Source organism: Stenotrophomonas sp. 86156_Sma (genome assembly GCF_056481625.1).
In genome coordinates this window covers 2,194,301-2,424,986 of sequence record NZ_CM151157.1, presented here as the reverse complement: position 1 = coordinate 2,424,986, position 230,686 = coordinate 2,194,301, and the positions used below count along the sequence as shown (strand labels likewise).

Sequence of the window (230,686 nt, the reverse complement as noted above, 5' to 3'; positions counted from 1 at the left end):
ACGATCTTCAGCCAGATGCAGGCGATGTCCCTGTTCAACAAGATCCGCTAGTCCCTTTCCCCGTTCCATCCGTCTTCCAGCACGGCGCGTCCCGCGCCTTCCACACCGAAACAACCGAGCAACCACGGAGAAGCACCATGGCACAGATCATCAACACCAACACCATGTCGCTGAACGCTCAGCGCAACCTGTCCACCAGCAGCAGCTCGCTGGCCACCTCGATCCAGCGCCTGTCCTCGGGCATGCGTATCAACAGTGCCAAGGACGACGCCGCCGGTCTGGCGATCTCCGAGCGGTTCACCACCCAGATCCGTGGCATCAACCAGGCCGCGCGCAACGCCAACGACGGCATCTCGCTGGCACAGACCGCTGAAGGCGCACTGGGCGAAGTCGGCAACAATCTGCAGCGCATCCGCGAACTGGCCGTTCAGGCCCGCAGCGCAACCAACTCCGCCTCGGACCGCCAGGCGCTGAACGCCGAAGTGCAGCTGCTGAAGCAGGAAATCCAGCGTGTTGCCGAGCAGACCAACTTCAACGGCACCAGCCTGCTGGACGGCAGCTTCACCAACCAGGCCTTCCAGATCGGCGCCGACCAGGGCCAGACCATCAACATCTCGCAGATCACCAATGCGAATGTGCACATGCTGGGCAGCTGGACCAGTGCGTCAACTGATGGCTCGCTGACCGGTGCCGTGCCGAATACCGGCAACGTCGCCTCTACGGGAGCATTTGGCGCATTTACCCCGACAACCAGCACTGCAGCCTTCACCATTGACGTGGGCGGCATCAATATCGTCAACGTCGCCGACGCGTCTGGTGTGACGGAAACGAATCTTCAGGCCGCGATCGATGGCAAAGCAGCGGCGCTCACGGCAGCTGGTATTTCCGTCTCAGGCGATGTCGCCACCGGCGACCTTACGTTCACCAAGTCCGATGGACAGACCCTCCAGGTGAACATGAGCACCGCTGCGGCGGCAACCTTCGGCAACAGCGACAAGGTCAAGGGTCCGCATACCGCTGGCGGGTACAGCCCGACCAGCTTCCAGCTTTCAGGCTCCAAGGGTTCGGTAACCATCGATCTGGATCCGGCAAAGAACGCAAGTGATCGTGCCACTCAGATGGTCAACGCGGTGAACGCAAAGACCCACGCCACCGGCGTGAGCGCGGCACTGGTGGATGGCAAGCTGCAACTGACCGACAAGGAAGGCAATGTCACTGTAGGCTTGGCCGGTACCACGGACGCGCCTGCACTTCTGAAGGAAACTGGCCTCGCCCCTGGCAGCTCCACGACCTACGCTGCCGGCAAGGCAACCGTTGGATTCGCTGATCTGGATATTTCGTCACAGGCCAACGCCGACAACGCCATCCTTGCGATGGATGCCGCGCTGCAGTCCGTCAATTCGGCGCGTGCCGACCTCGGTGCAATCCAGAACCGCTTCACCTCGACCATCGCCAATCTGAACACCAATTCGGAAAACCTGTCTGCTGCGCGCAGCCGCATCCGTGACGTTGACTACGCACAGGAAACCGCCGAACTGACCCGTGGGCAGATTCTGCAGCAGGCCGGCACGGCCATGCTGGCCCAGGCCAACCAGGTGCCGCAGAACGTACTGCGCCTGCTGCAGTCGTAATACCTGCACCACTCGAGCTGGAGCCGGGCCCCGCCATGCAGATGGCGGGGCCTTTTCGTTTGACCAGAGAAAAAAGGATCGAAACTCCGCTAAAGGCCGGAGGGGTAGTGCCGTTATTGATTTCAGCAGCGGTAGCACACCCCTTGGGGGGAAGCCAGCCACTGCCCCCCGAAACCGGTCAGGCTGCTCTGCCGGACACACTGCCTACAAGGAAACCGCACCATGGCACAAGTCATCAACACCAACACCATGTCGCTGAACGCCCAGCGCAACCTGGGCACCAGCGGCGCCAACATGGCCACCACCATTCAGCGCCTGTCCTCGGGCATGCGCATCAACAGCGCCAAGGACGATGCCGCCGGTCTGGCGATCTCCGAGCGCTTCACCACCCAGATCCGCGGCGCCAACCAGGCCGCCCGCAACGCCAACGACGGCATCTCGCTGGCCCAGACCGCCGAAGGTGCACTGGGTGAGATCGGCAACAACCTGCAGCGCGTCCGCGAGCTGGCTGTGCAGTCGCGCAGCGCCACCAACTCGGCCTCGGATCGCCAGGCCCTGAATGCTGAAGTACAGCTGCTGAAGCAGGAAATCCAGCGCGTCGCCGAACAGACCAACTTCAACGGCACCAACCTGCTGGACGGCACCTTCACCAACCAGGCCTTCCAGATCGGCGCCAACCAGGGCCAGACGATCAACATCTCCCAGGTTACCAATGCCAACATCAGCAAGCTGGGGAACTGGACGACCGCCTCGACGGATGGCTCCTTGACCGGCGGCGTCCCGAACACCGGCACCGCCACCACCTCCGGCAGCTTTGGCGCCTTCGCCGCTCCGACTGCTAACGGCGCCTTCACGATCGATGTCGGTGGCGTGAATGTGTACACCAATGCTGACGCCTCTACTGCCACCGCTGCCGCAATCGACACCGCCATTGCCGGTAAGACCGCTGAACTCGCCGCCAAGGGGATCGTTGCATCGGGTAAGGCTGCAGATGGCGATCTGACCTTCACCAAGGCCGACGGGCAGAAGATGGAGGTCAAGCTCAGCGCTGATGCTGCAGGGGCATTTGTCAACGGGAACACGGTACAGGGCACGCACACTTCCGGTGGTTTCGGCAAGGCGAGCTTCACGCTCTCCGGCAGCACCGGCAGCGCTCAGATTGACCTGACCGCCGTTGGCAACGCCGGTGATCGTGCGACCCAGATGGTCAACGCAGTCAATGCCCAGACCCACAATACCGGCGTTACTGCAGCACTGGTCGAGGGCAAGATGCAGCTGACCGACAAGGCCGGCAATGTGACCATCGCGGTGGCCGGCACTACCGACGCTGCAACGCTGACCAAGGAAACCGGCCTGTCCGAAGGCTCGTCGGCGAACTACGCAGCAGGCAAGGCCGCTACTGGGTTTGCTGACCTGGACATCTCCTCGGTCAAGGGTGCCGACAACGCCATCCTGGCGATGGAGGCAGCCCTGAACTCGATCAACTCCGCCCGCGCCGACCTGGGTGCGATCCAGAACCGCTTCACCTCGGTGGTTGCGAACCTGAACACCTCGTCGGAGAACATGTCGGCTGCCCGCAGCCGCATCCGCGACGTGGACTACGCTTCGGAAACCGCCGAGCTGACCCGCAACCAGATCCTGCAGCAGGCCGGTACCGCCATGCTGGCCCAGGCCAACCAGTCCAGCCAGAACGTGCTGAGCCTGCTGCGCTGATCCAGCGGTAGTACAAGGCAACAACGGGAAGGGGGCGCAAGCCCCCTTCTTCGTGCCCGGTGGCGGATTGGCATGGGCCTTGCAGAAGGCTGGAGAGCGTTTCCACGCTCAAGCTCGCCCCTCCCAGGCCGATAGCAGGTGCAGGACACCCGCCCGGCCCGTCCAAGAAAAAGGATTCCCCTCATGGCCATCGGCACGATTGGTTCCGGCCTCGACATTCCCAGCCTGGTTGCACAGCTGACCGCCAAGGAACGCGAGCCCCGGGAAAAGCAGATCAACTCGGCGGGTGTTGCCGCCAGCGCCAAGCTTTCGGCGCTTGGCACCATCAAAAGCGGAATGACAGGTCTGCAGAGCGCGCTGAAGACCCTGGTCAAGGGTGTGGCCACCCCCGGCCTGAAAGTCAGCACGCCGACCGAGTCGAACTTCACTGCAACCCTGGACACCAGCACGACCGCCGGCAAGGCCGCTGCGGGCAGCCACCAGGTGGAAGTCAAATCCCTGGCACAGAACCAGAAGCTCAGCTCCAAGGCGTATACAAAGGACGCCGTGGTTGGCGACGGAACGCTGACGATCGCATACGGCGACAAGTCCATCAGCGTGAACATCGAACCCGGCGCGACGATGGAGAAGATCGCAGCCGAGATCAATTCCGCCGCCGAGAGCAAGGGCGTCACCGCAGCCGTGGTGACCGCCGACGATGGCATGCACCTGGTATTGACCGCCGTTGATTCCGGCAGCAAGGGCGCGTTGAAGGTCAGCGCCAGTGGCGGCAATGGCGGACTCTCCGAGCTGGCCTATGACGGCACATCCGCATCGAAGATGACCGAGATGGTGCCCGCCAAGGATGCGGTGGTGGTGGTGGATGGTTTCACCCGCACCAGCAGCTCCAACACGATCACCGACCTGGTACCCGGCATCAGCCTCACCCTGACCAAGGCGAAGGAAGGCGAGACGCAGACGCTGACCGTCACTCCGGACAACAGCACGCTGAAGACCAATCTCACGGCCTTCATCACCGCCTACAACGGCATCCAGACCACGTTGAAGAATTCCAGCGCTTACAACGCTGAGACGCGCACGGCCTCGACCATGACCGGCGACGCCATGGTCCGTGGCCTGCAGCAGCAGCTGCGCGCCCAGCTGAGTGCGAACGTCAACGACCTCAAGGATCTGGGCATCACCATTGCCGCCGACGGCAGCATGAGCCTTGATGGCGCCAAACTCGACACCGCGCTGGCGAAGAACCCGGAGGCGGCCACCAAGCTGTTCGGTGCAGAGGGCGCGCTGGGCAAGCCGATGACCGAACTGCTCAAGAGCAGCCTGGACGCGACCACCGGCACGATCACCCAGCGTACGGCGACCTTGAACAAGCAGATCAAGGCACTGGAAAAGCAGCTGGACGAGCTGGACAAGAACATGGAAAAGGTGGCCGACCGCTACACCAAGCAGTTCACCGCGATGGAAAAGATGGTCACGCAGATGCAATCGGCCGGCGGCTCGCTCATCCAGCAGCTCGGCAACTGATTTCCAGGCATTTTTCCGGCGCAGTCGGTACTCAAGTAGAGCCCCGGCTGCGCCGATAACCCGTTAGACCCGTGCCGAACCCCTCAACCCACGCGGATGGGCAGGCATTCCAGGAGACTTCCCCTATGTACGGTTCCAATCGGCAGTTCGCCGAGCAGTACCGAAAAGTCGGCGTGACCACCTCGGTCGTCGATGCCGATCCACACAAGTTGGTAGCGCTGCTGCTGGCCGGTGCCTGCGAGCGCATCCGCACCGCTGAAGCCTCTTTGCAGCAGAATGACCAGGCGCGCAAGGGCAAGGCCATCGGCGAAGCCTGCGCCATCGTCGGCCACCTCAACGGCTCGCTCGATCACGAAGCCGGCGGCGAGATTGCCGGCAATCTGTCGGCACTGTACGACTTCGTCATCATGCGCCTGACCGAGGGCAACCTGCACAACGATCCAACCGCACTGAAGGAAGCCCTGGGCTTGATGGTGGAGATCGATTCGGCCTGGAACGCGATTCCGGCAGACCAGCGCCAGGTCACCAAAGCGGTGGCGCCATGAACCTTCAAACTATGCACGACGCCCTTGATACGCTGGAAACCAGCCTCCAGGGCGAGGACCACGACACCAGCGAACGCCTGATGGCCGAACACCTGGAAGCCGTGGCTGCCCTGTCGCTGGTTGTCGAACGCCCCAGTGATGCCGCCATCCTCGCGTTGCGCGACCACCAGCAACGCGTACTGGCGCGCATGATCTCCCTCCGCGATGAAGCCGCAGCTCACCTGAAGCACACCGGCCGCTCCCTTCGCGCGGCGCATGCCTACCTGCAGGCAGAATCACTCGCATGACCCAACTGCCGACCACGTCGCTGCACCACCCCGCCGAAAGCGAGCTGTTCGACGAAACGCTCAGTTGCGAGCTGGCCTTGCCGGCCGAGTTCCAGGCAGGCAGCGCCGCCGGTCGCACCAGCAGTGCCGAAGGCCTGCTGCGCAGCCTGGCCTTGGTCGAGGACAGCCGCGTTGACGAGCACGACGACCGCAATGAGTCCAGCCTGCAGCTGCAGCGGCTGGAAGCCAAGCTGGATCTGGCAATGGTGCTGCTCGGCCGCCTGGTACGCCAGCAGGGCCAGGAACTGACGCTGCGCCCCGTGCGCTGGTCACGCCGCGGCATCCGCCTGCAGCTGGGGCCGCGCAGCGGCGCCAGCCCTGGTCAGGCCGGCCTGGTGCGTCTGCAGCCCAGCGACTGGCTGCCTGACCATATCGACCTGCCCGTGGAAGTGGTCGCCGAAGCGGCGGACGGTAGCGGTGGTCATTACCTGTGGCTGCGTTTCCAGCGCCTTGGCGATGGCCTGGAGATGGCAATGGAGCGGCATCTGTTCCGCCTGCATCGCCGCCAGGTGGCCGAAGCACGCCGCGCCCGCTGAAACCTGCCACCATGACGCCGGATGGGCAACCCTTGGCGCGCCCGTTCAGCTAAGTTAAGGTGGACTCCCCTCACGGACCTCCAACGTGCCTGTGCGAGTTCTCATCGTCGACGATCACACCCTGGTCCGCGCCGGCCTGGCGCGGCTGCTGCAGGGGTTTGCCGACGTGCAGCTCGTCGCCGAGGCCAGCAATGCCGAGCAGGCACTGCAGCTGGCCCTGCAGCACGCCCCGGACGTGATCCTGATGGACCTGTCACTGCCCGGCCGCACCGGCCTGGAAGCCCTCAGCGACATCCGCCTGCGCGCCCCCGGCACGCGGGTGGTGATGATGACCATGCACGACGACGCCGCACACGTGCGCGATGCACTCGATCGCGGTGCGGTCGGGTTCCTGGTCAAGGATGCCGCACCGCAGGAGCTTGAACTGGCGCTGCGTGCCGCGCACGCCGGCCAGGTGTTCCTGAGCCCGCAGATCTCCGCCAAGATGCTGGCACCGATGCTCGGTCGCGAGAAACCCACCGGCATCGCCGCACTGTCGCCGCGCCAGCGCGAGATCCTGCGCCGCATCGGCAAGGGTGAGAGCAACAAGGAAATAGCCGCCGACCTCGGCATCAGCGTCAAGACAGTGGAAACCCACCGCGCACGCATGATGGAGTCGCTGGGCTGTCGCCGCGCCAACGATCTGCTGCTGCTGGCCGCGCGCCACCAGCACGAGCTGGAGTGATCCTCCGCGAAGGAGGTCAGATCCGCACTGACGACGAATTCCCGTCACCCCGACACTCCCTGACAGGAATCCGTACATGGCGCAGCCCGATCAATCCGGGACCCACACCGGAAATCAGCAACTTAGCGGCGATCATCGTCAACATTCCGCGACAATGTAGGGAATACCCCTACACCCTGTCAGGACATTCACGAAGCCCCTCAGGAACCCCCTGATTCCGCCCCCGCCGGATCAAAAGCAAGATGCGTTCCACAAGGCGCCGGGGAGCGGTGCCGGGGAACCACGATGAAGGCTGCACTCTCGACCCAGCTGGGCCAACAACTTCACCTCACCCCGCAGTTGCTGCAGTCGATCCGGCTGCTGCAGCTTGATGGCCTGCACCTGGAACAGGAAATCCAGCGCCTGCTGGACTCCAACCCGCTGCTGGAGATCGAAGAGGCTGAAGCACCCACCGCCGAAGCCACCGAGGCCGGCGCCACCACACTGGAAACCGCTGCGTTCGACGAGCTGCCCGAGTCGTCGATGTGGGACGTGGCCGGCGCCAGCTGGCAGGACGGCGACGACGACCGCATGGCGCGCATCGCCGCCGGCGAATCGAGCGACCCGCAGCTGCGCGTGCTGCAGCGCCTGTCGCTGGACATGGACGACCGCGAGCTGGCCGTGGCCGCCTTCTGGCTGGACCATTGCGATGAGGCAGGCTACCTGCAGGCACCACTGGACCAGCTGCAGCTGCTGGCCAGCGCCCAGTTCGACATCGCCGCCGACGGCGTCGAAGCCATCCGCCAGCAGCTGCTGCATGGCGAGCCCGCCGGCATGGCCGCGCAGGACCTGCGCGAAGGCCTGCAGGCACAGCTGCGCAGCCTGCACGGCGTGGTCCCCGCCCGCCACCTGGCGGCACGCATTCTCGATGGCGCGCTCGACGCGCTGGCCGCCCACGACTACCCCGCCCTCGCCCGCCAGCACGACGCCGAGATCGACGACGTGCGCGAAGCGGTGCGCCTGATCCTCTCGCTGCAGCCGCGCCCCGGCGACAGCCTGCTGCCGGAACGCAACGCCGTGGTGGTGCCGGACGTGGTCGCCTGGCATGCCGATGGGCAGTGGAAGGTCGCCCTGAACCCGGCCACCAGCCGCCGCGTGTCGATCAACAGCCAGTACGAACAGGCACTGGCCGAAACCAGCGAAGCCGCGCCGGCGCTGCGCGAGATGCTGCAGGAGGCGCGCTGGTTCAGCCGCGGCCTGTCGATGCGCTACGACACCCTGCTGCGCACCGCGCGGGTGATCGTCGAGCGCCAGGCCGCCTTCCTGGTCCGTGGCGAAGAGGCCATGGCCCCGCTGACCCTGAAGGAAGTGGCCGAGGAAATCGGCATGCACGAGTCCACCGTCTCGCGCATCACCACCGGCAAGTTCCTGCAGACCCCGCGCGGCACCTTCGAACTGAAGCACTTCTTCGCCGTGCGCCTGGAAGGCGCCAGCGTCTCCGGCCAGGCGGTGAAGGCCATGGTCCGCCGCCTGATCGACGCCGAACCGGCCGGCCGGCCGCTGGCCGACGAGGCCATCGCCGGCCTGCTGTCGCGCCAGGGGGTGAACATTGCCCGCCGAACCGTCGCAAAATACCGAGAACAACTGGACATCGCCCCGGCCCGTGAACGGCGCCGGCTTGGCGCCAGGCAACCGCAGCTGGCCCGGGTGGGCTGAAAAGGATGTTGGACATGAACAAGCTCACGGTCCTGCTGGTCGATGACCACGAGGGCTTCATCAACGCGGCGATGCGCCATTTCCGCAAGATCGACTGGCTGCAGATCGTCGGCAGCGCCGGCAACGGCCTGGAAGCGATCGAGCGCTCGGAAACGCTGCGCCCGCAGGTGGTGCTGATGGACCTGGCGATGCCAGAAATGGGCGGCCTGCAGGCCACCCGCCTGATCAAGTCGCAGGACGATGCACCGTACATCGTGATCGCCAGCCACTTCGACGACGCCGAGCACCGCGAACACGCGCTACGCGCTGGCGCCGACAATTTTGTCAGCAAGCTGTCCTACATCCAGGAAGTCATGCCGATCCTGGAAGGCCTCAGGGAGGATCGATCGTGAGCGAATCGCGCATCCTGGTGCTGGACAACGACGCCGTGCGCGCAGAGCGCACCGTTGCCCTGCTGGAATTCATGGATTTCAACCCGCGCTGGGTTTCCGACGCGGCCGACTTCGACCTGGGCCGCCAGCGCCAGAACGACTGGATGGCCGTGATCGTCGGCAGCCTGGACGACACCGCTGCCAGCACCGCGCTGTACAACTGGCTGGGCGGCAGCAGCCTGCCGCCGCCGGTGCTGCTGGCCGACGGTGATGCCGCAGCCTTTGCCCATCAGCACGGCCTGCACGAAGCCAACATCTGGCCGCTGGAAACGCCGCTGCGCCATGCGCAGATGGAAGCCCTGCTGCGCCGCGCTAGCCTCAAGCGCCTGGACGCCGAGCACCAGGCCGGCGCCGCGCAGGACCAGGGCCCGACCGGCAACGGTCCGGCGGTGACTGCGTTGCGCACGATGATCGAACAGGTGGCCGCATTCGACACCACCGTGCTCGTGCTGGGCGAATCCGGCACCGGCAAGGAAGTCGTGTCGCGCGCCATCCATCAGCGCTCGCCGCGCCGCGACGGCCCGTTCGTGGCGATCAACTGCGGCGCCATTCCGGCCGACCTGCTGGAAAGCGAACTGTTCGGCCACGAAAAGGGTGCCTTCACCGGCGCACTGACCGCGCGCAAGGGCCGTTTCGAAATGGCCGAAGGCGGTACCCTGCTGCTCGACGAAATCGGCGACATGAGCCTGCCGATGCAGGTGAAGCTGCTGCGCGTGCTGCAGGAGCGCAGCTTCGAACGCGTGGGTGGCAACCAGACCATCCGCTGCAACGTACGCGTTGTGGCCGCGACCCATCGCGACCTGGAAACCCGTATTGCCGAAGGCAAGTTCCGCGAGGATCTGTTCTATCGCCTCAACGTGTTCCCGATCGACGTGCCCGCCCTGCGCGAGCGTCGCGAAGACCTGCCGGCGCTGGTGGAAACCATCGCCGCACAGCTGGCGCGCACCGGCCGTGGCGAAGTGCGCTTCACCCCGGAAGCCCTGCAGGCCCTGGCCGGCTACGAGTGGCCGGGCAATGTGCGCGAACTGACCAACCTGGTCGAGCGCCTGGCGGTGCTGCATCCGGGCGGATCGGTGCGCGTGCAGGACCTGCCGGCCCGCTACCGTGGCGACGCCGCACTGGCAGCGGTGGCCGCACCGGCACCGGTACAGCCGACGGCCAGCGAAGAACGCCTGGACCTGCGCAGCTTCTCGTTCCACACCCCGGGCGGCGGCAACCAACCGGCGCTGGAGCACGGCATTGCCGTCAATCGCGCCGCAGCACCGGCGGCGCTGCCCGATGAAGGCATGGACCTGCGCAACCACATGGCCAACATCGAACTGGGCCTGATCAACGAAGCACTGGAACGCACCCAGGGCGTCGTCGCCCACGCCGCCCAGCTGCTCGGCCTGCGCCGCACCACCCTGGTGGAAAAGCTGCGCAAGTACGGCATCGAACGCGAGCAGGCCGAACTGGCCGGCTGAACCTCGCGACCAGCATGAAGGGGGCACGAACGCCTGGGCTAGCCCGGGCGTTGGTGTTTCCAGTACCTGGGGTCAGATCCCTTTCCTGCGGAAAGAGATCTGACCCCATTGCATTTGCACGTTTTCCTAAAGACATCACCGCCGCAGTGCGGAGCATGGCAAGGACATCCCAACGAGGTCCCACCATGCATCGCCTCACCCTGCTCACCGCCCTGCTCTGCCCGGCCCTGGCCAGCGCCGCCGACTGCACCCTGCCCACCACACTGGACCAGCGCCAGTTCACCAACCTCAGCGACCCGCTGTACGCACCGGACAACCCCAATGCCGGACGCATGGTGCAGGTCAGCTTCGCCGGCAACCAGTATGTACTGGACATCCTCGGCACCGACCTCCGCATCGGCGGCAGCTACCGCTATCAGCGCCTGGCCCCGCATATCGCGGAAATCCAGATGACCGAAGCCCACCCGGCCGGCCCTACCCACTACACCCTGCTGCTGACCTGCCAGACCGACCACCAGGGCCGCTTCATCTACACCCAGCACGACGGCCCCATCGCACCCCGCCAGCGCCAGAATTCCGGCCGCTGGACCCTGCAGCCATAGGCCAGAAAACCGACGCCGGTTAAATGGCGCCTTCAATGGGGTAAGAGCCCGTGCCGACCAACGGTCGGCACCCACCATCAGCAGCAGGTTCCAACAGATCGCGGAATTCTGTCGAAGGCGGGGTGGGTCCGGTTGCGGGGGCGTGAGCGCCATGGATGGCGCGACCGAGCTTACATGGATGTACTTGCAGCGTCCCCCGCAACCGGACCCACCCCGCCCCCCACGGATAGCCCGCCGTTGACGTTGATTCGGCGGGTGCAGGGCGCAGCCTTGCCAGCACACCCAACCTCCTCACTTCACTGAATCGAAAACCGGTTTCGGCACGGCACTTGCACCTGCTCCAGCAGACAACCCCATCCCCTGTTTCTGGAACCGTTGCAGATGTCCCACTCCGTCACGTCGATCCTTTCGCAGATCCGCTCCTATCAGACCCAGATGGGACAGCCGGCGCTCAACCCGCTGGGCGAAACGCCGCGCAGCAACGCCCTGCCGGGCACGGTGCTGGATGCACCGCAGGCCCAGCCGGCCAGCTTCACCGAAACCCTGCGTGGTGCGATTGCCGGCGTCAACGACGCGCAACAGAAATCCGGCGCCCTGGCAAAAGCCTTCGAAATGGGCGACCCCAGCGCCGACCTCGCCAAGGTCATGGTCGCCTCGCAGCAGTCCCAGATCGCCTTCCGCGCCACCGTGGAAGTCCGCAACCGTCTCGTCCAGGCCTACCAGGACGTGATGAACATGCCGCTGTAAGGATAGAACCGCATGGCCCTGTCGCTCTCCAAGGAATCCCTGAACGCCGAAAAGGCGGGCCAGTGGTTCGATCGGCTGCAAAGCCTGCAGATCACCCGTCGGCTCGGACTGATGGCGATGATCGCCGTGGCCGTAGCGGCCGGGCTGTCCGTGTTCTTCTGGTCGCAGAAGCCCGGCATGGTCCCGCTGTATACCGGCCTGGACCAGAAGGCCACCGCTGAAGCGACCGACCTGCTGCGCGCCGCGCAGATCCCGTTCGCGCTCGACCCGGCCACCGGTGGCATCACCGTGCCGGAAAAGAGCCTGCACGACGCCCGCCTGAAGCTGGCCGGCTCCGGCCTGACCGACAGCGGCAAGCTCGGCTTCGAGCTGATGGAACGCGACCCGGGATTCGGTGTCAGCCAGTTCGTGGAAAGCGCGCGCTACCAGCACGCGCTGGAAACCGAGCTGTCGCGCACCATCAACACGCTGCGCCCGGTGCGCGATTCGCGCGTGCACCTGGCCATTCCCAAACCCAGCGCCTTCACCCGGCAGCGCGACGTAGCCAGCGCCTCGGTCACCCTGGAACTGCGTGGCGGCCAGCAATTGGAACGCAGCCAGGTCGACGCCATCGTGCACATGGTCGCGGCCAGCATTCCGGACCTCGCTCCGGAACGGGTGACCGTGGTCGACCAGAGCGGACGCATGCTCAGCATCACCGACCCGAACAGCGAAGCGGCGGTCAATGCGGCCCAGTTCGAGCAGGTCCGCCGCCAGGAAACCTCGTTCAACCAGCGCATCCGCGAGCTGCTGGAGCCGATGACCGGTCCTGGCCGCGTCAATCCGGAAGTGAGCGTGGACATGGACTTCTCGGTAACCGAGGAAGCCCGTGAGCTCTACAACGGTGAACCGCAGAAGCTGCGCAGCGAGCAGATGAGCGAGAACACCACCAGCACCCCGGGCCCGCAGGGCGTGCCGGGCGCGACCAGCAACAGCCCGCCGGGCCAGCAGGCCGCACCGGCAACCGCACAGACTCCGACCGAAAGCAGCAAGAACGCGACCCGCAACTACGAGCTGGACCGCACCCTGCAGCACACCCGCCAGCCGGCTGGCCGCATCAAGCGCGTCTCGGTGGCGGTGCTGGTGGACAACGTCCCGCGCGCCGGTGCCAACGGCAAGATGAGCCCGCAGCCGCTGTCGGCCGCCGAGCTGACCCGCGTCGAGGCGCTGGTCAAGCAGGCCGTCGGCTTCAACGCCGAGCGTGGCGACACCGTGTCGGTGATGAATGCCCCGTTCGTGCGTGACACCACGCCGGTCGAAGGCCCGGCATGGTGGGAGCTGCCGTGGGTGCACGACGCCGGTCGCATGCTGCTGGGTGCCGTGGTGGTGCTGGCATTGCTGTTCGGTGTGCTGCGCCCTGCACTGCGCGCGATCACCGGCCAGAACAAGAAGAACGACGAACAGGCACTGGAGCCGCATACCGCGGACGTGCAGCTGGTCGATGACGATGGCATGCCGCTGCCGGCGCTTGGCGCCGACCGGGCCAGCCTGGGCGGGCCGGATGCATTGGCCCTGCCGGTGGATTCATATGAGGAACGACTGCGGATGGCGCGTGAAGCCGTGAAGACCGACTCCAAGCGCGTGGCCCAGGTGGTCAAGGGCTGGGTGGCCAATGACTGAGGCCTCACTGACTGGCGTGCAGCGCGCCGCCGTACTGCTGCTTTCGCTGGGTGAGCTGGATGCGGCCGAAGTGCTGCGTCACATGGAACCCAAGGAAGTGCAGAAAATCGGCATCGCCATGGCCACCATGACCGACATCACCCGCGAACAGGTGGAACGGGTGATGGACCAGTTCGGCCAGGAGCTGGGCTCGAAGACCTCGCTGGGCGTGGGCTCGGACGATTACATCCGCAACATGCTGGTGCAGGCACTCGGCAGCGAGAAGGCCGGGAACCTGATCGACCGCATCCTGCTCGGCCGCAACACCACCGGCCTGGACGCGCTGAAGTGGATGGACCCGCGCGCGGTGGCCGACCTGGTGCGCAACGAGCACCCGCAGATCATCGCCATCGTGATGGCGCATCTGGAAACCGACCAGGCCGCCGACGCGCTGAAGCTGCTGCCCGACCGTACCCGCGTGGACGTGCTGCTGCGCATCGCCACCCTCGACGGCATTCCGCCGAACGCGCTCAATGAACTCAACGAGATCATGGAGCGCCAGTTCGCCGGCAACCAGAACCTGAAGTCGTCCAACATCGGCGGCGTGCAGTGCGCGGCCAATATCCTGAACTTCATGGACAGCGGCCAGGACCAGGCGATCCTGGGCGAGATCGCCCGTATCGACGCGCCGTTGAGCAACCGCATCCAGGACCTGATGTTCGTGTTCGACGACCTGGTCGACCTGGACGACCGCGAGATGCAGCTGGTGCTGCGCGAAGTGAGCGGCGAGCGCCTGGGCCTGGCCCTGCGCGGTGCCGACATCAAGGTGCGCGACAAGATCACCCGCAACATGTCGCAGCGCGCGGCCGAAATCCTGCTGGAAGACATGGAAGCCCGCGGCCCGGTGCGCCTGTCCGACGTGGAAGGCGCGCAGCGCGAGATCCTGGCCATCGTCAAGCGCATGGCCGATGAAGGCACCGTCACCATCGGTGGCAGTGCGGAGGCCATGCTGTGAGCAACGTCGTGCGCTGGCTTGCCCCGGACCTGCTGGCCCAGCCCGAACCGGCGCTGGATCAGGAGGATGCGTTCGAACTCACCGAGCCGGACCCGGAACACGAACCGGAGCCGCCGCTGCAGCTGCCCACCCTGGAAGAAATCCAGGCCATCCAGGACAGCGCCGAGAAGGAAGGGTTCGCCCAGGGCCATACCGAAGGCTACGGCCAGGGCCAGGCGGAGGTGCGTCGCCTCGCCGCGCAGATCGAAGGCATCCTGGACAACTTCAGCCGACCGCTGGTGCGGCTGGAGAACGAAGTGGTCGGCGCACTGGGCGAGCTGGCGGTACGCATCGCCGGTGCGCTGGTCGGCCGCGCCTATGAAGCCGACCCGGCACTGCTGGCACAGCTGGTCGGTGAGGCCATCGACGCGGTCGGTGGCAGCACCCGCGAGGTCGAAGTGCGCCTGCACCCGGACGACATCGCCGCCCTCGCCCCGCTGTTGAGCCTGCCGCCACAACAGCGCCTGGTGCCAGACACCAGCCTCAGCCGCGGCGATCTTCGCGTGCACGCCGAAGCCGTGCGCATCGACGGCACCCTGGAAGCCCGCCTGCGCGGCGCGCTGGATGCGGTGATCCGCCAGACCGGAGCCAATGCATGAACCCCGATCAGCAGCCGACGCCGCCACCGGCGGACTGGGCCATTGCCCGCAACCTGCGCCTGGCCCGTCGCCTCGATGGCCTGCGTGTGGATACCGCCCATGGCCGCGGCCTGATCCGCGAAGGCGTCCTGCGTCGCGCGGTCGGCCTGACCCTGGAAGCGGTCGGCTGCGAGGCGCCGCTCGGCGCCAGCTGCAAGGTGGAAGTGGTTGATGGTGGCTGGGTCGATGCCGAAGTGGTGGGCTTCGCCGGCGAGCGCACCTACCTGATGCCCAGCGCAGAGCTGCATGGCCTGTTGCCCAATGCGCGGGTGGTACCGTCGGCGCGACGTGGTGGCGTGGAAGTGGGTGAAGGCCTGCTCGGCCGCGTCATCGACAGCGACGGCGTGCCGCTGGATGGCAAGGGCCCGATCCGCGCCGAAGGGCATGTCGGCATGGCCGGCGTGTCGATCAATCCGCTGGCGCGTGAACCGATCACCCAGCCGCTGGACGTGGGCGTGCGCGCGATCAACGCGCTGCTGCCGATCGGCCGCGGCCAGCGTGTCGGCCTGTTCGCCGGTTCCGGCGTCGGCAAGTCGACGCTGCTGGGCATGATGACCCGCTATACCGCCGCCGACGTGATCGTGGTCGGCCTGATCGGTGAACGTGGCCGCGAAGTACGCGACTTCGTCGAGACCACGCTGGGCGAGGAAGGCCTGCGCCGCGCCGTGGTGGTGGCCAGTCCCGCCGACCGGCCGCCGCTGGCGCGCCTGCATGGTGCCTATCGCGCTACCGCCATCGCCGAATGGTTCCGCGACCAGGGCCTGAACGTGCTGTTGCTGATGGACTCGCTGACCCGCTTCGCCCAGGCCCAGCGCGAGATCGGCCTGTCGGTGGGCGAACCGCCGACCACCCGCGGCTATCCGCCGTCGGTGTTCGCCAAGCTGCCGGCGCTGGTCGAGCGTGCCGGCAATGGTGCCAAGGGCCGTGGCTCGATCACCGCGTTCTACACGGTGCTGACCGAAGGCGACGATCCGCAGGATCCAATCGCCGATGCAGCGCGCGCGATCCTCGACGGCCACATCCTGCTGTCGCGGCGCGTGGCCGACAGTGGCCTGTACCCGGCCATCGACGTTGAATCGTCGGTCAGCCGCGTGGTCACGGAAATCGCCGACGAACCGTGGCGCCTGCGCATCCGCAAGCTGAAGCGGCTGGTCTCGGCCTACTCGGCCAACCGCGACCTGATCGCCATCGGCGCCTACCAGCGCGGCAACGACGCGGCCACCGACGAAGCCCTGGAACGCTGGCCGGAAATCATGGAGTTCCTCGGCCAGGACGTCGCCAAGGCCGCAGATCTCCCGCACAGCCAGGCGGCACTGCAGCGCCTGGTGGAACAAGAGAGTTAAGCCATGAACCAGTCCAAGCGCATCGATCCCCTGCTCAAGCGGGCCCAGGAACACGAGGACGCAGTCGCCCGCGATCTGGCCGAACGCCAGCGCGTGCTCGATACCCATCTATCGCGACTGGACGAACTGCGCCGCTATGCCGAGGAATACGCGAACGCGCAGATGGCGGCGACCAGCCCGGCGCAGCTGCTGAACCGGCGCGCCTTCCTCGACCGTCTCGACAGTGCAGTAGAGCAGCAGCAGGCCACGGTCAACGGCAACCGCGAAAAGGTGGAAGCCGAGCGCGCCCGCCTGATCCTGGCCAGCCGTGACAAAGCCGTGCTGGAACAGCTGGCCGCCAGCTACCGCGCACAGGAAAAAGTGGTGACCGACCGCCGCGACCAGCGCGAGATGGACGACATTGGCGCGCGTCGCGCCCGCCTGGTACAGGCCGAAGATCAGGACGGCGCCGAGCAGGGAGGCCGCTCGTGATGCCCGCACCATTGGCCAGCAGCGCCAACGCGCAGCCGCAGCATTCCGGCAGCAGCGCCCCCCGCGCGCCACGCGGTGATGGCAACAAGGGGTTCAGCCAACTGCTGCAGGGTGGCTCGCCGGGTGCCGATGCACCCTCGAAACCCTCGAACTCGCCCATGCCGTCCACGCAGGGACCGGCATCGGACAGTACTGGCCAGGCCGGCGCCGAGCGCAGGCCGGACAGCGCTGCCGCCCCCGAAGAGACCGCCGCCACGGTGCCCACATCACCGGCCAAGCCGGTTGCCGAAAAGGACACCCCGGCCGCGACCGAGGAAGCCCCGTGGCCGCCACTCGGCCTGGCTGGGCTGGTGCTGGCGGCACCGGCGCCTGCCGATCCTGTCGCCGCTCTGCCAACAGTGGCTGCAACGGCTACCGACGCAGACGGCAACGCACTACCCGCCCCCGCCGCACTGCCGGCCGCCGCAGCCCTGCCATCCACAGCGGCGGCGGCCACATCGTCCACCACCAGCAGCGGCACCGACCAGACAGCCACGTTGCCGTTGCCTGAACTGGTGCTGCCCGGCAAGCGCAACGAGCGTGGCGAAGGCAGCGACGCACCCCTCATCGGCGACCGTGCCGCAGCGCCGCTGCTGCATGCGCCGGGCAACGCGGCTGTGCAGGATCTGAAAGCCGCACTCGCTACCGGCAACGCCATTTTCAACGGCGAGCCGACACCGAAGCCGGTGCTCGGTGACGATGGTTTCGACCAGGCCGTCGGCGCGCGCCTGGGCTGGCTGGCCGACCAGAAGATCGGCCACGCCCACATCCGGTTGAGTCCGGACGACATGGGCCCGGTCGATGTGCGCCTGCAGTTGAACGGCGACAAGGTGCATGCCAGCTTCAGCAGCCCACACGTGGATGTGCGCCAGGCACTGGAAAGCAGCCTGCCGCGCCTACGCGAACTCCTCGGCGAACAAGGCTTCCAGCTGGCTCATGCTGATGTTGGTCATCAGGCGCCCGGTGGTGACGGCAATGCGTCAGGCCAGGCCAGTAGCGGCGGCATCGCGGGTGACGGAGAACCGTCGCCGGGCGAGGCCAGCGTGTCGTCCGCGCAGTTGATCCGCCAGCGCGGGTTGCTGGACGCATACGCCTGACAAGCGTGCCAACCAAGGTTGGCACCCACCAGAGCGGGACGGTTGGCACCCACCAGGGCACCGGGGCAATAGAGCAGCAGCTACCCGTATCGCGTTGGTGGGTGCGGAGCTTGCTCCGCACGGCCCTACCGGCACCCCGACGGAATTCCGTCGCACCCCTCTGCCCCGGCTCCGGCACACCCCTTGCATATCCCGGTGAAGCAACCCTCAGGAGCTTCACCCCGTGGCCGCAGCCGCTGACAAAACCAAGAAGACCGCCGAGAAGGACAAGGCCGCCAAGCCGCGCAGTCCGATCCTGATCACCGCACTGGTGGCCGTGCTCGCCGCCGCTGCCGCCGGTGGCGGCGTCTGGTTCTTCACCCAGTCCAAGCACGAAGAGAAGACCGCGCAGGCCCCGAAGAAGACCACGACCCCGGCACCGGCGCAGTACTTCGCCCTGGACCCGGCCTTCGTGGTCAATCTCAACGGCCCGGTCGACGGCCCGCGCTACCTGCAGCTGGAAGTGCAGCTGATGACCCGCGACCCAGCCGCACTGGAAGCGATCAAGACGCATGCGCCAGCCATTCGCGCACGCCTGCTGATGCTGTTCTCGCAGGTCAGCCCCGACCAGATCGCCGACATCGCCGGCAAGCAGAAGCTGCAGGTCGCTTCGCTGGCCGAAGTGCAGAAAGTGCTCAAGGCCGAGACCGGCAGCAACGGCGCCGACGATCTGCTGTTCACCAGCTTCGTGACCCAGTAAGGGCCCACCGATGAATGATCTGCTGTCCCAGGACGAGATCGATGCCCTGCTCCACGGCGTGGACAGTGGCGCGGTCGAGACCGATGCGGAACCGCCGTCAGGCGAAGCACGTTCGTACGACTTCGCCAGCCAGGACCGCATCATCCGCGGTCGCATGCCGACCCTGGAAATGGTCCACGAGCGCTTCGCGCGCCTGTGGCGGATCGGCCTGTTCAACCTGATCCGCCGTTCGGCCGAACTGTCGGTGCGCGGCATCGAGCTGATCAAGTTCAACGACTACATGCACTCGCTGTATGTGCCGACCAACCTGAACCTGATCCGCTTCAAGCCGCTGCGCGGTACCGGCCTGATCGTGTTCGAACCGACCCTGGTGTTCGCCATCGTCGACAACTTCTTTGGCGGCGACGGGCGCTACCCGACCCGCATTGAAGGCCGCGAGTTCACCGCCACCGAAATGCGGGTGATCCACCTGCTGCTGAAGCAGACCTTCGCCGACCTGCGCGAGGCCTGGGCACCGGTGATGGATGTCGACTTCGAATACATCAACTCGGAGATCAACCCGCACTTCGCCAACATCGTGACGCCGCGCGAGTACGTGGTGGTGTGCCGCCTGCACGTCGAGCTCGACGGCGGTGGCGGCGACATCCACGTCACCCTGCCGTATTCGATGCTGGAGCCGATCCGCGAGCTGCTCGACGCTGGCATCCAGAGCGACCGCAATGATCGCGACGAAAGCTGGGGCCAGACCCTGCGCGAACAGCTCAACATCGCCGAGGTGACCCTGTCCAGCGTACTGGCCAGCAAGCGCATGACCCTGCGTGACCTGACCCAGCTGAAGGTCGGCGACATCCTGCCGATCGAGCTCAGCCCGCAGGTGCCGCTGTGCGTGGAGAACATCCCGGTGTTCACCGGCGAGTTCGGCATCGCCAACGGCATGAACGCCGTGAAGATCACCGCTACCCATCCGCCGGGCACCCGCCCGCGCGCCCCCGTCATCCAGGAAGACCCGCAATGAACGATATCGACGCCCTCGAACCGACCCCGGCCCAGTTCGGCACCCTGCAGGCCGAAGAAGGGGCCGGCGCCGACCTCAACCTGGACGTGATCCTCGACGTGCCGGTGACCCTGTCGCTGGAAGTCGGTCGTGCCCGCCTGCCGATCCGCAATCTGCTGCAGCTCAACCAGGGCTCGGTGGTGGAACTGGAACGCGGTGCCGGCGAGTCGCTGGACGTGTTCGTCAACGGCACCCTGATCGCCCACGGCGAGGTGGTGGTGATCAACGACCGCTTCGGCGTGCGCCTGACCGACGTGGTCAGCCCGAGCGAGCGGATCCGGAGACTGCGTTGAGCCTGCTGGCCTCCACCCTGTTGGCGGTCGGCAAGACCGCCGCACCGATCGGTCCGCAGGTCGGCCAGCACGCGGCCGCCGCACCGAGCCTGTTCGGTGCGGTGCTGGCGCTGCTGGCCGTGCTGGCCCTGGTCATCGGCCTCGGCTGGCTGCTCAAGCGCCTGCCCGGCAGCGGCTTCCGCCCGGCCGACGGCATGAAGGTGGTGGCCAGCCTGAGTGTCGGTGCCAAGGAGCGCGTGGTGGTGGTCGAGGTCAACGGCCAGCAGCTGCTGCTGGGCGTCACCGCTGGCGGCATCAACACCCTGCACACCCTGCCCGAACCGCTGCCGGCGCCCGCGCCGGTGCGCGTGCCGGACTTCAAGAACCTGCCGAATTTCGCCCAGCTGCTGCAGCAGCGGCTGCGCAAGGATCCCTGACATGCGTGTCACCCGTACCCGTCTTGCCACCCTGATGCCGTGGCTGCTGTTGCTCGCCCTGTGCCTGTTGCCGGCGCTGGCCTTCGCCGCACCCGGCGCGCCGACCACCCCGCTGCCGGACATCAACGTCGGCAAGATCGGGGGTGTGCCGGTCAGCCTGCCGCTGCAGACCCTGCTGCTGATGACCGCGATCACCCTGATCCCGTCGATGCTGCTGGTGCTGACCTCGTTCACCCGCATCATCATCGTGCTGGGCCTGCTGCGCCAGGCACTGGGTACCGGGCAGACGCCGTCCAACCAGGTGCTGCTGGGCCTGGCCCTGTTCCTCACCGCGATGATCATGCTGCCGACCTGGGACAAGGCCTGGAGCACCGGCATGGCGCCGTACCTCAACGGCGAGATCGACTTCCAGACCGCCTGGACGCTGACCACCACGCCGCTGCGCGCCTTCATGCTGGCGCAGATCCGCGAGACCGACCTGATGACCTTTGCCGGCATCGCCGGGCATGGCACCTACGCCAGCCCCGACGCGATCCCGTTCCCGGTGCTGGTCGCCTCGTTCGTCACCAGTGAACTGAAGACCGCCTTCGAGATCGGCTTCCTGATCTTCATTCCGTTCGTGATCATCGACCTGGTCGTGGCCAGCGTGCTGATGTCGATGGGCATGATGATGCTGTCGCCGATGCTGGTGTCGGCACCGTTCAAGATCCTGCTGTTCGTGCTGGTGGATGGCTGGGTGCTGACTGTCGGTACCTTGGCGGCGAGCTTCAATCCGGCGTGATCGAGAGGCAGTCGAGCATGGCTCGACTCTACAGAAGCACAGTCGAGCGCAGCTCGACTCTACATGAGCAGATGGAACCCGAATGACTCCCGAACTTGCCCTGACCGAACTGCGTGGCGGCCTGATCACCGTGTTGTGGGTGGCCGGCCCGCTGCTGCTCACCGTGCTGGTGGTCGGTGTGGTGGTGGGCGTGGTGCAGGCCGCGACCCAGCTCAATGAGCCGACCATCGCCTTCGTCGCCAAGGCGGCGGCGCTGACCGCGGTGCTGTTCGCGCTGGGCAGCCTGCTGATCGGCCACCTGGTGGAGTTCACCACGCTGCTGTTCCAGCGCATTCCACACCTGATCGGCTAGGACACGCGCTTCGATGGACGCCGCCACCCAGATGGCTGCCGACGGCCTGCAGGCCTTCGGCATGATCGGCACCGTGCTGTGGACCATGCTGCGCATCGGCGCAGTGGCCATGGCCATGCCGATGGTCGGTACCCGTGCCGTTCCCGCACGGGTGCGCGTGGTGCTGGCTGGCACCCTGGCCATCGCGCTGGCGCCGCTGCTGCCGCCGGTACCGGACTGGACCGGTTTCGATGCCGCCACGGTGCTGACCATCGCCCGTGAACTGGCCATCGGCGTATCCATCGGCTTCCTGCTGCGGCTGGTGTTCGAGGCCGGTGCGATGGCCGGCGAACTGATCGCCCAGGGCACCGGCCTGGCCTTCGCGCAGATGAGTGACCCACTGCGTGGCGGCACCTCCGGCGTGATCGGGCAGTGGTTCTATCTGCTGTTCGGCCTGCTGTTCTTCACCGCCAACGGGCACCTTGCGCTGATCTCGCTGGTGGTGGACAGCTACCGGGCGCTGCCGATCGGCGCCCCGCTGCCGGACCCGCACGCCTTCTTCAGCATCGCCCCAACCTTCCTGCTGACCGTACTGCGCGGCGCATTGACCCTGGCGATCCCGCTGACTGTGGCAATGCTGGCGGTGAACCTGGCGTTCGGCGTACTGGCCCGTGCGGCCCCAGCGCTGAACCCGATCCAGCTCGGCCTGCCAGTGTCGTTGCTGCTGGGCCTGTTCCTGCTGGCGCTGCTGGCCGGGGAAATGGGTCCGCCGGTACAGCGCCTGTTCGATGCCGCCTTCCAGGCTGCGGACACGGTCACACACTGACCGGATCATCACGTTTTACTGCTTGCCCTTCCCCCGGGTCTGCGCGTTAGAGTGAATACGCGGCAACCGGGGGGATGCCGCACGTGGCCGGCGCCGTGCGTCGGCCTGCCTCATGCATGCCCCACCGTGGTTTCCGTCGACAGGCAGGTCCGGGAGACTGACGAATGCTGGTAGGCACGTACAACCCGTGGCTGGTGGCGATCTCGCTGCTGGTGGCCGTGATGGCTTCGTACACCGCGCTGGCGATGGCCGGGCGCACGGTCACTGCACCCGGCAAGGGCGCGGCGTGGTGGTGGCGCCTCGGTGGTGGCTTCGCCATGGGCCTGGGCATCTGGTCGATGCACTTCATCGGCATGCTCGCCTTCGACCTGCCCATTCCGCTCGGCTACGACCTGCCGATCACCCTGCTTTCCCTCGCATTGGCGATCGCCTCATCGGTGTTCGCGCTATGGCTGGTTTCGCTGCGTACCCTGCCCCACCCGCGGTTGGCCGGTGGCGCGCTGCTGATGGGCACCGGCATTGCCGGCATGCATTACGTTGGCATGGCCGCAATGCGCATGCAGCCGGGCATCGACTACGACCCGGGCTGGCTGCTTTTTTCGCTGATGGTGGCGGTGGCCGCCTCGTGGACGGCGCTGTACGTGGCGTTCCGCCTGCGCGCGCAGCGCACCCGTGTCGGCGACCGGCTCGCGGCTGCCGGCCTGCTCGGGCTGGCCATCGTCGGCATGCACTACACCGGCATGGCCGCCGCACGCTTTCCGGAAGGCAGCATCTGCGGCGCAGCCGTCGGCGATGGGCTGCAGAGCGAATGGCTTGCCATGCTGGTGGTGGTGCTGACCGTCGCCATCCTGGCCGTGGTGCTGGTGGTCTCCTGGCTGGACCAGCGGGTGGAGGCGCAACTGCTGCGCCTGCGCAATTCCCTGTTGAGTACCTCACTGACCGACGCACAGCAGGAACTGACCCAGGCCGCACTGCACGACCCGCTTACCCGCCTGCCCAACCGCCTGCTGCTGCAGCGTCGCATCGTGCAGGCGCTGGCCGAAGCCGAACAGGGCGGCAGCCGCTTCGCGGTGATGTTCATGGACCTGGATGGCTTCAAGCAGGTCAACGATGCCTACGGCCACCAGGCCGGCGATGCACTGTTGGTTGCGGTGGCCGAACGCACGCGCCAGCTGCTTCGGCCCAACGACATGCTGGCCCGTCTGGGCGGTGACGAATTCGTGCTGGTGGTGCGCATCGAGCACGACGAGGACCTGCCGACGCTGGCCCGGCGCATCCTGCAGGCGGTCGGCAGCGGGCCGTTGCTGGCCGACAACGAACTGCAGGTGACCGCCAGCATCGGCGTGGCGATCTGTCCGGATCACGCTGCCAGCGAGCGGCAGCTGATGGCCTTTGCCGATGCAGCGATGTACCAGGCCAAGGAATCCGGACGCAACGCCTTCGTACTGTTCGCCGACTGGATGAATGACAGCGCCGAACAACAGTTCCGGCTGCTGGCCGACCTGCGCCGGGCCATCGGCAGCGAGCAGCTGTTCCTGCACTACCAGCCGAAGATCCAGGTAGCCACGCAGAAGGTGGCCGGTGCCGAAGCGCTGATCCGCTGGCGCCATCCGGAGCATGGCCTGATCCCGCCGGACCGCTTCATCCGGCTGGCCGAACGCAGCGGTGCGATCAATGAGATCGGGCGCTGGGCGCTGGACCAGGCCTGCCAGCAGCTGCGCCGCTGGCACGATGCCGGCCACGAGGGCTGGTCGATGTCGGTGAACCTGTCGCCGGTGCAGTTCAGCTCGCCGCACCTGCTGCAGGATGTGCGTGAAGTGATCGAACGCTACGACATTGCCCCACGCCACCTGGTGCTGGAGATCACCGAAAGCACGGTGATGCGCGATACCGATACCAGCCTGCGCCTGCTGCAGGCGTTGTCGGCACTGGGCGTGGGCATCTCCATCGATGACTTCGGCACCGGCTATTCCAGCCTGCTGTACCTGAAGCGGTTGCCGGCCACCGAAATCAAGATCGACCACGCCTTCGTACGCGACCTGGAGCACAGCGCCGAGGACGTGGTGATCGTCTCGGCGATCGTGGCGCTGGGCCACGCGCTGGACATGGACATCGTGGCCGAAGGCGTGGAAACCGCCGCGCAGCGCGCCTACCTGGAGCGGCTGGGCTGCGATTACCTGCAGGGCTACCTGCTCGGCCGCCCGGTGGATGCGGCGCGCTTCATGCAGCTGCATGACCTGCCCCGGCCTCGGGTGGAACTGGCGCAGAGCCCGCCGACGCAGCACCCGCCGGGGTAAATCCAGGCTGCGCTCCCACCTGCACTTGCTCTGGTAGATGCCAACCTTGGTTGGCACATGAACCCATCACGGAACACTTCTTGCACGCACCCCGGCATCCCCTGCCGCAGTGCCCGTGATGTCCGAGAACGAATCCGCCGGCGAAAAGACCGAACAACCTACCGAAAAACGCCTGCGCGACGCCCGTGAACAGGGCAACCTGCCGCGCTCGCGCGAGCTCGGCACGGCCGCCGTGTTCGGCGCCGGCGTACTGGCGGTGATGGCCATGAGCGGCTCGATCGGCCGCGGTGCAAGCGCCTGGATGAAGCATGCACTCAGCCCAGAGCAGAGCCTGCGGCAGAACCCGAAGGCACTGTTCGGCCACTTCGGCGACCTGCTGCTGCAGTTCATGCTGGTGATCGCGCCGCTGGTGCTGGTCTGCCTGCTGGCCAGCTTCGTCGCCCCGCTGGTGATGGGCGGCCTGCGCTGGTCGCAGAAGGCGATGATGCCCGACTTCAACCGCATGAACCCGATGAGTGGGCTCAAGCGCCTGTATGGCCCAGAAGCCATCGCCGAGTTCACCAAGTCGTTGTTGCGCGTGGCTTTTGTCGGCGTTGCCGCCGGGCTGGTGGTGTGGACCGGCTTCGACACCCTGCGCGGGCTGATCCACCACCCGCTGGAGACCGCCATCACCGACGGGCTCGGCTTCACCCTGCGCCTGCTGCTGGCCACCGCCGGCGCGATGCTGGTGCTGGCTGCCATCGATGCGCCCTACCAGCGCTGGAACTGGATGCGCAAGCTGAAGATGACGCGTGAAGAGCTGCGCCGGGAAATGAAGGAAAGCGAGGGCAGCCCCGAGGTCAAGGGCCGCATCCGCCAGCTGCAGCAGCAGATGGCCAACCGCCGGATGATGGAGGCGGTGCCCACTGCCGACGTGGTGGTGGTCAACCCCACCCACTACGCGGTGGCCCTGAAGTACGAAGGCGGCGCCATGAACGCCCCCAAAGTGGTCGCCCTGGGTGTGGACGAGACCGCGCTGCGCATCCGTGAAGTGGCCGACGGCAACAAGGTCGCTATTGTCTCCGCCCCGCCTTTGGCACGCGCCTTGTATCGGGAAGGCCAACTCGGAAAGGAAATCCCCGTGAGACTGTATTCGGCCGTCGCCCAGGTCCTGTCCTACGTCTACCAGCTGCGCGCCTGGCGCACTGGCCCGATGCCGGACGCCCCGCACATCCAGGTGGATGAATTCGGCAAGGGAGGCCGCCTGTGAGCGCCCAGCCCTCCACCGGTTTCAACACCCGCCGCGCGCTGGAAATGATCCGCCAGGGCCTTGGCGCACCGCTGATCGTGCTGGCCCTGCTGGCCATGGTCGTGGTGCCGCTGGCCGCACCGGTGCTCGACGCCCTGTTCACCTTCAACATCGCCATCTCGCTGATGGTGCTGCTGGCGGTGGTCTACGTGAAGCGCCCACTGGACTTCACGATCTTCCCGATCGTGCTGCTGATCACCACCATGCTGCGGCTGGCGCTGAACGTGGCCTCCACCCGCGTGATCCTGCTGAACGGCCAGAACGGCCATGACGCCGCGGGCAAGGTCATTGCCGCCTTCGGCGAGTTCGTGATCGGCGGCAACTACGCGGTCGGCATCGTGGTGTTCGCGATCCTGACCATCATCAACTTCGTGGTCATCACCAAGGGCGCCGGCCGCGTCTCGGAAGTGACCGCGCGCTTCATCCTCGACGCGATGCCCGGCAAGCAGATGGCGATCGACGCCGACCTCAACGCCGGTTTGCTGACGCGTGAAGAAGCCAAGCTGCGCCGCGAGGAAGTCCGCGAGGAAGCCGATTTCTACGGCGCGATGGACGGTGCCAGCAAGTTCATCCGTGGTGATGCCATTGCCGGCATCCTGATCCTGTTCATCAACATGCTCGGCGGCCTGGCCGTAGGCGTGCTGCAGCATGGCATGCCGTTCGGCGATGCCGCTGCCACCTACACCCTGCTGTCGATTGGTGATGGCCTGGTGGCGCAGCTGCCGGCGCTGCTGGTCTCCAGCGCCGTGGCCATGCTGGTCACCCGCGCCTCGCGTTCGCAGGACATGGCCCAGGCCATGACCGGCCAGGTGTTCGGGCAGTACCGTGCGCTGGCGATCACCGCCGGCATCATCGGCGTGGTCGGCCTGGTGCCGGGCATGCCCAACGTCGCTTTCCTGACACTGTCCGCGATCCTCGGCTTCATCGCCTGGAAGGTCTACCGCAAGGGCAAGGCCGCGGCCACCGATCCGGCAGCCGCAGGCAATGACGCTGCCGCGCTCAACGCACTCGGCCGCCCGGCCGCGCCGGCTCCGACTGCCGAACTGAGCTGGGACGAACTGCGCCCGGTCGATCCGCTGGGCCTGGAGGTCGGCTACCGGCTGATTCCGCTGGTGGACAGCAGCCAGGGCGGCGAACTGATGGCACGCATCAAGGGCGTGCGGCGCAAGCTGACCCAGGACGTCGGCTTCCTGATCCCGTCGGTGCACATCCGCGACAACCTGGAACTGCCGGCCAACGGCTACCGCGTGCTGGTGCACGGCGTACCGGTGGCCACCGCCGAGATCCACCCCGACCGCGAACTGGCCCTGGACCCGGGCAGCGCGCTCGGCGCGCTGGAAGGCATCGCCGGCAAGGACCCCGCATTCGGCCTGGATGCCACCTGGATCCAACCGCACCAGCGTGCCCAGGCTGAAACGCTGGGCTATACCGTGGTCGATCCAGCCACCGTGGTGGCCACCCACCTCTCGCACCTCATCCGCGAACACGCGCCGGAACTGCTCGGCCACGAAGAAGTGCAGCACCTGCTGGCCAACCTGGCCAAGAGCGCACCCAAGCTCGTCGAAGATCTGACGCCGAAGGCACTGCCGTTGTCGGCGGTGGTACGCGTGCTGCAGAACCTGCTGATCGAGCGCATTCCGATCCGCCAGTTGCGCAAGATCGCTGAATCACTGGTCGAACACGCGCCCAACAGCCAGGACCCGGCCGTGCTGACTGCCGCCGTGCGCACCGCACTGGGTCGTTTCATCGTGCAGGAGATCGCCGGAATGTCGGCGGAGCTGCCGGTGTTCACGCTCAACCCACAATTGGAACGTGTCTTGCAGGAGTCCACGCAGGGCAACGGCGCCGCGCTGGAACCCGGACTCGCTGAGCGACTGCACCAGAGCCTGGCCGAATGTGTCAGCAAGCAGGAAGCCCGCAACGAGCCCGCGGTCGTGCTGGTACCTGGCCCGGTGCGTGCCGCGCTGGCCCGCCTGGTCCGCCACAGCGTTCCGTCGCTGTCGGTCCTGGCCTACAGCGAGGTGCCGGAGGACAAGCGCCTGAAGCTGGTCGGAACGATCAGCTGACGCCGCCCTCCGATGCGCCAGAAAACAGACACCACTTTCGAACCAACGCAACAGACAGATACCAAGGGGAACCCGCACCGTGCAGACCACCGACCACCCGAGTTCTCCGACCGCCACCCCGCCGTCTTCGTCCCGTGACCACAGCATGAAAATCAAACGATTCGTCGCCGCCGACATGCGCTCGGCCATGAACCTGGTGCGCAAGGAACATGGTCCTGACGCCGTGATCCTGTCCAACCGCCGGATCGAGGAAGGCATCGAGATCGTCGCCGCCGCCAACTACGACGAGAGCGCCGTGCAGCGTGCACTGGAAGCCTCGCGTCGTGACATCGCTCCGCCGCCGGCGCCGAAGCCGCGCACCGCCGCCGACGCGGTGATCGCCGCGGTCACCCGCCGCCGCAGCAATACCCCGGCACCGGAACCGGTCGCCGCAACCACCTCGGCCGTGGCTGCCCTCGCCCGCGCTGCGGTCGGCGCCACCGGCCGCACCCTGGACAGCGCCGACGAGATCGTGCCGACCCGCGGCAGCACCGGCTTCGCCGCCACCCTGGCACGCGCCGCCGTCAACGAACCGGCGCTGCCGGATCAGATCTTCGCTCCGTTCGCCGAAGCCATCGTCGCACCGGCGCCCAGCACCGCCGCACCGGCCAACCGCGCCCGCTTCCAGATCGACCCGCCGCACGAGACGCATCACGAAAGCGCGGCGTCGGCCGTGCAGCCGCCGCCGCTGCCGACCGCTGCCGTGACCGAAGCGCAGCCCGGGATCGTCGCCAGCGAACCGGCACCGGTCGAAGCCAGCGACGAAACCGGCGCTGCCCCCGTGCTGGCCCCAGCCCCGGCACTGACCCTGGTGGCCCAGGACGACGCCGAGATCCGCCAGCTGCGCCAGGAAGTGGCCGGCATGCGCCATGTGATCGAGCGCGAGATGAACCGCTTCACCGACGAGCGCCTGCGCGGCTGCCCGGTGCGCGCCACCGCGCTGGACCTGATGGACGAGTATGGCTTCGATGCCGGCCTGGCCCGCGACGTGGCCATGCAGATCCCGCTGGAGACCGAAGCCCACCGTGGCCGTGGCCTGATGCTGGGGCTGATCTCGCGCAAGCTGCCGATCGCCCCGGTCGACCCGCTGGAAGAAGGCGGCGTGATCGCCCTGGTCGGCCCGACCGGCGCTGGCAAGACCACCACCATCGCCAAGCTGGCCTCGCGCTTCGCCGAGAAGCACGCGCCGCGTGACGTGGCCCTGGTCACCACCGACACCACCCGCATCGGTGCCCGCGAGCAGCTGTACGGCTACGGCCGCCAGCTCGGCATCGCCGTGCACGAGGCCAACAGCGGCACCGACCTGGACCAGCTGCTGGAACGCCTGAAGGACTACAAGCTGGTGCTGATCGACACCGCCGGCCTGGGCCCGCGCGACCGCGCCCTGGCCGCCCAGCTGCAGTGGCTGCGTGCCGCCCGCCAGGTCCGCACCCTGCTGGTGCTGCCGGCCAACACCAGCTTCGGCGACATGGACGAGGTGGTCCGCCGCTTCGGCGCGGCCAACCTGCAGGGCCTGGTACTGAGCAAGCTGGACGAGACCGGCCGCTTCGGCAACGCCCTGTCGGTGGCCGTGGATCATGCCTTGCCGATCACCTGGGTGACCGATGGCCAGGACGTCCCGGAGGACCTGCACCGGGCCAGTGCAGCCAATCTTGTACTTCGCCTTGAAGATTTGCGCCGCGCGGCCGATATGCCCTGCAACCCGGAGTTGAACCATGCCGTCGCGTGAGTACGCCAAGCTGACCAAGACCTTCCCGCTGTCGGCCACCCGCAGCGAGCCGCTCGGCCCTGTGCGCACCATTGCGGTCACTGGCGGCAAGGGCGGCGTGGGCAAGACGAATGTGTCGGCCAACCTGGCCGTGGCACTGGCTGGCATGGGCAAGCGCACGCTGCTGCTGGACGCCGACCTCGGCCTGGCCAACATCGACGTGATCCTGGGGCTGAACCCCACCTTTACGCTGGCCGACTTGGTCGCCGGCCGCTGCACGCTGGATGACGTCATCGTCGAAGGCCCGAACGGCGTGCTGGTGGTCCCGGCCGCATCCGGCCGCCGCCACATGGCCGAGCTGGCCCCGGCCGAGCACGTTGGCCTGGTCAACGTGTTCTCCGAACTGGAGCGCGAGCTGGACATCATGGTGGTGGACACTGCCGCGGGCATCACCGATGGCGTGCTGACCTTCTGCCAGGCCGCACAGGACACCGTGGTGGTGGTCTGTGACGAGCCGGCCTCGATCACCGACGCCTACGCACTGATCAAGGTGCTGTCGCGCGAGCGCGGCGTGGACCGCATCCAGGTGGTGGCCAACATGGTGCGCGACCCGAACGAGGGCCGCGTGCTGTACGAAAAGCTGACCCGCGTCTGCGAGAAGTTCCTTGCCGATGTCTCGCTGAACTACCTCGGCTGCGTGCCGCAGGATGACTGGCTGCGCCTGTCGGTGCAGCGCCAGCAGCCGGTGGTGAAGGCCTATCCGTCCAGCCCGGCGGCGCTGGCGATCACCGAGATCGCGCGCCGTACCGCGCGCTGGCAGGCGCCGACCGAACCGCGTGGCGGCGTCGAGTTCTTCCTCGAACGCATCCTCAAGCAGCGTGGGGTGACGGCATGAAAGGCGCAGCCCAGTACAGGGAAGTGCAGCGCTCGGCGGCGAACGAAGTCATCGCCCAGCATTCGGACCTGGTGCGGCGCATCGCCCACCACCTGGCCGCGCGCCTGCCGGCCAGCGTCGAGGTCGACGACCTGATCCAGGCCGGCATGATGGGACTGATCGAAGCCTCGCGCAGCTATGACGCCGACCAGGGTGCTTCTTTCGAGACCTACGCCTCGATCCGCATCCGTGGTTCGATGATCGACGAGATCCGCCGTGGTGACTGGGTCCCGCGTTCGGTGCACCGCCGTGCACGTGATGCCGCCGCCACCATCCGCCGCCTGGAACAGAGCAGTGGCCGTGCCGCCAGCGCCACTGAAGTGGCCGCCGCGATGGAGATGCCGCTGCCCGAGTACCTGCGGCTGATGGAAGACGCTGCACGTGGCCAGGTGCTGAGCCTGGAATCGCGCATCGAGGACCAGGGCGAGCTGGACACCGTCGCCCAGGGCGGGCCGACACCGCAGCAGGTACTGGAGCGCGGCGAGTTCGGTCGCGAGCTGGGCAAGGCCATCGGCCACCTGCCCGAGCGCGAACAACTGGTGCTCTCGCTGTACTACGAGCAGGAACTGAACCTGAAGGAGATCGGCGCGGTGCTCGGCGTGAGCGAGTCGCGGGTCTGCCAGATCCACGGCCAGGCGGTACTGCGCCTGCGTGGCCGGCTGAAGCTGTTCGAGGCTGCCGACGCAGGCCTCGAAGAATGAACATCCCCGAGGCGGCTGCCCCCGGCCATCCGGAATGAACAACAAAGGAATTCTGCTTTGAACAAGAACATGCGCATCCTGATCGTCGACGACTTCTCGACCATGCGTCGAATCGTCAAGAACCTGCTGGGCGATCTGGGCTTCACCAATACCGCCGAAGCCGAGGACGGGCATGCCGCGCTGTCGCTGCTGCAGAGCCAGCCGTTCGATTTCGTGGTCACCGACTGGAACATGCCGGTGATGACCGGCATCGAGCTGCTCAAGGCCATCCGTGCCGATGCCAAGCTGAAGACCCTGCCGGTGCTGATGGTCACGGCAGAAGCCAAGCGCGAGCAGATCATCGAAGCTGCCCAGAGCGGCGTGAACGGCTACATCATCAAGCCGTTCACCGCGCAGACGCTGGAAGAGAAGCTCGGCAAGATCTTCGAACGCCTGGCGGCCAGCGCCTGATGGATACCACGGTCGACAAGAACGCCCTCGCCCTGCGCCTGCAGGAGGCCCTGGACGCGCTCGAATCCGGTGACGAGGCCGCCTGGCGGCAGCGCATCGACGGGCTGGTCGCGCTGCGCACGCAGCCGATGATGAGCGGCCTCTCGCGGCTGGCCCGCGAGCTGGGACAGGCGCTGGGCGAACTGCCGACCGTGCCGAGCGAAGCCGGCGAACTGGACGACGCCTGCGCGCGACTGGACCACGTGGTGGCGATGACCGAACAGGCGACGCACCGCACCCTGGACCTGGCCGAGGAATGCCGCAGCCTGACCGAACAGCTGCGCGCCGAAGGCCTGCAGCCGGGCCAGGACGCGCAGCTCGAGCGCATCCGCCACAACCTGACCGAGATCGCCCTGACCCAGAGCTACCAGGACCTGACCGGGCAGATCATCCGTCGCGTGGTCGGCATCGTCCGCCGCGTGCACGAAGGCTTCGGCGCGCTCGGCCTGCCGCCGGAACAGCATCGCACCGACCCGGAACTGGCCGGGCCGGCACTGAAGGGACTGGACCGCCACGCGGTCTCGCAGAACGACGCCGACGACCTGTTGTCGGATCTGGGGCTGTAAGCATGAGCGCGGTATCCGACGACATCACTGCCGATTTCATCATCGAGGCGCAGGAGATCCTGGATCGCCTCGGCGAACAGCTGGTGTCGCTGGAGCAGGCACCGCAGGACAGCGACCAGCTCAACGCGGTGTTCCGCGGCTACCACACGCTCAAGGGCGGCGCCGGCTTCCTCGGCGTCACCGCCATGGTCGAGCTGTGCCATGCCGCTGAAGAGGCGCTGGGCGCCGCACGTGCCGGCCAGGCCGTGCTGCAGGCCCACCACTTCGACGCGGCCCAGCAATCGCTGGACTACCTGCAGTCGATGCTGGACGCGGTTTCCTCCGGCACCGAGCCGGGCTATGCGCCGCCGGACCTGATCGCACAGTTCGACGTGCACGGCGGTGCCGTGGTTGCACCCGCCGCCGCCGCAGCACCCACCGCGGGTGGCAGCGACCTGATCACCGACGACGAATTCGAGGCTCTGCTCGACCAGCTGCATGGTGGCAACGCGCCGACCGCGGTCGCGCCAGCGAAGAAGGCCGACGACGGACTGATCAGCGAAGACGAGTTCGAAGCCCTGCTCGACCAGCTGCACGGTGGCGCGGCACCGGGCACCAAGCCTGCGGCCGTGGTGGCACCGGCACCGATCGCAGCGCCGCGCCCGGTCGCCGCACCGGCACCGGCGGCGAAGCCGGCCGCCAAGCCGCTGGCCGAGGCCGAACATACCGTGCGCGTGGACACCAAGCGCCTGGACGCGATCGTCAACCTGATCGGCGAACTGGTGCTGTCACGCAATCGGCTCAAGACCCTGCGTGCACGCCTGCGCGATGAAGAGCTGGACCGCGCCGTGTCCACTCTGGATATCGCCACCGCCCGCCTGCAGTCGGCAGTGATGCGCACCCGCATGCAGCCGGTGGGCAAGGTGTTCTCGCGCTTCCCCAAGGTTGCCCGCGACGTCGCCCGCTCGCTGAAGAAGGAAGTGGACCTGGAACTGATCGGCGCCGAGACCGAGCTCGACCGCAACCTGGTCGAAGCGCTGGCCGACCCGCTGGTGCACCTGGTCCGCAACGCCATCGACCATGGCGTGGAAATGCCCGACCTGCGCGAGGCACAGGGCAAGCCACGGATGGGCCATGTGCGCCTGTCCGCACAGCAGGAAGGCGACTACGTCAGCATCGAGGTGCAGGACGATGGCGCCGGCATCGACCCGGAAAAGCTGCGTGCCAAGGCGCGCGAGAAGGGCCTGATCGATCCGGAAGCCGCCGCGCGCCTGAGCAGCGAGGAGTGCCTGCACCTGGTGTTCCTGCCCGGCTTCTCGACCAAGCAGCAGGTCACCGACATCTCCGGTCGTGGCGTCGGCATGGACGTGGTGCAGTCACGCATCCGCGAACTGAGCGGCCAGATCCAGATCCAGTCGGAGCTGGGCCGTGGCAGCCGCTTCCTGATCCGCGTGCCGCTGACCCTGGCGATCCTGCCGACCCTGCTGGTGCAGGCCGGCGAGGACGTCTATGCGCTGCCGCTGGCCCGCGTGATGGAAGTGCTGCACGCGCCGCGCACCTCGCTGGGCTGGTTCGATGGCCGTGCCGTGCTCGACCGCCGCTCGCACACGCTGCCGCTGGTCGATCTGCGCCAGTGGCTGGATGTGACGCCGGCCGCCTCGCCGCTGCTGACCATCGTGGTGCTGCAGGCTGGCGAAGCGCGCTTCGGGCTGGTCGTGGACCAGGTACGCGGGCGTGAGGAAGTGGTCATCAAGCCGCTGCCGAAGGCGCTGCGCGGCCTGCGCGGTTATGCCGGTGCAACCTTGATCGGCGATGGTCGCATGGCGCTGATCCTGGACGTGGACGGGCTGCGATGACCCCCGCCGGGCCATGCCCGGCGCCCCGAAAACTGTGACTACCGTCTGTACGCGATCTACCGGTGTCTCAAGTCCCATTCATACACGCCGATACCGGAACCATGGATAGACTCAGCCTCATTGGACTCTTTCTCGCCCTGGCCTCGCTGGTCGGCGGCAGCATCCTCAAGGGCGCCGGCCTGGCGTCGTTGTGGTCGCCTGCGGCGTTCGTGATCGTCATCGTCGGCACCGTCGCCGCGATCCTGCTGCATACCTCGCCGGCGGTGTTCAAGCATGCCTTCAAGATCGTGCGCTGGGTCGTGCGCCCGCCGCACAGCGATCGCCGCGAACTGATCCAGCAGATCGTCGAGTGGAGCAACATCGCCCGCCGCCAGGGCCTGCTGGGCCTGGAATCGCAGGTGGAAGCACAGCAGGACCCGTTCCTGCGCAAGGGCCTGCAGCTGCTGGTGGACGGCGTCGAACCCGAATCGATGCGGCACATGCTGGAAATCGAACTGGGCAGCCAGGAACACCAGGACCAGGCCGGTGCCAAGGTCTTCGAAGCGATGGGCATCTATGCACCAACGCTGGGCATCATCGGTGCCGTGCTTGGCCTGATCGCGGTGATGAAGAACCTGGCCGACCCGAGCAAGCTCGGCCACGGCATCGCCGCAGCGTTCACCGCCACCATCTACGGCATCGCCTCGGCCAACCTGCTGTTCCTGCCGGTGGCCGCCAAGCTCAAGAGTGTGATCTCGCACAACACCCGCGACCGCGAAATGGTCATCGAAGGCCTGATCTCGATCGCCCAGGGCGAAAACCCGCGCAACATCGAAACCAACCTCTCCGGCTTCCTGCACTGACATGGCCCGCCGCAAGCACCACGAAGAGCACGCCAACCACGAAGCATGGGCGATCCCCTATGCCGACCTGATGACGCTGCTGCTCGCCTTCTTCGTGGTCATGTACGCGATTTCCTCGGTGAACGAAGGCAAGTACCGGATCATGGCCGACGCACTGACCGATGCCTTCGGGGGCGCGCCGCGCACGATCAATCCGGTACAGGTGGGTAACAAGCAGGTGCAGGGTGGCGGCTGGGACAGCCCTTCGGTGATCAAGTCCGGCACCAAGATCGGGCCCTCGGCGCCTGCGCCGTCGCACGACCCGACCCTGCTGCCGTCGATGGCCTCGCAGATGCGCATGCCTGTTTCGGTGCACAACCAGGAGCAGATCGCGCGCGCCGAGCGCCAGCTCAACAGCATCGCCGACCGCCTGACCGCCGCGCTCGCGCCGCTGATCGACCGCGGCATGATCAGCGTGCGCCGCACCGAGCTGTGGATCGAAGTCGAGATCAACAGCGACATCCTGTTCCCCACCGGCTCGGCGGCGCTGGACGTGCATGCGCGGCAGACCCTGGCCAGCCTGGCCGAGGTCCTGCGCGACGTACCCAACAGCGTGCGCGTGGAAGGCCACACCGACAACGTACCGATCGCCACCGCCACCTTCCCGTCGAACTGGGAACTGTCGGCCGGGCGCGCGGCCAGCGTGGTGCACCTGTTCGCCGACCAGGGCGTGCAGCCGTCGCGGCTGGCGATGGTCGGCTACGGCCAGTTCCGCCCGCGCGAAGAGAACGACAGCGCGCAGGGCCGCAACCGCAACCGCCGGGTGATGGTCATCATCCTGGCAGACACCTCGCACTCGGTGGACCCGCTCGGCCAGCGCCTGAACGCAGCCACCGGCGCCACCCGGAACACCGATACCGAACAAGCCGCGGCAACTCCGGCTACCGCCCCCACCTCCCCCATCGCACCGGTGAAGTTGCCGCCGGTGCCGGCTGGCAGCCGCGTCGGCGCCGCCGTTCCCCCGGCAATGAAGGAGTAATCCGATGCGCATCTGGGCAGTCGCCAACCAGAAGGGCGGAGTCGGCAAGACCACCACCACCCTCGCCCTCGGCCGCGGACTGGCCGCACTTGGCCATCGCGTGCTGCTGATCGACCTCGATCCGCACGCCTCGCTCAGCCGCGCGTTCGGCGTACCGGTGGACCCGCCGCCGGCTGGCGTGCTGGAGCTGTTCGGCGCCCCGCCCGCCGATCTTTCCAGCCTGTGCCATGCCAGCAGCATCCATGGCCTGGACTATGTCTGCGCACAGTCCGCGCTGGCCACGCTGGAACGCCGCAGCGCCAACCAGCCTGGCCTTGGCCTGGCACTGCAGAATGCGCTTGCGCGCCACCAGGGCCAGCACGACTACATCCTGCTGGACTGCGCCCCCACCCTCGGCCTGTTGATGATCAATGCGCTGGCCGCAGCCGATCGCCTGATCATCCCCACCCAGGCCGAGCCGCTGGCCCTGCATGGCCTGGATGGCATGGTCCGCACCGGCGAGATGGTCGAACGCTCGCGCCGCCGCCCGCTGCCGATCTCGATCCTGCCGACCCTGTTCGACCGCCGCACCCGCGCCGGCAACGAGTCGCTGCGCACGATGCAGGATCGTCACGGCAGCCGTGTGTGGGAAGACGCGATTCCGATCGACACCCGCATCAGCAACGCCGCCGGCCTGACCCTGCCGAGCGTTGGTGAGGATTACCCGGGCCGCGGCCTGGCCGCCTATCGCCGCGCGCTGAACTGGATCCTCGGCGAGGATGCCCGCGCCCTGGAGCAGGCCGCATGAACAGCACCGGTGTACTGGACGACTACCTGGACGAACTGCTGGGCGAAGCGATCACCGCGGCACCACCGGCTGCACCGCCGCCGGCGAGCGACGAAGCGTGCCCAGCAATTGCAGCCGACGCCGAACGCGAGCCGACCTGGGATGACCTGCCGGCCGAGGTGATCTACGAAACCGAGACCGTCGCCGCTGCGCCTGCCGTCGACAACGCCGCACTCGAAGCCGCCTTCGACGCGGCCGCAACGGCTGAGCGCGAACCCACCTGGGACGATCTGCCCGCCGAAGTGATCTACGAAACGGAGACTGTTGCTGCTGCCGCGGCAGAGGACGACGCAGCACTGGAGGCCGCCTTCGAGGCCGCCGCAATGCCTGTCGCCGTCCCCGAGCGCGAACCGACCTGGGATGACCTGCCTGACGAGGTGATCCACGAGACGGCCCCTGCTCCCGCCACCGCCAAGTCCGGCCCGGAACCTACATGGGACGACCTGCCGGACGAAGTGATCTACGAGACCGATCCGGCCGACAGCCATCGACTCGCCCACACTGACAGCCCCGGCCTGGAAGCCGCGTTCGAGGCCGCTGCCGGCGGCGAGGACGTTCCTGCGCCACCAGCGGCCGTGGTCGCAGCACCCGCTCCAGTTGCACGCACCGATGCCGCGCCGCCACCGCGCGTGGCTGTGGACGCGCCAGCAGGCAACCGCCCGAGCAGCTGGCAGGAGCTGCAGGCACAGGCACATCGGCCCGCCAGCAGCCCGCATCCGCAGAACCGACGCGCCGGCGAGCGCACCTCGCGCTGGCTGCGCCTGCGCTGCGGCACCCAGGCCTATGCACTGGAACTGCTGAAAGTGCAGGAAGTGGTGCTGCCGGTGCCGCTGCTGCCGTTGCGCGGCACTGCGCCGGCCATGCTGGGCATCATGAACCTGCGTGGCCAGGTGGTACCGGTTATGGACCTCGGCCTGCACCTGGGCGCCGCGGCCGCCGAAGACGACTCACAGACCCGCATCGTGGTGCTGGAGGAAGACGGCGAGACCATCGGCCTGCGCGTGTCGGCAGTGGAAGATGTCGCCAACCTCACCGATTCGCAGATCGAACCGCCCGATACCGCGCGCATCTGCCAGATCTCCAACGACCTGTTCCGTGGCGTCGCCCGGGTCAGCCAGCGCCCGATGATCCTGCTGGATGCCACCCGCTTGTTGAGTTGAGCGGAAAAAGGGGACGGAGGGGATTAAGTCGCAATCGACCAGGCTCTCCCGCAGCCACCCTCGGCAACGGCGACCACGCAGTGGGGGACGTAAGGTATTGATCCAACGGATCAACGCCTTGCGTCCCCGACAGGCACCGCATCGGCGCAAAGCGCCGAGCCAGTTGCGACTTAATCCCCTCCGTCCCCTTTTCAACAGCGACCGCATCGACGCACCGCATCGATTCCCCTAAAGAACCCCGCCGGGGTGCCGTTATGGATCACGGAACCGTTTGTCCGGAGCAACGATGAGCACTGTCGAACTGGGTGGGGATCTCGGCATCGAGAGCACCACCGAGCTCAAGAACCGCCTCGCCCCGCTGGTGGCGCAGGCAGGCGAGCTGACCCTGGATGCCAGCCAGGTCGCCCGCATCCACACGGCCGCCGTGCAGGTGCTGTGTGCGTTCGTGCAGGCCCGCCGCGAGGCAGGCCTCGGCACCGGCTTCCTCGGTTGCACTGCAACCTTCCGTGACGCCGCGCGCCTGCTGGGCGTCACCCAGGCCCTGGGCCTGGACGTAACCCATGACAACCTGAAATCTGTGGAGAACGCTGCATGAGCGCACGTATCTTGGTGGTGGACGATTCGGCGTCAATGCGCCAGATGGTGTCCTTCGCCCTCACCTCGGCCGGTTTTGCCGTCGAAGAAGCTGAAGACGGCGCGGTCGCGCTCGGTCGCGCCAAGGGCCAGCGCTTCAATGCGGTGGTCACCGACGTCAACATGCCGAACATGGACGGCATCGCGCTGATCCGCGAACTGCGCCAGCTGCCGGACTACAAGTTCACGCCGCTGCTGATGCTGACCACCGAATCGGCCGCCGACAAGAAGTCCGAAGGCAAGGCCGCCGGTGCCACCGGCTGGCTGGTCAAGCCGTTCAATCCGGAACAGCTGGTCGCCACCGTGCAGAAAGTGCTGGGCTGATCGCCCGCCACCGCTCCCCCTCTTCGCTTCCGGACCACCACTGCCATGAGCATGGACCTGCAACGCTTCCACGCCACCTTCTTCGAGGAGAGCCGCGAAGGCCTCGACGCGATGGAGGCTGGCCTGCTGGCCCTGGAATCGGGGCAGCAGGACGCGGAGATCATCAATTCGGTGTTCCGCGCCGCCCACTCGATCAAGGGCGGCGCCGGCACCTTCGGCTTCGACGCGATCGCCGGCCTGACCCATGTGCTGGAAACGCTGCTCGATGAGCTGCGTGCCGGCAAGCGGGCGCTGGAAGGCCACGCCGTCGACGCCATGCTGTCCTCGGTGGACGTGCTGCGCGCCCTGCTGCGCGAAGCCGAACTCGGCCAGGCCGCCGATCCCGCCGCAGTTGCTGCGGTGAAGGCGCGCCTGGAGGCGGTTCTTTCCGGGGAGGCCGCAGCGAGCGCCCCCGCGGCCGCCGCAGCCAAGGTGGACGATACGCCGGAAGCCTGGCAGATCGGCTTCACCCCGGCGCCATCGCTGTTCATGAGCGGCAACGACCCGCTGCGCATCATCCGCGAACTTGAGCACCTGGGTTCGCTGCAGGTGGCTGCGCGCATGGAACGCCTGCCCGGCTTCGCCCAGCTCGACCCGCTCGAGGCCCACCTGGCGTGGGACCTGGGTCTGGTCGGCAAGGTGCCGCGCAGCAAGATCGAAGACACCTTCGCCTGGGTGCTGGACGACTGCGAACTGGACATCCGTCCGGCTGCGCCGCCGAGCCTGGCCACCGAGGCACCTGCCACACCCGCCCCTTCCACACCGGCTGCCGTTGTACCGGCGGCACCCGCCGCCGCTGCCAGCAGCGCTGGCGGCCAGGAAGCCGAAACCTCGATCCGGGTCAGCGTCGACAAGGTCGATGCGCTGATCAACCTGGTCGGCGAACTGGTCATCACCCAGGCCATGCTCAAGCAGGTCTCGCACGCGCTGGACCCGGTCCACGCCGAGAGCCTGTTCGCCGGCCTGGACCAGCTTGAACGCAACACCCGCGACCTGCAGGAAGCGGTGATCGGCGTGCGCATGCTGCCGGTCGATGCGGTGTTCCGCCGCTTCCCGCGCCTGGTCCGCGACCTGTCCAGCCGCCTCGGCAAGCAGGTACGCCTGCGCACCGTCGGCGAAGGCACCGAACTGGACAAGGGCCTGATCGAAAAGATCGCCGATCCGCTGGTGCACCTGGTGCGCAACTCGATTGACCACGGTCTGGAAATGCCGGACGTGCGTCGCGGTGCGGGCAAGGACGAGACCGGCACGATCACCCTGGCAGCCTCGCATCAGGGCGGCCATATCGTCATCGAAGTCAGCGACGACGGCCGCGGCCTGGACCGTGCCAAGATCCTGGCCAAGGCCACCGAACGCGGTCTGGCGGTGCCGGACAACCCGACCGATTCGCAGGTCTGGGACCTGATTTTCCAGCCGGGTTTCTCCACCGCCGATGCAGTCACCGACCTGTCCGGCCGTGGCGTCGGCATGGACGTGGTCCGCCGCAACATCCAGGCGCTGGGGGGCGAGGTCCAGATCGAAAGCAGCCTCGGCGCTGGCACCCGCACGCTGATCCGCCTGCCGCTGACCCTGGCCATTCTCGACGGCATGACCGTGGCGGTGGCCGGTGAAACCCTGATCCTGCCGCTGGCTTATGTGCTTGAGGCCCTGCAGCCGCAGGCCGAGGACATCCGCAGCATGGCCGGCGAAGGCCGCGTGCTGCGCGTGCGTGGCGAGTATCTGCCGATCCTGTCGCTGAGCGAGTACTACGGCTACGGCAACCGCGCACCGGGCAGCGAATCGCTGGTGGTGGTGGTTGAAGGTGATGGCCAGAAGATCGCACTGGAAGTCGACGAGCTGGTCGGCCAGCAGCAGGTGGTGGTGAAGAACATCGAGAACAACTACCGCCGCATCGGCGGGGTGTCCGGTGCCACCATCCTCGGCGATGGCCGCGTGGCCCTGATCGTCGACATCGGTGGCCTGGTGCGCTCGCTGCGGATGCCGCAGGCCGCCTGATCCACACAGCAAGCGTGCACTGAACCGCCGCCCTCCGGGGCGGCGGTTTTCGTTTGCGCGCACGGCCACGATCTGACCGCGCTCGCTTCGCCAGGCATACCGTGAACTCCGTCTGCACGAAGGTTTCGGGCGCAACCTTGCCGCTCAAGCGAAAGCCCTGTCATGGCACCACTTTCGCGCCGCCGTCCCTACGCAACCGAATGTGATCTGCGTCCATAAAGTCCATCCGAACTGCGCCGCTATTTCGCTTTGACGGCCGTCACCGAACCCCCACCGGGCACCACCGTTCGCTCTGCAACCACCCCCAGCCGACGCAACGACGCCGGCGCCCTGCCCACCTGGAGCACCCTGCATGAAGTGGTTCCACGATCTGCCCATCGCCCGCAAGCTGGCCGTGGGGTTCACCCTCACCACCCTGATGACCGTCGTACTGGGCGCTTTCGCTCTGGTCCGCCTGTCCGAGGCCAACGCGCAGTTGAGCGCGATGGCCTCCAACCATATTCCGTCCGTGCAGTACCTCGGCGAAGTGCGCTCGCAGCTGGGTGAGTTCCGCACCTATGAGCTGGCCCAGCTGAGCATGCTGGACCAGCCCGAGAAGGTGGCCGACTACAACAAGCGCATGGACGACACCGCCGCCGTCGTGCGCGAACAGCTGGCCGCGTACGCCAAGCTGCCGGCCGGCGCCAAGGAACGCGAGCTCTACCGCGCCGTGCAGGCCGACGTCGATGGCTACTTCGCAGCCAATGCCAAGCTGCGCGAAGCGGCCACCGCCGGTGATGGCGTCGTCGCACGCCAGATCTCCGACGACCAGTCGCGTCCGCTGCGCCGCAAAGCCTTTGAAGACCTCAAGGCACTGGGCGCGTACAGCAGCTCGCTGATGCAGGACAAGATCAACAACGCCAACGCCACCCACCGCAACAGCATGCTGGCGATCATTGCCGTCGTAGTATTGCTGGTTGTGGTCGCCGCAACCCTGGCGGTGGTCATCTCGCGCGCCGTCACCGGCCCGCTCGGCAAGGCCCTGCACGCGATCCAGGCCGTTGCCCGTGGCGATCTCAGCGTCAGCACCCAAGCCACCAGCAAGGACGAAGCCGGCAAGATGCTGGCCGCCACCACCGAAATGACCGCGATGCTGCGCCGCTTCTCCGAGCAGACCCAGTTGATGGCGCAGATGCACGCCGGTCCGGACATCAGCCATCGCATTCCGGAAGACTTCCCGGGCGTCTACGGGCAGCTGGCCAGCGGCATCAACACGGTCATCTTCGAACATCTCGACGCGATCCGCGATGCCATCGACGTGCTCAACCAGTACGCCACCGGCAACCTCACCCCGGACGCACGCCGCCTGCCGGGCAGCCGCGCGATCCTGCACGAGTCGATGGATGCGGCCAAGGCCAGCCTGCTGGCCATCAACACGCAGATCCAGCAGCTGGCCTCGGCGGCTGCCGCCGGCGACTTCAGCCAGCGCGGTGATGCGCAGCGTTTCGATCACGATTTCCGCGTGATGATCGAGCAGCTCAACAGCATGATGCAGGTGGCCGACGGCAACCTCGGCCAGCTCTCGCAGCTGCTGCAGTCGATCGCCGCCGGCGACCTGACCGCGCGCATGGACGGCCAGTTCAACGGCGTGTTCGCACGCATGCGGGACGACGCCAACACCACCGTCACCCAGCTGACCCAGATCGTCGGCCAGATCCAGGCCAGCGCGTCCAGCATCACCCTCGCCGCTGGCGAGATCGCGTCGGGCAACAGCGATCTGTCGCGCCGCACCGAGCAGCAGGCCGCCAATCTGGAAGAAACCGCCGCGTCGATGGAGGAACTGACCTCCACCGTGCGCCAGAACGCCGAGCACGCCCGCCAGGCCAATCAGCTCGCCATCGGCGCACATGGCGTCGCCTCGCAGGGCGGTGAAGTGGTCGGCCAGGTGGTCACGACCATGTCGGCCATCGAAGCCTCGTCGAAGAAGATCGCTGAGATCATCTCGGTCATCGACGGAATCGCCTTCCAGACCAACATCCTGGCGTTGAATGCTGCAGTGGAAGCTGCCCGCGCAGGTGAACAGGGCCGCGGCTTCGCCGTGGTCGCCAGCGAAGTGCGCACGCTCGCCCAGCGCTCGGCCGCCGCCGCCAAGGAGATCAAGGGCCTGATCGACGACTCGGTCGGCAAGGTCGCCGAAGGTTCCAGCCTGGTCCACCAGGCCGGGAGCACCATGGGCGAGATCGTCGCCTCGGTGCAGCGCGTGACCGACATCATGGCCGAGATCTCCGCAGCGTCGCAGGAACAGAGTGCCGGCATCGAGCAGGTCAACCAGACCGTGGTGCAGATGGACGAGACCACCCAGCAGAACGCCGCGCTGGTGGAAGAAGCCACCGCCGCCGCACGCGCAATGGAAGACCAGGCCGTGCAGCTGGGTGAAGCCGTGGCCCGCTTCCGGCTGGCATCACAGGGCACGACGGCCATCCCGGCACGCCCACTGGCGGCACCGGTACCGCGCCAGGTCGCAGCCGCCGCACCGGCCGCAAAGCCGGTCCCGGCGCGTACGCTGCGCACCGCGACGGCCCAGCCGGCGCTGGCCGCAGACGGCGACTGGCAGGAGTTCTGATGTACCCGGGGTCGGATCCCTTTCCTTCGGGAAAGGGATCCGACCCCTGACGCATGGAAAGTGATGCAATTCTCACTTCATAATCGGGCACAGTGGCCGATATCCCCTTCGAGCCTCGCGCCAACGCGTGCTGGCGCCCGCCCCTGACCGTAGATTCCATGTCCGACGGCAACGACACTGCAGTGCATGATGTCCACGCGGCTGATGCCGCTGACGAACGTTTCCTGGTCCGTAATCCGCGCCAGCTGCGGCAGCTGTTGCGATCGCTGATCGACCAGCGATCACTGATCAATGCGCATATCGACGGCCGCGACCGCTCGTTCCCAACCGCGCTGCTCGAACTCGACGAGGACGACGACACCCTGCTGCTCGATGGCAGCCCGCAGGAGGCGTCCAACCGCGCCGCCGAACAGGCCGACCATCTGCTGTGCTTTGCCCAGCTCGAACGTGTGCTGGTGCGGTTCCGCCTGCAGGCACTGCAGCGTGTGGACAACGACGGCCACGTCGCCTTCCGTGCCCCTCTGCCGATTGAACTGGTCCATCTGCAGCGACGTGAGATGTACCGGCTGGAGACGCCAGTGACCGATTCACCCCAGCTGCTGATCCCCGCCGGCGAGAGCCGTGCCGAAGCGCTGTCGATGCGGGTGGTGGACATCAGCGGCGGCGGCCTGGCGGTGGCCGTACCTACCGACTGCGCGGTGTTCAGCCTGCAGAAGCGCTACCCGGCGATGCTGTCGCTGCCCGACGGCCCCGACCTGGAGATCGAGCTGGTCGTCTGCAACCTGCTGCCGCAGCGCCAACCCAATGGCATCGAGATCAAGCGCGTGGGCATGCGCTTCGACATCCTGCCGCGTGGCGCCGACAGTGCCATCCAGCGCTACATCTTCCGCATCGACCGCCAGCGCAAGGCGCGCCGCAACGGCGAGCTGTAAGGCCTCCCGACCGGTAGTGCCGGCCGCTGGCCGGCAATGACCGTATCCACATTGTTGCCAGGTTGCCGGCCAGCGCCCGGCACTAGCGCTTCCCGTGTAGATCCACGCCATGCGTGGATGCCTTCCCCCGGCACCTAAAGTCCCCCGACGAGGGGCCGATATCGAGCCTGACACCGGGACTTCCGGCAGAACCAGGACCCCTCGATGAACGACAAGACCAGCTCCGCCGCCAGCGCCGGTGGCGAATTCCTCAGCTTCACCCTCGGTGCCGAGCACTACGGCGTGGACATCCTCAAGGTCCAGGAAATCCGCGGCTATGACGCGGTGACCCGGGTCCCGGATGCACCGGACTACATCAAGGGCGTGATCAACCTGCGCGGCACCATCGTCCCGGTGATCGACCTGCGCCTGAAGCTGCGCCTGGACGATGCCCGCTACGACGCCTTCACCGTGATGATCGTGCTGAACGTCGACGACCGCGTGGTCGGCATCGTCGTCGACAGCGTCTCGGATGTGATCCCGCTGTCGGCCGAGCAGATCCGCCCGACCCCGGAATTCGGCGCCGCCGTCGATACCCGCTTCATCTCCGGCATCGGCACGCAGGACGACCGCATGCTGATCCTGCTCGACATCGAGACCCTGCTGGACAGCGCCGACATGGGCCAGGCCAGCGTCGTTGAAGACGCCGCTGCCTGATCGAACGGACCTGCTTCACGTTCTGGTCACAAAGCCCTTCAGTTCCCTCCGGCAGTGCCGATAGGGGGACAGAAGCCGGTCGCGCAGGAGCGCGCAGAACCGGAACGACCATCACCATCCCCGGAGATACACCTCGATGAAGTCCCTGCTTGCGTTCGTTTCGGCCGCTGTCCTGGCCACCACTGCTTCCGCCGCGTTCGCCCAGTCGGCCGACATGATCCCGCCGGAACTGGCACCGCGCTCGGTCGGCAAGGACGGCATGGTCTGCGGCAAGGTCGAGAAGGCCCGCTACGCAGAAGGTTCCGAAGGCCAGCCGACCTTCCTGTACATGGGCGGCGCCTTCCCGCGCCACACCTTCTCGGCCCGCATCGCTGGCGAGAACCGCGGCAAGTTCTCCTTCCCGCTGGAAACCCTGGAAGGCAAGACCGTCTGCGTGATCGGCAAGATCCAGCGCGACGCCTCGCGCGCCGAAATCGAAGTCAGCTCGCCGGCCGGCCTGAAGCTGGCAAACATCAAGTAATCCGCTGTCCGTCGAACCACGCCGGACCTGGTGCCGGCGTGGTTTCTGCTGCAACCGGGCCCGATGCCCGGGCGCGTCTGCCTTAGGAGCTCGCAACGCCCATGCCGTGGATCAACAACCTGAAACTGATGCCGAAGCTGCTGCTGACCTTCGGTGTCCTCCTGCTGGTGATGCTGCTGCAGGGTATCGTCGCCTATCGCGGCCTGCACTCGCTGAACAACGTCACCACCGAGCTGGCGGGTTCTCGCATGGAGAGCATCCGCATGGCCGGCGAGATGCGCGGCATGCTGGGTGAATACCGCAACGCCGCCTACCAGCAGCTGATCCGCGCCAGTGACGACGTCAAGGCTGATGCACGCAAGCAGACCGTCGAGCTGCGTACCAGCATGGACAAGTCGATCAAGGACTATCCGAAGCTGGTCGACAACGCACAGCAGAAGAAGCTGTTCGACACCTTCGCCAAGGAGTGGAAGGACGCCCTGGCCTCCTATGACAGCGTCACCGAGATGCTGGAACTGGACCTGCCGGACGACGCCATCGATACCTTCGTCGGCGAGACCCGCACCAAGCACCGCAAGGCCGCTTCGGCGCTGGAGGCGCTGATCGCCGAAGACAACCGCCTCGCCCGCGCCTCGCGCGAAGAGGCCGAATCCACCTACTCCGCCTCGGCCGTGCTGACCGTGATCGCCCTGCTGGGCGGCGCCGCACTCGGCCTGGTGCTGGTCTGGCTGTTTGCCCGTGCCCTGGTCGGCAGCGTGCGCGGCGCCGTCTCGGTTGCCAACGATGTGGCCGGCGGCAAGCTCGATGGCCACATCGACGTCAGCCGCCAGGACGAAGTGGGCGAACTGATGCAGGCGATGCAGCGCATGCAGCGCGACCTGCGCGAGCGCACCGAAACCGACCAGGCCATCGCCCGCGAGAACCTGCGCATCCGCACCGCGCTGGACTACAGCTCCACCGGCGTGTACCTGACCGACACCAGCAATACCATCGTCTACACCAATCGCGCCCTGCAACAGACCCTGAGCCAGTACCAGGACGACGTGCGCCGTGACCTGCCGGACTTCGACGCGCAGGCCTCGCTGATCGGCAAGCCGGTCACCGTGCTGGAGCATCGCGGCGAGATGGACCAGACCCTGCTGGGCAACCTGAAGGCACACGGCGTCGCCCGTCGCCCGATGCAGTACGGCGATGCCCAGTTCGCCCAGGTGGTTTCCACCATCCGCAATGAAGGCGGCGACACCGTCGGCTACGTGGTGGAATGGCGCGACCGCACCCAGGAAGCGCAGGTGGAAGCCGAAGTGGCCCGCGTGATCGCCCAGGCTGCTGCCGGCGACCTGTCCGGCCGCATCGATTCCAGCGACAAGGAAGGCTTCTTCCTGCAGCTGGCCCAGCAGATCAACGGCCTGCTCGACGCCAACGCCGGCAGCATCGAACAGATCTCCGGCCTGCTCGCCGCACTGTCGCAGGGTGACCTGACCGTGCGCATGCACGGCGACTACCAGGGCGTGTTCGCCCGCATGCGCGACGACGCCAACGCGACCGCCGCGCAGCTGAGCGAGATCGTCACCCGCATCAAGCAGTCCAGCCGCGCGATCAGCTCGGCCGCCGGCGAGATCGCCTCGGGCAACAGTGACCTGTCGCGCCGCACCGAGCAGCAGGCCGCCAACCTGGAAGAAACCGCCGCCTCGATGGAGGAGCTGACCTCCACCGTGCGCCAGAACGCCGAGCATGCCCGCCAGGCCAACCAGCTCGCCATCGGCGCGCACGGCGTGGCCTCGCAGGGCGGTGAAGTGGTCGGCCAGGTGGTCACCACCATGTCGGCCATCGAAGCCTCGTCGAAGAAGATCGCCGAGATCATCTCGGTCATCGACGGCATCGCCTTCCAGACCAACATCCTGGCGTTGAACGCCGCAGTGGAAGCCGCACGCGCCGGTGAACAGGGCCGTGGCTTCGCCGTGGTCGCCAGCGAAGTGCGTACTCTCGCCCAGCGCTCGGCCGCTGCCGCGAAGGAGATCAAGGGCCTGATCGACGACTCCGTCGGCAAGGTCAACGACGGCTCGGCGCTGGTGCACAAGGCCGGCGCGACCATGGGCGAGATCGTCGCCTCGGTGCAGCGCGTGACCGACATCATGGCCGAGATCTCCGCGGCTTCGCAGGAACAGAGTGCTGGCATCGAGCAGGTCAACCAGACCGTGGTGCAGATGGACGAAACCACCCAGCAGAACGCCGCGCTGGTGGAAGAAGCCACCGCCGCCGCACGCGCAATGGAAGAACAGGCCGGTCACCTCAGCGAGGCCGTGTCGATCTTCGTGGTGGATGAAGCCGAGACCGTGGTTGCCCCGCGCATCGCCGCTGCCCCGGTCCCGCGTGCTGCCGCACCGGCCGCACCGGCCCCGGTCGCCTCGCCGGCCCGCCGCACCGCCGGTGGTCGTCCGATGGCCACCGAACTGGCCGATGGAGACTGGCAGGAGTTCTGATGCCTGCCTGACCTGACGTACGAGAACGCCCTGGCCCTGCGCTGGGGCGTTTTTGTTTACGGGGTATCTGGATATCCAGCCAACGGCGAAGCCCCTCGGGGTGGTCGCGGTAGGCGCGTGGCTACTGAGGGTTGGCCGGGAAGGTGGGCTGCGCAGGGGCCGCTGCAAGTACGTCCATATAAGCTCGGTCGCTGCATCCATGCGGCTCACGCCCCTGCGCAGCCCACCCTCCCGGCCACGGACAGTTTCCGTGCGCGTCCACCCCGGATTGAAGAAAGAAGAGCAAGAGCAACAGCACCGCTTCCGGGTTCAGATTCGCTTTCCGCAGGAAAACGGATCTGCCCTCTCTTCCCACTTGGAAACCCAACGCTCTTGCCGTCCGTCACAGGAATGCCGAGAGGGCTGGATCGGGGTGGGCTGGCGGGACCGTTGGCGCCATGGATGGCGCCATCGAGCCCCCAAGGGTGAGGGCGCTTTGCTTGCGAAGCACTGCTTCGCAAGCGCCCGAACGCCCAGCCGCCAGCGGCTGGGCCGGACCGCGGAGCGGGGTTTACGGCGTGTCCCGCCAGCCCACCCCGATCCAGCCTCCCACTGAGAATTCAGAGCCGACCAACCGCTGTTGCTGTTGCTGTTGCTGTTGCTGTTGCTGTTGCTGTTGCTTCAAAAGCCTGCCGCAGGCAGCGCCGCAGCCGCCGCTGCAAGGAAACCTGAATACGTTCGGACACCGCACCTCAATCCCCCGCCCGCGCGGCCGATAACGGGGTTGTCACCGCTTGTCCCGCTGTGACCGGCACGGCGCCGCCCGCCCGCTTCGACCTGGTCCTGCTCGATGAATCTCATGCATCGCTGGCAACACTACTTCAGCAACCTCTCCGTCCGGCGCAAGCTCAACCTGCTGACGCTGCTCATCGCGCTTGGCGTGATCGCGCTCTCGGTGATCGCCGCCCGCATGCAGTACCTGGACCTGACCGAGACCCGCAAGACCGCGCTGAAGACCCAGGTCGAACTGAGCTACGGCATCCTGCAGCACTACCACCGCCTGGCCGGTACCGGCGAACTCAGCGAAGAGGCCGCCAAGAGCGCTGCGCTGCAGGCACTGGAAGTCATGCGCGCCGAGAACGACACGTATTACTTCAACATCTACGACACCGGCTACCGCCTGCTGATGCACCCGTTCCGCAAGGACCTGGTCGGCAAGGACATGAAGGACTTCCGCACCGACGACGGCGTGCGGATCTACTACGACCAGGTCGAAGCGGCCAAGGCCGGCGGTGGCTTCGTCAACTATCGCTGGGCCAAGCCGGGCAGCAAGGGCGACGTCGAGAAGGTCGCCTACGCCGGCCTGTTCGCGCCCTGGAACTGGGTGGTCAGCAGCGGCGTCTACATGGACGACGTGCAGAAGCAGGCGTTGGTGTTCACCGCCATCATGGCCGTCTCTGGTGGCGTGCTGGTGCTGATCGTGCTGGCCCTGAGCTGGGTCATCGGCAACCGCATCGCCGTGCCGCTGAAGCAGGCCACGGCCGTGGCCGAGGGTATCGCCGCTGGCAGGCTGGACAGTCACATCGGCCCGCAGCCGCATGACGAAACCGGCCGACTGCTGGAGGCGATGTCCGGCATGCAGCAGCAGCTGCACGCGGTGATCAGCGGCCAGCGCGAGATGGCGCGTCGCCACGACGGCGGCGAACTGAGCTACCGCATCGATGCCAGCGCCTTCCCCGGCGAGTACGGGCTGATGGTGCAGGAAACCAATGCCCTGGTCGGCGGCCACGTGCAGACCCTGCACGATGTGCTGGACGTGGTGCAGCAGTACGCGGTGGGCGATCTGAGTCGCGACGTCGCGCGCTACCCCGGCGAGAAGGCCGCGATGACCACCACCGTCGACACGGTCAAGGCCAACCTCGGCCGCATCAACGCCGAGATCAAGCAGCTGGCCAGTGCCGCCGCCGCAGGCGACTTCAGCCGCCGTGGCGACGCGCAGCGCTTCGATCACGATTTCCGCCTGATGCTGGAAAACCTCAACGCGATGATGGCGGTCAGCGATGACAACCTCGGCAAGCTCTCGCAGCTGCTGTCGGCCATCGCCGAAGGCGATCTGACCGCGCGCATGCACGGCGACTACCAGGGCGTGTTCGCACGCATGCGGGACGACGCCAACACCACCGTCACCCAGCTGACCCAGATCGTCGGCCAGATCCAGGCCAGCGCCGGCAGCATCACCCTGGCCGCCGGTGAGATCGCTTCGGGCAACAGTGACCTGTCGCGCCGTACCGAGCAGCAGGCAGCGAACCTGGAAGAGACCGCCGCGTCCATGGAGGAACTGACCTCCACCGTGCGCCAGAACGCCGAGCACGCCCGCCAGGCCAACCAGCTCGCCATTGGCGCGCAGGGTGTGGCCTCGCAGGGTGGCAGCGTGGTCGGCCAGGTGGTCAACACGATGTCGGCCATTGAAGCCTCCTCGAAGAAGATCGCCGAGATCATCAGCGTCATCGACGGCATCGCCTTCCAGACCAACATCCTGGCCTTGAACGCCGCGGTGGAGGCTGCGCGTGCCGGTGAACAGGGTCGCGGCTTCGCCGTGGTCGCCAGCGAAGTGCGCACCCTCGCCCAGCGCTCGGCTGCGGCCGCCAAGGAGATCAAGGGCCTGATCGACGACTCCGTCGGCAAGGTCGCCGAAGGCTCCAGCCTGGTGCACCAGGCCGGCAGCACCATGGGCGAGATCGTCGCCTCGGTGCAGCGCGTGACCGACATCATGGCCGAGATCTCCGCAGCGTCGCAGGAACAGAGTGCCGGCATCGAGCAGGTCAACCAGACCGTGGTGCAGATGGACGAGACCACCCAGCAGAATGCTGCGCTGGTGGAAGAAGCCACCGCTGCCGCGCGCGCGATGGAAGAACAGGCTGGCCAGCTGGCCGACGCCGTCGCGATCTTCCGCCTGGACAACCAGGTCTCGGCCGCGATGAAGGCGGTGGCCGCGCGTGTCGAGCCGGTGCATGTTGCCGCCGCCGTGGCGCGTCCGCGGCCGGCTCCGACGCCAGCACCGGTACGCCGCACCGGCAGCAACGCCAGCACCTTCGTCGCCAGCGACAGCGACTGGCAGGAATTCTGAGACCCACCCGCGGCGGCTTCGGCCGCCGCCTCTGCCGATGGACACGTCCCCCGTGCAAAGTCCTACTCCCATCGTCACCGGCCCACGCGAATTCGAGTTCGCCGACCGTGATTTCCGCCGCGTCTGCGACCTGATCTACCAGCGCGTGGGCATTGCCCTCGCCCCGGCAAAGCGCGACATGGTCTATGGCCGCCTGTCGCGCCGCCTGCGCACGCTGGGCATGCGCAGCTTCCAGCAGTATCTGGACCATTTGGAGCAGGAAGACGGTGACGAGTGGCAGGCGTTCACCAACGCACTGACCACCAACCTGACCTCGTTCTTCCGTGAGCCGCACCACTTCGACAAGCTGCGCGAGGAGCTGCAGCAGCGCGCCAGCCGCACGCCGCTGCTGCTGTGGTCGTGCGCCGCCTCCACCGGCGAAGAGCCGTACTCGATGGCGATCACTGCCTGCGAGGCCTTCGGCACGCTGAAGCCTCCGGTGCGCATCATCGCCACCGACGTGGATACCCAGGTGCTGGCCACCGCCGGCCGCGGCGTCTACAACATCGACCGCGTCACCAGCCTCGATCCGGATCTGCGCCGCCGCTACTTCCAGCGCGGCAGCGGCCCCAACGAGGGCCAGTGCCGCGTGCTGCCGGCGCTGCGCGAGCTGATCGAGTTCCGCCCATTGAACCTGCTTGCCCCGCGCTACGACGTCGGCGGCCCGTTCGACGCACTGTTCTGCCGCAACGTGATGATCTACTTCGACAAGCCGACCCAGCGCGCGATCCTCGGCCGGCTGGTACAGCACCTGTCCGACGATGGCCTGCTCTACACCGGCCACTCGGAGAACTACCTGCATGCCGCCGACCTGATCCAGCCCTGCGGACGCACCCTGTACCGCCGTGCGGCAAAGGCAGGCGCATGAACGCATCGCTGCGCACCGATGATGTGATGCGTTACCAGGACGCGCGCTTCAAGACCATTGCGGCCAAGCTGCTGCCGACCCAGTACCTGGTGGTCGATGACACCACTGCGCTGACCACCACGCTGGGTTCCTGCGTGGCGGCCTGCCTGCGCGACCCGGTGCTGAAGATCGGCGGCATGAACCATTTCCTGTTGCCCGAGGGCAATGCCGGCGACGGCGCACCTGCGCGCTATGGCAGCTACGCGATGGAACTGCTGATCAACGACATGCTCAAGCGTGGCGCCCACCGCAAGCGCATCGAGGCCAAGGTGTTCGGCGGTGCCAACGTGCTGAAGGGTTTCACCAGCAACCCGGTCGGTACCCGCAACGCCGAGTTCGTGCGCCAGTACCTGCAGGCCGAGCATATTCCGATCATCGCCGAGGACCTGTGCGGCATCCATCCGCGCAAGATCTGGTTCTTCGCCGATACCGGCCGCGTGGTGGTGCAGCGCCTGCCGCATGCCCATGAGGCCGAAGTGGCCGCGACCGAATCGGCGGTGCGTGCACGCCTGTCCAAGGCCCCGGTCACCGGCGGCGTGGAGCTGTTCGAATGACCCTGACCGGCAACGCCCCCTGCCGGGTCCTGATCGTCGACGACTCCGCCGTTGTGCGCCAGATGCTCACGGAAATCCTGTCCAGCGATCCCGCCATCGACGTGGTCGGCACCGCCGCCGACCCGCTGCTGGCGCGCGAGAAGATCAAGCGCCTGGCCCCGGACGTGATCACCCTGGACGTGGAAATGCCGCGCATGGATGGGCTGGCGTTCCTGGAAAACCTGATGCGCCTGCACCCGCTGCCGGTGGTGATGATCTCCTCGCTGACCGAACGCGGCGCCGACACCACGCTGCAGGCGCTGGCCTTGGGCGCGGTGGACTTCGTCTCCAAGCCCAAGCTGGACGTCGCGCGCGGCCTGCAGGGCTACGCCGATGAGATCATCGCCAAGGTCAAGATGGCGGCGCGCTCACGGGTGCGCCCGCTGGTGCGTGCGGCCGCTCCGAAACTCCTGCTGGACGCAGCTCCTGCAATGCGGCCAGCTGCACCGCAGTTCCGCACCACCGATCGGCTGATCGCGATCGGCTCATCGGCCGGTGGCACCGAAGCGCTGCGTGTGGTGCTGGAAGGCATGCCCGCCGACGGCCCGGCCGTGGTGATGACCCAGCACCTGCCGGCCAGCTTCAGCAACGCCTTCGCCGAACGCCTGGACCGGCACTCGGCGATGGCCGTACGCGAGGCCAGCGACGGCGAAGCCGTGCTGCCCGGCCACGCCTACCTGCCACCGGGTGGCAAGCACCTGCGCATCATCCGCGACGGTGCGCGCTGGCGCTGCCGGGTCGACGACGGCCCGGCCGTGAACCGGCACAAGCCCGCGGTGGATGTGCTGTTCCGCTCAGTCGCGCAGAACGCTGGCGGCAACGCCATCGGTGCCATTCTCACCGGCATGGGCGATGACGGTGCACGCGGCCTGCTGGAGATGCGTCAGGCCGGCGCACCGACGCTGGTGCAGGACGAGGCCACCAGTGTGGTCTGGGGCATGCCCGGTGCCGCGTTCAAGCTCGGCGCCGCCGAGGAGCAGGTGCCGCTGGAACGGATTGCCGAGCGGTTGCTGGCGCTGGCGCGCGGCTGATTGCGCGCCCCGGCTCAAGGACTCCGCTTGCAGTAGATCCACGCCATGCGTGGATGCCGTTGTAGAGTCGAGCCACGCTCGACTCATCGCGCATGGCGCGAACAGCAGCCGAGCATGGACTCGGTGCTACAGGCCATCAGGCAAAAAAGGCACCGGCTTTCACCGGGGTTCTTCGTTTCAACGGGTTGCCGGCCAGCGGCCGGCACTACCATGCGTCGTCCGCTCACAAAAAACCCCCGGCGCGAGCCGGGGGCTTTTCGTTACCGCATCAGGCAGCGACCGTCTTGGCCACGTCCTGGTATTCCTCGATCTGGTCGAAGTTCATGTAGCGGTAGATCTCCGCACCATTGGCGTTGATCACGCCGATGTCCGCCATGTACTCCTCCTTGGTCGGGATGCGGCCCAGGCGCGAGCAGATCGCCGCCAGTTCCGCCGAACCCAGGTACACGTTGGTGTTGCGGCCCAGGCGGTTCGGGAAGTTGCGGGTCGAGGTCGACATCGCGGTGGAGCCTTCGCGGATCTGCGCCTGGTTGCCCATGCACAGCGAGCAGCCCGGCATTTCCATGCGTGCACCGGTGGCGCCGAAGGTGCCGTACACGCCTTCCTTGGTCAGCTCCGAGGCATCCATCTTGGTCGGCGGGGCCACCCATAGGCGGGTCGGCAGGTCACGCTTGCCTTCCAGCAGCTTGGCAGCCGCACGGAAGTGGCCGATGTTGGTCATGCACGAACCGATGAACACTTCGTCGATCTTGGCGCCGGCCACTTCGGACAGGGTCTTCACGTCGTCCGGGTCGTTCGGGCAGGCCACGATCGGCTCGTGGATGTCGGCCAGGTCGATCTCGATGACGGCAGCGTATTCGGCATCGGCATCCGGCTCCAGCAGCTCCGGGTTGGCCAGCCACGCTTCCATCTTCTCGATACGGCGCTGCAGCGAACGCGGATCCTGGTAACCCTCGGCAATCATCCACTTCAGCAGGGTGATGTTGCTGTTGAGGTACTCGATGATCGGCTCCTTGTTCAGGCGCACCGAGCAACCGGCCGCCGAACGCTCGGCCGAGGCGTCGGACAGTTCGAACGCCTGTTCGACCTTCAGTTCCGGCAGGCCTTCGATTTCCAGGATGCGGCCGGAGAAGATGTTCTTCTTGCCAGCCTTGGCCACGGTCAGCAGGCCCGACTTGATCGCGTACAGCGGAATCGCGTTGACCAGGTCACGCAGGGTCACGCCCGGCTGCATCTTGCCCTTGAAGCGCACCAGCACCGACTCCGGCATGTCCAGCGGCATCACGCCGGTGGCAGCGGCGAAGGCAACCAGGCCCGAACCGGCCGGGAACGAAATGCCCACCGGGAAACGGGTGTGCGAGTCACCACCGGTACCGACGGTGTCCGGCAGCAGCATGCGGTTGAGCCAGCTGTGGATCACGCCGTCGCCGGGGCGCAGCGAGACGCCGCCACGGGTGGAGATGAACTCCGGCAGGGTGTGGTGGGTCTTCACGTCCACCGGCTTCGGGTAAGCGGCGGTGTGGCAGAACGACTGCATCACCAGGTCGGCCGAGAAGCCCAGGCAGGCCAGGTCCTTCAGCTCGTCACGGGTCATCGGGCCGGTGGTGTCCTGCGAGCCGACCGAGGTCATCTTCGGTTCGCAGTAGGTGCCCGGGCGCATGCCCTGGCCTTCCGGCAGGCCACAGGCGCGGCCGACCATCTTCTGCGCCAGCGAGAAGCCCTTGCCGGTATCGACCGGCTGCACCGGCAGGCGGAACAGATCGGTCGGGGCCAGGCCCAGCGCTTCGCGCGCCTTGCCGGTCAGGCCACGGCCGATGATCAGCGGAATGCGGCCACCGGCGCGCACTTCGTCGAACAGCACTTCGGACTTGACCTGGAACTCGGCGATCACTTCACCGTTCTTCAGCGCCTTGCCTTCGTACGGACGCAGCTCGACCACATCGCCGTGCTCCATCTTCGACACGTCCAGCTCGATCGGCAGTGCGCCGGCATCTTCCATGGTGTTGTAGAAGATCGGGGCGATCTTCGAACCCAGGCAGACGCCACCGGCGCGCTTGTTCGGGATGAACGGAATGTCATCGCCGGTCCACCACAGCACGCTGTTGGTGGCCGACTTGCGCGAGGAACCGGTGCCGACCACGTCGCCGACGTAGGCGACCAGGTGGCCCTTGTCCTTCAGGTCGAGGATCTGCTGGATCGGGCCGCGCTTGCCGTCTTCTTCAGGGGTGAACGGCGCGTCGTCGCGCTTGTTCTTCAGCATCGCCAGGGCGTGCATCGGGATGTCCGGGCGGGTGGTCGCGTCCGGTGCCGGCGACAGGTCGTCGGTGTTGGTTTCGCCCGGCACCTTGAACACGGTGACGGTCAGGCTCTGCGGCACTTCCGGATTGCTGGTGAACCACTCGGCGTCGGCCCAGCTCTGCAGCACGGCCTGGGCGTTGGCGTTGCCGGCCTTGGCCTTTTCCTGCACATCGTGGAAGGCATCAAACACCAGCAGGGTCTTCTTCAGACCGTTGGCGGCGATGGTGCCGACGCTGGCATCGTCCAGCAGCTGCACCAGCGGGGCGACGTTGTAACCGCCGAGCATGGTGCCCAGCAGTTCGGTGGCGCGCTCACGGCTGATCAGCGGGTTCTGCTCGCTGCCCAGGGCGATCGCCGCCAGGTACGAGGCCTTGACCTTGGCCGCGTCATCGACGCCGGCCGGCACGCGGTGGGTCAGCAGGTCGAGCAGGAACTCGGCCTCGCCCTGCGGCGGGTTCTTCAGCAGTTCGATGACATCGGCCGTCTGCTGCGCGCTCAGCGGCAGCGGCGGGATGCCAAGCGCAGCGCGCTCGGCGACGTGGTGGCGGTAGGCTTCCAACATGACAACTCCCGGGTAATGCGTAGGTTGAAAAAAAGTGGGCTCAGGCTTGCGGCACGATCAGCTTCAGGCCCTTGAAGTAGTCGCGGTAAAACGTGTCGTTCCAGGTGATCAGGCCATCGCACTGCAGCAGTGCGTGGGCGCCGACCATGAATTCGTCCAGGCTGCGGCGGCTGCCGCTGCGCTGGCGGTGGCGGCGGTGCATCTCGCCGGCGCGCAGCGCCGACTTGGCTTCCATCGGGTTGAAGTGCACGCCCATTTCTTCCAGCGCTTCGAGCACCTCGGCACCGCCACGCAGCGATGCGCAGACCTCGGCCAGGGTCGCGCCGCAGACCACCACGCGGCCACCGACCAGGCTCTGCCTGAGGATGGCTTCCACGGCATCGGCCTGCGGGCCATTGCTGAGCAGCTCGACCAGCACCGGAGAGTCGACGGCGATCATCACGGCTTATTCCTCGTCACGCACCGCACGTACCGCTGCGTCGGACGATTCGAAACCGTCCAGCGCGAACTTGCCGCGCGCCCGTGAAATGGCATCGTCAACACTCTTGCGCAGGATGATGCGGCTGCCGTCCAGCTCGACCTTCAGCAGCGTGCCCTTGGTCAGGCCGAGGGCATCACGCACCGCCTTGGGCAGGGTGATCTGTCCGCGTTCTGCAACAGTGGCTTCCATCGGTAGGCCCTCCAGAGTATGCACAAATTATACATACTTCCCCGGGCATACTTCCACCCTGAACAGGACCGGCAACCCGCCAGCCCTTGCCTCGCAAAGGATCGGCCACAAACGTGACATACGCCATACACCTTCCCCTGTAGTCTGGAACCGATGCCGCAGGCCGGAACCCGGCCCGGATGAATCCATTCAGTCTGGGGTTCATACTGGGACCACCGGGGCCGTCAGGCCCGCGGCGACCGCAAGCAGGTCCGCCCATGCGCGGGCCACTGCAAGCCATCCGCAAGAAGGAGTTACCCCGCATGAGCGATTCGTTCTCCACCCGCAGCCAGCTGAACGTCGGCGGCAAGACCTACGACTACTTCAGCCTGCCCACGCTGGGCCAGCGCTTCGATATCTCCCACCTGCCCTACTCGATGAAGATCCTGCTGGAGAACCTGCTCCGGCACGAGGACGGCGGCATCACCGTCGGCAAGGACCACATCGAAGCCGTGGCCCGCTGGAACCCGGCGGCCGAGCCGGACACCGAAATCGCCTTCATGCCGGCGCGCGTGGTCCTGCAGGACTTCACCGGCGTGCCCTGCGTGGTCGACCTCGCCGCGATGCGCGACGCGGTGGTCAAGCTCGGCGGCTCGCCTGAGCAGATCAACCCGCAGATTCCCTCCGAACTGGTCATCGACCACTCGGTGCAGGTCGACGTGTTCGGCAAACCGGACGCGCTGGACCTCAACGGCAAGATCGAATTCCAGCGCAATCAGGAACGCTACGGCTTCCTGCGCTGGGGCCAGAAGGCCTTCGACAACTTCAAGGTAGTGCCGCCGAACACCGGCATCGTCCACCAGGTGAACCTGGAGAACCTGGCCCGCGTGGTGATGACGGCGGACAAGGACGGCAAGGCGGTTGCCTACCCCGATACCGTGTTCGGTACCGACAGCCACACCACCATGATCAACGGCATCGGCGTGCTGGGCTGGGGCGTGGGCGGCATCGAAGCGGAGGCGGCCATGCTCGGCCAGCCGTCGTCGATGCTGATCCCGCAGGTGGTCGGCTTCAAGCTGACCGGCAAGCTGCCCGAGGGCGCCACCGCCACCGACCTGGTGCTGACCGTCACCCAGATGCTGCGCAAACTGGGCGTCGTCGGCAAGTTCGTCGAGTTCTACGGTGACGGCCTGCAGCACCTGCCGCTGGCCGACCGCGCCACCATTGGCAACATGGCCCCGGAATACGGCGCCACCTGCGGCATCTTCCCGATCGACGCCGAGTCGCTGAACTACCTGCGCCTGTCCGGCCGCAGCGAAGAGCAGATCGATCTGGTTGAAGCCTATGCCAAGGCGCAGGGCCTGTGGCACGAACCGGGCAGCCCGCACGCGCAGTACAGCACCACGCTGGAACTGGACATGGGCACGGTGAAGCCGTCGCTGGCCGGCCCGAAGCGTCCGCAGGACCGCGTGCTGCTGGAAGACGTGCAGAAGAACTACCGCGAAGCCCTGGTTGGCCTGACCACCAACCGTGACAAGCGCAGCGACGATGTCTCCTCGTTCGTCAACGAAGGCGGCGGTGCGGCGGTCGGCAACGAGCAGCTGGCCAAGGGCTACGCGGACATCGAAACCGAAGGCCGCAAGGTCCGCCTGAAGGATGGTGCGGTGGTCATCGCTGCCATCACCTCGTGCACCAACACCTCCAACCCGGCGGTGATGATCGGTGCTGGCCTGCTGGCCCGCAACGCGGCCGCCAAGGGCCTGAACCGCCAGCCGTGGGTGAAGACCTCGCTCGGCCCAGGTTCGCGCGTGGTCACCGATTACCTGGAAAAGGCCGGCGTACTGAAGGAGCTGGAGAAGATCGGCTTCTACGTGGTCGGCTACGGTTGCACCACCTGCATCGGAAACTCCGGCCCGCTGCCGACCGAAGTCAGCGCCGGCATCGCCACCGGCGATCTGGTGGTCACCTCGGTGCTGTCCGGCAACCGCAACTTCGAGGGCCGCGTGCACCCCGAAGTGAAGATGAACTACCTGGCCAGCCCGCCACTGGTGGTGGCCTACGCCATCGCCGGCACCACCGACATCGACCTGACCACCCAACCGCTGGGTACCGGCAGCGATGGCCAGCCGGTGTTCCTGCGCGACATCTGGCCGAGCAACAAGGAAATCGGCGACGTCATCGCTGCCACCATCGGCCCGGAGATGTTCAAGCAGAACTACGCCGATGTGTTCAAGGGTGATACCCGCTGGAACACCATCGCTTCGCCGGACGGCAACCTGTACGAGTGGAGCGATGCCTCCACCTACATCAAGAACCCGCCGTACTTCGATGGCATGACCATGCAGACCGGCAGCATCGACGACGTGCACGGTGCTCGCGTGATGGGCCTGTTCGGCGACTCGATCACCACCGACCACATCTCGCCCGCCGGCAACATCAAGAAGGACTCGCCGGCAGGCCGCTTCCTGCAGGAGCGCGGCGTGCAGCCGGCCGACTTCAACAGCTACGGCAGCCGCCGCGGCAACGATGACGTGATGGTCCGCGGCACCTTCGCCAACATCCGCATCAAGAACCTGATGTTCGGTGGCGAGGAAGGCGGCAACACCCTGTACTACCCGGCCGGCGGCGGCCAGCCGGAGAAGCTGGCGATCTACGATGCAGCCATGAAGTACAAGGCTGACAAGGTGCCGCTGGTGGTGTTGGCCGGCAAGGAATACGGCACCGGCTCGTCGCGTGACTGGGCGGCCAAGGGCACCCTGCTGCTGGGGGTGAAGGCGGTCGTGGCCGAGAGCTTCGAGCGCATCCACCGCTCCAACCTGGTCGGCATGGGCGTGCTGCCGCTGCAGTTCCGCAACGGTGAAAACGCACAGAGCCTGGGCCTGGACGGTTCGGAAGTGATCGACATCACCGGCCTGCAGGACGGTGCCAGCAAGCGTGCCACCGTCACCGCGACCAAGGCCGACGGCACCAGGAAGACCTTCGAAGTCTCGGTGATGCTGCTGACCCCGAAGGAAGTCGAGTACTTCCGCCATGGCGGCCTGCTGCAGTACGTGCTGCGCCAGCTGGCAGCCAAGTAACTGGTAGCGCCGGGCCATGCCCGGCGGATCCCGGAAGCAAACGCAAAGGGCCGGATCCTCACAGATCCGGCCCTTTGCTTTCGCGTTTGCCGGGCAGGGCCCGGCGCTATCTACCGCCGCGGTGCGTCCGGGTCGGTGCGCAGGGCCTTCAGCAGGCCCCACATGTAGAACGCCAGGGTGAAGGAGAACGGCAGGCCGCACAGCACCACTGCCGTCTGCATCGCGCTGAAGTTGCCGGCCAGCAGCAGGCCGACGCTGGCCACGGTGATGCCGGCCGCCCAGAACACGCGCAGCCAGATCGGCGCGTCGTGGCCATCCTCCACGCCGTCGTCAACGCGACGGGTGCACAGGTTGGCGATCATCAGCGTGCCCGAATCGACCGGGGTCAGGAACAGCACGAAGCCGATCACCACCGCGGCACCGGCCACGTACGGCGCGGCGGGCAGGTACTCCAGCAGCTTGAACAGCGTCATCGCCGCATCATGCTTGGCCACGTCACCCAGGATCGCCTGGCCGTGGTTGAGCACCAGATCGATAGCCGTGTTGCCGAAGATCGACAGCCACGCCAGGGTGAAGCCGAGCGGGATCAGCAGCACGCCCATGATCACTTCGCGGATGGTGCGGCCACGCGAGATGCGCGCTACGAAAAGACCGACGAACGGCGCCCAGGCGATCCACCACGCCCAGTAGAACAGCGTCCACGAGCCCATCCACTCACGGCCCTTCGGGTCGTTGAGGTACATGTCGAAGCTCTTGCGCACGAATGCGCCGAGATAATCGCCGGTGTTCTGGATCAGACCATCGAACAGGTGCAGGGTCGGGCCGGTGACCAGCACGAACAGCAGCAGGCCGCACAGCAGGCGCACGTTGAGGTTGGAGAGCCAGGCAATGCCCTTCTCCACACCGGCCACCACGCCGATGGTGGCCACCACCATCATCACCAGCACGATCGCCACCAGCACCTGCGGCGTATCCGGGATGTGGAACAGGTAGACCAGGCCGGACTGCACCACCAGCGCGCCGATGCCGAGGTTGGTCACCATCGAGATCAGCGTGGCGAGGATGCCGAAGCCATCGACCATGTCGCCGATGCGGCCATGGATGCGCTCACCGAAGATCGGGTACAGCGCCGAGCGCAGCGCCAGCGGCAGGTCGCGGCGGTAGGCGAAATAGCCCAGCGCCACGCCGACCAGCGCATACAGCGCCCAGCCGTGCAGGCCCCAGTGCAGGAAGGTCAGCACCATCGCCTCGCGGCCGGCGGCCACGGTCCCGCCGGGCTGCCCGGGCGGATTGAGGAAGTGGTCCAGCGGCTCGTAGGCGCCGTAGTACAGCAGCGCGATGCCGATGCCGGCCGAGAACAGCATCGACACCCAGGCCACGTAACCGAAGGCCGGTGATTCCTCGTTGTGGCCCAGGCGGATGCGGCCATACGGTGAGAACGCCAGCCACAGCACGAAGCCCAGGCACAGCACGATCAGCAGCATGTACCACCAGCCGAACGCCGCCGAGACTTCGGCCTGCGCCCACTGCAGCCAGTGCTCACTGCTTTCGGGATAGAGAACGGTAAGCAGCCCGAGGATGCCGATCGACACCGAGGAGCTGAAGAAGACAAAACGGTTCAAGCGCAGGGGCGAACGCTTGGGATGAGCCAGGGAAGACATGGGGTCGTCTCATCAAGTCCGAGGGGGCACATGGGCGGGGCCGGACCGGTAAACCGGGCCCATGGCGTGGGGCGCGAGCGCATCCTAGGGTTTATTGATTGAACGTTCAATCAATAAAAAGCATAATGGCGGGCAGCCCGATCCTTCGGGTCGCAATCCGTGGAGAGACAATGCCGAAGAAAGGCGTGGAACCGGTACGGCGCGAACAGCTGATCCGGGCCACTTTCCAGACCATCGACGAGATCGGCATGGCCGATGCGACCGTCGCCACCATCGCGAAGAAAGCAGGGCTGTCCAGCGGCATCGTCGCCCACTACTTCGGCGACAAGGACGGCCTGCTCAATGCTGCAATGCGGCAGATCCTGCGTGAACTGAAGGACGCGGTCGCCCGCTACCGTGCCGACGCTGGTGACGACCCGCGCGAGCAGCTGCGCGCCATCGTCGATGGCAACTTCGACGACAGCCAGATCAACGGCACCGCGATGCGCGTCTGGCTGACCTTCTGGGCCGCCAGCATGCACCAGCCGGAACTGGCCCGGCTGCAGCGCGCCAACGACCAGCGCCTGTTCTCCAACCTGTGCCACCAGTTCAACCGCCTACTGCCCCACCCGCAGGCCCGCCTGGCCGCCCGTGGCCTGGCAGCGATGATCGACGGCCTCTGGCTGCGCGGCAGCCTGGTCGGCGGCCAGTTCAACGCCGAGAAGTCCCGGCGCATTGCTTACGGCTACATCGACTTCCAGTTGCAGGCTGTCGCGCTATAAGCGCTTCAGCACCCGCCCCCTTCCAAGGAGTACGCCCCATGACCACCCTGCCCGTCCAACAGCTCTACATCCACGGCCAGCGCGTCGATGCCAGCAGCGGCAAGACCTTCAGGACCGTGAACCCGGCCACCGGTGACGTGATCGCTGAAGTGCAGGTCGCCAGCCAGGCCGACGTCGAACGCGCCGTGCAGAGCGCGGCCGAAGGCCAGAAGGTGTGGGCGGCGATGACTGCCATGGAGCGTTCGCGCATCCTGCGCCGCGCCGTCGAGATCCTGCGCGAGCGCAACGACGAACTGGCGCACCTGGAAACCCTGGACACCGGCAAGGCGCTGGCCGAAACCACCACCGTGGACATCGTCACCGGCGCCGACGTGGTCGAGTACTACGCCGGCCTGGCCACCGCCATCGAAGGCATCCAGCTGCCGCTGCGCGAATCGAGCTTCTTCTACACCCGCCGCGAGCCGCTGGGCGTGGTCGCCGGCATCGGCGCCTGGAACTACCCGATCCAGATCGCCATGTGGAAGTCGGCCCCGGCCCTGGCCGCCGGCAACGCGATGGTGTTCAAGCCGTCCGAAGTGACCCCGCTGACCGCGATCCGCCTGGCCGAGATCTACACCGAAGCCGGTGTGCCGGCCGGCGTGTTCAACGTCGTGCAGGGCCCGGGCCGCGAGATCGGCCAGTGGCTGACCGAGCACCCGGTGATCGAGAAGATCTCCTTCACCGGCGGCGTCGCCACCGGCAAGAAGGTCATGGCCAGCGCCGCATCCTCGTCGCTGAAGGAAGTGACCATGGAGCTGGGCGGCAAGTCGCCGCTGGTGATCTGCGATGACGCCGACCTCGACCGCGCCGCCGACATCGCGGTGATGGCCAACTTCTTCAGCTCCGGCCAGGTCTGCACCAACGGCACCCGCGTGTTCGTGCCGCGCACCATGCTGGCCGCGTTCGAAGCCGCCGTGGTCGAGCGCGTCAAGCGCATCCGCATCGGCGACCCGATGGCCGCCGAGACCAACTTCGGCCCGCTCACCAGCTTCCCGCACATGGAAAACGTGCTGCGCTACATCGAAAGCGGCAAGGCCGAAGGCGCTCGCCTGCTGACCGGCGGCGGCCGTGCCACCGAAGGCGCGCTGGCCAATGGCGCCTACGTGCTGCCGACCGTGTTCTCCGACTGCCGCGATGACATGACCATCGTCAAGGAAGAGATCTTCGGGCCGGTGATGAGCATCCTCGCCTACGACGACGAAGACGAAGTGGTGCGTCGTGCCAACGACACCACCTTCGGCCTCGCCGCTGGCGTGGTCAGCAAGGACGTCAGCCGCGCCCACCGCATCATCCACCGCCTGGAAGCCGGCATCTGCTGGATCAACACCTGGGGCGAATCACCGGCCGAAATGCCGGTCGGCGGCTACAAGGAATCCGGCGTCGGCCGTGAGAACGGCCTCTCCACCCTCGGCCACTACACCCGCATCAAGTCGGTGCAGGTGGAACTGGGCGACTACGCCAGCGTGTTCTGATCGGCGCGCCCCGAGCGCGCACCTTCGTCCGGCCACTGCGCCGATCCGACATTCCGCCGGGACGCCTGCATGCAGCGCGCCCCGGCCTGCAGGAGACACCCATGAGCACCCATAACGAGTACGACTACATCATCATCGGCGCCGGTTCGGCCGGCAACGTGCTGGCCACCCGCCTCACCGAAGATGCCGATGTCAGCGTGCTGCTGCTGGAAGCCGGTGGCCCGGACTACCGGCTCGACTTCCGTACCCAGATGCCGGCGGCGCTGGCCTTCCCGCTGCAGGGCAAGCGCTACAACTGGGCGTACAAGACCGATCCCGAGCCCTTCATGAACAACCGCCGCATGGACTGCGGCCGTGGCAAGGGGCTGGGTGGCTCGTCGCTGATCAACGGCATGTGCTACATCCGCGGCAACGCGATGGACTACGACAACTGGGCCAGCATGCCCGGCCTGGAAGACTGGACCTACCTGGACTGCCTGCCGTACTTCCGCAAGGCCGAAACCCGTGACATCGGCCCCAACGACTACCACGGTGGCGAAGGTCCGCTGCGCGTGACCACGCCGAAGGCCGGCAACAACGAACTGTTCGCTGCGATGGTCGAGGCCGGCGTGCAGGCCGGCTACCCGCGCACCGACGACCTCAACGGCTACCAGCAGGAAGGCTTCGGCCCGATGGACCGCACGGTGACCCCGAAGGGCCGTCGTTCCAGCACCGCCCGCGGCTATCTGGACCTGGCCAAGCCGCGCCCGAACCTGACCATCGTCACCCACGCGCTGACCGACCGCATCCTGTTCTCGGGCAAGCGTGCGGTGGGCGTGCAGTGGCTGCACAACGACCAGCCGCAGCGTGCCACCGCCCGCCGCGAAGTGCTGCTGTGTGGCGGCGCCATCGCCTCGCCGCAGATCCTGCAGCGCTCGGGCGTCGGCCCGGCCGACCTGCTGCGCAGCCTGGACATCGACCTGGTGCACCACCTGCCGGGCGTCGGCGCCAACCTGCAGGATCACCTGGAGATGTACCTGCAGTACGAGTGCAAGAAGCCGGTGTCGCTGGCCCCGGCACTGAAGCTGTACAACCAGCCGGCGATCGGTGCCGAGTGGCTGTTCCTGGGCACCGGCATCGGCGCCAGCAACCAGTTCGAGGCCGGTGGCTTCATCCGCAGCGACGCCGAGTTCGACTGGCCGAACCTGCAGTATCACTTCCTGCCGGTGGCGATCAATTACAACGGCTCCAACCCGATCAAGGCGCACAGCTTCCAGATGCACGTCGGTTCGATGCGCTCGCCCAGCCGCGGCCGCATCCACGTGCGTTCGAAGGATCCGCGCGAACATCCGAGCATCCTGTTCAACTACATGTCGCACGACCAGGACTGGCGCGAGTTCCGCGCGGCGATCCGCATCACCCGCGAGATCTTCGCGCAGCCGGCACTGGCGCCGTACAGCGGCCGCGAGATCTCGCCGGGCAGCGCACTGCAGACCGATGCGCAGATCGATGCGTTCGTCCGCGAGCATGCCGAGACCGCCTACCACCCGTCGTGCTCGAACAAGATGGGCCATGCCGATGACCCGATGGCGGTGGTCGACGGCCAGGGCCGCGTGCACGGGCTGGAAGGCCTGCGCATCGTCGATGCCTCGATCATGCCGCAGGTGGTGACCGGCAACCTCAACGCACCGACCATCATGATGGCCGAGAAGCTGGCCGACGTGATCCGTGGCCGCACCCCGCTGGCCCGCAGCACCGCGCCGTACTACAAGGCCAACGGCGCACCGGTACGCAAGCAGGGCTGACGCAAGCGCCCCGCTTGGGGCCACGGTAGTGCCGGCCGCTGGCCGGCATCCACCGGAATCCCGATCGAGCGCAGATGCCGGCCAGCGGCCGGCATTACCAAGCAAAGAGGCCCCTCGGGGCCTCTTCGCGTTTTCCCTACGGCGGGGTATGCTGCAATGAACGGCCATTGTCGATACGCTCAGGGCCGTAACCTAAAACATCACGATTCCTGGAGGGGGAATATGAGTCTGGATCGTCCCTGGCTGCAGAGCTATCCGAAAGGCGTTCCCGCCGAAATCGACGTCAACGAATTCCATTCGGTCGCCTCGGTCTTCGACGCTTCCGTCGCGAAATTCCGCGACCGTCCCGCCTACTCCAGCTTCGGCAAGGTCCTCACCTATGGTGAGACGGACGCGCTGGTCACCCAGTTCGCCGCCTACCTGCTGGGTGAGCTCAAGCTCAAGAAGGGTGACCGCGTCGCCCTGATGATGCCCAACTGCCTGCAGTACCCGGTGGCCACCTTCGGCGTGCTGCGCGCCGGCCTGACCGTGGTCAACGTCAACCCGCTGTACACCGCGCGCGAACTCAAGCACCAGCTGGTTGATGCCGGCGTCAGTGCCCTGGTGGTGGTCGACAACTTCGGCGACACCGTCGAACAGGTCATCGCCGATACACCGGTCAAGCACGTGGTCACCACCGGCCTGGGCGACCTGCTCGGCGCCAAGGGCGCGATCGTCAACTTCGTGCTGAAGTACATCAAGAAGATGGTGCCCAACTACCACATCAAGGGCGCCGTCCGCTTCAAGCAGGCGCTCAAGCTGGGCAGCCGCCACGCGCTTCCGGCGGTCGAGATCGACCACGACGACATTGCCTTCCTGCAGTACACCGGCGGGACCACCGGCGTGGCCAAGGGCGCGATGCTGACCAACCGCAACCTGATCGCCAACATGCAGCAGGCGTCGGCGTGGCTGTCCACCTCGGGCATCGAGCCGGGCAAGGAAGTGATCATCACCGCCCTGCCGCTGTACCACATCTTCGCGTTGACCGCGAACGGGCTGGTCTTCATGAAGTTCGGTGGCTGCAACCACCTGATCACCAACCCACGCGACATGAAGGGCTTCGTCAAGGAGCTCAAGGGCACCCGCTTCACCGCCATCACCGGCGTCAACACGCTGTTCAACGGCCTGCTCAACACCCCGGGCTTCGACGAGATCGACTTCTCTTCGGTCAAATTCACCCTGGGCGGCGGCATGGCGGTGCAACGTGCCGTGGCCGAACGCTGGAAGAAGGTCACCGGCGTGACCCTGGTCGAAGCCTATGGCCTGACCGAGACCTCCCCCGCGGCCTGCATCAATCCGCTCACCCTGCCCGAGTACAACGGTGCCATCGGCCTGCCGATCCCGTCCACCGATGCCTGCATCAAGGACGACAACGGCAACATCCTGGCGCTGGGCGAAGTGGGCGAGCTGTGCATCAAGGGCCCACAGGTGATGAAGGGCTACTGGCAGCGTCCGGAAGAAACCGCCACCGCCATCGATGCGGACGGCTGGCTGCACACCGGCGACATGGCGAAGATGGACGAACAGGGCTTCTTCTACATCGTCGACCGCAAGAAGGACATGATCCTGGTGTCCGGCTTCAACGTGTACCCGAATGAGGTCGAAGACGTCATCGCGATGATGCCGGGCGTGCTGGAAGTCGCCGCCGTCGGTGTCCCGGACGAAAAGTCCGGCGAAGTGGTCAAGGTCGTGATCGTGAAGAAGGACCCGAACCTGACCGCGGAAATGGTCAAGGAACATGCGCGGGCAAACCTGACCGGTTACAAGCACCCCAGAATCGTAGAATTCCGAAAGGAGCTGCCGAAGACCAACGTCGGCAAGATTCTCCGTCGCGAGCTGCGTGATACGCCCGCCCAGTAAGGGTTTCCGGGCAACGGGAGAGTACAGGGACCCCGCCGGAGACGGCGGGGTCTTTTTATTACCGGAACATGGCCGGTACAGCGCTTGCGGGCGGTTCACGACGGGTGCATAGAATCAGTCGCCGCCGCACGTTCAGCCCGCCCCCTCACTCCTCTCCGTCCGCTCTGCGGTTGGCCGGACGGTCACACGGAGAACTCCCATGTCCGCAGTACGCCCCATCATCACCCGTCCCTCGCAGCACCCTACCCTGCGTATCACCGAAGAACCCGAGCGGGATGTCTACTGGATCCACATGCACGCCAACCTGGTCAACCAGCCGGGCCGGCCGTGCTTCGCCTCGCGTCTGGTCGATGACATCGTCGACTACCAGCGCGAACTGGGCGATCGCCTCAGCGCCTCGCACGCTCTGTCACCCCATGTCGTTCTTGCCTCGGACAGCGACGTGTTCAACCTGGGTGGCGATCTCGAACTGTTCTGCCGCCTGATCCGCGAGGGCGACCGTGCCCGCCTGCTCGACTATGCCCAACGCTGCGTGCGCGGCGTGCATGCCTTCCATGCCGGCCTGGGCACCCGTGCCCACAGCATCGCCCTGGTCCAGGGCAATGCACTGGGTGGCGGCTTCGAGGCCGCACTGAGCTGCCACACAATCGTCGCCGAGGAAGGCGTGCTGATGGGCCTGCCCGAGGTGCTGTTCGACCTGTTCCCGGGCATGGGCGCCTACTCCTTCCTGTGCCAGCGGATCAGCCCGCGCCTGGCCGAGAAGATCATGCTGGAAGGCAACCTCTACACCGCCAGCCAGCTGAAGGAAATGGGCCTGGTCGACATCGTGGTGCCGGTGGGCGAAGGTGTTGCCGCGGTCGAACAGGTGATCAAGGAAAGCCGGCGCATTCCGCACGCGTGGGCGGCGATGCGTGAGGTCAACGAGATCGCCACCATGGTGCCGCTGCATGAAATGATGCGGATCACCGAGATCTGGGTGGACACCGCCATGCAGCTCGGCGAGAAGTCCCTGCGCACCATGGATCGGCTGGTACGGGCGCAGGCCCGGCGCAATGGCGACCCGGCCTGACCGTCTGGCGGGTCAGGACGGGCTGCGCTCGCTGTCGTCGCGGTGCGATGCTCCCGCACTACGGGCAGCCAACGCATTCCTGCCGTTGCGCAGGGCGGTCGCCAGGCTGCCGAGGCGGGCGTTCCATTCCCCCTTCAGCTGCCAGTCCGCCATGCGCATGATTTCGCCACTGGAGGCGGCAACCTGGACAAGCCCCAGGTTGCTCGCCACACCGCGCAGCGCGTGTGCGTGCTCGCGGAAATCCTCCCAGGCCTGGCGCTCGCCGCAGCCCTGCAGCTGGCCCATGCTCGCGTCGACGTCCGCCAGGCACTGGTCGATGAACTTGCGTTCGAAGCCATCGCCCATGCCCAGCGACGCCAGCTCGTCCAGCACCGCGGTATCGAGCACGCCATCGCCAACCGGCAATGCCGGCACCGACTGGATGCCGGACTCGGCGCGGGTATTGGCGGCGACATCGGCCAACACTTCCAGCAGACGGGTGGCCACCACGGGCTTGGCAAGGAAGGCGCGGGCACCGGCCTGCTCGCAACGCAGGATGGACTCGGGGGTGACGTCTGCGCTCAACACCATGACCGGAACGTAAGGCATCCCACTGGCCTGCATCACCCGCAACTGCTTGAGCAGGTCCAGTCCGCTCATGCCGGGCATGTGCAGATCGACGATCGCTGCGTCGTAACTGGCCTGCTCCAACGCATCGAGCACTTCGGCGCCGCCATTGACGCAGGTGACCTTGTGGCCGGCCTTCTCCAGCAACCGCTGCAGCACCATGCGGTTGGCTTCGTGGTCGTCGGCCACCAGCACCCGCAGGCTGCGCACCCGCGCACGATGGCGCAGGAAGGGATTGGAGAACGCGATGACATTGCCGGCTTCAGCCACCTCGGACGGAACCGCCGGGGCTGATGAAGTGTCTGCGACGTCCAGCGTGATCTCGACCCAGAACACGCTGCCGCGCGGGCTGTTCGGCGCATAACCGACCTGCCCGCCCATCGACTCGACCAGGCCCTTGGCAATGGCGGTGCCCAGACCGGTGCCTTCATGGCGGCGGGCCAGGCCGACATCGCCCTGCTCGAAGGCATTGAACAGCCGGCCGCGCAGCGCCACCGGCACGCCGATGCCGCTGTCGACGATCTCGAATCGCAGGCGCATCCGCTCGCTGCCCAGCACATCGGGGCTGGACACGCGCAGATGCACGTAGCCGCTGTCGGTGAACTTGACCGCGTTACCCATCAGATTGAGCAGGATCTGCTGCAGATGACCGGCATCACCCAGCAGGCGCGGCGGCACGTTGTCATCCACCTGCACGCGATAGTCCAGCGATTTGGAGCGGGTCTGCGGGGTCAGGATCAGGTTGATCGCCTGCAGCACGTCGGCCAGCGCGAACTCGTGCCACTCCACGCGCACCTTGCCGGCTTCGATCGCGGAGATGTCCAGCACCTCTTCCACCAGCGCCAACAGGCTGCGGGTCGAGGCCTGGATGGTGTTCAGGCACTCGCGCTGTTCGTCGTCCAGGCGGGTGGTGGCCAGCACTTCGGTCATGCCGGCCAGCCCGTTCAATGGCGTGCGGAACTCATGGCTCATGTTGGCCAGGAAACGGCTCTTGGCTTCGTTGGCCTGGCGCGCCTCTGCCACCGCCCGGGTCAAGGCATGCAGCAGCGAATCGAAGTACAGCGGAATCGCGCCCAGGCCCAGCAGCAGCCCCCAGCCCAGATAGTCGTGGCCGCGCCAGTACGGCGACAGCATCACCGTGCACAGGAAGGCCAGGCAGCCCATGGCCGTGGCCACGCGCAGGTAGGTGCTGCCGTAGCGCATGCCGTTGCCGATCGTGACCCACAGCATCACCGCATACAGCGGTGCCGCCGGCTCACCCTGGATGGTCATGATCCAGGCCATGCAGGTGTAGTCGGTCAGCATGCCGATCACCCGGCGCACATGCGACACACCCGGATTGACCAGGATCGCGGTCAGCAGGCCGGCGGAAATGGTCAGCTCGAAGGCGAGGATCAGCCACGTCGCAGTCAATGCCTCACCGCCGCCGCTCAGCGAGCGCCAGCCGAGATAGCTGATGAACAGCGCCGTGATGATGATGCGGATCAGGTTCTGCGCGTGCTCGCTGTCCTCGCGCCCGGACAGGCGTTGCTTGAAGCGTGCCAGCAGCGAGCGCTTGTCGGAGCCAGCGGCGGGAGTCGTATCCATGGTCGGATGTCGCATCCTTCGGCGCAGCAGGGAGGAGCAGCACAACGGTACTGCCAGCAACCCCAACCACAGGGAAATGGCCAGCCCCAGGTTGGCCTGCCAGTAAGGGGTCAACAGCACGGTGGTGCCGAAACTGACCATCGCCAGCACGATGGCAGCGGCCAGGTAACGCGGCCCGAAGCGCAGGCCGTTGCCCACCGTGACCCACATCACCACCGCATACACCCACGCCAGCGGCTCACCCATCTGGATCATGCCGACCGCGATCAGGCCGTAGTCGGCCAGCATCCCGGCCACCCGCCGCGGATCGGAGCGCTCCGGCTTCCACAGCAACCAGCCAATCAGCAGCAGTGACAGGCCCAGCCCGGTCAGCACCGTTGCCAGCACGCCCTGGTATTGATCCAGCCGATGCAGACGGGCACCGGACAACAGCACATAGACCAGGATCAGCGAGATCAGCACCACCCGCACGATCGCCTGGCCATGTTCCGAATCCGGACGCTGCGCCAACCGGCGCTTCACGCGTGCGAACAGGTCCTGCATGTCACCCACCCGGTCGCGTCGATGCCGTCGAGTGCTGGGCGCAGATATCCATCAACTGCTGGTGGCCGCGCATCAGCGCATCCACGCAGCGTGGATCGAACAGGCGGCCACGCTGGGCATACAGATAGGCCAGTGTGGCTTCCATGGTCCATGCTTCCTTGTACGGACGGGGTGAGATGAGTGCGTCGAAGACGTCGGCCACGGCGACGATGCGCGCTTCCAGCGGAATCGCCTCACCGACCAGCCCATCCGGGTAGCCGCTGCCGTCGTAACGTTCGTGGTGGCGCAGCGCGATCAATGCGCCGACCTGGATGAAGCGGTTCTGGCTGCCACTGAGCAGCTCATGGCCGATGCGCGGGTGCCGCCGCATGATCGCCAGTTCTTCGTCGTTGAGCTTGCCCTGCTTGAGCAGCACTGCATCGGGAATGGCGATCTTGCCCATGTCATGCAGCGGCGCGGCCATCTCGATCAGGCGCACGTCGTCTTCGGGCAGGCCCAGCTGCTCGGCGATCAGCCCCGCCACGCGCGCCATGCGTTCGAGGTAGGCACTGGTGCCGGCATCACGGAACTCGATCGCCCGTGCCAACCGCGACAGGGTCTCGCGCTCGCGTTCCTCGACCTCGTGCATGCTGGCCAGCAAGCGCTGCTCCAGCGACAACGCGCGTTGCTTCACGTTCTCGGTCTGCTGGCGCAGCTGCAACAGGTTGTAGCAGCGCGCGCGCAGTTCGCGCGGACGGATGGGCTTGACCAGGAAGTCGATGACCCCCGCTTCCAGCGCCGCCTGACGGATCGGCTCGTCGCCGACCACGGTGATCAGGATCACCGGAATGTCGCGATGCTTGGGCAGGCGACGGAAACGGCGGGCGAACTCCAGCCCGTCCATTTCCGGCATGCGGTAATCGAGCAGCAGCAGGTCGACCGGATGCGCCTCGCACCAGGCCAATGCGGTCAGCGGATCACCGAAGTCATACACGCTCAGTTCCGGCGCGATATCTTCGATGACGTGACGCAGCATCGTCCGGGCGGACGTCTGGTCGTCAACAATGACGATGTTCAACGCGTACTCTGCCTGGTTTCTCGACCATGCTGGATCATCAGCAGGCGAGGATACCCTGCCGCTGCGAACGCTCGCACCCTGCATCGGCCTGACTCCCGTGTCATGCGTCCCGGTTCATGATCGTCATCACATTGTGAAGCGGACTCTCCACAGTGCGCACTCCCCCTGGCGCCGATCAAGCCACAACAGACGTCAAGGTAGTGCATTAACGATACGCCGAGTGCGGGAGGCGTCAATCGCGCCGTCTCATTTCGCGACGGCGCGCACAAACAGGAGTCAAAAAGACGACTTACTGCTCCGGACGCATGTACGGGAACAGCAGCACGTCACGGATCGAGCTGCTGCCAGTCAGCAGCATCACCAGGCGATCGACGCCGATGCCGAGGCCGCCGGTCGGTGCCATGCCGTACTCCAGCGCACGGATGTAGTCGGCGTCGTAGTGCATGGCCTCGTCATCGCCGCCTTCCTTCGCCGCCACCTGGGCCTGGAAACGCTGGGCCTGGTCTTCCGGGTCGTTCAGCTCGGAGAAGCCATTGGCCAGCTCCTTGCCGTTGACGAACAGCTCGAAGCGGTCGGTGTAGCCCGGATCGTTATCGTTGGCACGGGCCAGCGGCGAGACCTCCACCGGATGGTCGGTGATGAAGGTCGGCTGGATCAGGGTGTGCTCGACGGTGGCTTCGAAGATCTCCAGCAGCAGCTTGCCCCAGCCGTAGGACGGCTTGACGCGGATCTTCAAGCGCTCGCAATGGCGCAGCAGTGCATCGCGGTCGGTGCAGTCGGCAGCAGAGATTTCCGGGTTGTGGTGGCGCACAGCCTCGTCCATGCGCCAGCGGCGGAACGCCGGGCCCAGGTCGATCTTCGCGCCGTCCCACTCCACTTCGGTGCCGCCATTGACCGTCCTGGCCACGTCACGGATCACGCCTTCGGTCAGGTCCATGATCTCGTTGTACGTGGCATAGGCCTCGTACAGCTCCATCATGGTGAATTCCGGGTTGTGGCGGGTGCTGACGCCTTCATTGCGGAAGTTGCGGTTGATCTCGTAGACGCGCTCCAGGCCACCCACGGTCAGGCGCTTGAGGTACAGCTCCGGCGCCACGCGCAGGTACAGGTCCAGGTCCAGCGCATTGTGGTGGGTGGTGAACGGCTTGGCCGCCGCGCCGCCGGGGATGTAATGCATCATCGGCGTTTCGACTTCCAGGAAGTCGCGGTTGTCCAGCCACGCGCGCATGGCGCGGATGATCTTCGAGCGCTTGATGAACACCGCGCGCGACTCCGGGGTCACGATCAGGTCGACATAGCGCTGGCGGTAGCGCTGCTCGACGTCGGCCAGGCCATGCCACTTGTCCGGCAGCGGGCGCAGCGACTTGGTCAGCAGGCGGATCGATTCGGCCTTGACCGACAGCTCACCGGTCTTGGTACGGGTCAGGCCGCCTTCGACGGCGATGATGTCGCCCACGTCCCAGCCCTTGAAGGCGGTGTAGGCATCGCCCAGTACCGTGCCCTGCAGGAACAGCTGGATGCGGCCGGACTCGTCCTGGATCTGCGCGAAACTGGCCTTGCCCATGATGCGCTTGGCCATCAGGCGACCGGCCATCTTCACCTGGCGGCCGTTGCCTTCCAGGGCCTCGGCGGTCCACTGTTCAGCGTCGGCGAATTCTTCCTGCAGGCGGCCGGCGAAGTCCTCGCGACGGAAATCGTTCGGGTACGCGATGCCCTGCCCACGCAGCGTTTTGAGTTTCTCGCGGCGCTCGGCGATCAACTTGTTTTCGTCAACGGGGGGGGGTATCGGTAGCTTCGCTCATGGATCTGCGGGAATCGTGTAGTGAGGGGGGATGTTGCGCCCGGCACAGCCGGTTGCCCAGCATACCAAAACCGCCCCGCCCCAGCCCTGGGCCGGGCCCCGGCCTGGTCGTCGCCAACCTTGGTTGGCGGTCCGTGTGTCGACCAAGGTCGACACCTACCAGGTCCGCTGCCCGCCGCTCTGGTAGCCGCCAACCTTGGTTGGCGCTCCATCGTGTCGACCAAGGTCGACACCTACCAGGCCCGCTGCCCGCCGCTCTGGTAGGCGTCAACCGTTCCCGGGGAACGCCTGCCGCAGCTCGTCCACCAGCACCCGCTGGTTCTCCGAGTAGTCGATCGGCACCGATACCAAGTGCACCCCACCCTCGTTGAACGCCGCCTCCAGCGTCGGGATGAACTGCTCGATGGCCGTCACCTCATGCCCCTTGCAGCCATAGGCTTCCGCATACTTCACGAAATCCGGGTTACTGAACGTCATGCCATAGTCGGTGAAGCCATCCACCGCCTGCTTCCAGCGGATCATCCCGTATGCGCCGTCGTTGAGAATCAGCACCACCAGGTTCAGGCCCAGCCGCCGCGCGGTCTCCAGCTCCTGGCTGTTCATCATGAAACCGCCATCGCCGCACACCGCCAGCACCCGCCGCTGCGGGTACAGGATCGAGGCCATGATCGCCGACGGCAGGCCCGCGCCCATCGTCGCCAGCGCGTTGTCCAGCAGCAGCGTATTGGCCACCTGGGTGCGGTAATTGCGCGCAAACCAGATCTTGTACATGCCGTTGTCCAGCGCCACGATGCCGTCCGGCGGCATCACCTGGCGCACGTCGTGCACCAGCCGCTGCGGGGTGAATCCAGCTTCCTCGGCACGGTCAGCCAAGTGTTCCAGAATGGTCGCGCGCAGCGGCAGCAGCGCGTCGGCATTCGGCACCGCGCCTTCGATGCGGTCGGCCAGCTGGGTCAGCGAACGGCCGATATCGCCGATCACCTCCACCTGCGGGAAATAGACCTGCTCCACCGCCGCCTGCGAATAGCCGATGTGGATGACCGTCGGCCCACCCGGGCGCATCACGAACGGCGGTTTCTCGGTGACCTCATGGCCGATGGTCACGATCACGTCGGCCTGGTCGATGGCCATGTGCACGTAGTCGCGCTCGGTCAGCGCGGCGGTGCCCATGTACAGGCCCGAGCCACCGGCCACCGCACCCTTGCCCATCTGCGTGGTGAAGAACGGAATGCCGGCACGCAACACGAACGCCGACAACGCTTCGCTGGACTGCGGCCGCGACGCCGCCGAGGCGATCATCAGCAGCGGGCGCTTGGCGTTGCGGATGATGTCCGCCGCGCGGTCCAGTGCTTCCGGACTGGCAATGGGACGATCCACCGCGTGCGGCGGAATCAGCGCTACGTCCCCGACCTCATCGGCCGCGATGTCTTCGGGCAGCTCCAGCAGCACCGGGCCCGGGCGCTCTTCCAGCGCGGTACGGAATGCCTCGCGGACGATGGTCGGAATGGTGCGCGCCGAGACGATCTGCCGCGCCTGCTTGGTCAGCGGCTTCATCGTGCTGACGATGTCGACGATCTGGAAGCGTGCCTGCTTGCTGGCGACGATGCCCTTCTGGCCAGTGATCATGATCACCGGCCACGCGCCGAGCAGCGCATAGGCGGCACCGGTGGTGAAGTTGAGCGCGCCCGGGCCAAGCGTGGCCAGGCACACGCCCGGCTTGCCGGTCAGGCGGCCAAAGGTGGCTGCCATGAACACCGCTGCCTGCTCGTGGCGGGTGATGACCAGCTCGATGCTGGAATGGCGGAGTGATTCGACCACGTCGAGGTTCTCCTCGCCGGGGATGCCGAAAATACGCTCGACGCCTTCGTTCTCAAGCGCGGCGACGAGCAGATCTGAACCCTTGGACATTGGAATGCCGTCCTTTTCGCTGGACTGATGATGGATCGTTGCAGGAAGGATGGAAGCTGCGCGTCAACGCTTGTCGAACCACACCGTCTGCGCGTTGACGAATTCGCGGATGCCGAAGTGCGAGAGCTCACGGCCGAAGCCGCTCTTCTTCACGCCACCGATCGGCACGCGCGGGTCAGAGGCGGAAAAACCGTTGACGAACACGCCGCCGGTCTGCAGCCGGCGCGCCAGCTGCATGGCCCGTGCGCGGTCGCCGCTCCACAGGTTGCCGCTGAGGCCGAACTCGCTCTGGTTGGCCAGTTCCACCGCATGGTCGGCATCGCGGGCACGGCTGATCGAGGCAACCGGACCAAAGGTTTCGGTATCGAAAGCCTGCATGCCCGGCTCCACGTCCGCCAGCACGGTGGGGGCATAGAACGCGCCCGGGCGATCCAGCTGATGGCCGCCGACCAGCAGCTTCGCGCCCGCGTCCACCGAGGCCTGTACCTGCGCGTCCAGCTGTTCCAGCAGGTCCTGGCGTGCCATCGGGCCGATACGGTTGCCGGCTTCACGGCCGTCGCCGATGGTCAGCGCCTGCACCTTCTGGCAGAACTGCGCCACGAAGCGGTCGTACACCGCGTCTTCAACGATGATGCGCTTGCCGGCGATGCAGACCTGCCCGGCGTTCTGGAAGCGCGAGGCCACGGCGGCATCGACCGCAGCGTCCAGATCGGCATCTGCCAGCACGATGAACGGATCCGAGCCGCCCAGTTCCAGCACCACCTTCTTCAGCGCCTGCCCGGCCTGGGCGGCGATGCTGCGGCCGGCGGCCACGCTGCCAGTCAGGGTGACCGCAGCAATACGATCATCTGCGATCGCGCGGCTGGTGCCGTCGCGGCTGATGTTGGCGGCGATGAAGGTGCCTTCCGGCAGGCCTGCGTCGCGCCAGGCGGCGTCAAGCAGCTGCGCGGTACCGACGATGTTCTCGGCCGGCTTCAGCAGGAAGCCGTTGCCGCCCATCAGGATCGGTACCGCCGCGCGCATCACCTGCCAGTACGGGAAGTTCCACGGCATGATGCCCAGCACCACGCCCAGTGGCAGGTAGGACACGTATGCCTTGTCGTCGGGCACCTGGGTCGGTTCGTCGCGCAGGAACTGCGCACCGTGGTCGGCGTACCAGTCGCACAGCACGGCACACTTCTCGATCTCGGCCAGCGATTCGGCCTGGACCTTGCCCATTTCGGCGGTGGCCAGCGCGGCCAGCTTTTCACGGTCACGGCGCAGTACCACCGCCATCGCACGCAGTACGTCTGCACGCTGTTCGAGGCTCCTGGCGCTCCAGGCCGCGAAGCCAACCTGGCCGCGATCCAGGATTGTTTCCAGTTCGGCGTCGGTGGCAAAGGGATGGCTGGCGATCTGCTGGCCGGTGGCCGGATCGCGGGAAATGGCGGTGCTGGGGGCAGCGGACATGCAGGGCTCCTGGTGTCTCGACAACGGGCGGCGGCCCGTCTCCTGCACAGGAATGTGGACCCGATCGACGGGCACAACAAGGCGTCTGCTTATCCTGTGACCTGCACTTACCTGCCTGAATGGGTGGGTTGTCCTGGCAGGGCTGCGCCCTGCACCCGCAGAGGCCAGGGCAACGTCAAGGTCAAAGGCCTGCATTCCGTGGGATGGCGGGGTGGGTCCGGTTGCGGGGGTCGCTGCAAGTACGTCCATGTAAGCTCGGTCGCCGCATCCATGCGGCTCACGCCCCCGCAACCGGACCCACCCCGCCTTCGACAGGTTCCTGCGATCTGTCGGACATCCACGCCATGCGTGGATGAATCTCCATCGGAATCGACTGTTTCGAAATTGGAACGAAAAGCAGCCGAGCATCGGCTCGGCTCTACAACAGGCCGCGCGGGAAATTGTCAGAGGTGGGGCGGTGTGGGTTGGCAGGACCGTTGGCGCCATGGATGGCGCCATCGAGCCCCCAGGGACGGGTTTACGGCGTGTCCTGCCAACCCACACCGCCCCGCCATCCCACGGAATGCCCGCTGTTGCTGTTGCTGTCGCTTCGGCCTCTGTGGGTGCAGGGCGCAGCCCTGCTGACCAACCTACCTACGCGGCAGGTAGGTCACCAAGGAAAGATCGTGCCGGCTCTCCGGCACCAGCGCCACGTACTGCAGGTCCAGCAACCCGCGCGTGGGGTGGTTCAGCTTCTTCGCGCCTTCGTCGAACCGGCGCACGTCGTGCTCGGGCCACCACTGGCGGAACTCCTCGCTATGCGCGGCGATGTCCTCGGCCAGCGCCAGGAACGGGGCCTTGTCCGGCGCCTGCGCCATCGCCGCGCGGAAGCCGGCCAACAGGCCGCGGGTCATTTCTTCCCAGTTGAGGATCAGCGTGCGGTACGGCGGATACAGGAACATCAGCCGCAGCGTGTTGCGCTCATGCGGCGCCAGCTGGCTGTAATCCACGAACAGCTCGGCGATGGCCGGGTTCCACGCCAGGATGTCGTAGCGGGTATTACGCACGTAGGCCGGGATCGGCTGCATGGCCTCGACCAGCTGGCGCAGGCCGTCGGTCACGCTCTCGTCCGGCGATTCCAGTGGCACGCCGTAGCCGGACAGCGCAAACGCGTAGGCACGTTCGTCGTCGCTCATGCGCAGCACCTGCGCCAGCCGCTCCAGTACCTCGGGCGAGGCGCGTACTTCACGGCCCTGCTCGATCCAGGTGTACCAGCTGACACTGACCCCGATCGCCAGCGCCAACTCCTCGCGCTTCAGGCCCGGGGTACGCCGGCGCCCGGCCGGGAGGCCGAGCGTGGCGGGGTCGACACGGGCGCGGCAGGCCTTGAGGAAGCCGCCGAGTTCCTTGCGTTCACTTTCGCTGCGCATCATCGGCCCGTCCTACACTTTGTAGCGTCGAGCCATGCTCGACGCATCCACCAGCTCGCGAAAAGCAGCCGAGCATGGCTATGCCCGGTCGCCCTGACCGGCACCCTGCGGGCCGTCGCGAGCGACGTTGGCAGCGGCTCCTGCCGCTGCCTTCGGCTCTACACAAAAACGGTTCAACCACCCTCGGCGTTGCGCACGAGGGTGACGATCTCCGCGCAGGCGGGTCGATCAGGCATCGACGCGCTTGGAGCCCACGGCCAGGCCGGCCTTCAGGCTGGCTTCGACGAACTCGTCCAGGTCGCCGTCGAGCACCTTCTGCGTATCCGAACGCTCGATGCCGGTGCGCAGGTCCTTGATACGGCTCTGGTCGAGCACGTAATTGCGGATCTGGCTGCCCCAGCCGATGTCGGACTTGGTGGCTTCCACCGCGTCCTTTTCGGCGTTGCGCTTCTGGATCTCCAGCTCGTACAGCTTGGCGGCCAGCATCTTCATCGCGTTGTCGCGGTTCTGGTGCTGACTACGGCCGGTCTGGCAGGCCACGACGATATTGGTCGGGATGTGGGTGATTCGCACCGCCGACTCGGTCTTGTTCACGTGCTGGCCACCGGCACCGGACGAGCGGTACACGTCGGTACGCAGGTCGGCCGGGTTGATGGTGATGTCGATGTTGTCATCGATTTCCGGCGACACAAACACCGAGGTGAAGCTGGTGTGGCGGCGGTTGTCCGAGTCGAACGGCGACTTGCGCACCAGGCGGTGCACGCCGGTCTCAGTCTTCAGCCAGCCGTAGGCATAGTCGCCTTCCACGCGCAGCGTGGCCGACTTGATGCCGGCGACGTCGCCACCGGAGACTTCCATCAGCTCGGTCTTCCAGCCGCGCGATTCACACCAGCGCAGGTACATGCGCAGCAGGATCTCGGCCCAGTCCTGGGCTTCGGTGCCACCGGCACCGGCCTGGATGTCGACGAACGCGGCCGCATTGTCCATCTCGCCGGAGAACATGCGCTGGAACTCCAGCTTCTCGACGTGCGACTGGTGCTTGTCCAGGTCGGCGACCACGGCCAGCGCGGTGTCCTCGTCCTGCTCAGACTCGGCCAGCTCAAGCAGTTCGGTGGCATCAGCCAGGCCGTCCAACACCGAGGCGATGCCGCCCACGGTCTTTTCCAGGCTGGAACGCTCGCGGCCCAGGTTCTGGGCGTATTCGGCATTGTTCCAGACGTCGGGGCTTTCCAGCTCCCGCGTTACTTCTTCAAGACGCTCTTTCTTGGCGTCGTAGTCAAAGATACCCCCGAAGCGACAGCACGCGATCGGTCAGATCGGTGATGCGCTGGCGGACAGGATTCAGTTCGATCATGTCGGCGGTTATGCATTCAAAAGATGACTGGTAATGATACCGCAGGCCGGGGATGCCCGGAATGAGGGCCTCACCCTGCCCCCAGCGCCTGCCGCAGCAGCGGTAACTGGCGCCGGCTGCAGGGCACCTTCGCCCCGTCGGCCATGTGCAGCAGGGCCTCGCCGCCGTCCAGCGGCTCGATCGAGCGCAGCTGGCCCCGATGGATCAGCCAGCTGCGGTGCGGACGCAGGAACTCACCCGGGTCCAGCCGCTGTTCCAGTACCGCCATGGTGATCCGCAGCGGGTAGTCGTGGCCGCGTACCCGCAGGTTCACGTAGTTCCCCGCCGCCTGGGCGTACTCCACGTCGGCGGTGGCGACCAGGAACTCCTTGCCCAGCTTGCGCACCAGGAAGTGCTGGGGGCGCTCGACCGGCTCCACCGGCGGGCCGACATCGGGCTCGGCCAGCAGGCTCGCCTCACCCTGCCGGCGCCGGCCAAACCAGCTCGCAAAGTGCTCCAGTGCCACGAACATCGCAAACGTGCGTACATCCTTCAGGTATTCGTACGCAAAACGCTCCAGCCAGCCGGCATCGTCCTGGTACCGATAGCCCAGCGCTCCATAGGCCAGGTGCCGCAGCAGCATCATCCCCACCACGTGCAGCAGCGACCAGCCGACGCTGGCCAGCAGATACAGCGGCAATCGCTGCTTCCAGGTATCGGCATGCAGCGGCCAACGCTCGCAGCCCCACCACAGCAGTGGCAGGGTCAACAGGATCAGGCCGAGGCTGCTGAACTCCCAGATCATCGGTTCCCACAGGCCGAGATCGGCGCCGCGGCGTCCGGCATCCATCACTTCCACCAGCGCATTGGTCACTGCTGAAGCGGACAGGATGGCCGCCCATACCAGCAGGCGGGTTGACGTGCGCCAGCGCGGTGGTCGGCCCTGGGTCATTGCTGCATCCATGTCGTTGCGGTGCTCCAGCCTGCCTCAAGGGACCGAGGGTAGCGGCTCCATTGGTCCCACCACCCCCGCCATTGGTCACTGCGCGGCTTCCGGCGGCCCCTTGGAAGTCGCTGCTCGGACCGGGCGGCGTCACCTTGGCTCGACTCTCCGGCACACCACCCCCATGACCCGACGCCACGACATCGACGCCCTGCGCGTGTTCGCCTTCGCCCTGCTGATCCTCTATCACACCGCCATGGCCTATGTGGACGACTGGGGCTTCCACCTCAAGAGCGTGCACACGGCCGAATGGCTGCAGTGGCCGATGGTGTTCGTCAATCGCTGGCGGATGTCATTGCTGTTCCTGATCTCGGGCATCGCCATCGCACTGATGCGACCCGAAGGCAGGTTGCTGCGCTTCGCCTGCCTGCGCACCTGGAAGCTGCTGTTGCCCCTGCTGTTCGGCATGTTCGTGATCGTACCGATCCAGCCGTACTGCGAAGGCGTGGCCAACGGCCATGTAGCGCCGGGCTTCGGCCACTTCCTGCTGCGCTACTGGCAGGTGCGGCCCTGGCCGGAAGGCAGCTTCGCCGGCTGGCAGTACGGCATCACCTGGAACCACCTGTGGTACCTGGCCTACCTGTGGAACTACACCCTGGCGCTGGCCCTGTTGATGCCATTGCTGGGAACGACAGTAGTGCGCGGGGCGATGGCACGCGTTGCAGCCTCGCCCGCGCTGCTGATTGGCATTCCGTTCGCCCTGTTGCTGGCCTGGGTGATCTGGCTGGAGCCGATCTATCCGTCCACCAATGCGCTGCTCGGCGACTGGTACCAGCACGCGAAGTACGCCACGGTATTCCTGGCCGGCTACCTGCTGGGTCGCGAGCCACTGTTCTGGGAACGGGTGGTGGCCCTGCGCCGCACCACGCTGTGGCTGGCACTGGCGGCGGTCGGCTGGTACATGGGCCTGCGCATCCTTGGCCAGGTGCTGGCGGCCGATTCCCCCCTGCGGCAATGGCCCGAACCGTTCTGGGACCTGCAGGTCCGGACCAGCCAGTCGCTGTACGTATGGACCGCGCTGCTGGCCATCCTGGGCTGGGGAAAGGTGTTCCTTGATCGCCCGTTCCGCTGGCTGCGGTACTGCACCGAGGCCATCTATCCCTGGTACATGCTGCACCAGAGCCTGATCATCGTGCTGTTGTTCTGGCTCAAGCCACTGCAACTGGGCCCGTGGATGGAACCGGCCCTGCTGCTGGCCGGTACCATCGGCGGCTGCCTGCTGATCCACGAGCTGCTGATCCGCCGCTCGCGCTGGCTGCGGCCGCTGTTCGGCCTACGTGCCGATCCGCCAGCGTCGCCGATTGCACGCGCCGCAACGGCGCGCTGAGTTCGGTGCCGTTGTAGAGCCGAGCCCGCGCTCGGCTGCTTCTGCCTTGAGCCGAGCATAGGCTCGGCTCTACCCGTCCACCAACCGATAATCCGCCAATGTCAGCGCCTACGCGTATGGCAACAGCGCAATGAGGACAACGGATGTTCCAGACCCATTGGCACCTGTGGCTGCAGCAGACCTTCGACGCCGGCGGGATGCTGTCGCTGATGCACTTCATCAGCCTGCTCGGCTACGAAATGGCCTACACGGCGCTGATCCTGCTGTGCGCGTTCGGCGCACGGCTGCGCGCCGGATTGTGCGTAATGCTGGCGGTACTGCTGATGGCCTGCGCCACCCACGCGATCAAGCAGGGTGCCGCCCTGCCCCGCCCGTCGGATGTGGATGCGCGCGTGCTGGATGAAGGGGTGCCGTCGCACCCCTTCGTGGTCAAAGGCGGCGGACAATCGTTCTGGTCGCTGCCGGATGCGCAGGCCACCGCCATGCTGCGCGCGCAGCCCGACGCCGACTATGGCTTCAACAGTGGCCATGTGGGCGTGGCCACCGCTGCCTGCGTCGGCCTGCTGCTGGCCTTCGGCATTCGCCGACGCTGGCTGCGCTGGGCGTTGGCGCTGGGCTGGCCGCTGCTGATGGCGCTGTCACGGAAGTACCTGGGCCGGCATTTCCTGGCCGACGTGCTGGCCGGATGGCTGATCGGCATCGGCGTGGCTCTGTTGGCATGGCAGCTGATGCCAGGGATGCGCTCAAGCAGACAGTGGCAGCTGCCGGTCCTGTTGGGGCTTGGCGTGCTGCTGGCGTGGGCGGCAGCGACCACCCGCTTCGTTCCAGTTGGTGAAGCCGGACGACTGCTCGCGCTGGGCCTCCTGGTGGCGTGGCTGCAATGGCGCGGCTGGCCGGTGGATCCGCAGAGCGTCACACAACGGGTGCTGCGCGTGCTGGGTGTGGTGGTGATCTACACGCTGGCTCGGCCATTGATCGATCTTCTTGCCGCGGCCGTTCCACTGCCTGATGCACCGGCGACCGAGCTGGTGTGGCAGGCCATTGGCAGGCTGTTGATCCTAGGCGGCGGTGTGGCGCTGGCGAGGTGGATTCCACGTGGGACCTGATACGGGCAACGGATACGCGCCCCTTCGCGGCATTTGCAACTATTCGCATTGGATGTTCCGCAGCGCCCTGCCAGCCTAGGAAGTCGCCTTCCCGACGGAAGGCCCCTTCGCCTGGAGACCTGCAATGGATCAATCCGACATCAATCTGCTGGTAGCCTTTGTTGACTCAGAAGACGCTGCGCTTGCCGAGGAGCGTCAAGGCGATATTTACCCGGCTTATCACTACCAACTCGGCGTACTGGCACCGAAAGCAGGTCGTCACCTGTCTGGGGAAATGTTGCAGCGCTTCTACTTCCACTGGCTGCGTGTTGGAGACTGGAAGGTCGCCGGACTCCCTGAGAGAGACTTTCCCACCCTTGTTACAGCCTATCTGGAACTCACAAAGCTCCCGGTGGGCTACGACACGCGCCAACCCAGCCGCAGCCTCGAGCACCTGTTCTGCTTTGGCTTCAATGAACATGGCGAGCTGCCGAGTGGCACGGTTGCAAATGCAGCCGATCTGAAATGGCGCACCCGCCTGGTGGAGCATTGCAGGAAATACCAGTCGTACTACGCCCAACGTGAAAAAGTGGAAAAATTTCTGCCCTATCGCAGCTTGGCACCACAGGTCCACGAAGCCATTCAGCGCGTTCAACACGATGCCGAACAGCTCGACAGCATCCTGTACTGGGGCATGATTCTGGTCACGCTGCTGGATACTCGAACCCGCCTCGGCGCGCTGAAAATTCAGCTTGATCGCGATCACGCAGAGAGCGCAGCCCGTGAACGATCTCTCTCGCTTCTCCACTACACAGCGATGGCAGCCCAGCCGCATGGTCCCGAAGACCCGGCGTTCAACACCCTCTGCGAACAGCTGTCGACAATGCACAACGAGCGCGTCATGGCAGGCGCCGCCATCCAGCTGGTCAAGCGCCAGGGATGGACGGTGGAGAACATCCGTGACTGGAACGCGCGCATCACGCTGTATCAGGATGGCGAGTACAGCACCCAGAACGGCCATCCACGTGTCAGCCTGACTCTCAGCAGCTGGCCTGATACCCCTTGGTCAATCAATCTGAGCGTCGGCAATGACTCCTACGTCGCCTACCGGGACGAACCCACCAGCAATGATTTCCAATTGCCGCCAATCATCGGCGCCACGCTTGATCATTTCCCTGAATGGGTCAAGCAGATAAACGCACGACTAGGAATCAATCTGGTTCCAGGCACGGGCTCAGCTGCATCTGCCTACAAGAATCGTACGTTGGCTAGACAACTCGACGCATGGATGCGCGGGAAACAGCAGCAGGATTCCGTCGTATAGAGCCGAGCATGGGCTCGGCTCTACATCGAGGCAGTCTAGCAAGCTCGACTCTACATATGCCTGGGGTCGGTCATTTCACCTCGAACTCGCCCACCAGCACGGTCTCGGCGCGATCCTTCAGCCGCATCGTCACCATCTGGTCCTTCTGCTTCGGCGTGCCCCAGTAAGTGGTCAGGCGCAGCATCAGCGTCGTCGCACCGGTCACCAGCTGCTGGCGGCTGCCGAAGTAGTTCGCCTCCACCTTGTACTTGCCCGGCTTGGCGTTGCGCAGCGAGAACTGCTCGGGACCATAGCCACCAGTGAAGTCCTGCGACATCTGCCCGCCCTGGTAGGTAAGGCGGTTGCCGTAGTAGGCGCGCTCGCCGTTCGGGTCGGTCACCCACAGGTCCATGTCACTGTTGTCGGCATCCCACGACAGCACCACGCGCAGGTCCAGCGGCATCGCCTGCAGCAGGCGTGGGTCGATGCTGCGGGTATCCAGCCGTGGCGTGCTGCGTGCCACCAGGTTGGTCAGCTCGTCCAATGCGATCAGGGCGATGCCGTCGAAGCGGTTGTCCCACGGCCGCACCACCACCTGGTACAGCGGCGCCAACGCCTGCTGCGGCTTGCCCGCAGCCGCCAGTGCCAGGCCCAGATCGCGGAAGCTCTGCGGTTCCTCCTGGCCCATCGCGAGCACCTGCTCGAACACCGGCACCGCCAGTGCCGGGGCATCGGCCTGCATCAGCCGGTAGCCGAGCACACGCAACAGGTGGCGGTTGTCCAGGTCCATCTCGGCCAGGTTCGACAGCACGCGCAATGCCAGTTCGCGCTGGCCCTGCTCCAGCAGCAGGTCGGCCACGTCGAGGAAGAACGCACTGCTGTCGGCGTGTGCATCGCGCTCGGCCAGGTAGCGGTCATACAGTTGCGACGCCGGGCCCTGGCGCAGGCGCCGGGCGATGGCCGAGTCCGGCTGCCAGGCCGCCAGCTGGATGCCGAGCTCGCCCTCGTTGGCGGCAGAGGGCGCAGCGACACGACCACCAGTGACCGTGATTGAATCCAGGGCCTTGTTCGATGCGGACGCTGAGCGACGTGCACGCGCGCTGCTGGCTTCCATGCGTTGCTCGGCGGCAGCCATCGGTGCCGGCGCGGGCGGTGCCGCGGGGGCCGGCGCAGCGAGCATCGCCACCGGCGCCGAGTCCATCGCGTAATCCGCGGATGCAACTTCCAGCGCCCCGCCCTTCAACTGCGGAGGCGCTCCCTTCGGCCAGCTTCGGTTCCACCACTGCTGGCGCTCCTTCCAACGTGCCGCCACTTCATCCAGACGCCGGCGATCAGCAGCGGCGCGATCACTTACCTGCACTGCAAACCTGGCGTCGTACTCGGCGCGCAGCTTGCCCGAAGGGCGGATCGCATAGCGCAGGTAGTCCTCCAGGGTCTCCAGCACGATCAGCGAGGTGTCCGGTCCGACCAGGCCGAACTGCTGCGACAGCAGTTGCATTGCCTCGCGGTTGCCTCGGCCGTCGGCGCCGAGTTGCTGCAGACGGGCCTGCGCCCACAAGCCGGCCAGCAATTCACCGTCGTCACTCTTCTGCGTTGCCGGCAGTGCCTGCCATTCACCGCCGCCCACGCGCACCCGCATCGGCACGCCGTCCGCCGCAAGGCGGGCATGCAGCCATAGCCAGCCTTCGGCCTCGCTGCGACGATCGATCACAACATCCTGTACGCCACGGCCCGCATCGACCTGCACGTCCAACGGCGACGACAGCAGTTCGCGAGCGGCCGCATCAACATCCTTGCCCAGCGCGACAAAGCGACCGCCATGCGCTTCGCTCCAGCCGCGCAGGCGCACTGCATCGGTTCGCGCACCAGCACTGCTGACCGCGAACAGGCGCTGCTGCGGTGCGAGTGCTGGCAGTGCTTCCGGTCCATAGGTCAGCAGGCCATCGCTGACCAGCAGGTACTCCTTCACGCTCGGTTGCGGCTGCCACTGCGCCAGCGCGCTGGCACCGTCGGGACGTACGGCCTGCAGTGCTGCACGCAGCTCGCTCCAGTTGCCTGCACGGACACGGAAGCGACGCATCGGTTCGGCACGGTCACGCAGCACGGTCAACGCCACGGTGCCGTCACCCATCGCTGCGAAGTAGCGATCCAGCAGCGCGAACTCACGTGTGCGGTCGCGCTGACCCGAGGATCCGGAGCCGTCCCACAGCAGGCCGATCTCGCTGGGAAGTGTGCGCGGCGTGCGACTGACTGCCACCGGCAGCTGCGCCAACAGGTAGTGCCCGTCCTGCCAGGGCGCCACTTGGACCTGCGCCTGACGTGCCGCCGGCAGGCTCCACTGCAGCTGCGTCGGCAACTGCGCGCCCTTGCCCTGCCAGTGCAGCTGGCCCGCATTGATGCGGAATGGGGCCGAACCTGCGGTGGCCGCTTCCGGCGCCTGCAGCTTCAGCTCAACCGATGCAGCGCCAGCGGCGAACTGCAGCGGCAGCGTCCACTGCCAGCCCTGGCCGGCGAAGGCCAGCGGTTCGCGAATCACCAGCTGCACGCGCCGGCTGCCACCGGCCGGCAGCGGATAGATACGCAGGCGGAACTGGTTGCCGGCAGTCTGTTCCAGCAGGCCCGGGTCCACACCACGGCGGGCGATTTCCTCGAACACCTGGCGGCCACGGTCCTTGGGCACCGGCACGGCGTCACGCAGTTCACCGTTGATGTCCAGCGCGAAGCCCGTGATCTGCTGGCCATCGGCCAGCGGGAACTGCAGCTCGCCCTCCAGCACGCGTCGGTTCGGGTTGTGGAATTCGAGGGTGATCCTGGTCTGGGCGATGCCGGCCTGGACCTCGCCTTCGATGCGGGCACGCTGCAGCTGCACCGGCTGTTCGGCGGCGGGCGCGATCAACAGCGGGGTGGTGGCTTGCGGCCTGGCAATACGTGGCGACTGAGCGCCGACAGGCCCAGCCGCGAGGGCCAGCAACAACACAGCGCAGCAACGGACGAAGACCATGACAGGGCTCCAGTGGGATCGTGGACATTTGAACGCACGGACAGCTGGAATGGGGTTGGACCGTGCGCGACTTTTCTTTGCCCCCACCCACAGGCACCATGCCCCACGCTCCCACACGCGCAAGGATGCCGATGCGATTGCCCCTGCTGGCCACTCTGTTGGCCCTTGCCTGCCCCCTGACCGCCCTTGCTGCGGCTCCGACCAAGAGCCTGTATTTCCAGCACCACGACTGGGTCGTGGCCTGCGACAACACCTTGACCTGCCGCGCGGCCGGTTACGCCACCGACGATGACAGCACCCTGAGCGTGCTGCTTACCCGCAAGGGCGGCCCGGATCAGGCCATCCAGGGCCGCCTGAAGCTGCAGCCGGAAGAAGGCCAGACCCAGCCCAAGGGCGCGCTGCATCTGCGCATCCAGCAACAGGACCTGGGCGTGCTGACCCCGGCAAAGAGCGAAGGCACGCACAGCTTGACTGCTGCGCAGACCAGCGCGCTGCTGTCCGCATTGGTGCGCGGCGGTGGAATCGGCGTGACCGATGGCGCTGGCCATCGCTGGCCGCTGTCGGACAAGGGTGCCGCAGCGGTACTGCTGAAGATCGATGAGTACCAGGGCCGCCTCGGCACGCCCGGCGCCGTGATGCGCAAGGGCAGCACGCCTGAATCCAGCGTCCCCGCCGCACTGCCGGTGCCGGTTGTGCGCAAGGCCGCCACCCTGGACTCGACTCCGGATGATCCCGCGTTTGCTCGGCTGGCCGCCTCACCCGCCCTGCGCGCAGCACTGCGTGCCACGCTGGAGGACGACAGCTGCGAAGGCCTGCAGGAAACTGATGCCGACGTTCCGCTCAGCAACTCCCCGCTGCAGGTCCGGCGCCTGGACGCGCAGCATGTGCTGGTCACGGTCCCGTGTTGGCGCGGGGCCTACAACATTGGCGATGGCTATTGGGTCGCCAGCCCGCAGGCGCCGTTCCAGGCGCAATGGGTGACCAGCGATGCGATCGACTACACCGACGGCCAGATCATTGCCGCGCAGAAGGGCCGCGGCCTCGCTGACTGCATTTCGCACGCAGCCTGGACGTGGGACGGGACGAACTTCATCGCGACGTCCGAGGTGGCACCGGGTCTATGCCGGGGCGTGCCCGGTGGCACCTGGGAACTGCCGATGCTGGTCAGCGAGGTCCGCTGACGCCACAGAAAAAGGGGACGGAGGGGATTAAGTCGCAAGTGGCAAACAAGGCACAAGCGACTTAATCCCCTCCGTCCCCTTTTCCTCATGCAGGCAGGCAGTGCTCGACGATCAGCTGGATGGCGCTGCCGCCACGATAGTCATCGCAGGCCAGTCGATAGGCCAGATGCACATGACGGCCGGGTGCATTGCCGTGCCAGCCGCCGAAATGGATCGCATTGATCGTGCCAGGCACGCCCGGCAGGCGCAGTTCCAGCTTCAGGTGGCGCTCCTTCAGTACGCGCCAGTTGGCCACTTCGAAGTGGCCATCGAACAGCGGTTCGGGGAAGCCCTGACCCCACGGTCCGGCCAACCGCAGGGCATCGGCGTGGCGATGATCCAGCTCATCTGCGGCCAGTTCGCCATCGCTCAGCACCTGCTGCTGCAGTGCCGCCGGGTCGAGCATTTCCAGCACCACGGCGACGAAGGCGGCCTTGAAGTCATCGACGTGATCCAGCCGCATGCTCAATCCAGCCGCCATGGCATGCCCACCGAAGCGTTCGATCAGTCCCGGATGCCGCGCATCGACCAGCGCCAGTGCGTCACGGATGTGCAGGCCGGCAATCGAGCGCGCCGAACCACGCAGGGTGTCGGCACCGGGTTCGGCCGGGGCGAACGCGATCACCGGGCGATGCAGGCGATCCTTCATTTTCGACGCGACCAGGCCGACCACGCCCGGATGCCAATCGGCATCGAACAGGCAGGCCGCCACCGGGCGCTGCCCGGCCATGTCCAGCACCACGCGGGTCAACGCCTGCTCGGCGTCGTCGGTCATCGACTGCTGCACCGCGCGCCGTTCCGAATTGATCTGCTCCAGCGTCTGCGCGATGTCGCGCGCCTGGCCCGGGTCTTCGGTCAGCAACAGCGCGATACCCAGCGCCATGTCTTCCAGCCGGCCCGCCGCGTTCAGGCGTGGGCCGAGTGCGAAACCAATATCGGTGGCCGTCAGTCGCGTGGCGTCACGGCCGCTGGCTTCGATCAGCGCACGCAGGCCGACACATCCCTGCCCTGCGCGCAGACGGCGCAGTCCCGCACTGACCAGTGCACGGTTGTTCGGATCCAGCGCCACCAGGTCGGCGACGGTGCCGACCGCCACCAGGTCCAGCAGCGTGGTCAGGTCAGGCCCCTTGCCATCGGCAAAGACGCCGGCCTCGCGCATCTGCCGGCGCAGCGCCATCAGCACGTAGAAGATCACGCCGACGCCAGCAAGCGACTTACTGGGGAAGGCATCGCCATCCAGATTCGGATCAACGATCACGTCAGCCGGCGGCAGCTGCGGGCCCGGCAGATGGTGATCGGTGACGAGCACCTGCCAGCCACGTGCCTTGGCCGCGGTCACGCCCGCGTGGCACGCAATGCCGTGGTCGACCGTGACCAGCAGATCCGGCTGCAGCTCGGCCAACTCCTCCACCAGTGAAGGTGACAGGCCATAGCCGTGCACCATGCGGTTCGGCACCGCGTGGAAGACATGCTGCGCGCCGAGCATGCGCAGGCCACGCACACCGACCGCACAGGCGGTAGCACCATCGCAGTCGAAATCGCCGACCACCAGGATGCGCTTGTCGTTGGCGATGGCCTCGACCAGAAGGCCCACTGCATCGTCGATGCCGGTCAGCAGCTCGGGCGCATGCAGGCTGCCCAGCTTCGGCAGCGCCAGCTCCGGGGTACCGGCACCGCGACTGGCGTAGAGCCGCGCCAGCAACGGCAGCGTGCCCTCCGGCCAGTTGGCGGGCGCAACCGCATCGCGGCGGCGGATCGTCGGCGTATCAGAGGAGGGCTGCACGGCATCGGCGGCAAGGGACATCGGCATCGCCGGTTACGAAAGACAGAGGGATGATACCGCGCGTGGGAGAGGCTGGCGGGATTGCGCCCGGCTCCTGCGGTAGTGCCGGCCGCTGGCCGGCAACCCCGGCAAACGTCCAGGGTCAGAGCCGTTTTCCGATGGAAAACGGATCCGATCCCGCTCAATCGTGAAGCTGCCGCGGCTTTTTCCAGAACTGCCAGCGCTGGCCACGATCCAGCTGGAACTGCAGGCCATCCTCGAAATCCAGCACCAGTCGCTGCAGCTCGCCGCGTTTCAGCGCGGCCAGCAGTGGCCGGATCGCATCATTGCCGAGCTGCTGCAGGGAGCGCAGCTGGCGCAGGTCGACCAGTGCATCCACCGCCTGCTCGCCATCCACGGCCAGGCCCGCCGCCAGAGCCAGGCCCTGCAGCAGGGCATCACGACTGCGCACCTGCGCATGCGTCGTGCTGACCGACACTGGCATCACGCCACCGCCCCAGAACCACAGCGAATTGATCGGCTGTTGTCCCTGCGCGGCGCGCTGCTGGTTCCAGGAATGGTTGTGCAGCAGCACCTGCGCTTCGGTCATGAGCGCCCGCCAGCGGCGACCGCCCTCGCCTTCCGGCAGGTGCGAGAACAGGTCATCGCCCAGCACCTCGTCCGGACTGTCGAAGTCCGGCAGGGCCAGGTCGATCGGAAGCCGCAGGTACCAGCGCGAGGGATCGGGCGCGTCGAGCACGAACCCGGCATCGGCGAACAACGGCTGCAGCACCGGCAGCAGGGCCAGGCTGTCGGCCAGCGTCGGCCGCAGTGTTTCGCCATAGGCCATCATCCGCGCACCGTGCATGTCCGGCACCATGCAGGCCGGATCGGCACGCAGCCAGCACGCGCCGGCAGCATCGCCGACGTCACGCTGGCGGCTCAGTGCGGCCACCGGCCAGTGCGGCGCGGCGACCGTGAAATGGCGCTGCAGCTGTGCCCGCTCGCCGGCTTCGAACTGCGAGGCGTTGGCGCGGCCCAGGGCACGCGCCACGTCATCAGGCAGCGCAGCCGCTGCAAAGCGGCTGCGCGCGGGCAACAGCAGGGTCGCCGTTGCCACCGGGTCAGTCCACGTAGCTGACGCTGACGATTTCGTACTCGCGCTGGCCGGCCGGGGCGTCGATCACGATCGAATCGCCTTCCAGCTTGCCGATCATCGCGCGCGCCACCGGCGAGGAGATGGCGATCAGGCCCAGCTTGATGTCCGCTTCCAGGTCACCGACGATCTGGTACTTCTTCTCTTCGTCGGTTTCCACGTCGGCCAGAGTCACGCTGGCGCCGAACACCACCTTGGAGCCGGCATTGAGCTTGCTCACGTCGATGATCTCGGCGTGCGACAGCTCGCCTTCCAGCTGCTTGATGCGGCCTTCGATGAAGCCCTGCTCCTCGCGCGCGGCGTGGTACTCGGCGTTCTCCTTCAGGTCGCCATGCTCACGCGCTTCGGCGATCGCAGCGATCACCTTCGGGCGCTTGACCGACTTCAGGTGATCCAGTTCGTCGCGCAGCTTCTGCGCGCCCTTCATCGTGATGGGGGCTCTCATGCATTCAACTCCTTGTGCAGCTCCTGCAGCGACCAGACGGGGCCGGTGCCGCGGAATTCCAGTGAATCCACCAGCGCCTTGGCGCCGGCAATGGTGGTCGAGTAGGTGACGCGATGCTGCAGCGCCTCGCGACGGATCGAGAACGAGTCGTTGATCGCCGAACGACCTTCGGTCGTGTTGACGATGTAGACGATCTCGCCGTTCTTGATCGAGTCGACGATGTGCGGACGGCCTTCGACCACCTTGTTGATGATCTCGCAGTCCATGCCGTGCTGCTGCAGCCATGCGGCGGTGCCACGGGTGGCGACCAGGCTGTAGCCACGCGCCAGCAGTGCCTTGGCCACCGGCAGCACGCGCTTCTTGTCCGGATCGCGGACCGAGACGAAGGCCTTGCCGACCGGCGGCGCCTTGATGCCACCGGCTTCCTGGGCACGCGCGAAGGCGGCGTTGAAGGTGCGGCCGACGCCCATCACCTCACCGGTGGAGCGCATCTCCGGCCCGAGGATCGGGTCGACGCCCTGGAACTTGGCGAACGGGAAGATCGCTTCCTTCACCGAGTAGTAGTCCGGCACGATTTCCTTGGTCGCGCCCTGCTCGGCCAGCGTTTTGCCGGCCATGCAGCGGGCGGCGATCTTGGCCAGCGGCATGCCGGTGGCCTTGGACACGAACGGCACGGTGCGCGAGGCACGCGGGTTCACTTCCAGCAGGTAGATGGTGTCGGCACCTTCATCGCTGGTCTGGATCGCGAACTGGGTGTTCATCAGGCCAACCACGTTCAGGGCCTTGGCCAGTTCCACCACCTGGCGGCGCAGCTCGGCCTGGGTTTCAGCCGACAGCGAGTACGGCGGCAGCGAGCACGAGGAATCGCCCGAGTGCACGCCGGCTTCTTCGATGTGCTCCATCACGCCGCCGATCAGGACGTTGCCCTGGGCATCGGCAATGATGTCGACGTCGCACTCCACGGCGTTGTCGAGGAAGCGGTCCAGCAGCACCGGCGAATCGTTGGACACCTTGACCGCGTCGCGCACGTAGCGGGCCAGGTCGGCTTCGCCGTAGACGATTTCCATCGCACGGCCGCCCAGTACGTAGCTCGGGCGCACCACCAGCGGGTAGCCGATCTCGCGGGCCAGCAGCAGGGCTTCCTGATCGTTGCGGGCGATGCGGTTCGGCGGCTGCTTCAGGCCCAGCTTGTCGACCAGCTGCTGGAAGCGCTCACGGTCTTCGGCCAGGTCGATGGAGTCCGGGCTGGTGCCGATCACCGGCACGCCGTTGGCTTCCAGCGCGCGCGCCAGCTTCAGCGGGGTCTGGCCGCCGTACTGCACGATCACGCCCTTCGGCTGTTCCAGTTCGACGATTTCCAGCACGTCTTCCAGGGTCAGCGGCTCGAAGTACAGGCGGTCGGAGGTGTCGTAGTCGGTCGACACGGTTTCCGGGTTGCAGTTGACCATGATGGTTTCATAGCCGTCCTCGCGCAGTGCCAGTGCTGCGTGCACGCAGCAGTAGTCGAACTCGATGCCCTGGCCGATGCGGTTCGGGCCACCGCCCAGGATCATGATCTTGTCGCGGTTGCTCGGCGCGGCCTCGCACTCGTCCTCGTAGGTCGAGTACAGGTAGGCGGTACCGGTGGAGAATTCACCGGCACAGGAGTCCACGCGCTTGTAGACCGGGCGCACCTTGTGCGCACGACGCAGCGCGCGGATGGCGGCTTCGTTGGTGCCGGTCAGCTGCGCCAGGCGCGCGTCGGAGAAGCCAGCGCGCTTCAGCTTGCGCAGGCGGGCGGCGTCCAGCGCGTCGATGCCACCGGCAGCGACGTCAGCTTCGGCAGCGATGATTTCCTCGATCTGGTCCAGGAACCAGTGATCGATGAACGACAGTGCGTAGATCTCTTCCACGCTCATGCCGGCACGGAACGCATCGGCGACGAAGAACAGGCGCTCCGGGCCCGGGGCCTTCAGCTCGCGGCGCAGGGTCTGCAGGTCTTCTTCATTGCTCAGGTCCAGGCCGGTCGGGTCGAAGCCGACCTTGCCGGTTTCCAGGCCACGCAGCGCCTTCTGCACCGACTCCTGGAAGGTACGGCCCATCGCCATCACCTCGCCCACCGACTTCATCTGGGTGGTCAGGCGGGCATCGGCGGCCGGGAACTTCTCGAAGGCGAAACGCGGGATCTTGGTGACGACGTAGTCGATCGACGGCTCGAACGAGGCCGGGGTCAGGCCACCGGTGATTTCGTTCTTCAGTTCGTCCAGGGTGTAACCCACGGCCAGCTTGGCGGCGACCTTGGCGATCGGGAAGCCGGTGGCCTTGGAGGCCAGCGCCGAGGAACGCGACACGCGCGGGTTCATCTCGATGACGACCACGCGGCCGGTCTTCGGGTTGATGCCGAACTGCACGTTCGAGCCACCGGTATCGACGCCGATCTTGCGCAGCACGGCGATGGAGGCGTCGCGCAGGCGCTGGTATTCCTTGTCGGTCAGGGTCTGCGCCGGGGCCACGGTGATCGAGTCACCGGTGTGCACGCCCATCGGGTCCAGGTTTTCGATCGAGCAGACGATGATGCAGTTGTCCGCGGTATCGCGGACCACTTCCATCTCGAACTCCTTCCAGCCCAGCACCGACTCTTCCACCAGCACTTCGGTGGTCGGCGACAGTTCCAGGCCGCGGCTGACGATCTCGACCAGCTCTTCGCGGTTGTAGGCGATGCCGCCACCGCTGCCGCCCAGGGTGAAGCTGGGGCGGATGATGGTCGGGTAACCGACGCGGGTCTGGATCTCCAGCGCTTCGTCCAGGGTGTGGGCGACGGCGGCGGTCGGGCATTCCAGGCCGATCTCACCCATGGCCACGCGGAACAGCTCGCGGTCTTCGGCCATGCGGATCGCTTCGCGTTTGGCGCCGATCAGCTCGACGTTGTACTTCTCCAGCACGCCGTGGTCGGCCAGGTCCAGCGCGCAGTTCAACGCGGTCTGGCCACCCATGGTCGGCAGCAGCGCATCGGGCTTTTCCTTGGCGATGATCTTCTCGACCGTCTGCCAGTTGATCGGCTCGATGTAGACGGCGTCGGCCATCTCCGGGTCGGTCATGATCGTGGCCGGGTTGCTGTTGACCAGCACCACGCGGTAACCCTCGTCACGCAGGGCCTTGCAGGCCTGGGCGCCGGAGTAGTCGAACTCGCAGGCCTGGCCGATGACGATCGGGCCAGCACCGATGATGAGGATGGTCTTGAGGTCAGTGCGCTTGGGCATTTTCTTCTCTAAGTCAGTACAGCGTGACAAGGGGGGTGATCGCACGCTGTCGATCAGGAATCTTGATCCGCAGCGCCGCGCCAGCGGCAGCAGCGTTGCGGGGTTTACGGTCCATCGCGACGCCACCGGGGGGGCCGGCGGCGTACTGATCACGCCTTGGCCTGCTCCATCAGCACCACGAAGCGGTCGAACAGCGGGCCGACATCGGTCGGGCCGGGCGACGCTTCCGGGTGGCCCTGGAACGAGAACGCCGGCACGTCGGTGCGGGCCACGCCCTGGTTGGTGCCGTCGAACAGCGAGCGGTGGGTCACGCGCAGGGTGGCCGGCAGGGTCGCTTCATCGATCGCGAAGCCGTGGTTCTGCGAGGTGATCATCACCCGGCCGCTGTCCAGGTCCTGCACCGGGTGGTTGGCACCGTGGTGGCCGTGGCCCATCTTCATGGTCTGTGCGCCCGAGGCCAGGCCCAGCAGCTGGTGGCCCAGGCAGATGCCGAAGGTCGGGATCTTCACGTCGATGAAGGTCTTGATCGCTTCGATGGCGTAGTCGCACGGTTCCGGGTCACCCGGGCCATTGGACAGGAACACGCCATCCGGCTTCAGCGCCAGCACTTCGGCGGCAGGGGTCTGTGCCGGCACCACGGTCACTTCGCAGCCACGCTCGGCCAGCATGCGCAGGATGTTGGTCTTCACGCCGAAATCGTAGGCCACGACCTTGTACTTGGCCGGCACGCTGACGAAGGCGTTGGCATCCAGGTCCAGCTGGCCCTCGGTCCAGACGTAGGTCTTCTCGGTAGTGACGACCTTGGCCAGATCCATGCCCTTCAGCCCCGGGAACTTGCGGGCGGCTTCCAGTGCCTTTTCCACGTCGATGTCACCGGCCATCAGCGCACCGTTCTGCGCGCCCTTCTCGCGCAGGATGCGGGTCAGCATGCGGGTGTCGATGCCGGCGATGGCGACCACGCCGCGCTGGATCAGCCAGTCCTGCAGCGACATCTGGCTGCGCCAGTTGCTGGGACGGCGGGGAACATCGCGCACGATCAGGCCGGCCGACCACACCTTGGACGCTTCATTGTCCTGGTCGGTCATGCCGGTGTTACCGATATGCGGATAGGTCAGCGTGACCATCTGCCGGGCGTAGGACGGGTCGGTCAGCACTTCCTGGTAGCCGGTCATGGCGGTGTTGAACACCACCTCACCGACGGACAGGCCGGGCGCGCCTACGGATTCGCCCTCGAATACGGTGCCGTCTTCGAGGACGAGGATTGCGGCTTGGATCACGGGAATCTCACTTTGGCTACCGAGGGGGCTGCCGAAGTCACGCCTGCGCTTCACGGAAATCCGGTTGCAAAAAAGCGCGGACGTGCGGTCTGGGACCGGTCCGGCTTTCGTGATTCGGCGAGTGCGAATTGTAGCGCTGCCGGGGCGCTCGCGCCAGCGGTTATCGCACTTCATGAACAGGCGATTGCGCATTCATTTCAATCCGGCGGCGTATGCAGGGTCCGCCGCCAGATCGTGCCGGCCGCTGGCCGGCAATCTCCACACCATCGGGCGCCCGCAAGCTGCCGGCCAGCGGCCGGCACTACCGCCTTACTGCAGCAGGTCCCGAACCCGGTAGCTGCCCGGGGCGCGGCCCTGCAGCTGGCGGGCGGCAAACAGGGCGCCGCGGGCGAAGATGTCGCGGTTGGTGGCCCGGTGCACCAGCTCGATGCGCTCACCCAGGCCGGTGAACTGCACCAGATGCTCGCCGACGATGTCACCGGCACGCAGGCTGGCGTAATGCGGCTCCGCCCCACCCCGCTGCGCGGCCGCGCCCAGGGTCAGCGCGGTACCCGACGGCGCGTCCTTCTTCTGCGTGTGGTGCGATTCGACGATGTCGCAGTCCCAGCCGGCCAGCGCCTGCGCCGCGCGCTCGACCAGCTCGTCCAGTACCGCCACGCCCAGGCTGAAATTCGACGCCCAGACCAGCGGGATGGACGCCGCCGCGGCCTCCAGCGCCTGCCGCTGTGTGCTGGAGATGCCAGTAGTGCCCGAGACCAGGCCCGCACCCCGCTCCACGCACAGCGCCAGCATCGGGTCGAAGCCCTCCGGCAGACTGAAGTCGATCGCCACATCGAACACCGGCGCGCCAGGCAGTTCGCTGGCGCCGAAGAACGGCACGCCGTCGACCACGCGCTGGGTCGGCGCACGGCCGGTTACCGCAGCCACGATCTGCAGGGTTTCGGGATGTTCGGCGGCCAGCCGCAGCAGGGCCTGGCCCATGCGCCCGGAGGCACCGTGAATGAGCAATCGCAGGGGAGTCTGGTTCATGCCTGCAGGCTAGCGGCAGCACGCCCGCTCCGGCAAGCGCCATCGCTGCTACGCTGCATGCCCTTTCATGCAATGGATGGCAGCTCCTTCATGCAGATCAGCGAACAGCTGGTGCTGGTCACTGGCGCCGGCCGCGGCCTTGGCAAGCACATCGCCCGCGCCTTCGCCGCCCAGAGCGCCCGCGTCATCATCAACTACCACCGCAGCGAAGCCGCCGCACGTACGCTGGCCACTGAGCTGGGCGGACAGGCGATCGCGCTGCCGGCCGACGTCACCGACCGCGCCCAGGTCGATGCGATGCTGCAGCACGCGCTGGCCCACTTCGGCCAAGGTGTCACCACCGTGGTCAACAACGCGCTGGCCGCTTTCTCGTTCAATGGCGATGCCCGCGACGCCGCCGCGGAAATCGGCTGGCCGGCCTTCCAGGCGCAGTTCGAGGGCAGCGTGCGTGGCGCACTGAACACCGTGCAGGCCGCCCTGCCCGGGATGCAGGCCCGTCGCTTCGGCCGGGTGATCAACATCGGCACCAACCTGTTCCAGAATCCGGTGGTGCCCTACCACGACTACACCGCCGCCAAGGCCGCACTGCTGTCGCTGACCCGCACACTGGCCGGCGACCTCGGCCCGCACGGCATCACCGTCAACATGCTGTCCGGCGGCCTGCTGCGCACCACCGATGCCAGTTCCGCCACGCCCGAAGCGGTGTTCGACTACATCGCCGCCAACACCCCGCTGCGCAGCGTCACCACCCCGGCCGAATTCGCCGATGCCGCGCTGTTCTTCGCCAGCCCGTGGTCACGCGCGGTGACCGGCCAGAACCTGGTGGTGGATGGCGGATTGGTGCGGGACTGAGCCGATGCGCATCTCCGAGGTCAGCCGCCTGACCGGTGCCAGCGCCAAGGCCATCCGACTGTACGAGGCGCGCGGCCTGCTGCCGCCGGTGCCACGACTGAACCGCTACCGCGACTACAGCGAACAGGACGTGGCCTGGGTGCAGCTGATCCGCCAGGCGCTGGGGCTGGGTATCACGCTGGCGGCAATCTCGCGCCTGCAGGGCCGCGACGGGCGGCTCGACTGGCAGGCAGTGTTGACCCTGCTTGAGCAGCAGCGCAGCCGCATTGCCAGCGAGCGGGCACGGCTGGCGCAGGTCGAGCTCGACCTGCAGCAGGTCAGCGACGAACTGCAGCAGTGGCTGCTCTCCGGCAGCAATGACTGCGTGCTGGAACCCCGCGGCTGCACGACCCAGGCTTGACTCTGCCCTTGGGGCAGACCGCAGCCTCGCGCACTTTCCGTTGCCCGAGGTTGCCGTGTCCCGTTCCATCCTGATCCTGCTCGGCCATCCCGACCGCGACAGCCTGTGCGGCGCCCTCGCCCAGCGCTACGCCACCGCCGCCGAGAACGCCGGTCATCGGGTGCGACTGATCGCATTGGGTGAACTCGAGTTCGATCCGGTGCTGCGGCATGGCTACCGCCAGATCCAGCCGCTGGAAGCCGACCTGCAGGACGCGGCGGAAGCGATCGATGCCTGCGATCACCTGGTGCTGGTCTATCCCACCTGGTGGGGTGCGATGCCGGCGCTGCTGAAGGGCTTCTTCGATCGCGTGCTGCTGCCGGGGTACGCCTTCCGCTACCGGCACGATTCGGTGTGGTGGGACCGGCTGCTGGCCGGGCGCAGCGCGCGGGTGATCACCACGCTGGACACGCCGCCCTGGTACTACCGCTGGATCTACCGCGACCCGGGCATCTCCCAGATCCGCGCCACCATTCTGGAATTCTGCGGCATCCGCCCGGTGCGGGTCAGCCGTCTCGGTGCGGTGCGCAGCAGTACCCCAGCACAACGCAGCAAGTGGCTGGCGCTGGCAGCAGAGCTGGGTTCACGCGCCAGGTAGATCCACGCCATGCGTGGATGAAATGCCGGCCACGTTCCATGTGTCGCGTTTGCCAATTGACCGCCAGGCACTGCGCCTCAAGGCTGTGAACCCCGCTTCCGGCCCAGGCAAAGCCCATGAAATCCTCGACTGTCTTCAGCAAGTGCGCCAGGAAGACCGGCTTTTCCGGCACGTCGACGACCCGCTACCGCTTGCTGGATGCCGCCCTGCTTGTCGTCAATCACCAGCGCGCCAGCGAAAACCGGGGCTTCTATGTGAATGCCGGGCTCTACTTTCCGGAGCTGCTCGAGTATCCCCTCGCGCCTGACGATCTTGAAACAGCTTTCCGGTACCGCTCCAGCATTCCCACGCCCCATGTCGACTGGCGGATCGAAGAGACGCCCGGCCTGCGCCGGGCTTTCATCCAGCAGGATCTGGATGATCTGCTGGAGGCCGGCAATCGCGATGGGATGAAATGCCTCCTGCTCGATGCCCTTGCCGACGTGGCGGGCTTCGCGGCAACCCATGGAAACCGCGAGTCGGTGCGGCGGTTGAATCAGGACGGGAAATTCCGGGCGATCATCCGCAGAGAGGTCTAGCAGATCCACGCCATGCGTGGATGGACTCCAGGAGTGTGCGAACCAAGGTTCGCACCTACCAGGACACATTCAGTGCTGTTTGGGCGGCGTCGGCCCGCAGCCGTCGCAACCGCCACAGGCACCACCGCCTCCGCTAGCCGGCGGTGCGATCTTCCGCCCCAGCGCCTGCAGCCAGGCGGCGCGGCCCGGCTTCAGCAGGGCCAGCGCAAGCGCGCCACGCAGCTTGCGCACGGTGCCGGGAAACTGCTTCTTCAGCACCACCCAGGCACTGACCAGCACGGCCACCGCGATGATCAGGTACTGCAGCAGCAGTCCACGGTCCATCAGCCGCCTCCCAGCGCCTTGGTCACCTGGTAGGTGATCAGCGCCGCCACGTAGGCCGCAGCAAACAGGTAGAACGCCGAGAAGGCCATCGTCTTCCACGAATTGGTCTCGCGCTTGATGGTGGCCAGCGTCGAGATGCACATCGGGGCGTAGATGTACCAGACCAGCAGCGACAGCGCGGTGGCCAGCGACCAGCCGTCGCTGATCAGCGGGGTCAGCGCCTGGCTGGCGGCATCGTCATCGGCTGCGGACAGCGCGTACACGGTCGCCAGCGAGGACACCGCCACTTCGCGCGCGGCCAGGCCCGGAATCAGCGCAATGCAGATCTGCCAGTTGAAGCCCAGCGGCGCGAAGAACACCGCCATCGCATGGCCGATCTGGCCCGCATAGCTGTAATCGATGGCCGGCATGGTGGCGCCGGCCGGAGCCGCCGGGAACGACAGCAGCACCCACAGCAGGATGGTCAGCGCCAGGATGATGCCGCCGACGCGCTTGAGGAAGATCATGCCGCGCTCGTACAGGCCCACCGCCAGGTCGCGCACGTGCGGCAGGCGGTATGACGGCAGCTCCAGCATCAGCGGGTGCTCGCTCTTGTCGCGGCGCCACTTCTTCATGATCCACGACATCGCCAGTGCACTGAGAATGCCGGCCGCATACAGGCCGAACAGCACCAGGCCCTGCTGGTTGAACACGCCCCACACCGTCTTCTGCGGGATGAACGCGCCAATCAGCAGCGCATACACCGGCAGGCGTGCCGAGCAGGTCATCAGCGGCGCGACCAGGATCGTGGCCAGGCGGTCACGCGGGTCCTGGATGCTGCGCGTGGACATGATGCCCGGCACCGCGCAGGCGAAGCTGGACAGCAGCGGGATGAACGAGCGGCCGGACAGGCCGGCGGCGGCCATCATGCGGTCGAGCAGGAACGCCGCACGCGGCAGGTAGCCGGATTCCTCCAGCACCAGGATGAAGAAGAACAGGATCAGGATCTGCGGCAGGAACACCACCACACCACCCACACCGGCGATGATGCCGTCAGTCAGCAGGCTGGCCAGCGGGCCTTCCGGCAGCACGCTGCCAACAAACGCACCAAGCCAGGCGAAACCGGCCTCGATGCCGTCCATCAACGGTGTCGCCCAGGCATACACCGCCTGGAAGATCAGGAACATCACCACCGCCAGGCTGATCAGGCCGAACACCGGGTGCAGCAGCCAGCGGTCCAGCGCGTCGTCGACTTTGGCGGTCCGTGCCGGCATGCGCACGGCCACCGACAGGATCTCGCGCACCTTGGCGTGGTAGTCGATGCCACCTTCCGGGCCCGGCACCGGCGCATCCAGGTGCGGCACCATCGCATCGAGGCGCTCGACCAGGGCCTTGGCGCCCTGCTTGCGCACCGCCACGGTTTCCACCACCGGCACGCCCAGCTCGCGCTCCAGCGCGGCCACGTCCACCTGGATGCCACGGCGCTGGGCCGCATCGACCATGTTCAGCGCAACCACCATCGGCTTGCCCAGCTCGCGCAGTTCCAGCGCGAAGCGCAGGTGCAGACGCAGGTTGGTGGCGTCGATCACACACAGCAGCACGTCCGGTGCAGCCTCGCCCGGGTAGAAGCCCCGGCACAGGTCACGGGTGATTGCCTCGTCCAGGCTGGCAGGGTGCAGGCTGTAGGCGCCCGGCAGATCGAGTACGGCGAACTCGCGGCCGGACGGCGCGCGCAGGCGGCCTTCCTTGCGCTCGACGGTGACGCCGGTGTAGTTGGCAACCTTCTGCCGGCTGCCGGTCAGCTGGTTGAACAGCGCGGTCTTGCCACTGTTGGGGTTACCGACCAGCGCAATGCGCAGGGGCGCGGTAGAAGTTGCAGCGGTCATGCGCGACGCTCCTGGCGGTTGGCGTCGACCACGACGCGCTTGGCTTCACTGATACGCAGCGCAAACCGGGTAAACCCGACCTGCACCAGCAGCGGCTCGCCACCGACCGGGCCCTTGGCCACCAGGCGCACTTCCTCGCCCTTCACGAAACCCAGCTCGCGCAGGCGACGGGCGATGGCATCGTTGGCATGGAGGTCCTGCACGGACTCGACCACGGCCGAGGCGTGCAGCGGCAGTTCGGACAGCGTCATCTAGCGCATTCTCTGCTGGATGTAAATGGTTCTCGATTCTAACATTCCCGCGTCGCGTCATGGCCCATGACCAATGGCCCGCTATGATCCATACAGGTATGGAGTGACCCTGGAATCCCATGAACGATGCTTTGCAGATCGAGCGCAGCGGCGCCGTCCTCACCCTCTGGCTGAACCGGCCCGAGCTGCACAATGCCTTTGACGCCGGCTTGATAGCGCGGCTGACCGCCGCCCTCGAAGCCGCCGGACGCGACGACGCGGTGCGCGCGGTAGTGGTGGCCGGCCACGGCGCCTCCTTCTCGGCCGGCGCCGACATGCAGTGGATGCGTGGCATGGCCGCCGCCAGCGAGGCCGACAACCGCGAGGACTCGCTGGCCCTGGCGCGGCTGATGCGCACCCTGGACGAGCTGCCCAAGCCAACCCTGGCCCGGGTCCACGGCGCGGCCTTCGGTGGCGGCGTCGGCCTGGTCGCCTGCTGCGACATCGCCATCGCCAGCACCGCGGCCCGCTTCGGCCTGACCGAAAGCCGCCTCGGCCTGCTGCCGGCGGTGATCTCGCCCTACGTGATCGAGGCCATCGGCCCGCGCCAGGCCCGTCGCTGGTTCGCCACCGGCGAGCATTTCGACGCCGAGACTGCGCTGCGCATCGGCCTGGTCCACCAGCTGGTCGAGCCGGAACGCCTGGACGAGGCCGTGCAGCGCCAGCTGGCCCTGCTCGACAAGGCCGGCCCGATCGCTTCTTCCAGCGCCAAGCAGCTGGTGCGGCAGGTGCGTGACAGCCATGACCGCGATGCCCTGGATCGCGATAATGCCGCCCTGATCGCGCGCCTGCGGGTGTCCGCCGAGGGCCAGGAAGGCCTGGGCGCCTTCCTCGACAAGCGCGCGCCCCACTGGGTCACGGAAGCCTGAACATGCTCGATCATCTTGGTTTGACCAGCGCCGACCTGGCGCGCAGCAAGACCTTCTTCCTGCAGGCGCTGGCGCCGCTGCAGATCGGCGTGGTGATGGAAGTCACCGCCGAACAGACCGGCGCGCACGACCACATCGGCTTCGGCAGCGAGGGCAAGCCGTTCTTCTGGCTCGGCAATGGCGGCACCGCCAGCCACGGTGTGCACGTGGCCTTCGCCTGCGCCAGCCGCGCCCAGGTGGACGCCTTCCATGCCGCTGCCCTCGCCGCCGGCGGTCGCGACAACGGCGCGCCGGGCCTGCGCCCGTGGTACCACCCCGACTACTACGGCGCCTTCGTGCTCGACCCGGATGGCAACAACATCGAGGCGGTCTGCCACCGCCCCGCCGCCGGGGAGGCCGCATGAGCGACTACGTCCGCATCGTCGAGGTCGGCCCGCGTGACGGCCTGCAGAACGAAAAGCAGTCGGTGTCCACCGCCGACAAGATCGAACTGATCAACCGCCTGTCGGCCACCGGCCTGCGCAGCATCGAGGCGACCAGCTTCGTCAGCCCGAAGTGGATCCCGCAGCTGGCCGATGCCGCCGAGGTCTACGCCGGCATCCAGCGCCGGGCCGGCACCCACTACCCGGTGCTGGTACCGAACGAACAGGGCTACGACCGCGCCCGTGCGGTGGGCGTGGAGGAAGTGGCGGTGTTCACCGCCGCTTCGGAGGCGTTCAACCGCACCAACACCAATGCCAGCATCGACGAATCGCTGGCCCGGTTCGAGCCGATCCTGCGCCGCGCCGCCGCCGATGGCGTGCGCGTGCGCGGTTACGTGTCCACCGTACTCGGCTGCCCTTACCAGGGCGAGGTGCCACTGGCCGACGTGGTGCGGGTGGCGCGTGCCCTGCACCAGATGGGCTGTTACGAAATCTCGCTGGGCGACACCATCGGCGTCGGCACCCCGCGCAAGGCCCGGGCGATGCTGCAGGCGGTTGCCGCCGAGATTCCGATGGCCGCACTGGCCGTGCACTTCCACGACACCTATGGCCAGGCCATCGCCAACATCGCCACCTGCCTGGAAGAAGGCGTGCGCGTGGTCGACAGCGCGGTGTCCGGCGCCGGTGGCTGCCCGTATGCCAAGGGCGCCAGCGGCAACGTCGCCAGCGAGGATGTGGTCTACCTGCTGCAGGGCCTGGGCCTGGACAGCGGCGTGGACCTGCCGGCACTGGCCGAGACCGGCCGCTGGCTGGCCGGCCTGCTCGGCCGCGCCACTGCCAGCCGCACCGGCCAGGCACTGGCCGCCGCCGGCTGACCGCTGCACTGCGCCGCCCTGCACCGGCGGCGCAGTGCACAACAGCGGCGGTCACGGCTTCCGTTAGAATCGGCGGTTCTCGAACCTGCAGGACCGTTCAATGCAGCTGTCTTCCGTACGTGCCGTGATCACTGGCGGCGTCTCCGGCCTCGGCCTGGCCGTGGCCCAGCACCTCGTCGCCCAGGGCGGCAAGGTGGCCCTGTTCGACCTCAACGACGACAAGGGCGCAGCCGCCGTTGCCGGGCTGGGTGCCGACAAGGCCCGCTATTTCAACGTCAACGTCAGCGATGAAGCGGCCGTTTCGGCAGCCATCGACCAGGCCCACGATTTCCTCGGCGGCCTGAACGTGGCGATGAACTGCGCCGGCATCCTCGGCGCTGGCCGCGTGCTGGGCAAGGAAGGTCCGATGCCGCTGGCCGGCTTCCAGGGCACGGTGATGGTCAACCTGGTCGGCAGCTTCAACGTGGCCAAGGCCGCGGCCAACCGCATGCAGCACAACGAGGCCGGTACCGATGGCGAGCGCGGCGTGATCATCAACACCGCCAGCATCGCCGCCTACGAAGGCCAGATCGGCCAGGCCGCGTATGCCGCCAGCAAGGGTGGCGTGGTGTCGATGACGCTGCCGATGGCGCGCGAACTGTCGCGCTTCGGCATCCGCGTCAATACGATTGCTCCAGGCGTGTTCTGGACGCCGATGGTGGACGGCATGCCCGAGGCCGTGCAGCAGTCGCTGGCCGCCTCGATTCCGTTCCCGTCGCGCCTGGGCAAGCCGGAAGACTTCGCCAGCCTGGTCGGCTTCATCCTCGGCAACACCTACCTCAATGGCGAGACCATCCGCCTGGACGGCGCTACCCGCCTCGCTCCGAAGTGATTCCCCCGGGCGCCGGGACGGCGCCCTCCCCCAACGACCTAGATCACCATGAAAGCCAACGACATCAAGAAGGGCAACGTCGTCGAGTACAACAACGGCGTGTACCAGATCCGCGACATCGAGCGCAGCTCGCCGCAGGGTCGCGGCGGCAACGTCCGCTTCCGCTTCATCATGTACAGCGTGCCGGGCGGCAACAAGCTCGACGCCAGCTTCGATGCCGACGACAACCTGGTCGAGGTCGAACTGCTGCGCCGCCAGTCCACCTATTCGTACAAGGACGGCGATGCGTTCGTGTTCCTCGATGACGAGGACTACACCCCGTACACACTGGATGCGGACGTGATCGGCGACGACGCCGGCTACATCACCGACGGCCTGACCGGCATCTACGTGCAGGTGATCGACGAGCAGCCGGTGGCGATCCAGCTGCCGGCCTCGGTGGTGCTGGAAGTGATCGAGACGCCGCCGGAACTGAAGGGCGGCACCGCCACCAAGCGCCCGAAGCCGGCCAAGCTCAACACCGGCATCGAAATCATGGTGCCGGAGTACATCGTCAACGGCGAGCGCGTGCTGGTGAACACCGCCACCGGCGAATTCGCTGGCCGTGCCGACTAAGCGCCTTGCGCTGATCGGTTGCCTGTCCCTGCTTGCGGCATGTTCGCCGCAGGCAGCGGACAATGCTGCCGACGCCACGCCAGCCGAACCGGCCGTGACCGCCGCACCTGCGGTGGAGGCACCGGCCGCCGTGGAGGCCATCGCCGAAGCGGAGCCCGCTACCGAGCAGCCCTCGGGCGATGAGGACCTGGACAAGGTACGTGCAGCCGCTGGCTGTCCGGTCCCAGGCGATGTGTACGACGTCGACGACGTGCGCATCTACTGCGCCATGCCGGCCGACGTGCAGGCCTTCCTCGCGCGCGAGAACACCTGCCAGCATTTCGCCGGCGAAGAGCCGTACGACGACGAGCGTCGCCGCGAACTGGAAGAGGCCAGCGCGAAGTACTGCGAGGGCCGCGAGAAGAACTTCACCGATCTGGTCGCGCGCTATCGCGGTGACTGTGCGATCCGCGAAGCGCTGATCGGGATCAACGGCCGCTATGACCTGGACTTCGATCTCGACCTGAAGCCCTGCGGGGGCTGACCCCTCGATGATGTAGAGCCGAGCGTGGGCTCGGCTCTACAGAGAGCTTACGGCTACTTCGCGCCGAAATTGCCGCAGCCGTGGTACTGGCGGGTGCCGATGGTTAGGTTCACCTTGGCCTCGAACGCCTCACCACTCATGTCGTCCTGGCAGGTGGTGCGCTGGAAGCTGAGCTTGACGTCGGTACCGTCGGACGCCTTGCCACTCCATCCGTCGGCCCCCTCGGTGGGCTTGGCCACATCGAAGCGGCGCTCGCCGTAATCGACTTCCACCTGCAGGCCTGGCGTGTCGCCATCTACGACCGCGAGCCACCCCGGTTCGTTGCCGGTGGCACGGAAAGCGGCATTGCCGGCGCTGCCATCGCCTTCGGTGGCTTCGACCGCATGGCACTCGCGATCGGCTTCGCCCTTCAGGCTCAACAGGCCGTCATCGCTGCCCTTGGTCCAGAAGCTGTTGCCCTGGCCATCGCCATACTTCGCGCCCGACGCCGCACGCTCGGAGGTCATGGCGAAGGTACGTTCGCCGATCACTACCGTCGCCGCATCCTCGCCATTGAAGGTCGCGCGCACGTTCAGATCACCACACCGGTACATGGTCTCGCTGCCGGTACCGGCGCCGGTGCTGGCAGCCGGTTCGGGCGCGGCCGGCGGCGCGGCATCAGTGCCGCCCGCAGCGGGTGGCTGTGCCGGCTGGCACGCGGCCAGGACCAACCCGAGGGAGGCTGCCAACAGACTGGGGACTACACGCATGGCTCGACTCCTTGTCGACACTACAGAGATCTTCGACCCTACCACCTGCCGGTGAGCGGGGCCTGAAAGCAGCCTGACCGCACTCACGCGGCCAGCACCGCCATCGACAGCAGCTGTGCGCCACTGTCGCCGGAACTGCAGGTCCAGACCCGCAGCAGGCGCAGTTTCAGCTCGCGCTCCTGGCCCTGCCCGCGCACCGACAAGCGCACGTCACTGGACAACAATGCCAGGCGTCCGCACAGCAGCGTTTCCACCGCGTACGATTGCAGGCTGCTCACCCGCAGGTTCCCGGCCAGCCAGTCGCCCAGCCAGGGCAGATCGAGCATGCGCCCGCCCTGCCCATCCATCATGAACAAGGCCGGCGATACCAGCGCGGTCAGCGCATCGTGGTCGTCATCCAGCAATGCCTGCCGCAGGCGCTGTTCCAGCGCTGCCAGCTGCCGCTCATGCAGGTCTTCAACGATGTCCCGTTCCATCCACGGATCCTTCCGGCATCGGCCGGCGCCTGCGCAGACGTTGCGCGATCCACTGCCGCGCGCCCTGCACTACTACATAGAAGACCGGTACGAAGAACACCGCCAGCACGGTCGCACTGACCATGCCGCCGAACACACCGGTTCCAATCGCCTGCTGGGTTTCCTTCGATGCGCCCTGCGCCAGCATCAGCGGCACCACGCCCAGCGCGAACGCCAGCGAGGTCATCACGATCGGCCGCAGGCGCAGCCGTGCCGCCTCCAAGGCCGCTTCGACCAGGCCACGGCCCTGCTGCTGCAGCTGGCGTGCGAACTCGACGATGAGGATCGCGTTCTTCGCCGACAGCCCGATCACCGTGATCATGCCGACCTTGAAGAACACGTCGTTGGGCATGCCGCGCAACAACACGGCGGCGACCGCGCCGAGCAGGCCCAGCGGCACCACCAGCATCACCGCCAGCGGAATCGACCAGCTCTCGTACAGCGCCGCCAGCACCAGGAACACCACCAGCATCGACAGCAGCAAAAGCCACGGCGCCTGCGCACCGGATTCGCGCTCCTGCAGCGACTGGCTGGTCCATTGCAGGGCGAAGCCGGACGGCAACTTCTCCGCCAACCGCTCCATCTCCGCCATCGCCTGGCCGGTCGACACGCCGGAGGCCGGGGCGCCGGACAGATTCAGCGCCGGGAAGCCGAGATAGCGCTGCAGCTGCAGCGGCGCCTCGGTCCAGTGCGGGGTCACCAGTTCGGACAGCGCCACCATGCCGCCCTCGCTGTTGCGCACGTACAGCTTCAGCACGTCCTCCAGTTCCATCCGGTGCGGCGCGTCGGCCTGCAGGATCACCTGCTGCAACCGGCCCTTGTTGGGGAAGTCATTGACGTACTGCGAGCCCATTGCCGCCGACAGCGTGCTGCTGATGTGTTCGAAGCCCACGCCCATCGCCTCGGCCTTGGCCCGGTCGATGTCCAGCCGCACGCTGGTGCCTGCCGGCAGGCCATCGGCATGCACCTCGGACAGCAGCGGGCTGGCCTCGGCCAGCTTCAGCAGCTGCTGCAGAGCCGCGCGCAGTTCGGCCTGGCTCTGCCCGGTACGCGCCTGCAGGGCGAGCGAGAACCCAGACGAACGGCCCAGGCTGTCGATCGCCGGCGGCATCACGCTCATCACCTCGCCCTCGGCAATCGTGGCCATCGCCTTCTGCGCGGCCTCCACCTCGCCGGCCGCGGTGGCGCCTGCGCGCTCGCCCCAGTCCTTGAGCATGGTGTAGGTCAGCGCCGCGCTCGGACCGGAGCCAGAGAAGCTGTAGCCAAGGATCGACTGGTTGGAGCCGATGCCCGGGCGTGACGCCACATGCCGTTCGTAGGCTTCGACCACGGCCAGCGTGCGCTCGGCCGTGGCTTCGGCCGGCAACTGGATCGAAGTCATGAAATAGCCCTGGTCTTCTTCCGGCAGGAATGCGCCCGGCAACCAGTGCAGGCCCAGCAGCAGCGCCACCACCAGTGCGGCGAACACGCCCATCACCCGCCCACTGCGCTGCAGCACCGAGGCCACGCCACGCTGGTAGCGCCCGGTCATCGCCTCGAAGCCACGATTGAAGGCGCCGAACAGCCCGCCCCGACCATGATGACCATGGGTGTTCGGGCGCAGCAGGGTCGCGCACAGTGCCGGCGTCAGGCTCAATGCCAGCAGCGCCGAGAACAGGATCGACACCGCCATCGCCACGGTGAACTGGCGGTAGATCGCGCCCACCGAGCCGCTGGCCAACGCCATCGGAATGAACACGGCGGTCAGCACCAGGGTGATGCCGATCACCGCACCGGTCAGCTCGCGCATCGCCTTGATGGTGGCCTCGCGCGGCGGCAGTCCTTCCTCGGCCATGATCCGTTCCACGCCCTCGACCACCACGATGGCGTCGTCGACGATGATGCCGATCGCCAGCACCATGCCGAACATGGTCAGCACGTTGATCGAGAAGCCCAGTGCCAGCATCACCGCGAAGGTGCCGAGCAGCGCGATCGGTGCGACCAGCGCCGGAATCAGCGTGTAGCGCCAGTTCTGCAGGAACAGGTACATCACCGCGAACACCAGCAGCATGGCCTCCAGCAGCGTCTGCACCACCTTCTGGATCGAGATCTTCACGAACGGTGCGGTGTCGAACGGAATGCTCGACTCCACGCCGCGCGGCAGCAGCGGCGCCAGTTCGGCCATGCGCTCACGTACCGCCGACGCGGTGCGCACTGCGTTCGCGCCAGGACGCAACTGCACGCCGGCGGCGGTGGCCGGGTGGCCATCCTCGCGGGTGCCCCACGCATAGCTCTGCGCGCCCAGTTCGACGCGGGCGACATCGCCCAGCACCACCCGTGAACCGTCTGCCCCGGCGCGCAGCACGATGGCTGCGAACTGCTCCGGCGTGGACAGCTGGCCATCGGCGCTGAGCGGCACGGTGATGCGCTGGCCTGGAACACCCGGCGAATCACCGATGCGTCCGGGCGAGATCTCCAGGTTCTGCTGCTCGATGGCGGTGGCCACATCACCCATGGTCAGGCCGTAGCCGGTCAACCGGGTCGGGTCCAGCCACACCCGCATCGCCTGCTCGGCACCGAACAGCTGCACGCGGCCGACGCCATCGATGCGGCGCAGCTCTTCGATGATGTTGCGCGCCATGAAATCGCCCAGCGCGGCTTCGCTGACGCTGGCATCCGGCGAACGCAGGCCGACCAGCATCAGGAAGCCGGAATCGGCGGCCTCCACGAACAGGCCGTTCTGGCGCACGCTGCGCGGCAGGCGCGGCTCGATCGCCTTGATCCGGTTCTGCACGTCCACCTGCGCCAGCTCCGGGTTGGTACCGGGCTTGAAGGTCGCAGTAATCGAGGCTTCGCCGGAGGTGTCCACCGACGATTCGAAGTACAGCAGGTGCTTGACGCTGGACAGCTCGCGCTCGATCAGCCCGACCACCGCATCATTCAGCGTCTGCGGGCTGGCACCCGGGTAGCTGGCATAGATGCTGACGCTGGGCGGTGCGACCGCCGGATAGCGCTCCACGGCCAAGCGCGGAATCGCCAGTACGCCGGCCAGGATGATGAAGATCGCCAGCACCCAGGCGAACACCGGGCGATCGATGAAAAAACGTGCCATGTTGGATTTTCCTGGATGGGCTGGCCCGGGAAAGGCTCAGCCCTTGCTGCCGGCCTGCACCGCGCCGGCGCTGGCGACCGGCACCTGCCAGTCGCGCGCATCGACCACCACGCCTTCCTGCAGGCGTTCCTGGCCCTCGACCACCACCTTTTCGCCCGCCTTCAGACCGGTGCGCACCAGCCACTGGCGATCAACGCTGCCGTCGACCTCCAGCGTGCGGATCACCGCCTTGCCATCGCCACCGATCACCCAGGCATAGGCCTGACCACCGGCGCTGCGCAGCACGGCCTGCTGCGGCACGGTCAGTGCACTGGCCGGCGCACCCCGCGGCACTTTCGCGCGCACATACATGCCGGGTAGCAGCTGGCGCTGCGGGTTGTCGACCAGGATGCGGAGGATCACATCACCGGTACGCGCATCGACGTTGATGCCGGAGAACAGCATCTGGCCACGCTCGGACAGCGGCTTGCCGGCGGCACCGATGATCGTCACCGGCAGCTCGCCACCACCGGCAGCACTGCGCTGCAGCGATTCCAGCTGGGCCGCCGGCTGGCGCACATCGACGTAGACCTGGTCGATCTGCTGTACCACCGCCATCGGCTCGGCATCGGCCACGCCGACCAGTGCGCCTTCGGTCACCAGCGCCTGATCGATGCGGCCGGCAATCGGCGCGCTGACCGTGGCATAGCGCAGGTCGAGCTGGCGACGGGCCAGGATCGCGCGCGCTTCATTCACCGCGGCACGGGCCTGTTCGTACTCGGCACTGGCATCGTCGCGATGCTGCTGGCTGACGGCCTGTACCGCGGCCAGTGCATGCAGGCGCTGCGACTGCACGCGACTGCGGCCAAGGGCGGCCTCACTGCGCTGCAGCGCGGCCAGTGCCGAATCGACATCGGCACGGAAGGCCGCCGGATCGATCTGGAACAGGGCCTGGCCGGCATCTACTTCCGCGCCCTGGTCAAACAGCCGGCGCTGCACGATGCCACCCACCTGCGCTCGGATCTGCGCGGTGCGCACGGCGGCCACGCGGCCAGGCAGTTCGTCATCACGCTGCACCACCTGCGGGCCAACGGTAACCACGCTCACGCGGGGTGCGGCTTCGGGCGTGGCTTCGGGGGTGGAGCAGGCCGTCATGGCCAGGGCGAGGGCCGCGATCAACGCGACCGGAGTCCTGAAGGTTCTCATTGCTGTGCACAATGCCGCGCAGGCGGCTGAAAGGTTCTGAAGAACCCAGTGTGCGTGGCGATGATGGGGTTTCGATGGAGGAACTGTGGAGATACGATGGAGGCAAGCACCTTAAGGCCCCGCCCCTGCATGCATGCCTCCCCTGCCCTCGCCGCCCTCGTCCTGATCGTCGAGGATGAGGCCGAGATCGCCGATATTCTCACCGCCTATCTGGAACGCGAAGGACTGCGTACGCTGCGCGCCGCCGACGGCCACAGCGCACTGGACCTGCATCGCAGCGCCCGCCCCGACCTGGTCCTGCTCGACGTGCAGCTGCCGCGGCTGGATGGCTGGAGCGTGCTGACCCAGCTGCGCCAGCGCGGCGAGACGCCGGTGATCATGCTGACCGCACTGGACCAGGACCTGGACAAGCTGACCGCACTGCGCATGGGCGCTGATGACTACGTGGTCAAACCATTCAATCCGGCCGAAGTGGCGGCGCGCGTGCGCGCCGTGCTGCGGCGTACGTTGCGCGCCTCGCGCGTGGATGCCCCGACCGCGCTGCGGGCGGGCCCGCTGCTGATCGACTCGGCCACCCACGCCGTACACGTGGAAGGCGAAGGCTACAGCCACGAAGTGCTGCTCACGCTCACCGAGTTCAAGCTGCTGCACTGCATGGCGCTGGCGCCGACCCGCATCTTCAGCCGCAGCGAACTGATGCACGAATGCCTGCCGGAAAGCGAGGCGCTGGAGCGCACGGTCGACAGCCATGTCAGCAAGCTGCGCCGCAAGCTGGATGAAGTGGGCATGGTCAATGTGCCGGCCAGCGTGCGTGGCGTCGGCTACCGGTTGATGGCCGACCGCTGATGGCCCGCCTGCGCCGCTCAGGGCTCAGCCGCCACATCATCGTCTCGATGTCGCTGATGGTGATCGGCGTCATCGTGATGATGATCCTGTCATCGTGGCTGCTGTATGCGGTGCTGGTCGAATTCTTCCCCGGCACTACCGAGGAACCGGAAAGCTGGCTGCCGACCGGCCCTGAACTGGCATGGATGGTCGGCGTGATCCTGACCGGCCTGGCGCTGGCCATCGCCGCCTCGTTCCGTCTTGCCCATCGCATCCTGTCGCCGTTGAATTCGCTGGTGGACAGCGTGCGCGCGCTCGCGGGCGGCGACCTCGGTGCCCGTGCCAGCGTCGAGGAAAACTCGCCGGGCGAAGTGGCCACCTTGGTCGAGGACTTCAATGCCATGGCGCGGCGGCTGCAGCACGTGGAGAGCGAGCGTGCGATGTGGCATGCAGCCATCGCCCATGAACTGCGGACTCCGGTGACGATCCTGCGCGGCCGCCTGCAGGGCCTGGCCGAGGGCGTCTTCCAGCCGGACGAATCACAGTTCCGCAGCCTGCTCGCCCAGGTCGAGGGCCTGTCACGACTGATCGAGGATCTGCGCGTGCTGAGCCTGTCCGACAATGCGCGGCTGGACGTGCGCCGCGCACGTACCGACGTGGTGGCCGAAGTGCATTCGGTGATGACCCTGGTCGATCCCCAGTTCCGCGCCGCCGGCTTCGTGCTGGAGCTGGAAACCAGCCGCGAAGAACACAACGCGCACTGCGACCCGACCCGCCTGCGCCAGGCGCTGCTGGCGCTGCTGGAGAACGCGCGCCGCTATGCCAGCCCGGGCAAGGTGCGGATTGCCGTGCATGACACACCGGGCCATGTGCAGGTAGCGATCGAGGATGAGGGCCCGGGCATCGACCCTGAGCTGCACGCCGACATCTTCTCTCCGTTCATGCGTGCCGACGGTTCGCGTTCGCGCCAGGGTGGCGGTAGCGGGCTCGGTCTGGCGGTGGTCAAGGCCATCGCCGACGCGCACGGCGGCCGCGTCTACTGCACGGCGGGCAACGCTGGTGGCAGCCGTTTCGTTATCGAGCTGCCGCGCCAATAGCCGGCGTGGCTGCCTGTTCCCGCAGGCGGGCACCGAGCGCAGCGAGGTTGGCGTCGATCGCATCCATTTCCTCGCGCTGGCGGATCGGCAGCTGCTGGCGCAGCTGCACGCGCAATGCCTGCCACGCCGGGACCGCCTGCGCACTGGCAGTGGCCACGGCCTCGGACAGCAGCGCCTGCTCGTCGCCCAGCGGCAATCCATAGCCGCCGTCCTGCAGCAGCGTCCCCGGTCGCAGCCACTGCCCGCTCTGCTCCAGCAACCCCCGCAGGCTGCGCGTTTCAGTGCTGTCCGGTGCGGCCAACAGCTGCCGCTTGAGCACATCGCGTGCGCGCAGCTCGGCACGCCGCTGCGCGGCCTGCTCCAGCAGCAACAGGCCGGCGCTGGCACGCAGGTCACCCTGCAGCAGCCACGGTGCCCGTTGCTGTGCAGGCAGCTTCAACCAGCCGCGCACATCACGTGCGGGCAAGGCCAGCTGGGCCGCGGCCACTGCGAACAACTGCTGGTAGTGGTCGCGCGCCGAGGCGAAGTAGTAGCCTTGCGCCTGCGCTGCATTGCGGTCCGTCAGTACCCTCTCGTCGAGAACGCCCAGCCGCATCAGTCTGCGCTTCAGGCCACGCGGGCTCAGCTGGGCCAGCCCGGCCTCGCCCAGCCGCGGCACACCGGCCTGCAGCAGCTTGGCGGTTTCCACCGCGCAGTTGTTGCTGACGAAGTAATAGCGCCCGTCATAGCTCCAGTGCACCTGCGCGGTGCGCTCGAGCAGGCTGGCGATTTCGCTGCGGTCCAGCTGCAGCGGCAGCGACTGCAGCCCGCGCAGCTCGACCTTGGTGTACTCGTCCACCACCTGCTGCAGGGGCAGCACGAACAGCCGCGACGGATAGCCACCGGTCAGCCCGCGCCAGTTGGAAATCTGCACGTCACCCACGAAGGCGCGGAACGACAGCACGCGGTGGTACTCCAGGTCCAGGCGGCAGTCCGGCCCAGGTGCGCGGCCCGGTTTGCAGATCACCAGCCGCAGCATGCTGTGGCCCCAGCGGCTCATCGGCTGCGCACTGCCTTCGGCGAACAGGTAGTCAACCGCGTAGACGTGCGCCGGGTCGAGCTGCAGCAGCGATGCAGCGCCCTCCTCCGATTCGGCCTGCAGCAAGGGCAGCGTCGTAGTGCACTGCGGCTGTGGCAGCGACGGCGGTGTTCCGAAATGCGCCCGGTACCACTGCGCCAACGCGGGGCGCCGACAGGCGAACTCGCCGTCGAGCACGAAATGTTCGGCGTTCACGGCCAGGTACTCGGCCGGGTTCGTCAGCTCATAGACATCCGGGCTGCGGTCATGGAAATCGTTGCCGCCACGGCCGAGGTGCCAGGGCTTGCGCTGCCAGCCCGCGAGATCACGCCAACGCGTGCTCTGCGACCAGTTCGCACCGCCACGGTCTGCAACGTGGGTCAGCTCGTGCACCAGCGCGCTGCGGCGCGCACGGCGGCTGCCGGGCATGCCGTCATCCAGCAGGTTGCGGCGCAACGTGATGCGGCCGCCGAAAGCGCGGCCGTGCACCTCGTCGGGAAGGTCATCACGCCAGCGCACCTGCACCTGAGCCGGCAAAGCGCGCAGCAGGCCCTCCGGCAGCAGTGACTGCACGTCGGCCAAGGTCTGGCTGGCGAGCTGCTGCTGTGCAGGGCTCAGCCCTGCCGGGTCGAGCTGCAGGCGATCAGCTGCGTGCGCGACGTGGGCGATCAGCAGTAGAGCCACGCCATGCGTGGCTGCGTTCCATGCAGATGTCATGGCGTTGCCGGCCAGCGGCCGGCACTACCCGAAGGCGGGATCAACGCGCCAGCAGCGCGCGGGCCAGTACCAGGTCGCTCTGCTGCTGTGCGGCGGTGCTCTGCTCGCGAAGGTGGACCAGCGCCGCCTGCAGGCGGGCGCCACGGATCTGGCCGTCGCTGGCGACGAACGCAGCGGCATCGTCGCGCGCAGCCAGCACCACCTTGTCATCGCCCGAGCTGCTGCCCGACGAACCGGAGGACGCACCGGTGGCCGAGCCGGCCGAAGTGCCAGCGAAGCTGGAAGCGAAGCCGGCCAGCGGCAGGGACAGCAGGGCAAGCAGCAGAAGCGGACGGGTCATCGGTTCGAAGCCGGTTGTGAGAATGCGTGGAGCGTAACGGGTACGTGAAGGATTTGCCCGGCTCAGGCGTCGAACAGCTTGCCGGGATTCAGCCGCGCTTGGGGATCGAACGCGCGTTTGACCGCCTTCATCAGCGCGATCTCGGCCGCGCCTCGGGTGCTGCCCAGGTAGCCCTTCTTGACCAGTCCGATGCCGTGCTCGGCCGAGATGCTGCCATCGAAGCGGGCCAGCACCTGCGCCAGCAGCTTGGTCACGTGCTCGCACTGCGCCACGAAATCGGCGTCGCTGGTGCCGTCCGGCTTGAGCACGTTGATGTGCAGGTTGCCATCGCCGATATGGCCGAACCAGACCACGTCGAAGTGCGGGTAGGCCTGCCCGATCAGCGCCTGGGTCTCGGCCAGGAACGCCGGCATTGCCGAGATCCGCACCGAGACGTCATTCTTGTAGGGCGTGTAGCGCGCCAGCGATTCGGTGATGCCTTCGCGCAGGCGCCACAGCTGGGCGGCCTGGGCATCGCTGCCACTGATCACGCCGTCGCTGACCCAGCCGTTGCCCATGCAGTCCTCGAAGGCCGCCATCGCCGCGGCTTCCTGTGCCTCGTCGTTGGCCGCGAACTCGGTGACCACGTAGTACGGATGCACCTCGTCGAACGGCGCCTGCGCACCATGCGCCAGCACGTGCTCCAGTGCCCGGTCGGTGAAGAATTCGAAGGCCTGCAGCTGCAGGCGCGCGCGGAACGCGGCGAACACCTGCATCAGCACCTCGAAGCTGGGCACGGCCAGCAGCATCACATTGCTGGCCGGCGGCGGATCGGTCAGCTTCACCGTCGCCTCGACGATCACGCCCAGCGTGCCTTCCGAGCCGATCAGCAGCTGGCGGAAGTCATAGCCGCTGGAGTTCTTGATCAGGCCCTTGTTGAGTTCCAGCAGCTGGCCATCGGCCGTGACCACCTTCAGCCCGGCGATCCACTCGCGGGTGTTGCCGTAGCGGATCACGCGGATGCCGCCGGCATTGGTCGCGATGTTGCCGCCGATGGTGCAGGACCCGCGCGCGGCGAAATCCACCGGGTAGATCAGGCCGTGGTCCAGCGCGGCGTTGTGCACGGCTTCCAGGGGCATGCCGGCCTGCACCACCAGGGTGCGATCGACCGCGTCGTAGGCCAGTGCCTTGTTCATCCGTTCCAGGCTGAGCACCAGCTCGCCGTTGGCGGCCACCGCGCCACCCGAGAGGCCGGTGCGGCCGCCGGACGGCACCACGGCCACGCCCTCGCCGGCGCTCCAGCGCATCACCGCCTGTACTTCCTCGACCGTGGCCGGCAGTGCGATCGCCAGCGGCGCCGGCGTCCAGCGCCGGGTCCAGTCGCGCCCGTAATGCTCCAGGTCGGCCGGGTCGGTCTTCAGCTTCAGGCCGGGACAGGCCTGCTGCAGCGAGGCAATGCGGGAATCGGTCATGACGGTCCAGCGCGGTGCGTGAAGAACGGGCAAGCGTGCCAGCGGCACGCGCCAGCGTCCAGCCCCGCAGGCGCGCAGATAGCTACGGATGCAACCAATTGCGCACTGCACCATGGGCGGCACGATCTGGCATAGTGGTCAGCCCCTGTCCCACTGGCCGTGTTGCCCCATGTCGCCGAAGAAGACCTCGTTCCCGAAGCAGGATATCCGCGTGCTGTTGCTGGAGGGGGTCAGCCAGACCGCCGTGGAGGTGTTCAGCGCCGCCGGCTACAGCCAGATCGAGGCGCACACCAAGGCGCTGCCCGAGGACGAACTGAAGGCGCGCATCGCCGAAGCGCACATCGTCGGCATCCGTTCGCGCACCCAGCTCAGCGCCGAGGTGCTGGCCGAGGCCAAGCGCCTGATCGCGGTGGGCTGCTTCTGCATCGGCACCAACCAGGTCGACCTGGACGCGGCCGAGCTGGCCGGCATCCCGGTGTTCAACGCGCCGTACTCCAATACCCGCAGCGTGGCCGAACTGGTGATCGCCGAGGCGATCATGCTGACCCGCGGCATTCCGCAGAAGAACGCCGAATGCCATCGCGGCGGCTGGTCGAAGTCGGCCAGCGGCAGCCATGAGGTGCGCGGCAAGACGCTGGGCATCATCGGTTACGGCCACATCGGCACCCAGGTCGGCGTGCTGGCCGAATCGCTGGGCATGCAGGTGATCTTCCACGACGTGGAAACCAAGCTGGCACTGGGCAATGCCCGTGCAGCGGCCAGCCTGGACGACCTGCTGGCGCGCGCCGACATCGTCACCCTGCACGTGCCGGAGACCCCGTCCACGCAGTGGATGATCGGCAGCACCGAGCTGGCGAAGATGCGCAAGGGCGCGCACCTGATCAACGCCGCGCGCGGCACCGTGGTCGACATCGCCGCGCTGGATGCCGCGCTGGCCAGCGAGCACCTGGGTGGCGCCGCGCTGGACGTGTTCCCGGTCGAGCCGAAGGGCAACGGCGATATCTTCGAATCGCCACTGACCCGCCACGACAACGTGATCCTGACCCCGCACGTGGGCGGCAGCACGCTGGAAGCGCAGGACAACATCGGCGTGGAAGTGGCGGCCAAGCTGGTGCGCTACAGCGACAACGGCAGCACCCTGTCGGCGGTCAATTTCCCGGAAGTGACCCTGCCCGAGCATGCCGACAGCCTGCGCCTGCTGCACATCCACCAGAACGTGCCGGGCGTGCTGTCCAAGGTCAACGAGATCTTCTCGCGGCACAACGTCAACATCGACGGCCAGTTTCTGCGCACCGACCCGAAGGTGGGCTACGTGGTGATCGACATCACCGCCAGCGAGGAACAGGCTGCCGCGGTGCGCGACGAGCTGGCCGCGATCCCGGGCACGCTGCGCACGCGCATCCTGTACTGAAAAAAGGGGACGGAGGGGATTAAGTCGTTTATGGCACACGTGCCGCAAACGACTTAATCCCCTCCGTCCCCTTTTACCTCAACGTGCCAGCCAGCGGCGCGCCATGCGCTGCATGGATTCGTCAGATTCCGGGTCGGCCGCGACCTCGGCCACCGGCCGCCAGGCCAGTTCCAGCGACTCCTCGCTGAGCACGAAGGCCTCGCCACCCAGCGCGCGGATCACGAAACGTACGTCGTAGTGCCAGTGCCCCGGCACGTCCTTGCGCTCCGGAATCCAATGCTTGTCCAGATCGAAGATGGCCGGGTCTTCCAACACCAGGCCGCTCAGGCCCGACTCCTCCTCGGCTTCCTTCAGCGCCACCTGGGCCAGGTCGCGGTCGCCGTCGGCGTGGCCGCCCAGCTGCAGCCAGCGCTGCAGCTTGCGGTGATGGGTCAGCAGCAGGCGCTGGCCGTCGGCACTGACCAGCCAGCAGCTGGCGGTGAAGTGGCCGGCCAGCCGCTCGCGCCGGAACGGATCTTCCGGATCGTCCAACAATGTGCCGAATTCGGCAGCCAGTGCGTCGTGGGCGGGCTCGCGGCGGGCATAGTCCCGCAGCAGGCCACGCAGGCGATCGTCAAGCACGGCAAGGGTTTCGGCGGTCTGGCTCATGAATGGGCGGCGTTTGGAAAAATACTGCTCATTATCGCCGTTCATTGTTGCGATTGCGCTTGTGCGTTGGCTTCAGCTTTGGCTAAGGTACAGCGGGCCGTTCGCGCGGCCTTCACCATTCCAGGGTCGCCGGCAACGTATCGGCGGCCCACCCAATCCGATCACTAGGAAGTACTGCATGCTGAAAGCTCTGTTGAGGGTCAAGCCGGTTGAACCGGCCGGGCACGTCGATGCTGGCGAACCCATCGAAGGCAGCCTGGACGGCGAAGCCACGTTGAAACGGACCCTCACGGCTAAACACCTCATCCTGCTTGGCGTGGGGGCGGTGATCGGCGCTGGTATCTTCGTGCTGACCGGCCAGGCCGCGGCCAACCATGCCGGCCCGGCGGTGATGCTTTCGTTCGTGCTGGCCGGTTTCGCCTGTGCCCTGGCGGGCCTGTGCTACGCCGAGTTCGCGGCGATGATGCCGGTCTCCGGCAGTGCCTACTCCTACTCCTACGCCACCCTGGGCGAGGGCATGGCCTGGTTCATCGGCTGGTGCCTGGTACTGGAATACCTGTTCGCCTCGGCCTCGGTCGCAGTCGGCTGGTCGGCGTACCTGATCAGCTTCATCACCACCACGCTGCACATGCCGTTCCCGGATGCCCTCAGCGCGGCCCCGATTGCCTGGACCGGCAGCGAGTTCATCGCTTCGGGCAAGCTGTTCAACCTGCCGGCAGTACTGATCGTGGCGGCGGTGTCCGGCCTGCTGTACGTGGGCGTGACCCAGTCGGCCTTCGTCAACGCGATCATCGTGGCGATCAAGGTCACCGTCATCTGCCTGTTCATCGGTATCGGCGCGGCCCACATCGACCCCGCCAACTGGCAGCCGTTCATCCCGGAAAACACCGGCGTGCCGGGTGAGTTCGGCTGGAGCGGCGTGTTCCGCGCGGCCACCATCGTGTTCTTCGCCTACATCGGCTTCGATGCGGTCTCCACCGCCGCCGGCGAAACCAAGGACCCGCAGCGCAACATGCCGATCGGCCTGCTCGGCTCGCTGGCCGTGTGCACCATTGTCTACATCATCGTCTGTGCCGTGCTGACCGGCATGATGCCGTACCACCTGCTGGGCACCGACAAGCCGGTGGCGACCGCGCTGGAACCGTACCCGACCCTGTCGTGGCTGAAGACCCTGGTCGAGATCGGCGCCATCGCCGGCCTGTCCTCGGTGGTGCTGGTGATGATGATGGGCCAGACCCGCATCGCCTACACCATCTCCCGCGACGGCCTGCTGCCGAAATTCTTCGGCAAGGTCCACGCCCGCTTCCGCACCCCGTACGTCGCCACCATCGTGGTCGGCGTGATCGCCGCCGCGCTGGCCGGCCTGGTGCCGCTGAACGTGCTGGGTGAACTGGTCTCGATGGGCACCCTGCTGGCCTTCGCCACGGTCTGCATCGGCGTGCTGGTGCTGCGCTATACCAAGCCGGAGATCCACCGCCCATTCCGCGTGCCGGCGGTGTGGATCATCTGCCCGCTCGGCGCGGCGACCTGCCTGTTCCTGTTCTGGCAGGCGTTCGTGGTGCACTGGCACCTGTTCGTCGGCTGGACGCTGCTTGGCCTGCTGATCTACCTGGGCTACGGCATCCGCAACAGCAAGCTGGCCAAGTCGCCCTGATCCGCCTACGGGCCGGCCTCGCGCCGGCCCGTCCGTTTTTCCCGCGCGCCGGTCATGGCGCGCTTCGACAAGACCACCACACATGTTCAAGCAACTGTGGGCCACCAAGCACCCGCATGCCGCCCATGAAGACGCCAACGGCCTGAGCCTGCGCCGCCACCTCGGCCCCTGGGGGCTGACCGCCCTCGGCATCGGCGCGGTGATCGGCGGCGGCATCTTCGTCATCACCGGCCAGGCCGCCGCCAACCACGCCGGCCCGGCGATCATGCTGTCGTTCATACTGGCGGCGGTCTGCTGCGCCTTCTGCGCGCTGGCCTACGCCGAGTTCGCCTCGATGGTGCCGGTCTCCGGCAGCGCCTACACCTATACCTATGCCACCTTCGGCGAGCTCTCGGCCTGGTTCATCGGCTGGATGCTGGTGCTGGAATACGGCGTCTCCGCATCAGCCGTGGCAGTCAGCTGGACCGGCTATTTCCTCAGCCTGCTCAGCCAGTTCGACATCCATCTACCAGCGGCGCTGGTCAGCGCGCCACTCGACGCGCAGCTGCGCCCCACCGGCGCGATCGCCAACCTGCCGGCCGCCGCCCTCGTGCTGCTGCTGACCTGGCTGTGCTACGTCGGCATCAGCAAGTCCTCGGCGATGAACATGGCGATGGTCGTGCTCAAGACCGGCCTGATCCTGCTGGTCATCGTGGTCGGCTGGAAGTACGTGGATACCAGTAACTGGACCCCGTTCATTCCCGCCAACGAAGGCCCCGGCAAGTACGGCATGGAAGGCGTGCTGCGTGGCGCGGCGATGGTGTTCTTCGCCTACATCGGCTTCGAGGCGGTGTCGGTGGCCGCGCAGGAGTCGAAGAACCCGCAGCGCGACATGCCGTTCGGCATGATGCTGTCGCTGGTGATCTGCACCGTGCTGTACATCGCGATGGCCGCTGTGATGACCGGCCTGGTGCCGTTCCAGCTGCTGGGCACCGATGAGCCGGTGGTGACTGCCGTGGCCGCGCATCCGCAGTTGGGCTGGCTGCGCTGGGTGGTCGAGGTGGGCGCGCTGGTCGGCCTGTCTTCGGTGGTGCTGGTGATGATCATCGGCCAGCCGCGCATCTTCATGATCATGGGGCGCGACGGACTGCTGCCGCCGGTGTTCACCAAGATCCACCCGAAGTACCGTACCCCGCACATCAACACCGTGATCACCGGCATCGGCATCGCGCTGCTGGCGGCGCTGTTCCCGCTGGACATCCTCGGCGAGCTGACCTCGATGGGCACGCTGATCGCGTTTGCGGCGGTGTGCGCGGGCGTGTTGATCCTGCGCCGCACCCAGCCCGACCTGCCGCGCCCGTTCCGCATGCCGATGGCATGGCTGATCTGCAGCCTGGGCGTGCTGAGCTGCCTGGCGCTGCTGTCGGCGATGACGATGCACAACTGGATGCTGATGGGCGTGTGGACGTTCGTCGGCTTCGTGATCTATTTCTGCTACGGCTTCAAGCACAGCCGCCTGCGCGCGAAGTAAAACAAGCGTGGCAGGGCCCTGGTGGCCCTGCCACGCTGCCCGCTGGCGCAGGGGGGGGGGGGGCACCTCGCCTAGCGGCGATTGAACCAGATGAGTTCCTGTTGCCAGCCGGCACCGGCCATGCAGGCCCTGAACTCGCTGCTGCGGTCGGACGCATTCACGTCCACGATGTAACTCTCCTCTTTCGGCATCGGCACGAGGTTGTACTTGCCGTCGATCGTGCAGACTTCATCGAGCCTGCAGGGCACCTTGCGGTCCTCGTAGACAGTGCGCGTGGCCACCTCGTTCCGCACCGGCCAGTGATCGCCGGCCCGCGCCGTGCAACTGGAGTGGGCGGGACCGAATGGCCGCGCACTGGCATCCATCTTCACCCATTCCATCGCACAGCCGCTGCTGGCCAGCATGGCACCGATCACCCCCATCATCCCCATCGCGCGCGCGATCATCGAAGTACTCCTTTCCTTGGCGCTCGCCGGAACTCCTGCGGCAACCCGATGGTGTTTCGCCGCACATGAGCTGTCCACGACAGGAATCGGTTCCAGCGCGAGCGCGGACGCCCCCATTCAGCCTGCGCTGTGCCTGCCACGATCCAAACGCTGTCCAGCGGCTGCCGATACACCGCATCGCGCTTCCAGCGCAGCAGTCCGGCACCACGCCGCAAGCCCGGCCATGGGCCGGATCACGTAAAATGGCGACCATGAACGCCCCCACCTTCCCATACGACACCGCGCGCCTGAGCGAACTGGCCCAGCTGCTGATCGACAACGTCCGCGAGCTGGCCCACGCCGGCTGGACGCCGGCCACCAGCAGCAACTTCTCCCACCGCCTGGACGACCGCCACGCCGCGATCACCGTCTCCGGCAAGGACAAGGGCCGCCTGATCGAGGACGACATCATGGTGGTGGACTTCGACGGCCTGGCCGTCGGCCGCCCGCTGCGCCCGTCCGCCGAGACCCTGCTGCACACCCAGCTGTATCGCCGCTTCCCGGAAATCGGCTGCGTGCTGCACACCCACTCGCCGGTGCAGACCGTCGCCTCGCGCCTGTACGCGCCGCAGGGCCACATCCGCCTGGAAGGCTACGAGCTGCTGAAGGCCTTCGCCGGCAACAGCACCCACGAGATGGCCATCGACGTGCCGGTGTTCGCCAACACCCAGGACATGAACGTGCTTTCGAAGCAGGTCGATGACCTGCTCGACCGTCAGTACCTGTGGGGCTACCTGATCGACGGCCACGGCCTGTATGCCTGGGGCCGCGACATGGCCGAGGCACGCCGCCACCTGGAAGCGTTCGAGTTCCTGTTCCACTGCGAGCTGGAACTGCGCAAGCTGCGCGGCTGAACCCGCACGCAGGTGCAGATGCCGATCCGGAATCTGCGCCCTGCCCCCACCCTGCTACCCTGTCTTCCCCCCGAGACGTTCAAGCTGCCGCCATGAGCCGACTGCGCATCTACGACGACACCCGCCCCGAATCGCCGCTGCTGGATACCCAGGACGGCGCGGTCATCGCTGCCGAACTGCAGAAGATCGGCGTCACCTTCGAACGCTGGCAGGCTGCTGCGCCGGTCGCTCCAGGCGCCAGCCAGGATGAGGTGTTCGCCGCCTACCGTGCCGACATCGACCGCCTGGTTGCCGAGCGCGGCTTCAAGAGCGTGGACGTGGCCTCGATCGCCCCGGACAACCCGAACCGCGCCGAGCTGCGCAGGAAGTTCCTCGACGAACACTTCCACAAGGAAGACGAGGTGCGCTTCTTCGTGGCAGGCTCCGGCCTGTTCACCCTGCACGTGGGTGACAAGGTCTATGAGATCGAGTGCGTGAAGGACGACCTGATCGCCGTGCCCGATGGCACCACCCACTGGTTCGACATGGGCGACGAGCCCAGCTTCGTGGCGATCCGCTTCTTCACCGAGCCGGATGGCTGGGTCGGTCACTTCACCGGCACCGACATCGCGCAGAAATTCCCCCGTTACGTACCCACCCAGGCGTCCTGATCCATGCAGCCCCGCGTCATCCTGACCGACATCGAAGGCACTACCAGCAGCATCTCGTTCGTCAAGAACGTGCTGTTCCCCTATGCCCGCAAGGCGCTGCCCGCGTTCGTCGCCGAGCACGGCCAGCAGCCGGAAGTCCGCCGCTGGCTGGATGCGGTGGCCACCGAGATCGGCGGCGCCTGCCAGGACAGCCTGGTGGCCGAGACGCTGCAGGGCTGGATCGACCAGGACCGCAAGCACACTGCACTGAAGGCGCTGCAGGGCCTGATCTGGGACGAAGGCTACCGCCGCGGCGACTACACCGCGCACTTCTACCCGGAAGTGGCGCCGGTGCTGAAGGGCTGGCACGCCTCCGGCCTGCCGCTGTACGTGTACTCCTCCGGCTCGGTGCCGGCGCAGAAGCTGTTCTTCGGCTTCAGCGACGCCGGTGACCTCAGCCCGCTGGTGTCGGGCTGGTTCGACACCGAGATCGGCGGCAAGCGCGAGGCCGACAGCTACCGCCGCATCGTGCAGGCCATTGGCGTGCCGGCCGGCGAGATCCTGTTCCTGTCGGATGTGGTGGAAGAACTGGATGCCGCCCGCGAAGCCGGCCTGCAGACCCGCCTGATTGATCGCCTGGATGACTACCCGCTGCCGCGCACCGGCCAGGCCGCCAACGGCCACGAGCGGGTCGAGAATTTCCAGCAGATCCAGCTGTAAGCAAGAAAAAGGGGACGGAGGGGATTAAGTCGTTTGTGGCACACATGGGCCACAAACGACTTAATCCCCTCCGTCCCCTTTTTTGCTCAACGGTCGTTGAGGGTTTTTACCTTCAGCGCTTCGCGAAGCGTCGTCAGATCCACCGGGCCACGCACTGCGATGTCGCGGGTTTCGCCCGGCAGCAGATCCAGCAGGTTGTCTTCGACCTGCACATCCAGCGCGCCGAAATCGATCCACGTCGCGCGCACATACGCCGCGCTTTCCAGCCGCAGGCGATAGTGGTCGCCCTCGATGCTCAAGGCAGCCTTCAGCTTCTGTCGGGGCAATACCTGGTCCTTCGCCTCGACGAAACCAACCACCTGGCGGGCACTCACCGCCCCGTTCTGCAGCAGTTCGAACACGGCCACGGTGCGCTTCGGGTCGGCACCGGCCAGCAATTCGGCGTCGCGGAAATCACCGATCGAGGTGACACCGGCGGCAGCCAGCGACACCGCTTCCTCGCGGCGGCGAAGCACCTTGCCGTCTACATCCATCACCCGCAACCGCCAGCGTGCATCCAGCGCGGCACCGTCGTTGATCAGGCGCACCCGCGTACTGCCCTCGTCGCGCAACGCGGCCACTGTCACTGGCGCGAAAAAACGCCGCGCGGCGAAGTGCAGCGCCTTCCAGCGACCGAAGTAGTCCACGCTGGACCATGAAGCACCCGGCCAGACGTCGTTGAGCTGCCAATACAACGAGCCCATCGTGTACGGCCGCGAGGCGCGATGATGCAGCGCCGCCAGCGCGATGCCATCGGCCTGCATCACCTGGCTGAGGTAGACGAAGTCCTCGAAGTCCTTCGGTGTGCCGTAGCCCAGTTCGATGTAGTGCAGCAGGCGGCTGTTGCCCTCGCCCGCCATGAACTTCTGGTGCGCGCGGATCACCGGGCTGTCGATGCGCTGCTCGGCGCGGGTGGCGATCTGGTCCACCGTCGCCACCGACGGCCACGCCTGCAGCCCGTACTCGGACATGAAGCGCGGGGTCTCGCGCAGGTAGGCCTGCACCGGCAACGCCGGATTGCCCCAGACCTGCCAGTAGTGCTTGTCGCCACGCGTTGAATCGTTGGCCTTCTCGTCAAGGTCGTTGCTGGGCGAGCTGGACCAGTACGGCACGCCCAGCCCTTCCACGCCCACCACCTGGCGCAGGTCGTTGCCGAACAGGTCGACGTAGCCCTGCCAGACCTTCGCCGCAAATGCCGGGTCGGCCGCCTTCAGGTCGCGGCCGTGGCCCCAGTCCTTCCAGGCGGTTTCTTCCTCGTTGTTGCCACACCACAGCACGATGCTGGGGTGATGGCGCAGCCGGCGCACGTTGTCGCGTGCTTCGGCCACCACGCTGGCCCGGAAGGCCGGATCGTAGCCTGGCTGCATGCCGCCGCCGAACATGAAGTCCTGCCAGACCAGCAGGCCCAGCTCATCAGCGATGTCAAAGAACGCATCGTCCTCGTAGTAGCCGCCGCCCCAGTTGCGCAGCATGTTCATGTTGGCGTCGCGCGCGGCGGTCAGCACCTGGCGCAGGCGTGCGGCATCGACGCGTGCGGGGAAGGCGTCGAACGGAATGACGTTGGCGCCCTTGGCAAAGATCTCCACGCCATTGATGACGAAGGCGAAGCCCTGCCCTCCCTTGCCGTCTTCCTCGCGGCGCAGTTCGACCGTGCGCAGGCCGATGCGCTGCTCGCGCGCCAGCGTTGCATCGCCGCCACCATCCAGGCGAGCCTGCACGGTATAGCGATCCTGAGCACCATGGCCCACCGGCCACCAGCGCCGCGGCGTGGCCAGCTCAACCGGCAGCTCAACCGTATTCTGGCCTGGCTTCAGCAACACCGTGCGTTGCACCTGCGCCACGTTGCGGCCTTCCGGATCACGCACATCCACATTCACCAAGGCCGAACCCGCTGCAGCATCCTGCTCCACCTGCAGCAACACCGCCAGCTTCGCCTGCTCCGCGCTCAATGCATCGGTACGCACGGCAAGATCGGTCAGGCGGTGCGCGTCCCAGGCCTGCAGGTCGACCCCGCGCCAGACCCCGGCGGTGACATAACGCGGGCCCCAGTCCCAGCCGAAGTGGTAGGCCGGCTTGCGCGCGAAGTTGCCGACCATCGCCTCCTTCGGCTCATCGCCATAGGGCGACGGGTAATTGCCAGCGATCTTGTGCGGCATTGCCTGCACGCCCGGCAGCAGCGTGCGGATCGGTGAGCGGAACACGATCTGCAGTTCGTTGCCGTTCGCGCGCAGGCGCCCGTCCACACGTGCATGCCACGTGCGGTGCGCGTTGTCCGCGCGCAGCAGCGGCTTGCCGTTGAGGCTGACCTCGGCGTAGGTATCCAGCCCGTCGAAACGCAGCTCGGCATTCGGCTTGGCCAGCGTCGCCGCATCCACGTCAAAGCGGGCGCGGTACTCCCAGGCAGCCAGGCCGATCCATTGCAGCTCGGCCTCGGGTGCACCGACGTACGGATCGCGGATCAGCCCATGCGCCAGCAGGTCGGTGTGCACGCTGCCCGGCACCTTCGCCGCACGCCATTGCTGCAGGCCTGGACGCGCGGCGCCCTGCGCGTCGCCGGGCAGCATGCGGAATTCCCACTGCGCTTGCAGCGGGGCTGCGGCCACCGGGAAGGAGATGGCTGCAGTCAGCAGCAGGAGCAGACGGACAACGAGGGAAATGCGATGCACGTGGCGCTCCTGTTTTTCCGCCGGGCGTGGCCCAGCGCTACCGATTTCGGATTGCCAGGCATGGCCTGGCACTACTGCATTCGAACGATCTTCAACGCACGACGTTCAACACTTCGTAGCACGCGCCCATGGTGTGGTAATCCACCTTGCCGGCAGGGCTTTTCTCGTCGCTGTACTTGCGGTTGTCGGCATCGAGGATGCGGAACCATGCACCGTACTGGTGGTCGACGAAGTGCTCCCACGAATACGCCCAGATGCGTTCGTACCACTGCCAGTAGCGGTCATCGCCGGTACGCTTGGCCATCAGCGCGGCGGTCGCCAGCGTTTCGGCCTGCACCCAGAAATACTTGTCGTCGTCGCAGACGAAGCTGTCGCCGCCGATCGGGGCGCCGTCCATACCGGGCTGCCGGCGCGATTCCGGTGCGAAGCCGTAGTACAGGCCACCACGGGTGTCGTCCCAACTGCGTGCGACGGCGACGTCGAACAGATGCTGCGCGGTCGGCACCAGCCAGTCGGCCTGTACATGGCGATCGAGGATCAGCAGCAGTTTGGCCCACTCGGTCTGATGCCCCGGCTGGAAGCCCCACGGGCGGAACAGGTGCTTGGGATCGTCCAGGTTGTAGTCCCAGTCGATTTCCCAGTTCACATCGTAATGTTCCCAGACCAGGCCACCGGCCTTGGCGGCCTGGCGGCGGGTCATGTTGTCGGCCAGCTGCAGCGCGCGCTCGACATAGCGCTGCTCGCCACTGGCCTCGAACGCGGCCAGCATCGCCTCGCACATGTGCATGTTGGCATTCTGGCCGCGGTAGCCGGTAAAGCTCCACTGGCCGTCAGCCTCGTCCTTGTACAGGCCATGCTGCGGCTCCCAGAAGCGCGCTTCCAGCAACTGCCAGGTCTCGTCCATCCAGTCGCGGGCCTGCTCGATGCCGGCCTTCAGTGCGCAGCTGTAGGCCAGCAGCACGAAGGCCACGCCGTAGCAGTGGTTCATGTCGTCCTCGACCTTGCCGTCGCGCAGGGTCCAGGCATAGCCGCCGGTGGCCGGCTTGCGGTGCACCTCGCGCAGATAGCGCACGCCATGCTCGACAGCCTCCCGGTATTCGGCATTGCCGAACTCGCGGTAGGCCATCGCATAGTTGAAGACGAAGCGGGTGCTGCTCACCAGGTGGCGGTGGCTGGCATCGTAGATGCTGCCGTCATCACGGAAGTAGTGGAAGAAACCTCCGTCCAGATCGATGCAGCGCGGGTGGTAGAACGCCATCGTGTCGGCGATATGCGCGCGCAGGAACGCGGGCGAACGGAAATCGGGCGAGGTGCTCATGCGGTAATGTCCTGGGCCTGCAGCAGCTGCTGCACTTCATCGAGCGAGGGCATCGCGGCGAACGCGCCCTTGCGGGTAACAGCCAGCGCACCCACGGCGGCACCGAAGCGCAGCGTGGCGGTGATCGCCTCCGGGTCCTGGCAGAACGCGGCAAAGCCTGCGCCCGCCCCACCACGCTCCAGCAGGCCGACCAGCACGCCACCGACGAAGGCATCGCCGGCGGCCGTGGTGTCGACGGTGGCCACGCGGAAGCTGGTGACCGTGCCGTGGTTGTCGCGCGTGTACCAGTGCAGCGTGGCCGCACCATCGGTAACGATCACCCAGCGCGCCTGCGCGGCCAGAAGGCGCTTGAGCACCACTGACTCGCCATCGGCACCCAGCGGTGCCGCCAGGTAATCCAGCTCCTCGCGCGACAGCTTGACCAGGTCGGCGCGCTCCAGCTCCTGCCACAGGCGCGGCGTCGGATCTTCGTTGGCTGGCCACAGAGCCGGGCGCAGGTTGAGGTCCAGGCTGACCACCGCACCGGCGGCACGGGCGCGCTCCATGCCGGCGAAGGTCGCCTCGGCGATGGCCGGCTCGGTCAGGCTGTTGGAACAGACGTGGAAGCACTGCGCGCTGTCGAGGCACTCCGCCTGGAAGTCACTGTCACGGAACAGCAGGTCAGCCGCCGGCGGGCGGTAGAAACTGAAGCTGCGCTCGCCACTGGCATCCAGCGCGACGAAGGCCAGCGCAGTCTTGGCGGCGTCGGTGCGCACGATGTAATCCGTGCCCACGCCGTGCTCGACCAGACTGTCGGCCAGGAAGTCACCGAACATGTCGCGGCCAAGCATGCCGACGAACTGGGTCTTCGCCCCCAGCCGCGCAGCCGCCACCGCGACGTTGGCCGGCGCACCGCCGGCGTACTGCAGGAACGCGCGCGGGGTATCGGCCGAGGCCGGCGGCTGCGCTAGTAGATCGATCAAAATTTCGCCGAAGCAGACAATGGCACCCATTTCCGACTCAGCCTCCCTGCGTTGCGGAAGCCGGCGGGCGCGAACCCACCAGGCCGTAGAAGATGATGTAGACGTAGCAGACCACCGGCAGCACGAAGCTGAGGTGCAGACCGATGCGGTCGGCCAGCACGCCCTGCAGCAGCGGGATGATCGCGCCGCCGACAATGGCCATGATCAACAGGCTGGACGCCTTGTTGGTCAGCGGGCCCAGACGTTCGATGGCCAGCGAGAAGATGGTCGGGAACATGATGGAATTGAACAGACCGGTCGCCACGATGCCGTACAGCGCGACCTTGCCACCCGACGCCAGCGTGACGCCCAGCAGCACCACATTGGCCACTGCGAATCCGGCCAGCAGGCCGCGCGGCGAGTACTTGGCCAGCAGCCACGCACCTGCAAAGCGACCAACCATGGCGCACCCCCAGTAGGCCGACACATAGTGCGTGGCCTGCTGTTCAGTCATGCCGCCGATCTCCGGCAGTGCCAGGTAGTTCACCATCAGGCTGCCGATGGACACCTCAGCACCGACGTAGAAGAAAATAGCCAGCACGCCGAAAAGTACGTGCGGATGCTTGAGTGCATCCAGCAGCGTGTGGTGGCCGCTGTCGGCCTGCTCGGTGGTCTCGGTCAGGCTGGGCAGGCGGAACAGGTAGACGAACACTGCCAGCAGCACCAGTGCGATGGCCAGGCCCACGTACGGGCCCTGCACCGACTGCGCTTCGGCGGTACGGTAGGCAATCTGTTCGGCCACGGGCAGCGCGTTGATCTCGTCGCCGCTCTTCACTGCGGTGCTCAGAATCAGGAAACCACCAAACAGCGGCGCCAGCGTGGTACCCAACGAGTTGAGTGCCTGCGCCAGGGTCAGACGGCTCGATGCGGTCTGTTCCGGGCCCAGCAGCGCAACGTAGGGATTGGCTGCCACCTGCAGCACGGTAATGCCGGTGGCAAGTACGAACAGCGAACCAAGGAACGCTTCATAGGTGCGCAATGCGGCCGACGGCCAGAAGCCCAGCGCGCCCACGCCGGCGATCAGCAGGCCGGCGATGATGCCCTTCTTGTAGCCCAGGTGGGCCACCAGCCGACCGGCCGGCACCGACATCAGGAAGTACGCGCCGAAGAAGGTGAACTGCACCAGCATCGCGCGGGTGTAATTCAGTTCGAACACCGCCTTCAGGTGCGGAATCAGCACGTCGTTGAGGCTGGTCAGGAAGCCCCACATGAAGAATATGGTGGTGGCAACCGCCAGAGCAGCACGGACATTCATGACCGGCGCCTGGCTGCTGGAGGTACCCGATGGACGGGGCGTTGCGGAGATCGGCATGCGGTACGCGCCTCGATGCGCGGAAGGTCGTTGTTGCGTGGAAGGGGTGTATGGAAGGAATCAGTTCGGTCGTGCGGCGCTGCTTTCGCGGATGCGCAACTGCACCGGCGCGACCGTGCGCCGTGGCGGCGCATCCGGCTCGTCCAGTCGTTGCAGCAACAGCGCGGCAGCTTGCCGACCACGCTCGCGCGGATCGGCAGTGAGCGTGGTCAACGGCGGCACCGCGACCGACGCCTCGGAAATATCATCGAAACCGGTAACGGCAAAGTCGCCACCCGGGCGGATGCCACGCGAGTTCAAGCCCAGCATCAGGCCCAGCGCGACGGTGTCGTTGTAGCAGACCGCTGCACTCGGGCGATGTCCGTCGGCAAACAGCTCATCGGTGCGCGCCGCAGCTTCCAGGCGGTTCGGCGCCGACTCGATCATCCAGCCCGGCGGCAGCGACAGACCGGCCTCGGCCAGCGCCTGCTGGAAACCGGCACGGCGCTGGTGGCACGAGCTCGATGCAGCGTGGCCGCCGAAGAAGGCGATCTGGCGATGGCCGCGCTCGATCAGGTGGCGCGTGGCCAGATAGGCGCCGTGCTGGTTGTCCAGGGTCAGGAAATCCCAGTCGGCCCCGTCCAGCTCGCGGTTGAACAGCAGCACGTTGGCATTGGCACCTAGTGCCTGCCGCAGCAGCGCGGTATCGCTGCCCTCGGCCGGCGACAGGATCAGGCCGGCCGGCGTGTGCTCCATCAACGTGGACAGCACTGCCTGCTGACGCTCCGGCGATTCGCCGGTGCTGCCGAGCAGGGTCACGTAACCGCGTCCGCCCAGCGCCTCGTCCACGCCGGACGCGAATTCGGCGAAGAAAGGGTTGGACAGATCGTTGATCACCAGCGCGATGCTCGACGAGGTCCGCCGGCGCAGGTTGGCCGCCGCGCGGTTGTAGACATAGCGCTGGCGGCGCAGTTCGGCCTCGACCTTGGCGCGGGTATCGACGTTGACCAGCGGGCTGCCGCGCAGCACCAGCGACACGGTTGCCCGTGACACGCCGATGGCACGCGCGATGTCGGTCACCGTCACCGCCTTGCCGGCGCGCTTGCTGGGACTGCTGCCGTTGTCGTTCATCGTCTTCCCGGACTCCGCTGGAGGCTCAAGCCTAATGGATCAGGGCCCTGTCGTGCCGTGCCGTTCGCTGGGTCACCGCGAACGGCACAGTCCGTCTCAGCGCAGCTGGCTCCCCGGTGCCGCGCACCAGGATACCGGCAGGTCCTTCACCGCCGTGCCCCAGCCCTGCTCGGGCGCCTTCGCATCGAGCGCGAACTGCAGGCGCGGGCCCTGCTGCAGGCGGTTCCAGTCCAGCCACACCGGCGCATGCGCCTGGCCATCGACCTTCACGCCCTGCACGTACTGCAGGCGACGGCCATCGGCACCCGGCGCGTCGATGCGCAGGGTGCGGCCATTGCCCATGTCCACTTCCACCTTGCTGAAACGCGGGGTATGCAGCAGGAACTGGCCGCTGCCCGGCACCGCCGGATACACACCGATGGCACTGAACAGGTACCAGGCCGACATCGTGCCGAGGTCATCATTGCCGGTCACGCCATTCGGGGCATTGGTGAACAACTGCTGCGCGGCGCGCACTACCGCAGCGGTCTTCCACGGCTGGCCGATCAGCGTGTACAGCCACGGCGAGTGCAGGTCCGGCTCGTTGTTCGGGTTGTAGCGGAACTGGTTGTAGTAGCTGTACGGCCCGACCACCCACTCCTTGCGGGCTGCATTGAGCGGGTCGGCCTGCAGCGCGTCCATCGCGAAGAACGCATCCAGGCGGCGGCCAGCCTGTTCGCGGCCATCCATCGCTTCGACCAGGCCCGGCACGTCCTGCTGCGCCAGCCACTGATACTGCCACGCCGTCCCCTCATGGAAACCATGGTGCGAGCGCGGGCTGTAGTGACCATCGGCCGGCGTGTACCACTGGCCGTCCTCGGTACGCGGGCGCGGGAAACCGGTGAAGCCGGTCTCGGCGTCACGCACCTGCGGGTCCCACACCTTGCGCCAGTTGCGGCCGCGCTCACGCAGCGTCGCCGCGTCCTGCGCGTGGCCGAGGCCATCGGCCATCTGCGAAAGCGCGCAGTCGGCCAGCGCGTATTCCAAGGTGGCCGAACCACCATGGTGCGGATCGACGTCCATGCCCTTGGACGGGAACGCACGGTCGTAGACCACGTAGCCCTTGTCCAGGTAGGTCGGGTTACCGGAACGGCCGGCCATGCGCGAGTTCAGCGGCGGCGTGCCGAACGCATTGCGACGCAGCGCATCCCACGCCTGTGATTCGCGGCCCTTGAGCGCACCGAAGCGCCACAGGTCGACCATGAACGGCGTGACTGGATCGCCGGTCATGATGTTGGTCTCGAAGTTGGCATAGCCCCAGCGCGGCAGCCAGCCACCCTGCTCGTCGATCGCCAGCAGGGTACGGCCGATGTCACGCGCCACGTCCGGGCGGGTCAGTGCCAGCCACTGGTTCTGCGCGCGGTAGGTATCCCACAGCGAGAAGTACTCGTAATAGGTCCAGCCATCGGCGCGGTGGATACCATCGTCATAGCCGCGGTAGCGGCCGTCGGCATCGTTGCCGGTCATCGGCTGCAGCAGCGCGTGGTAGGCCGCGCTGTAGAACACGGTGCGGTCATCGGCCGTACCGCCCTGCACACGCACCCGACCCAGCTGCTCGCGCCACGACTGCTGGGACAGCGCACGCATGCGGTCGAAACCGAGCAGCGCCCCACCCTGCATGCCGTCTGCGCGCAGATTGATGCGCGCGCCTTCGGCGTCCACATGCGAGATCGCGCTGACCGCCGTCACCGACTGGCCCTTGGCCAGGTCGAAGCTGAGCCAGGCGCCGTTCGGCTTCTGCTCGCCTTCCATGCTGTGGCGCGCACCCGGCAGGCCACCGCCTTCGCCCCAGGTACCGTGTGCCTTGAACGGGCGGTCGAACTCGATGCGGAACCAGGTGGTGTACTGATGGCCACCACAGAAACTCTTGGTGACCAGCTTGCCTTCCACCACGCGGTCGCCGACCACATCAACCACGCTGCCGATCACCGAGTGGCGCTCGTTCGCCTGGCCGACATTGACCAGCACGTGGCCGTCGCCACTGCGCTGGCTGAAGGTGTAGCGCTCGGCCGCGGCACGCGTACGCGCGGTGGTCTCGGCATCGATGCCGCCGTAGCTGGTCAGCCGCACCTTGTAATAGCCCGCCTGGCCGATCTCGCCGTCATGCGTGTACGACGCGGCATAGGCCTTGTGGTCAAACTTCTTCGCGTTGCCGGTATCGAAATCGCCGCCGGGACCGATCGAACCGGTCACCGGCAGCACCGACACCTGGCCACCCTGCTCCCAGCAACCTGCGCCGGAGATGAAGGAGTGGCCGAAACCGCGGATCTTCTCGTCGTCGTAGCGCCAGCCCGAATAGTGGCTGCCGATCGGGCTGACCTGGATCAGGCCGAACGGTGCCGACGCGCCCGGGAACGTGTTGCCGTCGTCCTTGCTGCCGATGAAGGTGTTGACCTCGCGCTCCAGCGCAGCCGGCGCGGCCTGCAGCAGCACCGGCACTGACGACAGTGCGAGCAGGCAGGCCAGGCGCAGCAGCGGGCGCGAGGACACTGGGACGGCGGGAGCGGACGGCACTGGACGCATGTCGGGTTCCTGTAGTCGATGAGGCGGAGGCAGACGGCCGGGGCCGTCCGGCATCGTTCCGCTGAGCCCCTGCCTCGACTGGCAGAGAGCTCCCCCTGGAATGACGCCAGACCCACCAGACCGTGGATTTAGATCGATTCAAGTAGAGCATGCAGGTTCAGCCGAATGCATTCTGCGGCGCAGCATGAGAGGGGGCTGCTCGGCAGGGCTGCGCCCTGCACCCGCTCCGAGCTGGAGCAACAGCAACAGCAAGAGCAGAAGCTGATTTCCTGTGGGGAGGCGGGGTGGGTCCGGTTGCGGGGGCCGCTGCAAGTCCCCCTCCGGGGCCCGGCCCAGCCGCTGGCGGCTGTGCGTTCGGGCGCTTGCGAAGCAGTGCTTCGCATGCAAAGCGCCCTCACCCATGTAAGCTCGGTCGCCGCTTGCTCGTGTGCGCAGTCCTGCACACACGGCAAGACCGGGGTTGGGCGTCCTGCCCAACCCGCCCAAGGCATGCCTCGGGCCCATGCGGCTCACGCCCCCGCAACCGGACCCACCCCGCCTTCGACAGTTTCTCGCGATCTGCAGTAGATCCACGCCATGCGTGGATCAATCTCTGTCGGATAACGAAATCAATCGGGATCAGATCCGTTTTCCAACGGAAAACGGATCTGATCCCATGACCCCGCGTGATTCCAGGACCTATCCAACCGTCACCGGGAAACTGTCAAAGGCGGGGCGGTGTGGGCTGGCAGGACCGTTGGCGCCATGGGCCCGAGGCATGCCTCGGGCGGGTTGGGCAGGACGCCCAACCCCGGTCTTGCCGTGTGCGCAGGACGGCGCACACGCGCAAGGCGCCATCGAGCCCCCAGGGGTGAGGGCGCTTTGCTTGCGAAGCACTGCTTCGCAAGCGCCCGAACGCCCAGCCGCCAGCGGCTGGGCCGGACCCCGGAGGGGGGTTTACGGCGTGTCCTGCCAGCCCACACCGCCCCGCCAAACCAGCAGAAACCCAGAGCCGCTTTGGCTTTGGCTTTGGCTTTGGCTTTGGCTTTGGCTGTTGCCGGCCAGCGGCCGGCACTACAACAGGTGCAGGGCGCAGCCCTGCCGCCCCACCCTCCCCTGCGCACGAAAACGATTTCACTGATTTCAGCAAACCGTCATGCCTTCGCCACGCCAGTACCATATTGCGGAGCAGCATGCGCCCGCGGGCGACCCATGCTAAAAAACGCCCGCCCATCGCTTAGATCGATCCAAGAACGACACTGCGATGGCCGGGAGTTGGGGGAGCAGCAACAGGACGTACCAGGCCACGCGCACGGTGCTACTGCCACTGCATGGCAATAGCGACAATGTCACTTCAAATTAGATCGATTCAAGTTGTCCGTGCCACGTCACCGGATCAATCCAGGAGAGAGGGAGAGATGGGAATGAAGCATTCAACACGTACGCATGGCCAGGACGCACTGGCGCTGGCCATCGCGCTGGCCTTGGCCGCCGCCGTCATTCCGGCTGGCGCCGCCGCGCAGCAGGCCGCTTCCACCGGCTCGCAGGAAGCCACCAACCTGGACAGCGTCCAGGTCACCGGCTACCGCTACGCCATTGAAAAGAGTCTTGAGCAGAAGCGCGACGCCAACGCCGTGGTCGAAGTGATCACCGCCGAAGACGTCGGCAAGTTCCCCGACAAGAACGTGGCCGACGCACTGCAGCGCGTGCCCGGCGTGGTCATCACCCGCAGTGGCGGCGAAGGCAAGAGCGTCAGCGTGCGTGGCCTGGCACCCGACCTGACCCTGACCCAGTTGAACGGCAACTACGTGGCCACGTCGGAAACCAACGACGAAGCCACCCGTTCGTTCAACTACACCCTGCTGCCGTCGAACATGCTGTCCAGTGCCGAGCTGTTCAAATCACCGGAAGCCCGCATCGATGAAGGCGGCATCGGCGGCACGGTCATCCTGCACACCCGCCGTCCGCTGGACATGGAGTCCAACTCGGGCTTCGTCACGCTCGAGGGCACCTCCTCCGATACCCACCACGATATCGACCCGCAGGCGTCGGCCCTGTATTCGTGGCACAGCAAGGACGAGCGTTTCGGCGTGCTGATCGGCGTGACGCAGCAGAAGCGCACCACCCGCACCATGGAAGCCAGCACCGAGGACTACCAGTGGTACGGCGCCGGCAAGGCGCGCGATGCCTATGGCAACGTGCAGGCGCAGGATGGCATCCACTACTGGTGGGGCAGGTCCGGCTTCAACAACCAGACCGGCGGCAACTACAGCGACTTCTTCATGCCGACGTCGGTCAACTTCGCGGTGAAGGAAGAGAAGCGCGAACGCAAGGGCGGCCAGCTGACCTTCCAGTTCAAGCCGGTCGACAACGTTACGATGACGGCCAACTACTTCCGCTTCGAGCTGCAGGGTGACTACACCCAGAACATGCTGAAGATTCCGGAATGGAGCATGGCCCGCTTCAACGGCGATGGAAACTGGGCCGGCGGCCGCCTGCTCAACGGCCTGGATTTCGATCCCAGCGGCAACACCGTTACCGGCGCCCAGTTCGAAAAGCTGGCTGGAAAGACCTACTATTGCAGCGAAGACCAGGCCAAGGCCGCTGGCCTCAAGCCCGGCGGCTGGGGCCCGGACGACTGCACGGTTCCGACGCCGCAGCTGACCGGTGGCTACAGCAAGGAAAAGGCGCTCTCGCAGACCGCTGACCTGACCATCGACTGGGACATCAGCCCGCTGTGGAAGGCCTCGTTCACCGGCGGCCGTACCTGGTCCGAAGGTGGTCCGTCGATGAACTTCCGGATGTCGGCCAAGCCGCGCCGCAAGGTCGGCAACGATTACCTGTCGGGCAACCTGTACAGCGCCTGGGACCTGACCGGTACGCCGTCGGCCACCTTCTCGCCCGACCTGCAGCAGCAGCTGATGAACGGCATCGCCGAAGTCGACACCGGCTCGACCGATTCGTCGTGGAAGCGCACCGAGGTCAAGCAGAACTACTTCCAGGCCGACGTCACCAAGCTGTTCGAGTCCGGCTGGCTGGACTCGATCCAGTTCGGCGCCAAGTACCGTGACGGCAAGGTCCATCGCAATACCGGCAACACCTACTGGGTGTGCCCGGGCCGCGACCCGGCCGACTATGACAACAGCCGCTACCAGAGTGGCTGCGATCCGACTGCGGGCGACGCGCAGCCGGGCTTCTTCCTGTCCAATCCGATCAGCAACATCGCGGGCGGCTTCAATGCCAACGTGTTCCCGGGCATCAACTACCCGGCCTACATCGATTACCTGAACAAGACCTACGGTGGTTCTCACAACCGCACCGAGGAAGACTTCGTCTACAACGTCAACGAGAAGATCTACTCGGGCTACTTCCAGGCCAACTTCCGCACCGAACGCGTGCGCGGCAATGTCGGCGTGCGCGTGGTGCGCACCAAGCAGTTCGCGCAGTCCTCCGACTCGATCGAGAAGTTCAACGACTACTTCCTGGACAACGCGTCCGGCGCACCGATGGCGTGCACCGATCCGGCCGCTGCGGCCTACCCGACCTACAGCTGCGAGAGCGGCTTCGTGCGCCTGCCGCATGATCTGGCGCAGAGCAAGACCTACAGCCTGATCGGCGTGGATCGCACCTACACCGACGTACTGCCGAGTTTCAATATCGCCTGGGACATCACCGACACGCTGGTGCTGCGTGGTGCCGCATCGAAGGTGATCGCCCGCCCCGGCTACACCGACATCGCAGCACCGGGTGCACTGAGCTACTACAGCGAGGAGTACGTCAATGATCGCCGCGTTGCCGGTGGCGCATCGACCGCAGGCTGGGTCGGCCAAGGCAGCAACAAGCAGCTGGAACCGTTCAAGGCCACCCAGTTCGACCTGGGCCTGGAGTGGTACTTCCAGCCGGGCGCGGTCGCCGGCGTCGGCCTGTTCCGCAAGAACGTGGACAACTTCACCCTGCCGGTGGTGCGCGACACGCCGATGGTCATCAACGGTGAAGCGGTGAACGTGCAGCGCTACGAGACCCAGGCCAATGGCCGCGATGGTGTCTCGCAAGGCGTCGAGCTGTATGGCCAGTACACGTTCGATTTCGGCTTCGGCGTGCAGGCCAACTACACCTACAACGACACCAACCTGGCTTCCATTGTTCTGGACGGTCAAGAAATCGGCTCCTCGCCACTGGTCGGCAGCGCCAAGAACCAGGCCAATGTCACGGTGTTCTACGAGAACGAGAAGTTCCTCGCGCGCGCCTCGTTCAACCGTCGCGGCCAGGTGGTCGGTGGGCTCAACAATGGCCTCACCGTCTACACCGAGCCGTATGACCAGCTGGATCTGAACGTGGCCTACAACCTGACCCCGGACTGGACCCTGACCGCCTCGGTGATCAATGCCACCAAGTCCGAGCAGCGCGTGCACCTGGGCAGCGACACCAAGGCACGCCTGATCTCCAATACCTACGCAGGCCGCCAGCTGTACTTCGGCGCTACCTGGAAGTTCTAAGGCAACACCGGGTTGCCCGGGCCTGCCCCGGTGCAACCCACGCCCCGCCCTGGCGGGGACGTTCCTCCACGGCAGCCACGCTGGTACAGGTGGCTGCCGTTTTCATTGGTGCTTTGTCTTCGGTTCAGCCCTGCGCTTGACCCTGCCAATGTTGGAAGGTGCACACTGGCGCCACCCCAAGAGCACCGAAGGAGCTACAGATGGAATTCCACGTGGAAGGCATGACATGCGGCGGCTGCGCACGCAGCGTGACCAAGGCGATCGAGCTGGTCGATCCGCAGGCCAGCGTGCAGGCAGATCCCGCCAGCCGTCGCGTGCAGGTACAGACCTCGGTCAGCGAAGCGCAGATCGTGGCGGCGCTGACCGATGCAGGCTTCCCGCCGCGCACGGCCTGATCCCCTAGCCTGCGCCTGCAACGAAAAACCCGCCCGGTGCAGCTGCACCGGGCGGGTTTTTCATGTATGCAACGCCAGGTCAGTGCTTGTGCGTGCGGCGCCGTACTGCACCGGTCTTCGCGGTCTCCGGCGGTGCCAGGGTCTCTTCGTCCTCGCCCAGCCGCTGCAGAATCGGGCATTCCGGGCGCTCATCGCCCGCACAGCAGCCGATCAACGACTTCAGCGTGTCGGCCATCTGCCGCATGCTTTCGATACGCTGCTCCAGGTCGGCGATGTGCTGTTCGGCAAGATGCTTGACGTCGGCACTGTGCCGCGAGGTGTCGTTCCACAGGCCGAGCAGATCGGTGATCTCGGCCACCTGGAAGCCAAGATCGCGCGCCCGCCGAATGAAGCGCAGGCGGTGGATGTCCGCCTGCGAATATGCCCGGTAGCCGGACTCGGTGCGATCGGCCGCAGGAATCAGGCCGATCTGTTCGTAGTAGCGGATCATCTTCGCCGAAACGCTGGACGCCTTGGCGGCTTCACCGATGTTCATGCGGTTCTCCTTCAGTGGCTCGCAGCGGGGGCATCCGCCATCGGCGGCTGGAAGCGGCGCAGGCGCAGTGCGTTGCCCAGCACGAACACGCTGGACAGCGCCATCGCACCGGCGGCGAACACCGGCGACAGCAGCACGCCCCATACCGGGTACAGCACGCCGGCCGCTACCGGAATCAACGCGGTGTTGTAGGCGAAGGCCCAGAACAGGTTCTGCCGGATGTTGCCCAGCGTCGCCTTCGACAGCGCGATGGCATTCGGCACACCCTGCAGGTTGCCCGACATCAGCACCACATCGGCCGACTCCACCGCGATATCGGTGCCGGTGCCGATGGCCAGGCCGACATCGGCCTCGGCCAGCGCCGGCGCATCGTTGATGCCGTCTCCAACGAAGGCAACATGGCCGTGCGTGGCCTTCAAGCGACGCACCGCTTCGACCTTGCCTTCCGGCAGCACCTCGGCAACGACTTCATCGATACCCAGCTGGCGTGCGATCGCCTGCGCGGTGCCGGCATTGTCGCCGGTGATCATCGCCACCTTCAGGCCAAGCTGGTGCAGCGCCGCGATCGCGACCGGCGTGCTCGGCTTGATCGGATCGGATACTGCGATGATCGCTGCCAGGCGTCCATCGATGGCCGCGTACAACGGCGACTTCCCCTGCGCGCCGAGTTCGGCCGCCAGCGCTGCAAACGCGGTGATGTCCACGCGCAGGTCGCGCATGAAGCGATCAGCACCGACCTCCACCCGTGCGCCGTCTACGCTGGAGCGCACGCCCATGCCGGTGACCGACTCGAAGTCGACCATGGCCGGCAATGCGATGCCCTGCTCGGTGGCTGCATCGACAATGGCGCGGGCGATCGGATGCTCCGAACGTGATTCCACGGTGGCGACGGCGGCCAGCACTGTGGCGCGATCAAAGCCGTCGGCGATCTCCAGGTCGGTCAGGCGCGGGCGGCCTTCGGTCAGCGTGCCGGTCTTGTCCACCGCCACCACCTGCGCGTCCTTCAGCAACTGCAGTGCTTCACCCTTGCGGAACAGCACGCCCATCTCGGCGCCACGACCGGTTCCGACCATGATCGACGTCGGCGTAGCCAGGCCCATCGCGCAGGGGCAGGCAATGATCAGCACCGCCACCGCATTGACCAGCGCGAAGCTCAGCGCCGGCGATGGGCCGAAGATCAACCAGACCGCGAAGGTCGCCAGTGCGGCCAGCATCACCGCCGGCACGAACCACAGGGTGACCTTGTCGACCACCGCCTGGATCGGCAGCTTCGAGCCCTGTGCCTGTTCGACCATGCGGATGATCTGCGCCAGCATGGTCTGCGCGCCCACCGCCGTGGCACGCACGGTCAATGCACCTTTCTGGTTGACCGTGCCGCCGACCACGCTGCTGCCCGGCTGCTTCTCGACCGGAATCGGTTCGCCACTGATCATCGACTCGTCGATGTAGCTGCGCCCCTCGATCACCTCGCCATCGACCGGCACGCGCTCGCCCGGGCGCACTTCCACCACATCGCCGCTCAGCACCTCGTTGACCGGGATCTCGATCGTGCGGCCTTCACGGATCACATGCGCGACCTTGGCCTGCAGGTTGACCAGGCGCTTGATCGCCTCCGAGGTACGGCCCTTCGCGCGCGCCTCAAGGAAGCGGCCGAGCAGGATCAGCGCGACGATCACCGCCGCTGCTTCGTAGTAGACGTTCACCGTGCCCGGCGGCAGCAACCGCGGTGCAAAGGTCGCCACCACCGAGTAACCGAACGCTGCGGCGGTACCCACCGCCACCAGCGAGTTCATGTCCGGCGCCAGCCGCAGCAGTGCCGGGAAACCCTTCTGGTAGAAACGGCGGCCGGGAATGGCCAGCACCAGCAGGGTCAGTACGAACTGCAGGTACCAGCTGGTCTGCATGCCGAGGGTGGCCATCACCCATTCGTGCATGCCGGGAATCAGGTGCGACCCCATTTCCAGCACGAACACCGGCAGAGCAAGTGCGGTGGCCACGATCAGGTCGCGTTTCAGTTCGGCGCGCTCGGCATCCTTCTTTTCCGCCGCTTCGTCATCGGACTGAACGCCCGCTTCGATGGCATGGGCGGCATAACCGACCTTGTCGATGGCCGCTACCAGCGCATCCACAGCGGCCACGCCGCGCACCGTGGCGCGTTCGGTGGCCAGGTTGACGCTGGCCTGGCTGACGCCCGGTACCGCCAGCAGCGCGCGCTCGACGCGACCGACGCAGGAGGCACAGGTCATGCCTTCCACTGCCAGCTCGATGGTGCCGGCCGGCACGTCATAGCCCACCCGCTCCACCGCCTGGATCAGCGCGGCGCGATCGACCGGACCGGACGGGCGGATATCCGCGCGCTCGGTGGCCAGATTGACCGAAACACTGCCGACGCCCTCGACCTTGGACAGCGCCGCTTCGACACGGCCGACGCAGCTGGCGCAGGTCATGCCCTCGATGGGCAGGCTGATGGTGGACGGGCTTGCGGGGACTGCAGTGGCGCGGGGCGTGCTCATGATCGGATTCCCGGGGTTCCTTCTGGATGCGGACAGGCTAAACCTTGCCATCGTGGGAAGGTCAAATCCAGCCACCCCGTCCAGCCGGTAGCGCCGGGCCATGCCCGGCGTACCGCCCGCAATCCACCTCAGAAGGTGAACACGTACTCCAGCGCGAACTCGCGGCCAACCGCGCCGAGCAGGCGGGTCGGGGCGAAATCGTAGTCCAGCTTATACGGGTCCTTGTGGTTCCAGCTGGCGGAGTTGAACGCGTTGTTGACGTAGACGTTGACCTTGGCGTGCTCGGTCACCTGGTAGCCCACGTTGAAGTTCCAGGTGATGAACGGCCCGACCCGCCCGTAGTAGCGCGCCGTCTGCTGGCCGGCATTGGGATTCGGATTCGGCGAGCCGTCCGGACGCGTGGCCGGCTCCAGGCAGTTGAGCGACGGGCTGTCGCTGGGCACGTAACCATCGGCGAACGGCAGGCAGCCGCCAGGATTGTCCAGGCGGTCGGTACCCCAGTGGTAGCGCACGCCCGGCACCGAACCGATGCGATCGGCATAGACGTTGGCATTCCAGTTGCCACGCTGCCAGGCCAGGCTCGCACGCAGCTTGCTGCGCAGGTCGCGATCGCGGCGTTCCGGGTTCGGATCGTTGGCGTAGCGCTGTTCCTTGGTCGAGATCTGGTTGGTGTAGTTCACCCCCAGCTGGAAGCTGCCCCACTGCGCGGTTTCCAGGCGATAGCGCGCGGTCAGGTCGATGCCGCGCACTTCGCGGCTGGCCAGGTTGAACGGGCCGCGCTCGATCGATACCAGGCGGCCGTTGCTGTCACGGTTCACGCGGGCCAGAATGCCAGCGCAATACTCGCCACCGGCCGGATTGGCCCACGGCGTACCGTCCATGTTCTTGCCGGTCAGGCAGCCCGCTTCGCTGGCCAGCACCTCGTCGGCGCCAACGTCGACGATCATGTCTTCCAGCTTGATTGCCCAGTAGTCGGCACTGACCGACAGATTGGGCATCACGTCCCAGACGAAACCGACCGTCCACGAATCACCGGTCTCCGAGCGCAGCAGCGGCGTGCCACGCCGGTTCACATCGAACGTGTACCAGACATCGGTATTGCCCACGCCACAGTTGTTGACCAGGTACGCGCCGCTCTGGATGCAGCGCAGGCGGTCATAGGTCTGCACTTCGGAGCTGCTGGGCTGGCCCAGCAGGTAGTGCATGTCCGGCGCATGGAAGCTGGTGGCATAGGAGCCACGCACCAGCAGCGACTCCACCGGGCGCCATTCCAGGCCGACATTCCAGGTGGTCTCCTTCTGGCTGCCGATGTCCAGCGCTTCGCCGCTGTTGTCAGCCTTGTAGCTGCCATAGCGGTCATAGCGCGCGGCCGCAGTGGCGGTCACGCTTTCCAGCAGCGGGATCTTGAACTCGACGCCGGCCGAATAGCGGGTACGCTCGCCGCCACCGCGATCGACGTTCTGCAGGTCGAAATCGATGCCGGCGCGCGGATCCGGACTGAGGTGATAGCCCTGCTGCGCTACTTCGGCCACCGCCGCGAACGAGATCGGGCCGGCCCAGCCCTGGAACAGCTCGCCGGTGATGTCCGCCGAAGCCTGATTGACCCATGAGGACGCACGGTTCTTCGCCACGGTGCCCATCTGCCAGTACTGGTCCGGCGTCAGCGGGTTCCACCAGCGCGATTCGTTCAACGCATAGATCGCCTCGCCGTCGGCGGTAGTGCCCAGCTTCGGGCCGAGGAAGTAGTCGTACGACTTCTGCTTGTCGACCACGTTCTGCCGTTCTTCCACGCGGTAATAGGAACGCCCCACCGTGGCGCTCCAGTCGAAGCGATCGGCCAGGCGTCCACGCAGGCCCGCACTCCAGTCCCAGGACAGTTCGCGGTTGGTGTTGCGCAGCGTATCCAGGCCGCCCACCTCGTTCGGGGTGAACTGGCGCACGCCGAGGATCGGGCGGTTGCGGTTGGCGTCCCAGTAGTAGCCGTTGTCATCGTCGATCAGCGACACGCCGGGCGGATTGGTGCCCCAGATCGCTTCGGAGCGGTACACCGCCAGGTTGGTCCAGGCCTGCAGGTCATTGCTGAAATCGAAGGTGGCATACAGGTTGCCGGACACGTTCTCGGCACCGCCGGTGAGCAGCCAGTTGGCGTAGTCGGCGCTCATGCCGCACAGGCGGCCGGTGTTGGTGATGGTGTTGGCGGCGTAGTTGTAGACCAGGCGATCGGCGGTGTAGTACTCGCCATCGAACTTCTCGCAGGTGCCGGTGGGCGGCGCCAGGCGCTGGCCGGTGGTGGGATCGATCAGCGCCAGGCCGGCGGTGGGACGGAAGCCGACCTTGCGTTGTTCCATGTTCCAGGACGGGTACGGCGCATCGTCGGCATCGTCCATCTGCGGACGGTCACGTCCGAACAGCGGATCGCGCTTGGTGTACTGCAGCGCGTAGGTCACGCTCCAGTTGTCGCCGGTCTTGCCGCCGGCCCAGGACAGATCCCAGGTATCGCGGCCGCCTTCGGTGGAGGTGCCGCCGCGCACGCGCACTTCGTCGCCGTCGTAGTTCGTCTTCAGGATGACGTTGACCACGCCGGCGATCGCATCCGAGCCATAGATGGCCGAGGCGCCACCGGTCAGCACTTCGATGCGCTCCACCGCGGCAGCGGGAATGTTGCCGTAGTTGGAGAAGTTGGTTTCGCCACCGTAGGGCAGCGGGTAGTCCGCTACGCGACGCCCGTTGACCAGCAGCAGCGAACGGTTCGGGCCCATCCCGCGCAGGTTCAGGCCGCTGGCATTGGGCGTGTGCGAACCCCACTGCGAGGCCGCCTCGACGGTACCGGTGGCTTCAGTGAGCGTCTTCAGTGCGTCGTAAACGCTGACGAAACCTTCCTTCTGGATCTGTGCGGCGGTGATCACGTTGACCGGCGCTGGGCCTTCAACGCTGGCGCGCTTGATGCGCGAACCGGTGACGGTGACCGCGTCGAGATCCTTGGTGGACGAACTGGCGGCCTCCTGCGCGCTGGCCGCCAGGGGCAACAGGGCCAGGACCAGGGCCTGGGACAGCAGGTGACGACGCTTGCGGACGATCTGAGCCATGGGTGGTTGCTCTTCGAAAGTGTGGACGCACGGACGGGTGGTGGCGCGGCACTACGGCTGATCCGGGCACCTGGATCGGTTCAAGACCGATACGGCGCCCTCCCCTGTGGATCGATCCAAACTAAAGCACAGCTGAACCGCGCCGGGCATGCGGCGGCGCAGCAACACGTGGCGTAATGCCGTTATCGGCTGCAGGTATCCAGAACAATCAACGGGTTGCGAAACATCGCTGAGAGGACGGAGCACACGTCAATGACACGATCGCGACAATCGTGCGCGGAACTGTTTTGTCCGCCCTCAGCGGCTTCTCTCGTCCGATTGAAGCGGGAAAAAACGGCCATTGCGGAGTGCATAGTGGCTTGAGGCCCTCCCGTCAGGCCCGGCACCCCACCACGTGATGGTGAACCCGTCGTGCTGCCAGACCACCGAGGAAAAGTCGGACTCACTTTCGGGACTTCCCGAGTTCTCGCTGGCCAGGGACACGGTCTCAAGGCAACTACTGATCAGTATCCTGCCCCGCTCGACAGGTTTGGGCGGGATCAATTCGTAGACGAAGAGTTCGATCTCGCGCCCCGCGCCACAATGGCCCATCGGGCTATCGGCGTTTGAATCGAATACCTGATACAGCGCGCGAAAGCGCTTTCCCCCAACTTCATGCATGCGCCTGTCGACGAATGCGCCCCGAGCGGCTGGCGCCAGTTTCACGCCGGGCATAGGCAGGATCTCTCGACCTTCCTCGCCATTGGCTTCGTGCCACTGCCACACGGATGCCGAAACCTCTTCGGCGCCACTCGCACTGAGCGCAAGCAAACAGGAGAGCAGCGGAAGCAGTTGAAACATCTGGGCGCTCGCGGTCGAAGGATGGTCGGCCACACTGTCCGGACTGATACCGTGCTCCGCCATATGCAGACGCAGATGACGTTTACTTTCCGTGACTTGCCGCTTCGACCCCGGCAATCACATGTGCCTGAAGCGTCATCTGATCCAGCGCCCAATCCATCGCGAACAGTGGGGTCGGAGCCCTTCTGCGAAGGGATCCGACCCCGGCGGCGTTCAACCGTCCAGCGCCTGCCGCAGCGAAGCTACGGTGGCGGTGGCGGTCTGGCTCCAGTCCGGGTCCAGCCCTCGCAAAGCCTGGTTCTGGAACTGCATGGCCGAGCGCCGCAGGCCCTTGGCCGAGGCGTGCAGTTCGGTGCAGCCGGTCTGCCTTGCCACGGTAGCGATGTTGCCCGGTGCCAATCCGGCACCAGCCATCACCGTAATGCGGCCTGCTGCCTGGGTAACGAGGCCTGCCAGCACATCGGCACCCGCCTCGGCACTGACCTGACCGCCCGAGGTCAGCACGCGCTGGCAGCCCAGCCCGATCACCTGCTCCAGCGCGGCGGGCAGATCGCGGGCGGCATCGAAGGCGCGATGGAAGGTCACCTGCAACGGCCCGGCAGCCTGCACCAGCTCGCGGCACAGCGCCACGTCGATCCCGCCCTGTACATCCAGCGCGCCGATCACCACGCCATCGCAGCCCAGTGCGCGGCACTGCGCGATGTCACGCAGCATCAGTTCGGCTTCCAGCCCGTCGTAGTGGAAGTCGCCCGGGCGCGGCCGCACCAGCACGAACAGCGGAATCGACAGCCGTTCGCGGGCAATCGCAATGCTGGCGAACGACGGTGTGGTGCCGCCGTCGGCCAGGTTGTCGAACAGCTCGATGCGGTCGGCACCGCCGGCCTGCGCGGCCAGCGCCGATGCCAGCGAATTGCTGGCGATCTCCAGGGTGAGCCGCGTGCTCACGTCTGGGTGCTCGTGTAGATCGATGGCGAGTCGCGCAGGTCATCCTGGCGCTGTGCATCGCACACCGCATAGACAAAACCACGATGCAGCGCGTAAGCGCCGACCTCACCCTGCTTGTTCATGGCCAGGAAGCAGACCTGCAGTGTCTTGCTCGCTTCAGGGCGCTTGCGCACCACGCGGTCGATCGCTTCGCGGCAGGCCTGCGCCGGCGAGCGCCCCTGGCGCATCAGCTCGACCACCAGGAACGAGGCGGCGTTGCGGATCATCTCTTCACCCACGCCCGAAGCAGTGGCCGCGCCCACGTCGTTGTCGACGTACAGGCCGGCACCGATGATCGGACTGTCGCCAACGCGACCATGCAGTTTCCAGGCCATGCCGCTGGTGGTGCAGGCACCGGCCAGATGGCCCTTGGCATCCAGCGCCAGCATGCCGATGGTGTCGTGGTTGTCGCTGTTGCCGGGAATACCACGGCGCTCGGCATTGATCTGCGGCTGGTACTTCTCGGTCTTCAACCACTCGCGCCAGGCCGCTTCGGCCTGCGGCGTCAGCAGGTGCTTGCGCTCGAAACCCTGCTGCACCGCGAACTGCTGCGCGCCCTCACCCACCAGCAGCACGTGCGGGCTGTTCTCCATCACTTTGCGCGCCACCGACACCGGATGCAGGATGTCGACCAGCGCCGCCACCGCACCACAACGGCCATCGCCATCCATGATGCTCGCATCCAGGCTCAGCACGCCGTCGCGATCCGGGTTGCCGCAATGGCCGACGGTGGGGTTGCACAGCTCGCTCTCGGCCCAGCGTGCGCCGGCTTCCACCGCATCCAGCGCGCTGCCGCCCTGCGCCAGCACCTTCCACGCGGCCTGGTTGGCCGGCACGCCGAAGTCCCAGGTCGAAACCACCCTGGCACCACCCTGCGTGCGCGCCTGCACGCCCGGCAATGCCGCCATGCCTGCAGCCAGTGCACCGGCCTGCAGGAACTGCCTGCGATCCACCATCTTCCCCTCCCAGTCTGCAATGCATGGCCGGCCCGATGCCGGCCCTGCCGATCAGTCGTGCGTGGGTTGCCGCGCTGCGTGCCAGACCGCTGCACCGAGCACACCCAGCTGGCCGTGCTCCACCCTCCACACCGGTACCTGGCGCAGCACTTCGGTCAGCACACCCTTGTTGAGGAATCGCTCACGGAAGCGGCCATCGGCCAGGAAATCCTGCACATGCGCGGAAATGCCCCCGGCCAGGTATACCGAGCGCGCGCCGACGGCGATCGCCGCGTCGCCGGCCAGGCTGCCCAGCCAGGCACAGAACACCTGCAACGTTTCCACAGCAAGCGCGTCCTCGCCACTGCGCGCGGCGCCGATCAGTGCCTCGGTGCTGGTCCACACCGGGGTGACGCCGCGCAGTTCGCACAGGCACGGATACAGGTTCATCAGGCCGCTGCCGGAAAGCACCCGTTCGTTGTCCACGTGCGGCCAGCGCTGCAGCAGTTTGCCCAGCACCTGCAGTTCCAGCGCGTTGCCGGCGCCGAGCGCGGCATGGCCGATCTCGCTGGCCAGCACCGGGCGCTCGCCATCGGCGAAACGCAGCGCGGCACCCAGGCCGGTACCGGCACCCAGCACCAGCGCCGGGAAGGCCTGCGCCGGATCGGCGTCGCCATTCAGTGGGACCAGGGTTTCCGGCTGCAGGTACGGGATGGCCAGCGCCACCGCTTCGAAATCATTGATCAGCTGCAGTTCGCGCAGGCCGGACTGTTCGCGCGTGGTCGACAGCGAGACTGTCCACGGCAGGTTCGAGTTGATCAGCACATCGCCATCGAGCAGGCCGGCGATGGCGACCACCGCGGTCTGCACCGGCTGGCCAAGGCATGCGGTGAAATCGGCCAGGATCGCGGCCAGGCTGGGATGCTCGGCGCAGGCATAGGTGCGATGGCTGCCCAGCAGCGGCGCGTGGCCGGGTTGGGTCTCAGCCAAGGCCAGGCGGGCGAAGGTGCCGCCGACATCGGCAACGACCAGATGGCGCGGAAGACCGCCGCGGGCGGAGTCGGAGGAAACCGGGGACGCTGCTGCGATGGTCACGCTGGCCTGCTTGGATCGATTGAATCGCCCCGATTCTCAGGCATCGGGGCGGCTTTGCCTAGCGCGCCGATGGTTCAGGTTGGTCTACATGCCTTCCTGTTCGGCCACCTGCACGCCATCCACCAGCACACGCAGGCGCTGCGGGCGGAAGCCGGCGAACAACAGCGGCCGGGTGCGCTCGACCAGCACTTCGTGGCCGGCGATGTGACGCAGCCACGACTGTACCAGCGAGAACGAGAAGTGGGTGCCCGGATGCAGCGGGTGCTGCACCCAGACCTTCTCGGTGGCGCTCTGCAGCAGCATCGCGCCGGTGAACCAGTGGCGGCTGAGCGTCACCGGCGTGGTGCCGGCCATGAAGCGGATATCCATGCGGGGTCCTTTCGCGTTGGGCAGCGGCGCCCTGGATCAGGGCTGGGCAGTCTGCAGGCTGTAGCTGGTGGTGGCGGTGAACACTGCACCATCAGGCTGGGTGGAGCGTACCTCGACCTTGTGGCTGCCCACGGCCAGATCGGTCGGCAACGCGCCGCGCCACAGGTGCGGCGATGCAGTGGCCTCCGGCGAGCGGTCGTAGCCGCGCAGGCTGCTGGCCAGATCATCGGCCACGTTCTCCACCATCAGGCGCGGATCGGGCTGGCTGACCTGCTTCATCGGCTGCCACGCGCCGCCATCGACGCGGTACTCGACCACGCTGGCGTCCTCACCCATGTAGACGTTGGCATAGATGCCCCAGGCCGGGTAAGCGCCCTGGCGCAGTACCTTGGGTGCATGCAGGCCGATCTGCTCGCTGGCCGGCTGGCCAGCCACGCGGTACTGCAGCTTGTAGCTGCCGTTGCCGGCCACGTCGAGCAATGCATAGCCCTTCGGCGTGCCGTCGCTCATGGTGCTGTCCGGCACGCCAGCGGCATTCTTCACCCCCGACCAGAACGCACCGCAGTTGGCACCGACGTTGTATTCGTGCAGCGGCTTGTCACCGTTCCAGCCCTCGGCCTTGCCGTGGTAGACGTGCTGCTGGGTGTGGCTGTGGCCGCTGAGCACCAGCACGTTGCGGAAGTCCTTCAGCAGGTCGAACAGGCGCTGGCGGTCGGCGTGACGGAAGGTCTCGCGCCCCGGCGCCGCGTCGAACAGCGGGATGTGCATGCCCAGCACCAGCAGGCGGTCCTTGTGCAGGCCCTTCAGGTAGCTGGCGAGGAAAGCGAACTGGTCTTCGCGCAGGCCACCGACATACTTCGGCTTGGCCTTGGGGTCATACACCACGTCGTCCAGGAACACGAAGCTGGCGCCACCCTCTTCCACCGCGTAGGTGTCCGGGCCGTAGATGTTGCGCCAGCTGTCCAGCGAGTGTTCGTCGCTGGCCGCATCGAAGTCGAGATCGTGGTTGCCCGGCACGTGGAACCACGGCACACCGAGCTCGGTGGTGACCTTGTTGATCGCCGGGTACAGGGTCAGGTCGTCGTTGACGATGTCACCCAGGGTGGTGCCCATGCGCGCCCTGGTCTGGCCAACCAGCGGCGCCACGATCGACTGCTGGTAGTAGCCGATGTCCTTCAGGCTGGCGGTCTGCGAATCGGTGAACACCAGCATCTGGAAACCACGGCGGCTGTCATGGCGATCCGACTGCAGGGCGAAATCCCAGTTGCGGGTGACGTCGCTGGTGGCGGCGATGCCGCCGTACTTCAGCGCCGGTGAACCGTTCGGGCGGTAGTGGCGCCAGAACGAAGGCAGGCCATCGGCCGCCTTCGGGAACGAATACGCATCGGGCTTGATCACGAACACGGTCTGGCCGTCGCGCACTGGCAGGCTGTAGCTGCCGTCGGCGGCGGTCTTGACGATGGTCTCGCCGTTGGAAACCTGCACCCCGGCCAGACCCGGATCGGTCGCACCGCGCCCGGGTTTGCCGTCGCGCTCCAGGTAGACCTTGCCGCTGACCACGGTATCCGCGGCCCAGGCCGGCGAGGTCAGCAACAGGCAGCACAGCCAGGCGGCAGGCAGTTTCATGGGCGGTCCGGGAAAGAAGAAGACCCCCTATTGTAGAGCCGAGCCATGCTCGGCTGCATTGCAGAGGTGGGTGCGGACCGTTGGTCCGCACGCCTTCCTCAACGATGGCGCTTTTCCAGCACCGCCCGCGCATCATCCAGCGACAACCCGCGCGCGCGCAGCAGCACCAGCAGGTGATACAGCAGGTCCGAGGCCTCGCCCAGCAACGCCTCGTCATCCTGCGCCACGGCGGCCAATGCGGTCTCCACGCCCTCCTCGCCCACCTTCTGCGCGATGCGGCGGATGCCGCCCTCGAACAGGCTGGTGGTGTAGCTGCCCGGCGGGCGCTGTACCTCACGCATCGCCACCAGCTGGCCCAGCCCGCCCAGGAAATCCTTCGGTGCCCCGTCGAAACAGCTCTCGGCGCCGGTGTGGCAGGTCGGCCCGGCCGGGCGCGCCATCACCAGCAGCGTGTCGGCATCGCAGTCGACACTGATCGACTGCACCACCAGCACGTTGCCGGACTGCTCACCCTTGGTCCACAGCCGCTGCTTGCTGCGGCTGAAGAAGGTCATGTGGCCGATGGCCAGCGTGGCGGCCAGCGATTCGGCGCTGACATAGCCCAGCATCAGCACCTGCAGGGTGTCGGCATCCTGCACCACCGCCGGCAACAGGCCTTCGCCCTTGCCCCAGTCCAGCGCCTGCAGCGCATGCAGCGACGGCCTCACTTCAATAGACATCCCGCACCTCGATCTGCTTTCCGCGCAGGTAGCGCTTCAATTCCGGAATGGCGATGGCGCCGCTGTGGAACACGCTGGCCGCCAGCGCGCCGTCAACGTCGGCCTGGTCGAAAGCCTCGGCAAAGTGCTCCATCGCACCGGCACCGCCGGAGGCGATCAGCGGCACCTGGCACAGGGCCCTCGCCTGCTGCAGCTGCACAACATCGTAGCCACGGCGTACGCCATCGCTGTCCATGCAGTTCAGCACGATCTCGCCAGCGCCACGTCGTTGTGCTTCGACGATCCAGTCCAGCGTGCGCAGCGGCACCGCCTGGGTCTTGTCCGGGTCGCCACTGAAGCGGCGCACCCGCCACTGGCCATCCGCCTCGCGAACCGAATCGACACCGACCACCACGCATTGCACGCCAAACTCGTCTGCCAACTCGGTGATCAGCTCCGGGCGGCCCAGCGCAGGCGAGTTGATCGACACCTTGTCGGCACCGGCGAACAGCACGCGGCGCGCGGTTTCCACGCTGTCGATGCCACCGGCCACGCAGAACGGAATATCGATCAGGCGAGCGATGCGCTCGATCCACGCGACGTCGACCGACCGTGCCTCGGGACTGGCGCCGATGTCATAGAACACCAGCTCGTCGGCACCCTGGTCGCGGTAGCGCTTCGCCAGCTCGGCGATGTCGCCCATGTCGACGTGATCGCGGAAGCGCACGCCCTTGACCACGCGGCCACCGCGCACGTCCAGGCACGGAATGATGCGGCGGCTCAACATGCCAGCGCCTCGCTCAGGTCCATGCGCTGCTCCAGCAGGGCCTTGCCGAGGATGGCACCGCCGCAGCCGGCGGCACGCGCCTCGGCCACATCGGCCACGTCACGGATGCCACCGGAGGCCTGCACCGCCACGCCCGGCAGCAGCGCCGACAGGTGCTGGTAGAGGCTGATGTTGGGCCCGGCCAGCATGCCGTCGCGGGCGATGTCAGTGCACAACAGGTGGCGCATGCCGGCACGCGCATACCGCTGGGCCAGGTCATCCAGGGTCACGCCAGCATTCTCGGTCCAGCCGTGCACCGGCAGCTGCCATTGACCCTGGGCATCCTGGCGGGCATCCAGCGCGATGGTGATGCGCTCGGCGCCGAACTCCTCCAGCCAGCCGACCACTTCGTCGGGGCGGCGTACTGCCAGCGAACCCACCACCACGCGGCCGGCGCCGGCATCGAGGATGCGTGCCACGTCGTCGCGGCCGCGCACGCCACCGCCGGTCTGCACCTGCAGCGGCGTCTGCGCACGGATCGACGCCAGCAGCGCCGCAAGGGTGTAGCCACCGGCACGCGCAGCGTCCAGGTCGACCAGATGCATCCACTGCGCGCCCTGCGCAGCGAAGGCCTGTGCACGCGGCAGCGGATCGTCGCCATACGAGGTTTCCTGCGCGTAGTCACCCTGGCGCAACCGCACCACGCGGCCGTCGCGGATATCCAGCGCGGGGTAGACGATGAAACTCATGCAGCAGTGCCCTCGAGGAAGTTGCGCAGCATCAGCGAACCGGTCTCGCCGGAGCGCTCGGGGTGGAACTGTGCGCCGTAGTAGCGCCCCTGCTCCACCACGGCAGTGAACAGGCCACCGTGGTCGCAGGCAGCAACAGTGTGGGTATTGAGTGGCGCCGCATAGCTGTGCACGAAGTAGGCGCTGGCGCGCTCCGGCACGCCTTGCAGCAGCAGCGATTCGCGCAGCGGGAGCAGGCGGTTCCAGCCCATGTGCGGCACACGGATGCCACAGGCCGGTACCAGCTTGCGCACCACGCCCGGAATCAAGCCCAGTGTCTCGACGCCGGCCTCCTCGGAGCGCTCGAACAGCAATTGCATGCCCAGGCAGATGCCCATCAGCGGCACCTCCAGTCGCTGCAGCGGTTCCACCAGGCCCTGCGCATGCAGGCGCTGCATTCCGGGACCAGCGGCGCCGACGCCGGGCAGGATCACCCGCTGCGCACCGACCAGACCGTCCGCATCGCGCACCAGCCGCACCGTCGCGCCCAGGCGCTCCAATGCGTAGCGCACCGAGCCCAGGTTGGCACCGCCGGCATCGATCAGCGCAACGTCGCTCACAGCGCCCCCTTGGTGCTCGGCAGTGCCGTGCCCTGGCGGGCCAATGCCGGGCGCAGCGCGCGCGCCAGTGCCTTGAAGCAGGCCTCGACCTTGTGGTGGTCGTTGTCACCGCGCACCTGCAGGTTGAGGTTCAGGCCGCTGGCGTCGCACAGCGAACGGAAGAAGTGCGGCACCAGCTCGGTCGGCATGTCGCCCACGCGCTCACGCTTGAACTCGCCCTCGAACACGAAATAGGGGCGACCGCTGAAATCCAGCGCAGCGCTGGCCAGGGTCTCGTCCATCGGCAGGGTGAAGCCGTAGCGGCCGATGCCGCGCTTGTCGCCCAGCGCCTCGCGCAGGGCCTGACCCAGCGCCAGCCCGGTGTCCTCGATGGTGTGGTGCTCGTCGATGTGCAGGTCGCCCTCGGCCTGGATGTCCAGCGTGAACCCGCCGTGCTTGCCGATCTGTTCCAGCATGTGGTCGAAGAACGGCAGTCCGGTGGCGATGCGCGCATCACCGGCACGGTCCAGATCCAGTTCAACGCGGATCTTCGTCTCCTTGGTGTTGCGCTGGACCACCGCGGTGCGTGGCGCGTCGGCCAGTGCGTGGGCGATGCCCGGCCAGTCCCACTCGCCACCGAACTGTTCGGTGCGCAGCTGGAAGCCACGGATGTTGAGGTTGTCGGCGAACTGCAGGTCGGTGATGCGGTCACCAACCATGCCCGAACGCGCCCAGTCGATGCTGCGGTCCTGCAGGTAGCCTGTCATCAAGCCGATGCCCGGCTTGCGGGTCGGCGCCTTGTCCTGCGGCCAGCTGCAGTCGATCAGCACGTCACGGAAGGTGATGCCCTGGCTTTCGAAGATCTGCAGCATCAGGTCATTGGGGCCATCGAAGCTGGCGCGCGGGTAGCTGTCGCTGCCGAGGCCATCCTGATTGGTGACGATCACGAACTGGTAGCCGGCATCCCGCAGCTTCAGCAGCGCCGGGATCACCTGCGGCACGAAGCGCAGCTTCTCGTAGGCGTCGATCTGGAAATCGGACGGCTCCTCGATGAGGGTGCCGTCGCGGTCGATGAACAGGATCGGTGTCATGCTGCGGCCCTCCGCGCCGACAGGGCCGCAAGCACGCGGTCATTCTCTTCGGGGCTGCCGATGCTGATGCGCAGCGCATCACCCAGCTGCGGCGCGGCGCGCTGGTCGCGCACCACCACACCGGCATCCAGCAACGTGTCGAACGCTGCCTGCGCATCGGCGAAGCGGACCAGCAGGTAGTTGCCGGCCGAGCGGTACACGCGGCGAACGCCAGGCAGGCCCGGCAGCACCGCGAACAGGCGCTCGCGCTCGGCGATGACCGTGGCCACGCGCTCGGCGGTGCGTGCCAGCGCGGAGGGCTGCAGTGCCTGCACTGCCAGCTCCGCGCACGGGGTCGGCACCGGGTACGGCGCCTGGCAGCGCCGCAGTACGGCAATCAGTTCCGGCGCGGCGATCAGGGTGCCGATGCGCGCGGCCGCAAGTGCGTGCGCCTTCGACAACGTGCGCAGCACTGCCAGATTGGCGTGCGTGGCCAGCAACGTGGTCGCCGACGGGCGCTGCGCGTACTCGACATAAGCCTCGTCCACCACCACCAGCGCTTGCCCGCGCAATGCAACCGCCACGCGTTCGACCTCGTCCAGGGCGATGTCACTGCCGGCCGGGTTAGACGGTGCGCACAGGAACACCAGCTTGGCGTTGCGCGACTTGGCCGTATCGATCACAGCATCCAGATCAGCGCGCAGGCGGTCTTCGGTATCCACCAGGGGCACTTCAATCAGTGCGGCGCCCTGCAAGCGCGCGCAGACCGCGTACATGCCAAACACCGGCGGCGTGACCAGCACGCCATCGCGGCCCGGCACGCACAGGGCACGCACCAGCAGATCAATGGCTTCGTCGCTGCCACGGCCTATCAGCAGCTGCGGCGGCGTCACGCCGTACAGCGCCGCCAGGCCCTCGCGCAACGCCAGCGGCTGCGGTTCCGGATAGCGCCGGCTGTTGCCCGCCGCATCAGCCGGATTGGCCCAGGCCGACTCGTTGGCGTTCAACCAGACCTCGCCCTGCACCGCCGCGCTGCGCGCCGAGCTGTAGCCGTCGAAAGCCTGCAGATCCGGGCGCACCAGCGCCAGCACTTCATCAATGGCGGCGCTCATGCGGCGGCCTCCATGCGCAGGGCCACTGCACGCTCATGCGCATCCAGGCCTTCGGCGCTGGCGATGATGCGCGCACAGCCGCCGATTGCCGCCAGTCCAGCAGCGCTGGCGCTCTGCACGCTGATCAGGTTCTGGAAGCTGGCCACGCTGACACCGCTGTAGGCACGTGCGGCACCGGCGGTGGGCAGTACGTGGTTGGTGCCGCTGCAATAGTCACCCAGTGCCTCGGGCGTGTAGTCGCCGAGGAACACCGAGCCGGCTGCCTGCACCTTGTCCAGCCACGCGCGCGGATCGCGCAACGCCAGGATCAAGTGTTCGGGCGCATAGCGGTTGCTGATCGCGAAGGCCTCGTCCAGCGAATCGACCTGGATCAGCCGCGACGCCGACAACGCCTGTCGCGCGATCTGCTGGCGCGGCAGCAGGGCCACCTGGCGCTCCACCTCTGCCTCAACCGCCGCCAGCATCGCGGCGTCGTCGGTCAGCAGCAGCACCTGTGAATCCGGGCCATGCTCGGCCTGCGACAGCAGGTCGGCGGCAACGAACGCCGGATTGGCGCCGGCATCGGCAATCACCAGCACTTCGGAGGGACCAGCCGGCATGTCGATGGCGGCGGCGCCATCCTGCGCGACCTGCTGCTTGGCTTCGGTGACGAAGCTGTTGCCGGGCCCAAACAGCTTGTCACAAGCCGGAATGCTGGCCGTGCCATAGGCCATCGCGGCGATCGCCTGCGCACCACCCAGCTTGAACACGCGCTGCACGCCGGTCAGGCGCGCGGCTACCAGCACCGCCGGATCGGCGCTGCCATCGGCGCGCGGCGGCGTGCACAGCACCACCTGCGGGCAGCCGGCCAGCTGCGCCGGAACACCCAGCATCAACGCGGTGGACGGCAACGGCGCGCTGCCCGCCGGCACATACAGGCCCACCCGGCCGATCGGACGCAACATGCGTTCGCAGACCACGCCCGGCGCGGTTTCAACTGCATAGCCTTTGCCCATGCCAGCGGCGTGGAAGCGCGCGATGCGTTCGGCGGCTTCGACCATCGCCTGTCGCAGTTCGGCGGGCACGGCGGCTTCGGCAGCGGCGAATTCGGCTTCGGAAACTTCAAACGAGGCCAGCTCGACACGGTCGAAACGTGCAGTAATCGCACGCAATGCGTCGTCGCCCTGCGCGCGCACCTGTGCAATCAGGGCCGCCACCGCGTCACGGGTCTGCTGCGCCACGGTCTGCACCGGGCGGGTCAATGCCGCGCTGCGCGCGGCCTCATCAAGTCGGGACCAGATCAGACGGTTCATGCCAGCGACCGCTCCACGCTCAGTACCATCAGGCCCTGCGCACCCGCACGCTCGAGTTCCTCCATGCGCTGCCAGCTCAACGGGCCGGGGCACATGGTCTGCAGGCGCAGCGCGCCGCCATCGGCCGGCAACCGCACCAGCGGCTCGGCATCGGCCAGCAGCTGCGCCAGCGCGTCGACGCGATCCTCGCTGGCACGGAACATCAGCAGCTTGCGGTCCTGGCGCTGAACCACGCCGTCGAGGCGGCGCAGCAGCATCGCGCGCAGCGATGCACGTGCATCATCCGGCGCGCGCACCGCGCCGGCCAGCACCGCCTCGCTGTCGAGCAGGTTGTGCACCGGGGTCAGCTGATTGGCGCGCAGGGTGGCGCCGCTGGAGACCAGATCGCAGATCAGGTCGGCGGTGCCCAGGCGCGGGGCGATTTCCACCGAACCGGACAGCTCGACCACCTGTGCGTCCACGCCCTGCTCGGCCAGCCACTGCTTGAGGATGGCCGGGTAGCTGGTGGCGATGCGGGTGCCGGCCAGCTGCGCCGGACCCTGCCACTGCCATTCCTCGGGCACCGCCAGCATCAGCCGGCACTGGCCGAAGCCCAGCCCGCGCAACGCCTGGTAGGCATCCGGCAGACCGATCTGGCGCCGCGCGGCGGCCTGTTCGTCCAGCTCGTTGCGGCCGACGATGCCGAGATCGCAGACGCCGTCGGCGATCAGGCCGGGGATGTCGTCGTCGCGCACCAGCAGCAGGTCCACCGGCAGCGATTCGCCGTAGCAGAACAGCTTGTCGCGGCTCTCGCGCCAGCTCAGGCCGCAGGCGCTGAGCAGGTTGCGCGCGGGTTCGGCCAGCCGGCCACTCTTCTGGATGGCGATACGCAACCGGTCTCGTGCCGGCGCTGCCTGGGTTGCACTCATGGGGGAGGTCTCGAAGTTCGGAACGGGGCGCGGATCAGCGCGAAGCAAGGCGGTCGATGGCGGCGGCATAGCCTCGATGGCCATGCTCGAGCGTGCGTGCCACCCGTCCGGTGGTGGTCACGCTGACGCCGGTGCGCTCGTGGATCTCGCGGTACGGCACGCCCTGCTGCAGCAGCGGCACCACTTTCCAGCGGTCGGCCATGGCTTCCAGCTCGGCCGGGGTGCACAGATCACGCAGGAAGGCTTCGACCTGTTCCGGTTCGCGCAGGGCGGCAAAGGCTTGGGCCAGGGCTTTCAGGTCGGCCTTCGGGTCTTTGGCGGCAATCTCGGGGCGGGCTTTCACGGGGTTGTTTCCATGCATCAATGTAATAGCGCGTTAGTACATTAGCGCATTCTTGCGCAGTGCGTCAAATCGAGGATTGAGGGGGCGGCAGGGCTGCTGCCCTGCACCCGCCAAGAGCCAGAGCAAAAGCAAATGCTGATTTGCTGAGCGTTGGCGGGGAGGGTCCGGTGGCAGGGGACGCCGTTAACCCATCCATGGGGGCTTGGTCGCGGCATCCATGCCGCTCACACCCCTGCCACCGGACCCTCCCCGCCTTCGACAGTTGGCCGCGATCTGCTGGATCTCGCTGGGAAAGTGATCGAGAACGGCTTTTGTAGAGTCGAGCCATGCTCGACTGCGCTTCGTCCAGAAACGCAGAACGCCCACCAAAGGGTGGGCGTTCTGCTTTCAAATCAACAACCTGGCCCGACTCAGGGCAGACAGTGCACCTCGGCCTGCAGCGCCCCGCGCCGCAGGCATTCGCCGAACAGGCTGCCCTGCCGGCTCGGCAGGGGCTGGATGTTCTCCAACGCCCCCCTCCCGCCCGGCACGTCCGCGAGGCCAGGGCCTGCAGATCGTCCTCCAGCTGTGCGCGGTCGATCGCATGGCAGCGATCAACCACCAGCCGGTACTGCGCCGGCCCGATCCGCGTGCTGTGCAGCGCCGGATCGCTCTGGCAGCCCGCCAGCAGGAGCACGCTCAGCACTCCTGCGGCGGCACGCATCACACCATCGCCCTGGACTGCTCCAGCTCCACCAGAAGGGTGCTGGCCAGTTCGTCGCGCGACACTTCGAACTGCTGCTCGCGCAGCAGGTCCTTCACCGCCACCACGCCGCGCGCCAGTTCATCCTCACCCGCCAACACCACGAAGCGGATGCCAGCCTTGGCCGCGTACTGGAACTGCTTGCCGATCTTCTTCGGCTCCATCTGCACTTCGGTGTTGATGCCACCGGCACGCAGGCGGCGGGCAATGTCCAGCGACTGCGGCATGCCCTGCTCGTCCATCAGCGCCACCAGCGCCTGTACGCTGCTGGCTTCGATGCCGTCGATCAGGCCGGCCTCACGCAGCTGCCAGAACAGGCGCGACAGGCCGATGGAGATACCGACGCCCGGCAGCTTCGACTTGCTGTAGTGGCTGGCCAGGTCTTCGTAGCGGCCGCCCGAGCAGATCGAGCCGATCTGCGGGTGGTCGGTCAGCGTGGTCTCGTACACGGTACCGGTGTAGTAATCCAGGCCGCGCGCGATGGAGAAATTCAGGCAGTACGCGGTTTCCGGCACGCCCAGCGCCTGCACCAGCTGCAGCACTTCGCGCAGTTCGGCCACGCCGGCACGCAGGGTTTCCGACGATTGCGCCGCCGCTTCCAGCGCGGCCAGCTGCGCCAGCGCATCGTCGTGGCCCTTCGAACGCACGGCGACGAAGGCAAGGATCTTCTCGACCTGTTCGGCCGGAATCCCGAAGCCCTCGCCCACCAGCGTCTCGCGCACGTAGTCGGCGCCGCGCTTGTCCAGCTTGTCCACTTCGCGCAGCACCGCCAGCTGGCGTTCGCCTTCGGCCACGCCCAGGCTCTCGAAGTAACCACGCAGCAGATTGCGGTTGTTCAGCTGGATGCTGAAATCACCGATGCGCAGCTCCGAGAACACCGCATGGATGACCGCCAGCACTTCGGCGTCGTAACGCACGCTCAGGCTGTCCTTGCCGATCACATCGATGTCGCACTGGTAGAACTCGCGGAAACGACCGCGCTGCGCACGCTCGCCGCGGTACACGCGCTGCATCTGGTAGCGACGGAACGGGAAGGTCAATTCGTGTTCGTGCTCGGCCACATAACGTGCCAGCGGCACGGTCAGGTCGAAGCGCAGCGCCATTTCCGGCAGTGAACGATCACCCGATTCGGCGGCATTGGCCAGCGCGCCGGTGGACTGCACGAAATACACCTGGCGCTCGGTCTCGCCACCGGACTTGGTCAGCAGCACATCGGACAGCTCGAACACCGGCGTCTCCACCGGCAGGAACCCGAAGCGCTCGTAATTGCGGCGGATCACGTCCAGCATGCGCTGGAACGCAATCTGCTCGCGCGGCAGCAGTTCAAGGGTGCCGGGCGGGGTACGGGGCTTGATCACGGGCGGAACTCCTGCTGGAACGGGACGTGGGAGGGGGCGACATTCTAGCGCCCCCGCCACGGGCAGGGTCGAACGGCCGCTTGAAGTATCATAAGGCCCTCCCCGCCCGCGATACGCCCCCCGCAACATGTCACGGCCTTCCGGCGCTCCGCCCGCCACCAACGATCCCGCCTCGCCGTCCTGCGCCACGCTGGACTGCCTGCACTGCTCGGTTCGCCACCTTGCGGTGTGCTCGGCGCTGTCGCCCGATGAAGTGCAGGCGCTGGAGCAGGTCACCGTCTCGCAGCAGGTCAGCATGGGCAGCACGCTGGCCCGCACCGGTGAAGAGCGCGACCATGTCTATACATTGACCGGCGGCGCACTGCGGCTGGTGCGCACCCTGGCCGACGGCCGCCGCCAGATCAACGGCTTCGTGCTGCCCGGCGACTACCTGGGCCTGAGCGGCAGCGACCACCATCGCTACGACATCGAGGCCATCGCCGACAGCCGCGTCTGCCGCGTCGCGCTGCCACAGATGAAGGCCCTGCGCAGCCGTTTCCCGCACCTGGAGCGCAAGCTGCTGCAACGTGCCTGCCAGGAGCTGGATGCCGCACAGGATGCCGCGCTGGCACTGGCGCGCCTGCAGCCGGCCGAGAAGCTGGCCGATTTCCTGCTGCGCCTGGCCGCGCGCGAGGCCAAGCTGGGCGGCGACGGCCTGCGCGTATCGCTGCCGATGGGCCGCGGCGATATCGCCGACCATCTGGGCCTGACCATGGAAACGGTCAGCCGTACCTTCACCAAGCTGCGCCAGCAGGGGTTGATCGCCCTGCCCCACCTGAACGTGGTGGAGATCCTCGACGAGGACGGGCTGCGCACGTTGGCCGGTGAAGGATTGATCTGACCGCATCGCGGTCCGTGGGGTTGCCGGCCAGCGGCCGGCACTACCCGAATGCATTTCCCTGGTAGTGCCGGCCGCTGGCCGGCAACCGCGCCCGATCCGTGCTGTATCTCTCCGGTAGTGCCGGCCGCTGGCCGGCAACCACGTCCATCTCCAGTCAGCGCAGCAACACCTCACGCAACGCCGCGTAATCGGCCGCCAATGGCTCGGCGTGCGCCGGCCGCTGCAGCAACGCATCCAGTGCAGGCGGCACCGCCACCGCTTCGCCGATCAACGGCTCGACCACGGCCTCGAACTTGGCCGGATGCGCCGTGGCCACCACCGCCCAGTCGCCCTTGGCACCGCGTGCACGCAGGTCCTGCAGCACCTTCACCGCCGTCGCCGTGTGCGGACAGAACAGCTCGCTGCGGCTGGCATGCGCTGCCGCAATCGTCGCGCGGATGGTCACGTCATCCACCGCGAACGCACGGAACGCAGCACGCAGTTCCGCGTCGTCGCCGTGGTAGAGCCAGCGCAGTCGCTCGAAGTTGCTCGGTGCACCCACGTCCATTGCATTGGCCACCGTCGCCACACTGGCCTGCGGCTGGTAGTCGCCGCCATTGAAGTACGCCGGCAGCACCGCATTGGCATTGGTGGCCAGCACGATCTGACCGATCGGCACGCCCAGCGCGCGCGCCAGCACGGCCGCCATCGCATTGCCCAGGTTGCCGGTCGGCACCACCAGATTGAGCCGGCGACGATGCGCCGCGTAGTGGCTCAACGCCGCATGCGCGTAATAGCTCATCTGCGGTAGCAGTCGGCCCAGGCTGATGCTGTTGGCCGAGCTCAACGGCACCTGCGCCTGCAGTTCGCGGTCAGCCAGTGCCTGCTTGACCATCGCCTGGCAATCGTCGAACGCACCCGCCACACGCAGGGCCTGGATGTTGTCGCCGAAACAACCGAGCTGATGCGCCTGGCGCGGAGATACGCGGCCATCCGGATACAGCACCACCACGCGCACGCCGGGCTGGCGATGGAACGCCGCCGCAACGGCGGCACCGGTATCGCCGGACGTGGCCACGACAATGGTCAGGTCACGGTCCTTGCCGGCCTGCAGTCGCGACAGCGTACCGGCCAGGAAGCGCGCGCCGATATCCTTGAACGCCGCCGTTGGCCCATGGAACAGCTCCAGCACGTGGTCACCGTCGCCGAGCGCACGCAGCGGCACCGGGAAGTCGAACGCCTCACGACAGATCGCCGGAAGCGCAGTCTCGAGTGCATCGCCAGCAAAGAACGGCATCAGCAGATCGGCGGCGGTATCGGCCAGGGTCGCCCCGGCCTGCAGCTCGCGTGGCGCCGGCAGCATCTGCGGAACGTACAGCCCACCATCAGGCGCCAATCCGGCGGCGATCGCCGCGCTGAGGCCAACGGCCGGAGACTGGCCGCGGGTCGAAACAAATTGCATGGGTTCGGTATCCAGTAAAGGGGAAGGATTCAGCACAAGCGAGCTCCCGGTGCATCCAGCGGCGACACCCAGGCGTCACTGTCGAAACCTGCGGCTGCAAATGCGGCCTGCACCGGTGTGGCGGCGGTACGCGCCTGGTCGACATCCTCGAACCAGGCGAACACGCTGGGACCGGCACCGGAAATGCCCGCGCCCATTGCATTGGCCGACAGCGCCGCATCACGTGCGGCTTCGAAGCCGGCAATCAATCCGGCCCGGCGCGGCTCCACCAGCACGTCGCGCAGTCCCGCGCGCACCAGTGCGGCATCGCTGCGATGGCAACCACTGAGCACCAGTGCGAGGTTCGCGCTCTGCGCCACAAACTCGCCCAGCGCATAGCTGCCCTGCAGGGCCTGGCGTGCGCGGCGTGTTTCCAGCACCGCATGCGGATGCACCAGCAGGCTGTGCCAGGTAGCCGGCACCGGAATCGGCAGCAGCCGGTCGGCCGTGCACAGCGCAAGACCACCCAGCAGCAGCGGCCCCACGTTGTCACCGTGGCGGCCACCACTGGCCACCGCCTCGCCATCCAGCGCAAACGGATACAACGCCTCGCGCGACAGCGGCACATCCAGCAGCGCGTTGGCGGCAACCAGCGCCGCAACACTCGACGCTGCCGAACCGCCCATGCCGGAACCGAACGGAATGCCCTTGTCGATCTCCACCGCGAAACCGAAGTCCAGGCCCAGCCCTGCGCGCAGCGACATCAACGCAGCACCCGCAGTGTTCCCGGCGGCATCCAGCGGCAACTCAATGGCACTGCCGCGGATCGCCTCGATGCGCACCAGCGGCTCATCGATGCGGCGCACGCTCACGGTATCGCCAATGCCGGCAATGGCATGGCCGAGAATATCGAAGCCCACCGCCACGTTGGCCACCGAGGCAGGCGCGAACGCACGTGCGATCACAGGCGCGCTCCTTCACCGGCCGCGACCCGCAGCAGGTCGGCAAACACACCGGCCGCGGTGACTTCCGGGCCGGCGCCCGGCCCCTGCACCACCAGCGGGTTGTCACAGTAACGGCGGGTGCGGAACTGGACCACGTTGTCGGTCAGCCGCAGGTTGGCGAAGGCATGATCGGCCGGCAGTTCCTGCAGGCCGACCGAGGCGCCGTCGGCACCCAGCCGTGCCACATAGCGCAGCACCGCCCCCCGCGCCCGCGCATCCTGCAGGCGCTGCAGCAGGCTGGCGTCGGACTCGCCCAGCCGCGCCATGAAGTCATCCACGCTGCCCTCGCGCAGCAGCGCCGGCACCAGGCTTTCCACCTGTACCTGTTCCAGGCTGAGCGCGTGGCCGGCTTCACGGGCGAGGATCACCAGCTTGCGCGCCACATCCACACCCGAAAGATCATCGCGCGGGTCCGGCTCGGTGTAGCCCATCGACCGCGCCTGCGCGACCAGCTGCGAGAACGGCTGGCTGCCATCGAAGCGGTTGAACAGCCAGGCCAGCGTGCCGGAGAAGATGCCTTCAATCGCCAGCACCTCGTCACCGGTATCGACCAGATCGCGCAGCGTGGTGATCACCGGCAGGCCCGCGCCGACCGTGGCCTCGTAGCGGAAGCGCGCGCCACTGGCCGCCGCTGCAGCACGGATGCGCTGGTAACGCGGCAGCGGCCCGGCACCGGCCTGTTTGTTGGGGGTGACCACATGGATGCCGGCCGCCAGCCAGCCCTCATAACGCTCGGCCACCTCAGCACTGCCACTGCAGTCGATCACCACCGCATGCGGCAGGTGGGCGGCCAGCAGGTGTTCGGTGAAACGATCCAGATCGCTGGACTCGCCCGCTTCGCGCAAGGCCTCCCGCCAGTCGGCGTGCAGACCGTCCACTTCCAGGCGCATGCGCGAACGCGAGGCCAGCGCGCGCAGGCGCAGATCCACATTGGCCTTGGCCAGCAGCTGCGGGCGTGCGGCAAGCAACTGGTCCAGCAGTGCGGCACCGACGTTGCCCGGCCCGATCACACCGACCGCAAAGGTCTGCGGCGACAGCCAGAAGCCGGCATGTGCAGCGCGCAAGGCGCGGGTGGCATCGGCACTGTCCACCGCCACCGAAATGTTGCGCTCGGACGAGCCCTGCGCGATCGCCAGGATGTTCACCTGCGCACGGCCCAGCGCCTCGAAAAGACGTGCGGCCACACCGGGCTGGCCGGCCATGCCGTCACCGACCGCGGCCAGCACGCTGACGCCCTCACTGACCTGCACGCGTTGCACCTGGCCCACCGACAGCTCATGCGCGAACGCGTGCAGCAGTGCCTCGCGGCCACGGCCGGCTTCAGCAGCACGCACCACGCAGCAGATCGAATGTTCCGACGACCCCTGCGAGATCATCACCACCGACACCTGCGCCTGACGCAGGGCGGCAAACACACGCTCGGCGGTACCAGGGACACCGATCAGCCCGGTGCCTTCCAGGTTCAGCAGGGCCAAGCCGGGGCTCAGGGTCAGGCCCTTCACCGGCCCGCGCGGCGAGCGCTCGGCGCTGATGCGCGTCCCCGGATGCGCCGGCTGGAAGGTATTGCGGATGAAGATCGGCAGGCCGAGGCGGATCGCCGGCGACATCGTCTGCGGGTGCACCACCTTGGCGCCGAAATAAGCCAGCTCGCAGGCCTCGTCGTAGCTCAGCGACTCCAACTGCACCGCCTCGGGCACCAGCCGCGGGTCGGCCGACAGCACGCCGTCGACATCGGTCCAGATGTGCAGTTCATCGGCGTTGAACAGCGCGGCGAAGATCGCGCCGGAGTAATCGCTGCCGTTGCGGCCGAGCGTGGTGATGCGGTCATGACGGTCACGGGCGACGAAGCCGGTGGCGACCAGGCGTGGCTGCGGATGCTGCAGGCGCCACTTGGCCAGGCGGTCGGCGCTGGCTTCCCAGTCGACATCGACGCCCAGTTCGCCATGCCCCACCACCAGCACGTCGCGCGCATCCAGCACTGCACAGTCTGCGCCCAGCGCCTGCAGGTGCGTGCCGAGCAGCTGCGCGGAAAACACTTCGCCCAGGCCCTGCACCCGGTCGAGTACTTCGCGTGGCAGCTCGCCGATCACTGCCAACGCTGCCAGCACTTCGGCCAGTTGATCGAAGCGGGCGTCGATCCATTCGACGGTCTCGCCCACCTGCTCGCCCAGCAGCGCCACAGCGGCGCCACGATGGCGCGCGCGCAGCGCATGCCAGGCCTCGCGCCAGCCTTCGTCCCCCTTGGCTGCCAGCTGGGCCAGATCGATCAGTGCGTCGGTGACGCCCTTCATCGCCGAGACGACAGTGACCTGCAGCGATTCGGGGCGGGCCAGCAGCAGGCCGGCAACATGGCGGTAGCGTTCGGCATCGGCCACCGAGGTGCCGCCGAACTTGTGCACGACGATGGACGGTGCAGCCAGATCGGCCGGGGCAACGGGATGAACGGGGGCGTGGGAAGACATGCAGACCTCGGTAGGAGGCCCCGTCGCATGCAGGTGTCGAGTTTCCCCGCCACCTGTATGGTGCGGGGCCGTGGTTTTCGGGAGTTACACGAAGACGACGGGCCGCACCAGGGCAGTGGTGACGGTGGTGGTGGTAATGGTGGTGGTGGCGACCGGCGCAGTCGAACGGCCCGCAGTAGCGGGGGCGATCAGGCTGGCGTGGGCGGCATCAAGAACCATGACGCACAGAAAACACCGTGCGCCGGGCCGCTGTCAAGTGCTGCGGTGCAAAAAGTCGTTGCCGCGATCATCGGCCAACATGCCGGCATTTGCTTGCATCTGAGACAAAGCGGCCATCAGCATGCTTGACGGCCGCATTCAGCCGGCATGTTCGGCGATCGCGCGGGGCGTGCGATGCGCATGCGCGCACAGCATCACGCCGGCCACCAGGAACACGATCGCCAGCGCTTCGAGCAGCGAGGGCCAGCGCTGCTGCCAGGCGAATGCGTAGAGCAACGCGAACAGGGTCTCGAACACGATCATCTGGCCGGTCAGGGTCAGCGGCAGCAGGCGGCTGGCACGGTTCCAGAACGCATTGCCAAGGATCGAGGCGACCACCGCCACACCTGCGCTGATCGCCCAGAAACCACCCCACTGCGCCGCCGTGTGCCCGCCGCTGTGGCCGATGAAGGCCATCGGCACCAGCAGTAGAGCCAGGCCGCCGGTGGTGACACCGGTCAGCAGCGACCAGTCGTGGCTGGACAGATCCGGTCGGCGCGCCAGCCAGCGGCTGTTGCCGATCGAGTACAACGCCCACGAGAACAGCGCGCCGAACGCGCACAGCAGGCCGATCAGGCGCTGCCGCCACGGTGTCGCGAGGTGCTCAGACATCAGTGCCTCCCAGCCAACCAGTGCCACGCCCAGCACGCACAGGCCCAGTGCCGGCAGCAGCTGCTTCAGCGGCACCGCGCCCTGCTCGCGCACACCGACCAGGGTCACTACCACCGGAATCAGGCCGACGATCAAGGACGCCGCCGCACCGCCGGCCCACTGCACCGCCGTCGCCAGCAGCAGGAAGTACACCAGGTTCCCGGCCAAGCTCAGCCACAACAGGCCGATCCACTCGGCGCGGCCCAGCCGTGGTGCCAGCCGCTTCCAGCGCGGCAGCAGCAGGGCTACGGCGATCAGACCGTAGACCAGATAGCGGCCGGCCGACAGTTGCAGGGCATTGAACGACTGCAGCACGGCGGGCGCGAGGAAGACCACGCCCCACAGCGCGCCAGCGGCAACGCCATTGGCGATGCCCAGGGCCATCGGGTTGTTGCGCATTCGGGTTCTTCGGGGGGAGAGAACAGGCCGCGCAGTGTAAGCGCTGGCCGCTGGGCGCTCTTGACCGAGGCTACTGCCCTCCCGCCTTTGTAGCGTCGAGCCATGCTCGACTGCCGTTCGCGAGGTGGTCGGTGCAGAAGCCGTCGAGCATGGCTCGACGCTACAGTCCGGCGTTCCTGCGCCACGCGGCCGGGGTCTGCCCACACTCACGGCGCAGCGCGCGGGTCAGTGCACTCTGCTCGGAATAGCCTGCGGCCAGCGCGATATCACTGATCGGCGCCGTGCTGGAGCGCAGCTGGTGCTTGGCCCAACGCAACCGGCATGCACTGAGCCATGCCTGCGGGCTGAGCCCGAACTCACGCTGGAACAGCGCGTGCAAGCGGCTCTCGCTGACCCCGACAGACGCGGCCATGCGCGCCACCGGCCACGCCTGGCCCGGATCGGCCTGCACTGCCGCACACAGTCCCTGCATGCGCGCGCCACTGCCGGCCGGTGCAAATACCTGCAGCAGCTGCGGCAGCAGGGCCGGCATCGGCTGCCCGTCCTGCACGCCCGCCAGGCGTTGTCGCAGCGCATGCGGCAGGTGCAGCCAGCGCTGCCGGCACAGATGCTCCTGCGTGCCGTCATCAAGCACGCCGGGAGGACAATCGACGATCACGAAACCGTTCGGGCCATCGGCCATCTGGTCATGCGCTTCGCCGGCCGCAACGAAAACCCCCTGCAGCAGGTCCAGGCGGCCACCGCGGCCTTCCATCTCGAAGTGCAGTTCGCCCTGCAGCGGCAGCACCCACTGCGCGTAGTCATGGCGGTCCAGGCCGGTGGCCTGGCCGTAGTGCCGCAGATGGAAGATGGCGCCCATCCGCGCAGTGTGCGCGTGTAGCAACGGCCGTGCAAACCGCTGCTATAGTCGATCCGTCATCCAACGCAGGGAGTGCAGGACATGACCCATCGGCAGGTGTCACTGATGCTCGCCAGCAGCCTCGGCCTGGCGCTCGCAGCTTCGGCGTCCGCACAGGAGCGTACGCCCCCGGCCCCGCACTGCATGGACGCGGTCGGCGTGCAGGAAGTGGAGCAGGCATCACCGCGCTCGATCGCACTGCGCGCCGCCTCCGGTCAGGCCTATCGCATCGACTTCAACGAAGATTGTCCCGGCGTCCGCGGTGCCACCTCGCTGAAGCTGGAAGCACCTGCCGGCTGGGCCTGTGGTCGTCCCAGCGAACGCGTCGTGGTCGACGGCCGCCGCTGCGCCGTCAGTGCGGTCACCCCGCTGCAGGATCGCGACTACGCCAGCGTCGCCCGCGACAGCGACCGCCTGCGCACGGCTACCCTGCCCGCCGTGACCATCCGCGAGCGCAGGGAAATCCGCCGCAGCTTCGGCGGCTCACCGTCGTACTGCTTTGCCACCCGCAACGTCCGCGCGTGGTCGTCCGACCCGCAGGGCATGCTGGTGGAGACCAATCCGCGCCGCAATGGCGGCCACCGCTACTACCGGGTCGAACTCGGCAGCCACTGCCGCCAGCTCGACCGTGCGCCGCAGCTGAGCTTCCACTCGGGCCTGCAGAACGGCCTGATCTGTGGCAATCCCGGCGATCGGATCATGACTGCCGAGTTCGAGACAGACGATCTGCGCGGTGAAAGCATCGCCCCACTGCCGCAGTACACCCGCGGCAGCTGCGCGATCCAGGCGGTCTACCCGGCCTCCAGCCAGGCATCGAACTAACCGTCGACGCCCAGGAAGGTGAACGGTGCGCTGGGCACGAACTGGCCCAGTGCATCGCCGGCAAAGGTGTTGCGCTGGTCCTTGCCAAGATCGAGCTTGAGCACCTGGCCGCCGAAATCGACCTTGTTCAGATCGACCCAGAAGGTGTTCGGGGTCAACGCCGACTCGAAGAAGTACAGCCGCCGCTTGTGATCAGCCACCGTGCGCCAGCGCGTGGATGAGATGTTCGGCTCACCCGGCGTGGTGATGCCATACGGCACCGACGCATTGCGGATCACGCTGAACACACTGGCCAGCGCCTCCACCGGATCTTCGGCCTTGGGAATGGCGTTGATGTAGAACGAGGCGCGCGCGAAACGATCGGCGGAGCGGTTGGTGCCCGGCAGCATCACCGTGCCACCGATCTGCTGCCAGTAACTGTTGAGGGCCAGCTGCTGCTCGAAGATCGGCGAGTTGGTCATCACCTGATAGCGGCGGTCATGGTGAATCACCTGGCGACCGCCGATGTACTCGACGATGGCGCTGTCGCCGGTGGCATCGGACAGCGACAGGTGCAGCGTCGCCTGGCGGTCTTCGCCCGGCACCTTGTCGGTGACGATCGAGTACGGCTCACGCTTGAGCGCCGCCACCGCCTCGTCCACGGTGGCGAAATTGTCCAGCACATACTGCGCCCACAGCGAGATCGCCAGTCCCGGCTTGTTGCCACGCTGCTGCGGATACTCCGATTCCACCAGCCACAGCAGGTTGGCCACCAGCCCCTTCTCGTTCATGCCATCGGTGGTCGACACGTCGTAGCCGGTGGCCACCACGCTGCCGTAGCGCGCAGTCCAGGCCAGCGATTTTGGACCGGCCAGGCCGGTGCGTGCGATGCCACGCGGCAACACGTAGAGGTTGGTCGCCACATCGACCTTCCAGTCCATCGAGCGCGCAGTGATCACATCGCCGTTGTCGCCCCGATACACCGCACGCGTGCAGGCCAGTGCCGGCGTGATCGCAGATGCCAGCGCCATGGCCAGCATTGCCTTTCCCTTCCACTTCATCCGTGCCATGTCGTTACGCTCCTTTCCCCGTGGTCCGTCGATCTGACCCGATCCATGGTGACACAGGGGTGAAGCCTCAGCGCACGAAGCGATCGTGCAGCCAGAAGCCCACCACCATGGCAGGCACGAACCACAGCGCTTCACGCGATGCGACAGCCAGCACGGCGATGGCCGGTCCGGGGCAGTAACCAGCCCATCCCCAGCCGATACCGAACAGTGCAGCACCCAGCAGCAGGCGAGCATCGACATCACGTGCACTGGGTAGCTGGAAGCGCAGTGCGAACCACGGCTGCGCGCGTCGCAGCACCCAACGCTGCCCGACGGCACTGACCAGCAGTGCCGAGCCCAGCACCCACATCAACGTCGGATCAAAATCACCGGCCACATCGAGGAAGCCGAGTACCCGACGCGCGTCGGTCATCCCCGAGAGCGCAAGCCCCGCGCCAAACAGCGCACCTGCCACCGCGGCGGCCACGACCGCGCGGCTCATGCCAGGCCTCCGCCGTGACGGACCAGGAACGTGGTCAGCATCGCGCAGGCCATGAACACCAGCACTGCCAGCAGCGAGCGCTTCGAGCCGCGGGCCATGCCACAGACGCCATGACCACTGGTACAACCACTGCCCAGGCGCGTGCCGAAGCCCACCAGCAGGCCAGCGCTGATCAACTGCCAGGCAGGCAAGGCATCGCGCAGCAGCACACGTGGCGAGGCCTCGGGCAGCGACTGCCACCACAGCACCAGCCCCGCTGCTGCGAGCAGCCCCAGCAGGAATGCCCAGCGCCAGCCACGCTCGCCTTCCGCTGCGCGCAGGCTGCCCGCAGCGATCCCGCTGATACCCGCCACGCGCCCGACAGTGGCGAGCAGCAACACCGCGGCGGCGCCGATCAGCGCACCGCCAGCCACCGCAGTCCATGGCAGGTTCATGCCCTGCCCTCTTTCACGCCGCTCATGGGATTGCCCTTTGATTTAGATTTATCTAAATTAGACACTTCTAAACAAAAAGGTCAACCATGGCCCGCACCCCGCTCGACAGCGCCGCCATGGCCGAACACGCCGCAGAGGCTGCAACGCTGCTTAAGAGCCTGGCCCATCCTGCGCGGCTGCGCGTGCTGTGCCGCCTGGTCGAAGGTGAGGCACCAGTACCGGAACTGCAGGCATTGACCGGCCTCAGCGCATCGGCGCTGTCACAGCATCTGGCGGTGCTGCGCGAACTGGATATCGTCGCGACGCGTCGCGAAGCGCAGGCCATCCACTACCGCGTGATTGAAGGGCCCGCACTGGGCGTGCTGCAGGCGCTGCATGCCGCCTACTGCGGCGGCACTTCGCGTTGACGCTCAGCCGGCGTGGAGGGCGGGCTGCACGACGTTGTCGAGCAGATCCACCGGGGTCGGCGCCGAACGATCACCTTCCAGCGCCCGGCTGAAACCCGACCAGTCGCTGGCCGACAGCTGGCGCAGCAGTGCTGCATCCACCGGCAACGCGCGCATCGACCAGTACGGAAACTGACGCTGGCCCAGGCGGCCGCGCGCCAGCTCGATGATGTCGACATGGCTGCCGGCCTGCAGGATGCGCTCGTACACCGAATCGATACCGTCCGGCGGCCCCTCGATGTACTGCAGGAATCGCCCGCCGTCATGCAGCAGCACACCGGTCACGCCCGCCATCTTGTTGAAGCGGGCGGCATCGTCGACCAGCGCCTGCAACCGTTCAGCGGAAAGATCCGGCAACGCCTGGCTGACGTAGGCGATGGCACGCAGTGGCATGGTGCTTCCTTGACAAGATGTACACCCACGGTAGCAGTTGCGGACGAGTCCGTCTCAGTGCCCGTGGATGTTTCCTGAAGAATTCAGTTTGCCGCTGCAGGCAGCCCTTCTGCGCGTCTCGGCAGCAGGGCTTCGAACACCACCTGCCCGGCCTCGTTGCGCGCTGCGATGCGCCCTCCGTGCGCGCGCACGAACTGATCGACGATATACAGGCCCAGCCCCAGGCCCTTGCTCTGGTGGAAGCTGGCCTTGAACGGTTCGAACAGCCGCGGCAGCAGCGCGTCGTCGATCCGGCCGGCATTGCTGACCCGCAGCAGCACGCTGCGCGGGTCGCGCCCGTCCACCTCCACCCTCGCCTCGCTGCCATGGGTGAGCGCGTTGCCGACCAGATTGGCGGCAACCTGGCCGAGACGGTCCAGATCGCCCTGCAGCCGCGTATCGCCGTGCATGTCCAGATGGATCCGGTCCGCGCCATGCGCGCTGCCGGCTTCGGCCACCACCGCGCGGGTCACGTCGGCCAGATCGCAGGCACTGGCCTGCAGGCGCAGGCCACCGCTGCGGATCCGCGAGAAGTCCAGCAGCTGTTCGACCATGCGTGCCATGCGCAGGGTGCTGGCCTCCAGGTACTGCAGGGTCTGCTGCGCACCCGCATTGTCCTGCGGGATCTCCATCGCCAGCTTGTCACTGCACAGCAGGATCGCCGACAGCGGCGTGCGCAGGTCGTGGGTCAGCACCGCCGCCATTGTTTCGTTGAGCTTGAGCGCGCGTTCCAGCGCCTCGTTGCGCGCCTTCAGCAGCTGCCGCTGCTGGTACAGCTCGATGAAGACGTTGACCTTGCTCAGGATCACCTGCGGCGCTACCGGCTTGTGCAGGAAATCGACCGCACCGCTCTCGTAGCCCTTGAACACGCGCAGGGGATCATCCGGGGAGGCGGTCAGGAAGATGATCGGCACGTCGCGGCTGCGATGCGAACCGCGCATCAGTTCGGCCAGGGTGAAGCCATCGATCTCCGGCATGTGCACGTCCAGCAGGGCCAGTGCCACCTCGTGCTCGAGCAGCAGCTCCAGCGCCTGCGCGCCGGAACCGGCCAGCAGCAGATTCACGCCTTCGCGCTGCAGCAGCGCCTGCATGGCCACCAGGTTCTGCGGCACGTCATCGACGATCAGCAGGTTGACCGGGGACTGCGACTGCGCAGGGTCCGGTGGCAGCAGATTCATGCAAACAACTCCTTCAGGCGACGACACATCAGTTCAAGGGGCAGCACGGCATCGGCGCCGGCATACTGCAGGGCGGAGGCCGGCATCATCGACGCTTCGGCTTCCTCGGGGCATTGCAGCCAGGCACGGCCACCGGCACGGCGCACGGCGGCAACGCCCTCGCTTCCATCACTGCTGGCACCGGTCAGCAGCAGGGCCAATACCTGCGCTCCGAACACCGCAGCAGCGGAGTCGAACAGCGGATCGATGGCCGGACGGGAGAACAGCACCGGCGCATCCACCGACAACGCCACCGCCCCCTCGTCCTCCACCAGCAGGTGGTAATCCGGCGGCGCGAACGTCACCGTGCCCGGCCGCAGCGGCTGCTTGTCTTCGGCTTCGCGCACCGGCAGCGCGCAGTACGGCGCCAGCACCTCGGCGATGCGGCTGGTGCGGTCACGCGGCAGGTGCAGCACGGCCAGTACCGGCACCTGCAGCGTCGCCGGCAGCGCACCGAGTACCGCCTGCAGGGCCGCCACGCCACCGGCAGACGCGCCGATCACCAGCACGGCAGGACGCGCCGGCAGGGCCATCAGGCCACCTTCCGGTACAGGCGGTGCTCGCGCGAACAGACCTCGAAGGCGTCATGGTGGCACCCGAACTGCAGCGATTCCTTGCTGCCAAGACCGAGGAAGCCCCGGTGCACCAGCGCTTCGCGGAACAGACCGACAGCGCGGTCCTGCAGGTCGCGGTTGAAATAGATCAGCACGTTGCGGCACGACACCAGGTGTACTTCGGAGAACACGGTGTCGGTGGCCAGGCTGTGGTCGGCGAACACCACGTTGCGACGCAGCTGACGGTCGAACACCGCGCCGTCGTAGGCCGTGGCGTAGTAGTCGGACAACGACGCCGTGCCACCGGCCGCCAGGTAGTTGCGGCTGAACTGGGCCATCCGGTCGATGCCATAGGCGCCCGCCTCGGCGGTGGCCAACGCGGCCGGATTGATGTCGGTGGCATAGACGATGCTGCGATCAAGCAAACCTTCCTCATGCAGCAGGATCGCCAGCGACCACACTTCCTCACCGGTGCTGCAACCGGCCACCCACAGCTTCACCGAGGGATAGGTGCGCAGTACCGGCACCACCTGCTCGCGCAGTTCACGGAAGTACGCGGGATCACGGAACATCTCCGAGACCTGCACGGTGAAGAACTGCATGGCCTGGGCGAACAGCTCCGGCTCGTGCAGCAGCCGGTACTGCAGGTCGACCAGCCGTTCGCACTCATAGCGCTGCATCGCCTGGCGCATGCGCCGGCGCAGCGACGACACCGCATAGCTGCGGAAATCGTAGTGGTAGCGCTGGTACAGCGCCTCCAGCAGGACCTTCAGTTCCAGGTCGAACAACGCCTGTTCGTTCATTGCCGCGAGCACCAGACCCGGCACAGCGAGACCAGCTTGTCGACGTCGATGGGCTTGGCGATGTAGTCGTTGGCACCGGCCTGCAGGCACCGCTCGCGGTCATCGGGCATGGCCTTGGCGGTCAGCGCGATGATCGGCAGGTCCTGCAGGTGACGTTGCGCGCGGATCTCGCGCATCGCGGCCAGGCCGTCCTTCTCCGGCATCATGATGTCCATCAGCACCAGGTCGACCTCGCGCTCAGCCAGGCGATCCACCGCTTCCTGGCCGTTACGCGCGATCTCCAGCGTCACGCCCAGCGGCTCAAGCACGCTGGACAGCGCGAAGATGTTGCGCACGTCATCCTCGGCCAGCAAAACAGTACGGCCATCGAGCACGGTGTCGCGACGGCGGGCCTCGCGCAGCAGGCGCTGCTGGTCGGTGGGCAGGCTGGCTTCCACGCTGTGCAGGAACAGGGTGACTTCATCCAGCAGGCGTTCGGGCGAACGCGCGCCCTTGATGATGATGCTCTTCGAATAGCGGCGCAGGCGCTGCTCTTCCTCGCGGCCGAGCGCGCGACCGGTATAGACGATCACCGGCGGGAAGCCGACATCATCGTTGCCGGCCATGTGCTCGAGCAGGTCGTAGCCGCTGCCGTCGGGCAGCGACAGGTCCATCACCATGCAGTCGAAGGTGACCGTGCTGAGTTGCTCCAGCGCGCCGGCCAGCGTTCCCACTGCAACGATCTGGAGCTGATCACGGCCCAGCAACAGTTCCAGGTTGTGGCGCAGCTCGCTGTCGTCCTCGACGATCAGCAGGCGCCGCACGTCGCGCTGGCTGGTCTGTTCCAGCTGTTCGATGGCCGTCACCAGCCGCTCGCGCGTGGTCGGCTTGATCGCGAAACCAATCGCACCCAGCTCGCGCGCCACCTGGCTGCGGTCCATCGCCGAAACCACGTGCACCGGGATATGCCGGGTATCGGGGTTGCGCTTCAGGCGCTCCAGCACGCTCAGGCCGGACACGTCCGGCAGGCCGATATCGAGCAGGATGCCGTTCGGGCGCAGTTCGCTGGCCAGGGTCAGCGCCTCTTCGGCGGTCCCGGCCACCACGCAGTCGAAGTCCAGTTCATGCGCCAGGGCCACCAGCGCTTCGGCGAAGGTGGCGTCGTCCTCGACGGCCAGGATCAAGCGGCCGGCGCGTTGGCGACGGCCGCGGTCATCGGCCACGCTGGGCACCGTGGTGGTCGGTGCCACCGCAGCCGGTGCAGGCACCGGCATCGCCGGCGCAGCGGCCGCAACTGGCGACGCTAGGGGGGCGGCGGAAATCTCAGCGGCGTTCGACGCGGGCGCGCCCTGCAACGGCAGTTCCAGGATGAAGCAGCTGCCGCGACCCGGTTCACTGTCGACCTGGATGCTGCCACCCATGCGCTCGGCCAGATCGCGCGAGATCGACAGGCCCAGGCCGGTGCCACCGTAGCGGCGGCGGGTGCTGCCATCGGCCTGGCGGAAGGCTTCGAAGATGACCTGCAGCTGCTCGCGGGCAATGCCGATACCGCTGTCGCAGACCTCGAAACGGATGCGTCCTTGACCGCCCGCACGCACGTGCAGGCTGACCTTGCCATGCTCGGTGAACTTCACCGCATTGGCCAGCAGGTTCTTCAGGATCTGCTGCAGGCGCTGGCTGTCGACCACCAGCTGGCTCGGCGCCAGCGCATCGGCCTCGATCTGCAGGGCCAGGCCCTTCTGCCGCGCCATCGGCTCGAAGGTCTCGCGCAGGCGCTGCAGCACGCTGTCGGTCACCACCACTTCATCGGCCAGCTCGACGTGGCCGGCCTCGATGCGCGACAGGTCCAGGATGTCGTTGATCAGCGCCAGCAGATCGTTGTTGGACGACAGGATCGCACGCGCATACTTCACCTGTTCCTCGGTGAGCGTGCCGTCCTTGTTGTCGGCCAGCAGCTTGGCCAGGATCAGCGAGCTGTTCAGCGGCGTGCGCAGCTCGTGCGACATGTTGGCCAGGAACTCGGACTTGTAGCGCGATGTCGCGGCCAGTTCGTTGCTGTTGCGCACCAGCTGGCTCTGCGCGACCAGCAGTGCCTGCTTCTGCGCCTCCAGCTCGTGGGTGCGCTCTTCCAGCTGGACGTTGCTCTGTTCCAGCTCGGCCTGCTGTTCTTCCAGATGGCTCTGCGACTGCAGCAGGCTGCGGCTCTGTTCTTCCAGTTCCTCATTGGCCACGCGCAGCTCTTCCTGCTGGGCCTGCAGCTCCTCGCCCTGGCGCTGCGATTCCTCCAGCAGCACCACCAATTGCGCGCGCAACAGCGAGGCACGCAGCGCCATGCCGATGGTCTCGGCACAGCGCTCCAGCAGCTCGATATCGAGTCGATCCTGTTCGCCGGCGCGGGTGCGTCCCAGTTCAATGATGCCCACCACCGCACCATCGCTGCTGATCGGCGCCAGGATGCGCTCGCGCACCGGCAACCGCCCCAGGCTGGTCTGCAGCTCAAGCACCGCATCATCCCCCCCATGCAGGTGGCGGATGCGTTCGTCCCGTGCCACCTGCCCGGCCACGCCCTCCTGCAATGCCAGCGACGCCGGCATACCGGACGGCAACGCCAGACCGCCGGTCAGCTGCAGTCTTCCCCCTTCCAGACGGTAGACGGCGGCGACGTCGGCCTGCAGCTGAGCCCCCAGGCTGGTTGCCGCCGCCTCGGCGATCTGCTCCGGACCCAGATCACCGCGCAGGCTCATCGCCACCGCGTTCTCGGCCTCCTGCAGCCACAGCGCGCGCATCGCGTCGCGCCGCGCCTGGATGGCGCGGGAGACGATCAGCGCGATCATCAGGAACGCACACCCGCCAACGCTGCGGTTGACGAACGAGAACGCCGAGTTGGAGCTGGCCGGGGCAACGTTGTAGCCGATGATCAACAGGATGCAGGCGACGACGGCCACGATGAACGGCGCGCGTGCACTGCGCTGGAACAGCGTGACGCCAACGGCGAGGAAATACGCCAGCCAGACGGCATAGCCCAGCGGAACCACCAGTTCCAGCGCAATGGTCGCAGCCAGCAGTACGGCGGAGGTCATCCAGATCCAGCGGTCACGCGTAGTCGCACCAGGACGCATGCAGGTCGGTTCCAGAACACAAAGGGTGGGTGATGGTACTCCGTGTCGTATTCAGCCGCACAGGACAAATGGCACGTGTCCCGCCTCCACGCCTCCTTCACACTTGAATGCCTAGCTTCACGTCCCTCACAGGGGTAACACTTATTTTTACGTGGACGCTGCCGCCTCTACGACGTCCGTACTGACGGACCCTTCCCGCCAACTGCGACTGCTGATCGACAGCGTGCGCGACCATGCGCTGTACCTGCTTGATCCTGATGGCATCGTCTGCAGCTGGAACCCGGGTGCGGAGCGCATCAAGGGCTACTCAGCCGATGAAGTGGTGGGTACCCACTTTGGTCGCTTCTACCTGGCCGCCGACCGCGAGGCAGGGGAACCGCAACGCCTGCTCCGCCTCGCAGCGCAGCACGGTCACGTCGCCAGTGAAGGCTGGCGGGTGCGCCGCGATGGCTCGTCTTTCCGTGCCAGCGTGGTCATCGAGCCGGTCGTCGAAGCAGGCGAGCTGCTCGGCTTCGTCAAGATCACCCGCGACATCACCGAGCAGTGGCAGGCACAGCGGCTGCTGCGTGATGCCCAGCGTGCGCTGCGCAATACCCAACAGTTCGAGACCGTCGGCCGCCTCAGCCGCGGGCTGTCGCACGAGTTCAACAATCTGTTGACCACCATCGGCAACGCCCTGGACCTGCTGTCCCTGCGCGTGAACGGTGACGATGCACGCGCCGCCGAGCTGCTTGATGCGGCGCAGACTGCGACCGATCGCGGTGCGCTGCTGACCCGCCAGCTGCTGGCCTTCAGCACCGGCCAGACCCTGATCCGCGAGCCTCTGGATATCAATGCGCTGATACGGCAGTGGCTGCCGGACCTGCAACGCGCCTGCCCGCCCACGGTGATGCTGGATGCCCAGCTGGCGCCCGGCCTGCCTGCGATCAACACCGATGCGCTGCAGCTGCAGACGGCGCTGGCCAATCTGGTCGCCAATGCCGCGGATGCTACCCTTGAAGGCGGCCGCATCCTGATCGGCACTGCACTGGAGCATCGCCTCGACCCGGATGCGGACTCCACGCTGCAACGTGGCTATGTCACCCTCAGCGTCTGCGATGAGGGCCACGGGATGGCGGCCGACATCGCCGAACGGGCGACCGAGCCGTTCTTCACCACCAAGGACATCGGCAAAGGCAGCGGCCTGGGCCTGAGCCAGGTGTTCGGATTCACTACCCAGAGCGGCGGCTTCGTCGACGTGTCCACCACGCCCGGTGTCGGCACCACGGTCAGCCTGCTGCTCCCCGCAATGGAGGACCCTGCCGATGACCGATGACCCGATCCGCGTATTGATGGTGGAAGACCAGACCGATCTGCGTGAAATGATCGGCCTGGCCCTGCGCGACCTCGGCATCGACGTGGCCACGACCGCCGATGCGCACGAGGCCGCCGCCCTGCTGAAGGGCGAAGCGCGTTTCGACGTGGTGTTCAGCGACGTCAGCATGCCCAACGGCATGTCCGGCATCGAACTGAGCGAGCATGTGGCGCGCGAACAGCCGCAGGCGCGGATGATCCTGTCGTCCGGTTATGCGCGCTCGCAGCTGCCGCCCCTGCCGGAACAGGTGGAATTCCTGCCCAAGCCGTACCGCCTGCGCCAGCTGGTGCAGTTGTTGAAGCAGGCGTAAGGCACCGTGCCCCGGCAGCAGGGCCCTGCGGTCAACCCGTCATCGCCCCCCGCTGGAACGAAGCCAGCAGCGTAGAGGCTGCCGCTGCCGGCGCCAGCCGACCGCGCGCCAGTGACCAGGTGATGCCGTAGAAGCAGGTCCAGTAGAAGTCCGCGAGCCACACTGCGGTGAAACCAACGTTGAACTCTCCGGCCGCCTGACCACGCAGGAAGAAGGCCTCGAAGCGCTCGCCGATCGGCGCCCAGCGCTCCGGCAGCAGATGCAGGTCACCCTGGCGCTGCTGCTCTTCCATCATCCGCGCGAACAGCAGCGTTACCAGCTCCCAGTCCGCCAGCAGCGTGGCGGTGACCTGCTCCAGCACGTGGCGCGCATCACCGCCCTCATCGAACCAGACCGCCGCCGCTTCCACGCGCTCGAAGCCGGCCGCGAACAGTGCCTCGTCGATCGCCTCCCGGGTGGGCGCAAACCGGTACAGAGTCGCGCGGCTGATACCGGCCCCGCGCGCGAGTTCGCTGAGGGTGCAGCGTGGATGGCTGACCAGGGTGGCCGCCAGCGCGTGGGGCAGGTCGCGGCGGGTGCGTGCTGCGGCAGGTCGCATGAAAGCGCTGAGGTATGGGTTGGCCCTCACGCTAGCATGAATCACCAATTAATAAACTGAATCAAAGATGATTCATTCGGATCACCAATGCGCTAAAACAGGGATGCGTCCGGTGCACCCGGGTCGGTGCACGGCAGGGAACGCGTCACAGGCATCGAAGGAGACAACGCCATGCTGCATCCACTACGCGATATCGCTGTGTTGTTCGACGCCAGCGACACCGGGGACCGCGTTCTCAACATCGCCGCCCATCTGGCGCAGGCACAGCAGGCCCATCTGGTCGCGGTCTCCACTGCCCAGCATCCCACCGACATCGCCAACGGCTTCGCGCGCGGTGCCGGCATCGCCGCCGCGCTCGACCACGAGGCGCGTGCGGATGCCGCCTGCACCGCGCAGCTGATGCAGAACCTGCGTGCCGTGTCCGAGCCGCTGCAGATCAGCACCGAACTGCGCATCGTCTCGGACTATCTGGGCGGCGCCGACCTGGCCCTGCAGTCGCTGTACTGCGACCTGATCATCGCCGGCTATCCGCGTACTCCCGGCGCCCCTTCTGGCTGGCACCCGCTGGGAACGCTGCGCCAGACCGGCGTGCCGATGCTGCTGGTGCCACCGCACTGGCATGGCGACCAGGTCGGCCATCGCATCGTGGTGGCCTGGAATGCCAGCAAGCAGGCACGCCGTGCGGTAGCCGATGCGTTGCCGCTGCTCGCACGTGCGAAAGCGGTGCACCTGCTGATGGTCGACACGCCCAGGGCCGAGGCCACACCTGGCGCCGAGATGGCCCAGCACCTGGCGCGGCACGGCGTCGAAGTAGAGATCCAGGCGATCAGTTCAAGCCAGGGCGGCGTTGCCGCGACCATCCGCCAGCACGTGCTCGATGCCGACGCCGACCTGCTGGTGCTGGGCCCCTACAGCCGCAGCCGGGTGGTCGAGCGTGTGCTCGGCGGGGTCACCGAGGATCTGCTGGCCGAAGTACCGGCGCCCTTGTTCGTGTCGCACTAGTACCGCCCTGCCCTGCCCGGCGATAGCCGGTCAGCGACTGCCCGGTGTGCCGCCGGAAGTAGCGGCACAGGTAGGATGCATCCTCGAAGCACAGGCGCTCGGCGATGCGACCGATCGGCAATTCGCTGTAGGTCAGCAGCGCCTTGATTTCCAGCACCACCTGGCGATCAATCAACGCCTTAGGCGTTTCGTCGAAGCACTCGCGGGTCAGCTGCGAAAGATAGAACGGGGTGATGCACAGCGCGTCGGCATAGGACTGCACGTCGCGCTGGCGCGTGCTGCGCTCACCGACCAGTTCCCAGAAATTCCAGGCCAAGCGCTCGCGTCGGCTGACCTGCGCCACGGCCACACTGCGCGCCGGCAACAGCGTTGCGAATTTGAGGAAGAACGTCTGAAGCAGGTTGCGCAGCATCACGTGACGATAGCGGCCGCCATTGTGCTGAGCATCCATCAACTGCTGCAGCCAGCCCTGCAGCAGCGGCACGTCCAGCGGCGACGGCACGCAGTGGGGCTGATCGTGCAGGAACTTGAACAGTGCATTGGGAAGCACATAGGCCACCTCCGATGCCAGCGCCTTGGGCATCAGGCAGACCACCGCCAGAAAGCCGCGTGAGCGCTGCCGCAGCAGCGCCAGCGTGTCCTCTGCCAGCACCAGCACATCGTGCCGCTGCACCGCTACCTCGCGGAAGTTCAGTGCAAAGCGCGCGCGCCCCGATACGCATACCAGCACCGCCAGATAAGCGTGGCCGAACGACAACGGGACGCCCTGCCCTTCGGCCAGCGTACTGACCTCCAGGCGCATGGATTCGTCCTGGTCCAGGAGCTGGGGTACGCGATCCATGGGCCGATCCGGCTGTATTCCGGCCCCAGCATACCCGGGCTCGGCCACCCGTTGTGAAAAGTACCGAAACCATCAAGGTCCCGCCCTGGGCCGATCGCGCCTGGCGACCTAGCCTGTGCACTCTCTTTGTTCCCGTGGAATTGACATGCGGCTGCACACCGAACGCTTGATCCTTCGCCCCTGGCGCGACACCGACGCTGCCGATCTGTACGAGTACGCCCGCGACCCGCGCGTGGGCCCCATCGCCGGCTGGCCGGTGCACACCAGCGTTGAGGAAAGTACCGAAATCATCCGCACCGTCTTCAACCGGCCAGAGGTCTACGCGCTGCAGAGCCGCGAGGACGGCCACGCGATCGGCTGTGTCGGCATCCTGATCGGCACCGACAGCAACTTCGAGATCAGCGATCGAGAGGGTGAGATCGCCTACTGGATCGGCGTTCCGTACTGGGGCCGCGGACTGGTGCCCGAAGCGGTGCGCGAAGTGATGCGGCACGCCTTCATGGACCTGGAGCTGGACGCGCTGTGGTGCGGCTACTTCGCTGACAACCTGCAATCGCTCAGCGCGCAGAGCAAATGCGGTTTCCAGCATCACCATACCGAAGTGAACAAGTTCAACAGCTTCCTCGGCGACTACCGCACCGAGCACATCAGCCGCATCACCCGCGAGCAATGGTTTGCCCTGCAGGCCACCTTGCCAGCATGAGCGAAGTTCAGGCCGACGTGCGCTGCATGAACAGAAGTTCCGGCGTCGAGGACGCATCAACCTGCTGGAAACCGAGGTCGCGATACAGGGTCACGGCGGCGGTGTTGTCACGATAGACGCGCAACGTGAGGCGCTGCACACCGGCTTCGCGCATGGCCTGTGCACTCAAGGCCTGCATGAGCAGCCGGCCAAGGCCGCGCCCGCGTGCCAGCGGGGAAACAATGATGCGGCCCAGGTGCGCGGTACCGGCGTCGGTCATCCAGTACTGGCCAAAACCCAGGCACTGGCCCTGCTCGTCAAGCAGCGCCCAGCCCGGCCGCAGCCCGAGTTCGAGCACCTGCGCGAACCGTTCCTGCGGCAAGGGAAACGGCACGCCGGGGCCCGCCCAGCGCTGGGTGGCCTCGGCGGAATCAAGCCAATCGGCAATGGTGGCGTAGTGGGAAGGCTGGATGGCGCAAAGGCTTGGTTTCATGACCCGCATGGTGCGTCATTCGTGGCGATTAGACACGCTGCGTGGCGACACTTGAGTTTTGTCATAGGACAATAAACAATGCCAGGCGTCCAGCCCATTCCCCCTTCGGGAGATCCCATGTTCGAAGGCCTCAGCGCGTTTCCACTGACCCCGCTCTCTGAAGCCGGCATCGACTTTCGTGCGTTTGCCGGACTGATCGAGCGCCTGGCCGATTCCGATGTTGATTCGATGGGCGTGCTTGGCTCCACTGGCAGCTACGCCTATCTGGAGAAGCACGAGCGCAAGCGCGTGCTGCGCGAAGCCCTGGCGCACGCAGGAGGCGTACCGGTCATCGCCGGCATCGGTGCACTGCGTACCCGCGATGTGCTGGAGCTGGCCCTGGACGCCGAGGATGCAGGTGCTGCAGGCCTGCTGCTCGCCCCCGTGTCCTACCAGCCCCTGAAGGATCACGAGGTGCAAGCGCTGTTTGAGACCATTTGTAGGGCGGTGCGTACACCGATCTGCGTCTACGACAATCCGGGCACCACGCACTTCCGCTTCACCGATGCACTGCATGGCCGGATTGCCGCGCTACCCAACATCGCCTCGATCAAAATTCCGCGCCTTGCTGATGATCCGGCCGAGGCGGCTGCGCGCGTTGCGGCACTCCGTGCGTGCGTTCCTGCGCATGTGACGCTGGGCGTCAGTGGTGACGCCTCGGCGGTGCGAGGGCTGCTGGCGGGGTGTGACGGCTGGTATTCGGTGACCGCCGGGCTTTTCCCCGAGGTAGCGCTGCAGATCATGCGGGCCGTGGGGAGTGGCGATGAAGAGGGTGCTATTGCCCTGTCTGCGCGGCTGGCGCCGCTGTGGTCCCTGTATGAGCGGTTCGGCGGGATTCGCGTCATGGCCTGCGCGGCGGCACTGCTGGGACTGTGCTGCGAGGACTGCCTGCCGCTGCCGTTGCAGGGGCTGCGTGGTGGCGAGCGCGAGGAGGTGGCGGCGGTGCTGGGCGGGCTGGGGTTGCTGCCCAACAACTAGTCAAATCTTGCCACCTCCGGTGGCAGACGCCCCCAACTGACCCAAGCACTGACGAAATCGCCGCTGCTAGCCCCGGAATAACCTTCAGTCCACTCGTTCAGGCCTAAGCAAAATACGCCATCTGGCAATAAGGACTTCGCTCACAACCTGTATTTTTTCGAGGACACTTCTACGCGACAGCATCGCAGGAAGTTCAATGCATCGATAGCTGACAAGGCAAGCGATGAGCAGTGGAAGCAACAAAGCTGCAGTCAAAGCCCAGTGCGAGGCGGGCGAGAGATCTGCAAAGGCAACCGCACCTAAGCCCTTGTAGGCAAGAAAGAGTACAAATCCGTGCAGGAGATAGATGCCATAGGACAGCTCACCCAAAATGGCTGAAACCCGAAGTGTAAGCAATCCGAACAAGGTGTTACCGCACGCAATCGCCGCAAAGAAAACCGACCACAAGACGACTGCCGCTGGATGCCGGGCTGAATCGAAGCAGGCAACCGACAGGATCATGCACGAAGCCGCTAGAATCGAGCCCCAATTCCCACGAAGAAAGCTCACAACGGCCATTCGAGTTGTTGCGTAGTACGCGGCGACACCACCGACAAAGGGCAACATCAGCACCCAGCTCAAGCGGACAGCCGCATACGCTAGACCAAGTGCCGACAGCAGCAGCAATCCGCGCCGGACACGTTGACGCATGAAATACGCCAACAGTGGCAATACTGAATACCAAACCCACTCATACGGAAGCGACCAAACGACTCCGGCCATGATGTAGCGGGTCCCAACAACACCATTGATATCCGGCGCTCCAAGCACGGTGAATGAGAACCACTGGATCACCCCCACTCCAAACCGGATTAATGGATCAACAAGGTGAAAGTCGCTCTCGATCAAGACCAAAAGCAGCACAAGAACAACGCAGATCGCGTAGAGCGGCAACATACGTAGGACCCTGCCGACGTAGAGCCTCGTCCATTCAACGGCTCCACCGGCAATTTGCCGATAGAAGAGAAAGGCGGAAATCATGAAAAAGAGAGCAACTGCGGCCTCGCCAAGTTGCGCGTACAAGGCGGAGGCGGGAGCCTTCCACTCCCCGCCCCTTGCATAGACATACCAGATGGATGAGTGGTGGACGAACACACTTAGGGCGAGCAGCCCCCTGAGACCATCGATCGAAGCAGCACGCCCCTTGGAGTCCGGTAACGGTACGAACCTCCCCAATGGCAAAGCACACAGCAGTGCGAGCAGGGCAATTCCAGCCGGCACGAAAGGCGAATAAAGATCGATCGACACCAAGCCACCTGGGGACAAACAAAAGAACGCACGGGCCAGAGCAAGCGCCCTCGAAGATCAACATCCGACCGCAAGCACATGGAAGCAATGACAGCCGTTGCTCTGTCACCTCATTCCAGGTTCTGGAGAGTGAACTCCCCCAGTCACCCGGCCTGAATGGTGACCCCGGCCCGATTCGAACGGGCGACCTTCCCCTTAGGAGGGGGACGCTCTATCCAGCTGAGCTACGGGGCCATTGGCAGCGAGAAAGGATACCTCGTCTGGCTGAATGGACCAAGCGCGGGGCGTTCTGCAGAGCCCTCGGAGTAGATATGCTGGCCCGCCGCGACCCGTTGTGAACTGGATGTCCGACGTCTGGCGAACCCTCTCCGCCCTCGGCGACAGCCGCTGGCTGCTGCCGATGGCCCTAGTGCTACTGATCACACTGCCCCGTGCAGACGCACGCCTGAAATGGCGATGGCTGCTGGCCGTCGCCGTCACCGCCGGCGTCACGCTTGCCTCAAAGCTGGCCTTCATGGGCTGGGGGATTGGCATCAAGAGCGTGCACTTCACCGGTTTCTCCGGGCATGCCGCAATGTCCAGTGTCGTCTATCCGGTCGTTGGTGTACTGATTGCCGGCCCCGGCAATCGCGCACGGGCGATCGGCCTGGTAATCGGCGTGCTGCTGGCCACCGCCATTGCCTGGTCACGAATCCCGCTGCATGCCCATAGCCTTTCGGAAGTCATTGCCGGGCTGGCTCTTGGGCTGAGCTGCAGCACGTGGGCACTGCAGGCCGCATCACCCGTCGGTCGCGCCCCTGCGATGGCTGTTGTCGCTGCCGTACTCGCAGGAATGGTGCTGCCCCTCGCCTTGCCGGACGTCCATACGCACCAACTCGTCATTGCACTAGCAAAGCTCATCTCCGGCAGGGCTGAGATCTTCCAAAACTTCTGAGAATCGCCAGGGCGACTCCACATTTCCTTCACGTTCCTTGACAGGGCAAATGAATAGCAGCCAACATAGCGGTGGAAAAATTTCCCTCACGGAGTAGGAGACCCCGTAGATGAAGAAGATGATTGCCGCCCTGGCCCTGCTGGGCCTGTCCTCGCCGGTGTTCGCTCAGGAAGCTCCTGTCGCCGCCGAAACCAGCGCTGAAGTTGCTGGCGCTGAAGCTGCTGGCGCTGCCGCCACCGGCACCCTGACCACCGTCGCTACCGTGGGTCTGGGCATCGCCGCTGCCGGCGTGCTGTACAGCGTTGCTGCGGACAGCAGCAAGGACGACGCGGGCAACAACAATGGTGGAGGCACCACCAACCCGCCGACCGGCACCACGGGCACCACCGGCACGACCGGCACCACCCGCTGATCGACACGCCGACGTAGCACCCCGCCCTCGCCGGGCGTCAGTTCGGCGAGGGTTTTTTCATGCCCGATCGGGCCAGGAACAGATTTCGATGGACTGCAAGCGTTTCGTAGCCACAATGACGGTGGCACTCACCCTGACCGGCTGCATGTGGGCGCCAGGCCAGCATCTTCGCTCGAGCACCTTCGCTCGCGATGATCAGCCCATCGGCAACGACCAGATCGAACTGATTCCGATCACGCCCAAGCTCATCGCCATGGAGCGCGCCACCCGCGATGTCGCGGCGCTGCCCGCTACCCTGACCCAGTATCAGCCGGGCCCCTACCGCATCGGTGCCGGCGACATCCTCTACATCACCGTATGGGATCATCCCGAACTGACGGTACCCGCTGGCCCCCAACAGCAGTTGAATGCTGCCGGCCGCCCCGTCCAATCGGATGGAACACTGTTCTATCCCTACATCGGCAAGATCAGCGCGGCGGGCAAGACACCTGCAGAGCTGCGTGAAGAGCTGACATCCAAGCTCGCCCGCTACATCGAGGCGCCACAGGTGGATGTGTCACTGCTGACGTACGCAAGCCAACGCATATGGGTTACTGGCGCTTCGCGCCAGCCCGCCACCGTTGCGCTCACGGTCGTGCCCTTGACGTTGGGCGATGCCATCAGCCAAGCGGGCCTGGACCCGACGCAAGCGGACCTCTCCGGCGTACGCCTCACCCGCAACGGCACCACCTACACCATCGACCTGGATCGACTGGGCCGCAACGGCGGCGGCGACACCAATGTGTTCCTGGCTGCCGGCGATCATATTTACGTGCCTTACCTGGATCACAAGGAAGTGTTCGTGGTAGGTGAAGTCAATCAACCCGGTGCACTGAACTTCAAGACCGGCGAGATTTCCCTGAGCCAGGCACTTGGCCGAGCGCGCGGCCTGTTGCAGACCACCTCCAACGGCAACGCTGTCTACGTGATCCGAGGCTCGAACGACCTGCAGACTACGCCGTCGCAGGTATTCCACCTGGAAGCAAAGTCACCCGCTGCATTTGCCGTGGCCAGCCAGTTCGACCTGCAGCCCGGTGATGTCGTGTTTGTCGGTGCCGCCGGCGTGACCCGCTGGAGCCGGTTCGTGAACCAGCTGCTACCCTTCACCGCCATCATCAACAACGCCGCCAGCGCGCGTAACGATCTGGACAAGTAACGTGGTCTATACCGTGAGCAGGATCGCTCAGGCTGCCACCCGACGTGCAAGCCGCCAGCGCTCCGTGGCACTGGCGTTGCTCGTACTCTTCTCCACCTCCAGCTGCGGCGTTGTGGGCAAGACCAGCGTCAAGTCGGTGCAGATGGCGCTGCAGGGCAAGCCCAACGTGGAACCCACGGCCACCGAGGTGGCCGCCAATCGATTCCCGCAGATCAAGGTCACCGGTCCAGCGGGGGGCGCCGTTCTGGTGCTTGGCAACATCGACTCCGGTCGCCAGGCGTGGTACAGCTCCGAGCGAAGCATCGTCTTCCTCAGGGATGGCATCGTCGTCGGAACCCATGGCAGCAGCCCGGAACTTGAGGACATGACGCTCGAAGGGAATTCCCCCTTCCACGCGCTGCACCGGATAGCGGATGGCACGACCGTGCAGCGCCGTTACGACGTCATGCCTGATTACCGGTATGGAATGAGCGTCACCGGCACCCTGACCACCCTGGGCAAGGAGAAGGTCCATATCCTGGAGAGCGAGCGCGAGCTGTTGCACGTGCGGGAGCGACTTCAGGGCGACGGCTGGAAGCGCGACAACCACTACTGGGTCGATCCTGCCAACGGGTTCATCTGGAAGAGCATCCAGGCCATCGCACCCGACACCAGCCTTGAAGTTGTCCAGCTCAAGCCCTACTCGCAGGACCTGCAGAACCGATGACACTGCGACCGATCATCCTTGGGCTGGCACTGGCGCTGGCCTCACATGCGCACGCCTCATCGCCGATCAAGGTCGAAGCGGCCGGTCATGTTCGCAATCCCGGCATGCACACGCTTCCCGCCGAGGCCCGCCTCAGCGCAGCCGCACTTGCTGCAGCGCCGGAAGAGGAAGCCTATATGCTGGGCGCCGCCCTTCTTCGGCAACGTGCACTGACGCCACAGACCCGCCTCAAAGCGGGCCTGCTCTTCGATCTTGAAACACTCGCCTCCCAGCAGGATGCTCCGGAGCTTGCCGACGCGGCCGCACAGCTGGCGCGCGAGCTCGGCGACCTGCCAGTGACCGGGCGCGAACCGCAGCTCCTTGATCCGCGCCGCCTGGAAGCCAGTGCAGCGGAAAATCGACCCGCGCTGGCCGGCGACCGCGTCGTCTATCCCGGCCGACCCGAAACCGTGCAGGTTGTTGGCGCGGTCGTACAGCCGTGCAAGCTGCAGCATCAAGCCACACTTGACGCACGAAGCTACCGTAACGCGTGTGCCTTGCTGCCAGCAGCGAGCCGGGATGATCTCTACGTCATCCAGCCCGACGGCAAAGTGCAGCAACTCGGCGTGGCGCTGTGGAACCGGAGCGCTCCAGTGCGCTTGGCGCCAGGCGCCGTGATCTACGTACCATTGAGCGCTGCGAAGATCCGCACTATTGCCCCCGATGTCAACGAGGATGCCGTGCGCTTCCTTGCCACCCAGGTGCTGGATGCACCCGGAGTTTCATACTGATGCGCGATCGCTCCACCCCACTGGCACGCGCCAGTGTTGCCCTTCTCAGCCTGAGCGTCAGCGCTGTATTGCACGCACAAACAGCCCCTGCGCCCACCGCCAGCGATTGGGGCGGCGTCGGCCTGCTGCAGACCCCCACCGCACGTATGGCCGACGACGGCGAAGTGAGCTTCACCGCAAGCCATACCTCGCCCTACAGTCGCTACAACGTGGTGATGCAGCCCCTGCCATGGGTTGAAGGTGCGTTCCGCTATGTTTCGGTCGCAAACCGACGCTACGGTCCGGAATGGCTGAGCGGCAAGCAGAACTACAAGGACAAGTCGATCGACCTCAAGGTCCGGCTGTGGCAGGAAAGCCGATGGGCTCCCGAGGTGTCCGCAGGCTTCCGCGATATCGGTGGTACCGGCCTGTTCTCCAGCGAGTACCTGGTTGCAAGCAAGCGGTTCGGGCCAGTTGATGCGAGCCTCGGCCTCGCCACCGGCTACATCGGTAATCGAGGCGATTTCTCGAACCCGCTTCGGGTGATCAGCGATCGCTTTGAAGAGCGCCCGCGCGCGCAGGGCACTGGCAACTTCAACAGCAAGGGCATGTTCCGCGGTCCCGTCGGCATCTTCGGCGGCATCGCCTACCAGACACCCTGGGAACCCCTGCAGCTGAAGCTTGAGTACGACGGCAACGACTACAAGCGCGAACCACAGAACAACAATCAAACGCAGAAGAGCCCAATCAACCTGGGCGCAAGCTATGCCGTGAATCCCAACGTGCAACTGCATCTTGGCTGGGAACGCGGCGACACAGCCATGTTCGGCATTACCCTGCGCGGCAACGTGGCACGAGCGAAATCCACGCCCAAGCTGCTGGATCTGCCTCCGGTTGCCCGAGCAACCGCGGCACCCTCGGCTCAGTCAATGGATGACATCGACTGGCCCGCCCTGAGCCGGACCCTGGAAGAGAACGCCGGCCTCCGTGTCACAGGCATCAGCCGACGTGGATCGGAAGTCATCGTCAGCGGTGAACAGCGGCGGTTCTACTACCCGCCGCAGGGCGTTGGTCGAGCGGCACGCATCCTGGATTCAGAACTGCCATCCGATACCACCTGGTTTACGATCGAGAATACCCGTCTGGGCGTACCCGTCGTGGAAAGCAGCATCGAGCGCAGCACCTTCAACAGCTACCTGGACAATCGCACCCCGTTGAGCGAGCTGGCTGGCCACATCGAGCAGGCAGCGCCTGCGCAGCAGCGCCGCGAGAGCCTCTATGTGGCCCCACTTCGACGCTATGACGGCGCGTTCAATATTGGATACCAGCAGCAACTGGGCGGTCCGGACGGCTTCTTCCTGTTCCAGGTTGCAGGCACCTATTCGGCCAATCTTCACTTCACGCGGAACACCTGGCTGAGTGGAACGGTCAGCTACAACGCGTACAACAACTACAACCGCTTCCGCTACGACGCGCCAAGCAACCTGCCCCGGGTCCGCACCAACATCCGTCGTTACCTGACCACGGAAGACCTGACCCTGACCAACCTGCAGTTCACCAGCAATCATCAGTTGGGCAAGGACCTGTATGGCTCGGCATATGCCGGCTTGTTCGAGGCCATGTATGGCGGCGTGGGCGGCGAGCTTCTGTACCGCCCCCTAAACGAGCGGTGGGCGCTAGGCGCCGAGCTGAACTGGGTGAAGCAGCGCGATTTCGATCAGCGCTTCAGCTTCCGCGACTACAGCACCACCACCGGCCACGCCAGCTTCTACTATCAGTGGGGCAATGAGCACAAGATCACCAGCATGATCAGCACCGGCCGCTACCTGGCGAAGGACTGGGGCGCCACGATCTCGGTTGCGCGCGCCTTCGACAATGGCGTCAACATGGGCGCATACGCCACCAAGACCGATGTTTCGTCCAAGGACTTTGGCGAAGGCAGTTTCGACAAGGGTATCTTCATATCGATTCCCTTTGACTTCCTGCTGCCTCGTTCGACTCGCGCCCGTGCGACGTTCGCCTGGAATCCACTATATCGAGACGGTGGCGCGCGATTGAGTCGAAGCTACTCGCTTTACCAATTGACGTCGGAGCGGGATCCGGACTTCTTCTTCAAGAACCTGGATCGCATCTCCGACTGAAGGAGGGAGAGAAAAGCTCCCCCTTCCTTCTTTTCATACAGCCCGTCTCAGCTTCAGCAAAGTCCATGAAAACTGCCTAAGCCCATTCTGAAGGACATTTCTCTTTCCAGTCGGAAAACGCAGAATCCAGATCATACTTATACTTATATCCAGAAGCGATCAAGTAGCCGGGCAATACATTATTTGATCGAACAAGTTTTCGAATCCGCACGGGGCTAAATGGATGGGAAATCCCCAGAGGCCGCGCCAATGACTCAATGCCATAGGACGCTACAAGCATAAAACGATAAGGGAGGCTTGGAACAATTGCCTTTGCTCCTCCCACTCGCTTCACAGCCTCAACGTAGTCAAAAATTGAGGGGCCTGGATTCATGGAGGCATTGAACAACACCACACCCACGCTCGTCGCCAGCTGTCTGTCCCGGACCCATAGAATAGAGTTGCAAAGCTCTCTCACATATATGCCGGCCTTACGCGTCTCCCTATTTCCCATGTACAGGAAGTAGCCGCGACTTACAGCCTTGACCAATCTACTGACATTGCCACCCTCCCCCGGGCCAAAAACAACTCCCGGCCGGACTATTGTGAGCGTCCGCGTCAACGAAGCTGAAGCTTGCCAGGTGCGATGAATTTCCTCCGCCACCAGCTTCGAGCTACCGTAAGCAGTTGCAGGAACCGTCAGAGTATCCTCAGTCTTCTCCCCCTCGCTCACTCCATAAGGAGAAATCGACGAAGTGAAGACAATATCATCGCAACCAACGCGCTCTGCCCAGGCGCAGACATTCCTTGCACCGCCGATATTTGTTTCGAAGTACTCAGTGTCCTCGTGACCAGGCTCGCGGTGTACGGCGGCAAAATTTGCAATGAGCGCAATTGACTCGGTCGGGCACCATTCAATCGAATTGCGAACATCAACTGAAACAAACTCCAACGCCCCCTCGTGAATTTTCGCCAATCTCCTCCTAAAGGCATGAGGCTTTTCTTCGACGGACTCGATATCTGCCAAGTAAACCTTAGAATACCCGCGCTCGCGAATCAGCATATCGGCAAACCATACACCGATAAACCCCGACCCACCAAACACAACCGCAACGTCACTCATTTTTAACCCCATTCAAACCCAACCGCAAAGCGCAGAGAAAGCTAAAACTCCGCGATCTAACAGTCTGCGCCGGCCTCGAGCGAGGAGAATCCTTGCCAGACTAACCCGGCGAATAATACCAGGACGGCGTTGATATGCATCCATAAAATCCCGGGGAAGAACTTCCAAGTTCACAAGACGAACGGCATGCAAAATCCCAGTGACTTGCGAGGCGTACCAGCCCCCACGAATCTTCACAACCCTAGCCAAGACGCCACCCAGCGAAGTCCGTGCCCCGGTATCGTTTCTCTCATGCTGCCGATACATCATCGATGGAACTGGATCAAATATCCAACTCAGACGAAGCGCGCGGGACATCGCATAGATGAACCAATCATGATAATGAAGAGAGGCTACAACATCAGCGTTATCTCGAACTAATGCGTCCAATCTTCTTGCAAAATTCTTAGTAATTACAAATGTGCAGCCCTGGCCAGCTCCTTCAAACAAAAAATCTAAATCAGTGGTCACGGGGCTCTGCGCAAGAACTTTACTGCTACCATCGGGCCACACAGCCCTCACAGAAGAGGAATAGCCTACGGCCTCCTCAGAATTCAACGCATCGACCGCACGCGAGAGCTTCATGGAGTCCCATATGTCATCCTGATCGCAAAACGCAAGAAAATCGAAGGACTCCTCCCAAATATCTCGCAGTGCGCGCAGAAAGTTCCGCCCGGCGCCTCCACTGCCGACCTCTCGACTATAAATCGCTACTCGCGAATCAATCCCGCCGACCATCATCTCAGCGGAGAGATGGGAAGCTGAGCAGTCATCAAATACTACAACTCTAACGTCAACACCCTCTTGCGACAGGACCGAATTCACCTGCGCCTCGATCCAATCAGCTCCATTGAAGTATGCAAGAACGACCAAAACCCGTGTCGCGCCAGAACTCGACCCAGCCATTTTTTAGAATCCCTAACAAAAGCGAAGGCGCAGCCCAGGCCGCATAAAAACGAGCCACACAAGTGGAATCTGCGCCAGGACATTGAGGTTGAAAAAACCGTTAGCAAACACCATCAAAAGGGTAATCTGCATTATTATTGAATATACAACTACCCTGGACACTTTTGATCCAGTGAATGCCATTACCCACGCAGCAACAAATCCGTGGGCAGCAGAAAATATTGCAACGCCATACTTGGAAAGCGACATGAATATGCTTATGTACCCTGTCGCTACGTTAAACGCCCCACTCACCTGGTAAGGAAAGGCAAACGCATCTTCAACTTCAACGCATCCGAACGCGCCTCTCACCACTCGCGGCCAAAGTGAGCACGTGAATGACGCATCCCCAGAAAACTGGGATATAACATGAATCGCATTGGTAAAGTTCAATATTGGCGTCACCAAATACATGTATATCCACATAAAGCCAGTTGGCAACCATTCGGGATAGCTAAAAACTGGATTAGAAAGAGAAAGGAACAACTCCCTGCCCGTACGCACGTCACCAATCCAGCCAAATAAGCAGATAACCGCTACGCCAGAAACAACAATAACGACCATTCGGGCCAATGACGGAACGCCCTTTACCGCAATAAAAATAAACAACATCTGCAGCACAGAAACAACAATCATCTTTCGAGTAACCAAAAGCGCAAAAACGCCCAGGCACATCACTGAGAGAAGTAAGTACCGTCGCCCTGCACCCAAAAGGTAACAATAGAACGCTGCAGTAGACAGCAATGCCCCAAGAGCCAGCACAAGACCATGCACTGAGGATATACCAAAAGAAAAGTGCGAGATCTGTGCGCCGCGCAGCATAGACACTAGCGGCACATAACCGGCGACAGCGACTTCAACTAGAGTAAGTGCGAAAAAGACAAGACACATTGCGTTGACCCGCGCTGCCCACGCCGGAACCTGGGATCCCTCGCCGGTCTGAACAAAATCCCGTCTACCGCCATACAAACTTCGCACCGCGCGAAACATCAAAATTCCAACGGCGTAGAAGGCACAGAAGGGTAAAATAAAAATGAGCTGCGCCAACAGAATTTCTGAGAGATCGTAGAGCTGGAGCTCCGACAATCGAAGACTGTATAGCAAAGCTACTAATAGCCATGAAGACAGAAATACTGTCAATGGCGAGATTAATCGAAGTCGCACTTGATCGTACCCACATTCACTGAGCACGTGAGAGGATCCTTTTTCTCAGTGAGTTAATCCTCTTAACAACTGCAGCAGGCACAAAAGTACCACTCCAGAGAGCTAATTTCTCCGCAATGGACAGCCTGCTTGAGTTGATAAATCTCCGAGCAGATGATGAATCCCTGCATATACTCATCCCATTAACCACCTTCAAAACCATTCGACGATACACCATTCGCCCAACTGCGTCGCGGTGGTAATGCCGATCAAATATACTAAGCAAAGCAACTACTCGGGCCGAATCATTCTTGGATATCGCATCGGGCAATTCGATCGAATCCAGAAGAACTTCATTAATCCCAAGGAATGTGAACCTCTGAGACGCGCGAATGAAGAACTCCCAATCTTGAAACCTAGGAAGCATCGGATCAAAACCTCCAATCTCGCAAGCAACCTCCCTCCTAATTATCGCGGAAGGGGTATCAATGAAGTTATCAATCAGCAAGTTTCCGTAAACATTCTCATTATGAATTCTTCTTGGAAAAATTCCAATTTCTCGACCCTGCGGATCGACTTTTCGCACAAGCGAGTAAACGCCATCAACCCGTGCACTTGATGACTCCAAGACAAGCAACTGTTTCTTGATCTTTTCCTCCGCCCATACCGTATCGCTGTCAAGAAAAGCAATGAATTCTCCAGACGCAACCGATATACCGACGTTCCTCGCCCCACCGCCGCCTTGCCTACTCTGACAGCGCACGTACTTTACGATCGCACTGTCATAGGCGGAAACAACCGCCGCAGTGTGGTCAGTTGAGAGATCATCGACCACAATTATTTCATGGGCAATTCCATCACATGCTGCCAATGCACTTTCAATCGAGCGACCAAGGTAGTTGGCTCGATTGAAAGTGGGGACCACAACGCTGACGATCACATTACTCATCTCTCACGCCCTCGTGCCTCTCCCATATGCAATCCGCAATCGCCCGCGGATGCGCGCCTCGGACATATCCTCTTATCATCGACAACACTGAAACACCACCAAATGGACCGCGAAGCAAAGTCCCAACAAGTGGCTTCAAGAGCCGTAATTCTGGATAGTGGCGAAGAGTGATTCCAAGATCCCACCCGCGCTCGCTCCGCCGGAAATGACTGCGACGAGAGCCAGGAGCCAATCGAGAAAGTTCGTGCTCAATCGTTCCCTCGCACCGGACCTCAATCGCCTGAATTCGCGCCAGACGTTCGATTCGCATGCAGAAGCTTGTGTCAACACCATAGAAGGCAAATCGCCTATCAAAGGCGTCACCGTACGCACTCTTAATTCTATCAAGCAACTCTCTCGACGCTGCAAGCCCCGACCCGATGGAGAAGAAGCCGCAGGGTCTCTCAATTAAATGCCGCCCCTCCACCATCAACTTTCCAAGAATTCTCGGACCATGCTGTGCACTAGCGGCCACAATCTTCGGAACAATTAGGTCTACATCATCATGTTCGCACAATGCAGAAAGATAGAGCTCGTCAGGATCAGAATCGTCATCGAGGATGCATAATCTTCTGAAGTTAGCGCGCTCAAGAATACTATTGTAAACAGTGGACAGCGGGGAGTTCCCCAGGGTCTCACACAATTCGATATCAACGCACTCTGAGAGGTTTCCCCATAGATCAATCATACTATGAGACCTAAACGAAGCGGGTCCATTGTTCCAGATCACAAGCTTGGTTCGGACACTGGAGAATAAATGCAAATTTCTCTGGAGAGACGCAATTGTGCGACAATCAGCCGAGATCTTGTTATATACCAGCACGCAGATGCAAAGATCGTATTCACCCGAACACGCTCCTCGCACTTCATTTTGTCCATTGCGCTGACTTCCAGAGTTCATCAATTCAGTTCCTTCCTAGACCTAGCCTTGGCTCGAATCGAACCCAAAATAGAACTGACAAAATCACGATCAATAGCGCATGCAACGGCCGAATACACACACACACCGGCTATCACAACGAGCAGCATTTCGACCCAATCCATGCCTCCTGATTGGAGACGCTCGCCCCAGATGAACGTAATGGAACAAGTCATTATGAAAGCGCCGAGCAGCGGTCGCCATATAGCATCTAAGAGCTGCTTGGGTTTCGCTTTCAGCGCGCTCATGCAGGCCCCCATGACTGGGACAGAGTTGAGTATATTCGCGGCTAGATAGCACGCCGCCATTACAAGGATCCCGTAGCGAACGCCGACAAGAAACGCCCCGACTTGGAGAATAGCCCCCACCAAGCCAAGCTTGAAAAGTACTCCGGTTCGACCGGTTGCCATGAAGACCACCCCCGTTGTGCTTAGGATGGCTTGAAGGAAGCCGGTTGGCGCAAGCCACGCAAGAATGTCGCTCGCCAACTTCCACTCCGCACCAAATGCCAGCCGGACAAATGGCTCGCGAAGGAGGAAGATGCCCATCATCAGAGGTGCAACGATGAATGAGACGACGCGCACTGACCCGAAGTACGCCGCCCTCATTCCAATCAGATCACCTTGAAGTCGAGACATAGCCGGAAACAGCGATCTTGAAACAACAACTGTCAGGCTCTGCAGGGGGAACAACATGATTCGATAGGAAAGCGAATATGCACCGAGCACTGCTGTCGGCAACATTCGCCCAACAATTACGATGTCTGCGTTCCTCGAAAAATAGTTAACGAAATTGAATCCTATTAACCCTCTACTGAAGCTCAACATTCTACCGAACTGATACCAGCTCCATTGCCGCGGTGAAGCTGGCCTCCAAGTAGTGGCCTTCCAGAGCATGCCACTGGAAACAACCGCTCCGACAACTGTCTGCAGCACAACGCTGTAGACGCCAGCGCCGAGAGCGGCCGAGACAACAGCAACACCAATGCCAACGCCTGCCGCGAGCATTTCAATTTTCGCCACAATGTCAAAGCGCTGCGATCGCTCGAGCAAAGCTTGATGCACCGCCGATGCGCTCAAGACAGGGAAAGCCAACGAGAGCCCCCCCAATGCCGGTACAAGTGTAGTCACTCCGAATGCGCCTCCCACTTTTGGCGCGAGGATGCAAATGGCGAGCATCAGGATTAGCCCGAATCCAATATTCAACCAAAACGCAGTATTCGTCATGGATGGATCAAGTGTTTCAGATTGAATAATCGCGGCAGATGACCCCAAGTCCTTGAAGAGGATCGCAAATGCCGACACAACCGAAACCAAGGCGACCAAACCGTATTCCGTCGGTCCCATCAGCCTGGCAAGCACGAAGATCCCCACCACCTGAGCGGCAACTCGCACAAACTGAGAAGCCGCGATCCACGCGGCCCCAGCTGCCAAGCCAGTCATGACCTATCCTTCGCTGGAATTAGTCGACCCGGCAATGTCGCCTTCCGTTTAACACGCATCCGAAGTGGCTCACATCACCGAAAGCGCAAACTAAGCTTGAACGCGTGGAACAAGCTCGAATCAGGCTTCATGGGATTTATAATCATAGTAACCATAACTGTAGTATCCAGTCGCGCGCCGCTGAACAGCGTTGAAGATCGCGCCGCGGATGCGGACCCCATTCTGTTCGAATCGGCGCTTGGCGAGTGCCAATTCCCTTGCCTGATTCAAGCCAAAACGCGCAACCATGAGGCAGGTGCCTGCATGATGAGCAATGATCGCAGCATCCGTGACAGCCAGAATCGGTGGCGTGTCTATGATGATAAGGTCATAATTCGGGGAAAGCTGCTCCAGAAGCCGAGTGAAATTCGGGTGCATCAGCAACTCCGAGGGATTTGGTGGAACCTCTCCGCGAGCGATGAAATTGAGGTTCTCGACCCCCGGCATCGCGCGCACCACCTGCGAATGATCCGCCTTGCCGACCAGCACATCAGACAGGCCCGGCGTCTGCGTCGCACCCAGCGCTTTGTGAAGGGTCCCCTTGCGCATGTCAGCATCAATGATCAACACGCGCTGCCCCACTTGAGCAATCACCGCCGCCAGGTTCGACGAGACGAACGTCTTGCCCGCGTTTGGACTGGCACCTGAGATCAGAACAATGTTGTTCTTTGCTTCGAGGCGCGCGAAGTGCAGACTGGTACGCAGACTGCGAACTGCCTCAATTGCTAGGTCGGCGGGATCCTTGACTGCGAGAAGATGGAGTTTCCCGTCTGCCTTGAACTTGCCGCGGACCGAATTACTCTGTTGCTGAACACTCACCGGGATAGATGCATAGACTGGCAACCCCAGCTCCTCGATTTGAGCAGGATCCTCTATTCCACGATTCAGCAGTTGCTTCAACAGGACGAAGGCAATTGAAAGAAACGCCCCTAGGGCCAAGCCAGTAAGAACAATCAAGGCCTTTCGTGGCTTGACTGGCGTGGTCGAATCCACCTCGGCCGCATCCACAATGCGTACATTGCCCACCGTACCCGCGCGCGCAACGTCCAGCTGCTGCGCCTGATTCAGCATGCCGGTATACATCTCGTTGCTGACCTGAAGGTCGCGCGTCAAGCGAAGCAATTCCTGCTGAGCTTCGGGCAACTGCTTCACCTGCCCCTGGAATCCGCTCTTTCGACCTTCCAGCTCTCCGATCTGCCGCATCAGTGCCTGATAGGCCGGATGATCACGCGTGAACTTGCGGTCCATCTCCGCCTGCTGCAATCGCAGCTGCTGAATGCTGGTTTCCACAGCCACTTCCTGATCCAGCAGGCCCTTGGTCTGCAAGCTCAGATCCACGGAGTTGGCGCGCGTCTGGTAGGCACTCAGCGCCTTCTGCGCGGCGTCCACCTGATTACGTACGTTGGGCAACTGCTCCCTCACGAAGGTCAGCTGCGCAGAAGCTTCGGCCGAGTTGCGTTCCACGTTCTGTCGCACGTAGGCCTGGGCGACCTGCTGCAGGAAACGCTGTGCAAGATCAGGATCCGCATTCTCATAGGCCAGCGTCAGGATGCCCGACTCCTTGCCCGACTCACTTACAGCAACCTTCTTCTGCAGCTCTCCCACCACCGTGAGATGACGCTGGCGGGTCACTTCAAAACGCATACCTGGATGCGCGCGCATCTCGGCAATCTGCGCGGTCACCCCCTTTCCGCTGGCGACCTTGCCGACCTGCCCCTTCAACAGAAGATTGTCGTCTTCGTCGAACAGTTCATAGCCGCTGTTCTCGCCGACGACCAGAGTCATCGGGCGCGCCAGCAGCGCACGCGGCACGTCCAGCTGGAAGATCTCCAGCTTCTCGCCGCCCCAGCCGAAACGGCTCATGCCAAAGCGTACATCAGCCAGAGCATCAGGATCGGCACGCTCCGCCTTGCGCGCAACGTAGCCACCCAGGAGCGGGAAGCGATTGGGCTCGATGTTGACATCCAGCTTCAGCGCATCGACAGCACTACCGACAACCGCGCGAGAGGTGATGAGCGCGATCTCGGTTGTCGCCTCCGCCGTGCCACCTCCAATGCCAAGCGACTGACTGATATCAGAAAGGCCTGGCAAGCTCGGCACTTTCGATTCCACCTGCACGATTGCGTCGGCGCGATAGATGGGCGTCGCCAACAACGCGTAGGCGGCAGCAATGACGAAGAACGCCCCCGTAATACCGGCAATCCACCACTTGTGGTCAATCAGTGTGCCTAGCAACTGCCGCAGGTCGATTTCATCAGCATCATCCTGCGCCGGACTACGGGTATCAGTGGTCATCAGTAAGAACTCTTCAATTGGATGTAGGTGCAGTCAGAGATGAGAAGTCAGCGCTACAGGTGCCGCGCCCAGCTCTCCACACCCTCGGCCATCAACTTGTAAACATGCTCAAACGCCGGGCGCTGCTGGCGGTATGGATCAGGAATCTCCCGATCCTGCTGCCACTTGCCCAGCAGGAAGGTTTTTCCAGATGCCTGCGGCGCGATCTCGGCGATGCGACGCACGTGCTTGCGCTCCATGGTCAGCACCAGATCGGCGGCTCCCAGGATGGCGTCATCGATCTGGCGCGCGCGATGGGCCAGGCCATCCATGCCCTGCTCGACCAGCAGCTCCTGCGCTGTGGCATCAATGCCATGCCCAACCAGCGCACCGAGACCAGCGGAGGATACCTGGATGCCCCTGCCCTCGACCGCCTGGCGCAGCATCACTTCTGCGGAGGGACTGCGGCAGATGTTGCCGACACATACAAAAAGAACGTTCTTGAACACTGACCTGGATCCTGTGGCATTCCTTGCGGCGCACGCGACCAGAACATCCAGGGCCGGCGGCAGCCGCACAGCATACCTTACAAGCACACTACAGGCGATGAAATCGCTAACAGATTCATGGAATTACGTCGCAGTTCCAGAAATCGACCACCTTAGTACGCCGACTTCTGCCCCAGAACCTTCAACGCCGTCAGCACGATGATCCTCACGTCCAGCGTAGGACTCCAGCGCCGGATGTAGTCGATGTCGTACTGCACGCGCTTCTTCATCGAGCGCAGCTCCGGGGTCTCGCCACGCAATCCGTGCACCTGCGCCCAGCCTGTGATTCCCGGCTTGACGTAGTGGCGGTGCATGTAGCGCTCGATCACCCGCTCGTAGTGGTTGTTGTGCTGGATCGCGTGCGGTCGCGGCCCCACCACGGACATGTTCCCACCCAGTACATTGAAGAACTGCGGCAGCTCGTCCAGGCTGCTGCGGCGCAGGAAGGCGCCAAACCGCGTCACGCGCGGATCACCGCGCGTTGCCTGGGTGATCTGCCCCGCGCCCTCTGCATGCACACGCATGGAGCGGAACTTGAGCATCCAGAATTCCTTGCCGCCCAGTCCGTGACGCTTCTGCCGGAAAAGCACCGGCCCCGGCGAACTCAGCTTCACGCCAATGGCCAGCACGGCAAACAACGGCGCCAGAAGGATCACCGCAATGCCTGCCACAACGATGTCCTCAACCCGCTTGAACAGGCGGAAGCGATGATCCACCAGACCCTGGCGTACGCCGATCATCGGCACGTCACCCACCTGGTGTACGCCGGGATTCAACGCACCCAGCCCCGAGGTATCCGGAATCAGGCGCACCGGCACCGGAAATCGCTCGATCTGCTTGAGCATGTCCTTGATCGCGGCCGCGTGCCCCATCGGCATCGACACCCAGACCTGGTCGAATTCTCCGCGGTGCTGATCCATGTACTGCGGAACGTCTTCCAGCCGTCCCAGCCTGCACGGCGCATCCCCACCACGACGGGTAGCGATATCGCCTGCACTGGCGAAGTAGCCGATGACGTCCTTGCCAAGCTCTGGTTTACCACGCAGCAGACGGTGCAGCCTCAAGGCAGGCGCCCGCAGCCCGACCAGCAGGATCCGCTCATGATCCATCCCGCGTGAACGCAAGCGATGCAACTGCACTCTCAGCAGTACGCGCAGTGCAGCCATGGAGCCCAAGCCAAAGGCATACCAGCCGATCAGCCAGGTAGAGGGGACCGCATCGGCAAGTCCGACCAGGACGACGTAGAGCGAGAACAACGCGAAGGTGGCAGACCACGCCAGCAGCAGCAGCCAGAGATCAGCGAGAAGTCCGCGCATCCGCCAGTTGCGATAAACCGGCGCCACCGAGAAGCAGATGACGGCGCTGAGGATCAATGCACCAAACACGATGCGCTGGGAGGAATCAGGGGCCCCTGCCCCAGACATCAGGATGTGGGAGAGCACTGCCATACCCGGCAGCAGCACCAGATCGCCCAGGCGCAACCCCAATTCGAGGGCGGCTCGGGCCTCGACGCGGCGGCGACCCGCCCGGGCCCGCTCTGCGGGAAGGTCTTCTACTGATCCATGTAGCAAAGCACTTCTCCAATACCTGCTCGACCGGACGCCGGAGCGTCCGCGGTCACGTGCATGGACTCCCCACCCAGCACGGAAATATCGAGGCTGCGTCAATTAAATGTGGAGGGATTGTGAATGAAGTCCGAAGCAAAAGATAGGAACGTCAAGTCGGGGACTGAATGAAGTTATCGTCAGGAAGTTACGTAAGTCCCTAGAATTATTGTGAATTTCATATGTGTCACAATGAGTCAATGTGCGTCATTTTGAGTCGAAATCATCCATCCACGTCCGGATCGCATGTCGGCAAATTGACAGTCTCAAGCTCACCCCACCCCGCACCGCACCAAAGCCCAGCAACCTCCCTCTGCTACCATCGGCGGTTCTGTTCATCGCGTCCCCCACCTGCCCGCGATGGCGCCAAACAACGTAACGAAACACAGGAGTCTGCATGTCTTCCGAGCTGCTCAAGTCCCTTGGCCTGGACGCGATCAACGCTGGCACGTACCTGGGCAACGGGGAGTGGTCGAGCGCGACCAGCGGTGAGCTGATCACCCCGGTCAACCCGACCACCGGCGAGCCGATCGCGCAGGTCCGCGCGACCACCGAGGCCGAGTACGAGACCGTCGTCGCCCGCGCCCAGGAAGCTTTCAAGGTCTGGCGCACCACGCCGGCTCCGCGCCGCGGTGAAGCCGTGCGCCTGTGCGGTGAAGCGCTGCGCAAGCACAAGGACGCCCTGGGCTCGCTGGTTGCGCTGGAAATGGGCAAGAGCAAGCCCGAAGGCGACGGCGAAGTGCAGGAGATGATCGACATCGCCGATTTCGCCGTGGGTCAGAGCCGCATGCTGTACGGCTACACCATGCATTCCGAGCGCCCCGGCCACCGCATGTACGAGCAGTACCACCCGCTGGGCCTGGTCGGCATCATCTCGGCCTTCAACTTCCCGGTCGCGGTGTGGAGCTGGAACTCGTTCCTGGCCGCCATCTGCGGCGACGTGTGCATCTGGAAGCCGTCCAACAAGACGCCGCTGACCGCCATCGCCTCGCTGAAGATCTGCAACGACGCCCTGCGTGAAGCCGGCTTCCCGGACATCTTCTTCCTGATCAACGATGCCGGCACCGCGCTGTCGGAGAAGATGGTCGATGACCGCCGCGTGCCGCTGATCAGCTTCACCGGCTCGACCCAGGTTGGCCGCACCGTCAACGAAAAGGTTGCGCGCCGCCTCGGCCGCTGCCTGCTGGAGCTGGGTGGCAACAACGCCATCATCCTGGACGAAACCGCCGACCTGAAGCTGGCCGTGCCGGGCATCGTGTTCGGCGCGGTCGGTACCGCCGGCCAGCGCTGCACCACCACCCGCCGCCTGATCGTGCACCGCTCGATCTATGCCGACGTGCTGGCCACGCTGGTCAAGGCCTACAAGCAGGTCGAAGGCAAGATCGGCGACCCGACCGATGCCGCCAACCTGATGGGCCCGCTGAACAGCGATGGCGCCGTGCAGCAGTTCCTCGATGCCATCGCCCAGGCCAAGGCGGCCGGCGGCACCATCGAAACCGGCGGCACCCGCATCGACCGCGCAGGCAACTTCGTGCTGCCGGCGATCGTCTCGGGCCTGAAGAACAGCGACGCCGTGGTCCAGCATGAGACCTTCGCGCCTATCCTGTACGTGATGCCGTACGACAGCATCGACGAAGCCATCGACATGCAGAACGGCGTGCCGCAGGGCCTGTCGTCCTCGATCTTCACCCAGAACCTGAAGACCGCCGAGAAGTTCCTGTCGGCGGCCGGCAGCGACTGCGGCATCGCCAACATCAACATCGGCACGTCCGGTGCGGAGATCGGCGGCGCCTTCGGTGGCGAGAAGGACACCGGCGGTGGCCGCGAGTCCGGCTCGGATGCATGGAAGGTCTACATGCGCCGCCAGACCAACACCATCAACTACTCGGATTCGCTGCCGCTGGCGCAGGGCATCAAGTTCGATCTGTAACGCTATCTGTAGTGCCGGGCCATGCTCGGCAGGATGCGCCATGAACACCGCAGGTAATGCAGCCGAGCATGGCTCGGCTCTTCAGGCTGGGAAGCCGGTGATTGATTTCACCGGCCGCCGCGTGCTGATCGCCGGCGGCAGCAAGGGCATTGGCCGTGAAATGGCGCTGGCGTTTGCCGGCGCCGGCGCGCAGGTCGCGGTCTGCGCGCGCGGCCAGGCCGGTCTGGATGCCCTGCGCACCGATGCACGGGCGCAGGGCTTCGAACTGCACGCGTTTTCCGCCGATCTGGCCGACCCCGGCCAGATCCAGGCCTGGCTGCAGGCCGCTGCCGACGCGCTCGGTGGCATTGACGTGCTGGTCAACAACGCCACCGGCTACGGCATGGCCGACGACGACGACGGCTGGGCCGCCAGCCTGCAGATCGACCTGATGGCCGCCGTGCGCGCCTCACGCCTGGCACTGCCGTGGCTGCGCGCATCCGGCGATGCCTGCATCCTCAACCTGTCTTCGATTGCCGCGCAGCAGCCGCGTCCCGGTGGCGCACCCTATGCCGCCGCCAAGGCCGCGCTTTCGCACTACACCACCTCGCAGGCGCTGGCGCTGGCCAAGGACCGGATCCGGGTAAATGCCATCGCGCCGGGCTCGATCGAGTTCGATGACGGCCTCTGGGACCGCCGCCGCACCGAAGATCCCGCCCTGTACCACGGTACGCTGGCGAAGATTCCGTTCGGCCGCTTCGGCCACCCGCGCGAGATCGTCGATGCAGCCCTGTTCCTGTGCTCGCCGCTGGCGCGCTGGATCACCGGCCATGTGCTCAACGTGGATGGTGGCCAGGTGTTGATGGGCTGACACCGGCACTCCGGTAGTTGCCTACCTTGGTTGGCATGCCTTTCGTCGACCAAGGTCGACGCCTACCACGGCTGGAATGCCTTTCGTCGACCAAGGTCGACGTCTACCACAGCTGGCATGCCTTTCGTCGACCAAGGTCGACGCCTACCACGGCTGGCATGCCTTTCGTCGACCAAGGTCGACGCCTACCTGGCTGGAATGCCCTTCGTCTGCCAAGGTCGACGCCCACCATCGCATCCGCCGGGCATGGGATTGCCCGGGCAGAGGCACTATCATGTGCACACTGCCAAGGAGGACCCCGATGAGCGTGGCACCCCGACAGACAAGCGCCCTGGCCGTGGTCAGCCTGGTCATGGGCATCGCCAGCTGGACCGTCCTGCCCTTCGTGGCCAGCATCGTGGCCATCATCACCGGCCACATGGCCCGCGCCGAGATCCGCCGCCGCCCGCATGAACTGGAAGGCGATGGCCTGGCCGTCACCGGTCTGGTACTGGGCTGGGTGATGGTCGGCGCGGTGATCGCCGCCATCCTGGTCTTCATCCTGTTCTTCGGCGGCCTGGCCTGGCTCGCTGCGATGTCGAACTGACTGCCATGACCGCCTCCGACAGCACTGAACGCTTCAGCAGCCGCGTCGCCGATTACGTCCGCTACCGGCCCGATTACCCACCCGCGCTGCTGGAATGGCTGCACGGCCCGATGGGCGTCAGCCGCGAGGCGCTGGTCGCCGACATCGGCGCCGGTACCGGTATTTCCAGTCGCCTGTTCCTGGCCAGCGGCCATCCGGTAGTCGCGGTTGAGCCCAATGCCGCCATGCGGGGCGCGGCCGAGCAATGGCTGGCACCGCAGTACCCGCAGTTCCGCGCGGTCGACGGCCGCGCCGAGGCCACCACACTGGACGACGCCAGCATCGATCTGGTCAGTGTCGCGCAGGCCTTCCACTGGTTCGACACCGTGGCGGTGCGCGCCGAGTGGCAGCGCATCCTGCGCCCGGGTGGCCTGGCACTGATCTACTGGAATTCGCGCCTGCTCGATGCCAGTCCGTTCCTGGTCGGCTACGAACAGTTGCTGCTGGATTACGGCACCGACTACTCCGCCGTGGCCGAGCGCTACCAGGACGATGCCACCATGCAGGCCTGGTTCGGCCCCGGCCTGCGCGGCATGGTCGAGCTGCCGAACGTGCAGCACCTGGACTTCGACGCCCTGCGCGGGCGCCTGCTGTCCTCCTCCTATGCCCCGCAAGCCGGTCATCCGCGTCACGCGCCGATGATCGACGCTCTGCAGCACCTGTTCGCCGCCCACGCGGTCGACGGCCAGGTCGCTTTTGAATATCGAACCCGAGCCTTCCTCGGCACGCTGGACTGAACCGACGCATGTATTCGCTTGCCCGCCCCTTCCTGTTCTCGCTCGACGCCGAGCGCGCCCACGGCCTTGGCCTGTCCGCACTGGACCTGGCCTACCGCACCGGCACCACGCCGCTGCTGGCCGCACGCATCGCGCCGATGCCCAGCACGGTGTTCGGGTTGACCTTCCCCAATCCGGTCGGCCTGGCCGCCGGCCTGGACAAGAATGGCGAGCACATTGATGCGCTGTTCGCGCTGGGTTTCGGCTTCGTCGAAATCGGCACCATCACCCCGCGCCCGCAGGCCGGCAATCCGCAGCCGCGCCTGTTCCGCCTGCCGGAACACAACGCGATCATCAACCGCATGGGCTTCAACAATGCGGGCGTGGACGCGCTGGTGCGCAACGTCGAGCGCGCGCGCAACCGCCGCGGCCTGCTCGGCATCAACATCGGCAAGAACAAGGACACCCCGAACGAACAGGCCGTGGACGATTACATCGCCTGCCTGGACAAGGTGTTCCCGCTGGCCGACTACATCACCGTCAACATCTCCTCGCCCAACACCGCCGGCCTGCGTGAACTGCAGGAAGAAACCGCGCTGCGCCAGCTGGTCAGCCAGTTGCGCGATCGCCAGGAAGATCTCGCGGCCCACCACGGTCGCCGCGTGCCGATGCTGGTCAAGGTGGCACCGGACCTCAGCGAGCGCGACATCGATGCCGCCGCCCGCGTGCTGGGCGAACTGCAGGTGGACGGCGTGATCGCCACCAACACCACAATCGACCACAGCAAGGTGGCCGGCGACCCGCTGGCCAACGAGGCCGGCGGCCTGTCCGGCGCGCCGGTGCTGGAGCAGTCCACCCTGGTACTGCGCCGTCTGCGTTCGCGCCTGCCCGAGTCGGTGCCGTTGATCGGTGTTGGCGGCATCCTGTCCGGTGCCGACGCCGTGGCCAAGATGGCTGCTGGTGCGGCCCTGGTGCAGTGCTACAGCGGCCTGATCTTCCGCGGCCCGGCCCTCGTCTCCGAATGCGTGGAGGCGATCCGTCGCCGCCGCGAAGCGCCGAGCCGCGGCGCGGTGGCCCCACTGTGAGTGCGCCCATGGATACCGTCGACGGCAACGCCCCGCTGCGCTGGACGCTCACCCGCAATGCGCCGCTGCAGGCGCTGAACACCTTCCATGTGCAGGCCAGCGCCGCTCAGCTGCTGGAACTGCACGATCCCACGCTGCTGCCGGAAGTGCTGGCATTGCCCGAAGTGGCCAGCGGCCCGCTGCTGGTGCTGGGTGCCGGCAGCAATGTGCTGATCGCCGAGGACCTGCCGGGCACCGTGCTGGTGTTCGGCAACCGTGACATCAGCTTCCTCGAGCATCGCGCCGACCATGCCGTGATCCGCGCCGGTGCCGGTGTGCCGTGGCACGGCCTGGTGATGTGGTCGCTGCAGGAAGGCCTGTCCGGCCTGGAGAACCTGGCCCTGATTCCCGGCACCGCCGGTGCCGCGCCGATCCAGAACATCGGCGCCTATGGCGCGCAGGTCGGCGAGTTCATCCAGGCCGTCGAAGCCTGGGACTGCCAGGAACAGGCCTGGGTGCGGCTGGACAACGAACAGTGTGGCTTCGCCTACCGCGACAGCGTGTTCAAGCAGCAGATGGACCGCTACCTGATCACCGCCATCGAACTGAAGCTGCCACTGCTGCATGACCTGCGCATGGACTACGCCGGCATCCGCGAGGAACTGCAGGCGCAGGGTGTGGAATTGCCCAGTGCGGTGGACGTGGCCAATGCGGTGATCGCGATCCGCCGCCGCAAGCTGCCCGACCCGGATGTACTGGGCAACGCCGGCAGCTTCTTCAAGAACCCGGTGCTGCCGCTGGAACAGGTCGACGTGCTGCTGCAGCACTTCCCCGAGCTGCCGGTGTTCCCGTCCGACCAGGACGGCAAGCGCAAGGTCTCGGCGGCATGGATGATCGAGTCCTGCGGCTGGAAGGGCTTCCGCGAAGGCGATGCTGGCGTGGCGCCGAGCCACGCACTGGTGCTGGTCAACCACGGCAACGCCACCGGCGCTGAACTGCTGGCGCTGGCGCGACGCATCTCTGCTTCCGTGCTGGAGAAGTTCGGCGTGCCAATCGAACCGGAGCCCCGCCTGCTCGGCGCACAGTGGTGAACACCCCCGCCCTCTCCCCCAGCGCCACCCCGATGCGGGCGGCGCTGCTGATGCTCGGCAGCACGATGGCATTCGGCCTGATGGCCGTGGCGATCCGCTACGCCACGCGCTACGTGCCCACCCAGGAAGTGGCGTTCTTCCGCAATGCCTTCGGCCTGCTGGCGCTGTTGCCGATGCTGCTGCGGCCAGGCCACGCGCCGCTGAAGACCCAACAGCTGCCGCGCTACTTCGTGCGCAGTGCGATCGGCCTGGGTTCGATGCTGTGCGCCTTCTGGGCATTGGGCCATCTGCCGTTGGCGCAGGCGGTCTCGCTTTCGTACTCCACCCCTCTGTTCGTCACCATTGCCGCCGTGCTGTGGCTGGGCGAGACCGTGCGCGTGCGTCGCTGGGCGGCGGTGGTTGTCGGCTTCATCGGCGTGCTGGTGATCGTGCGCCCCGGTACCGCGGGCTTCACCGTTGGCAGCCTGGTGGCGGTGGGTGCGGCCGTGCTCAGTTCGCTGGTGGCGATCCAGATCAAGCAGCTCACCCGCATCGACAGCGCCGACACCGTGGTGCTTTACACGTACGTGTTCTGGGTGCCGTTGTCGTTGGTGCCGGCAGTGTTCGTCTGGGTCTGGCCCACTGGCATGGCGTGGTTGTGGCTGCTGGCCACCGGCGTGCTGGGCACCATCGGCCAGCTGCTGTGGACGCGTGCGCTGCGCCTGGGTGAAGTCTCGGCACTGACCCCGATCAGCTTCCTGCAACTGCCACTGGTGACGCTGTTCGGCTGGCTGCTGTTCAACGAAACGGTGGACCGCTGGACGATCATCGGTGCCGGCATCATCCTCGCCGCCAACGCCTACATCGCCCATCGCGAGGCCGTGCTGTCGCGCCGCGCCGCAAGCGCAGCGGCGTCGGCGGCAGCCAAGCCCGCCGAATGAAAACCGCCTCGATGGACAAGCCCTTGGTAGAGTCGACTGTTAGTCGACTATCGCGCCCAGCGCGGGCTTTGCCTGTTCCAGTCGAAGAGCAGTCGACTAACAGTCGACTCTACCCGGCGCGATCTTGGCAACGGCCCAGAACCTAATCCAGCACCCGATACACCCGCTCCGCCGCATCGAACACATTGCCCGGTGCGAACTGCTCGCCCAGGTAATGCAGCGACTGCCGGCGCAGTTGCGGCGAACGCTCCTCACCGTCGCTGCCCAGCAGTACCTGCTGGAACTCGATCAGGTCCTGCAGGATGCGCCAGTGCCGGTACCAGGCGATCCAGCGCGGGTCGCCGCGGTCGCTGCCGTAGCCGTCCTCGAAGCCCAGCGGATTCTCGCGCCCCCAGCGCCCGCCAACCGCCGCACCGATGAACATCAGGTCGCGCTCGCGCGGTGCCAGCGACAGGCCATCCCAATCAATCAGGTGCAGGCCCCCGTCATTGCCCATCAGCAGGTTGCCGGCATGCAGATCGGTGTGGCACAGATGCAGGTCTACCGGCACGTCCTGCAAGGTCGCGAGCAGTTCCCGTGCCTGTGAATGCAGCGCCGCGATGCGCGCATGCTGCTGGTCCCATACCGAAACGAATGCGCGGCCCAGCCCGTCCTTCGCGGCCGCCAGGCCCTCGCCGGCCAACCACTGCCCGACGGTCTCCAGCGCCGCGGTTTCCAGCCGCACGATCGGCAGCGCCTGCTGCAGTTCCGCCGGCAGCTGCGCACCGTGCAGGCGCCGCAGCACCTCACCCAGCCGTTTCCACTGGGTGCGGCTCAACGCTGCCTCGAACCCGGACTGGCCTTCCACATAAGGGAACAGGGTGAACTGCAATCCCCAACGCTGCACCGACGCACCACCGGTCAGTGCCGGCCACGGCGCGACGATCTCATCGATACCCAACGTGCCGCGCATCCAGTGCAGGCTGTCCCACACCGATGGGTCGACCTGGTAGGTGCGGCATTTCAACCACCACTGCCCGTGCCGCGCATCGACGCGATACACGCTGGCATTGGCGTCGGCGCCCACCGGGCGTGGCACCACGGCGGTGGGGGTGATGCCATAGGATTGTTGCAGGACTTCGCCGAGATGCTGCGCCGAAGCGAATGACATGGATGCAAGCGGAAAGTGTTACCTGCCGCCACTATCGCAGATGCGCTCGCCACGACACAGACATGTCCGTCACAACATCACCTCGGCACGACCAGAGAACTAGCCTGCAATACGGCGCATCACCGCCTCCAGCGGACCGCGCGCGAACTGCCATGACCACAGCCACGCCGCGCCGGTCGCCAGCATCAGGAACAGCAGCGCCCACAGCAGCACCGACGCCAGCGATGCACTGCCATCGAGCAGGCCCAGGCTTTCCAGCGTGCCCATGCCCAGCAGGATGTGACCCACATACAGGGTCAGGGTCATGCGCCCGGCCGCGGTGAACGGCTCCAGCCAGTCGCCCGGATGTACCCGTGCCAGCCACAGGCAGGCGGCGATGACACTGCAGGCCGCGCCCGCACCGGTAAGCACGTAGGCGGGTCCTGGCGGCATCGGCTGCGTACCCAGCCACGCCTGCCACGGCGTTCCCTGCGCAATATGCTGCACGCCCTGGCCGGCGCCGATCAGCAGCAGCCCCAGCACCAGCAATGCATGCTGCACCCGCGGCTGCGACAACGGAAGGCGCGCCAGCAGCATGCCCAGCAGGAAGAAGCACAGCCACGGCATCAACGGGTGGAAGCCATTGAACAGCAGGTTGCGGGCCGCGCCCGGCCATTGCCACAGACCGGCGTATTCCAGCGTCTGCCAGTTCCATCCCTGGCTGTAATCCCAATGCAGCAACGCCCAGAACGAACAGGCCGCCAGGCCCACGATGCTGGCCAGCAACACCCGCGGCGAGGCACGCAGCCACAGCACTGCCAACGCGAAATACACCGCGTAGTAGTGCAGGATATCGGCCGGGAACAGGGTCAGGTTGAGCAGGCCCAGCACCATCAGGAACAGCGCGCGCCTCCAGGTCTGCACGCTGGCCGGCCACCACCCTTGCCGCTGCGTGGCCAACACCAGGCCCAAGCCAGCCAGCGTAACGAACGTCGCCGAAGCCTTGCCTTCCAGCAGATGGAAGAACCCTGCCAGCCAACCCTCACCCTCTGCCGGCACGGCCATCGCCAGACGGAAATTCACCAGCACCATGCCGGCCAGTGCCAGGTAACGCGCCAGGTCCAGCCCGTGCAACCGCCGGTCAGCAGCATTCATGCGCGTGCGCCCAGCAGCAGCACGAGCAGGCCAAGTTCCAGCGATGCTTCATCGGTGCCCTCGGCTTCGCCCAGCCCCCGACGCAGTGCGTCGCTTTCGATGGCATCCAGCAGCACCTGCGCCTGCAGTGCCGGCGCCAGTACGGGACGCCGACGTTCGCGCTGTGCCATCTGCTGCAGGGCTTCGGCCAGCGTCGCCTGCAATTGCCTGCGATTGGCCGCGAAGGCCTCGGCGACGGCCGGATTGCGTGCGCTCTCGGCCAGCACCTCCACCGCAAGTGTTGCCCATTCCGGCTGCCGGCACAGCGCATGGAAGTCCTGCAGGAAGGCCATCACCTGTGTGCGTTCGCCATCGGACGCGGCCAGTCGCTGCAGCAACGGTGCCAGTTCTTCGCTCTCGGCCACCGCCACCGCAAGGATGATCGCTTCCTTGCCCGGGAAGTGGTTGTAGAGATTGCCCAGGCTGACGCCGGCCGCCTGCGCGATGTCACGCATGCTGGTCTGGTGGAATCCCTTCACGAGGAAGCACTGCAAGGCGGCCTGCAGGATCTGTGCGATGCGTTGCTCGTTGCGGTCGGCTCGGTTCATGGCACAAATAGTGAACGAACGTTCGTCCAATTAGAAGCTGGCAATCCGGCCAACGCCGGGCTCCGTTCAGCCAGCCTTGACCTCAACTGCGGTTGAGGCCCGATGCTGCGTGGCCTGTCCCACGCTCAACCCGGAGTTCCTGCATGCCACGGATGATCACCACCCTGCTCGACAGCCGCGTGCTGTGGTTCCTCGCGCGGCTGTTGCTGGCCGTGGTGTTCCTGTCCTCGGGCCTGGCCAAGCTGCTGGCGTGGGACCACAGCGTGGCCGAAATGCAGGCCGCCGGATTGCAACCGCCTGTGCTGTTCAACATCGCCAGCGCCGTGGTGCTGCTGGGCGGCGCACTGTGCCTGCTGCTCGATCGCCTGCTCTGGCTGGGCAGCGGCGCGCTGGCGGTGTTCATGCTGCTGACCATCGTCATCGTGCATACCTTCTGGAACAAGCACGGCGCCGAACAGCAGCTGGCCCTGTTCTTCGCGCTGGAACACCTGAGCGTGGTCGGTGGCCTGATCTGCGCGGCCATCGCCAGCCATGCGCGGGCTCAGAAGAACTCGTCGAGCAACCGGTAGAACGCCAGCCGGCGCTCGTCGGCCACCGCGCCGTAGCGTTGGAACAACGGCGCGACCCAACGCGTGTCGCCGAAGTTGTGGACCAGGCTGCGCGCGGCCAGCGCCAGATCCTGGTAGCGGTCGGCCACACCCAGCCGGCCACAGTCGATGAAACCACTGAAGCGACCCTGGACCGCCATCAGGTTCGGCAGGCAGGCGTCTCCATGGCTGACCACCAGGTCTTCATGGTCGGGCTGGATGCTGCACAGTTCGGCGAAGACCTGCTGCGGACTCTGGCCCAGGCGTTCGTCATCGAAATCATCGGCATCCACCAGGCCCGCTTCAACGCGGGCCTGCGCAACCTGCACGCGCGACGCCAGTCGCTGGTCGAACGGACAGGCTGCCACCGGCAACGCATGCAGCCCGCGTAGCGCGTCGGCCAGCAGTTCCACCAGCTGCTGCGACGCGAGCTCCGGCGACGAGGCCAGGTCGCGGCCGGGCAGCGCGCTCATCAGCAACCAGCGCCGGCCCGCCTCTTCGGCAGTGGCAATCACCGTTGGCGCCGGTTGCCCCTGTGCCTGCAGCCAACGCAGGCGCGCGATCTCATCGCCCAGCTCACTGAAGGCGTCGAGCACTTCCGACTTCAGGAAGGCATCGGCCTGGCCCGGCCGATGCACGCGGGCAACATCCGCACGCGACACACCGATCGATTGCCGCTCGATGCGCGCATCGGCCAATGCGTCCTGCCACGCCCACGGCAGCGGCATGTCATCAGTGATGGATTCGGGTGCTTCCATGCCGAGGTGTTCCTGTTGCCGGTGACCCCACGGATTCTCGATCATCCTGCATGGACCGCAGCCAACAACAACGCGGAAAGGTAGATGCCCAGGCCGAACACACTGTGCGCCACCAGGCTGCGCAGGCGCGCCTTGCCCGGCGCCGGGGTCTTTGAAGCGGCAATGCCCGCGCCCATGCCCGGCTGCAGGATGAGGAACGGTGCGGCGACGCTGAGGATGCCGAAGGCCAGCGCCGGCCACAGTGTCGGCGCCTGCACCCAACCGTTCCCCACCACGGCCAGCAGCAACGCGGCGAAGACCACACCGATCACGTAATGCGCGGTCCAACCCAGCGCGCGCTCGCCACTGACCACCGCCGAGCGGCCGATGCCATCGTGGCGGAAGCGCCCGCGCGGCAGATGCCCCAGCCAGCGGCCCACCATCGCGAAATCCAGCGAGGGAATGCCGAGCAGCCGCCGCTGCACCAGCGCCCACAGGTCCATCACTGCGGTCGCTCCCACGCCGACTACCACCGAATCCATCACGAATGTCGCCAGGCCAGCCATATCGCGCACCTTCAATTATTTGCTTGAATGATAGAGCGATGCTAGCGTGCGCCGCATGAACGCTGCAACAGAGCCACCGCTCTCACCGCTGGAAGCCTTGGCCGAAATCGCCCGCACGCTCGGCCATGCCCATCGCCTGGCCCTGCTGGAGCACATCGCCCAGGGCGAGCGCGCAGTGGAGCGCCTGGCCGAACTGACCGGGCTGTCGGTGGCCAATACCTCCCAGCATCTGCAGCAGCTGCGCCGTGCCGGCCTGGTTCAGACCCGACGCGATGGCAAGCGCATCCTCTACCGCAGTGGTGAGGGTCCGCTGGGCAACCTGCTGGCCGCGCTGCGCGACTATGCCGACCACCAGCGCAGCGAGATGCACGGCGTGATCCACTACAGCCTGCAGCGCCGCGATGCTCTGGAAGGCCTGACTGTCGAGCAGTTACTGGAACAACGCAGCAGCGTGGTGCTGCTGGATGTGCGGCCGCGTGAGGAATTCGATCTGGGCCATTTGCCCGGCGCGCTGAACATTCCCGTTACGGAACTGCGTGCACGGATGGACGAACTGCCGCGTGCCGTCCACATTGTCGCGTACTGCCGCGGTCCCTACTGCGTGCTGTCCAACGATGCGGTGGCGATGCTGCGCGAGGCCGGACTGACCGCGCAGCGGCTCGCCGCCGGTTACCCCGAATGGAAGGCCGCCGGCCTGCAGGTGGACCTGCCCCGGCACTGAGCGAGACACCGGTCATGGATGATGTGTTTGCCCCGTTGATCGATGCGACCTGGCGCAGCGTGTTCTCCGGGCAGCGCATGCTGCAGGATGATCCACTGCTGCAGTTGGCGTGCAGCGATGATTTCGATGAGGGCGAGGACGGCATGCTGCTGCAGCCGGTCGCGGGCCCCGCGCGCGCACTGCTGCGCCCGGCCCTGGCCGCTCGCCTGCAACTGCACGCGCAGCCGCACTGGACGCTCCCGCAGCTGCAACTGCGCCTGCAGCAGCTCGGCCAGCGCACGCATGGCGCGGATCGCGTCTTCTACTTCCCCGCCGCAGAACTTGCGGCCTTGGCCGAGCGCCCTGCACCGCCACATATCCGCCGTCTTGGCCCGGCCGACGCAGCCGCGTTCGACGGGTTCCAGGCCAGCGCGAGCGAGGAGGATCTGGATGCCGCCTGGGTCGAGCTGGACCACTGGCAGGTGTTCGGCGCCTTCGATGGCGAGCGGCTGGTTGCCGCGGGAAGCATGTACCCGTGGAGCCTGGATCCGGCCCTGGCCGACATGGGCGTGCTGACCCTTCCCGAAGCCCGCGGTCGCGGGCACGCGCGCCAGCTGGTACGCGCCATGGCCGTGTCCGCACAGACGGCCGGGCTGCAGCCGCAGTACCGTTGCCAGCTCGACAATACCGCCTCGATCATTACCGCCGAACGCAGCGGCCTGCGTGCGTTCGCCGATTGGGACACCGTTCTGGCGGTCGACTGAGGCCGCCGCAGTACAACAAGGAAGCAACATGAAATTGATGGTCATCGGCGCCAGCAGGGGCCTCGGTCGGGCGTTCGTGGAAGGCCTGTGCAGTGCAGGCGACACCGTCATCGGCGTTTCACGCAATCGACCGCGCGATATTGAATGCCCCGAGGGCGTCACCCTGCAGTGGATCGAAGCCGATCTGTCCCAGCCGACCGTGGCTGCCGACCACATCGCAGCACAGGCACCTGCCGATCTGGATGTGCTGATCCACAACCTGGGCATCTGGGAACAGACCGCCTTCAGCGACGAGTACGCCTTCCTCGACGAAACCGATGCCGCGCTCACCCAACTGGTCGACGTCAACATCACCGCCACCCTGGTGCTGCTGCAGCGCCTGCTGCCGCGGGTGCTGGGCGCGCCACGCCCGCAGCTGGTGCTGACCGGCTCGACCTCGGCACTGCCACGCAGCGGCCGCCCGGAAGTGGCGTTCGGCGCATCCAAGTTCGCGCTCAACGGCATCGCCGATGCACTGCGCGAGGGCTTCCGCGATCGCCGCCTGGCGGTGACCAGCCTGCAGCTGGGCTACCTCAACACCGACGATGCACTGTCGGTGCCGGTGGCAGAGGCCGCAGCGCGCGGCGACGGCGAGCTGGTGCCGGTGCACGACGTCGTTGCGGTGGTGCGCGCGTTGCTGCAGTTGTCACCGTCCGGCTTCGTGCGCGAACTGGTGCTGCCGGCCATCGCCGACCCGCGCTACTGACCGACTCTGCGCAGGCCAGGCTCGACCTCATCGCGCAACAGGTACCCGAGCACTATGGCGGTCAGCACGGTCGCCATCGCCAGGACAAACAGCTGGCCACGGACGGCCTCCATGTATGCCTGGGCCAGCGCCGTTCTCGAAACGCCGGGCAATGCCTCCACCGCTCCGCCAAGGTCGCCCATGGACAGCCGGTGCACGGCGGCACGGGCCACGACGCTGGCCTCAAGCGCCATACTCCCGCCAATGCGGGATGAGAGCATGATGCCGACAAGCGCGAGGGCAATGGAATCGCCTGCCAGTCGCATTGCGTTGAAGATGCCCGCGGCCATGCCTGCCTGCTCTTTGCCAACCACGCTGACCGCCAGGCCATCCATGATCCCCCAGGGAAGGCCGATGCCGATCCCGATGACCAGCATCGGCATCCAGCGCATCGAAGGTAGCTGGAACACCTGCGCCAGCCATGCCAGCCCAAGCGCGCCGATCAACAGGCCCGCACAACACAGCGCCCGCGCCGGAATCCAGCGCAGCAGGTAACCGGCAGCCAGGGGAACAACCAGCAAGGGTGCAGACAATGCTGCCATCGCCAGTCCGGCTTCGGTGGGCCGCAGCCCTTCAACACCGATGAACCCCGCCGGCAGCACCACCAGAAGGACGACGTACGAGAACGCAGGCGCAGCGGCGAGAATCTGCACGCCGACAAAGCGCCGGTTGCGGAACAGGCCGAGATCCAGCAGGGGTGTTCGATGGGAGCGCTCGACGGCAATGAACGCGGCCAGCAACACCATCGAGAGCGCCAGCAGTACCAGCGTCTGCGGATGCAACAGGCCGCGTTCCGGCAGCACGATCATGGCGTAGGTGAGTGACCCCAGCGCCAGCATGAAGGTGACGGCGCCCAGCCAATCCAGGCGTGGCGAACCGGTGCTCTTCGATTCGACGGATGACAGGGCGACCAACGGTACGGTCAGGGCGGCCAGCAACGCAGGCAGGAAGAACACCCATTCCCACCCCAGCGCATCGATCAATCCGCCTGCCAGCAGCGGACCGCCTGCGGCTCCTGCACCAAAGGTGGTGCCGATCAGGCTGAACACCCTGGCCCGCGCCTGGCCGTCGAACACCTGCGCCAGCGACGCCATCGCACCGGCAAACGCAGCCGACGCCGCCATCCCCTGAAGCAGTCGCAGTGCATTGATCCACGCCACATCGGGCATCAAGGGGATCAGGCCGGTGACCAGCGCAAACGACGCGCCGCCCAGAAGCCAGATCCGGCGCCTGCCATGCAGATCGGCCAGCCCACCGGCCACCAGCGTGGTACAGCCGTAGGTCAACAGATAAGCGTTGATGATCCAGGACAACGCCGCAGGCGAACCGCCCAGCGCGTCCCGGATGGCGGGAATGCCCACGGCGGGGCTGGCAATGCTCAAGGGAATGGTGAGCGCCGTCAGGCAGCCCGCCAGCACCACTCCAAAGCGTGATGATCCGGCCGTCTCAGCAGAGGCAACAGACATGTCGATGAAGCTCCAGCGTGGCCAGGCGCCACCGCATTGATGCTATCGACGACGCTATCGCCTAAGAATCCATCGTTGTGTCCGTGCTTTAATGACATGAACGTCATCAATGGCCATGTCATGGACAGCTTTGCCGGTCTCAGCCTCTTCGTTCTGGTCGCCGAGGCACGCAGCTTCGCGGCCGCAGCACGACAGCGTGGCATCACCCCTTCGGCGGCAAGCAAGACCATTGCCCGGCTGGAAGAGCGTCTGGGCGCCCGCCTGCTGAATCGCAATACCCGCAGCGTCAGCCTGACTGCCGAAGGCGAGCAGTTCCTTGAACGCTGCCGTCGCATCATGACCGAGGTCGCCGCAGCGGAGCGCGAGCTGACCGACGCCCAGGCCGCGCCCAGCGGTCGCCTGAAGGTCAGTCTTCCACTCGCCAGCGGACTGATGCTGCCGGTGCTATCGACCTTTGCGCACCGCTTTCCCGCCATCGAACTCGACCTGCACTTCAGCGACCGTCTTGTCGATGTCATCGAGGAGGGCTTCGACGCCGTTGTCCGCACGGGCAACCCCGCCGACTCCAGGCTGCACGGCCGCAACCTCGGCAGTGCCCGCCTGCTCTGTGTGGGCGCCCCTGCGTACTTCGCCAAGCGCGGCACGCCACAGCACCCGGATGATCTGAGCGGCCACGCGTGCCTTCTCCATCGCTTTCCCGGCACCGGCCTGATCGAACGTTGGCCGCTGCCCACGCATGAGGGAGGCACTGAGCCACGGCTGACTGCCGCAATGACCGCCAATCATCTTGAGACGATCCTGCACATGGCCATTGATGGCCATGGCATTGCGTGCCTGCCCGACTTCGCCACGCGTGATGCGCTGGACCGCGGTGAACTCGTCAGCGTCCTGGACCCATGGAGCACCGAGCGCAGCACCTTCTGGGCCCTCTGGCCAAGCCATCGCCATCAGCAGCCGCGTGTACGCGCGTTTGTCGATTTCATGGCCGACCACCTCCTGCCCGAACCCAGCCAGTGCAATTGAACCTGCGCCCTGCTGCGACTACGCTGCTCGTCACTGGCCGTCGGTCACAGGCGGGAACCTGCTATGGATGCGCTTTCACGGGTCTCGGCCCAGGTCCTGGACAGCGCCCTGCCCAGCCTGCCGCTGTACCTGCTGCAGGCCACGGCGGTGATCGGCATGATCGGCGTGCTGCTGATCGCCACCCGCCGCGCCGGGCACGCCATTGAAGGCCGTCGCCTGTATGTCGGCGTGGCGCTGGGCCTGATCTACCTGTTCAATTCCTGGTTCGTGGCCCGTTACACCCAGGGTGTGGTCAAGCTGCACCTCGGCTTCGACATCCTGCTGGTCAGTGGCCTGCTGGGCGGTTGGCGCGGCGGCCTGACCTGCCTGGCCGCCAGCCTGCTGGCGCGCTACCAGTTTGCCGGCACCCAGTATTTCCTGCCGGCCGGCCTCGAGGCCACGCTGCAGATGCTGGCCGGCGTCTGGCTGCGCAGGCGCCTGCACCCGCGCATGCTCAATGAGCTCTCGCTGCGCGTGATCCTGCAGGCCTGGAGCGTGCGTATCGCCGTCACTGCGTTGGGCCTGGCACTGGGCGTCGCAATCATCGGCGCCAATCAGCTGCCCGTGGAGGAGTTGGCAATCCAGCGGCTGCTGGCACTGCCACTATCGCTGCTGATGCTCGGCGCGGTGTTCGCGCTGGTCTACAACGATGCGCAGATCGATGCACAGCGTCAGCGCGAACAGGCCTGGCTGCGCATCGATCCGATCAGTGGCCTGCCCAACATGCGTGCACTTGGCGAACGCCTGCAGCATTACTGGCGCGACAACGACGGCATCGGCAAGGCCTGCCTGATCGTGGCCGAGATGGGCAACCTGCGCGATCTGCGCCTGCGCTACGGGCCGCTGCAGGACAACGGCCTGTGGCAGCGCGACAGCACCGACGAGGTGCATCGGCTGCTGCCCTCGCTGCCAGCCGGGCAGCTGGAGATCTACCAGTTCGGCGATGCCGCGCTGGCGATCCTGGTGCGCGACCTGACCTTGTTCGAACTGCGCACGCAGCCGCAGATCACCGAGCTGGCCAGCAACCTGGCCGATCGGGTCGGCCGCGATTGGCCCGGCTTCCGGCCGCTGTTCCGCTGTGCGGTGGTCGAACTGAAGCCCCCCTCCGATGCCGACGAAGGACATCTTCCGTTCCGCGCGATCACCGTGGCGCTGAGTGCGATCGAATCCGGCGTTGTGTTCTTCGACGATCCGATCCAGCGCGACAGCGAGATCGACGCCCTGATCGAAGTCGCCCTCGAACGCTGGTTGCAGCAGGGAGATGCCCCCCTGTGCTACCAGCCCAAGCATCGCCTTCAGGATCGCCAGCTGGTCGGCGCCGAAGCACTGCTGCGCATGCGCGACAGCGAGGGCCGGCTGATCGCGCCGATGCGGGTGATCTCGCTGCTGCGCCGGCAGGGGCGGTTGGCTGAACTGGAATGGGCCACGCTGCAGTCGGCCATCCATTTCCTGCAGCAGTGCCGACGCGATGGCTCGCAGCTGAAGATCGCCGTGAACGTTTCGGCCGAGTCACTGCGCCTGCCCGACTTCGGCCTGCGCCTGCAGGAATTGCTGGCACTGCACGATGTGCCCGGCGTGATGCTGCGCCTGGAGATCGTCGAATGGACCGAGATCGTCGAGCGCGACGTGGTCGATGCCAACATCGCACAGCTGCTGGCGGCGGAGGTCACGCTGTCACTGGATGATTTCGGTGCCGGCTATTCAACCCTGATCCTGCTCTCGCAGCTGGCCATCGCCGAGGTCAAGATCGAGCAGGCGTTGATTGCCACCCTGTCCGACGCCAAGTCGCAGTCGATCGTTCGCTTCATCGTCGAAGTCGCGCATCGCTGCGGTGCGATCGTGGTGGCCGAGGGTACCGAAACCCTCGCGCAGGAACAGCAACTGCGCGCACTGGGTGTGGATGTCGGCCAGGGCTATCTGTACTCGGCGGCGCTGCCGGCCGACGAGTTCCGCCGCTTCGCCGCCAGCTAGACCGCGTAGTAACCCAGGAACATCGCCACCGCCGATTCGGCCACGCGTGCGCGCTCCTGTTCGTTCAACGGCGCCTGCCCCATCGTCACCTGCGGCCAGAATGCAAAGCTCTTCACCAGCCCGTGCAGCTGGTGGCCGGCGAACTCCGGATCGACCTGGCGCAGCCGGCCATCGGCGATTGCCGCGCGGATCCACGCACTCTCACCGCTTTCCTTCTCGCCCATGCGGCAGACGATGGCCTGCGCCCGTTCCGGTGAGTGGATGATCTCGGCCATCGCCACTCGCGCCAGGTCGATGAAGTTGGCATCACTGAGCAGCTCCAGCTTCTGCCCCAGCAGCTGCATCAGCTGCGCCTGCAGCGGCTGGTCGGCGCGGTACGGCAGTGCGTCGCTGGCCACGCTGCGCTCCCACAGCTCCTCCAGGATCATCGAGAACAACGCTTCCTTGCTCGGGAAGTGGTTGTAGACGGTGCGCTTGGAGACCCCGGCCACCTCGGCGATGCGGTCCATGCTGGTCGCCTCGTAGCCCGACGCGCGGAACTCCTCCACCGCCGCACGCACGATGGCTTCGCGTTTGCGGTCGGTCAGGCGTTGCGGGGCACGGGACATGGCAGGAACCAGATAACTGAACGGACGCCACCATTTTACACCCGGTAGTGTACTTTTGAAAAACACGAAACTACACTGTGCAGTGTACCCAGCGGACGTCACCCATGAAGCGCCTGCTCCTTGTCCTTTTGCTTGGAATCCTCGCCGTGACCGCCTACACCTTCTGCAAGTCCTGGTCCCTCCCCGACTTCCCCGATTCGCCGCAGTACCGCGACGGCAAGTTCCGCAATGCCCTGCCGCGTCCGGCGATGGGCCTGCGCGATGGCGCGGAGATCTGGTGGACGTTCCTGTTCAACAAGCCCAAGGGCACCGTGCCCGCCCACCCCATTCCGGTGCTGCCGCTGGACCGCGCCACCCTGGACGCCGCGCCTGATCGCAGCCTGTTCCGGCTCGGGCATTCCACGATCCTGCTGAAGCTGCGTGGCCAATACTGGCTGACCGATCCGGTGTTCTCCGAGCGCGCTTCGCCGGTACAGTGGCTGGGCCCGGCGCGCTTCCACGCACCGCCGATCAGCATCGACGAACTGCCGCCGATCGCCGGCGTGATCCTCTCGCACAACCATTACGACCACCTGGACCATGCCGCAGTGATGCAGCTGGCCGGCAAGACCGCGCGCTTCATCGCACCGCTGGGCGTGGGCGACCAGTTGATTGCGTGGGGCGTGGACGCCAGCAAGGTCGAACAGCTGGACTGGTGGCAATCGACCGAAGCCAGCGGCCTGCGCCTGACCGCCACCCCGGGCCAGCATTTCTCCGGCCGCGGTCTGGGCGACAGCGATCGCAGCCTGTGGGCGTCATGGGTGATCCAGGACGATGACTTCCGCATCTTCTTCAGCGGCGACACCGGCTACTTCGACGGCTTCAAGGCCATCGGTGAGAAGTACGGCCCGTTCGACCTGACCATGATCGAAACCGGTGCCTACGACCCGCGCTGGGCCTTCGTGCACATGCAGCCCGAGCAGACCCTGCAGGCGCACCTGGACCTGCGCGGCAAGTGGCTGCTGCCGATCCACAACGGCACCTTCGATCTGGCGCTGCACGCATGGCAACAGCCGTTTGAGCGCATCACTGCATTGGCTGGCGCAAAGAACGTGCCGGTGGCCACGCCGATGATGGGCGAAGCACTGGACATGCAGGCGCCGCAGGCGGGTACGCGCTGGTGGGAGACGGTGGAGCTGTAATGGGGGATGCCGCTTGACCTGCCGGAAACCATGTAGAGCCGAGCCATGCTCGGCTGCTTCCGAGAAATGCGCCGTGGACGTCAAACAAGCTCAGCTTTGGAGGCACCGAAATTGGAGACGCCGGCAGCATTGCTGACATCGACATGCACGGTTATCAATTCGGCTTCCGGTAGCGCACTCTGAACCTGCACGCATGCGGCACGCGCGACATCGTCTGCGGCTGTGCCTTCTCGCTGGAATCGCAACGCCAACACGCCCGGCGAACCACTGCCCAGCAGCGCATCGTCGCACCCCACCTCTGCAAGACCTCGCTCAAATGCACTGAGATCTTTTCCGGTATCAGGCACTCGGTACATCAGCGTGAAACTGAATTCCATCATCAATCCATTTCAGATCGGTGGTCGCTGCCAGTCAGGATAGGGGCAAGCCGGCAGCCGTCCAGAGCCACATCCGTCAGCGCTCCCGCGATGGCAGCGCCAGCGCCCGGCGGCGCTGCAGTGCGTCATGTAACCGATTACATCCCTTGCTAGCGTAGCGCTCGCCCGATTCCGGTCGAACCTGCGAGGCTGTCCGTAATGACGTTGCGCGCCGAACGCTCCAAGGTCTCCCGCCCACCTGCCCCATGGCGACCTGCCGCCACTCTGATGCTCGCCGTCCTGGCATCCTCCGCGCAGGCACAGACATTGCCACCACGCAGCCAATGGCAGGCCAGCGCCTCCTCGCAGCAGGTTCCGGCGATGGCGATCAGCCATCTGATCGACGGCGACCCCAAGACCGTCACCGGCGGTGCCTTCAGTCCGGGCCACTGGTTCCAGATCGACCTCGGCGCGCCAACAATGCTGGCCGGCGCACGCCTCACCTGGGATGTCTCCAACCCGGAAGGCTATTCGCTGCAGACCTCGCTGGACGGCACACAGTGGCAGACCGCGTACACCATGGCCGATTCGCTGGGCGACGTGGAAACGCTGTACTTCGCGCCACGCCAGGCGCGCTACCTGCGGTTGGCCAGCCCGCAGCGCACGTCCGACTGGGGCGTGTCGATTTTCGAGATGGAGCCGCTGGACAGCACGCTCAGTGCGCGCGTGGCCGGACTCGATGCCACGCAGTCCGCGGCACTCTGGCAGGGCGGCAGTGCGGTGGCGATTCCCGCCGGCAAGGGCGGTACCCACACACTCGACATCGTTCTGCCGCGCGCGCAGTCCAGCACCGGGCTGGCGGTGGACTGGGCCAATGAGCACGGCGCTGCGCGCCTGCAGGCACGCGATGCCCAGGGCCGCTGGCACGAACTGGCCACGGATGCACAGGCGGCAACCCGGCAGCAGAGCTGGCTCGCGGCCAGCGCGCCGCTGGACCTGCAGGCACTGCGGCTGAACGTCGACGGCGATGCCCCCCAGGTGGCACGCATCCGCCTGCTCGGCCCGAAGGCGGTGATGACGCCGATGAAGCGTTACCAGATCGCCGCCAGCGGCGCACAGCGCGCGTTGTTCCCCGCCTCGCTGCAGATGCAGCAGACCTACTGGACTGCGGTCGGCGTGCACGCGGGCCGGCAGAAGTCGATCTTCGACGAGTACGGCAACGTCGAGGCCTTCAAGGGCGCACCACTGGTGCAGCCGATCTGGCGCAATGCCGACGGCAGCGCAGCCGGGGCCGCCGGGCAGAAGGTGCAGCACGCGCTGCGCGACGGCTGGAAGCCAATGCCGTCTGCCACGTGGGCACCGCAGCCGGGACTGGAACTACGCAGCGAGGCCTTCGCCATCGAACGCGACGGGCAACCGGTCACCCTGGTCCGCCACCGCTTGCGCAACACCGGCACCACCGCGATCGACGGCACGCTGACCCTGGCGGTACGACCGATGCAGATGAACCCGCCATGGCAGAACGGTGGGCTGTCGCCGATCCGCGAGGTCGCCGTCGAAGCCAACACGGTGCGCGTGAACGGCCGCACGCTGCTGCAGTCGCTCACGCCGGTGGCTGCGTCCGGCGTGGCGCCGTTCGGGAAGGACTGCACAACGGAGATCACCGCGGACATCGCTGCCGGCGAACTGCCTTCCTCGCAGCAGGCACGTGACGAGCAAGGACTGGCCGCAGCCGCATTGAGCTACCGGATCCGCCTCGCGCCCGGTGCCAGCGATGCGGTGGTCGTGGCGTTCCCACTCGGCACCGCCGCTGCCGATGCCAATGGCGTGCTGCCCGAAGCGCCTGCGCTTGACCTGGCAACGCTGCCCCGTGATGCCAATGCAGCGTTCGAGACGCTGGCCACGCAGGCGTCCGCCGATTGGCAGGCACGCCTGGGCCAGGTCGGCCTGCGCCTGCCCGATCCCTCGCTGGTCGACATGCTGCGCGCGCAGGCTGCCTACATGCTGATCAACCAGACCGGCCCGGCCATGCAGCCCGGCCCGCGCAACTACAACCGCTCCTTCATCCGCGATGGCATGGCCACCTCGGCGGTGCTCCTGCGCATGGGCGAAGCCAAGGTCGCGCGCGACTACCTGGCGTGGTACAGCCAGCACGGCGTGTACGGCAGCGGACTGGTCTCGCCGATCCTCAACGACGATGGCAGTGTCAACACCGGCTTCGGATCGGATATCGAGTACGACAGCCAGGGCCAGTATGTGGCACTGGTCGCCGATGTCGCCCGCCTCGATGGCGGTGCGGAGTCGGTGCGCGCGTACCTGCCGAAAGTGAAGGCGGCGCTGCGCTTCCTGCAGCAGCTGCGCGAGCGCACGCTGGTAGCGGGTTACATGGCTGACCAGCCAGCGCCGGAGCGCTTCGCGGGCATTCTTGCGCCGTCGATCAGCCACGAGGGCTACCCTTCGCCCACCCACAGCTATTGGGATGACTACTGGGGACTGAAGGGCTGGCACGACGGCGCGTGGCTGGCAGAGGCACTTGGCGACCATGAAACCGCCCGTTGGGCGCGCGAACAGTACAAGCTGCTGTACGACGCACTGCATGCCTCGATCCGGGCGACGATGGCGTGGAAGGGCATCGACTTCATTCCGTCCTCGGCGGATCTGGGCGATGGTGATCCCACCGGCGTTTCGATTGCATTGGACCCCACCGGTGCGCAGAGCGTGTTGCCTGCCGAGGCGCTGCGCACCACCTTTGCCCGCTACCTGGACGACGTACGCAAGCGCAGCCAGCCCGGTGCGCTGTACGCCTACACGCCGTACGAGATCCGCAACGTGCTGAGCTATGTGCACCTGGGCCAGCCGCAGGCGGCCGACGAGCTGCTGCAGGGGCTGCTGCATGATCGGCGCCCGCTTGAGTGGCAGGTGCTGGCCGAAGTGGTGCATTCGCGGTTGCGCTTCCCGCGCTACCTCGGCGACATGCCGCATACCTGGATCGGTGCCGAATACGGCCGCACGCTGTTCGGCATGTTGATGCGCGAGGACGATGACGCGTTGTCATTGCTGCCGGGCACGCCGCCGTCTTGGGTGGCCGGGGATGGGTTGGCGGTGGAACGCCTGCCAACCGCGTATGGCACGCTGCAGATGCAGGCGCGGCAGCGCGACGGGCTGCTGACGGTCACGCTGGGCAAGGGCTTGCGCAGCGGGACGGCGGTGAAGGTCTGGTGGCCGGCGCGCACGATGCCGAAGACGGTGCGTGTGGATGGACGCGAGGTTACCGCGTTCGATGCGGAAGGTGTGCGCGTGGCGAAGCCGTTCAAGACGCTGGAGGCGCGTTGGTAGAGTCGAGCTTGCTCGACTGCATTTCGCCGATCACCATGCGCCAGTCGAGCAAGCTCGACTCTACAGGGGCGCGCCGGGCCATGCCCGGCGTCATCTACAACGTCGGCAATCCCGGCGGGTTGGTCTGCGACTGCGGCACGGCCTCCTCGGCCACATTCCATCGCTTCAGCGCCTGCGCATAGGTGCCACTGCCGATCTGGGTGTTCAGCGCCTGCGTCACCGCATCAGCCAGGCCGCTGCCCTTGCGCGTGGTCACCGAGATCGCCGCGGCGTTCGGCCAGCCCCCCGGGAACAGGCCCACACGCCGCACCTTGCCATCGCGCGCCGAATAGGCGCCGGTGGCGTTGGGCTCGAACGAGACATCGGCGCGCCCGGTGATCACTGCCAGCCGCCCAACCACGGCGTCATCGAAGTACTGGTACTCCACCGGCTTCAAGCCAGCGGCGATGTTCTGCTGGTCCCACTGGCGCAGGATCTGGTCCTGGTTGGTGCTGGCACCGACCACCACCTTCAGCCCGGCAACGTCGGCCGGCTTTTCGATCTTCTGGATCGGCCCATCAGTGCGCGTGTAAATTCCCAGCAGATCGTAACGGTAGCTGGAGAAATCGAACTTCTTCTTGCGCTCTTCGGTCACCGTCACGTTCGACAGCACCGCATCGTACTTGCCTGATTCCAGACCCAGCGGCCAGTCGGCCCACGCCACCGGCACGATCACCAGCTTCAGGCCCAGCCCATCGGCAATCAGCCGCGCGATGTCCG

The 230,686-nt window shown here is 66.0% G+C and carries 201 protein-coding genes and 1 tRNA gene (2 of these 202 cut by a window edge); 111 read left to right on the top strand and 91 right to left on the bottom strand.

What is annotated here, in order from left to right; translation table 11 throughout:
- The 51 genes from flgL to ACZK33_RS11105 form a co-directional block, all read left to right on the top strand.
- Window positions 1–51: the end of a flagellar hook-associated protein FlgL gene (flgL, locus tag ACZK33_RS11355; protein WP_189719489.1), read on the top strand. Its footprint begins 1,158 nt before the window's first position; the window shows 51 of its 1,209 coding nt (coding positions 1,159–1,209); its start codon lies off the left edge, out of view; it ends in the stop codon at window positions 49–51.
- A gap of 86 nt (window positions 52–137) precedes the next feature.
- On the top strand, window positions 138–1,631 hold the full coding sequence (locus ACZK33_RS11350) for a flagellin N-terminal helical domain-containing protein (protein ID WP_197612176.1): 1,494 nt from the start codon (window positions 138–140) through the stop codon (window positions 1,629–1,631).
- Window positions 1,632–1,853: 222 nt separating this feature from the next.
- Window positions 1,854–3,344 carry a flagellin N-terminal helical domain-containing protein gene (locus ACZK33_RS11345; RefSeq protein ID WP_107431890.1) on the top strand — a complete coding sequence of 497 codons (1,491 nt, stop codon included), beginning with the start codon at window positions 1,854–1,856 and terminating at the stop codon, window positions 3,342–3,344.
- A gap of 183 nt (window positions 3,345–3,527) precedes the next feature.
- On the top strand, window positions 3,528–4,868 hold the full coding sequence (gene fliD / locus ACZK33_RS11340) for a flagellar filament capping protein FliD (RefSeq protein WP_049421909.1): 1,341 nt from the start codon (window positions 3,528–3,530) through the stop codon (window positions 4,866–4,868).
- Between the two features lie 125 nt (window positions 4,869–4,993).
- Entirely contained in the window at window positions 4,994–5,413 is a 420-nt protein-coding gene (fliS, locus tag ACZK33_RS11335) for a flagellar export chaperone FliS (protein WP_049398118.1), read from the top strand.
- The gene (locus ACZK33_RS11330) at window positions 5,410–5,700 is read left to right on the top strand and encodes a hypothetical protein (RefSeq protein WP_125429337.1); all 291 of its coding nucleotides are present in this window, start codon (window positions 5,410–5,412) and stop codon (window positions 5,698–5,700) included. Before fliS ends, ACZK33_RS11330 begins: the two co-directional genes overlap by 4 nt.
- Window positions 5,697–6,275, top strand: a complete 579-nt coding sequence (locus tag ACZK33_RS11325) for a PilZ domain-containing protein (RefSeq protein ID WP_201119064.1) — start codon at window positions 5,697–5,699, stop codon at window positions 6,273–6,275. The genes ACZK33_RS11330 and ACZK33_RS11325 overlap by 4 nt, the downstream gene beginning before the upstream one ends.
- A 91-nt stretch (window positions 6,276–6,366) precedes the next feature.
- A complete protein-coding gene (locus ACZK33_RS11320) occupies window positions 6,367–6,999 on the top strand; it encodes a response regulator (RefSeq protein WP_032970105.1) in 633 nt (210 codons plus the stop codon).
- Window positions 7,000–7,284: 285 nt separating this feature from the next.
- Entirely contained in the window at window positions 7,285–8,694 is a 1,410-nt protein-coding gene (rpoN, locus tag ACZK33_RS11315) for an RNA polymerase factor sigma-54 (protein WP_423174083.1), read from the top strand.
- 14 nt (window positions 8,695–8,708) lie between these two features.
- The gene (locus ACZK33_RS11310; protein WP_010485922.1) at window positions 8,709–9,086 is read left to right on the top strand and encodes a response regulator; all 378 of its coding nucleotides are present in this window, start codon (window positions 8,709–8,711) and stop codon (window positions 9,084–9,086) included.
- Complete coding sequence (locus tag ACZK33_RS11305) at window positions 9,083–10,588, top strand: sigma-54 dependent transcriptional regulator (RefSeq protein ID WP_049421906.1); 1,506 nt, start codon at window positions 9,083–9,085, stop codon at window positions 10,586–10,588. The genes ACZK33_RS11310 and ACZK33_RS11305 overlap by 4 nt, the downstream gene beginning before the upstream one ends.
- A 185-nt stretch (window positions 10,589–10,773) precedes the next feature.
- On the top strand, window positions 10,774–11,190 hold the full coding sequence (locus ACZK33_RS11300) for a hypothetical protein (RefSeq protein ID WP_423174082.1): 417 nt from the start codon (window positions 10,774–10,776) through the stop codon (window positions 11,188–11,190).
- 381 nt (window positions 11,191–11,571) lie between these two features.
- Window positions 11,572–11,937 (top strand): flagellar hook-basal body complex protein FliE, encoded by a 366-nt coding sequence (fliE, locus tag ACZK33_RS11295; protein WP_005409552.1) that lies wholly within the window; start codon window positions 11,572–11,574, stop codon window positions 11,935–11,937.
- A 12-nt stretch (window positions 11,938–11,949) separates the two neighbouring features.
- The gene (gene fliF, locus ACZK33_RS11290) at window positions 11,950–13,596 is read left to right on the top strand and encodes a flagellar basal-body MS-ring/collar protein FliF (RefSeq protein WP_423175443.1); all 1,647 of its coding nucleotides are present in this window, start codon (window positions 11,950–11,952) and stop codon (window positions 13,594–13,596) included.
- 7 nt (window positions 13,597–13,603) lie between these two features.
- Complete coding sequence (gene fliG / locus ACZK33_RS11285; RefSeq protein WP_024958226.1) at window positions 13,604–14,590, top strand: flagellar motor switch protein FliG; 987 nt, start codon at window positions 13,604–13,606, stop codon at window positions 14,588–14,590.
- Window positions 14,587–15,228 (top strand): FliH/SctL family protein, encoded by a 642-nt coding sequence (locus ACZK33_RS11280; RefSeq protein WP_423175441.1) that lies wholly within the window; start codon window positions 14,587–14,589, stop codon window positions 15,226–15,228. Before fliG ends, ACZK33_RS11280 begins: the two co-directional genes overlap by 4 nt.
- A complete protein-coding gene (locus ACZK33_RS11275) occupies window positions 15,225–16,610 on the top strand; it encodes a FliI/YscN family ATPase (RefSeq protein WP_049421896.1) in 1,386 nt (461 codons plus the stop codon). The genes ACZK33_RS11280 and ACZK33_RS11275 overlap by 4 nt, the downstream gene beginning before the upstream one ends.
- Window positions 16,611–16,613: 3 nt before the next feature.
- Window positions 16,614–17,081: a flagellar export protein FliJ gene (fliJ, locus tag ACZK33_RS11270; protein WP_005416437.1), complete on the top strand. Its 468-nt coding sequence runs from the start codon at window positions 16,614–16,616 to the stop codon at window positions 17,079–17,081.
- Window positions 17,081–18,217 carry a flagellar hook-length control protein FliK gene (locus tag ACZK33_RS11265; RefSeq protein ID WP_423175440.1) on the top strand — a complete coding sequence of 379 codons (1,137 nt, stop codon included), beginning with the start codon at window positions 17,081–17,083 and terminating at the stop codon, window positions 18,215–18,217. Before fliJ ends, ACZK33_RS11265 begins: the two co-directional genes overlap by 1 nt.
- 223 nt (window positions 18,218–18,440) lie before the next feature.
- Complete coding sequence (locus tag ACZK33_RS11260) at window positions 18,441–18,956, top strand: flagellar basal body-associated FliL family protein (protein ID WP_423175438.1); 516 nt, start codon at window positions 18,441–18,443, stop codon at window positions 18,954–18,956.
- A gap of 10 nt (window positions 18,957–18,966) precedes the next feature.
- Complete coding sequence (fliM, locus tag ACZK33_RS11255) at window positions 18,967–19,971, top strand: flagellar motor switch protein FliM (protein WP_032129211.1); 1,005 nt, start codon at window positions 18,967–18,969, stop codon at window positions 19,969–19,971.
- A complete protein-coding gene (fliN, locus tag ACZK33_RS11250; protein ID WP_012510967.1) occupies window positions 19,968–20,303 on the top strand; it encodes a flagellar motor switch protein FliN in 336 nt (111 codons plus the stop codon). Before fliM ends, fliN begins: the two co-directional genes overlap by 4 nt.
- Window positions 20,300–20,719, top strand: a complete 420-nt coding sequence (gene fliO, locus ACZK33_RS11245) for a flagellar biosynthetic protein FliO (RefSeq protein ID WP_125895418.1) — start codon at window positions 20,300–20,302, stop codon at window positions 20,717–20,719. The genes fliN and fliO overlap by 4 nt, the downstream gene beginning before the upstream one ends.
- 1 nt (window position 20,720) lies before the next feature.
- Complete coding sequence (fliP, locus tag ACZK33_RS11240) at window positions 20,721–21,500, top strand: flagellar type III secretion system pore protein FliP (protein WP_423175436.1); 780 nt, start codon at window positions 20,721–20,723, stop codon at window positions 21,498–21,500.
- 82 nt (window positions 21,501–21,582) lie between these two features.
- A complete protein-coding gene (locus ACZK33_RS11235; protein WP_012510965.1) occupies window positions 21,583–21,852 on the top strand; it encodes a flagellar biosynthetic protein FliQ in 270 nt (89 codons plus the stop codon).
- Window positions 21,853–21,865: 13 nt separating this feature from the next.
- A complete protein-coding gene (gene fliR / locus ACZK33_RS11230) occupies window positions 21,866–22,657 on the top strand; it encodes a flagellar biosynthetic protein FliR (protein ID WP_012510964.1) in 792 nt (263 codons plus the stop codon).
- Window positions 22,658–22,821: 164 nt separating this feature from the next.
- Window positions 22,822–24,954, top strand: a complete 2,133-nt coding sequence (locus ACZK33_RS11225; protein ID WP_121503205.1) for a putative bifunctional diguanylate cyclase/phosphodiesterase — start codon at window positions 22,822–22,824, stop codon at window positions 24,952–24,954.
- 118 nt (window positions 24,955–25,072) lie between these two features.
- Entirely contained in the window at window positions 25,073–26,203 is a 1,131-nt protein-coding gene (gene flhB / locus ACZK33_RS11220; protein WP_423175434.1) for a flagellar biosynthesis protein FlhB, read from the top strand.
- A 44-nt stretch (window positions 26,204–26,247) separates the two neighbouring features.
- A complete protein-coding gene (gene flhA / locus ACZK33_RS11215; protein ID WP_177179529.1) occupies window positions 26,248–28,308 on the top strand; it encodes a flagellar biosynthesis protein FlhA in 2,061 nt (686 codons plus the stop codon).
- 145 nt (window positions 28,309–28,453) lie between these two features.
- Entirely contained in the window at window positions 28,454–30,076 is a 1,623-nt protein-coding gene (gene flhF, locus ACZK33_RS11210) for a flagellar biosynthesis GTPase FlhF (RefSeq protein WP_049461532.1), read from the top strand.
- Window positions 30,063–30,950: a MinD/ParA family ATP-binding protein gene (locus ACZK33_RS11205; protein WP_049401182.1), complete on the top strand. Its 888-nt coding sequence runs from the start codon at window positions 30,063–30,065 to the stop codon at window positions 30,948–30,950. Before flhF ends, ACZK33_RS11205 begins: the two co-directional genes overlap by 14 nt.
- Window positions 30,947–31,690: an RNA polymerase sigma factor FliA gene (locus ACZK33_RS11200; RefSeq protein ID WP_049401180.1), complete on the top strand. Its 744-nt coding sequence runs from the start codon at window positions 30,947–30,949 to the stop codon at window positions 31,688–31,690. The genes ACZK33_RS11205 and ACZK33_RS11200 overlap by 4 nt, the downstream gene beginning before the upstream one ends.
- Before the next feature lie 57 nt (window positions 31,691–31,747).
- Window positions 31,748–32,140, top strand: coding sequence for a chemotaxis response regulator CheY (gene cheY / locus ACZK33_RS11195; RefSeq protein WP_006365466.1), 393 nt, complete (start codon window positions 31,748–31,750; stop codon window positions 32,138–32,140).
- On the top strand, window positions 32,140–32,745 hold the full coding sequence (locus tag ACZK33_RS11190) for a protein phosphatase CheZ (RefSeq protein WP_006442968.1): 606 nt from the start codon (window positions 32,140–32,142) through the stop codon (window positions 32,743–32,745). The genes cheY and ACZK33_RS11190 overlap by 1 nt, the downstream gene beginning before the upstream one ends.
- Window positions 32,746–32,747: 2 nt before the next feature.
- Complete coding sequence (locus ACZK33_RS11185) at window positions 32,748–34,580, top strand: chemotaxis protein CheA (RefSeq protein WP_201119050.1); 1,833 nt, start codon at window positions 32,748–32,750, stop codon at window positions 34,578–34,580.
- A gap of 101 nt (window positions 34,581–34,681) precedes the next feature.
- Entirely contained in the window at window positions 34,682–35,422 is a 741-nt protein-coding gene (locus ACZK33_RS11180; RefSeq protein ID WP_010482457.1) for a flagellar motor protein, read from the top strand.
- A gap of 1 nt (window position 35,423) precedes the next feature.
- A complete protein-coding gene (gene motD, locus ACZK33_RS11175) occupies window positions 35,424–36,440 on the top strand; it encodes a flagellar motor protein MotD (RefSeq protein ID WP_032129222.1) in 1,017 nt (338 codons plus the stop codon).
- 4 nt (window positions 36,441–36,444) lie between these two features.
- Window positions 36,445–37,227 carry a ParA family protein gene (locus tag ACZK33_RS11170; RefSeq protein WP_049444855.1) on the top strand — a complete coding sequence of 261 codons (783 nt, stop codon included), beginning with the start codon at window positions 36,445–36,447 and terminating at the stop codon, window positions 37,225–37,227.
- The gene (locus tag ACZK33_RS11165; RefSeq protein ID WP_423175431.1) at window positions 37,224–38,426 is read left to right on the top strand and encodes a chemotaxis protein CheW; all 1,203 of its coding nucleotides are present in this window, start codon (window positions 37,224–37,226) and stop codon (window positions 38,424–38,426) included. Before ACZK33_RS11170 ends, ACZK33_RS11165 begins: the two co-directional genes overlap by 4 nt.
- Before the next feature lie 286 nt (window positions 38,427–38,712).
- Window positions 38,713–39,021, top strand: coding sequence for an STAS domain-containing protein (locus ACZK33_RS11160; protein WP_049461535.1), 309 nt, complete (start codon window positions 38,713–38,715; stop codon window positions 39,019–39,021).
- Window positions 39,018–39,383, top strand: a complete 366-nt coding sequence (locus ACZK33_RS11155) for a response regulator (RefSeq protein ID WP_005409521.1) — start codon at window positions 39,018–39,020, stop codon at window positions 39,381–39,383. Before ACZK33_RS11160 ends, ACZK33_RS11155 begins: the two co-directional genes overlap by 4 nt.
- A gap of 45 nt (window positions 39,384–39,428) precedes the next feature.
- Window positions 39,429–41,417 (top strand): chemotaxis protein CheA, encoded by a 1,989-nt coding sequence (locus ACZK33_RS11150; RefSeq protein WP_423175429.1) that lies wholly within the window; start codon window positions 39,429–39,431, stop codon window positions 41,415–41,417.
- Window positions 41,418–41,769: 352 nt separating this feature from the next.
- Window positions 41,770–44,019, top strand: a complete 2,250-nt coding sequence (locus ACZK33_RS11145) for a methyl-accepting chemotaxis protein (RefSeq protein ID WP_478455018.1) — start codon at window positions 41,770–41,772, stop codon at window positions 44,017–44,019.
- A gap of 158 nt (window positions 44,020–44,177) precedes the next feature.
- Complete coding sequence (locus ACZK33_RS11140) at window positions 44,178–44,951, top strand: flagellar brake protein (protein WP_049401200.1); 774 nt, start codon at window positions 44,178–44,180, stop codon at window positions 44,949–44,951.
- A gap of 204 nt (window positions 44,952–45,155) precedes the next feature.
- Window positions 45,156–45,647: a chemotaxis protein CheW gene (locus tag ACZK33_RS11135; RefSeq protein ID WP_049401162.1), complete on the top strand. Its 492-nt coding sequence runs from the start codon at window positions 45,156–45,158 to the stop codon at window positions 45,645–45,647.
- A gap of 136 nt (window positions 45,648–45,783) precedes the next feature.
- Window positions 45,784–46,167, top strand: a complete 384-nt coding sequence (locus tag ACZK33_RS11130; RefSeq protein ID WP_010482470.1) for a hypothetical protein — start codon at window positions 45,784–45,786, stop codon at window positions 46,165–46,167.
- Between the two features lie 101 nt (window positions 46,168–46,268).
- Window positions 46,269–48,647, top strand: a complete 2,379-nt coding sequence (locus ACZK33_RS11125; RefSeq protein WP_049424617.1) for a methyl-accepting chemotaxis protein — start codon at window positions 46,269–46,271, stop codon at window positions 48,645–48,647.
- Window positions 48,648–49,476: 829 nt separating this feature from the next.
- A complete protein-coding gene (locus ACZK33_RS11120) occupies window positions 49,477–51,753 on the top strand; it encodes a methyl-accepting chemotaxis protein (protein WP_423175009.1) in 2,277 nt (758 codons plus the stop codon).
- 37 nt (window positions 51,754–51,790) lie between these two features.
- Window positions 51,791–52,660, top strand: a complete 870-nt coding sequence (locus ACZK33_RS11115; RefSeq protein ID WP_088025867.1) for a CheR family methyltransferase — start codon at window positions 51,791–51,793, stop codon at window positions 52,658–52,660.
- Window positions 52,657–53,253 (top strand): chemoreceptor glutamine deamidase CheD, encoded by a 597-nt coding sequence (gene cheD / locus ACZK33_RS11110; protein ID WP_008264676.1) that lies wholly within the window; start codon window positions 52,657–52,659, stop codon window positions 53,251–53,253. Before ACZK33_RS11115 ends, cheD begins: the two co-directional genes overlap by 4 nt.
- The gene (locus ACZK33_RS11105) at window positions 53,250–54,323 is read left to right on the top strand and encodes a protein-glutamate methylesterase/protein-glutamine glutaminase (protein ID WP_201119043.1); all 1,074 of its coding nucleotides are present in this window, start codon (window positions 53,250–53,252) and stop codon (window positions 54,321–54,323) included. The genes cheD and ACZK33_RS11105 overlap by 4 nt, the downstream gene beginning before the upstream one ends.
- A gap of 268 nt (window positions 54,324–54,591) precedes the next feature.
- Here the strand turns inward: ACZK33_RS11105 and acnB are convergent, their stop codons facing one another.
- From acnB to ACZK33_RS11090, 3 genes are read right to left on the bottom strand one after another with little or no spacing between them, the layout of a single operon-like run.
- Entirely contained in the window at window positions 54,592–57,183 is a 2,592-nt protein-coding gene (gene acnB, locus ACZK33_RS11100; RefSeq protein ID WP_049463414.1) for a bifunctional aconitate hydratase 2/2-methylisocitrate dehydratase, read from the bottom strand.
- Between the two features lie 40 nt (window positions 57,184–57,223).
- Window positions 57,224–57,622: a type II toxin-antitoxin system VapC family toxin gene (locus ACZK33_RS11095; protein ID WP_008267153.1), complete on the bottom strand. Its 399-nt coding sequence runs from the start codon at window positions 57,620–57,622 to the stop codon at window positions 57,224–57,226.
- Between the two features lie 6 nt (window positions 57,623–57,628).
- Complete coding sequence (locus ACZK33_RS11090) at window positions 57,629–57,853, bottom strand: AbrB/MazE/SpoVT family DNA-binding domain-containing protein (protein ID WP_005409505.1); 225 nt, start codon at window positions 57,851–57,853, stop codon at window positions 57,629–57,631.
- Window positions 57,854–58,155: 302 nt separating this feature from the next.
- On the opposite strand from ACZK33_RS11090, the gene acnA reads away from it, so the two are divergent.
- Window positions 58,156–60,909, top strand: a complete 2,754-nt coding sequence (gene acnA, locus ACZK33_RS11085) for an aconitate hydratase AcnA (RefSeq protein WP_182267752.1) — start codon at window positions 58,156–58,158, stop codon at window positions 60,907–60,909.
- Between the two features lie 110 nt (window positions 60,910–61,019).
- Here the strand turns inward: acnA and ACZK33_RS11080 are convergent, their stop codons facing one another.
- Window positions 61,020–62,570 (bottom strand): BCCT family transporter, encoded by a 1,551-nt coding sequence (locus ACZK33_RS11080; protein WP_423175008.1) that lies wholly within the window; start codon window positions 62,568–62,570, stop codon window positions 61,020–61,022.
- 170 nt (window positions 62,571–62,740) lie between these two features.
- Between ACZK33_RS11080 and betI the strand changes: the two genes are divergently transcribed.
- The 5 genes from betI (at window position 62,741) to rpfF (ending at window position 69,594) form a co-directional block, all read left to right on the top strand.
- A complete protein-coding gene (betI, locus tag ACZK33_RS11075; protein ID WP_005416394.1) occupies window positions 62,741–63,331 on the top strand; it encodes a transcriptional regulator BetI in 591 nt (196 codons plus the stop codon).
- Between the two features lie 38 nt (window positions 63,332–63,369).
- Complete coding sequence (betB, locus tag ACZK33_RS11070) at window positions 63,370–64,842, top strand: betaine-aldehyde dehydrogenase (protein WP_423175007.1); 1,473 nt, start codon at window positions 63,370–63,372, stop codon at window positions 64,840–64,842.
- A 101-nt stretch (window positions 64,843–64,943) separates the two neighbouring features.
- On the top strand, window positions 64,944–66,626 hold the full coding sequence (betA, locus tag ACZK33_RS11065) for a choline dehydrogenase (protein ID WP_014037074.1): 1,683 nt from the start codon (window positions 64,944–64,946) through the stop codon (window positions 66,624–66,626).
- A 222-nt stretch (window positions 66,627–66,848) separates the two neighbouring features.
- The gene (locus ACZK33_RS11060; RefSeq protein WP_049399434.1) at window positions 66,849–68,525 is read left to right on the top strand and encodes a long-chain fatty acid--CoA ligase; all 1,677 of its coding nucleotides are present in this window, start codon (window positions 66,849–66,851) and stop codon (window positions 68,523–68,525) included.
- Window positions 68,526–68,724: 199 nt separating this feature from the next.
- Window positions 68,725–69,594, top strand: coding sequence for a diffusible signal factor synthase RpfF (gene rpfF / locus ACZK33_RS11055; RefSeq protein WP_012480080.1), 870 nt, complete (start codon window positions 68,725–68,727; stop codon window positions 69,592–69,594).
- A 12-nt stretch (window positions 69,595–69,606) separates the two neighbouring features.
- Here rpfF and ACZK33_RS11050 read toward each other — a convergent pair whose 3' ends face one another.
- From ACZK33_RS11050 to ACZK33_RS11015, 8 genes are all read right to left on the bottom strand, one after another.
- On the bottom strand, window positions 69,607–72,330 hold the full coding sequence (locus ACZK33_RS11050) for a response regulator (protein ID WP_423175006.1): 2,724 nt from the start codon (window positions 72,328–72,330) through the stop codon (window positions 69,607–69,609).
- A gap of 1 nt (window position 72,331) precedes the next feature.
- Window positions 72,332–73,471, bottom strand: coding sequence for a cyclic di-GMP phosphodiesterase response regulator RpfG (gene rpfG / locus ACZK33_RS11045; protein WP_006364528.1), 1,140 nt, complete (start codon window positions 73,469–73,471; stop codon window positions 72,332–72,334).
- A gap of 205 nt (window positions 73,472–73,676) precedes the next feature.
- On the bottom strand, window positions 73,677–75,173 hold the full coding sequence (lysS, locus tag ACZK33_RS11040; RefSeq protein ID WP_478455083.1) for a lysine--tRNA ligase: 1,497 nt from the start codon (window positions 75,171–75,173) through the stop codon (window positions 73,677–73,679).
- A gap of 282 nt (window positions 75,174–75,455) precedes the next feature.
- Window positions 75,456–77,096: an acetolactate synthase large subunit gene (locus tag ACZK33_RS11035; protein ID WP_423175005.1), complete on the bottom strand. Its 1,641-nt coding sequence runs from the start codon at window positions 77,094–77,096 to the stop codon at window positions 75,456–75,458.
- Window positions 77,097–77,159: 63 nt separating this feature from the next.
- On the bottom strand, window positions 77,160–78,545 hold the full coding sequence (locus ACZK33_RS11030) for an NAD-dependent succinate-semialdehyde dehydrogenase (RefSeq protein WP_423175004.1): 1,386 nt from the start codon (window positions 78,543–78,545) through the stop codon (window positions 77,160–77,162).
- 629 nt (window positions 78,546–79,174) lie between these two features.
- The gene (locus ACZK33_RS11025; RefSeq protein WP_423175003.1) at window positions 79,175–79,957 is read right to left on the bottom strand and encodes a helix-turn-helix transcriptional regulator; all 783 of its coding nucleotides are present in this window, start codon (window positions 79,955–79,957) and stop codon (window positions 79,175–79,177) included.
- 225 nt (window positions 79,958–80,182) lie between these two features.
- A protein-coding gene (prfB, locus tag ACZK33_RS11020; RefSeq protein ID WP_097048047.1) for a peptide chain release factor 2 occupies window positions 80,183–81,308 on the bottom strand; the annotation gives its coding sequence in 2 pieces (ribosomal slippage) (window positions 80,183–81,232 and window positions 81,234–81,308; 1,125 coding nt in all).
- A gap of 70 nt (window positions 81,309–81,378) precedes the next feature.
- Window positions 81,379–82,239 (bottom strand): LytTR family DNA-binding domain-containing protein, encoded by an 861-nt coding sequence (locus ACZK33_RS11015; protein WP_423175002.1) that lies wholly within the window; start codon window positions 82,237–82,239, stop codon window positions 81,379–81,381.
- A gap of 175 nt (window positions 82,240–82,414) precedes the next feature.
- Between ACZK33_RS11015 and ACZK33_RS11010 the strand changes: the two genes are divergently transcribed.
- The 3 genes from ACZK33_RS11010 (at window position 82,415) to ACZK33_RS11000 (ending at window position 86,026) form a co-directional block, all read left to right on the top strand.
- Window positions 82,415–83,617, top strand: coding sequence for an acyltransferase family protein (locus tag ACZK33_RS11010; protein WP_423175001.1), 1,203 nt, complete (start codon window positions 82,415–82,417; stop codon window positions 83,615–83,617).
- A 143-nt stretch (window positions 83,618–83,760) separates the two neighbouring features.
- Window positions 83,761–84,723 carry a phosphatase PAP2 family protein gene (locus ACZK33_RS11005; RefSeq protein ID WP_423175000.1) on the top strand — a complete coding sequence of 321 codons (963 nt, stop codon included), beginning with the start codon at window positions 83,761–83,763 and terminating at the stop codon, window positions 84,721–84,723.
- Window positions 84,724–84,847: 124 nt separating this feature from the next.
- On the top strand, window positions 84,848–86,026 hold the full coding sequence (locus ACZK33_RS11000) for a hypothetical protein (RefSeq protein WP_423174999.1): 1,179 nt from the start codon (window positions 84,848–84,850) through the stop codon (window positions 86,024–86,026).
- Window positions 86,027–86,096: 70 nt separating this feature from the next.
- Here the strand turns inward: ACZK33_RS11000 and ACZK33_RS10995 are convergent, their stop codons facing one another.
- Window positions 86,097–89,006 (bottom strand): VIT domain-containing protein, encoded by a 2,910-nt coding sequence (locus ACZK33_RS10995; protein WP_423174998.1) that lies wholly within the window; start codon window positions 89,004–89,006, stop codon window positions 86,097–86,099.
- Between the two features lie 131 nt (window positions 89,007–89,137).
- Here ACZK33_RS10995 and ACZK33_RS10990 point away from each other — a divergent pair, with 131 nt between their 5' ends.
- Complete coding sequence (locus ACZK33_RS10990; protein ID WP_423174997.1) at window positions 89,138–90,187, top strand: DUF1176 domain-containing protein; 1,050 nt, start codon at window positions 89,138–89,140, stop codon at window positions 90,185–90,187.
- A gap of 85 nt (window positions 90,188–90,272) precedes the next feature.
- Here ACZK33_RS10990 and recJ read toward each other — a convergent pair whose 3' ends face one another.
- The 6 genes from recJ to ACZK33_RS10960 all read right to left on the bottom strand — a co-directional run bounded on the left by recJ (window position 90,273) and on the right by ACZK33_RS10960 (window position 99,086).
- Window positions 90,273–92,030 (bottom strand): single-stranded-DNA-specific exonuclease RecJ, encoded by a 1,758-nt coding sequence (gene recJ, locus ACZK33_RS10985; protein ID WP_478455010.1) that lies wholly within the window; start codon window positions 92,028–92,030, stop codon window positions 90,273–90,275.
- A gap of 160 nt (window positions 92,031–92,190) precedes the next feature.
- The gene (locus ACZK33_RS10980; protein WP_423174995.1) at window positions 92,191–93,108 is read right to left on the bottom strand and encodes a phosphoglycerate mutase; all 918 of its coding nucleotides are present in this window, start codon (window positions 93,106–93,108) and stop codon (window positions 92,191–92,193) included.
- 4 nt (window positions 93,109–93,112) lie between these two features.
- Window positions 93,113–93,577 carry a transcription elongation factor GreA gene (greA, locus tag ACZK33_RS10975; RefSeq protein ID WP_026347191.1) on the bottom strand — a complete coding sequence of 155 codons (465 nt, stop codon included), beginning with the start codon at window positions 93,575–93,577 and terminating at the stop codon, window positions 93,113–93,115.
- Window positions 93,578–93,585: 8 nt separating this feature from the next.
- Window positions 93,586–96,828 (bottom strand): carbamoyl-phosphate synthase large subunit, encoded by a 3,243-nt coding sequence (gene carB, locus ACZK33_RS10970; RefSeq protein WP_049444856.1) that lies wholly within the window; start codon window positions 96,826–96,828, stop codon window positions 93,586–93,588.
- Window positions 96,829–96,977: 149 nt separating this feature from the next.
- Window positions 96,978–98,105 carry a glutamine-hydrolyzing carbamoyl-phosphate synthase small subunit gene (gene carA, locus ACZK33_RS10965; RefSeq protein ID WP_478455008.1) on the bottom strand — a complete coding sequence of 376 codons (1,128 nt, stop codon included), beginning with the start codon at window positions 98,103–98,105 and terminating at the stop codon, window positions 96,978–96,980.
- 309 nt (window positions 98,106–98,414) lie between these two features.
- Window positions 98,415–99,086: a 4-hydroxy-tetrahydrodipicolinate reductase gene (locus ACZK33_RS10960; RefSeq protein WP_240792142.1), complete on the bottom strand. Its 672-nt coding sequence runs from the start codon at window positions 99,084–99,086 to the stop codon at window positions 98,415–98,417.
- A 138-nt stretch (window positions 99,087–99,224) separates the two neighbouring features.
- On the opposite strand from ACZK33_RS10960, the gene ACZK33_RS10955 reads away from it, so the two are divergent.
- The 4 genes from ACZK33_RS10955 (at window position 99,225) to ACZK33_RS10940 (ending at window position 101,601) form a co-directional block, all read left to right on the top strand.
- Window positions 99,225–99,986, top strand: a complete 762-nt coding sequence (locus ACZK33_RS10955) for a 3-oxoacyl-ACP reductase (RefSeq protein ID WP_423174993.1) — start codon at window positions 99,225–99,227, stop codon at window positions 99,984–99,986.
- A 4-nt stretch (window positions 99,987–99,990) separates the two neighbouring features.
- Window positions 99,991–100,386: a MerR family transcriptional regulator gene (locus ACZK33_RS10950; RefSeq protein WP_423174992.1), complete on the top strand. Its 396-nt coding sequence runs from the start codon at window positions 99,991–99,993 to the stop codon at window positions 100,384–100,386.
- Window positions 100,387–100,441: 55 nt separating this feature from the next.
- Window positions 100,442–101,023, top strand: a complete 582-nt coding sequence (locus ACZK33_RS10945; protein WP_423174991.1) for an NAD(P)H-dependent oxidoreductase — start codon at window positions 100,442–100,444, stop codon at window positions 101,021–101,023.
- Between the two features lie 116 nt (window positions 101,024–101,139).
- Window positions 101,140–101,601: a DUF4304 domain-containing protein gene (locus tag ACZK33_RS10940; protein ID WP_423174990.1), complete on the top strand. Its 462-nt coding sequence runs from the start codon at window positions 101,140–101,142 to the stop codon at window positions 101,599–101,601.
- Between the two features lie 69 nt (window positions 101,602–101,670).
- On the opposite strand, the gene ACZK33_RS10935 is transcribed toward ACZK33_RS10940, so the two are convergent.
- From ACZK33_RS10935 to ACZK33_RS10925, 3 genes are read right to left on the bottom strand one after another with little or no spacing between them, the layout of a single operon-like run.
- On the bottom strand, window positions 101,671–101,925 hold the full coding sequence (locus ACZK33_RS10935; protein WP_049424661.1) for a DUF6587 family protein: 255 nt from the start codon (window positions 101,923–101,925) through the stop codon (window positions 101,671–101,673).
- Window positions 101,925–103,790 carry a ferrous iron transporter B gene (gene feoB / locus ACZK33_RS10930; protein ID WP_049400127.1) on the bottom strand — a complete coding sequence of 622 codons (1,866 nt, stop codon included), beginning with the start codon at window positions 103,788–103,790 and terminating at the stop codon, window positions 101,925–101,927. Before feoB ends, ACZK33_RS10935 begins: the two co-directional genes overlap by 1 nt.
- Window positions 103,787–104,041 (bottom strand): FeoA family protein, encoded by a 255-nt coding sequence (locus tag ACZK33_RS10925; RefSeq protein WP_032128790.1) that lies wholly within the window; start codon window positions 104,039–104,041, stop codon window positions 103,787–103,789. Before ACZK33_RS10925 ends, feoB begins: the two co-directional genes overlap by 4 nt.
- 119 nt (window positions 104,042–104,160) lie before the next feature.
- On the opposite strand from ACZK33_RS10925, the gene ACZK33_RS10920 reads away from it, so the two are divergent.
- The 6 genes from ACZK33_RS10920 to ACZK33_RS10895 all read left to right on the top strand — a co-directional run bounded on the left by ACZK33_RS10920 (window position 104,161) and on the right by ACZK33_RS10895 (window position 108,255).
- Entirely contained in the window at window positions 104,161–104,949 is a 789-nt protein-coding gene (locus tag ACZK33_RS10920; protein ID WP_107432688.1) for an enoyl-CoA hydratase-related protein, read from the top strand.
- A 2-nt stretch (window positions 104,950–104,951) separates the two neighbouring features.
- On the top strand, window positions 104,952–105,353 hold the full coding sequence (locus ACZK33_RS10915; protein ID WP_423174989.1) for a VOC family protein: 402 nt from the start codon (window positions 104,952–104,954) through the stop codon (window positions 105,351–105,353).
- Entirely contained in the window at window positions 105,350–106,246 is an 897-nt protein-coding gene (locus ACZK33_RS10910; protein WP_423174988.1) for a hydroxymethylglutaryl-CoA lyase, read from the top strand. Before ACZK33_RS10915 ends, ACZK33_RS10910 begins: the two co-directional genes overlap by 4 nt.
- A gap of 100 nt (window positions 106,247–106,346) precedes the next feature.
- Window positions 106,347–107,117 (top strand): SDR family oxidoreductase, encoded by a 771-nt coding sequence (locus ACZK33_RS10905; RefSeq protein WP_049457458.1) that lies wholly within the window; start codon window positions 106,347–106,349, stop codon window positions 107,115–107,117.
- A gap of 48 nt (window positions 107,118–107,165) precedes the next feature.
- The gene (yeiP, locus tag ACZK33_RS10900) at window positions 107,166–107,732 is read left to right on the top strand and encodes an elongation factor P-like protein YeiP (protein WP_005409468.1); all 567 of its coding nucleotides are present in this window, start codon (window positions 107,166–107,168) and stop codon (window positions 107,730–107,732) included.
- Window positions 107,722–108,255 carry a hypothetical protein gene (locus tag ACZK33_RS10895; protein ID WP_423174987.1) on the top strand — a complete coding sequence of 178 codons (534 nt, stop codon included), beginning with the start codon at window positions 107,722–107,724 and terminating at the stop codon, window positions 108,253–108,255. Before yeiP ends, ACZK33_RS10895 begins: the two co-directional genes overlap by 11 nt.
- 53 nt (window positions 108,256–108,308) lie before the next feature.
- Here ACZK33_RS10895 and ACZK33_RS10890 read toward each other — a convergent pair whose 3' ends face one another.
- The 4 genes from ACZK33_RS10890 to ACZK33_RS10875 form a co-directional block, all read right to left on the bottom strand.
- Window positions 108,309–109,004 carry a COG3650 family protein gene (locus ACZK33_RS10890; RefSeq protein WP_164080834.1) on the bottom strand — a complete coding sequence of 232 codons (696 nt, stop codon included), beginning with the start codon at window positions 109,002–109,004 and terminating at the stop codon, window positions 108,309–108,311.
- An 83-nt stretch (window positions 109,005–109,087) separates the two neighbouring features.
- Window positions 109,088–109,480 (bottom strand): nuclear transport factor 2 family protein, encoded by a 393-nt coding sequence (locus ACZK33_RS10885; RefSeq protein WP_032128783.1) that lies wholly within the window; start codon window positions 109,478–109,480, stop codon window positions 109,088–109,090.
- Complete coding sequence (locus ACZK33_RS10880; RefSeq protein ID WP_423174986.1) at window positions 109,461–112,610, bottom strand: multidrug efflux RND transporter permease subunit; 3,150 nt, start codon at window positions 112,608–112,610, stop codon at window positions 109,461–109,463. Before ACZK33_RS10880 ends, ACZK33_RS10885 begins: the two co-directional genes overlap by 20 nt.
- Window positions 112,611–112,646: 36 nt before the next feature.
- Window positions 112,647–113,795 (bottom strand): efflux RND transporter periplasmic adaptor subunit, encoded by a 1,149-nt coding sequence (locus ACZK33_RS10875; RefSeq protein WP_423174985.1) that lies wholly within the window; start codon window positions 113,793–113,795, stop codon window positions 112,647–112,649.
- 129 nt (window positions 113,796–113,924) lie between these two features.
- On the opposite strand from ACZK33_RS10875, the gene ACZK33_RS10870 reads away from it, so the two are divergent.
- Both ACZK33_RS10870 and ACZK33_RS10865 read left to right on the top strand, forming a co-directional pair.
- On the top strand, window positions 113,925–114,641 hold the full coding sequence (locus ACZK33_RS10870) for a response regulator (protein WP_185959206.1): 717 nt from the start codon (window positions 113,925–113,927) through the stop codon (window positions 114,639–114,641).
- Window positions 114,641–115,717, top strand: a complete 1,077-nt coding sequence (locus tag ACZK33_RS10865; RefSeq protein WP_032128780.1) for an ATP-binding protein — start codon at window positions 114,641–114,643, stop codon at window positions 115,715–115,717. The genes ACZK33_RS10870 and ACZK33_RS10865 overlap by 1 nt, the downstream gene beginning before the upstream one ends.
- On the opposite strand, the gene ACZK33_RS10860 is transcribed toward ACZK33_RS10865, so the two are convergent.
- The 3 genes from ACZK33_RS10860 to ACZK33_RS10850 all read right to left on the bottom strand — a co-directional run bounded on the left by ACZK33_RS10860 (window position 115,695) and on the right by ACZK33_RS10850 (window position 119,282).
- Window positions 115,695–117,491 (bottom strand): DUF7844 domain-containing protein, encoded by a 1,797-nt coding sequence (locus tag ACZK33_RS10860; RefSeq protein ID WP_423174984.1) that lies wholly within the window; start codon window positions 117,489–117,491, stop codon window positions 115,695–115,697. The genes ACZK33_RS10865 and ACZK33_RS10860 overlap by 23 nt on opposite strands.
- A 40-nt stretch (window positions 117,492–117,531) precedes the next feature.
- On the bottom strand, window positions 117,532–117,831 hold the full coding sequence (locus ACZK33_RS10855) for a DUF2388 domain-containing protein (protein ID WP_423175253.1): 300 nt from the start codon (window positions 117,829–117,831) through the stop codon (window positions 117,532–117,534).
- 62 nt (window positions 117,832–117,893) lie between these two features.
- Window positions 117,894–119,282 carry an FAD-binding oxidoreductase gene (locus ACZK33_RS10850; RefSeq protein ID WP_423175252.1) on the bottom strand — a complete coding sequence of 463 codons (1,389 nt, stop codon included), beginning with the start codon at window positions 119,280–119,282 and terminating at the stop codon, window positions 117,894–117,896.
- 169 nt (window positions 119,283–119,451) lie between these two features.
- On the opposite strand from ACZK33_RS10850, the gene serA reads away from it, so the two are divergent.
- Window positions 119,452–120,693, top strand: a complete 1,242-nt coding sequence (serA, locus tag ACZK33_RS10845; protein WP_049444818.1) for a phosphoglycerate dehydrogenase — start codon at window positions 119,452–119,454, stop codon at window positions 120,691–120,693.
- 78 nt (window positions 120,694–120,771) lie between these two features.
- Here the strand turns inward: serA and ACZK33_RS10840 are convergent, their stop codons facing one another.
- Window positions 120,772–121,386, bottom strand: a complete 615-nt coding sequence (locus ACZK33_RS10840) for an NUDIX hydrolase (RefSeq protein ID WP_324807176.1) — start codon at window positions 121,384–121,386, stop codon at window positions 120,772–120,774.
- Window positions 121,387–121,519: 133 nt separating this feature from the next.
- Here ACZK33_RS10840 and ACZK33_RS10835 point away from each other — a divergent pair, with 133 nt between their 5' ends.
- Both ACZK33_RS10835 and ACZK33_RS10830 read left to right on the top strand, forming a co-directional pair.
- Complete coding sequence (locus ACZK33_RS10835) at window positions 121,520–122,995, top strand: amino acid permease (RefSeq protein WP_423175251.1); 1,476 nt, start codon at window positions 121,520–121,522, stop codon at window positions 122,993–122,995.
- Between the two features lie 82 nt (window positions 122,996–123,077).
- Window positions 123,078–124,505, top strand: a complete 1,428-nt coding sequence (locus ACZK33_RS10830) for an amino acid permease (RefSeq protein ID WP_423175250.1) — start codon at window positions 123,078–123,080, stop codon at window positions 124,503–124,505.
- Window positions 124,506–124,576: 71 nt separating this feature from the next.
- On the opposite strand, the gene ACZK33_RS10825 is transcribed toward ACZK33_RS10830, so the two are convergent.
- Window positions 124,577–124,951 carry a hypothetical protein gene (locus tag ACZK33_RS10825; RefSeq protein WP_423175249.1) on the bottom strand — a complete coding sequence of 125 codons (375 nt, stop codon included), beginning with the start codon at window positions 124,949–124,951 and terminating at the stop codon, window positions 124,577–124,579.
- A 251-nt stretch (window positions 124,952–125,202) separates the two neighbouring features.
- Between ACZK33_RS10825 and ACZK33_RS10820 the strand changes: the two genes are divergently transcribed.
- The 3 genes from ACZK33_RS10820 (at window position 125,203) to mtnC (ending at window position 127,193) form a co-directional block, all read left to right on the top strand.
- Entirely contained in the window at window positions 125,203–125,844 is a 642-nt protein-coding gene (locus ACZK33_RS10820) for a methylthioribulose 1-phosphate dehydratase (RefSeq protein WP_279913438.1), read from the top strand.
- A gap of 92 nt (window positions 125,845–125,936) precedes the next feature.
- Complete coding sequence (locus ACZK33_RS10815) at window positions 125,937–126,494, top strand: 1,2-dihydroxy-3-keto-5-methylthiopentene dioxygenase (RefSeq protein WP_279913437.1); 558 nt, start codon at window positions 125,937–125,939, stop codon at window positions 126,492–126,494.
- 3 nt (window positions 126,495–126,497) lie between these two features.
- A complete protein-coding gene (mtnC, locus tag ACZK33_RS10810) occupies window positions 126,498–127,193 on the top strand; it encodes an acireductone synthase (RefSeq protein WP_019336325.1) in 696 nt (231 codons plus the stop codon).
- Between the two features lie 86 nt (window positions 127,194–127,279).
- Here mtnC and ACZK33_RS10805 read toward each other — a convergent pair whose 3' ends face one another.
- From ACZK33_RS10805 to ACZK33_RS10780, 6 genes are all read right to left on the bottom strand, one after another.
- Window positions 127,280–129,898, bottom strand: a complete 2,619-nt coding sequence (locus ACZK33_RS10805; RefSeq protein ID WP_423175248.1) for a beta-mannosidase — start codon at window positions 129,896–129,898, stop codon at window positions 127,280–127,282.
- Between the two features lie 91 nt (window positions 129,899–129,989).
- On the bottom strand, window positions 129,990–131,216 hold the full coding sequence (locus ACZK33_RS10800; protein ID WP_423175247.1) for an AGE family epimerase/isomerase: 1,227 nt from the start codon (window positions 131,214–131,216) through the stop codon (window positions 129,990–129,992).
- Window positions 131,213–132,208, bottom strand: a complete 996-nt coding sequence (locus ACZK33_RS10795; protein ID WP_478454996.1) for a carbohydrate kinase family protein — start codon at window positions 132,206–132,208, stop codon at window positions 131,213–131,215. The genes ACZK33_RS10800 and ACZK33_RS10795 overlap by 4 nt, the downstream gene beginning before the upstream one ends.
- A gap of 7 nt (window positions 132,209–132,215) precedes the next feature.
- The gene (gene fucP, locus ACZK33_RS10790; RefSeq protein ID WP_414578556.1) at window positions 132,216–133,472 is read right to left on the bottom strand and encodes an L-fucose:H+ symporter permease; all 1,257 of its coding nucleotides are present in this window, start codon (window positions 133,470–133,472) and stop codon (window positions 132,216–132,218) included.
- Between the two features lie 117 nt (window positions 133,473–133,589).
- Window positions 133,590–134,639, bottom strand: coding sequence for a LacI family DNA-binding transcriptional regulator (locus ACZK33_RS10785; RefSeq protein ID WP_049424705.1), 1,050 nt, complete (start codon window positions 134,637–134,639; stop codon window positions 133,590–133,592).
- A gap of 96 nt (window positions 134,640–134,735) precedes the next feature.
- The gene (locus ACZK33_RS10780; protein ID WP_423175246.1) at window positions 134,736–137,201 is read right to left on the bottom strand and encodes a GH92 family glycosyl hydrolase; all 2,466 of its coding nucleotides are present in this window, start codon (window positions 137,199–137,201) and stop codon (window positions 134,736–134,738) included.
- A 1,397-nt stretch (window positions 137,202–138,598) separates the two neighbouring features.
- Here ACZK33_RS10780 and ACZK33_RS10775 point away from each other — a divergent pair.
- A complete protein-coding gene (locus ACZK33_RS10775; protein WP_423175271.1) occupies window positions 138,599–141,676 on the top strand; it encodes a TonB-dependent receptor in 3,078 nt (1,025 codons plus the stop codon).
- Between the two features lie 200 nt (window positions 141,677–141,876).
- Complete coding sequence (locus ACZK33_RS10770) at window positions 141,877–142,071, top strand: heavy-metal-associated domain-containing protein (RefSeq protein ID WP_423175270.1); 195 nt, start codon at window positions 141,877–141,879, stop codon at window positions 142,069–142,071.
- A gap of 79 nt (window positions 142,072–142,150) precedes the next feature.
- On the opposite strand, the gene cueR is transcribed toward ACZK33_RS10770, so the two are convergent.
- The 19 genes from cueR to hisS all read right to left on the bottom strand — a co-directional run bounded on the left by cueR (window position 142,151) and on the right by hisS (window position 163,670).
- Window positions 142,151–142,606, bottom strand: a complete 456-nt coding sequence (gene cueR, locus ACZK33_RS10765) for a Cu(I)-responsive transcriptional regulator (protein WP_423175269.1) — start codon at window positions 142,604–142,606, stop codon at window positions 142,151–142,153.
- 11 nt (window positions 142,607–142,617) lie between these two features.
- Window positions 142,618–145,119 (bottom strand): heavy metal translocating P-type ATPase, encoded by a 2,502-nt coding sequence (locus tag ACZK33_RS10760; RefSeq protein ID WP_423175268.1) that lies wholly within the window; start codon window positions 145,117–145,119, stop codon window positions 142,618–142,620.
- Window positions 145,120–145,247: 128 nt separating this feature from the next.
- Window positions 145,248–148,205 carry a TonB-dependent receptor plug domain-containing protein gene (locus ACZK33_RS10755; protein WP_423175267.1) on the bottom strand — a complete coding sequence of 986 codons (2,958 nt, stop codon included), beginning with the start codon at window positions 148,203–148,205 and terminating at the stop codon, window positions 145,248–145,250.
- A gap of 297 nt (window positions 148,206–148,502) precedes the next feature.
- Window positions 148,503–149,045 (bottom strand): hypothetical protein, encoded by a 543-nt coding sequence (locus ACZK33_RS10750; protein ID WP_423175266.1) that lies wholly within the window; start codon window positions 149,043–149,045, stop codon window positions 148,503–148,505.
- A 213-nt stretch (window positions 149,046–149,258) separates the two neighbouring features.
- Window positions 149,259–149,990: a copper homeostasis protein CutC gene (locus ACZK33_RS10745; RefSeq protein WP_423175265.1), complete on the bottom strand. Its 732-nt coding sequence runs from the start codon at window positions 149,988–149,990 to the stop codon at window positions 149,259–149,261.
- A complete protein-coding gene (locus tag ACZK33_RS10740; protein ID WP_368850834.1) occupies window positions 149,987–150,985 on the bottom strand; it encodes a glycosylasparaginase in 999 nt (332 codons plus the stop codon). The genes ACZK33_RS10745 and ACZK33_RS10740 overlap by 4 nt, the downstream gene beginning before the upstream one ends.
- Before the next feature lie 51 nt (window positions 150,986–151,036).
- Complete coding sequence (locus ACZK33_RS10735; protein ID WP_423175264.1) at window positions 151,037–152,059, bottom strand: glucokinase family protein; 1,023 nt, start codon at window positions 152,057–152,059, stop codon at window positions 151,037–151,039.
- A gap of 84 nt (window positions 152,060–152,143) precedes the next feature.
- A complete protein-coding gene (locus ACZK33_RS10730) occupies window positions 152,144–152,428 on the bottom strand; it encodes a hypothetical protein (protein ID WP_005409434.1) in 285 nt (94 codons plus the stop codon).
- A gap of 36 nt (window positions 152,429–152,464) precedes the next feature.
- The gene (locus tag ACZK33_RS10725; protein WP_423175263.1) at window positions 152,465–154,054 is read right to left on the bottom strand and encodes a calcineurin-like phosphoesterase C-terminal domain-containing protein; all 1,590 of its coding nucleotides are present in this window, start codon (window positions 154,052–154,054) and stop codon (window positions 152,465–152,467) included.
- Between the two features lie 98 nt (window positions 154,055–154,152).
- The gene (gene hisIE / locus ACZK33_RS10720; protein ID WP_423175262.1) at window positions 154,153–154,773 is read right to left on the bottom strand and encodes a bifunctional phosphoribosyl-AMP cyclohydrolase/phosphoribosyl-ATP diphosphatase HisIE; all 621 of its coding nucleotides are present in this window, start codon (window positions 154,771–154,773) and stop codon (window positions 154,153–154,155) included.
- Window positions 154,763–155,539: an imidazole glycerol phosphate synthase subunit HisF gene (gene hisF / locus ACZK33_RS10715; RefSeq protein ID WP_423175261.1), complete on the bottom strand. Its 777-nt coding sequence runs from the start codon at window positions 155,537–155,539 to the stop codon at window positions 154,763–154,765. The genes hisIE and hisF overlap by 11 nt, the downstream gene beginning before the upstream one ends.
- A complete protein-coding gene (hisA, locus tag ACZK33_RS10710) occupies window positions 155,533–156,267 on the bottom strand; it encodes a 1-(5-phosphoribosyl)-5-[(5-phosphoribosylamino)methylideneamino]imidazole-4-carboxamide isomerase (protein ID WP_423175260.1) in 735 nt (244 codons plus the stop codon). The genes hisF and hisA overlap by 7 nt, the downstream gene beginning before the upstream one ends.
- A complete protein-coding gene (hisH, locus tag ACZK33_RS10705; protein ID WP_008268504.1) occupies window positions 156,264–156,866 on the bottom strand; it encodes an imidazole glycerol phosphate synthase subunit HisH in 603 nt (200 codons plus the stop codon). Before hisH ends, hisA begins: the two co-directional genes overlap by 4 nt.
- Complete coding sequence (gene hisB / locus ACZK33_RS10700; protein WP_423175259.1) at window positions 156,863–157,936, bottom strand: bifunctional histidinol-phosphatase/imidazoleglycerol-phosphate dehydratase HisB; 1,074 nt, start codon at window positions 157,934–157,936, stop codon at window positions 156,863–156,865. The genes hisH and hisB overlap by 4 nt, the downstream gene beginning before the upstream one ends.
- On the bottom strand, window positions 157,933–159,027 hold the full coding sequence (gene hisC, locus ACZK33_RS10695; RefSeq protein WP_423175258.1) for a histidinol-phosphate transaminase: 1,095 nt from the start codon (window positions 159,025–159,027) through the stop codon (window positions 157,933–157,935). The genes hisB and hisC overlap by 4 nt, the downstream gene beginning before the upstream one ends.
- Window positions 159,024–160,319 carry a histidinol dehydrogenase gene (hisD, locus tag ACZK33_RS10690; protein WP_423175257.1) on the bottom strand — a complete coding sequence of 432 codons (1,296 nt, stop codon included), beginning with the start codon at window positions 160,317–160,319 and terminating at the stop codon, window positions 159,024–159,026. The genes hisC and hisD overlap by 4 nt, the downstream gene beginning before the upstream one ends.
- Window positions 160,316–161,227, bottom strand: coding sequence for an ATP phosphoribosyltransferase (gene hisG / locus ACZK33_RS10685; RefSeq protein WP_032129944.1), 912 nt, complete (start codon window positions 161,225–161,227; stop codon window positions 160,316–160,318). The genes hisD and hisG overlap by 4 nt, the downstream gene beginning before the upstream one ends.
- 34 nt (window positions 161,228–161,261) lie before the next feature.
- Window positions 161,262–161,570, bottom strand: coding sequence for a YerC/YecD family TrpR-related protein (locus tag ACZK33_RS10680; protein WP_423175256.1), 309 nt, complete (start codon window positions 161,568–161,570; stop codon window positions 161,262–161,264).
- A 702-nt stretch (window positions 161,571–162,272) separates the two neighbouring features.
- Window positions 162,273–163,670 carry a histidine--tRNA ligase gene (gene hisS / locus ACZK33_RS10675; protein WP_423175254.1) on the bottom strand — a complete coding sequence of 466 codons (1,398 nt, stop codon included), beginning with the start codon at window positions 163,668–163,670 and terminating at the stop codon, window positions 162,273–162,275.
- A 127-nt stretch (window positions 163,671–163,797) separates the two neighbouring features.
- Here hisS and ACZK33_RS10670 point away from each other — a divergent pair, with 127 nt between their 5' ends.
- On the top strand, window positions 163,798–164,550 hold the full coding sequence (locus tag ACZK33_RS10670) for a Crp/Fnr family transcriptional regulator (protein WP_043397202.1): 753 nt from the start codon (window positions 163,798–163,800) through the stop codon (window positions 164,548–164,550).
- Between the two features lie 154 nt (window positions 164,551–164,704).
- Here the strand turns inward: ACZK33_RS10670 and thrC are convergent, their stop codons facing one another.
- From thrC to thrA, 3 genes are read right to left on the bottom strand one after another with little or no spacing between them, the layout of a single operon-like run.
- Window positions 164,705–165,991, bottom strand: coding sequence for a threonine synthase (thrC, locus tag ACZK33_RS10665; RefSeq protein ID WP_423174744.1), 1,287 nt, complete (start codon window positions 165,989–165,991; stop codon window positions 164,705–164,707).
- A gap of 29 nt (window positions 165,992–166,020) precedes the next feature.
- Entirely contained in the window at window positions 166,021–166,935 is a 915-nt protein-coding gene (locus ACZK33_RS10660) for a homoserine kinase (protein WP_423174743.1), read from the bottom strand.
- On the bottom strand, window positions 166,932–169,436 hold the full coding sequence (gene thrA, locus ACZK33_RS10655) for a bifunctional aspartate kinase/homoserine dehydrogenase I (protein WP_423174742.1): 2,505 nt from the start codon (window positions 169,434–169,436) through the stop codon (window positions 166,932–166,934). Before thrA ends, ACZK33_RS10660 begins: the two co-directional genes overlap by 4 nt.
- Window positions 169,437–169,463: 27 nt before the next feature.
- Here thrA and ACZK33_RS10650 point away from each other — a divergent pair, with 27 nt between their 5' ends.
- Entirely contained in the window at window positions 169,464–169,784 is a 321-nt protein-coding gene (locus tag ACZK33_RS10650) for a hypothetical protein (protein WP_423174741.1), read from the top strand.
- A gap of 9 nt (window positions 169,785–169,793) precedes the next feature.
- Here ACZK33_RS10650 and ACZK33_RS10645 read toward each other — a convergent pair whose 3' ends face one another.
- Together ACZK33_RS10645 and ACZK33_RS10640 are read right to left on the bottom strand one after the other, a co-directional pair.
- Window positions 169,794–170,744, bottom strand: a complete 951-nt coding sequence (locus ACZK33_RS10645) for a DMT family transporter (protein ID WP_049398520.1) — start codon at window positions 170,742–170,744, stop codon at window positions 169,794–169,796.
- A 160-nt stretch (window positions 170,745–170,904) separates the two neighbouring features.
- A complete protein-coding gene (locus ACZK33_RS10640) occupies window positions 170,905–171,603 on the bottom strand; it encodes a helix-turn-helix domain-containing protein (RefSeq protein ID WP_180836979.1) in 699 nt (232 codons plus the stop codon).
- Window positions 171,604–171,684: 81 nt separating this feature from the next.
- Here ACZK33_RS10640 and ACZK33_RS10635 point away from each other — a divergent pair, with 81 nt between their 5' ends.
- A complete protein-coding gene (locus tag ACZK33_RS10635) occupies window positions 171,685–172,464 on the top strand; it encodes a DUF6491 family protein (RefSeq protein WP_423174740.1) in 780 nt (259 codons plus the stop codon).
- On the opposite strand, the gene ACZK33_RS10630 is transcribed toward ACZK33_RS10635, so the two are convergent.
- From ACZK33_RS10630 to ACZK33_RS10620, 3 genes are all read right to left on the bottom strand, one after another.
- Entirely contained in the window at window positions 172,461–173,513 is a 1,053-nt protein-coding gene (locus tag ACZK33_RS10630) for a linear amide C-N hydrolase (RefSeq protein WP_032127421.1), read from the bottom strand. The two genes, ACZK33_RS10635 and ACZK33_RS10630, sit on opposite strands and share 4 nt — an antisense overlap.
- Window positions 173,514–173,580: 67 nt before the next feature.
- Window positions 173,581–173,994: a DUF6691 family protein gene (locus ACZK33_RS10625; RefSeq protein ID WP_423174739.1), complete on the bottom strand. Its 414-nt coding sequence runs from the start codon at window positions 173,992–173,994 to the stop codon at window positions 173,581–173,583.
- Window positions 173,991–174,428, bottom strand: coding sequence for a YeeE/YedE family protein (locus ACZK33_RS10620; RefSeq protein WP_422351978.1), 438 nt, complete (start codon window positions 174,426–174,428; stop codon window positions 173,991–173,993). Before ACZK33_RS10620 ends, ACZK33_RS10625 begins: the two co-directional genes overlap by 4 nt.
- 86 nt (window positions 174,429–174,514) lie before the next feature.
- Between ACZK33_RS10620 and ACZK33_RS10615 the strand changes: the two genes are divergently transcribed.
- Window positions 174,515–174,835 (top strand): ArsR/SmtB family transcription factor, encoded by a 321-nt coding sequence (locus ACZK33_RS10615; protein ID WP_071228893.1) that lies wholly within the window; start codon window positions 174,515–174,517, stop codon window positions 174,833–174,835.
- 3 nt (window positions 174,836–174,838) lie between these two features.
- Here the strand turns inward: ACZK33_RS10615 and ACZK33_RS10610 are convergent, their stop codons facing one another.
- The 5 genes from ACZK33_RS10610 to ACZK33_RS10590 all read right to left on the bottom strand — a co-directional run bounded on the left by ACZK33_RS10610 (window position 174,839) and on the right by ACZK33_RS10590 (window position 180,978).
- On the bottom strand, window positions 174,839–175,267 hold the full coding sequence (locus ACZK33_RS10610; protein ID WP_032127425.1) for a BLUF domain-containing protein: 429 nt from the start codon (window positions 175,265–175,267) through the stop codon (window positions 174,839–174,841).
- 83 nt (window positions 175,268–175,350) lie between these two features.
- On the bottom strand, window positions 175,351–176,484 hold the full coding sequence (locus tag ACZK33_RS10605; RefSeq protein WP_032127426.1) for a hybrid sensor histidine kinase/response regulator: 1,134 nt from the start codon (window positions 176,482–176,484) through the stop codon (window positions 175,351–175,353).
- Window positions 176,481–177,056 carry a chemotaxis protein CheB gene (locus ACZK33_RS10600; RefSeq protein WP_049421341.1) on the bottom strand — a complete coding sequence of 192 codons (576 nt, stop codon included), beginning with the start codon at window positions 177,054–177,056 and terminating at the stop codon, window positions 176,481–176,483. The genes ACZK33_RS10605 and ACZK33_RS10600 overlap by 4 nt, the downstream gene beginning before the upstream one ends.
- On the bottom strand, window positions 177,056–177,880 hold the full coding sequence (locus tag ACZK33_RS10595) for a CheR family methyltransferase (RefSeq protein ID WP_032127427.1): 825 nt from the start codon (window positions 177,878–177,880) through the stop codon (window positions 177,056–177,058). The genes ACZK33_RS10600 and ACZK33_RS10595 overlap by 1 nt, the downstream gene beginning before the upstream one ends.
- The gene (locus ACZK33_RS10590; RefSeq protein WP_423174738.1) at window positions 177,877–180,978 is read right to left on the bottom strand and encodes a response regulator; all 3,102 of its coding nucleotides are present in this window, start codon (window positions 180,976–180,978) and stop codon (window positions 177,877–177,879) included. Before ACZK33_RS10590 ends, ACZK33_RS10595 begins: the two co-directional genes overlap by 4 nt.
- Before the next feature lie 151 nt (window positions 180,979–181,129).
- On the opposite strand from ACZK33_RS10590, the gene ACZK33_RS10585 reads away from it, so the two are divergent.
- Together ACZK33_RS10585 and ACZK33_RS10580 are read left to right on the top strand one after the other, a co-directional pair.
- A complete protein-coding gene (locus ACZK33_RS10585; RefSeq protein WP_423174737.1) occupies window positions 181,130–182,293 on the top strand; it encodes a two-component system sensor histidine kinase NtrB in 1,164 nt (387 codons plus the stop codon).
- A complete protein-coding gene (locus tag ACZK33_RS10580) occupies window positions 182,283–182,642 on the top strand; it encodes a response regulator (RefSeq protein WP_010482617.1) in 360 nt (119 codons plus the stop codon). Before ACZK33_RS10585 ends, ACZK33_RS10580 begins: the two co-directional genes overlap by 11 nt.
- A gap of 31 nt (window positions 182,643–182,673) precedes the next feature.
- Here the strand turns inward: ACZK33_RS10580 and ACZK33_RS10575 are convergent, their stop codons facing one another.
- Complete coding sequence (locus ACZK33_RS10575; protein WP_071228897.1) at window positions 182,674–183,240, bottom strand: TetR/AcrR family transcriptional regulator; 567 nt, start codon at window positions 183,238–183,240, stop codon at window positions 182,674–182,676.
- 171 nt (window positions 183,241–183,411) lie between these two features.
- On the opposite strand from ACZK33_RS10575, the gene ACZK33_RS10570 reads away from it, so the two are divergent.
- Window positions 183,412–184,242 carry a universal stress protein gene (locus tag ACZK33_RS10570; RefSeq protein WP_329914377.1) on the top strand — a complete coding sequence of 277 codons (831 nt, stop codon included), beginning with the start codon at window positions 183,412–183,414 and terminating at the stop codon, window positions 184,240–184,242.
- Here the strand turns inward: ACZK33_RS10570 and ACZK33_RS10565 are convergent.
- Window positions 184,190–185,083 carry a helix-turn-helix domain-containing protein gene (locus tag ACZK33_RS10565; RefSeq protein WP_049421337.1) on the bottom strand — a complete coding sequence of 298 codons (894 nt, stop codon included), beginning with the start codon at window positions 185,081–185,083 and terminating at the stop codon, window positions 184,190–184,192. The genes ACZK33_RS10570 and ACZK33_RS10565 overlap by 53 nt on opposite strands.
- A gap of 145 nt (window positions 185,084–185,228) precedes the next feature.
- On the opposite strand from ACZK33_RS10565, the gene ACZK33_RS10560 reads away from it, so the two are divergent.
- On the top strand, window positions 185,229–185,786 hold the full coding sequence (locus ACZK33_RS10560; RefSeq protein WP_423174736.1) for a GNAT family N-acetyltransferase: 558 nt from the start codon (window positions 185,229–185,231) through the stop codon (window positions 185,784–185,786).
- A 7-nt stretch (window positions 185,787–185,793) separates the two neighbouring features.
- Here ACZK33_RS10560 and ACZK33_RS10555 read toward each other — a convergent pair whose 3' ends face one another.
- Window positions 185,794–186,267, bottom strand: coding sequence for a GNAT family N-acetyltransferase (locus ACZK33_RS10555; RefSeq protein ID WP_423174735.1), 474 nt, complete (start codon window positions 186,265–186,267; stop codon window positions 185,794–185,796).
- Window positions 186,268–186,375: 108 nt separating this feature from the next.
- Here ACZK33_RS10555 and ACZK33_RS10550 point away from each other — a divergent pair, with 108 nt between their 5' ends.
- Window positions 186,376–187,275, top strand: a complete 900-nt coding sequence (locus ACZK33_RS10550; RefSeq protein WP_423174734.1) for a dihydrodipicolinate synthase family protein — start codon at window positions 186,376–186,378, stop codon at window positions 187,273–187,275.
- An 84-nt stretch (window positions 187,276–187,359) separates the two neighbouring features.
- Here ACZK33_RS10550 and ACZK33_RS10545 read toward each other — a convergent pair whose 3' ends face one another.
- Entirely contained in the window at window positions 187,360–188,562 is a 1,203-nt protein-coding gene (locus ACZK33_RS10545; RefSeq protein WP_189719555.1) for an acyltransferase family protein, read from the bottom strand.
- A gap of 157 nt (window positions 188,563–188,719) precedes the next feature.
- Window positions 188,720–188,796 (bottom strand) — tRNA-Arg (locus tag ACZK33_RS10540).
- Between the two features lie 109 nt (window positions 188,797–188,905).
- Here ACZK33_RS10540 and ACZK33_RS10535 point away from each other — a divergent pair.
- The 6 genes from ACZK33_RS10535 (at window position 188,906) to ACZK33_RS10510 (ending at window position 194,699) form a co-directional block, all read left to right on the top strand.
- Window positions 188,906–189,496 carry a phosphatase PAP2 family protein gene (locus ACZK33_RS10535; protein WP_423174733.1) on the top strand — a complete coding sequence of 197 codons (591 nt, stop codon included), beginning with the start codon at window positions 188,906–188,908 and terminating at the stop codon, window positions 189,494–189,496.
- A gap of 109 nt (window positions 189,497–189,605) precedes the next feature.
- The gene (locus ACZK33_RS10530) at window positions 189,606–189,908 is read left to right on the top strand and encodes a hypothetical protein (RefSeq protein WP_423174732.1); all 303 of its coding nucleotides are present in this window, start codon (window positions 189,606–189,608) and stop codon (window positions 189,906–189,908) included.
- A gap of 115 nt (window positions 189,909–190,023) precedes the next feature.
- A complete protein-coding gene (locus ACZK33_RS10525; RefSeq protein WP_478455081.1) occupies window positions 190,024–191,103 on the top strand; it encodes a polysaccharide biosynthesis/export family protein in 1,080 nt (359 codons plus the stop codon).
- A 1-nt stretch (window position 191,104) separates the two neighbouring features.
- Window positions 191,105–191,809, top strand: a complete 705-nt coding sequence (locus ACZK33_RS10520) for a YjbF family lipoprotein (protein ID WP_423174730.1) — start codon at window positions 191,105–191,107, stop codon at window positions 191,807–191,809.
- Window positions 191,806–192,579 carry a capsule biosynthesis GfcC family protein gene (locus tag ACZK33_RS10515; protein WP_423174729.1) on the top strand — a complete coding sequence of 258 codons (774 nt, stop codon included), beginning with the start codon at window positions 191,806–191,808 and terminating at the stop codon, window positions 192,577–192,579. Before ACZK33_RS10520 ends, ACZK33_RS10515 begins: the two co-directional genes overlap by 4 nt.
- Complete coding sequence (locus ACZK33_RS10510; RefSeq protein ID WP_423174728.1) at window positions 192,579–194,699, top strand: YjbH domain-containing protein; 2,121 nt, start codon at window positions 192,579–192,581, stop codon at window positions 194,697–194,699. Before ACZK33_RS10515 ends, ACZK33_RS10510 begins: the two co-directional genes overlap by 1 nt.
- A gap of 76 nt (window positions 194,700–194,775) precedes the next feature.
- On the opposite strand, the gene ACZK33_RS10505 is transcribed toward ACZK33_RS10510, so the two are convergent.
- The 8 genes from ACZK33_RS10505 to ACZK33_RS10470 all read right to left on the bottom strand — a co-directional run bounded on the left by ACZK33_RS10505 (window position 194,776) and on the right by ACZK33_RS10470 (window position 205,619).
- On the bottom strand, window positions 194,776–195,801 hold the full coding sequence (locus ACZK33_RS10505) for an NAD-dependent epimerase/dehydratase family protein (RefSeq protein WP_423174727.1): 1,026 nt from the start codon (window positions 195,799–195,801) through the stop codon (window positions 194,776–194,778).
- Between the two features lie 12 nt (window positions 195,802–195,813).
- Window positions 195,814–196,746 carry a glycosyltransferase gene (locus ACZK33_RS10500; protein ID WP_478454977.1) on the bottom strand — a complete coding sequence of 311 codons (933 nt, stop codon included), beginning with the start codon at window positions 196,744–196,746 and terminating at the stop codon, window positions 195,814–195,816.
- 12 nt (window positions 196,747–196,758) lie between these two features.
- On the bottom strand, window positions 196,759–197,832 hold the full coding sequence (locus ACZK33_RS10495; protein ID WP_423174725.1) for a hypothetical protein: 1,074 nt from the start codon (window positions 197,830–197,832) through the stop codon (window positions 196,759–196,761).
- A 133-nt stretch (window positions 197,833–197,965) separates the two neighbouring features.
- The gene (locus ACZK33_RS10490; RefSeq protein WP_423174724.1) at window positions 197,966–198,877 is read right to left on the bottom strand and encodes a glycosyltransferase family 2 protein; all 912 of its coding nucleotides are present in this window, start codon (window positions 198,875–198,877) and stop codon (window positions 197,966–197,968) included.
- Between the two features lie 939 nt (window positions 198,878–199,816).
- The gene (locus ACZK33_RS10485) at window positions 199,817–201,277 is read right to left on the bottom strand and encodes a lipopolysaccharide biosynthesis protein (RefSeq protein WP_423174723.1); all 1,461 of its coding nucleotides are present in this window, start codon (window positions 201,275–201,277) and stop codon (window positions 199,817–199,819) included.
- Between the two features lie 120 nt (window positions 201,278–201,397).
- A complete protein-coding gene (locus ACZK33_RS10480; protein ID WP_423174722.1) occupies window positions 201,398–203,611 on the bottom strand; it encodes a polysaccharide biosynthesis tyrosine autokinase in 2,214 nt (737 codons plus the stop codon).
- A 53-nt stretch (window positions 203,612–203,664) separates the two neighbouring features.
- Complete coding sequence (locus ACZK33_RS10475) at window positions 203,665–204,168, bottom strand: low molecular weight protein-tyrosine-phosphatase (RefSeq protein ID WP_423174721.1); 504 nt, start codon at window positions 204,166–204,168, stop codon at window positions 203,665–203,667.
- Window positions 204,169–204,251: 83 nt separating this feature from the next.
- Window positions 204,252–205,619: an undecaprenyl-phosphate glucose phosphotransferase gene (locus tag ACZK33_RS10470; RefSeq protein WP_423174720.1), complete on the bottom strand. Its 1,368-nt coding sequence runs from the start codon at window positions 205,617–205,619 to the stop codon at window positions 204,252–204,254.
- A gap of 520 nt (window positions 205,620–206,139) precedes the next feature.
- Here ACZK33_RS10470 and amaB point away from each other — a divergent pair.
- The 7 genes from amaB (at window position 206,140) to ACZK33_RS10435 (ending at window position 212,938) form a co-directional block, all read left to right on the top strand.
- Entirely contained in the window at window positions 206,140–207,672 is a 1,533-nt protein-coding gene (gene amaB / locus ACZK33_RS10465) for an L-piperidine-6-carboxylate dehydrogenase (RefSeq protein WP_049398541.1), read from the top strand.
- A gap of 40 nt (window positions 207,673–207,712) precedes the next feature.
- A complete protein-coding gene (locus ACZK33_RS10460) occupies window positions 207,713–208,522 on the top strand; it encodes an SDR family NAD(P)-dependent oxidoreductase (protein ID WP_423174719.1) in 810 nt (269 codons plus the stop codon).
- Window positions 208,523–208,823: 301 nt separating this feature from the next.
- Window positions 208,824–209,108, top strand: a complete 285-nt coding sequence (locus ACZK33_RS10455) for a DUF4190 domain-containing protein (protein ID WP_010484694.1) — start codon at window positions 208,824–208,826, stop codon at window positions 209,106–209,108.
- 5 nt (window positions 209,109–209,113) lie between these two features.
- Entirely contained in the window at window positions 209,114–209,884 is a 771-nt protein-coding gene (locus ACZK33_RS10450) for a class I SAM-dependent methyltransferase (protein ID WP_423174718.1), read from the top strand.
- A gap of 8 nt (window positions 209,885–209,892) precedes the next feature.
- Window positions 209,893–210,948 carry a quinone-dependent dihydroorotate dehydrogenase gene (locus ACZK33_RS10445; RefSeq protein WP_423174717.1) on the top strand — a complete coding sequence of 352 codons (1,056 nt, stop codon included), beginning with the start codon at window positions 209,893–209,895 and terminating at the stop codon, window positions 210,946–210,948.
- 8 nt (window positions 210,949–210,956) lie between these two features.
- A complete protein-coding gene (murB, locus tag ACZK33_RS10440; protein ID WP_107431775.1) occupies window positions 210,957–212,018 on the top strand; it encodes a UDP-N-acetylmuramate dehydrogenase in 1,062 nt (353 codons plus the stop codon).
- 32 nt (window positions 212,019–212,050) lie between these two features.
- Entirely contained in the window at window positions 212,051–212,938 is an 888-nt protein-coding gene (locus ACZK33_RS10435; RefSeq protein WP_423174746.1) for a DMT family transporter, read from the top strand.
- Window positions 212,939–213,080: 142 nt separating this feature from the next.
- On the opposite strand, the gene ACZK33_RS10430 is transcribed toward ACZK33_RS10435, so the two are convergent.
- The 3 genes from ACZK33_RS10430 to ACZK33_RS10420 all read right to left on the bottom strand — a co-directional run bounded on the left by ACZK33_RS10430 (window position 213,081) and on the right by ACZK33_RS10420 (window position 215,809).
- The gene (locus tag ACZK33_RS10430) at window positions 213,081–214,088 is read right to left on the bottom strand and encodes an aminoglycoside phosphotransferase family protein (protein ID WP_423174716.1); all 1,008 of its coding nucleotides are present in this window, start codon (window positions 214,086–214,088) and stop codon (window positions 213,081–213,083) included.
- 99 nt (window positions 214,089–214,187) lie between these two features.
- Window positions 214,188–215,222 carry a DUF418 domain-containing protein gene (locus tag ACZK33_RS10425; protein WP_423174715.1) on the bottom strand — a complete coding sequence of 345 codons (1,035 nt, stop codon included), beginning with the start codon at window positions 215,220–215,222 and terminating at the stop codon, window positions 214,188–214,190.
- Complete coding sequence (locus ACZK33_RS10420; protein WP_423174714.1) at window positions 215,219–215,809, bottom strand: TetR/AcrR family transcriptional regulator; 591 nt, start codon at window positions 215,807–215,809, stop codon at window positions 215,219–215,221. The genes ACZK33_RS10425 and ACZK33_RS10420 overlap by 4 nt, the downstream gene beginning before the upstream one ends.
- Before the next feature lie 143 nt (window positions 215,810–215,952).
- On the opposite strand from ACZK33_RS10420, the gene ACZK33_RS10415 reads away from it, so the two are divergent.
- Window positions 215,953–216,378, top strand: coding sequence for a DoxX family protein (locus ACZK33_RS10415; RefSeq protein ID WP_423174713.1), 426 nt, complete (start codon window positions 215,953–215,955; stop codon window positions 216,376–216,378).
- On the opposite strand, the gene ACZK33_RS10410 is transcribed toward ACZK33_RS10415, so the two are convergent.
- A complete protein-coding gene (locus ACZK33_RS10410; RefSeq protein WP_423174712.1) occupies window positions 216,351–217,154 on the bottom strand; it encodes an APH(3')-II family aminoglycoside O-phosphotransferase in 804 nt (267 codons plus the stop codon). The genes ACZK33_RS10415 and ACZK33_RS10410 overlap by 28 nt on opposite strands.
- Window positions 217,155–217,195: 41 nt before the next feature.
- The gene (locus ACZK33_RS10405; RefSeq protein ID WP_423174711.1) at window positions 217,196–217,699 is read right to left on the bottom strand and encodes a DUF2938 domain-containing protein; all 504 of its coding nucleotides are present in this window, start codon (window positions 217,697–217,699) and stop codon (window positions 217,196–217,198) included.
- A gap of 55 nt (window positions 217,700–217,754) precedes the next feature.
- Between ACZK33_RS10405 and ACZK33_RS10400 the strand changes: the two genes are divergently transcribed.
- From ACZK33_RS10400 to ACZK33_RS10390, 3 genes are read left to right on the top strand one after another with little or no spacing between them, the layout of a single operon-like run.
- Window positions 217,755–218,420: an ArsR/SmtB family transcription factor gene (locus tag ACZK33_RS10400; protein WP_423174710.1), complete on the top strand. Its 666-nt coding sequence runs from the start codon at window positions 217,755–217,757 to the stop codon at window positions 218,418–218,420.
- A 14-nt stretch (window positions 218,421–218,434) separates the two neighbouring features.
- The gene (locus ACZK33_RS10395; protein ID WP_423174709.1) at window positions 218,435–219,163 is read left to right on the top strand and encodes a GNAT family N-acetyltransferase; all 729 of its coding nucleotides are present in this window, start codon (window positions 218,435–218,437) and stop codon (window positions 219,161–219,163) included.
- A gap of 28 nt (window positions 219,164–219,191) precedes the next feature.
- On the top strand, window positions 219,192–219,908 hold the full coding sequence (locus ACZK33_RS10390) for an SDR family NAD(P)-dependent oxidoreductase (protein ID WP_049398553.1): 717 nt from the start codon (window positions 219,192–219,194) through the stop codon (window positions 219,906–219,908).
- Here ACZK33_RS10390 and ACZK33_RS10385 read toward each other — a convergent pair.
- The gene (locus ACZK33_RS10385; protein ID WP_423174708.1) at window positions 219,902–221,413 is read right to left on the bottom strand and encodes an MFS transporter; all 1,512 of its coding nucleotides are present in this window, start codon (window positions 221,411–221,413) and stop codon (window positions 219,902–219,904) included. The genes ACZK33_RS10390 and ACZK33_RS10385 overlap by 7 nt on opposite strands.
- Window positions 221,414–221,509: 96 nt before the next feature.
- Here ACZK33_RS10385 and ACZK33_RS10380 point away from each other — a divergent pair, with 96 nt between their 5' ends.
- Both ACZK33_RS10380 and ACZK33_RS10375 read left to right on the top strand, forming a co-directional pair.
- Entirely contained in the window at window positions 221,510–222,436 is a 927-nt protein-coding gene (locus tag ACZK33_RS10380) for a LysR substrate-binding domain-containing protein (RefSeq protein WP_423174707.1), read from the top strand.
- Window positions 222,437–222,499: 63 nt separating this feature from the next.
- Entirely contained in the window at window positions 222,500–224,446 is a 1,947-nt protein-coding gene (locus ACZK33_RS10375) for an EAL domain-containing protein (RefSeq protein WP_107431734.1), read from the top strand.
- On the opposite strand, the gene ACZK33_RS10370 is transcribed toward ACZK33_RS10375, so the two are convergent.
- Entirely contained in the window at window positions 224,443–225,054 is a 612-nt protein-coding gene (locus ACZK33_RS10370; RefSeq protein ID WP_049398557.1) for a TetR/AcrR family transcriptional regulator, read from the bottom strand. The genes ACZK33_RS10375 and ACZK33_RS10370 overlap by 4 nt on opposite strands.
- A gap of 104 nt (window positions 225,055–225,158) precedes the next feature.
- Here ACZK33_RS10370 and ACZK33_RS10365 point away from each other — a divergent pair, with 104 nt between their 5' ends.
- Window positions 225,159–226,235 carry an MBL fold metallo-hydrolase gene (locus ACZK33_RS10365; RefSeq protein WP_049398558.1) on the top strand — a complete coding sequence of 359 codons (1,077 nt, stop codon included), beginning with the start codon at window positions 225,159–225,161 and terminating at the stop codon, window positions 226,233–226,235.
- 80 nt (window positions 226,236–226,315) lie between these two features.
- Here the strand turns inward: ACZK33_RS10365 and ACZK33_RS10360 are convergent, their stop codons facing one another.
- Window positions 226,316–226,612 (bottom strand): hypothetical protein, encoded by a 297-nt coding sequence (locus ACZK33_RS10360; protein ID WP_049398559.1) that lies wholly within the window; start codon window positions 226,610–226,612, stop codon window positions 226,316–226,318.
- 198 nt (window positions 226,613–226,810) lie between these two features.
- Between ACZK33_RS10360 and ACZK33_RS10355 the strand changes: the two genes are divergently transcribed.
- Window positions 226,811–229,927 (top strand): discoidin domain-containing protein, encoded by a 3,117-nt coding sequence (locus ACZK33_RS10355; protein WP_423174706.1) that lies wholly within the window; start codon window positions 226,811–226,813, stop codon window positions 229,925–229,927.
- A 94-nt stretch (window positions 229,928–230,021) separates the two neighbouring features.
- On the opposite strand, the gene ACZK33_RS10350 is transcribed toward ACZK33_RS10355, so the two are convergent.
- Window positions 230,022–230,686 carry the 3' portion of an ABC transporter substrate-binding protein gene (locus ACZK33_RS10350; protein ID WP_049399084.1) on the bottom strand. It continues 310 nt past the right edge of the window, so only the last 665 of its 975 coding nucleotides appear in the window; its start codon lies off the right edge, out of view; it ends in the stop codon at window positions 230,022–230,024.

Bases quoted from the DNA above. Each gene is read 5' to 3' on its own strand.
- ACZK33_RS10535 (WP_423174733.1), top strand. From the start codon at position 188,906: ATGTCCGACGTCTGGCGAACCCTCTCCGCCCTCGGCGACAGCCGCTGG.
- ACZK33_RS10840 (WP_324807176.1), bottom strand. From the start codon at position 121,386: ATGAACGGCGATAATGAGCAGTATTTTTCCAAACGCCGCCCATTCATG.
- ACZK33_RS10590 (WP_423174738.1), bottom strand. From the start codon at position 180,978: ATGCGTCCTGGTGCGACTACGCGTGACCGCTGGATCTGGATGACCTCC.
- betB (WP_423175007.1), top strand. From the start codon at position 63,370: ATGACCACCCTGCCCGTCCAACAGCTCTACATCCACGGCCAGCGCGTC.
- ACZK33_RS11145 (WP_478455018.1), top strand. From the start codon at position 41,770: ATGAAGTGGTTCCACGATCTGCCCATCGCCCGCAAGCTGGCCGTGGGG.
- ACZK33_RS11090 (WP_005409505.1), bottom strand. From the start codon at position 57,853: ATGGAAGCCACTGTTGCAGAACGCGGACAGATCACCCTGCCCAAGGCG.
- ACZK33_RS10525 (WP_478455081.1), top strand. From the start codon at position 190,024: ATGACGGTGGCACTCACCCTGACCGGCTGCATGTGGGCGCCAGGCCAG.
- ACZK33_RS11310 (WP_010485922.1), top strand. From the start codon at position 8,709: ATGAACAAGCTCACGGTCCTGCTGGTCGATGACCACGAGGGCTTCATC.
- ACZK33_RS11170 (WP_049444855.1), top strand. From the start codon at position 36,445: ATGCGCATCTGGGCAGTCGCCAACCAGAAGGGCGGAGTCGGCAAGACC.
- ACZK33_RS11325 (WP_201119064.1), top strand. From the start codon at position 5,697: ATGACCCAACTGCCGACCACGTCGCTGCACCACCCCGCCGAAAGCGAG.
- ACZK33_RS11205 (WP_049401182.1), top strand. From the start codon at position 30,063: ATGCCGTCGCGTGAGTACGCCAAGCTGACCAAGACCTTCCCGCTGTCG.
- ACZK33_RS10570 (WP_329914377.1), top strand. From the start codon at position 183,412: ATGCTGCATCCACTACGCGATATCGCTGTGTTGTTCGACGCCAGCGAC.
- ACZK33_RS11120 (WP_423175009.1), top strand. From the start codon at position 49,477: ATGAATCTCATGCATCGCTGGCAACACTACTTCAGCAACCTCTCCGTC.
- ACZK33_RS10740 (WP_368850834.1), bottom strand. From the start codon at position 150,985: ATGGTGGATCGCAGGCAGTTCCTGCAGGCCGGTGCACTGGCTGCAGGC.
- ACZK33_RS10670 (WP_043397202.1), top strand. From the start codon at position 163,798: ATGTCACGGCCTTCCGGCGCTCCGCCCGCCACCAACGATCCCGCCTCG.
- ACZK33_RS10550 (WP_423174734.1), top strand. From the start codon at position 186,376: ATGTTCGAAGGCCTCAGCGCGTTTCCACTGACCCCGCTCTCTGAAGCC.
- ACZK33_RS11095 (WP_008267153.1), bottom strand. From the start codon at position 57,622: ATGATCGCCGTCGACTCTCCGGTGCTGGTCGAGCTGCTCAGCAATGGC.
- ACZK33_RS10490 (WP_423174724.1), bottom strand. From the start codon at position 198,877: ATGAGTAATGTGATCGTCAGCGTTGTGGTCCCCACTTTCAATCGAGCC.
- ACZK33_RS10890 (WP_164080834.1), bottom strand. From the start codon at position 109,004: ATGCGTGTAGTCCCCAGTCTGTTGGCAGCCTCCCTCGGGTTGGTCCTG.
- ACZK33_RS10920 (WP_107432688.1), top strand. From the start codon at position 104,161: ATGAACGATGCTTTGCAGATCGAGCGCAGCGGCGCCGTCCTCACCCTC.
- fliS (WP_049398118.1), top strand. From the start codon at position 4,994: ATGTACGGTTCCAATCGGCAGTTCGCCGAGCAGTACCGAAAAGTCGGC.
- amaB (WP_049398541.1), top strand. From the start codon at position 206,140: ATGTCTTCCGAGCTGCTCAAGTCCCTTGGCCTGGACGCGATCAACGCT.
- ACZK33_RS11190 (WP_006442968.1), top strand. From the start codon at position 32,140: ATGGATACCACGGTCGACAAGAACGCCCTCGCCCTGCGCCTGCAGGAG.
- recJ (WP_478455010.1), bottom strand. From the start codon at position 92,030: ATGTCCCTTGCCGCCGATGCCGTGCAGCCCTCCTCTGATACGCCGACG.
- ACZK33_RS10500 (WP_478454977.1), bottom strand. From the start codon at position 196,746: ATGGCTGGGTCGAGTTCTGGCGCGACACGGGTTTTGGTCGTTCTTGCA.
- ACZK33_RS11115 (WP_088025867.1), top strand. From the start codon at position 51,791: ATGGACACGTCCCCCGTGCAAAGTCCTACTCCCATCGTCACCGGCCCA.
- ACZK33_RS10455 (WP_010484694.1), top strand. From the start codon at position 208,824: ATGAGCGTGGCACCCCGACAGACAAGCGCCCTGGCCGTGGTCAGCCTG.
- ACZK33_RS10870 (WP_185959206.1), top strand. From the start codon at position 113,925: ATGCATGCCTCCCCTGCCCTCGCCGCCCTCGTCCTGATCGTCGAGGAT.
- ACZK33_RS10875 (WP_423174985.1), bottom strand. From the start codon at position 113,795: ATGAGAACCTTCAGGACTCCGGTCGCGTTGATCGCGGCCCTCGCCCTG.
- ACZK33_RS11150 (WP_423175429.1), top strand. From the start codon at position 39,429: ATGAGCATGGACCTGCAACGCTTCCACGCCACCTTCTTCGAGGAGAGC.
- ACZK33_RS10960 (WP_240792142.1), bottom strand. From the start codon at position 99,086: ATGGGCCAGGCCCTGCTGCGGCTGGCCGCCGAACATCCCGAAACCCTG.
- ACZK33_RS10800 (WP_423175247.1), bottom strand. From the start codon at position 131,216: ATGAGCACCTCGCCCGATTTCCGTTCGCCCGCGTTCCTGCGCGCGCAT.
- fucP (WP_414578556.1), bottom strand. From the start codon at position 133,472: ATGAATGTCCGTGCTGCTCTGGCGGTTGCCACCACCATATTCTTCATG.
- rpfF (WP_012480080.1), top strand. From the start codon at position 68,725: ATGTCCGCAGTACGCCCCATCATCACCCGTCCCTCGCAGCACCCTACC.
- flhF (WP_049461532.1), top strand. From the start codon at position 28,454: ATGAAAATCAAACGATTCGTCGCCGCCGACATGCGCTCGGCCATGAAC.
- ACZK33_RS11200 (WP_049401180.1), top strand. From the start codon at position 30,947: ATGAAAGGCGCAGCCCAGTACAGGGAAGTGCAGCGCTCGGCGGCGAAC.
- carB (WP_049444856.1), bottom strand. From the start codon at position 96,828: ATGCCCAAGCGCACTGACCTCAAGACCATCCTCATCATCGGTGCTGGC.
- ACZK33_RS11005 (WP_423175000.1), top strand. From the start codon at position 83,761: ATGTTCCAGACCCATTGGCACCTGTGGCTGCAGCAGACCTTCGACGCC.
- ACZK33_RS10990 (WP_423174997.1), top strand. From the start codon at position 89,138: ATGCGATTGCCCCTGCTGGCCACTCTGTTGGCCCTTGCCTGCCCCCTG.
- ACZK33_RS10385 (WP_423174708.1), bottom strand. From the start codon at position 221,413: ATGTCTGTTGCCTCTGCTGAGACGGCCGGATCATCACGCTTTGGAGTG.
- thrC (WP_423174744.1), bottom strand. From the start codon at position 165,991: ATGCAATTTGTTTCGACCCGCGGCCAGTCTCCGGCCGTTGGCCTCAGC.
- hisF (WP_423175261.1), bottom strand. From the start codon at position 155,539: ATGTTGAGCCGCCGCATCATTCCGTGCCTGGACGTGCGCGGTGGCCGC.
- ACZK33_RS10650 (WP_423174741.1), top strand. From the start codon at position 169,464: ATGCAGGTGTCGAGTTTCCCCGCCACCTGTATGGTGCGGGGCCGTGGT.
- ACZK33_RS11135 (WP_049401162.1), top strand. From the start codon at position 45,156: ATGAACGACAAGACCAGCTCCGCCGCCAGCGCCGGTGGCGAATTCCTC.
- ACZK33_RS10375 (WP_107431734.1), top strand. From the start codon at position 222,500: ATGGATGCGCTTTCACGGGTCTCGGCCCAGGTCCTGGACAGCGCCCTG.
- ACZK33_RS10905 (WP_049457458.1), top strand. From the start codon at position 106,347: ATGCAGCTGTCTTCCGTACGTGCCGTGATCACTGGCGGCGTCTCCGGC.
- ACZK33_RS10835 (WP_423175251.1), top strand. From the start codon at position 121,520: ATGCTGAAAGCTCTGTTGAGGGTCAAGCCGGTTGAACCGGCCGGGCAC.
- ACZK33_RS10515 (WP_423174729.1), top strand. From the start codon at position 191,806: ATGACACTGCGACCGATCATCCTTGGGCTGGCACTGGCGCTGGCCTCA.
- ACZK33_RS10825 (WP_423175249.1), bottom strand. From the start codon at position 124,951: ATGATCGCGCGCGCGATGGGGATGATGGGGGTGATCGGTGCCATGCTG.
- fliF (WP_423175443.1), top strand. From the start codon at position 11,950: ATGGCCCTGTCGCTCTCCAAGGAATCCCTGAACGCCGAAAAGGCGGGC.
- hisB (WP_423175259.1), bottom strand. From the start codon at position 157,936: ATGACACCGATCCTGTTCATCGACCGCGACGGCACCCTCATCGAGGAG.
- ACZK33_RS10880 (WP_423174986.1), bottom strand. From the start codon at position 112,610: ATGGCACGTTTTTTCATCGATCGCCCGGTGTTCGCCTGGGTGCTGGCG.
- ACZK33_RS10730 (WP_005409434.1), bottom strand. From the start codon at position 152,428: ATGGATATCCGCTTCATGGCCGGCACCACGCCGGTGACGCTCAGCCGC.
- ACZK33_RS10395 (WP_423174709.1), top strand. From the start codon at position 218,435: ATGGATGATGTGTTTGCCCCGTTGATCGATGCGACCTGGCGCAGCGTG.
- ACZK33_RS10910 (WP_423174988.1), top strand. From the start codon at position 105,350: ATGAGCGACTACGTCCGCATCGTCGAGGTCGGCCCGCGTGACGGCCTG.
- ACZK33_RS10420 (WP_423174714.1), bottom strand. From the start codon at position 215,809: ATGAACCGAGCCGACCGCAACGAGCAACGCATCGCACAGATCCTGCAG.
- cheD (WP_008264676.1), top strand. From the start codon at position 52,657: ATGAACGCATCGCTGCGCACCGATGATGTGATGCGTTACCAGGACGCG.
- ACZK33_RS11155 (WP_005409521.1), top strand. From the start codon at position 39,018: ATGAGCGCACGTATCTTGGTGGTGGACGATTCGGCGTCAATGCGCCAG.
- murB (WP_107431775.1), top strand. From the start codon at position 210,957: ATGGATACCGTCGACGGCAACGCCCCGCTGCGCTGGACGCTCACCCGC.
- fliP (WP_423175436.1), top strand. From the start codon at position 20,721: ATGCGTGTCACCCGTACCCGTCTTGCCACCCTGATGCCGTGGCTGCTG.
- yeiP (WP_005409468.1), top strand. From the start codon at position 107,166: ATGAAAGCCAACGACATCAAGAAGGGCAACGTCGTCGAGTACAACAAC.
- ACZK33_RS10405 (WP_423174711.1), bottom strand. From the start codon at position 217,699: ATGGCTGGCCTGGCGACATTCGTGATGGATTCGGTGGTAGTCGGCGTG.
- ACZK33_RS11350 (WP_197612176.1), top strand. From the start codon at position 138: ATGGCACAGATCATCAACACCAACACCATGTCGCTGAACGCTCAGCGC.
- ACZK33_RS10750 (WP_423175266.1), bottom strand. From the start codon at position 149,045: ATGTTTCAACTGCTTCCGCTGCTCTCCTGTTTGCTTGCGCTCAGTGCG.
- ACZK33_RS10615 (WP_071228893.1), top strand. From the start codon at position 174,515: ATGGCCCGCACCCCGCTCGACAGCGCCGCCATGGCCGAACACGCCGCA.
- ACZK33_RS10430 (WP_423174716.1), bottom strand. From the start codon at position 214,088: ATGTCATTCGCTTCGGCGCAGCATCTCGGCGAAGTCCTGCAACAATCC.
- ACZK33_RS10830 (WP_423175250.1), top strand. From the start codon at position 123,078: ATGTTCAAGCAACTGTGGGCCACCAAGCACCCGCATGCCGCCCATGAA.
- flhA (WP_177179529.1), top strand. From the start codon at position 26,248: ATGATCCGCCAGGGCCTTGGCGCACCGCTGATCGTGCTGGCCCTGCTG.
- ACZK33_RS11030 (WP_423175004.1), bottom strand. From the start codon at position 78,545: ATGTCCGCTGCCCCCAGCACCGCCATTTCCCGCGATCCGGCCACCGGC.
- ACZK33_RS11130 (WP_010482470.1), top strand. From the start codon at position 45,784: ATGAAGTCCCTGCTTGCGTTCGTTTCGGCCGCTGTCCTGGCCACCACT.
- acnB (WP_049463414.1), bottom strand. From the start codon at position 57,183: ATGTTGGAAGCCTACCGCCACCACGTCGCCGAGCGCGCTGCGCTTGGC.
- ACZK33_RS10885 (WP_032128783.1), bottom strand. From the start codon at position 109,480: ATGGAACGGGACATCGTTGAAGACCTGCATGAGCGGCAGCTGGCAGCG.
- ACZK33_RS11025 (WP_423175003.1), bottom strand. From the start codon at position 79,957: ATGATGCGCAGCGAAAGTGAACGCAAGGAACTCGGCGGCTTCCTCAAG.
- ACZK33_RS10370 (WP_049398557.1), bottom strand. From the start codon at position 225,054: ATGTCCCGTGCCCCGCAACGCCTGACCGACCGCAAACGCGAAGCCATC.
- ACZK33_RS10620 (WP_422351978.1), bottom strand. From the start codon at position 174,428: ATGAACCTGCCATGGACTGCGGTGGCTGGCGGTGCGCTGATCGGCGCC.
- ACZK33_RS11125 (WP_049424617.1), top strand. From the start codon at position 46,269: ATGCCGTGGATCAACAACCTGAAACTGATGCCGAAGCTGCTGCTGACC.
- ACZK33_RS11105 (WP_201119043.1), top strand. From the start codon at position 53,250: ATGACCCTGACCGGCAACGCCCCCTGCCGGGTCCTGATCGTCGACGAC.
- ACZK33_RS10760 (WP_423175268.1), bottom strand. From the start codon at position 145,119: ATGAGCACGCCCCGCGCCACTGCAGTCCCCGCAAGCCCGTCCACCATC.
- ACZK33_RS10445 (WP_423174717.1), top strand. From the start codon at position 209,893: ATGTATTCGCTTGCCCGCCCCTTCCTGTTCTCGCTCGACGCCGAGCGC.
- rpoN (WP_423174083.1), top strand. From the start codon at position 7,285: ATGAAGGCTGCACTCTCGACCCAGCTGGGCCAACAACTTCACCTCACC.
- ACZK33_RS10635 (WP_423174740.1), top strand. From the start codon at position 171,685: ATGACCCATCGGCAGGTGTCACTGATGCTCGCCAGCAGCCTCGGCCTG.
- acnA (WP_182267752.1), top strand. From the start codon at position 58,156: ATGAGCGATTCGTTCTCCACCCGCAGCCAGCTGAACGTCGGCGGCAAG.
- hisC (WP_423175258.1), bottom strand. From the start codon at position 159,027: ATGAGCGCCGCCATTGATGAAGTGCTGGCGCTGGTGCGCCCGGATCTG.
- ACZK33_RS10425 (WP_423174715.1), bottom strand. From the start codon at position 215,222: ATGAATGCTGCTGACCGGCGGTTGCACGGGCTGGACCTGGCGCGTTAC.
- ACZK33_RS10565 (WP_049421337.1), bottom strand. From the start codon at position 185,083: ATGGATCGCGTACCCCAGCTCCTGGACCAGGACGAATCCATGCGCCTG.
- betA (WP_014037074.1), top strand. From the start codon at position 64,944: ATGAGCACCCATAACGAGTACGACTACATCATCATCGGCGCCGGTTCG.
- ACZK33_RS11000 (WP_423174999.1), top strand. From the start codon at position 84,848: ATGGATCAATCCGACATCAATCTGCTGGTAGCCTTTGTTGACTCAGAA.
- ACZK33_RS10640 (WP_180836979.1), bottom strand. From the start codon at position 171,603: ATGGGCGCCATCTTCCATCTGCGGCACTACGGCCAGGCCACCGGCCTG.
- ACZK33_RS11060 (WP_049399434.1), top strand. From the start codon at position 66,849: ATGAGTCTGGATCGTCCCTGGCTGCAGAGCTATCCGAAAGGCGTTCCC.
- ACZK33_RS11165 (WP_423175431.1), top strand. From the start codon at position 37,224: ATGAACAGCACCGGTGTACTGGACGACTACCTGGACGAACTGCTGGGC.
- ACZK33_RS10630 (WP_032127421.1), bottom strand. From the start codon at position 173,513: ATGGCACGGATGAAGTGGAAGGGAAAGGCAATGCTGGCCATGGCGCTG.
- ACZK33_RS11300 (WP_423174082.1), top strand. From the start codon at position 10,774: ATGCATCGCCTCACCCTGCTCACCGCCCTGCTCTGCCCGGCCCTGGCC.
- ACZK33_RS10365 (WP_049398558.1), top strand. From the start codon at position 225,159: ATGAAGCGCCTGCTCCTTGTCCTTTTGCTTGGAATCCTCGCCGTGACC.
- ACZK33_RS10755 (WP_423175267.1), bottom strand. From the start codon at position 148,205: ATGGCTCAGATCGTCCGCAAGCGTCGTCACCTGCTGTCCCAGGCCCTG.
- serA (WP_049444818.1), top strand. From the start codon at position 119,452: ATGTCGCCGAAGAAGACCTCGTTCCCGAAGCAGGATATCCGCGTGCTG.
- fliR (WP_012510964.1), top strand. From the start codon at position 21,866: ATGGACGCCGCCACCCAGATGGCTGCCGACGGCCTGCAGGCCTTCGGC.
- ACZK33_RS11235 (WP_012510965.1), top strand. From the start codon at position 21,583: ATGACTCCCGAACTTGCCCTGACCGAACTGCGTGGCGGCCTGATCACC.
- ACZK33_RS10815 (WP_279913437.1), top strand. From the start codon at position 125,937: ATGAGCCGACTGCGCATCTACGACGACACCCGCCCCGAATCGCCGCTG.
- hisA (WP_423175260.1), bottom strand. From the start codon at position 156,267: ATGAGTTTCATCGTCTACCCCGCGCTGGATATCCGCGACGGCCGCGTG.
- motD (WP_032129222.1), top strand. From the start codon at position 35,424: ATGGCCCGCCGCAAGCACCACGAAGAGCACGCCAACCACGAAGCATGG.
- ACZK33_RS10435 (WP_423174746.1), top strand. From the start codon at position 212,051: ATGCGGGCGGCGCTGCTGATGCTCGGCAGCACGATGGCATTCGGCCTG.
- ACZK33_RS10780 (WP_423175246.1), bottom strand. From the start codon at position 137,201: ATGCGTCCAGTGCCGTCCGCTCCCGCCGTCCCAGTGTCCTCGCGCCCG.
- ACZK33_RS11080 (WP_423175008.1), bottom strand. From the start codon at position 62,570: ATGTCTTCCCTGGCTCATCCCAAGCGTTCGCCCCTGCGCTTGAACCGT.
- ACZK33_RS10820 (WP_279913438.1), top strand. From the start codon at position 125,203: ATGAACGCCCCCACCTTCCCATACGACACCGCGCGCCTGAGCGAACTG.
- hisG (WP_032129944.1), bottom strand. From the start codon at position 161,227: ATGAGTGCAACCCAGGCAGCGCCGGCACGAGACCGGTTGCGTATCGCC.
- cueR (WP_423175269.1), bottom strand. From the start codon at position 142,606: ATGAACATCGGTGAAGCCGCCAAGGCGTCCAGCGTTTCGGCGAAGATG.
- ACZK33_RS10865 (WP_032128780.1), top strand. From the start codon at position 114,641: ATGGCCCGCCTGCGCCGCTCAGGGCTCAGCCGCCACATCATCGTCTCG.
- ACZK33_RS11345 (WP_107431890.1), top strand. From the start codon at position 1,854: ATGGCACAAGTCATCAACACCAACACCATGTCGCTGAACGCCCAGCGC.
- rpfG (WP_006364528.1), bottom strand. From the start codon at position 73,471: ATGCAGGGTGCGAGCGTTCGCAGCGGCAGGGTATCCTCGCCTGCTGAT.
- ACZK33_RS10505 (WP_423174727.1), bottom strand. From the start codon at position 195,801: ATGAGTGACGTTGCGGTTGTGTTTGGTGGGTCGGGGTTTATCGGTGTA.
- ACZK33_RS10485 (WP_423174723.1), bottom strand. From the start codon at position 201,277: ATGACTGGCTTGGCAGCTGGGGCCGCGTGGATCGCGGCTTCTCAGTTT.
- ACZK33_RS10555 (WP_423174735.1), bottom strand. From the start codon at position 186,267: ATGCGGGTCATGAAACCAAGCCTTTGCGCCATCCAGCCTTCCCACTAC.
- fliM (WP_032129211.1), top strand. From the start codon at position 18,967: ATGAATGATCTGCTGTCCCAGGACGAGATCGATGCCCTGCTCCACGGC.
- ACZK33_RS10785 (WP_049424705.1), bottom strand. From the start codon at position 134,639: ATGAACGACAACGGCAGCAGTCCCAGCAAGCGCGCCGGCAAGGCGGTG.
- ACZK33_RS10605 (WP_032127426.1), bottom strand. From the start codon at position 176,484: ATGAATCTGCTGCCACCGGACCCTGCGCAGTCGCAGTCCCCGGTCAAC.
- thrA (WP_423174742.1), bottom strand. From the start codon at position 169,436: ATGTCTTCCCACGCCCCCGTTCATCCCGTTGCCCCGGCCGATCTGGCT.
- ACZK33_RS10725 (WP_423175263.1), bottom strand. From the start codon at position 154,054: ATGAAACTGCCTGCCGCCTGGCTGTGCTGCCTGTTGCTGACCTCGCCG.
- ACZK33_RS10775 (WP_423175271.1), top strand. From the start codon at position 138,599: ATGGGAATGAAGCATTCAACACGTACGCATGGCCAGGACGCACTGGCG.
- hisIE (WP_423175262.1), bottom strand. From the start codon at position 154,773: ATGTCTATTGAAGTGAGGCCGTCGCTGCATGCGCTGCAGGCGCTGGAC.
- ACZK33_RS10915 (WP_423174989.1), top strand. From the start codon at position 104,952: ATGCTCGATCATCTTGGTTTGACCAGCGCCGACCTGGCGCGCAGCAAG.
- ACZK33_RS10770 (WP_423175270.1), top strand. From the start codon at position 141,877: ATGGAATTCCACGTGGAAGGCATGACATGCGGCGGCTGCGCACGCAGC.
- ACZK33_RS11225 (WP_121503205.1), top strand. From the start codon at position 22,822: ATGCTGGTAGGCACGTACAACCCGTGGCTGGTGGCGATCTCGCTGCTG.
- ACZK33_RS10955 (WP_423174993.1), top strand. From the start codon at position 99,225: ATGCAGATCAGCGAACAGCTGGTGCTGGTCACTGGCGCCGGCCGCGGC.
- ACZK33_RS10580 (WP_010482617.1), top strand. From the start codon at position 182,283: ATGACCGATGACCCGATCCGCGTATTGATGGTGGAAGACCAGACCGAT.
- ACZK33_RS11010 (WP_423175001.1), top strand. From the start codon at position 82,415: ATGACCCGACGCCACGACATCGACGCCCTGCGCGTGTTCGCCTTCGCC.
- ACZK33_RS10410 (WP_423174712.1), bottom strand. From the start codon at position 217,154: ATGGAAGCACCCGAATCCATCACTGATGACATGCCGCTGCCGTGGGCG.
- ACZK33_RS11035 (WP_423175005.1), bottom strand. From the start codon at position 77,096: ATGTCCAAGGGTTCAGATCTGCTCGTCGCCGCGCTTGAGAACGAAGGC.
- ACZK33_RS11275 (WP_049421896.1), top strand. From the start codon at position 15,225: ATGAACCCCGATCAGCAGCCGACGCCGCCACCGGCGGACTGGGCCATT.
- mtnC (WP_019336325.1), top strand. From the start codon at position 126,498: ATGCAGCCCCGCGTCATCCTGACCGACATCGAAGGCACTACCAGCAGC.
- ACZK33_RS10360 (WP_049398559.1), bottom strand. From the start codon at position 226,612: ATGGAATTCAGTTTCACGCTGATGTACCGAGTGCCTGATACCGGAAAA.
- ACZK33_RS11330 (WP_125429337.1), top strand. From the start codon at position 5,410: ATGAACCTTCAAACTATGCACGACGCCCTTGATACGCTGGAAACCAGC.
- ACZK33_RS10940 (WP_423174990.1), top strand. From the start codon at position 101,140: ATGAAATCCTCGACTGTCTTCAGCAAGTGCGCCAGGAAGACCGGCTTT.
- ACZK33_RS10415 (WP_423174713.1), top strand. From the start codon at position 215,953: ATGCCACGGATGATCACCACCCTGCTCGACAGCCGCGTGCTGTGGTTC.
- ACZK33_RS10575 (WP_071228897.1), bottom strand. From the start codon at position 183,240: ATGCGACCTGCCGCAGCACGCACCCGCCGCGACCTGCCCCACGCGCTG.
- fliN (WP_012510967.1), top strand. From the start codon at position 19,968: ATGAACGATATCGACGCCCTCGAACCGACCCCGGCCCAGTTCGGCACC.
- ACZK33_RS10610 (WP_032127425.1), bottom strand. From the start codon at position 175,267: ATGCCACTGCGTGCCATCGCCTACGTCAGCCAGGCGTTGCCGGATCTT.
- fliE (WP_005409552.1), top strand. From the start codon at position 11,572: ATGTCCCACTCCGTCACGTCGATCCTTTCGCAGATCCGCTCCTATCAG.
- ACZK33_RS10560 (WP_423174736.1), top strand. From the start codon at position 185,229: ATGCGGCTGCACACCGAACGCTTGATCCTTCGCCCCTGGCGCGACACC.
- fliD (WP_049421909.1), top strand. From the start codon at position 3,528: ATGGCCATCGGCACGATTGGTTCCGGCCTCGACATTCCCAGCCTGGTT.
- ACZK33_RS10530 (WP_423174732.1), top strand. From the start codon at position 189,606: ATGAAGAAGATGATTGCCGCCCTGGCCCTGCTGGGCCTGTCCTCGCCG.
- ACZK33_RS10625 (WP_423174739.1), bottom strand. From the start codon at position 173,994: ATGAGCCGCGCGGTCGTGGCCGCCGCGGTGGCAGGTGCGCTGTTTGGC.
- ACZK33_RS10355 (WP_423174706.1), top strand. From the start codon at position 226,811: ATGACGTTGCGCGCCGAACGCTCCAAGGTCTCCCGCCCACCTGCCCCA.
- ACZK33_RS10600 (WP_049421341.1), bottom strand. From the start codon at position 177,056: ATGGCCCTGCCGGCGCGTCCTGCCGTGCTGGTGATCGGCGCGTCTGCC.
- ACZK33_RS10855 (WP_423175253.1), bottom strand. From the start codon at position 117,831: ATGACCCGTCCGCTTCTGCTGCTTGCCCTGCTGTCCCTGCCGCTGGCC.
- ACZK33_RS11015 (WP_423175002.1), bottom strand. From the start codon at position 82,239: ATGACCCAGGGCCGACCACCGCGCTGGCGCACGTCAACCCGCCTGCTG.
- ACZK33_RS10480 (WP_423174722.1), bottom strand. From the start codon at position 203,611: ATGACCACTGATACCCGTAGTCCGGCGCAGGATGATGCTGATGAAATC.
- ACZK33_RS10595 (WP_032127427.1), bottom strand. From the start codon at position 177,880: ATGAACGAACAGGCGTTGTTCGACCTGGAACTGAAGGTCCTGCTGGAG.
- ACZK33_RS10460 (WP_423174719.1), top strand. From the start codon at position 207,713: ATGAACACCGCAGGTAATGCAGCCGAGCATGGCTCGGCTCTTCAGGCT.
- fliJ (WP_005416437.1), top strand. From the start codon at position 16,614: ATGAACCAGTCCAAGCGCATCGATCCCCTGCTCAAGCGGGCCCAGGAA.
- betI (WP_005416394.1), top strand. From the start codon at position 62,741: ATGCCGAAGAAAGGCGTGGAACCGGTACGGCGCGAACAGCTGATCCGG.
- flhB (WP_423175434.1), top strand. From the start codon at position 25,073: ATGTCCGAGAACGAATCCGCCGGCGAAAAGACCGAACAACCTACCGAA.
- ACZK33_RS10995 (WP_423174998.1), bottom strand. From the start codon at position 89,006: ATGGTCTTCGTCCGTTGCTGCGCTGTGTTGTTGCTGGCCCTCGCGGCT.
- ACZK33_RS11140 (WP_049401200.1), top strand. From the start codon at position 44,178: ATGTCCGACGGCAACGACACTGCAGTGCATGATGTCCACGCGGCTGAT.
- ACZK33_RS10510 (WP_423174728.1), top strand. From the start codon at position 192,579: ATGCGCGATCGCTCCACCCCACTGGCACGCGCCAGTGTTGCCCTTCTC.
- ACZK33_RS10935 (WP_049424661.1), bottom strand. From the start codon at position 101,925: ATGGACCGTGGACTGCTGCTGCAGTACCTGATCATCGCGGTGGCCGTG.
- ACZK33_RS11185 (WP_201119050.1), top strand. From the start codon at position 32,748: ATGAGCGCGGTATCCGACGACATCACTGCCGATTTCATCATCGAGGCG.
- hisD (WP_423175257.1), bottom strand. From the start codon at position 160,319: ATGAACCGTCTGATCTGGTCCCGACTTGATGAGGCCGCGCGCAGCGCG.
- ACZK33_RS10795 (WP_478454996.1), bottom strand. From the start codon at position 132,208: ATGGGTGCCATTGTCTGCTTCGGCGAAATTTTGATCGATCTACTAGCG.
- feoB (WP_049400127.1), bottom strand. From the start codon at position 103,790: ATGACCGCTGCAACTTCTACCGCGCCCCTGCGCATTGCGCTGGTCGGT.
- ACZK33_RS11180 (WP_010482457.1), top strand. From the start codon at position 34,682: ATGGATAGACTCAGCCTCATTGGACTCTTTCTCGCCCTGGCCTCGCTG.
- ACZK33_RS10380 (WP_423174707.1), top strand. From the start codon at position 221,510: ATGAACGTCATCAATGGCCATGTCATGGACAGCTTTGCCGGTCTCAGC.
- ACZK33_RS11265 (WP_423175440.1), top strand. From the start codon at position 17,081: ATGCCCGCACCATTGGCCAGCAGCGCCAACGCGCAGCCGCAGCATTCC.
- ACZK33_RS10850 (WP_423175252.1), bottom strand. From the start codon at position 119,282: ATGACCGATTCCCGCATTGCCTCGCTGCAGCAGGCCTGTCCCGGCCTG.
- ACZK33_RS10400 (WP_423174710.1), top strand. From the start codon at position 217,755: ATGAACGCTGCAACAGAGCCACCGCTCTCACCGCTGGAAGCCTTGGCC.
- ACZK33_RS10450 (WP_423174718.1), top strand. From the start codon at position 209,114: ATGACCGCCTCCGACAGCACTGAACGCTTCAGCAGCCGCGTCGCCGAT.
- ACZK33_RS10860 (WP_423174984.1), bottom strand. From the start codon at position 117,491: ATGACATCTGCATGGAACGCAGCCACGCATGGCGTGGCTCTACTGCTG.
- ACZK33_RS11160 (WP_049461535.1), top strand. From the start codon at position 38,713: ATGAGCACTGTCGAACTGGGTGGGGATCTCGGCATCGAGAGCACCACC.
- ACZK33_RS11050 (WP_423175006.1), bottom strand. From the start codon at position 72,330: ATGCAGGACCTGTTCGCACGCGTGAAGCGCCGGTTGGCGCAGCGTCCG.
- ACZK33_RS10950 (WP_423174992.1), top strand. From the start codon at position 99,991: ATGCGCATCTCCGAGGTCAGCCGCCTGACCGGTGCCAGCGCCAAGGCC.
- ACZK33_RS10645 (WP_049398520.1), bottom strand. From the start codon at position 170,744: ATGCGCAACAACCCGATGGCCCTGGGCATCGCCAATGGCGTTGCCGCT.
- ACZK33_RS10925 (WP_032128790.1), bottom strand. From the start codon at position 104,041: ATGACGCTGTCCGAACTGCCGCTGCACGCCTCGGCCGTGGTCGAGTCC.
- ACZK33_RS10390 (WP_049398553.1), top strand. From the start codon at position 219,192: ATGAAATTGATGGTCATCGGCGCCAGCAGGGGCCTCGGTCGGGCGTTC.